Annotated in this window: 216 protein-coding genes, 1 tRNA gene, 1 pseudogene and 1 riboswitch (1 of these 219 cut by a window edge); of the genes and pseudogenes, 127 read left to right on the forward strand and 91 right to left on the reverse strand. The window is 64.8% G+C overall.

Translation table 11 applies throughout. From position 1 onward, the window contains the following. Positions 1-197 (forward strand): annotated as a pseudogene (locus ACI3K3_RS01240) (class I poly(R)-hydroxyalkanoic acid synthase); the annotation flags it as partial. 597 nt (positions 198-794) lie between these two features. Here the strand turns inward: ACI3K3_RS01240 and ACI3K3_RS01245 are convergent. Next, positions 795-1,322, reverse strand: a complete 528-nt coding sequence (locus ACI3K3_RS01245) for a hypothetical protein (RefSeq protein WP_404911561.1) — start codon at positions 1,320-1,322, stop codon at positions 795-797. Between ACI3K3_RS01245 and ACI3K3_RS01250 the strand changes: the two genes are divergently transcribed. Together ACI3K3_RS01250 and clpS are read left to right on the forward strand one after the other, a co-directional pair. After that, positions 1,315-1,749, forward strand: a complete 435-nt coding sequence (locus ACI3K3_RS01250) for a phasin family protein (protein WP_404911562.1) — start codon at positions 1,315-1,317, stop codon at positions 1,747-1,749. The genes ACI3K3_RS01245 and ACI3K3_RS01250 overlap by 8 nt on opposite strands. A 300-nt stretch (positions 1,750-2,049) precedes the next feature. Beyond that, the gene (gene clpS / locus ACI3K3_RS01255; RefSeq protein ID WP_404911781.1) at positions 2,050-2,331 is read left to right on the forward strand and encodes an ATP-dependent Clp protease adapter ClpS; all 282 of its coding nucleotides are present in this window, start codon (positions 2,050-2,052) and stop codon (positions 2,329-2,331) included. Between the two features lie 39 nt (positions 2,332-2,370). Here clpS and ACI3K3_RS01260 read toward each other — a convergent pair whose 3' ends face one another. Further along, positions 2,371-2,949, reverse strand: coding sequence for a hypothetical protein (locus ACI3K3_RS01260; RefSeq protein ID WP_404911563.1), 579 nt, complete (start codon positions 2,947-2,949; stop codon positions 2,371-2,373). Positions 2,950-3,190: 241 nt separating this feature from the next. Here ACI3K3_RS01260 and lptF point away from each other — a divergent pair, with 241 nt between their 5' ends. After that, positions 3,191-4,417 (forward strand): LPS export ABC transporter permease LptF, encoded by a 1,227-nt coding sequence (gene lptF / locus ACI3K3_RS01265; RefSeq protein ID WP_404911564.1) that lies wholly within the window; start codon positions 3,191-3,193, stop codon positions 4,415-4,417. Position 4,418: 1 nt separating this feature from the next. Further along, positions 4,419-5,516: an LPS export ABC transporter permease LptG gene (gene lptG, locus ACI3K3_RS01270; protein WP_404911565.1), complete on the forward strand. Its 1,098-nt coding sequence runs from the start codon at positions 4,419-4,421 to the stop codon at positions 5,514-5,516. A 43-nt stretch (positions 5,517-5,559) separates the two neighbouring features. On the opposite strand, the gene ACI3K3_RS01275 is transcribed toward lptG, so the two are convergent. After that, positions 5,560-6,663: a fatty acid desaturase family protein gene (locus ACI3K3_RS01275; protein ID WP_404911566.1), complete on the reverse strand. Its 1,104-nt coding sequence runs from the start codon at positions 6,661-6,663 to the stop codon at positions 5,560-5,562. 149 nt (positions 6,664-6,812) lie between these two features. Here ACI3K3_RS01275 and ACI3K3_RS01280 point away from each other — a divergent pair, with 149 nt between their 5' ends. Continuing rightward, a complete protein-coding gene (locus ACI3K3_RS01280) occupies positions 6,813-7,997 on the forward strand; it encodes an N-acetyltransferase (protein WP_404911567.1) in 1,185 nt (394 codons plus the stop codon). Positions 7,998-8,002: 5 nt separating this feature from the next. Here the strand turns inward: ACI3K3_RS01280 and ACI3K3_RS01285 are convergent, their stop codons facing one another. Together ACI3K3_RS01285 and lipB are read right to left on the reverse strand one after the other, a co-directional pair. After that, a complete protein-coding gene (locus ACI3K3_RS01285) occupies positions 8,003-8,332 on the reverse strand; it encodes a hypothetical protein (RefSeq protein ID WP_404911568.1) in 330 nt (109 codons plus the stop codon). After that, positions 8,329-9,012: a lipoyl(octanoyl) transferase LipB gene (lipB, locus tag ACI3K3_RS01290; protein ID WP_404911569.1), complete on the reverse strand. Its 684-nt coding sequence runs from the start codon at positions 9,010-9,012 to the stop codon at positions 8,329-8,331. Before lipB ends, ACI3K3_RS01285 begins: the two co-directional genes overlap by 4 nt. Before the next feature lie 92 nt (positions 9,013-9,104). On the opposite strand from lipB, the gene ACI3K3_RS01295 reads away from it, so the two are divergent. Beyond that, positions 9,105-9,917 carry a hypothetical protein gene (locus tag ACI3K3_RS01295; protein ID WP_404911570.1) on the forward strand — a complete coding sequence of 271 codons (813 nt, stop codon included), beginning with the start codon at positions 9,105-9,107 and terminating at the stop codon, positions 9,915-9,917. 91 nt (positions 9,918-10,008) lie between these two features. Here the strand turns inward: ACI3K3_RS01295 and ACI3K3_RS01300 are convergent, their stop codons facing one another. The 5 genes from ACI3K3_RS01300 to ACI3K3_RS01320 form a co-directional block, all read right to left on the reverse strand. After that, positions 10,009-10,641 (reverse strand): class I SAM-dependent methyltransferase, encoded by a 633-nt coding sequence (locus tag ACI3K3_RS01300; protein ID WP_404911571.1) that lies wholly within the window; start codon positions 10,639-10,641, stop codon positions 10,009-10,011. A gap of 102 nt (positions 10,642-10,743) precedes the next feature. Next, positions 10,744-11,088 carry an arsenate reductase family protein gene (locus ACI3K3_RS01305; RefSeq protein ID WP_404911572.1) on the reverse strand — a complete coding sequence of 115 codons (345 nt, stop codon included), beginning with the start codon at positions 11,086-11,088 and terminating at the stop codon, positions 10,744-10,746. Beyond that, entirely contained in the window at positions 11,085-11,657 is a 573-nt protein-coding gene (locus tag ACI3K3_RS01310; protein ID WP_404911573.1) for a (2Fe-2S)-binding protein, read from the reverse strand. The genes ACI3K3_RS01305 and ACI3K3_RS01310 overlap by 4 nt, the downstream gene beginning before the upstream one ends. Before the next feature lie 82 nt (positions 11,658-11,739). Then, a complete protein-coding gene (locus tag ACI3K3_RS01315; protein ID WP_404911574.1) occupies positions 11,740-13,767 on the reverse strand; it encodes a TonB-dependent receptor plug domain-containing protein in 2,028 nt (675 codons plus the stop codon). Between the two features lies 1 nt (position 13,768). Next, positions 13,769-14,461, reverse strand: coding sequence for a fumarylacetoacetate hydrolase family protein (locus tag ACI3K3_RS01320; RefSeq protein WP_404911575.1), 693 nt, complete (start codon positions 14,459-14,461; stop codon positions 13,769-13,771). Positions 14,462-14,777: 316 nt separating this feature from the next. On the opposite strand from ACI3K3_RS01320, the gene ACI3K3_RS01325 reads away from it, so the two are divergent. Further along, complete coding sequence (locus ACI3K3_RS01325; RefSeq protein ID WP_404911576.1) at positions 14,778-15,287, forward strand: YqgE/AlgH family protein; 510 nt, start codon at positions 14,778-14,780, stop codon at positions 15,285-15,287. Positions 15,288-15,419: 132 nt separating this feature from the next. Here ACI3K3_RS01325 and ACI3K3_RS01330 read toward each other — a convergent pair whose 3' ends face one another. From ACI3K3_RS01330 to ACI3K3_RS01350, 5 genes are all read right to left on the reverse strand, one after another. Further along, positions 15,420-16,013 (reverse strand): NTP transferase domain-containing protein, encoded by a 594-nt coding sequence (locus tag ACI3K3_RS01330; RefSeq protein WP_404911577.1) that lies wholly within the window; start codon positions 16,011-16,013, stop codon positions 15,420-15,422. Then, positions 16,010-16,999 carry an XdhC family protein gene (locus ACI3K3_RS01335; RefSeq protein ID WP_404911578.1) on the reverse strand — a complete coding sequence of 330 codons (990 nt, stop codon included), beginning with the start codon at positions 16,997-16,999 and terminating at the stop codon, positions 16,010-16,012. Before ACI3K3_RS01335 ends, ACI3K3_RS01330 begins: the two co-directional genes overlap by 4 nt. Continuing rightward, positions 16,996-17,598, reverse strand: coding sequence for a TetR/AcrR family transcriptional regulator (locus ACI3K3_RS01340; RefSeq protein WP_404911579.1), 603 nt, complete (start codon positions 17,596-17,598; stop codon positions 16,996-16,998). The genes ACI3K3_RS01335 and ACI3K3_RS01340 overlap by 4 nt, the downstream gene beginning before the upstream one ends. A 91-nt stretch (positions 17,599-17,689) precedes the next feature. Next, positions 17,690-18,322 (reverse strand): murein L,D-transpeptidase catalytic domain-containing protein, encoded by a 633-nt coding sequence (locus ACI3K3_RS01345; protein WP_404911580.1) that lies wholly within the window; start codon positions 18,320-18,322, stop codon positions 17,690-17,692. A gap of 255 nt (positions 18,323-18,577) precedes the next feature. Next, positions 18,578-19,834, reverse strand: a complete 1,257-nt coding sequence (locus ACI3K3_RS01350; protein ID WP_404911783.1) for a polyhydroxyalkanoate depolymerase — start codon at positions 19,832-19,834, stop codon at positions 18,578-18,580. Positions 19,835-20,064: 230 nt separating this feature from the next. Between ACI3K3_RS01350 and ACI3K3_RS01355 the strand changes: the two genes are divergently transcribed. The 8 genes from ACI3K3_RS01355 to ribA all read left to right on the forward strand — a co-directional run bounded on the left by ACI3K3_RS01355 (position 20,065) and on the right by ribA (position 29,451). Beyond that, positions 20,065-21,876, forward strand: coding sequence for an ABC transporter transmembrane domain-containing protein (locus ACI3K3_RS01355; protein WP_404911785.1), 1,812 nt, complete (start codon positions 20,065-20,067; stop codon positions 21,874-21,876). 198 nt (positions 21,877-22,074) lie between these two features. After that, on the forward strand, positions 22,075-24,222 hold the full coding sequence (locus ACI3K3_RS01360) for a M13 family metallopeptidase (protein WP_404911581.1): 2,148 nt from the start codon (positions 22,075-22,077) through the stop codon (positions 24,220-24,222). Positions 24,223-24,405: 183 nt separating this feature from the next. Then, on the forward strand, positions 24,406-25,218 hold the full coding sequence (locus ACI3K3_RS01365) for an undecaprenyl-diphosphate phosphatase (protein ID WP_404911582.1): 813 nt from the start codon (positions 24,406-24,408) through the stop codon (positions 25,216-25,218). A gap of 15 nt (positions 25,219-25,233) precedes the next feature. Beyond that, positions 25,234-26,052: a polyphosphate kinase 2 gene (gene ppk2, locus ACI3K3_RS01370; protein ID WP_404911583.1), complete on the forward strand. Its 819-nt coding sequence runs from the start codon at positions 25,234-25,236 to the stop codon at positions 26,050-26,052. A 144-nt stretch (positions 26,053-26,196) separates the two neighbouring features. Further along, entirely contained in the window at positions 26,197-26,364 is a 168-nt protein-coding gene (rpmG, locus tag ACI3K3_RS01375; RefSeq protein ID WP_039391223.1) for a 50S ribosomal protein L33, read from the forward strand. A 64-nt stretch (positions 26,365-26,428) separates the two neighbouring features. Then, the gene (locus ACI3K3_RS01380) at positions 26,429-27,085 is read left to right on the forward strand and encodes a LolA family protein (RefSeq protein WP_404911584.1); all 657 of its coding nucleotides are present in this window, start codon (positions 26,429-26,431) and stop codon (positions 27,083-27,085) included. A gap of 486 nt (positions 27,086-27,571) precedes the next feature. After that, positions 27,572-28,360, forward strand: coding sequence for an exodeoxyribonuclease III (gene xth / locus ACI3K3_RS01385; RefSeq protein ID WP_404911585.1), 789 nt, complete (start codon positions 27,572-27,574; stop codon positions 28,358-28,360). A 32-nt stretch (positions 28,361-28,392) separates the two neighbouring features. Further along, positions 28,393-29,451, forward strand: a complete 1,059-nt coding sequence (gene ribA / locus ACI3K3_RS01390; RefSeq protein ID WP_404911586.1) for a GTP cyclohydrolase II — start codon at positions 28,393-28,395, stop codon at positions 29,449-29,451. A gap of 195 nt (positions 29,452-29,646) precedes the next feature. Here ribA and ACI3K3_RS01395 read toward each other — a convergent pair whose 3' ends face one another. The 5 genes from ACI3K3_RS01395 to ACI3K3_RS01415 form a co-directional block, all read right to left on the reverse strand. Beyond that, positions 29,647-30,603 (reverse strand): right-handed parallel beta-helix repeat-containing protein, encoded by a 957-nt coding sequence (locus ACI3K3_RS01395; RefSeq protein WP_404911587.1) that lies wholly within the window; start codon positions 30,601-30,603, stop codon positions 29,647-29,649. 89 nt (positions 30,604-30,692) lie between these two features. Continuing rightward, entirely contained in the window at positions 30,693-31,232 is a 540-nt protein-coding gene (locus tag ACI3K3_RS01400; protein ID WP_404911588.1) for a hypothetical protein, read from the reverse strand. After that, on the reverse strand, positions 31,229-31,474 hold the full coding sequence (locus tag ACI3K3_RS01405; RefSeq protein WP_404911589.1) for a toxin-antitoxin system HicB family antitoxin: 246 nt from the start codon (positions 31,472-31,474) through the stop codon (positions 31,229-31,231). The genes ACI3K3_RS01400 and ACI3K3_RS01405 overlap by 4 nt, the downstream gene beginning before the upstream one ends. 13 nt (positions 31,475-31,487) lie before the next feature. Further along, entirely contained in the window at positions 31,488-32,399 is a 912-nt protein-coding gene (locus ACI3K3_RS01410) for an SPFH domain-containing protein (protein WP_404911590.1), read from the reverse strand. A 226-nt stretch (positions 32,400-32,625) separates the two neighbouring features. After that, positions 32,626-32,844 carry a hypothetical protein gene (locus tag ACI3K3_RS01415; protein WP_404911591.1) on the reverse strand — a complete coding sequence of 73 codons (219 nt, stop codon included), beginning with the start codon at positions 32,842-32,844 and terminating at the stop codon, positions 32,626-32,628. A 114-nt stretch (positions 32,845-32,958) separates the two neighbouring features. Here ACI3K3_RS01415 and ACI3K3_RS01420 point away from each other — a divergent pair, with 114 nt between their 5' ends. The 4 genes from ACI3K3_RS01420 to ACI3K3_RS01435 all read left to right on the forward strand — a co-directional run bounded on the left by ACI3K3_RS01420 (position 32,959) and on the right by ACI3K3_RS01435 (position 35,309). Continuing rightward, the gene (locus ACI3K3_RS01420; RefSeq protein WP_404911592.1) at positions 32,959-33,930 is read left to right on the forward strand and encodes a TerC family protein; all 972 of its coding nucleotides are present in this window, start codon (positions 32,959-32,961) and stop codon (positions 33,928-33,930) included. A 198-nt stretch (positions 33,931-34,128) separates the two neighbouring features. Beyond that, complete coding sequence (locus ACI3K3_RS01425) at positions 34,129-34,677, forward strand: pseudouridine synthase (RefSeq protein ID WP_404911593.1); 549 nt, start codon at positions 34,129-34,131, stop codon at positions 34,675-34,677. A gap of 177 nt (positions 34,678-34,854) precedes the next feature. Beyond that, the gene (infA, locus tag ACI3K3_RS01430; protein WP_313439707.1) at positions 34,855-35,124 is read left to right on the forward strand and encodes a translation initiation factor IF-1; all 270 of its coding nucleotides are present in this window, start codon (positions 34,855-34,857) and stop codon (positions 35,122-35,124) included. Between the two features lie 35 nt (positions 35,125-35,159). Further along, positions 35,160-35,309, forward strand: coding sequence for a hypothetical protein (locus ACI3K3_RS01435; RefSeq protein WP_404911594.1), 150 nt, complete (start codon positions 35,160-35,162; stop codon positions 35,307-35,309). A 127-nt stretch (positions 35,310-35,436) separates the two neighbouring features. Here the strand turns inward: ACI3K3_RS01435 and ACI3K3_RS01440 are convergent, their stop codons facing one another. The 5 genes from ACI3K3_RS01440 to ACI3K3_RS01460 all read right to left on the reverse strand — a co-directional run bounded on the left by ACI3K3_RS01440 (position 35,437) and on the right by ACI3K3_RS01460 (position 39,281). Continuing rightward, on the reverse strand, positions 35,437-35,643 hold the full coding sequence (locus tag ACI3K3_RS01440; RefSeq protein WP_313439713.1) for a cold-shock protein: 207 nt from the start codon (positions 35,641-35,643) through the stop codon (positions 35,437-35,439). A 388-nt stretch (positions 35,644-36,031) separates the two neighbouring features. Further along, positions 36,032-37,018: a quinolinate synthase NadA gene (nadA, locus tag ACI3K3_RS01445; RefSeq protein WP_404911595.1), complete on the reverse strand. Its 987-nt coding sequence runs from the start codon at positions 37,016-37,018 to the stop codon at positions 36,032-36,034. A gap of 272 nt (positions 37,019-37,290) precedes the next feature. Further along, complete coding sequence (locus ACI3K3_RS01450; RefSeq protein WP_404911596.1) at positions 37,291-38,178, reverse strand: MBL fold metallo-hydrolase; 888 nt, start codon at positions 38,176-38,178, stop codon at positions 37,291-37,293. Positions 38,179-38,375: 197 nt separating this feature from the next. Continuing rightward, a complete protein-coding gene (locus tag ACI3K3_RS01455; protein WP_404911597.1) occupies positions 38,376-38,828 on the reverse strand; it encodes a DUF1465 family protein in 453 nt (150 codons plus the stop codon). 255 nt (positions 38,829-39,083) lie between these two features. Then, positions 39,084-39,281: a YdcH family protein gene (locus ACI3K3_RS01460; protein WP_404911598.1), complete on the reverse strand. Its 198-nt coding sequence runs from the start codon at positions 39,279-39,281 to the stop codon at positions 39,084-39,086. A gap of 224 nt (positions 39,282-39,505) precedes the next feature. Between ACI3K3_RS01460 and ACI3K3_RS01465 the strand changes: the two genes are divergently transcribed. The 7 genes from ACI3K3_RS01465 (at position 39,506) to ACI3K3_RS01495 (ending at position 48,223) form a co-directional block, all read left to right on the forward strand. Beyond that, entirely contained in the window at positions 39,506-39,661 is a 156-nt protein-coding gene (locus ACI3K3_RS01465) for a YdcH family protein (protein ID WP_086490165.1), read from the forward strand. A 220-nt stretch (positions 39,662-39,881) separates the two neighbouring features. Then, positions 39,882-42,158 (forward strand): phosphoenolpyruvate--protein phosphotransferase, encoded by a 2,277-nt coding sequence (gene ptsP, locus ACI3K3_RS01470; RefSeq protein ID WP_404911599.1) that lies wholly within the window; start codon positions 39,882-39,884, stop codon positions 42,156-42,158. A 273-nt stretch (positions 42,159-42,431) separates the two neighbouring features. Continuing rightward, on the forward strand, positions 42,432-43,289 hold the full coding sequence (locus ACI3K3_RS01475) for a helix-turn-helix domain-containing protein (RefSeq protein WP_404911600.1): 858 nt from the start codon (positions 42,432-42,434) through the stop codon (positions 43,287-43,289). A gap of 144 nt (positions 43,290-43,433) precedes the next feature. Next, a complete protein-coding gene (locus ACI3K3_RS01480; protein ID WP_404911601.1) occupies positions 43,434-44,381 on the forward strand; it encodes a tetratricopeptide repeat protein in 948 nt (315 codons plus the stop codon). A 7-nt stretch (positions 44,382-44,388) separates the two neighbouring features. After that, positions 44,389-45,357 (forward strand): tRNA lysidine(34) synthetase TilS, encoded by a 969-nt coding sequence (tilS, locus tag ACI3K3_RS01485; RefSeq protein WP_404911602.1) that lies wholly within the window; start codon positions 44,389-44,391, stop codon positions 45,355-45,357. Positions 45,358-45,407: 50 nt separating this feature from the next. After that, positions 45,408-47,051, forward strand: coding sequence for an NAD(P)/FAD-dependent oxidoreductase (locus ACI3K3_RS01490; RefSeq protein ID WP_404911603.1), 1,644 nt, complete (start codon positions 45,408-45,410; stop codon positions 47,049-47,051). Positions 47,052-47,056: 5 nt separating this feature from the next. Beyond that, positions 47,057-48,223 (forward strand): NAD(P)/FAD-dependent oxidoreductase, encoded by a 1,167-nt coding sequence (locus ACI3K3_RS01495; RefSeq protein ID WP_404911787.1) that lies wholly within the window; start codon positions 47,057-47,059, stop codon positions 48,221-48,223. 120 nt (positions 48,224-48,343) lie between these two features. Here the strand turns inward: ACI3K3_RS01495 and ACI3K3_RS01500 are convergent, their stop codons facing one another. From ACI3K3_RS01500 to ACI3K3_RS01515, 4 genes are all read right to left on the reverse strand, one after another. Then, on the reverse strand, positions 48,344-50,059 hold the full coding sequence (locus ACI3K3_RS01500) for a hypothetical protein (RefSeq protein WP_404911604.1): 1,716 nt from the start codon (positions 50,057-50,059) through the stop codon (positions 48,344-48,346). Continuing rightward, positions 50,056-51,807, reverse strand: a complete 1,752-nt coding sequence (locus tag ACI3K3_RS01505; RefSeq protein ID WP_404911605.1) for an Hsp70 family protein — start codon at positions 51,805-51,807, stop codon at positions 50,056-50,058. Before ACI3K3_RS01505 ends, ACI3K3_RS01500 begins: the two co-directional genes overlap by 4 nt. 139 nt (positions 51,808-51,946) lie before the next feature. Beyond that, positions 51,947-53,002, reverse strand: a complete 1,056-nt coding sequence (locus tag ACI3K3_RS01510) for a LacI family DNA-binding transcriptional regulator (RefSeq protein ID WP_404911789.1) — start codon at positions 53,000-53,002, stop codon at positions 51,947-51,949. Between the two features lie 57 nt (positions 53,003-53,059). Next, positions 53,060-54,424, reverse strand: a complete 1,365-nt coding sequence (locus ACI3K3_RS01515) for an MFS transporter (RefSeq protein WP_404911606.1) — start codon at positions 54,422-54,424, stop codon at positions 53,060-53,062. 209 nt (positions 54,425-54,633) lie between these two features. On the opposite strand from ACI3K3_RS01515, the gene ACI3K3_RS01520 reads away from it, so the two are divergent. After that, the gene (locus ACI3K3_RS01520) at positions 54,634-55,755 is read left to right on the forward strand and encodes a glycoside hydrolase family 68 protein (RefSeq protein ID WP_404911607.1); all 1,122 of its coding nucleotides are present in this window, start codon (positions 54,634-54,636) and stop codon (positions 55,753-55,755) included. A gap of 278 nt (positions 55,756-56,033) precedes the next feature. Then, positions 56,034-60,764, forward strand: a complete 4,731-nt coding sequence (locus ACI3K3_RS01525) for an NAD-glutamate dehydrogenase (protein ID WP_404911608.1) — start codon at positions 56,034-56,036, stop codon at positions 60,762-60,764. 197 nt (positions 60,765-60,961) lie between these two features. Here the strand turns inward: ACI3K3_RS01525 and ACI3K3_RS01530 are convergent, their stop codons facing one another. Next, on the reverse strand, positions 60,962-61,423 hold the full coding sequence (locus ACI3K3_RS01530) for an Lrp/AsnC family transcriptional regulator (protein WP_404911609.1): 462 nt from the start codon (positions 61,421-61,423) through the stop codon (positions 60,962-60,964). A 107-nt stretch (positions 61,424-61,530) separates the two neighbouring features. Between ACI3K3_RS01530 and phhA the strand changes: the two genes are divergently transcribed. From phhA to maiA, 4 genes are all read left to right on the forward strand, one after another. Beyond that, a complete protein-coding gene (gene phhA, locus ACI3K3_RS01535; protein WP_404911610.1) occupies positions 61,531-62,388 on the forward strand; it encodes a phenylalanine 4-monooxygenase in 858 nt (285 codons plus the stop codon). Then, positions 62,385-63,500, forward strand: coding sequence for a 4-hydroxyphenylpyruvate dioxygenase (hppD, locus tag ACI3K3_RS01540; protein WP_404911611.1), 1,116 nt, complete (start codon positions 62,385-62,387; stop codon positions 63,498-63,500). The genes phhA and hppD overlap by 4 nt, the downstream gene beginning before the upstream one ends. Before the next feature lie 62 nt (positions 63,501-63,562). Continuing rightward, complete coding sequence (locus ACI3K3_RS01545) at positions 63,563-64,117, forward strand: VOC family protein (protein WP_404911612.1); 555 nt, start codon at positions 63,563-63,565, stop codon at positions 64,115-64,117. Positions 64,118-64,121: 4 nt separating this feature from the next. Further along, a complete protein-coding gene (gene maiA, locus ACI3K3_RS01550) occupies positions 64,122-64,766 on the forward strand; it encodes a maleylacetoacetate isomerase (RefSeq protein WP_404911613.1) in 645 nt (214 codons plus the stop codon). A gap of 9 nt (positions 64,767-64,775) precedes the next feature. Here maiA and ACI3K3_RS01555 read toward each other — a convergent pair whose 3' ends face one another. From ACI3K3_RS01555 to ACI3K3_RS01585, 7 genes are all read right to left on the reverse strand, one after another. Next, positions 64,776-64,976 (reverse strand): hypothetical protein, encoded by a 201-nt coding sequence (locus ACI3K3_RS01555; protein ID WP_404911614.1) that lies wholly within the window; start codon positions 64,974-64,976, stop codon positions 64,776-64,778. A 208-nt stretch (positions 64,977-65,184) separates the two neighbouring features. Then, positions 65,185-65,886 carry an HAD family hydrolase gene (locus ACI3K3_RS01560; protein ID WP_404911615.1) on the reverse strand — a complete coding sequence of 234 codons (702 nt, stop codon included), beginning with the start codon at positions 65,884-65,886 and terminating at the stop codon, positions 65,185-65,187. A gap of 269 nt (positions 65,887-66,155) precedes the next feature. Continuing rightward, a complete protein-coding gene (locus ACI3K3_RS01565) occupies positions 66,156-67,175 on the reverse strand; it encodes an arginine N-succinyltransferase (protein WP_404911616.1) in 1,020 nt (339 codons plus the stop codon). Continuing rightward, positions 67,172-68,380 (reverse strand): hydrolase, encoded by a 1,209-nt coding sequence (locus ACI3K3_RS01570; protein WP_404911617.1) that lies wholly within the window; start codon positions 68,378-68,380, stop codon positions 67,172-67,174. Before ACI3K3_RS01570 ends, ACI3K3_RS01565 begins: the two co-directional genes overlap by 4 nt. Beyond that, positions 68,380-69,807 (reverse strand): succinylglutamate-semialdehyde dehydrogenase, encoded by a 1,428-nt coding sequence (astD, locus tag ACI3K3_RS01575; RefSeq protein ID WP_404911618.1) that lies wholly within the window; start codon positions 69,805-69,807, stop codon positions 68,380-68,382. The genes ACI3K3_RS01570 and astD overlap by 1 nt, the downstream gene beginning before the upstream one ends. Further along, the gene (locus tag ACI3K3_RS01580) at positions 69,804-70,835 is read right to left on the reverse strand and encodes a 2-oxoadipate dioxygenase/decarboxylase family protein (protein ID WP_404911619.1); all 1,032 of its coding nucleotides are present in this window, start codon (positions 70,833-70,835) and stop codon (positions 69,804-69,806) included. The genes astD and ACI3K3_RS01580 overlap by 4 nt, the downstream gene beginning before the upstream one ends. A gap of 249 nt (positions 70,836-71,084) precedes the next feature. Beyond that, positions 71,085-71,372 (reverse strand): hypothetical protein, encoded by a 288-nt coding sequence (locus ACI3K3_RS01585; protein ID WP_404911620.1) that lies wholly within the window; start codon positions 71,370-71,372, stop codon positions 71,085-71,087. Between the two features lie 6 nt (positions 71,373-71,378). Here ACI3K3_RS01585 and ACI3K3_RS01590 point away from each other — a divergent pair, with 6 nt between their 5' ends. Together ACI3K3_RS01590 and ACI3K3_RS01595 are read left to right on the forward strand one after the other, a co-directional pair. Continuing rightward, entirely contained in the window at positions 71,379-73,514 is a 2,136-nt protein-coding gene (locus ACI3K3_RS01590; protein WP_404911621.1) for a glycosyltransferase, read from the forward strand. After that, complete coding sequence (locus ACI3K3_RS01595) at positions 73,486-74,793, forward strand: glycoside hydrolase family 130 protein (RefSeq protein ID WP_404911622.1); 1,308 nt, start codon at positions 73,486-73,488, stop codon at positions 74,791-74,793. Before ACI3K3_RS01590 ends, ACI3K3_RS01595 begins: the two co-directional genes overlap by 29 nt. Before the next feature lie 363 nt (positions 74,794-75,156). On the opposite strand, the gene ACI3K3_RS01600 is transcribed toward ACI3K3_RS01595, so the two are convergent. The 5 genes from ACI3K3_RS01600 to zwf form a co-directional block, all read right to left on the reverse strand. After that, positions 75,157-77,943: a phosphoenolpyruvate carboxylase gene (locus ACI3K3_RS01600; RefSeq protein WP_404911791.1), complete on the reverse strand. Its 2,787-nt coding sequence runs from the start codon at positions 77,941-77,943 to the stop codon at positions 75,157-75,159. Between the two features lie 38 nt (positions 77,944-77,981). Beyond that, entirely contained in the window at positions 77,982-78,608 is a 627-nt protein-coding gene (eda, locus tag ACI3K3_RS01605; protein WP_404911623.1) for a bifunctional 4-hydroxy-2-oxoglutarate aldolase/2-dehydro-3-deoxy-phosphogluconate aldolase, read from the reverse strand. After that, positions 78,605-79,609, reverse strand: a complete 1,005-nt coding sequence (locus ACI3K3_RS01610; RefSeq protein ID WP_404911624.1) for an ROK family protein — start codon at positions 79,607-79,609, stop codon at positions 78,605-78,607. Before ACI3K3_RS01610 ends, eda begins: the two co-directional genes overlap by 4 nt. After that, positions 79,606-81,420 (reverse strand): phosphogluconate dehydratase, encoded by a 1,815-nt coding sequence (edd, locus tag ACI3K3_RS01615; RefSeq protein ID WP_404911625.1) that lies wholly within the window; start codon positions 81,418-81,420, stop codon positions 79,606-79,608. The genes ACI3K3_RS01610 and edd overlap by 4 nt, the downstream gene beginning before the upstream one ends. A 208-nt stretch (positions 81,421-81,628) precedes the next feature. Continuing rightward, the gene (gene zwf, locus ACI3K3_RS01620; protein ID WP_404911626.1) at positions 81,629-83,086 is read right to left on the reverse strand and encodes a glucose-6-phosphate dehydrogenase; all 1,458 of its coding nucleotides are present in this window, start codon (positions 83,084-83,086) and stop codon (positions 81,629-81,631) included. A 357-nt stretch (positions 83,087-83,443) separates the two neighbouring features. Between zwf and ACI3K3_RS01625 the strand changes: the two genes are divergently transcribed. Beyond that, positions 83,444-84,442 (forward strand): sensor histidine kinase, encoded by a 999-nt coding sequence (locus tag ACI3K3_RS01625; RefSeq protein WP_404911627.1) that lies wholly within the window; start codon positions 83,444-83,446, stop codon positions 84,440-84,442. 252 nt (positions 84,443-84,694) lie between these two features. Here the strand turns inward: ACI3K3_RS01625 and ACI3K3_RS01630 are convergent, their stop codons facing one another. Beyond that, on the reverse strand, positions 84,695-86,125 hold the full coding sequence (locus ACI3K3_RS01630) for an OprO/OprP family phosphate-selective porin (RefSeq protein WP_404911628.1): 1,431 nt from the start codon (positions 86,123-86,125) through the stop codon (positions 84,695-84,697). Positions 86,126-86,700: 575 nt separating this feature from the next. Between ACI3K3_RS01630 and ACI3K3_RS01635 the strand changes: the two genes are divergently transcribed. From ACI3K3_RS01635 to phoB, 6 genes are read left to right on the forward strand one after another with little or no spacing between them, the layout of a single operon-like run. Beyond that, complete coding sequence (locus ACI3K3_RS01635) at positions 86,701-87,744, forward strand: substrate-binding domain-containing protein (RefSeq protein WP_404911629.1); 1,044 nt, start codon at positions 86,701-86,703, stop codon at positions 87,742-87,744. A gap of 37 nt (positions 87,745-87,781) precedes the next feature. After that, a complete protein-coding gene (gene pstC, locus ACI3K3_RS01640) occupies positions 87,782-89,155 on the forward strand; it encodes a phosphate ABC transporter permease subunit PstC (protein ID WP_404911630.1) in 1,374 nt (457 codons plus the stop codon). Next, a complete protein-coding gene (gene pstA / locus ACI3K3_RS01645) occupies positions 89,148-90,095 on the forward strand; it encodes a phosphate ABC transporter permease PstA (protein ID WP_404911631.1) in 948 nt (315 codons plus the stop codon). The genes pstC and pstA overlap by 8 nt, the downstream gene beginning before the upstream one ends. A 4-nt stretch (positions 90,096-90,099) precedes the next feature. Next, positions 90,100-90,879, forward strand: a complete 780-nt coding sequence (pstB, locus tag ACI3K3_RS01650) for a phosphate ABC transporter ATP-binding protein PstB (protein WP_404911632.1) — start codon at positions 90,100-90,102, stop codon at positions 90,877-90,879. Positions 90,880-90,910: 31 nt separating this feature from the next. Next, positions 90,911-91,606 (forward strand): phosphate signaling complex protein PhoU, encoded by a 696-nt coding sequence (gene phoU, locus ACI3K3_RS01655; protein ID WP_404911633.1) that lies wholly within the window; start codon positions 90,911-90,913, stop codon positions 91,604-91,606. Further along, positions 91,603-92,289, forward strand: coding sequence for a phosphate regulon transcriptional regulator PhoB (phoB, locus tag ACI3K3_RS01660; protein ID WP_313434816.1), 687 nt, complete (start codon positions 91,603-91,605; stop codon positions 92,287-92,289). The genes phoU and phoB overlap by 4 nt, the downstream gene beginning before the upstream one ends. A 60-nt stretch (positions 92,290-92,349) precedes the next feature. Here the strand turns inward: phoB and ACI3K3_RS01665 are convergent, their stop codons facing one another. Next, positions 92,350-92,829 carry an outer membrane protein gene (locus tag ACI3K3_RS01665; protein WP_404911634.1) on the reverse strand — a complete coding sequence of 160 codons (480 nt, stop codon included), beginning with the start codon at positions 92,827-92,829 and terminating at the stop codon, positions 92,350-92,352. A gap of 225 nt (positions 92,830-93,054) precedes the next feature. Here ACI3K3_RS01665 and ACI3K3_RS01670 point away from each other — a divergent pair, with 225 nt between their 5' ends. Continuing rightward, positions 93,055-94,062: an LLM class flavin-dependent oxidoreductase gene (locus ACI3K3_RS01670; protein ID WP_404911635.1), complete on the forward strand. Its 1,008-nt coding sequence runs from the start codon at positions 93,055-93,057 to the stop codon at positions 94,060-94,062. Between the two features lie 7 nt (positions 94,063-94,069). Continuing rightward, positions 94,070-94,882, forward strand: a complete 813-nt coding sequence (locus tag ACI3K3_RS01675; protein ID WP_404911636.1) for an IclR family transcriptional regulator — start codon at positions 94,070-94,072, stop codon at positions 94,880-94,882. Positions 94,883-94,982: 100 nt separating this feature from the next. Here ACI3K3_RS01675 and ACI3K3_RS01680 read toward each other — a convergent pair whose 3' ends face one another. Then, positions 94,983-96,053: a glycosyltransferase family 4 protein gene (locus ACI3K3_RS01680; RefSeq protein WP_404911637.1), complete on the reverse strand. Its 1,071-nt coding sequence runs from the start codon at positions 96,051-96,053 to the stop codon at positions 94,983-94,985. Further along, positions 96,050-97,015 (reverse strand): UDP-2,3-diacylglucosamine diphosphatase, encoded by a 966-nt coding sequence (locus ACI3K3_RS01685; protein ID WP_404911638.1) that lies wholly within the window; start codon positions 97,013-97,015, stop codon positions 96,050-96,052. Before ACI3K3_RS01685 ends, ACI3K3_RS01680 begins: the two co-directional genes overlap by 4 nt. 216 nt (positions 97,016-97,231) lie before the next feature. Between ACI3K3_RS01685 and ACI3K3_RS01690 the strand changes: the two genes are divergently transcribed. Both ACI3K3_RS01690 and ACI3K3_RS01695 read left to right on the forward strand, forming a co-directional pair. Continuing rightward, positions 97,232-97,906, forward strand: coding sequence for a response regulator transcription factor (locus ACI3K3_RS01690; RefSeq protein ID WP_404911639.1), 675 nt, complete (start codon positions 97,232-97,234; stop codon positions 97,904-97,906). Positions 97,907-98,135: 229 nt separating this feature from the next. Then, positions 98,136-98,795, forward strand: coding sequence for a hypothetical protein (locus ACI3K3_RS01695; protein WP_404911640.1), 660 nt, complete (start codon positions 98,136-98,138; stop codon positions 98,793-98,795). Positions 98,796-99,158: 363 nt separating this feature from the next. Here ACI3K3_RS01695 and ACI3K3_RS01700 read toward each other — a convergent pair whose 3' ends face one another. The 3 genes from ACI3K3_RS01700 to ACI3K3_RS01710 form a co-directional block, all read right to left on the reverse strand. Beyond that, the gene (locus tag ACI3K3_RS01700) at positions 99,159-99,734 is read right to left on the reverse strand and encodes a TMEM165/GDT1 family protein (protein WP_404911641.1); all 576 of its coding nucleotides are present in this window, start codon (positions 99,732-99,734) and stop codon (positions 99,159-99,161) included. Positions 99,735-99,823: 89 nt separating this feature from the next. Beyond that, a riboswitch (yybP-ykoY riboswitch) is annotated at positions 99,824-99,945 on the reverse strand. A 190-nt stretch (positions 99,946-100,135) separates the two neighbouring features. Next, positions 100,136-102,838 carry a TonB-dependent receptor domain-containing protein gene (locus ACI3K3_RS01705; RefSeq protein ID WP_404911642.1) on the reverse strand — a complete coding sequence of 901 codons (2,703 nt, stop codon included), beginning with the start codon at positions 102,836-102,838 and terminating at the stop codon, positions 100,136-100,138. A gap of 123 nt (positions 102,839-102,961) precedes the next feature. Continuing rightward, complete coding sequence (locus ACI3K3_RS01710) at positions 102,962-104,569, reverse strand: hypothetical protein (RefSeq protein ID WP_404911643.1); 1,608 nt, start codon at positions 104,567-104,569, stop codon at positions 102,962-102,964. Between the two features lie 297 nt (positions 104,570-104,866). On the opposite strand from ACI3K3_RS01710, the gene ACI3K3_RS01715 reads away from it, so the two are divergent. From ACI3K3_RS01715 to virB11, 8 genes are all read left to right on the forward strand, one after another. Next, positions 104,867-105,241 carry a hypothetical protein gene (locus ACI3K3_RS01715; RefSeq protein WP_404911644.1) on the forward strand — a complete coding sequence of 125 codons (375 nt, stop codon included), beginning with the start codon at positions 104,867-104,869 and terminating at the stop codon, positions 105,239-105,241. Positions 105,242-105,507: 266 nt separating this feature from the next. Then, positions 105,508-105,861 (forward strand): TrbC/VirB2 family protein, encoded by a 354-nt coding sequence (locus tag ACI3K3_RS01720; RefSeq protein ID WP_404911645.1) that lies wholly within the window; start codon positions 105,508-105,510, stop codon positions 105,859-105,861. Between the two features lie 10 nt (positions 105,862-105,871). Continuing rightward, a complete protein-coding gene (locus ACI3K3_RS01725) occupies positions 105,872-106,153 on the forward strand; it encodes a type IV secretion system protein VirB3 (protein ID WP_404911646.1) in 282 nt (93 codons plus the stop codon). Between the two features lie 24 nt (positions 106,154-106,177). Further along, positions 106,178-108,607, forward strand: coding sequence for a VirB4 family type IV secretion/conjugal transfer ATPase (locus ACI3K3_RS01730; protein WP_404911647.1), 2,430 nt, complete (start codon positions 106,178-106,180; stop codon positions 108,605-108,607). A gap of 5 nt (positions 108,608-108,612) precedes the next feature. Continuing rightward, positions 108,613-109,905, forward strand: a complete 1,293-nt coding sequence (locus ACI3K3_RS01735; protein ID WP_404911648.1) for a type IV secretion system protein — start codon at positions 108,613-108,615, stop codon at positions 109,903-109,905. Then, positions 109,902-110,789, forward strand: coding sequence for a TrbG/VirB9 family P-type conjugative transfer protein (locus ACI3K3_RS01740; RefSeq protein ID WP_404911649.1), 888 nt, complete (start codon positions 109,902-109,904; stop codon positions 110,787-110,789). The genes ACI3K3_RS01735 and ACI3K3_RS01740 overlap by 4 nt, the downstream gene beginning before the upstream one ends. A gap of 3 nt (positions 110,790-110,792) precedes the next feature. Further along, on the forward strand, positions 110,793-111,875 hold the full coding sequence (locus tag ACI3K3_RS01745; RefSeq protein ID WP_404911650.1) for a TrbI/VirB10 family protein: 1,083 nt from the start codon (positions 110,793-110,795) through the stop codon (positions 111,873-111,875). A 6-nt stretch (positions 111,876-111,881) separates the two neighbouring features. Further along, positions 111,882-112,913, forward strand: a complete 1,032-nt coding sequence (gene virB11, locus ACI3K3_RS01750; RefSeq protein ID WP_404911651.1) for a P-type DNA transfer ATPase VirB11 — start codon at positions 111,882-111,884, stop codon at positions 112,911-112,913. Positions 112,914-113,154: 241 nt separating this feature from the next. On the opposite strand, the gene ACI3K3_RS01755 is transcribed toward virB11, so the two are convergent. Both ACI3K3_RS01755 and ACI3K3_RS01760 read right to left on the reverse strand, forming a co-directional pair. Then, positions 113,155-114,651 (reverse strand): Ppx/GppA family phosphatase, encoded by a 1,497-nt coding sequence (locus tag ACI3K3_RS01755; protein WP_404911652.1) that lies wholly within the window; start codon positions 114,649-114,651, stop codon positions 113,155-113,157. A gap of 47 nt (positions 114,652-114,698) precedes the next feature. After that, positions 114,699-116,900 (reverse strand): RNA degradosome polyphosphate kinase, encoded by a 2,202-nt coding sequence (locus ACI3K3_RS01760; RefSeq protein ID WP_404911653.1) that lies wholly within the window; start codon positions 116,898-116,900, stop codon positions 114,699-114,701. 137 nt (positions 116,901-117,037) lie between these two features. On the opposite strand from ACI3K3_RS01760, the gene ACI3K3_RS01765 reads away from it, so the two are divergent. After that, the gene (locus ACI3K3_RS01765; RefSeq protein WP_404911654.1) at positions 117,038-117,322 is read left to right on the forward strand and encodes a DUF1294 domain-containing protein; all 285 of its coding nucleotides are present in this window, start codon (positions 117,038-117,040) and stop codon (positions 117,320-117,322) included. Here ACI3K3_RS01765 and ACI3K3_RS01770 read toward each other — a convergent pair. The 5 genes from ACI3K3_RS01770 to ACI3K3_RS01790 all read right to left on the reverse strand — a co-directional run bounded on the left by ACI3K3_RS01770 (position 117,319) and on the right by ACI3K3_RS01790 (position 122,913). Beyond that, on the reverse strand, positions 117,319-118,872 hold the full coding sequence (locus tag ACI3K3_RS01770) for a carboxylesterase/lipase family protein (protein WP_404911655.1): 1,554 nt from the start codon (positions 118,870-118,872) through the stop codon (positions 117,319-117,321). The genes ACI3K3_RS01765 and ACI3K3_RS01770 overlap by 4 nt on opposite strands. A 144-nt stretch (positions 118,873-119,016) precedes the next feature. Next, positions 119,017-120,027 (reverse strand): sugar kinase, encoded by a 1,011-nt coding sequence (locus ACI3K3_RS01775; protein WP_404911656.1) that lies wholly within the window; start codon positions 120,025-120,027, stop codon positions 119,017-119,019. A gap of 14 nt (positions 120,028-120,041) precedes the next feature. Continuing rightward, positions 120,042-120,797 (reverse strand): 2-dehydro-3-deoxy-D-gluconate 5-dehydrogenase KduD, encoded by a 756-nt coding sequence (kduD, locus tag ACI3K3_RS01780; RefSeq protein ID WP_404911657.1) that lies wholly within the window; start codon positions 120,795-120,797, stop codon positions 120,042-120,044. 120 nt (positions 120,798-120,917) lie between these two features. Then, positions 120,918-121,754 (reverse strand): 5-dehydro-4-deoxy-D-glucuronate isomerase, encoded by an 837-nt coding sequence (kduI, locus tag ACI3K3_RS01785; protein WP_404911658.1) that lies wholly within the window; start codon positions 121,752-121,754, stop codon positions 120,918-120,920. Between the two features lie 124 nt (positions 121,755-121,878). Continuing rightward, on the reverse strand, positions 121,879-122,913 hold the full coding sequence (locus ACI3K3_RS01790; protein WP_404911659.1) for a LacI family DNA-binding transcriptional regulator: 1,035 nt from the start codon (positions 122,911-122,913) through the stop codon (positions 121,879-121,881). 266 nt (positions 122,914-123,179) lie between these two features. Here ACI3K3_RS01790 and ACI3K3_RS01795 point away from each other — a divergent pair, with 266 nt between their 5' ends. Both ACI3K3_RS01795 and ACI3K3_RS01800 read left to right on the forward strand, forming a co-directional pair. Beyond that, on the forward strand, positions 123,180-123,998 hold the full coding sequence (locus ACI3K3_RS01795) for a 2-keto-4-pentenoate hydratase (protein WP_404911660.1): 819 nt from the start codon (positions 123,180-123,182) through the stop codon (positions 123,996-123,998). 56 nt (positions 123,999-124,054) lie between these two features. Continuing rightward, complete coding sequence (locus tag ACI3K3_RS01800) at positions 124,055-125,356, forward strand: MFS transporter (protein WP_404911661.1); 1,302 nt, start codon at positions 124,055-124,057, stop codon at positions 125,354-125,356. A gap of 191 nt (positions 125,357-125,547) precedes the next feature. Here the strand turns inward: ACI3K3_RS01800 and ACI3K3_RS01805 are convergent, their stop codons facing one another. Then, positions 125,548-126,825, reverse strand: coding sequence for a cytochrome P450 (locus ACI3K3_RS01805; RefSeq protein WP_404911662.1), 1,278 nt, complete (start codon positions 126,823-126,825; stop codon positions 125,548-125,550). Between the two features lie 181 nt (positions 126,826-127,006). On the opposite strand from ACI3K3_RS01805, the gene ACI3K3_RS01810 reads away from it, so the two are divergent. Further along, entirely contained in the window at positions 127,007-128,275 is a 1,269-nt protein-coding gene (locus ACI3K3_RS01810; protein ID WP_404911663.1) for an amidohydrolase family protein, read from the forward strand. 34 nt (positions 128,276-128,309) lie between these two features. On the opposite strand, the gene ACI3K3_RS01815 is transcribed toward ACI3K3_RS01810, so the two are convergent. Next, positions 128,310-129,014 (reverse strand): extensin family protein, encoded by a 705-nt coding sequence (locus ACI3K3_RS01815; protein ID WP_404911664.1) that lies wholly within the window; start codon positions 129,012-129,014, stop codon positions 128,310-128,312. Between the two features lie 268 nt (positions 129,015-129,282). Here ACI3K3_RS01815 and ACI3K3_RS01820 point away from each other — a divergent pair, with 268 nt between their 5' ends. Both ACI3K3_RS01820 and serA read left to right on the forward strand, forming a co-directional pair. Further along, a complete protein-coding gene (locus tag ACI3K3_RS01820) occupies positions 129,283-130,416 on the forward strand; it encodes a phosphoserine transaminase (protein WP_404911665.1) in 1,134 nt (377 codons plus the stop codon). A gap of 128 nt (positions 130,417-130,544) precedes the next feature. Next, on the forward strand, positions 130,545-132,131 hold the full coding sequence (gene serA / locus ACI3K3_RS01825) for a phosphoglycerate dehydrogenase (protein ID WP_404911666.1): 1,587 nt from the start codon (positions 130,545-130,547) through the stop codon (positions 132,129-132,131). 76 nt (positions 132,132-132,207) lie between these two features. Here serA and ACI3K3_RS01830 read toward each other — a convergent pair whose 3' ends face one another. Then, positions 132,208-132,945, reverse strand: coding sequence for an EF-hand domain-containing protein (locus tag ACI3K3_RS01830; RefSeq protein WP_404911667.1), 738 nt, complete (start codon positions 132,943-132,945; stop codon positions 132,208-132,210). 272 nt (positions 132,946-133,217) lie between these two features. Here ACI3K3_RS01830 and ACI3K3_RS01835 point away from each other — a divergent pair, with 272 nt between their 5' ends. The 4 genes from ACI3K3_RS01835 (at position 133,218) to ACI3K3_RS01850 (ending at position 137,722) form a co-directional block, all read left to right on the forward strand. Next, positions 133,218-134,342 (forward strand): ATP phosphoribosyltransferase regulatory subunit, encoded by a 1,125-nt coding sequence (locus tag ACI3K3_RS01835; protein ID WP_404911668.1) that lies wholly within the window; start codon positions 133,218-133,220, stop codon positions 134,340-134,342. Positions 134,343-134,662: 320 nt separating this feature from the next. Then, positions 134,663-135,952, forward strand: a complete 1,290-nt coding sequence (locus ACI3K3_RS01840) for an adenylosuccinate synthase (RefSeq protein ID WP_404911669.1) — start codon at positions 134,663-134,665, stop codon at positions 135,950-135,952. A gap of 100 nt (positions 135,953-136,052) precedes the next feature. Beyond that, on the forward strand, positions 136,053-136,451 hold the full coding sequence (locus tag ACI3K3_RS01845; protein ID WP_404911793.1) for a murein L,D-transpeptidase family protein: 399 nt from the start codon (positions 136,053-136,055) through the stop codon (positions 136,449-136,451). A gap of 287 nt (positions 136,452-136,738) precedes the next feature. Further along, the gene (locus tag ACI3K3_RS01850; RefSeq protein ID WP_404911670.1) at positions 136,739-137,722 is read left to right on the forward strand and encodes a GGDEF domain-containing protein; all 984 of its coding nucleotides are present in this window, start codon (positions 136,739-136,741) and stop codon (positions 137,720-137,722) included. A gap of 187 nt (positions 137,723-137,909) precedes the next feature. Here ACI3K3_RS01850 and ACI3K3_RS01855 read toward each other — a convergent pair whose 3' ends face one another. Next, positions 137,910-138,698 carry a DODA-type extradiol aromatic ring-opening family dioxygenase gene (locus ACI3K3_RS01855; protein WP_404911671.1) on the reverse strand — a complete coding sequence of 263 codons (789 nt, stop codon included), beginning with the start codon at positions 138,696-138,698 and terminating at the stop codon, positions 137,910-137,912. A gap of 11 nt (positions 138,699-138,709) precedes the next feature. After that, a complete protein-coding gene (locus ACI3K3_RS01860; RefSeq protein WP_404911672.1) occupies positions 138,710-139,129 on the reverse strand; it encodes a DoxX family protein in 420 nt (139 codons plus the stop codon). Positions 139,130-139,221: 92 nt separating this feature from the next. Here ACI3K3_RS01860 and ACI3K3_RS01865 point away from each other — a divergent pair, with 92 nt between their 5' ends. Beyond that, complete coding sequence (locus ACI3K3_RS01865; RefSeq protein ID WP_404911673.1) at positions 139,222-140,127, forward strand: LysR family transcriptional regulator; 906 nt, start codon at positions 139,222-139,224, stop codon at positions 140,125-140,127. 231 nt (positions 140,128-140,358) lie between these two features. Here ACI3K3_RS01865 and ACI3K3_RS01870 read toward each other — a convergent pair whose 3' ends face one another. Further along, positions 140,359-140,547, reverse strand: coding sequence for a DUF1674 domain-containing protein (locus tag ACI3K3_RS01870; protein ID WP_313434886.1), 189 nt, complete (start codon positions 140,545-140,547; stop codon positions 140,359-140,361). Between the two features lie 54 nt (positions 140,548-140,601). On the opposite strand from ACI3K3_RS01870, the gene ACI3K3_RS01875 reads away from it, so the two are divergent. Further along, on the forward strand, positions 140,602-141,831 hold the full coding sequence (locus ACI3K3_RS01875; protein ID WP_404911674.1) for an RsmB/NOP family class I SAM-dependent RNA methyltransferase: 1,230 nt from the start codon (positions 140,602-140,604) through the stop codon (positions 141,829-141,831). Positions 141,832-142,022: 191 nt separating this feature from the next. Here the strand turns inward: ACI3K3_RS01875 and ACI3K3_RS01880 are convergent, their stop codons facing one another. Both ACI3K3_RS01880 and msrA read right to left on the reverse strand, forming a co-directional pair. Then, entirely contained in the window at positions 142,023-143,093 is a 1,071-nt protein-coding gene (locus ACI3K3_RS01880; RefSeq protein ID WP_404911675.1) for a choice-of-anchor A family protein, read from the reverse strand. 133 nt (positions 143,094-143,226) lie between these two features. Beyond that, positions 143,227-143,772, reverse strand: coding sequence for a peptide-methionine (S)-S-oxide reductase MsrA (gene msrA / locus ACI3K3_RS01885; protein ID WP_404911676.1), 546 nt, complete (start codon positions 143,770-143,772; stop codon positions 143,227-143,229). Positions 143,773-143,892: 120 nt separating this feature from the next. Here msrA and ACI3K3_RS01890 point away from each other — a divergent pair, with 120 nt between their 5' ends. From ACI3K3_RS01890 to ACI3K3_RS01920, 7 genes are all read left to right on the forward strand, one after another. After that, positions 143,893-144,753: a class I SAM-dependent methyltransferase gene (locus ACI3K3_RS01890; RefSeq protein ID WP_404911677.1), complete on the forward strand. Its 861-nt coding sequence runs from the start codon at positions 143,893-143,895 to the stop codon at positions 144,751-144,753. Positions 144,754-144,766: 13 nt separating this feature from the next. Next, positions 144,767-145,630, forward strand: coding sequence for an N-carbamoylputrescine amidase (gene aguB, locus ACI3K3_RS01895; protein WP_404911678.1), 864 nt, complete (start codon positions 144,767-144,769; stop codon positions 145,628-145,630). A gap of 42 nt (positions 145,631-145,672) precedes the next feature. Further along, positions 145,673-146,182 (forward strand): 2-amino-4-hydroxy-6-hydroxymethyldihydropteridine diphosphokinase, encoded by a 510-nt coding sequence (folK, locus tag ACI3K3_RS01900; RefSeq protein WP_404911679.1) that lies wholly within the window; start codon positions 145,673-145,675, stop codon positions 146,180-146,182. Positions 146,183-146,221: 39 nt separating this feature from the next. Beyond that, positions 146,222-146,297, forward strand: a tRNA-Lys gene (locus ACI3K3_RS01905). A 119-nt stretch (positions 146,298-146,416) separates the two neighbouring features. Further along, a complete protein-coding gene (locus ACI3K3_RS01910; protein WP_404911680.1) occupies positions 146,417-146,983 on the forward strand; it encodes a hypothetical protein in 567 nt (188 codons plus the stop codon). A 157-nt stretch (positions 146,984-147,140) separates the two neighbouring features. Continuing rightward, complete coding sequence (locus tag ACI3K3_RS01915; RefSeq protein WP_404911681.1) at positions 147,141-147,890, forward strand: hypothetical protein; 750 nt, start codon at positions 147,141-147,143, stop codon at positions 147,888-147,890. Continuing rightward, the gene (locus ACI3K3_RS01920) at positions 147,891-148,676 is read left to right on the forward strand and encodes a pentapeptide repeat-containing protein (RefSeq protein WP_404911682.1); all 786 of its coding nucleotides are present in this window, start codon (positions 147,891-147,893) and stop codon (positions 148,674-148,676) included. A gap of 134 nt (positions 148,677-148,810) precedes the next feature. Here ACI3K3_RS01920 and ACI3K3_RS01925 read toward each other — a convergent pair whose 3' ends face one another. Further along, positions 148,811-148,873 (reverse strand): hypothetical protein, encoded by a 63-nt coding sequence (locus ACI3K3_RS01925; RefSeq protein WP_404911794.1) that lies wholly within the window; start codon positions 148,871-148,873, stop codon positions 148,811-148,813. Between the two features lie 382 nt (positions 148,874-149,255). Next, entirely contained in the window at positions 149,256-149,660 is a 405-nt protein-coding gene (locus ACI3K3_RS01930) for a hypothetical protein (protein ID WP_404911683.1), read from the reverse strand. 346 nt (positions 149,661-150,006) lie between these two features. On the opposite strand from ACI3K3_RS01930, the gene ACI3K3_RS01935 reads away from it, so the two are divergent. Beyond that, a complete protein-coding gene (locus ACI3K3_RS01935) occupies positions 150,007-150,831 on the forward strand; it encodes a hypothetical protein (RefSeq protein ID WP_404911684.1) in 825 nt (274 codons plus the stop codon). A 641-nt stretch (positions 150,832-151,472) separates the two neighbouring features. Here the strand turns inward: ACI3K3_RS01935 and ACI3K3_RS01940 are convergent. After that, complete coding sequence (locus ACI3K3_RS01940; protein WP_404911685.1) at positions 151,473-152,120, reverse strand: recombinase family protein; 648 nt, start codon at positions 152,118-152,120, stop codon at positions 151,473-151,475. A gap of 174 nt (positions 152,121-152,294) precedes the next feature. On the opposite strand from ACI3K3_RS01940, the gene ACI3K3_RS01945 reads away from it, so the two are divergent. Then, complete coding sequence (locus tag ACI3K3_RS01945; RefSeq protein WP_404911686.1) at positions 152,295-153,572, forward strand: AAA family ATPase; 1,278 nt, start codon at positions 152,295-152,297, stop codon at positions 153,570-153,572. Between the two features lie 3 nt (positions 153,573-153,575). Further along, a complete protein-coding gene (locus tag ACI3K3_RS01950) occupies positions 153,576-154,004 on the forward strand; it encodes a hypothetical protein (protein WP_404911687.1) in 429 nt (142 codons plus the stop codon). A 186-nt stretch (positions 154,005-154,190) separates the two neighbouring features. On the opposite strand, the gene ACI3K3_RS01955 is transcribed toward ACI3K3_RS01950, so the two are convergent. Then, a complete protein-coding gene (locus ACI3K3_RS01955) occupies positions 154,191-154,451 on the reverse strand; it encodes a helix-turn-helix domain-containing protein (protein ID WP_404911688.1) in 261 nt (86 codons plus the stop codon). Positions 154,452-154,567: 116 nt separating this feature from the next. Between ACI3K3_RS01955 and ACI3K3_RS01960 the strand changes: the two genes are divergently transcribed. Then, positions 154,568-155,080: a hypothetical protein gene (locus tag ACI3K3_RS01960; protein ID WP_404911689.1), complete on the forward strand. Its 513-nt coding sequence runs from the start codon at positions 154,568-154,570 to the stop codon at positions 155,078-155,080. A gap of 65 nt (positions 155,081-155,145) precedes the next feature. Next, entirely contained in the window at positions 155,146-155,511 is a 366-nt protein-coding gene (locus ACI3K3_RS01965; RefSeq protein WP_404911690.1) for a hypothetical protein, read from the forward strand. A 362-nt stretch (positions 155,512-155,873) separates the two neighbouring features. Here ACI3K3_RS01965 and ACI3K3_RS01970 read toward each other — a convergent pair whose 3' ends face one another. The 5 genes from ACI3K3_RS01970 to ACI3K3_RS01990 form a co-directional block, all read right to left on the reverse strand. After that, on the reverse strand, positions 155,874-157,214 hold the full coding sequence (locus ACI3K3_RS01970) for a hypothetical protein (RefSeq protein ID WP_404911691.1): 1,341 nt from the start codon (positions 157,212-157,214) through the stop codon (positions 155,874-155,876). A gap of 722 nt (positions 157,215-157,936) precedes the next feature. Then, a complete protein-coding gene (locus tag ACI3K3_RS01975) occupies positions 157,937-159,661 on the reverse strand; it encodes a tyrosine-type recombinase/integrase (RefSeq protein WP_404911692.1) in 1,725 nt (574 codons plus the stop codon). 291 nt (positions 159,662-159,952) lie between these two features. Beyond that, a complete protein-coding gene (locus ACI3K3_RS01980) occupies positions 159,953-160,435 on the reverse strand; it encodes a hypothetical protein (RefSeq protein ID WP_404911693.1) in 483 nt (160 codons plus the stop codon). Between the two features lie 440 nt (positions 160,436-160,875). Beyond that, the gene (locus tag ACI3K3_RS01985; protein ID WP_404911694.1) at positions 160,876-161,175 is read right to left on the reverse strand and encodes a YdaS family helix-turn-helix protein; all 300 of its coding nucleotides are present in this window, start codon (positions 161,173-161,175) and stop codon (positions 160,876-160,878) included. A 50-nt stretch (positions 161,176-161,225) separates the two neighbouring features. Continuing rightward, positions 161,226-162,119, reverse strand: a complete 894-nt coding sequence (locus ACI3K3_RS01990) for an EamA family transporter (protein WP_404911695.1) — start codon at positions 162,117-162,119, stop codon at positions 161,226-161,228. A 109-nt stretch (positions 162,120-162,228) separates the two neighbouring features. On the opposite strand from ACI3K3_RS01990, the gene ACI3K3_RS01995 reads away from it, so the two are divergent. The 3 genes from ACI3K3_RS01995 to ACI3K3_RS02005 all read left to right on the forward strand — a co-directional run bounded on the left by ACI3K3_RS01995 (position 162,229) and on the right by ACI3K3_RS02005 (position 163,597). After that, complete coding sequence (locus ACI3K3_RS01995; RefSeq protein ID WP_313435459.1) at positions 162,229-162,687, forward strand: Lrp/AsnC family transcriptional regulator; 459 nt, start codon at positions 162,229-162,231, stop codon at positions 162,685-162,687. A 70-nt stretch (positions 162,688-162,757) separates the two neighbouring features. Next, positions 162,758-163,180, forward strand: coding sequence for a Rap1a/Tai family immunity protein (locus tag ACI3K3_RS02000; RefSeq protein WP_404911696.1), 423 nt, complete (start codon positions 162,758-162,760; stop codon positions 163,178-163,180). A 135-nt stretch (positions 163,181-163,315) separates the two neighbouring features. Continuing rightward, positions 163,316-163,597 (forward strand): hypothetical protein, encoded by a 282-nt coding sequence (locus ACI3K3_RS02005; protein ID WP_404911697.1) that lies wholly within the window; start codon positions 163,316-163,318, stop codon positions 163,595-163,597. A 106-nt stretch (positions 163,598-163,703) separates the two neighbouring features. On the opposite strand, the gene ACI3K3_RS02010 is transcribed toward ACI3K3_RS02005, so the two are convergent. Next, a complete protein-coding gene (locus ACI3K3_RS02010) occupies positions 163,704-164,906 on the reverse strand; it encodes an acyltransferase family protein (protein ID WP_404911698.1) in 1,203 nt (400 codons plus the stop codon). Between the two features lie 326 nt (positions 164,907-165,232). On the opposite strand from ACI3K3_RS02010, the gene ACI3K3_RS02015 reads away from it, so the two are divergent. Next, positions 165,233-165,676: a GtrA family protein gene (locus ACI3K3_RS02015; RefSeq protein ID WP_404911699.1), complete on the forward strand. Its 444-nt coding sequence runs from the start codon at positions 165,233-165,235 to the stop codon at positions 165,674-165,676. On the opposite strand, the gene ACI3K3_RS02020 is transcribed toward ACI3K3_RS02015, so the two are convergent. The 7 genes from ACI3K3_RS02020 to ACI3K3_RS02050 all read right to left on the reverse strand — a co-directional run bounded on the left by ACI3K3_RS02020 (position 165,645) and on the right by ACI3K3_RS02050 (position 174,222). After that, positions 165,645-166,625: a glycosyltransferase family 2 protein gene (locus ACI3K3_RS02020; protein ID WP_404911700.1), complete on the reverse strand. Its 981-nt coding sequence runs from the start codon at positions 166,623-166,625 to the stop codon at positions 165,645-165,647. The genes ACI3K3_RS02015 and ACI3K3_RS02020 overlap by 32 nt on opposite strands. Positions 166,626-166,629: 4 nt before the next feature. Beyond that, positions 166,630-167,631 carry an NAD-dependent epimerase/dehydratase family protein gene (locus ACI3K3_RS02025; protein WP_404911701.1) on the reverse strand — a complete coding sequence of 334 codons (1,002 nt, stop codon included), beginning with the start codon at positions 167,629-167,631 and terminating at the stop codon, positions 166,630-166,632. 75 nt (positions 167,632-167,706) lie between these two features. After that, a complete protein-coding gene (locus tag ACI3K3_RS02030) occupies positions 167,707-168,966 on the reverse strand; it encodes a class I SAM-dependent methyltransferase (protein WP_404911702.1) in 1,260 nt (419 codons plus the stop codon). Beyond that, on the reverse strand, positions 168,959-170,179 hold the full coding sequence (locus ACI3K3_RS02035; RefSeq protein WP_404911703.1) for a DegT/DnrJ/EryC1/StrS family aminotransferase: 1,221 nt from the start codon (positions 170,177-170,179) through the stop codon (positions 168,959-168,961). Before ACI3K3_RS02035 ends, ACI3K3_RS02030 begins: the two co-directional genes overlap by 8 nt. Continuing rightward, positions 170,170-171,285 carry a CDP-glucose 4,6-dehydratase gene (gene rfbG / locus ACI3K3_RS02040; protein ID WP_404911704.1) on the reverse strand — a complete coding sequence of 372 codons (1,116 nt, stop codon included), beginning with the start codon at positions 171,283-171,285 and terminating at the stop codon, positions 170,170-170,172. Before rfbG ends, ACI3K3_RS02035 begins: the two co-directional genes overlap by 10 nt. 10 nt (positions 171,286-171,295) lie before the next feature. After that, a complete protein-coding gene (rfbF, locus tag ACI3K3_RS02045; protein WP_404911705.1) occupies positions 171,296-172,132 on the reverse strand; it encodes a glucose-1-phosphate cytidylyltransferase in 837 nt (278 codons plus the stop codon). Positions 172,133-172,485: 353 nt separating this feature from the next. Beyond that, the gene (locus ACI3K3_RS02050; RefSeq protein ID WP_404911706.1) at positions 172,486-174,222 is read right to left on the reverse strand and encodes a hypothetical protein; all 1,737 of its coding nucleotides are present in this window, start codon (positions 174,220-174,222) and stop codon (positions 172,486-172,488) included. A gap of 324 nt (positions 174,223-174,546) precedes the next feature. Between ACI3K3_RS02050 and ACI3K3_RS02055 the strand changes: the two genes are divergently transcribed. The 3 genes from ACI3K3_RS02055 to ACI3K3_RS02065 are packed head-to-tail and all read left to right on the forward strand — an operon-like array spanning position 174,547 to position 177,337. Further along, entirely contained in the window at positions 174,547-175,704 is a 1,158-nt protein-coding gene (locus ACI3K3_RS02055; RefSeq protein ID WP_404911707.1) for a glycosyltransferase family 4 protein, read from the forward strand. A 15-nt stretch (positions 175,705-175,719) separates the two neighbouring features. Further along, positions 175,720-176,679: an ATP-grasp domain-containing protein gene (locus ACI3K3_RS02060; RefSeq protein ID WP_404911708.1), complete on the forward strand. Its 960-nt coding sequence runs from the start codon at positions 175,720-175,722 to the stop codon at positions 176,677-176,679. Next, on the forward strand, positions 176,672-177,337 hold the full coding sequence (locus tag ACI3K3_RS02065) for an HAD family hydrolase (protein ID WP_404911709.1): 666 nt from the start codon (positions 176,672-176,674) through the stop codon (positions 177,335-177,337). Before ACI3K3_RS02060 ends, ACI3K3_RS02065 begins: the two co-directional genes overlap by 8 nt. A 162-nt stretch (positions 177,338-177,499) precedes the next feature. On the opposite strand, the gene ACI3K3_RS02070 is transcribed toward ACI3K3_RS02065, so the two are convergent. The 5 genes from ACI3K3_RS02070 to ACI3K3_RS02090 all read right to left on the reverse strand — a co-directional run bounded on the left by ACI3K3_RS02070 (position 177,500) and on the right by ACI3K3_RS02090 (position 184,623). Continuing rightward, entirely contained in the window at positions 177,500-178,069 is a 570-nt protein-coding gene (locus tag ACI3K3_RS02070) for a sugar transferase (RefSeq protein WP_404911710.1), read from the reverse strand. A 14-nt stretch (positions 178,070-178,083) separates the two neighbouring features. Beyond that, complete coding sequence (locus ACI3K3_RS02075; RefSeq protein ID WP_404911711.1) at positions 178,084-180,429, reverse strand: GumC family protein; 2,346 nt, start codon at positions 180,427-180,429, stop codon at positions 178,084-178,086. 194 nt (positions 180,430-180,623) lie between these two features. Then, positions 180,624-181,814, reverse strand: a complete 1,191-nt coding sequence (locus ACI3K3_RS02080; RefSeq protein ID WP_404911712.1) for a glycosyltransferase — start codon at positions 181,812-181,814, stop codon at positions 180,624-180,626. Next, the gene (locus ACI3K3_RS02085) at positions 181,811-183,250 is read right to left on the reverse strand and encodes a lipopolysaccharide biosynthesis protein (RefSeq protein WP_404911713.1); all 1,440 of its coding nucleotides are present in this window, start codon (positions 183,248-183,250) and stop codon (positions 181,811-181,813) included. Before ACI3K3_RS02085 ends, ACI3K3_RS02080 begins: the two co-directional genes overlap by 4 nt. Then, a complete protein-coding gene (locus tag ACI3K3_RS02090) occupies positions 183,247-184,623 on the reverse strand; it encodes an O-antigen ligase family protein (protein WP_404911714.1) in 1,377 nt (458 codons plus the stop codon). Before ACI3K3_RS02090 ends, ACI3K3_RS02085 begins: the two co-directional genes overlap by 4 nt. A gap of 255 nt (positions 184,624-184,878) precedes the next feature. Between ACI3K3_RS02090 and ACI3K3_RS02095 the strand changes: the two genes are divergently transcribed. The 9 genes from ACI3K3_RS02095 to tuf all read left to right on the forward strand — a co-directional run bounded on the left by ACI3K3_RS02095 (position 184,879) and on the right by tuf (position 196,419). Then, on the forward strand, positions 184,879-186,264 hold the full coding sequence (locus ACI3K3_RS02095; RefSeq protein WP_404911715.1) for a polysaccharide lyase family 1 protein: 1,386 nt from the start codon (positions 184,879-184,881) through the stop codon (positions 186,262-186,264). Beyond that, positions 186,261-187,469, forward strand: a complete 1,209-nt coding sequence (locus ACI3K3_RS02100) for a glycosyltransferase family 4 protein (RefSeq protein ID WP_404911716.1) — start codon at positions 186,261-186,263, stop codon at positions 187,467-187,469. The genes ACI3K3_RS02095 and ACI3K3_RS02100 overlap by 4 nt, the downstream gene beginning before the upstream one ends. A gap of 186 nt (positions 187,470-187,655) precedes the next feature. Continuing rightward, on the forward strand, positions 187,656-188,255 hold the full coding sequence (locus ACI3K3_RS02105) for a polysaccharide biosynthesis/export family protein (protein WP_404911717.1): 600 nt from the start codon (positions 187,656-187,658) through the stop codon (positions 188,253-188,255). A 49-nt stretch (positions 188,256-188,304) separates the two neighbouring features. Next, the gene (locus ACI3K3_RS02110) at positions 188,305-189,492 is read left to right on the forward strand and encodes an outer membrane beta-barrel protein (RefSeq protein WP_404911718.1); all 1,188 of its coding nucleotides are present in this window, start codon (positions 188,305-188,307) and stop codon (positions 189,490-189,492) included. Between the two features lie 255 nt (positions 189,493-189,747). Beyond that, positions 189,748-191,313 carry an arylsulfatase gene (locus ACI3K3_RS02115; protein WP_404911719.1) on the forward strand — a complete coding sequence of 522 codons (1,566 nt, stop codon included), beginning with the start codon at positions 189,748-189,750 and terminating at the stop codon, positions 191,311-191,313. A 678-nt stretch (positions 191,314-191,991) separates the two neighbouring features. Next, positions 191,992-192,363: a 30S ribosomal protein S12 gene (gene rpsL, locus ACI3K3_RS02120; protein WP_007682177.1), complete on the forward strand. Its 372-nt coding sequence runs from the start codon at positions 191,992-191,994 to the stop codon at positions 192,361-192,363. 92 nt (positions 192,364-192,455) lie between these two features. Further along, complete coding sequence (rpsG, locus tag ACI3K3_RS02125) at positions 192,456-192,926, forward strand: 30S ribosomal protein S7 (RefSeq protein WP_404911720.1); 471 nt, start codon at positions 192,456-192,458, stop codon at positions 192,924-192,926. A 126-nt stretch (positions 192,927-193,052) separates the two neighbouring features. Beyond that, positions 193,053-195,137 carry an elongation factor G gene (fusA, locus tag ACI3K3_RS02130; RefSeq protein ID WP_404911721.1) on the forward strand — a complete coding sequence of 695 codons (2,085 nt, stop codon included), beginning with the start codon at positions 193,053-193,055 and terminating at the stop codon, positions 195,135-195,137. Between the two features lie 91 nt (positions 195,138-195,228). Then, complete coding sequence (tuf, locus tag ACI3K3_RS02135) at positions 195,229-196,419, forward strand: elongation factor Tu (RefSeq protein ID WP_404911722.1); 1,191 nt, start codon at positions 195,229-195,231, stop codon at positions 196,417-196,419. Positions 196,420-196,534: 115 nt separating this feature from the next. On the opposite strand, the gene ACI3K3_RS02140 is transcribed toward tuf, so the two are convergent. Then, positions 196,535-197,065 (reverse strand): hypothetical protein, encoded by a 531-nt coding sequence (locus ACI3K3_RS02140; RefSeq protein ID WP_404911723.1) that lies wholly within the window; start codon positions 197,063-197,065, stop codon positions 196,535-196,537. 213 nt (positions 197,066-197,278) lie between these two features. Here ACI3K3_RS02140 and rpsJ point away from each other — a divergent pair, with 213 nt between their 5' ends. From rpsJ to ACI3K3_RS02295, 31 genes are all read left to right on the forward strand, one after another. Further along, positions 197,279-197,590, forward strand: coding sequence for a 30S ribosomal protein S10 (gene rpsJ / locus ACI3K3_RS02145; protein WP_007011873.1), 312 nt, complete (start codon positions 197,279-197,281; stop codon positions 197,588-197,590). A gap of 346 nt (positions 197,591-197,936) precedes the next feature. Then, positions 197,937-198,692 carry a 50S ribosomal protein L3 gene (gene rplC, locus ACI3K3_RS02150; protein ID WP_132263823.1) on the forward strand — a complete coding sequence of 252 codons (756 nt, stop codon included), beginning with the start codon at positions 197,937-197,939 and terminating at the stop codon, positions 198,690-198,692. 2 nt (positions 198,693-198,694) lie between these two features. Beyond that, a complete protein-coding gene (gene rplD, locus ACI3K3_RS02155; protein WP_404911724.1) occupies positions 198,695-199,321 on the forward strand; it encodes a 50S ribosomal protein L4 in 627 nt (208 codons plus the stop codon). Next, on the forward strand, positions 199,314-199,625 hold the full coding sequence (locus ACI3K3_RS02160) for a 50S ribosomal protein L23 (protein ID WP_313435402.1): 312 nt from the start codon (positions 199,314-199,316) through the stop codon (positions 199,623-199,625). The genes rplD and ACI3K3_RS02160 overlap by 8 nt, the downstream gene beginning before the upstream one ends. Before the next feature lie 5 nt (positions 199,626-199,630). Then, positions 199,631-200,467, forward strand: a complete 837-nt coding sequence (gene rplB, locus ACI3K3_RS02165; RefSeq protein ID WP_132263819.1) for a 50S ribosomal protein L2 — start codon at positions 199,631-199,633, stop codon at positions 200,465-200,467. 6 nt (positions 200,468-200,473) lie between these two features. Then, a complete protein-coding gene (gene rpsS, locus ACI3K3_RS02170) occupies positions 200,474-200,752 on the forward strand; it encodes a 30S ribosomal protein S19 (protein ID WP_021233442.1) in 279 nt (92 codons plus the stop codon). Beyond that, the gene (rplV, locus tag ACI3K3_RS02175; RefSeq protein ID WP_086490052.1) at positions 200,752-201,129 is read left to right on the forward strand and encodes a 50S ribosomal protein L22; all 378 of its coding nucleotides are present in this window, start codon (positions 200,752-200,754) and stop codon (positions 201,127-201,129) included. The genes rpsS and rplV overlap by 1 nt, the downstream gene beginning before the upstream one ends. A 3-nt stretch (positions 201,130-201,132) precedes the next feature. Further along, a complete protein-coding gene (rpsC, locus tag ACI3K3_RS02180) occupies positions 201,133-201,843 on the forward strand; it encodes a 30S ribosomal protein S3 (RefSeq protein WP_404911725.1) in 711 nt (236 codons plus the stop codon). A 5-nt stretch (positions 201,844-201,848) separates the two neighbouring features. Next, on the forward strand, positions 201,849-202,283 hold the full coding sequence (gene rplP, locus ACI3K3_RS02185) for a 50S ribosomal protein L16 (protein WP_021233439.1): 435 nt from the start codon (positions 201,849-201,851) through the stop codon (positions 202,281-202,283). Between the two features lie 12 nt (positions 202,284-202,295). Beyond that, a complete protein-coding gene (gene rpmC / locus ACI3K3_RS02190) occupies positions 202,296-202,496 on the forward strand; it encodes a 50S ribosomal protein L29 (protein WP_313435396.1) in 201 nt (66 codons plus the stop codon). Between the two features lie 12 nt (positions 202,497-202,508). Then, positions 202,509-202,778, forward strand: a complete 270-nt coding sequence (gene rpsQ, locus ACI3K3_RS02195; protein ID WP_021233437.1) for a 30S ribosomal protein S17 — start codon at positions 202,509-202,511, stop codon at positions 202,776-202,778. A 202-nt stretch (positions 202,779-202,980) separates the two neighbouring features. Further along, positions 202,981-203,349 (forward strand): 50S ribosomal protein L14, encoded by a 369-nt coding sequence (gene rplN / locus ACI3K3_RS02200; RefSeq protein WP_086490050.1) that lies wholly within the window; start codon positions 202,981-202,983, stop codon positions 203,347-203,349. Further along, positions 203,349-203,666, forward strand: a complete 318-nt coding sequence (gene rplX, locus ACI3K3_RS02205) for a 50S ribosomal protein L24 (RefSeq protein WP_404911726.1) — start codon at positions 203,349-203,351, stop codon at positions 203,664-203,666. The genes rplN and rplX overlap by 1 nt, the downstream gene beginning before the upstream one ends. After that, complete coding sequence (gene rplE, locus ACI3K3_RS02210; RefSeq protein ID WP_086490048.1) at positions 203,659-204,240, forward strand: 50S ribosomal protein L5; 582 nt, start codon at positions 203,659-203,661, stop codon at positions 204,238-204,240. Before rplX ends, rplE begins: the two co-directional genes overlap by 8 nt. 26 nt (positions 204,241-204,266) lie before the next feature. After that, complete coding sequence (gene rpsN / locus ACI3K3_RS02215; RefSeq protein ID WP_313435390.1) at positions 204,267-204,572, forward strand: 30S ribosomal protein S14; 306 nt, start codon at positions 204,267-204,269, stop codon at positions 204,570-204,572. Positions 204,573-204,584: 12 nt separating this feature from the next. Beyond that, positions 204,585-204,980 (forward strand): 30S ribosomal protein S8, encoded by a 396-nt coding sequence (gene rpsH, locus ACI3K3_RS02220; RefSeq protein ID WP_021233432.1) that lies wholly within the window; start codon positions 204,585-204,587, stop codon positions 204,978-204,980. After that, complete coding sequence (gene rplF / locus ACI3K3_RS02225) at positions 204,980-205,513, forward strand: 50S ribosomal protein L6 (RefSeq protein ID WP_404911727.1); 534 nt, start codon at positions 204,980-204,982, stop codon at positions 205,511-205,513. The genes rpsH and rplF overlap by 1 nt, the downstream gene beginning before the upstream one ends. Then, the gene (gene rplR / locus ACI3K3_RS02230; protein ID WP_021233430.1) at positions 205,513-205,851 is read left to right on the forward strand and encodes a 50S ribosomal protein L18; all 339 of its coding nucleotides are present in this window, start codon (positions 205,513-205,515) and stop codon (positions 205,849-205,851) included. Before rplF ends, rplR begins: the two co-directional genes overlap by 1 nt. Positions 205,852-205,853: 2 nt before the next feature. Continuing rightward, positions 205,854-206,567 carry a 30S ribosomal protein S5 gene (rpsE, locus tag ACI3K3_RS02235; RefSeq protein WP_404911728.1) on the forward strand — a complete coding sequence of 238 codons (714 nt, stop codon included), beginning with the start codon at positions 205,854-205,856 and terminating at the stop codon, positions 206,565-206,567. Positions 206,568-206,572: 5 nt separating this feature from the next. Continuing rightward, entirely contained in the window at positions 206,573-206,749 is a 177-nt protein-coding gene (gene rpmD / locus ACI3K3_RS02240) for a 50S ribosomal protein L30 (protein ID WP_132263804.1), read from the forward strand. A gap of 232 nt (positions 206,750-206,981) precedes the next feature. Next, the gene (locus ACI3K3_RS02245; protein WP_404911729.1) at positions 206,982-208,289 is read left to right on the forward strand and encodes a hypothetical protein; all 1,308 of its coding nucleotides are present in this window, start codon (positions 206,982-206,984) and stop codon (positions 208,287-208,289) included. A gap of 117 nt (positions 208,290-208,406) precedes the next feature. Further along, positions 208,407-208,886, forward strand: a complete 480-nt coding sequence (gene rplO / locus ACI3K3_RS02250) for a 50S ribosomal protein L15 (protein ID WP_404911730.1) — start codon at positions 208,407-208,409, stop codon at positions 208,884-208,886. Between the two features lie 220 nt (positions 208,887-209,106). Continuing rightward, entirely contained in the window at positions 209,107-210,474 is a 1,368-nt protein-coding gene (gene secY / locus ACI3K3_RS02255) for a preprotein translocase subunit SecY (protein WP_313435375.1), read from the forward strand. A 32-nt stretch (positions 210,475-210,506) separates the two neighbouring features. Then, the gene (locus ACI3K3_RS02260) at positions 210,507-211,154 is read left to right on the forward strand and encodes an adenylate kinase (protein WP_404911731.1); all 648 of its coding nucleotides are present in this window, start codon (positions 210,507-210,509) and stop codon (positions 211,152-211,154) included. Between the two features lie 386 nt (positions 211,155-211,540). Next, entirely contained in the window at positions 211,541-211,909 is a 369-nt protein-coding gene (gene rpsM, locus ACI3K3_RS02265) for a 30S ribosomal protein S13 (RefSeq protein WP_021233423.1), read from the forward strand. Positions 211,910-211,975: 66 nt separating this feature from the next. Further along, complete coding sequence (rpsK, locus tag ACI3K3_RS02270) at positions 211,976-212,365, forward strand: 30S ribosomal protein S11 (protein WP_132263794.1); 390 nt, start codon at positions 211,976-211,978, stop codon at positions 212,363-212,365. A gap of 105 nt (positions 212,366-212,470) precedes the next feature. Beyond that, on the forward strand, positions 212,471-213,538 hold the full coding sequence (locus ACI3K3_RS02275) for a DNA-directed RNA polymerase subunit alpha (RefSeq protein ID WP_404911732.1): 1,068 nt from the start codon (positions 212,471-212,473) through the stop codon (positions 213,536-213,538). A gap of 109 nt (positions 213,539-213,647) precedes the next feature. Further along, entirely contained in the window at positions 213,648-214,187 is a 540-nt protein-coding gene (locus ACI3K3_RS02280) for an AAA family ATPase (protein ID WP_404911733.1), read from the forward strand. 159 nt (positions 214,188-214,346) lie between these two features. After that, positions 214,347-214,769, forward strand: a complete 423-nt coding sequence (rplQ, locus tag ACI3K3_RS02285; RefSeq protein ID WP_404911734.1) for a 50S ribosomal protein L17 — start codon at positions 214,347-214,349, stop codon at positions 214,767-214,769. A gap of 184 nt (positions 214,770-214,953) precedes the next feature. Then, a complete protein-coding gene (locus ACI3K3_RS02290; RefSeq protein WP_404911735.1) occupies positions 214,954-217,050 on the forward strand; it encodes a prolyl oligopeptidase family protein in 2,097 nt (698 codons plus the stop codon). 108 nt (positions 217,051-217,158) lie between these two features. Beyond that, on the forward strand, positions 217,159-217,554 hold the full coding sequence (locus ACI3K3_RS02295) for a hypothetical protein (protein ID WP_404911736.1): 396 nt from the start codon (positions 217,159-217,161) through the stop codon (positions 217,552-217,554). A 55-nt stretch (positions 217,555-217,609) separates the two neighbouring features. Here ACI3K3_RS02295 and ACI3K3_RS02300 read toward each other — a convergent pair whose 3' ends face one another. Further along, positions 217,610-218,242, reverse strand: coding sequence for a trimeric intracellular cation channel family protein (locus ACI3K3_RS02300; RefSeq protein ID WP_404911737.1), 633 nt, complete (start codon positions 218,240-218,242; stop codon positions 217,610-217,612). A gap of 164 nt (positions 218,243-218,406) precedes the next feature. Between ACI3K3_RS02300 and ACI3K3_RS02305 the strand changes: the two genes are divergently transcribed. After that, a complete protein-coding gene (locus ACI3K3_RS02305) occupies positions 218,407-219,729 on the forward strand; it encodes a cytochrome P450 (RefSeq protein WP_404911738.1) in 1,323 nt (440 codons plus the stop codon). Positions 219,730-219,778: 49 nt separating this feature from the next. Then, positions 219,779-221,914, forward strand: a complete 2,136-nt coding sequence (gene ligA, locus ACI3K3_RS02310) for an NAD-dependent DNA ligase LigA (protein WP_404911739.1) — start codon at positions 219,779-219,781, stop codon at positions 221,912-221,914. A gap of 95 nt (positions 221,915-222,009) precedes the next feature. On the opposite strand, the gene ACI3K3_RS02315 is transcribed toward ligA, so the two are convergent. From ACI3K3_RS02315 to bla, 3 genes are all read right to left on the reverse strand, one after another. Further along, complete coding sequence (locus tag ACI3K3_RS02315; protein WP_313435354.1) at positions 222,010-222,312, reverse strand: DUF1153 domain-containing protein; 303 nt, start codon at positions 222,310-222,312, stop codon at positions 222,010-222,012. Between the two features lie 246 nt (positions 222,313-222,558). Beyond that, a complete protein-coding gene (locus ACI3K3_RS02320; RefSeq protein ID WP_404911740.1) occupies positions 222,559-223,461 on the reverse strand; it encodes a 50S ribosomal protein L11 methyltransferase in 903 nt (300 codons plus the stop codon). After that, on the reverse strand, positions 223,458-224,395 hold the 3' portion of the coding sequence (bla, locus tag ACI3K3_RS02325) for a subclass B3 metallo-beta-lactamase (RefSeq protein WP_404911741.1). 55 nt of this gene lie beyond the right edge of the window; the window shows 938 of its 993 coding nt (coding positions 56-993); the start codon falls outside the window, past its right edge; the stop codon is at positions 223,458-223,460. The genes ACI3K3_RS02320 and bla overlap by 4 nt, the downstream gene beginning before the upstream one ends.

A 224,395-nucleotide genomic window follows, 5' to 3' on the forward strand; every position in this document is an offset into this window, starting at 1 on the left:
ACGACGCGCAGACGGACACTCTTCCTGAGTTCGTCGCCGGTGCGCGCGAGCATCCCGGCAGCTGGTGGCCGCATTGGGCCGAATGGCTTCGGGGTCTGGACGATACGGAAGTTGCCGCGCGCGGCAAGCGGCGTCCGGGCGGGCGCGGCGACAAAGCGATCGAAGATGCGCCTGGCCGTTATGTGGCGACGCGATAGCGGCACTCACAAATCGCCTTAGACAGGCCGCACCGCGCATGCGGCAAACGGAATTGCCTGGCGTGAGAAAAATCGCGTCCGCTTCGGTGGCATTTTGCGGGACATCGATCCTTCGCGCCATTCCGCTCGCACATGCGCATCCTTGGCCTTTCTGCCGGGGAAATCCCTTGACCTGGTTATTTCTCCGTATTTTCCGGAACTTCCGCACGCGTTAGGATGTTGCCGGACCAGCACTGTTGGGCCTCTTGAGTGTCCGTTCACGCCGCTTGCAAGCCTCAGCAAGCGGGGTTTACCGCGTATTTCATGCCATGCTGCAGTGCAGCATAAGTTGATTGACTCCCGCACTGCACAGCCGTATTGTGCGTCGCAGCAAAGACTTTTTCGAATCGCACTCGGGAGAGGTTGGTCTGAACGCGGATGATGGTCCGCTTGTCCACCTGCCAGCTTGCGATCCGCCCCAAGACCAGATTGCCAGCAGAAAAGCAGGAAGTGTCAAATGGCCGGTCAGGAAGAGACGAAAGACGACGCGCTGGCTGCAAAGGCTTATGAAGCCGCAGCGGCGAAGACCCCGGTTGCTCCGATCAAGAGTGGTGCGGATCAGGGCGTCCCAGGCAAGCCGGAAGGCGCGGCACCGGCTATCGTGAAGCCGGACGCTGCCAAGTCGGAAGCCACCAAGCCGGTCAAGCCAATCGAAGCGACGCCCGTCGCTCCGAAGCCGGCCGTTTCGAAAATTCCTGAAGCAAAGCCGGCGAAGACGCTTCCCGGCCTTCCGCAGCCGATAGCCTCGGCAGCGAAGGCTCCGGAAAAGGCGGCGAAGGCGAAAGTAGCCAAGCCGTCGCCCGCGCCGAAGGTTAAGGCGCCGGTTGCGCCTGCACCCAAGGTGTCGGCACCGGTGGCGAATGTGGCTCCTGCGAAGGCAGCCAAGAAGGTTCCGGTCCAACCGGTCAAGGCTCCGGTCGCTGCGGCTACGCCCGCGGTGTCGAAGTCGATCAGCGATGTTGCCAAGGCCGCGCCTGCAGCCGCAGCGACAAGCGAGAACAAGGTGGCAGAGACCGCCGAATCCAAGACGAATATGTTTGCAGGATTGTTTACACCCTTCATCCTCGAGGAAAAAACGATGGACATTAGCGCTAACTTCGCCGGTTTCCAGGACACCGTGACCGAAGCCCAGGCCAAGGCCAAGGCCGCTTTCGAGAAGAGCTCGGTTGCGTTCGGCGAAGCCGGCGATTTCGCCAAGGGCAACGTCGAAGCCGTTCTCGAATCGAGCAAGATCTTCGCCGAGGGCCTTCAGGGCATCGGTTCGGAGCTGGTGGCTGAAGGCCGCTCGGCTTTCGAAACCTTCACCGGCGACATCAAGGAACTTGCTGCCGCCAAGTCGCCGACCGACTTCTTCAAGCTCCAGGGCGACATCCTGCGCAAGAACTTCGACAGCGCCGTGGCTTACGGTTCGAAGAACAGCGAAGCGGCCCTCAAGCTGTTCAGCGACACGATCGCGCCGATTTCCGGCCGCGTCAGCGTTGCCGTCGAGAAGGCCCGCCAGGTCGCAGCCTAAGCCGCGCCCGGCGAACTAACGCCTTTTTCGAACGGTCGGGTGGGCTCTCCCACCCGACCGTTCTGTCGTCATCGGGAATGATCTTGCCGTCAAAATGGGCGGTGCATCTTGTTTCTGGACGCTGCAATACGATATTCTCTCATCATGCTATCCCTCGCCGCTGATTCCAGATTGCCCTTTCCCGCGCCCGCGCATCGCGTTCGTTCGCATGCAGAACCGCCCAAGACGGTCGTTCGTTCGGCAGGCGACAACGATTCCGACGGGCACGACGGCGGCTCCGATGGCGACGATCAGCTCGGTATCGCCACCAAGACGCGCGCGAAGCCGAAAAAGCCTAGCCAGTTCAAGGTCTTGATGCTGAACGACGATTATACTCCGATGGAGTTCGTGGTTCTCGTGCTGAAGCGCTTCTTCCACATGGATCTTGAACAGGCGACGCGGGTGATGCTGCACGTTCACCAGAAGGGCGTGGGCGTCTGCGGGATATTTCCCTACGAAATCGCCGAAACCAAGGTGAACCAGGTGATGGATTTCGCGCGGCAGAACCAGCATCCGCTCCAGTGCACGCTGGAAAAAGCCTGAGCGAGATTCGCGGCTATCCGGCCTTGAGCCTTTTACCGCTCAGGCCGAATCAGAGCGTTCGATTTCCCGAAGCGGCGCGGTTTCCCGAAATGCTTGTGCGATCGCCTGGAACTTCGCCGCGATCAGCGCGGCCGCAACCGAATGCGCCGTGGCCTCGGTCTGGAAGCCTAGCTCGGCCACGGTGATACGGGCCCAGTCATGCAGCGGGCTCAACGTTTCCACCTCGTAAGTGACGCCTTGTGGAAGCAAGGTCACGGCCGCGCGTCCGCAGATACCGTCCTGCAGCAGCCGCGCGGCGCGTTCCTCCCGTTCCCGCCAGCATGCCGCGTCGATCGCCCGCGCCCATCGCCCCATGATGAGCATAGCCTCGCGCACGATCGTGGCCGCTTCCCCGCGCGAGGCGGTGCGGGCACGGCGCGCGAAGCCAAGGAGTTCCCTTTCCAGCAGGGGATCGGCGATATCGGGGAGAGTGCGGCAAGCGGCGACGAGCGCCCGCACGGAGGAGTGTTCCAAAAGCACGATCTTCAGCAGGGCTTTCGGCTTTGCGGGAAAGCTTTCGGCCCTATTCGGGGATTGGCTCCGGATCGTTGCCGGAACCTTGCGACGTGCCACCGCCATGATCGCAGCGGCGGCGAAAAGACAACCTCTGTAGCGGCAATTTAACTGTGACATCGGGCGCGAAACGGCGCGCAGCCGCGCCACGCTTCGGCGCAGGCCGGTTCCGGCTGGTCGTATGGCGGGGGATGAGGAGGAAGGGAGGCGGAACGTCTGAAGACAATTCGCTTTGCCCCTAGGCGCCAAGCCGTTAAGGGCTTGGGGTGCACGGTTTTATGATGACACCTCTGGTGAACCTTTCAGCGTGAAATTTCTCAGCGCCATAGATCGCTACATCTTTCGCCTCGTGCTGATGCCGATGCTCGGCATCTTCGTGCTCGCGGCGTCGCTGCTCGTGCTCGACAAGATGCTGCGGCTGTTCGACTTCGTGGCAACGGAAGGCGGGCCGATCGGCGTGGTCTTCAAGATGCTGGCGAATCTCCTGCCCGAATATGCCAGCCTGGCGATTCCGCTGGGCCTGATGCTCGGCATCTTGCTGGCCTTCCGGAAACTCGCGACATCGAGCGAACTGGACGTCATGCGTGCCGTCGGTCTCAGCTATACGCGGCTTCTGAGGGTTCCCTATATCCTCGCGCTGCTTCTGGCGGGGCTCAACTTCGCCATTGTCGGCTATCTTCAGCCGCTCTCTCGCTATTACTACGAAGAGCTGAACTACGAGCTGAAATCCGGCGCGCTCGGCGCTTCGATAAAGGTCGGCGAATTCAACGCGCTGAAGGATCGTATCGCGCTGCGGGTGGACGAGAGTCGCGACAATGGCCGCCGCCTGATCGGCATCTTCGCGCGGGTTGCCAACCAGAAGGGGCAGGTGCTGTCGATCTCGGCGCGCGAGGGCCAGTTCCTGGCGCTGAAGGGCGCGCCCGATACGATCATCCTGCGGCTGGACCAGGGCCAGATCATCCAGGACATGCCGGGAAAGAACCCGCGCGTGCTCTCCTTCACGCGGCATGACCTGCCGATCGAGCTTCCGCAGATCGAGAAGTTCCGCAAGCGCGGCGGTTCGGATCGCGAGTATCTCCTGCCCGAACTGGCCAAGCTCGGCTGGAACAAGGATCTTCCCAAGGAAGAGCGGATCTCCAGCCAGGCGAACTTCAATTATCGCATGGTCGAAGTGATCATGATGCTGCTGCTGCCCTTGCTTGCGGTGGCGCTGGCCATTCCGCCCAAGCGCTCGACTTCGGCCTTGGGGCTGTTCGTCTCGATCGTGATGGTGGTGGCCTATCACAAGGTGAACCAATATGCGGCGGACGTGGCCTCGCTGGGCAGGATGAACCCGATCCTGGGCCTGTGGGGACCGTTCTTCGTCTTCGCGGCGCTGATCCTGTGGATGTACTGGCGAGTCGCCTACGTTCCTGGCGGCCAGGCGATCGGCTGGCTCGAAAAGGGCGCGGAGATCGTCGTCAAGCGGCTCAAGTCCCTGCTGAAGCGCACCAAGCGCGGACCGCTCCTTCCCGAACCCGCGGACCCTTCCTGAGATGCAGCTGGAATTCTTCCCCTCGCGCACGCTGACCTGGTATCTCGCGCGCCTGTTCTTCACCCGTATCCTGGCCGTGCTGTTCATGCTGGTGCTGGTGCTCCAGATGCTCGACCTTCTGGGCGAAAGCGGCGATATCCTCGCGTTTCCCGGCAATGGTCAGGAGCAGCTGCTCTACTACGTGACCTTGCGGGTTCCGCAGCTCATTGCGCGCTTCCTGCCTTATTCGGTACTCTTGGCGACGATCATCACGCTGGCCACGCTCAACCAGAACAGCGAAGTCATCTCGATGAAGGCGGCGGGGCTTTCGGCGCATCAGGTGCTGGCGCCGCTGATCCTGACCGCGCTGATCATCTCGCTGGGCAGCCTTGCCTTCAACGAGCGGATCGTCACCCGGTCCACCGCCACGCTGAACGCCTGGCAAGCCGTGGACTATGGGCAGATACCGAAGAACCCGGGGGTCAAGGCGAACCTCTACCTCGCCGATGGGCGCGACCTGCTGATGGCGTCCAGCCTGGACGGGCAGGGCGAAGGGATGGTGCTGCACGGCGTCACCTTCTATCGCCGCGATGCCAACGGCATGATCGTCGAGCAATATCGCACCGATCGGGCGGCCTTCGCCAATCCGGGCTGGCGCTTCGAAAATCCGGTCAAGTTCGATGTCGCGACAACCACGACCACGCGGCTGGAGCCGACTGTCCTGGCGCCCGGCATCACGCCGACCAAGATCATGCTCTCCAAGGTCGATGCCGATTCGGAAGATTTGTTCCAGCTATCCGCTTCGATCGAGGCGATGAAAGTGGCGGGGAGGCGGACCAGCGAGTTGGAGGCCGCATGGTGGCACAAGCTTTCGGGGCCGTTCTCCTCGGTGCTGATGCCGCTGCTGGGTGCGATTGCTGCATTCGGTCTGGCCCGTTCCGGCCAGCTCCTCATCCGCGCGATCATCGGCATGGCGCTGGGTTTCGCCTACTTCGTGCTCGATAATGCGGCTCTGGCGATGGGTAATTTCGGCGGCTACCCGCCGCTGATTGCGGCCTGGGCCCCATTCGTGCTCTTTGCGCTGATCGGCGAGACAGTACTGATACGAACCGAGGAATAAGAAAAAAGCCCCGCGTTTCGGCGGGGCTTTTTTTTATCGGCTGTCAGCGGGCACCCATGGTGCTTCTGGCGAGCCGTTCGAGCAGCGGCATCAGGCCAGGATAGTTCGCCTTCGCATAAGTCGATCCCGAACCGAACTGTGCGGCGAGCCGGCGGTGTGCCTCGGCTAGCGAGTGGTACGGCATCGACGGCAGGAGGTGATGAAGCGCATGATAGCGCAGGCCCACCGGAGCCCAGAGTTCCGAAAAACGGGCCGGAGGCGGCACGTTCACCGAATCGAGGTACTGCGCGGTAACCGTCATGGCATCGCCGTCGTTCTCCCAAAGATGGGCGACAAGCGTCCTCACCTGGTTGAGGAAGGCGGTCAGCGAGACGACGCAGAGCGCGATCAGCAGCGGGCGCCAGCCGTAGGCATAGCTGGCGACGAGCACCGAGATCGCCCAGACCGAGCATCCCAGTTCCTGCCAGAAGACCATGCGCGCGAAGGTGCCTTCGGGCGGGCGACGGCTGAACTGCGGGTTGATGGCAAGCGCCGAGGCGCGTCCCCACACCAGCTTGCGCAGCGGCGGGATCACCGCGCCCAGTGGCACCAGCAGGGCCGAGCGGATCAGCAGTGCCACCGGCAGCAGGATCGCGGTAAGCGCGAAGACCGGCAGGCTCCACGGCTTCATCAGCGCGAGGGGCAGGTATTCGGGATCCTCCACAGTGCCGTAGCGGGTGCGGGTGTGGTGGATGGTGTGGACGCCCTCGTACATCAGCGAGGGGATCAGCATCGGAATGCCCACCAGCAGGTTCCACGCCAAGCGGAAACCGGGCAGGGCGTCTCGGTGGATATGGGTCAGTTCGTGAATGAACAGCAGCGCGCGGTAGAGCGCGAGGGCCGACAGGAGGCCCAGGGCCACGGCTGCCCAGGCGTTGTCGACCAGGATGGCACCTGCCAGCGCGGCATAGCCGACGGCGCTCGAACCCAGCATGTCGGGCCAGTAGATCTCGGGACGGGCGGCCGCGATGTCGCGCGTCAGTTCGACGGCGGCACGCAGCATGGCCTTGTCGTCGGGAATTTCCGAAGATCGCGGGCGTGCGCTTTCACGCGTGGCCGGGGCTTCGCGCAAGGTGGGCGACAGATCGATGGCTTCCTGGGCAATCATACTATTCGAGTCCAAAAGTCTCCGGGCATAACCGGCCCGGCGCGTGTTTTGCAGGCGGTCCTGCCATGCGGTCCTGCTTGACAAGGTGCAGGGACCGACCGCAGGTCGCGATCCAAGCAATTCCCATAAGGCGGAACAAAGGCAGGATCGTGGCCAAAGCCGAACTAGTCATCACACCCGTTTCCAGCAAGGCCGACCGGCTTGCCTTTGTCGATTACGCTTATCGGCACTATGCGTTAGATCAAAATGGGGCGTCAGATCAAAACTGGGTGCCGAACTTGCGTTCGGAGGAAATCTCCAAGTTCACGCCCGGCAAGAATCCGTTCTGGGATCATGCCCATGGCCAGCTTTTCCTGGCGAAGCGCGGGGGAGAGGTCGTCGGGCGCATATCGGCGCATATCGATGAACTGGCGCTGAAACAGCCTCCTGAGCAGGGCATGGGGCCGGGCACCGGCAACTGGGGCGCGATCGAGGCGGAGGACGAGGAAGCGGCCCGCGCGCTGATCGCCGCCGCCGAAACCTGGCTGCGCGAGGAAGGCATGACCCGCGTGCTGGCGCCGATGAACCTGTCGGTTTGGGAAGAGCCGGGGCTTCAGGTACAGGGCTTCGATCACGCGCCGATGGTGATGATGGCGCATCACGACGCGGCCTACCGGCCGTGGATCGAAGGCGCCGGCTATGACCGCGTGAAGACGCTCTACACTTACGACCTCGACGTGACGAAGCCGTTCCCGCCGCTGATCCAGCGCATCGTCTCTTCCGGTGAGAAGAACGCCAAGATCCGCATCCGCGAGGTCGATCCCAAGCGATTCGACGAGGAAGCGGCGCTGATCTGCGATATCCTCAACGATGCCTGGTCGGACAATTGGGGCTTTGTGCCCTTCACCGACAAGGAGATCGAATATACCGGCAAGGCGCTGAAGCCGCTGGTCCACCCGAGCCTGATTCGCATCGCTGAATACGAGGGCGAGCCGGTGGCCTTCATGATGACCTGGCCCGATCTGAACCAGGCGCAGAAGCGGCTGAACGGGCCGAAGGGCAAGCCGTCTATCCTGAGCTTGCTCAGGCTGCTGCTCTGGCTGCGCAAGCCCAATCCCGCCGACATGCGCGTGCCGCTGATGGGCGTGCGCAAGAAGCTTCAGTCTTCGCGTCTCGCCAGCCAGCTGGCCTTCATGATGATCGAATATATCCGCCGCTCGGCTGTCAGCCAGTTTGGCGCCAAGCGCGGCGAGATCGGCTGGGTGCTGGACGATAACCAGGGCATGGTCGCCATCGCCGGCGCAATCGACAGCACGATCAACCGCGAATACGCGATCTACGAAAAGGCGCTCTGAGCGCCTTATTCCGCCGTCGCCGCCTCGACATCGGCGGCGGCAGCAGCGGCGGCATCGGCTGCGGTGTCTTCGGGTGCCGCGGCCTCGCTGGCCGATCCGCGAGCGGAAGGCCGCGAAGGTGTCGTATTCGCCACGGGGTCGGCCAGCGGCGACTGCGATCGCACGGTGTCGTAGGGAAGCATGTCGTCTCCCACCGAGCGCGGCAGGATCTTCGCGCCGGCGGCGGCCTTCTGCGAGGGGCTTTCCTCCTTCTTGCAGCCACCCAGCACGAGGCAGGCGGAGGCGGCGAGGAGCAGCGCCAGTCGGGCGGTTGCGGCGTTCCGGGGCGGGGTCATGCGGGCTTCTCCGGAGGGCAGGGACGGTCCAGCGCGGCCAGGAACGCGGGTGCGCGGGCAATGAGGGCCTGGTCCCAGGTGGCGAATTCGACCTCGCGGCCGAGTCGCGTCAAGCTGGTGACGCCGAACTCGTCGATCCCGCAAGGGACGATTCCCGTGAAGTGCGACAGGTCAGGGCGGATGTTCACCGCGAAGCCGTGCATCGTCACCCACTTGCGGATGCGCACGCCGATCGCGCCGATCTTGGCTTCCCGTCCGTCGACATCCTGCGTCCAGATGCCGATGCGGCCTTCGCTGCGGAAGCTTTCCACGCCGAAATCGGTGAGGGTGTCGATCACCCAGCCTTCCAGGCCATGGACGAAGCCGCGCGCATCCCGCGCACGCTTGCGCAAGTCCAGCAGGACATAGGCGACGCGCTGGCCGGGGCCGTGATAGGTGTAGCGGCCGCCGCGTCCGGCCTCGACCACTTCGAATCGGGGGTCGAGCAGTTCGGTGCGGTCGGCGCTGGTGCCGGCGGTGTAGACGGGCGGATGTTCGAGCAGCCAGATCAGTTCGCGCGCTTCTCCTGCGGCGATGGCGGCATTTCGCTCCGTCATTTCCTCAAGCGCGGCGCGGTAGGGCACCGGTTCGGCGCTGATGCGCAGTTCGATATCACCGGGAAGCGTGTCGGGAAAAGTCATGCCGCGTTGCGTGGCGTCATTCCCTGCGGTTATCAAGTCACTTTGAAAGGCCGGCCTGCATCTGCGGGTATTGGACGGCATCAGGAGCAGTTATGAAGTTCGACAGCAACAGGGCCTGGACCCAGGCATCCCAAGCGGTTTCCGCCAACCGGGAGGTGGTGCTGGCGCTGGCGGGCGTGTTCTTCCTGGTGCCGCAACTCGCCTTCGCGATCTTCTTTCCGCAGCCCGAGATGGGCACCGGCATGAACGAGCAGCAGGTCATGGCGGCGGTGAAGGCCTATTACACGTCGGTCCTTCCGGTGATGATCCCGCTCGCGCTGCTTCAGGCCGCCGGCACCCTGTCGCTGCTCTGTCTGCTCGATACCGAGCGGCGCCCGACCGTGGGCGAGGCGATTCGCGCCGGCGTGAAGGGGCTGGTTCCCTATCTGGTGGCGCAGATCCTGCTCGGCCTTGGATTGGGAGCCGTGGTCCTGACGGTGGCGGGCATATTGGCTGCCGTGGGCGGAAACCTGGGCGCCGCCATCGGGCTGGCCATCGCGCTGGCCTTCGGGGTGGCCGTTTTCGTGCGTTTCTCCGTGACGGCGCCGGTCGTGGCGGTTGAAAAGACGCTCAACCCGATCATGGCGCTCGGCCGCTCGTGGACGCTCACCAAGGGCCACACCGCCCGGCTGCTCGGGTTCTATGCGCTGCTGGGGCTGGCGATGGTGGTGCTGATGATCTTCGGCAACATCCTGACCCTGCCGGTGACGCTGCTGGCGCCCGCCGAAGTCGTCCGCGTGGTTGCGGCGATCGTCGAATCGATCATGGCAACGATCATGGCGCTCTACTTCGTCGCGGTGATCGCTCAGGTCCACCGCCAGCTTGCCGGGCCGAGCGCGGCGCAAACCACACGCACATTCGAATAGCGGACGTTCGAATAGCGGAAACGAAAAAGGCCGGCGTGGGAAGCGCCGGCCTTTTTCGTTTAGGCAGTTTGGGAAGCGCCGTGCGGCGTTCTCAATCCTCGTCCTTCCAGCCCCAGAACAGGAAGCAGGGCGGAACGTTGATCGCTTCCATGCCGCTGTCGATCCGCTTGAAGTGACGCGCCATGAATTCGCGAGCCTTGGGCGTGAACTGGTAGACCAGGAACGCGCCGCCCTTGCGGATGACGCGGTAGGTGGCAGAGGCGATCGCCGGGCCGACGCCATCGGGCAGGGTGGAGAACGGCAGGCCGGACAGCACGTAGTCCGCCTTTTCGTGGCCATGGGCGCGCACGATATCCTCGACGTCGGCCGCCGAGCCGAGCACCGCCGTGAAGCGGCTGTCGGTGATGGTGCGGCGCAGATAGTCGATGAACAGCGGATTGGTGTCGATCACGATCAGGTGGCCATCGCGTCCCAGTCGATCGAGCACAGGGCGGCAGAACGTGCCGACACCGGGGCCGTATTCGACGAAGAGCTTGCAGTTGGCCCAGTCTACGGGCCCCAGCATGCGATTGATCACGAAGCGCGAGGACGGAACGATCGAACCGACCATCACGGGATTGCGCAGGAAGCCTTCGAGAAACACGCCCCAGGGTCCAAGGCTGTGTTTGATCTTCCGCTTGATCCGCTGGGGCAGCGCCTCTCGGGCAAGCTCGGTACTGGTCATGCTGGAGGAAGCTCTCGCGTTTGTTGTCGTCCGGCGAAGGGCGATTCGGTGACAGATCGAGGACGACTTTGCAAGCAAGCGTCGGCCATTGTTACGCTACGTTTACAGAATCTCGTGGACCTTTTCCTGAGGACGACAAAGCCTGGCGCCCTTTTCGGTTTCCACGAGCGGCCGTTCGATCAGTGCCGGTTCGGCGGCCATGGCGGCCAGCACCGTGGCGTCGTCGGCTTCGGGCAGGCCGCGTTCGGCCGCTTCGGTGCCGCGCAGGCGCAGGCCCTGCTGCGGGGTGATCCCGGCATCGCGATAGAGCAGGCCCAGCTTTTCGGCCGAAGGCGGGGTCTTGAGATATTCGATCACCTCCACTTCAAGGCCGGGCGTTTCCTCAAGGATCGCCAGCGTCTTGCGCGAAGTGCCGCATTTCGGATTGTGCCAGATGGTCGCCTTCACGGGCGTTGCTCCTGTGGTTCGGATGATGTCGTTTTCAGGGGTGCGAGCGCGGGCACCTTGCGGGCGGCGTCCTGCGGCGTGATCCCCGGCGCCGGGGCGGCGCTGATGGTTTCCTCGCGCCGCATGACCCGGCCCGCGCGCTGCACGGCAGCGATCAGGCGCGGGTAGACGCCGCAGCGGCAGAGATTGGGAAGCGCCTCGCGGATTTCCGCTTCGCTGGGATTGGCATTGCGCGCCAGCAGCGCGGCGCCGCCGATGACGATGCCGGGCGTGCAGAAGCCGCACTGAATCGCCTGTTCGGCAACCATGGCCTGTTGCATCGGATGGGAGCGATCCGCCGACAATCCCTCGATCGTGGTGACGAACCGTCCCTCGCACTCGCCCAGGGTGACGAGGCAGGCGCGCAGCGCGGCGCCGTCCACCAGCACCGTGCAGGCGCCGCAGTCGCCCACGCCGCAGCCGTATTTGGTTCCGGTGAGATTCGCCCCGTCCCGCAGGCCCCAGAGCAGGGGCGTCTGCGGATCCATGGCGATTTCGACCGGATGATCGTTGACGGTCAGGCGCGGCATCGCGCTTCCTTATGCATGCGCGCGGCCTTGCGCCAGTGCGCGGGCTGCGACGGGACGGTGCTCATGCACGGCCTGTCGTGGTTCAGCGTAGCGCGACGCGCAGGCCGGCCCAGAACGTGCGCGGGGTGCCCAGGTCGATCGAACCGTTCTGGTTGCGGGTGACGATCTCCTCGTCGGTCAGGTTTTCCGCGCGCAGTACCAGCGAGAGCGGCCCGGCGACCGGCACCTGGACATAGCCGTCGAGCGTCGTTGCGGCAGGCAGCACGTAAGTCTGGAGGTCGTCCTCGTACTGCGCGCCGACGTGGCGCAAGGTCGCCGCCAGACGCCAGCCTTCTGCCGGGAGCCAGGCGAGCGTGGCGCTGGCCGCGAACTTCGGCGTTTGCGAGGGGCGCATGCCGTTCAGGTCCGGGTCTTTCGCGCGTACCTTGGCGTCGGTCCAGGCCAGCGAGCCGTCGAACCGCACTTTGCCGAGATCGAGCGCCGCGGCGGCTTCCACCCCGCGCGCGTGCACGGCATTGACGTTCTGCCGCTCGCGGGTCGTGCCGCTCAGCGTGACGTTGGCGACCGCATCCTTCACCTTGTTGTCGAAGGCGGTCAGCGACAGCGTCAGCGCTTCCAGCGGATGGAAATCGATACCCGCCTCATAGCCGCGCAGACGCTCGGGCTTGAGGTTCGGATTGGCCTCGGTCGTGATCGGGAACACCACGAAGGGACGATAGAGTTCGTTGAGCGTGGGCAGGCGCATGCCGGTATAGGCGGCGGCGCGCAGGCTCACGGCCTTGCTGGCATGCCAGACCAGCCCGGCTCGCCCGTTGCCCATCCAGCCGGAGCGATTCGCATAGGTATCGTCCTGCGTCACCACGCCCGCAGGGCTGACTGCGCGATAGAAGCCGTTGCGGATGGTCCAGCGATCGGCCCGGCCACCGGCGGTGAGCACGAGATCGCCCAAGGTCCAGTCGTCCTCGATATAGAAGCCGAGGTCGGACTGGTTGCCGCCCGCGCGGCGCACTTCCTGGATCCGGCCCGCCTGCCAGGGCAATTCCAGCAGGCGGCCGTCGCTGAGGCGCAAGTCGGTGCCGATCCGCAGCACATGGTCCGCGCCGATCGGAGGGCGCAGTTCCGCCTTGCCGCCAAGGGCGGTGGTGGGCGTGCGGTGCTGGTCGAGCGTCTTCCTGTAGGTGCTCGAACTGATGACGACGTTCGAGAAATCCTGCGCCTGCACATAGCCGAGCACGTCGAACTGCCAGTCGCCCCGGCCGACCAGCCGCAGTGAGGCCTGCTGGCCTTCCGACGTCGAATCGGCGCCCTTGAAGCGCAAGGTGCGTTCATCGCCATACGCGAGGACGGAGGCCTGGAGTTCCACCGTTTCGCTCAGCGGCGCGACGGCGCGCAGCGAGGCCGACCAGCTGTCATAGGCTGCGCGGGCGGAGGCGGGGACGCGTTGTTCCCTTGGCGTCGTCCAGAACCCTTCGCCGCGGTCCCATTGCACGCTGGCGACGAGGAAGCCCGCGCCCAGCTTCGGCGCGATCGTGGCCGAGGCCTGCGTTTCGCCGCGGTCGTTGACGAGGGCGCTGCCTTGCAGGGCGCCGATCTGGTCAGGCCCGGCGCTGGTCATCTCGATGGTGCCCGCCACCGCGCCCGAGCCGAACGCGCCCGATCCGCCGCCGCGCGTCACCCGGATTGACGAAATCCGCTCGGGCGCAATGGCGCTGTAGGGGATGTAGCCGAAGAACGGGTTGGCCACCGGCACCCCGTCGAGCAGGACCAGCGTGCGGCTCGACGCATTGCCGCCGAGCGCGCGCAGGGTAGCGCCCTGCGAGGATGGATTGGCCGAGCGACTGTCCGAACGGCGGAACTGCGAGAAGCCCGCCACCGAGTTCAGCACGTCCTCGATCCGGCCCGAGGCACTGGCGACCACCGCGTCGCGCTCGATCGTCTCGACGTCGTAGGCTGGGGTGGCCGGACCCGATTCGAGGCCGTGGCCGGTGACGATGATAGGGCCGCTCGGCTCGGCGGTTTCGTCGGCCAGGGCGGGGGGCGCGAAAAGAATCGCGCAACCGGTCAGCAGGGCGGCGCGGGTGTTCGGGCCAATCATACCAGAAAGGGGCATGTCAGGCGGCGTCGATCGTCAGCACCACAGGCTCCAGCCCCTCGACTCGGCCTTCCAGGCGGTCGCCCGGCGCCACCGGGCCGACGCCGGCGGGGGTGCCCGTGTAGATGAGGTCGCCCGGCGCCAGGTGATAGAGGCGCGAGAGGTCCGCGATGAGTTCGGGCAGGCTCCAGATCATCTCCGAAAGCGGGGCATCTTGCTTGATCTCGCCGTTCTTCGCGAGAGTGATGCGCCGCTCGCCCGATGGGCCGAAAGCAGCGGCGCGGGTGATCGGGCCGATCACGGCGCCGTTCTCGAAGTCCTTGCCGGTGTCCCAGGGGTAGCCCTTGGCCTTGGCGGCGTTCTGGAGATCGCGCCGGGTCATGTCGAGGCCGCAGGCATAGCCATAGACAAGGTCCATCGCCTCGTCCGCCGCGACCTGGAAACCCTCTCCTCCCAGCGCGACGACGAGTTCCATCTCGTAGTGGCAGTCCTGAGTTCCGGGCGGATAGAGGATCGTTGCGCCCGACGGGCAGAGCGCTGCCGGGGCCTTGGTGAACCAGATCGGCGCCTCGCGGTCCACCGCGTTGCCCAGTTCGCGGGCGTGGGCGGCATAGTTGCGGCCGACGCAGAAGATGCGGCGCACGCCATAGCGCGCGCTTTCGCCGAGCACGGGGACGGTCGGCGTTTCGGGCAGTTCGAACAGCAGGCTCACTCGCGATTTCCCCTTCTTGGCTCATGACCGGCGCACGACATAGAACGCGGCCGGGCATCGGGAAAGCGCAAGCGGCTTGCCGTCCCCCGCGAAGGGGCAGAGTTCGTTAGGAAATTCGCTCTGGACGAATTTCGCGGCACCGGCCCGCTCCCCCACCCGACCTCCCAACGATAGTACCCTATGGGAAGGTCGGGTGGGGGAGCGGGCCGGTGCCGCATTGAAAATGCCTCTGGGCATTTTCCAGACTGACTCTTACATTTACGATGTGACCGAGAAACAATACTTATCCGGGCGACTCCTTGTGGCGATGCCGGGCATGTTCGATCCCCGCTTCGACCACAGCGTGAGCGTCCTTTGCGTCCACGATGAAAACGGAGCGCTGGGCATCGGCATTGGCCGGCTGCGGGAAGGGGTGCGCTTGCACGAGATCCTCGAGGAGCTGGGGATCGATCCCGGCGTGGCGCCCGATTGCGAGGTGCACGAGGGCGGCCCGGTAGAGCCGGGGCGCGGTTTTATCCTCCATTCGACTGATTGGGGCGGCAGCGATACCGTTGCGGTGCATCCGCTCTGCGCGCTGTCCGCCTCGATGGACGTCTTGCGCGCCATTGCCGAAGGGCGAGGGCCCGAGCGCTGGCTGATGGCGCTGGGCTACGCCGGCTGGGCGCCGGGGCAGCTCGAAGGCGAGATGCGGCAGCACGGCTGGTATGCGGCGGACCCGCATCCGGAGATCCTGTTCGACACTGCTGTCGAAAATCGCTGGACCGCGACCTGGCGGGCCGAGGGCATCGATCCGGCGCTGCTGTCCAGCCAGACCGGCAGCGCCTGAGGACTGAAAAGCAAGGCTCGCGGGAAAACGTCGTCCCGGACTTGATCCGGGACCGCTGGCCGTGAACAGCCCACCCCACGGCGGGGCGCTTTCCCGCCAGGTCGCGCCTAAAGAATTGCCAGCGGTCCCGGATCAAGTCCGGGACGACGTAGGGCTACCAATAAGGGCCGAAAGATCCTCCGGGCGATCGATGTCGAGGAGCACGGCCGGATCATCGCTCTCCACGAAGACCACGTCTGTCCGGCCCCGCAGCAGCCGTCCCGCGCCTTCGTCGCCGGTGAGCTTGGCGATATTTCCGAAAAGCCGCGAGGAGAGCAGCACGGGATGGCCCGGCTTGCCGCCATGGCGGGGCAGGGTGGCGATGCCGTCCCCGAGGGCCGAGGCGAGGCGCGCCGCTTCGCCGTGTGGCACCTTGGGCATGTCGCCCAGGAACACGAACACGCCGTCCACGCCGGCCAGAGCGGTGATCCCGGCCTTGAGCGATGCGGAAAGCGCCTCGCTGTCCAGCCGCAGTACCTCCACGGGCGGTCCTCCTTCCCATGTCCCGCAATCGAGCCCCGGCCGCGCGACCACGATCACGCGCGAAACCGGAGCGGCGCGGGCGGCGCGAATGGCGTGGAACAGCAGGGGCTCGCCCTCCAGCATGGCCGAGAGCTTGTCGCCGCAGAACCGCCGCGATGCGCCAGCGGCGAGAACGAGTGCTGCCATCGGCCGGGGCGGCGTCATGCCCGCTCCCGCGCCGGGTTCAGCGCCTGCATGATCTCCGCCATGATCCCCGTGGCGACTTCCCAGGGCGATTTGCCGAGCCCGGCTACGCCAGGCGAGAGATTGAGGCGGGGGAGTTCCTCTGCCGTCGCTCCGGCCGCTTCCAGCGCCCCCAGGCGTGCCTCCGCGCGCGATTTCGCGCCGATCATGCCGACATAGCCCGCCCCGCCGCGCAGCGCGGTCAGGCAGCCGCCGAGATCGTGATGATCCTCATGCGTGGCGCCGAGATAGGCCGTCCAGCGATCGACTCCGAGTTCGGCCAGTGCCTCCGCCGGTTCGCCGCGCATGTAGCGCGTCACCGGGAACGGCGGCGGTTCGACGGGGCCGTCCGGCCTCAGCAGGATGGTCTCGAATCGCGAGAGGGTGCCGAGCTGCGCCACGGCCAAGGCGCCGGGATCGCCGCCGGAAACGATCAGGCGGCGGGGCGGATCGTAGCGGCGGGCGATCGCGAAAGGTGCTTCGGCCAGATCGAGGAGGGGGCCGTCGTCGGTGGTAACGCGCTGGGCCGTGCCGTCGCTGTGCCAGCGGCATGTCCGGCGCGCGGCGCCATGGCGCAGCAGGTCGGCGGCCGGGGCGCTGTCCGGCGCGATGCGTTCGACAAGGACGTGCAGCGCGCCGCCGCAGCGCAGCCGGATGTCGATCCAGGGACTGCCGGTGCCGTAGTGAAGGCGGCGAGGGCTGCCGTCTGCAAGCACGAGCATGGCATGGCTGGCCACGTCGCCTTCGATGCAATCGCCCGAAAAATAGCCGCTGGCCCGGATGTCCCCGCCGTCCTTCGGTGCGACGAAAAGCATCTGCGCCCCCGGACCGCGCGGCGCGCTGCCTTCCACCTTGAAGAGCGTGGCGAGAGCGGCAGCCTGTCCATCGGCCAGCGCCTCTGCCAGCGGTCTGCGAATATCGTCGATCCAGCCGAACAGCGGCCAGTCGGCATTGTCCAATCCGCTCATCGAGGGGCTACGCTGTCGCCCACCAGCGGGGCGATGACCAGGCGGTGGAGGATGCGCGCGATGTCTTCGGCGTTCTGGTCCTGTCCCTTGGCCAGCCACCAGGCCAGAATGTCGATCGTGGAGCCGGTGCCGTGCACGACGCCGAGATCCTGCGGTAGCCACTGGGCCGGGCTCATGGTGGGATTGGCCACGCCCTCGATCAAGCCGCGCGCCTGGCGGATGAACTCGTCCCGCACGATTCCCGCGGCACCGCCCGCCAGCAATGCCGACCAGAGCGCCCGATGCTGCCCGACGTAAGTGCAGAGCGCCAAGGTGGATTCGTAGCTGTTGGCGGCGTGGAGAAGGGGGATGGACAGCGCCAGCAGGCCGGCGATCTCTTCGGAGGCGACGTCGCCCAGCAGCGCTTCCTTGGTGGGATAGTGCCGGAAGAACGTGGCGTATCCGGTCCCCGCCCGCGCCGAGATATCGCGGATGGTGATCTGGTCGAAGGTCTTTTCCTCCAGCAGGCAGAGCATGGCCGCGTTCAACGCCTTGCGCGAGCGCACCTGCCGCGCGTCGGTAGGCGCGTCTTTCCTGAATCCCGCGAGATTTCCGTTCATGCCCGATCCGTAACACCCTGCCTGCGGGGTGTCTAATCCACCGGAAGAGGCTTCGGTATGGCGGATTTCGGCATGCGGTGATGAACCGGCTTCAATATTCGCCGATGCGGTCCGCGAACAGCAGTCGCCCACCCGAAAGGTGCCAGAGCGCTTCGTTGAAATCGGCATTGCTCATGGCGAAGCAGCCTTCGCTGCGGCCGAGCTTGCCCCACTTCTCGATCATCGCGGCATCGACGTACCAGGCCGGATGCATCACGATCGCGCGTTCGAGCGCCATCGAATTGTCGTTATCCAGGCCCTTGAGGCGGATCGAGGTGCCGTATTTGCCCGAATACCATTCGCAGGTGAGGAAGGCCCCGCGCGATGTGGCCTCGGAGCCCGGAAGGTTGGAGAAGCTTTGCAGCCAGCCGCTGTGCATCGGGTCCGAACCGCGCCCGTGGGCGAGCAGGAACGAACGCACCGTGCCGGATTCGAGGTTGGCGAAGTGAAAGCGGGGCTTCCATGAGGGCTGCGCGAAATCGGCGATACCCACCAGATCCCGGCGCCAGATCTGCGGGCCTACGCGCTGCAACTGCCGGGAAGCGACATCTAGAACGCGCCGCTGATACGGGGTGAGAGCGCTGGGCACCGCGCCAAGGGGGCTCGCGCCCAGGGCGGGCGAAGCGGCCGATCCGGGCCCAGCCTGTCCCGCCGTCGTTCCAAACACATTTTCTGCTGCCAGCACGCGCGACGGCAATGCCAGGCTTGCACCCGCTGCCAGTCCACCCATGAGGACAGCACGCCGACCCAACGTCTGTTCCATACCGGGAGGTTAACCTAAATCCACGCAGGATTCCATAACGATTGTCAAAGGGTTCCACCATGCGGGGCAGGTCGCCGCAAGGGTTAACCGGCCTGCCGACCCTTCCCGGCAAGCCGGTCGCGAGTCGCGGGATTGGCACGGCAGGGAACGATGGCCCCTGCCGTGCAAAGCGATTCGTCAGACTGCGGCGTCGTCCCGCTTTTCGGGGTTCAGGCCAGGGTGCTCGCGCATCCAGTCCTCAAGGATCGGCGCGATGCGGGTGCGCCACTTGCTGCCGTTGAAGATGCCGTAGTGGCCTACGTTTTCAGCCAGATGATACTTCTTGCTGCTGTCCGGCAGGTGCGTGGCCAGCTTGAGCGCGGCCTTGGTCTGGCCGATGCCCGAGATATCGTCCCGCTCGCCCTCTACGGCGAGCAGCGCGGTGTCGCGGATCGCGGCCGGATCGATGCGCTCGCCGCGATGGACGAATTCGCCCTTGGGCAGCGAATGCCTCTGGAACACGTGCTCGATGGTCTGGAGATAGTAGTCCGCGGTCATGTCGCAGACCGAGCGGTACTCGTCATAGAAAGCCTTGGTGGAGGCCGCGCCTTCGCCGTCGCCTTCGACGAGGTGCTTGAACATCCCGTAATGGCTCATCATGTGGTTGCCCAGGTTCATCGCCATGAAGCCGGCGAGCTGGAGGAAGCCCGGATAGACCTTGCGCCCGGCGCCCGGATAAGTGAGCGGCACGGTGGCGATGACGTTGTTCTCGAACCAGGAAAGCGGCTGCTGCATGGCCACGTCGTTGACGCTGGTGGGCGCCTCGCGCGTGTCGACCGGGCCGCCCATCATGGTCAGCGTGGCGGGGCGGCAGGGGTGCTGCTGCTTGCCCATGATCGCGGCGGCCGCGAAGGCGGGCACCGAAGGCTGGCACACGGCGAGCATGTGCGTGCGCGGGCCGATGTGTTCCAGGAAGCCGATTACATAGTCGATATAATCGTCAAGGTCGAAGCGCCCGGCGTCTGCGGGCACCAGCTTCGCGTCCGCCCAGTCGGTGATGTAGACTTCGCTGCTTTCCAGCATGCGGGCCACGGTGCCGCGCAGCAGGGTGGCGAAGTGGCCGCTCATCGGCGCGACGACCAGCAGCTTCGGCGCGTCCTTGGGCAGGCCGGAGTGGGTGAAGCGCAGCAGGTCGCCGAAGGGGCGGCGCAGCACGATCGATTCGGTGACGGGGAAGGACTGACCGCCGGTGGTGACGGTATCGATCCCGAAAGCCGGCTTGCCGCGCGGGGCAGCGGCATGGGCGAAGACGTCCAGCGCCGAGGCCATGACCGGGCCGAAGCCGAAATACCCCATCGGCAGGGCTGGATTGCTGAGAAGTTCGGCACCCACCGAAGCCCATGCGGCGGCTCCGCTGAGCATGGTGCGCTGCAATTCGTAGGCATTGTAAAGCAAAGTGCGTCTCCCGGACGGCGGAACGATGCCGTCCATTCCTGCAAGGTCTATAAAGTCCATTTGAGACTGAATCGTTGCGCGTGCAATGCGGCAAATCCGGGGCGGGGCGGGAAAGGTGCGTTCAATCCGGGCGATCCCGTTGATCGCAAAGACGCTTTTCATATGTCTTTTCCTGAGGCCGGGGACAGGATAAGGCCGCGCACATGGAAGCCAAAGCGGGGCAGGCAGGGATGCCCGAGACAGAGAACGCCGGCGTCGAAGCCAAGGCTGCGCGCTCCAGAAGCCTGGGCGCGCTGCGCATGGTCTGGCGCGAGCTGTTCAACTATCCCGGACGCATGGTCGTGGCCGGCCTCGCGTTGCTGACCACCGCCACATCCACCTTGGCCATTCCCTACGGATTCCGCCAGATCGTGGACCAGGGCTTCGCGGAGGGCGCCGATCCTTCGGCTATCCGCTGGTGGTTCGTGATGCTGCTGGGCGTGGTCGTCGTGCTTTCGGTGGCGACGGCGGTGCGCTTCTACAGCGTGTCCTGGCTGGGGGAGCGCGTGGTGGCCGACGTGCGCCTGCGCGTGCAGCGCCACCTGCTGACCCTGTCGCCCAGCTTCTTCGAGGAGAACAGCCCCAAGGAGATCGCCTCGCGCATGACGGCGGATACCGCGATCATCGAGACGGTGGTGGGCACCACGGTTTCGGTCGCGCTGCGCAATGCGATCATGGCGGTGGGCGGGGTGGCCTATCTCTTCGTGCTGGCGCCGCATCTTACGCTGGGGCTGGTCGTGGCGATCCCGCTGGTGATCCTGCCGATCGCCGCGTTCGGCCGCCGCCTGCGGGTGGTCGCCCGCCAGAGCCAGGACCGCGTGGCCGACATCGGCGCCACCACCAGCGAAGTCTTCGGCGCCTTGCGCGTGGTCCAGGCGTTCAACCAGGAGGGCCGCGAACTGGAGCGCTTCTCCGGCGCGGTGGAGCGTACTTTCGAGACCGGCAAACGCCGCATCGCGCTGCGCGCGGTGATGACCGCCGTGATCATGTTCCTGATCTTCGGGTCGATCACCGTGATCATGTGGCGCGGCGCGATCGGCGTTGCGGAAGGCTCCATAACCGGCGGAACCATCGCCGCCTTCGTGGTGACGGCGGGCATCGTGGCGGGCGCTTTCGGCTCGTTGACCGAAGTCTACGGCGATCTCGTGCGCGGCGCCGGCGCCGCCAGCCGCTTGGCCGAGCTTCTGGGCGAGCATCCGACCATCACGGCCCCCGCCCGCCCGCTGGCGCTGCCTTCGCCGGGGCGCGGCAAGCTGGCGTTCGAGCGGGTGACGTTCCGCTATCCCTCGCGTCCCGACCTGCCGGCGCTGCACGATTTCAGCCTCTCGATCGAGCCGGGCGAGACGGTGGCCATCGTCGGTCCTTCGGGCGCGGGCAAGTCCACGCTGTTCCAGCTGGCCGAGCGCTTCTACGATCCGCAGAGCGGTGCCATCAAGATCGACGGCGTGCCGCTGACTTCCGCCGATCCTTCCGAGATCCGCCGCCGCATCGCGCTGGTGCCGCAGGAGGGCGTGCTCTTCGCCGCCTCCGCGCGCGACAACTTGCGCTATGGCAACTGGCAGGCCGACGACGAGGCGATCTGGCAGGCGGCCCGCGTCGCCAACGCCGAACGCTTCCTGCGCGAACTGCCCCAGGGGCTCGAGACGTTCCTGGGCGAGGACGGCGCGCGCCTGTCCGGCGGCCAGCGCCAGCGCCTGGCCATTGCCCGCGCGCTCCTGCGCGACGCGCCGATCCTGTTGCTGGACGAAGCGACGAGCGCGCTCGACGCCGAAAGCGAGCGGCTGGTGCAGGATGCGCTGGAACACCTGATGGAAAACCGCACGACGCTGGTGATCGCGCACCGACTCGCCACCGTGCGCAAGGCGGACCGGATCGTGGTGATGGACGGCGGCCGCATCGTCGAGCAGGGCACGCACGAAAGCCTGAGCCAGGCGGGCGGGCTCTATGCGCGGCTGGCCTCGCTTCAGTTCGATGCCGATGCAGTGGCCGCCTTCCCTTCCTAGTTTGCCGCATTTTCCGAGTCATCAGGTGTCCACCTGATTTGAAAACGCTTCGGTTCGACGAACGCCTGACTCACCCCGACGAACTGCATTTCAGGGCTGGCGTTGCCGAATATGGCAATTATGTTGCGCCGTCATCGACGGGTCGTTCCGACCTGTCGCCAGACCGTTCGTGTCATGCAAATCAGAAAGGGTGGGACCATGACCCGCATTCTCGGCCGGGTGCTCGCTTCGACGGCGCTCGCTACCGCACTCAGCTTCTCCGCCGTTCCGGCCAGCGCCCAGGCGCCTGCCGGATCGGACCCTATGCAGGTCGATCCGGCCAAAATGGACTGGGGCAAGTCCGGCATCCAGACCCAGTGGCAGGATAAGGCCGCCAAGCCCGGCGCGGACTTCGACAAGTTCGTGAACGGCAAGTGGGAAGCCGCCGTCGTGCTTCCGGCCGACCGCACCAACTGGGGCTCGTTCACCGCGCTGCGCGATCTTTCAGAGCAGCGCGTCCACACCATCATGGACCAGCTGATCGCGTCCAAGCCGGTCGCCGGCTCCGACGCCGCGCGCGTCGAGGCGGCCTATGCAGCCTTCATGGACGTGGATGCCATCAACAAGGCCGGTCTCGCCCCCGCGCAGCCCTATCTGGCGCGCATCTCCGCGGCGAAGACGCCCGCAGACCTTATGAAGATCTTCGCGGCACCCGGCTTCGCCTCGCCGCTCGGCGCTTATGTGGGCCCCGACGACAAGCAGAGCGACATCAACGCCCTGCAAGTGGGCATCGGCAGCCTCGGCCTGCCCGACCGCGACTATTACCTGAAGAACGACCAGCGCTCGCAGGACATCCGCGCCAAGTACGTCGACTATCTGACGTTCGTGCTCGGCAAGGCGGGTTATGCCGATGCGCCCACCGCCGCCAAGTCGGTGCTGGCGCTGGAAACGCGCATTGCCCAGGCCGACTGGGACCGTGCCGCCAGCCGCGATCCGGACCTCACCTACAACAAGCTGACTCTGGCCGAGTTCGAAGCGCTTGGCGCACCGGGCCTGATGCGCGGTTTCGTGGACGCGCTGGGCGCGGGCAAGGCGGGCTACGTGCTGGTGGGTGAGATGCCGCCGACGGCCGAGGAACTCAAGGCCGCCCGCATCGATCCGGCCAAGGCGCAGACGCTGTTCGGCGGCGGCGTGCCCGCCGTGGCGAAGCTGGTTTCGGACGTGCCCGTCGCCACCTGGCAGGCCTGGCTCGCCGCGCATTTCCTGCGCAGCAATGCCGCTGTCCTGCCCAGCGACATCGATGACGCCACTTTCGCGTTCTACGGCAAGGTCATGAGCGGCCAGCCCGAGCAGCGCGCCCGCTGGAAGCGCGGCGTCGCGGCGGTAGAAGGCATGGCCGGTGAACTGGTCGGCAAGATCTACGCCGAGAAGTACTATCCGCCCGAAGCCAAGGCGGCGATGACGGACCTCGTCTCCAACTTGCGCAAGGCCATGGCGGTCAACCTCAAGGACCTGGCCTGGATGGGCCCGGAAACCCGCAAGGAAGCCAAGGCCAAGCTTGACGCCTTCACGCCGAAGATCGGCGCGCCGGACACGTACAAGACCTATCAGGGCCTGACGTTCTCGGCCACCGACCCCCTCGGCAACGCGATCGCCGCCGGCGCCTGGGAGAACGACGACCAGATGAAGCGCATAGGCCAGCCGGTCGACAAGACCGAATGGTTCATGCTGCCCGAGACGGTCAACGCCTACTACAACCCGCCCTTCAACGAGATCGTGTTCCCGGCTGCCATCCTCCAGCCGCCGTTCTTCAACGTCTCGGCCGACCCGGCGGTCAACTATGGCGGCATCGGCGCCGTGATCGGCCACGAAATGGGCCACGGCTTCGACGACCAGGGCGCGAAGTCCGACGGCACCGGCAACTTGCGCGACTGGTGGAGCGCGGCCGACAAGGCCAACTTCCAGAAGCTCCAGGACCGTCTGGAAGCCCAGTACAACAGCTTCTGCCCGTTCGACGACGGCAAGACCTGCGTCAACGGCAAGCTGACCATGGGCGAGAACATCGGCGATCTCGGCGGCCTCAGCCTCGCCTACCGCGCCTACAAGCTTTCGCTGAACGGCAAGGAAGCCCCGGTGATCGACGGCCTGACCGGCGACCAGCGCTTCTTCATGGCCTGGGCGCAGGTATGGCGCAGCAAGTACCGCGAGGAATCGGTGCGCCAGCAGCTGATCACCGATCCGCACTCGCCCGCGCACTACCGCATCAACGGCATCGTCCGTAACTTCGACGAATGGTACAAGGCCTTCGACGTGAAGCCCGGCGATGCCCTTTACCTCCCGCCCGCCGAGCGCGTGCGCATCTGGTAAGGAAACTGTAAGAAAACAGGGCTCGGTCAGGCATGGACCGGGCCCTGAATTCTTTTGGCGAACTTCGCCGAGTGCTGCATTTGGTCCAAAACGCGCCAAACCGTATTTTCTGAACGACTATAGGTACTAGAGACCCGCGCGGCGGGTTGACTTGGCCGGTGTGTCCGGCATGACCTGCGGCCCATGAGCCTCACCCTTACCGCGATCCTCCTCGGCATTGTCGAGGGCCTCACCGAGTTCCTGCCCGTCTCCTCGACCGGCCACCTCATCCTTGCCACCCGCCTGTTCGGCTACGACGCGTCGCAGTGGGCGACGTTCAACATCGTCATCCAGCTCGGCGCGATCCTGGCCGTCATCGTCCAGTTCTGGCGCACCTTCTGGGCGGTCGGCATGGGGCTGCTCAAGCTCCACCCCGCCTCGATCCGGTTCGTGCGAAACGTGCTGCTGGCGTTCATCCCCTCGGCCGTGCTGGGCCTGCTGCTCAACAACTACATTGAGGGCCTGCTGGGCGAACCCGGCGTGGTCGCCTGGGCGCTGATCATCGGCGGTATCGCCATCCTCGGGATCGAGAAAGTGGCCAAGCCCGGTCCGCTGACCGGCGTTTCCGAGCTGCCTGCCACCAAGTGCATCGGCGTCGGCTTTGCGCAGTGCCTGGCGATGGTTCCGGGTGTCAGCCGTTCGGGCGCGACGATCATGGGCGCGCTGTCGATGGGCATCGAACGCCGGACGGCGGCAGAGTTCAGCTTCTTCCTTGCCGTGCCCACGATGATCGGCGCGACGACGCTGGAACTGCTCAAGCATCATGAGGAACTGATGGCGGGCACCGGCCCGGTGGGCTGGGGCGAGATCGGGATCGGCTTCGTCGTTTCCTTCGTGGTGGCGCTGGTCGTCATCAAGGCTTTCATGGCCTTCGTCAGTCGCTCGGGCTTTGCACCTTTCGCCTGGTATCGTATCGTTGCCGGCGCACTTGCACTTTTCCTGCTTTCGCGGGTCTGATCAGGGGTTTGAACCATGGCCGAGGATGACAAGAAGAAACTCGGCCAGAAACTGGGCCAGAAACTGGGGCGCAAGGACTACGAAAAGTCCCTTGAGCCGATGCAGGAGGAACTGGTGGGCATGGCCCGCTGGGCCGCTTCCACCGGTGCCCGAATCGTCGTCCTGTTCGAAGGCCGGGACACGGCGGGCAAGGGCGGGGCGATCAAGGCCGTGGGCGGCCAGCTCAATCCCCGCCAGTGCCGCACCGTTGCGCTGACCGCGCCCAGCGAGCGGGAACAGGGGCAGTGGTACTTCCAGCGCTACGTCGAACATCTGCCGACCCGCGGAGAGATCGTGCTGTTCGACCGCAGCTGGTACAACCGCGCGGGCGTCGAAAAGGTCATGGGCTTCGCCACCGGTTCGGAAGTGAAGCGCTTCCTCGAACAGGTTCCCGTGTTCGAGCGCATGCTCGTCGACGACGGCATCCTGCTGTTCAAGTACTGGCTCTCCTGCGACCAGGAAAAGCAGGAGGAACGCTTGCAGGAGCGACTCGAGGATCCGCTGAAGCGCTGGAAGCTCTCGCCGATCGATGTCGCCGCGCGCGAGAAGTACGAGGACTACACCAAGGCGCGCGAAGCCATGCTGAAGGCCACGCACAAGAAGCATGCGCCCTGGACCATCGTGGATTTCAACGATCAGCGAATCGGACGACTCACCTTGGTCCGCGATCTGCTGGACAGGCTTCCCGATACCAAGGTGGAGCCGCAGACGATCAAGATGCCGAAACTGAACCACGCCCCCTACAACGAGAAATTCGGCGTTCTGGAGCCGATTGAGCCTTACGAGACGGACTGAATCGCGCCCCTTACGCTTGACTTTGGCCTGTCACTATCGCATGGGCCGCAACCTTGAGGGGCGGCGCTCGATTGCCGCCCTGAAATTTTTCAACGGAACGCCGGCCGGCCAGGGCGGCTGAAACGAGAGATACAGGAAACCGCCATGGCGAAGCCCGCAACCGTCAAGATCCGTCTTGTCTCGACCGCCGACACCGGCTTTTTCTACGTCACGAAGAAGAACCCGCGCAACACGACCGAGAAGATGAACTTCCGCAAGTACGATCCCGTCGTGCGTAAGCACGTCGAGTTCAAGGAAGCCAAGATCAAGTAAGGGTTTCCTTCGGGAACCTTGCGATTAAGGGGCGGTTCAAGCCTGCAAACCCAGTGGGAGCACCATGAACCGCACTTTCAAGATCATTCGCTCTTGCGCTAGCGCGGCCGCTTTGGCCGCGCTTTGCGTTCCTGCCCTTCTTCCGGCAACGCCTGCGTTGGCCGCGCCTTCGGGCGATTCGGCGCAACTGAACCAGGCTGTCGAGGCGCTGCGCGCAATCTCGACGATGAAGGCCGATTTCGTCCAGACGGACCGAAACGGGCAGAGCCTGACCGGTCAGCTGACGCTGATGCGCCCCGGCAAGATCCGCTTCCAGTACGAGAAGAGCGCCCAGTTGCTGATCGTCAGCGACGGCAAGGCGCTGACCATGATCGACTACTCGGTGAAGCAGGTGCAGCGCTGGCCGATCGGCAATACGCCCCTGGGACCGATCATCGACCCCCGGCGCGACATGACCAAATACGGCACGGTCAAGCCGAGCGGCAATCCCAACGTCGTCAGCATCGAGGTGCGCGACCGTTCGCACCCCGAATACGGCGTGATCACCCTCATCTTCACCCGCAACGCGTCCGCGCCGGGCGGGCTGGAGCTGAGCTATTGGGTCGCGCTCGATTCGCAGAACAAGCGCACCACGATCTCGCTGTCGAATCAGCGCTACGGCGTTCCGGTTTCCGATAACGACTTCCGCTGGGTCGATCCGCGCCCCCGCACGCGCCGTTAACAGACGCGATGGCCTCGTCGACGGGATGCAACGTCCTGTCGCGAGATGCCCGCTGGCTGCGACGGAATGCTACACTTTTCTGAATCTCGTTCACTTGGCAGCAAGCCAACAGCGCCTAGATTGAATTTGTCAGAGCGGTTCGAGGCGGGTTTCCCCCCTGTTGCCCACGCCTCCGCAAAGACCCTCTGATTTAGCGTGACGAACGCTTACATGAACCCTCGGTCCTCTGCCCCCGGACCGAGGGTTTTTGTTTTTTGGGTCTGTGGTTCGGCCCATGCCGGGCTGCGAACGCTACCGCTCTGCGCTTCCGGTGCTCACGGCCAGAAGGCCGCTGCGCTCCGGTTCTCGATCGGCAGCATTCTCGCTCCGACCTGGACCAAACCACAGACCCAAAAAGGCGGGTTCCTTCCCAAGGAGGAGCGGAGCACGGGCAGTTTTCATCGCCGCCTCTGGCAATTGCGGGATCGGATGCCTATTGGCTGCGGCATGAAGATTGCCACCTGGAACATCAATTCGGTCCGCCTTCGCATCGATCAGGTCGAGCGCTTCCTGACCGAGCAGTCGCCTGACGTTCTCTGCCTTCAGGAAATCAAGGTCGCGGAGCATCTCTTCCCGCATGAGATGTTCGAACGACTCGGATATACCCACCGCGCAATCCATGGGCAGAAGGGCTATCACGGCGTCGCCACCGTCAGCCGCGTGCCCTTCACCGAGTTCAGCCGCTACGACTGGCAGGACAACGGCGAGGCGCGCCATGTGGGCGTGGAGCTGCAAGGCGCCGGGCAGGGCATGATCCTGGAGAACGTCTACATCCCGGCCGGCGGCGACATCGCCGACCGGGAGGTGAACCTGAAGTTCGGCCAGAAGCTCGATTTCCTCGAACGCATGACGCGCTGGGCGGATAAGGTGGATCGGCCGACACTGATCGTCGGGGACTTCAACATCGCCCCCCTCGAATCGGACGTCTACAACCACAAGGCGCTGCTCAAGGTGGTCAGCCACACGCCGATCGAGGTGGAGACGCTGGGCCGCTTCCGCGACGCGCACGGCTGGGTCGATCTCGGCCGCGAGTTCATCCCGGCGCCCGAGCGCAGTTATTCCTGGTGGTCCTACCGCAGCTACTGGCGCCAGAAGGACCAGGGCCGCCGCCTCGACCATATGTGGGCCTCGCCCGACCTCGCGAAGCAGGCGCGTGCGCACCGATTCGTGGAGGAAACGCGCCGCTGGGAACAGCCGAGCGACCACGTTCCGCTGATCACGGAGTTCGATCTCTGAACGGCAATCCGCCTGCCGCCGGTCCCACGGGTTTGGCCAGTGCCGGGCCTCGCCGGGTCGCGCTGGCGCTCGATGCGCTGCGCCATGGCTGGGCCGTGCGCGTGGGCGAGGGGCCGGTTCTGCTCCCGGCCGAGACCGGATTCGCGCCGGGCGCCACGGCGCCGCGCATGTTGATCTCGGCGGCGCGGGCCGTAACGCTCAAGCTGGCCAACCAGCGCGAAGCCGCCATTCCCGAGGCCCCCGTGCTGATCCGTGCGGCCGAAGCCTTCGACCTGGAAACCGCGCGGGCAGTTGCCGATCCGGCGCTGGACCTCGCGCACCCGATGAAGGGGCCGTTCGCCGCCGAACACATCGACGACCTGGAACAGGCGCGAACCGCCATGGAACTTGCGCGGCTCGCCGGCATCCTACCCGCCTTCCTGGTCGCGCCGGAGATCGAAGGGGAGGCGCAATCCGTCTCGCCGGACGATCTGGCGGCATGGAAGGACACCGCGCGCCTTGTGATCGCCTCGCGCGCGCGTCTGCCGGTGGAGGCCTGCGAGGAGGCGGAGATCGTCGCCTTCCGCTCGCTCGACGACTTGCGCGAGCATGTCGCGCTGGTGATCGGCACGCAGGACGGGGACCGGGCGCCACTGGTCCGGCTTCATTCGGAATGCCTGACCGGCGACATCCTCGGCAGCCTGAAGTGCGACTGCGGGCCGCAGCTCGACGCGGCGCTGCGGGCCATGGCGCAGGAAGCCGGGCAGGGTGGCTGGGGCGTGCTGCTCTACCTCCGGCAGGAAGGGCGCGGCATCGGCCTGGTCAACAAGCTGCGCGCCTATAGCCTCCAGGACCTCGGTTACGACACGGTGGACGCCAACAACCGTCTCGGCCTGCCCACCGAAGCGCGCGATTTCCCGGTGGCGGCACGGATGCTGGACCTGCTTGGCGTGTCGTCGATCCGGCTGATGACCAACAACCCGGCCAAGGTCGCCGCGCTGGAAGGCGTGGGCGTGGACGTGGTGGAGCGGGTGCCGCACCAGCTACCGCCGAACCCGCACAATGCCCGCTACCTCGACACCAAGCGGGACCGGACCGGGCATATCCTCTGACCAGGCTCCGGCTTGGGGTTGAGGGTAAATCTAAGACCGGCGTCATCCTGAACTTGTTTCAGGATCCATCTCGCCACCGAAGCGGTGGTTTGTTGGGAAGCATGGATCCTGAAACAAGTTCAGGATGACGGGTGAATGGCCAGAAGGTCGTTCACGAAACGGCGCTTTTGGGACCGCAGCGTGAGTACGCTTCCTTCAGCGCTTCTCGAACCCGGCAATCCCTGCACCGAGCGCATTCTGGCCCAGCTTCAGCGGTTCGCCCGACCAGTCCGCCACGAAGGCGCTGCGGCGGTCGACGCCGGGGGCGAAGCGCGCATTGTTGCCTTCCACCGCCAGTCCCGCCGAAGGGTGGCTGCGGTGCTCGGCGGCGACGGCGACGAATGCGGAGTAGTTCTCCTTGTCGCGTCCCTGCACGAACCAGTTGCCGGCGATGGTCCCCGTGGCGCCTTCCGGCAGGTCCACCATGTAGTTGGTGCCGCGACCTGCGGTATCGTCGAAGCTGGAATCGGTCAGTTCGATCCGTGCCGCGCGGCTTTTCACATAGTGGCCGCCGGTACCCGCTTCGAAACGGCTGCGGGTGATCGCCAGCAGGCCGTAGTTGCCGATATAGACCGAATGCGCGCAGCCCGGCCCCTCGCAGGTGCCGAGGCGGGTGAAGGTGGACTTGTCGATCCGGATCGCCCCTTGCGCATCGTCGCCGCTGAGCACGCCCTGTTCGCTGTCGCGGAACCAGGCCTGCGAAACGGAAAGATTGCCGTGCTCCAGCCGGACTCCGGCGCCGTTCTTGTCCGGCACCCGGATGTTGGCGAAGACCAGCCCTTCGATCCGGGCGTTGCGCCCGCGCAGCACCAGCGCGGCCTTGTCCTCGCAGGCCTTGCCGTCGAGCACGGATTGGCCGGGGACCGTAGCCTGGTAGGTAACGTCGCCCTGGCCCTGTACGGCGCAATCGGCGAAGCGCAGCGAGGCGAAGCGGATCGTTCCGCGTCCGTCGCCGATGGCATCCACCGCATCCTGCAAGCGCGTGAAGCTCCGCCCGGTCTCAGCGACCGTGTAGGGCGCGGCATCGCCGCTCTGGCCCAGCGAACTGGCGGTGGGCACGGCAGCCAGCAAGGGCAGGCCGAGAGCGAAAGCGAGTCGGGTCGGACGGTTCATGGACCCGGTCTAGCGCCTGCATGCGGGCGCGGTGACACGCGTTTCGCCCTGTCCCGCGCCGGGACAGGGCTGCGGGGTCCACTGCGGTCCTATGAATCGACCGTCTCGCTGCGACTGACGATCCACAGCGCCATCCCCGCGCACCAGATCAGCACGATCAACGAAAAGGCGATGCCGATAACTGCCGCATGCTCGGGCAGGCGCAGGAGCAGCCATGCGAGGCACAGGCTCATCGGCAGGAGCGGAAGCGTCCAGGCGGCAAGTGCAAACCACCCGGCTCGGCTGCACGGCTGGCAATTGATCTTCCAGCCGCGCCGCGTGCAGAGGAACAGGGTATCCTCGCTGGACGGGCTGGGGGCTGCGTCTGCCTCGGATCGGACGGGCGCGGACTTGCGCCGCGTGCGCTTCCCGGCAACGACCAGGAAGATCGCGGTAAGGGGAAGAAGCAGCCCGAAGGCGAAGGGGCGGCTTCCCGCCCAACCGGCATGTTCGATCAATTTTATGCCCGCCAGCGCTGTGAGATAGGCCGCCAGCAGCAGCCAGCCCTGCCAAGTGATGGGCATGCCGATCCCGAAACCCAGGCGGCGACGGGCGAACCAGGCGCCGTCCTTGAGTGCTTCGTGCATCATGTCCCGTCCTCCTGACCTTCTCCGTCACTTTCGCCAAGACTTTCCGGAGCGATCGGCGGCCGTCCGCGACGCGCCGGGGCGCTGACGTCCACTTTCATCCCGCGACGAACCAGCGCCTCGCGCAGCAGCACTTCCACCTGGGCATTGACCGAGCGGAAGTCGGCCGCGGCACAGCGCTCCAGCGCTTCGTGCAGCGCCGGGTCCAGCCGCAAGGCAAAGGCCTTCTTGCCGGGGTTCGCCATGCGCCGTGCCGCCTTACTGGTACAGGGTGCCGGTGTTCACGACCGGCTGGGTATCCCGCTCGCCGCAGAGCACGACCATCAGGTTCGAGACCATCGCCGCGCGGCGCTCGTCGTCGAGTTCGACCACGTTCTTTTCCGAAAGCTGCGCCAGCGCCATCTCCACCATCGAGACCGCACCTTCCACCAGCTTGCGGCGCGCGGCGATCACGGCTTCGGCCTGCTGGCGGCGCAGCATGGCGCCGGCGATCTCGGGTGCATAGGCAAGGTGGGTAAGGCCGCACTCGTCCACGGTGATGCCGGCCACGCGCAGGCGTTCGATCAGTTCGGTGCGCAGTTCGGCGTTCACCTGCTCGTGGCTGCCGCGCAGCGTGATTTCGGCATCCTCGACATCGTCATAGGCATAGCGCGAGCCGATCGAGCGCACGGCGGCTTCGATCTGCACGTTCACGAAGGCCTTGTAGTCGTCCACGTCGTAGAGCGCCTGGGCCGTGTCGGCGACGCGCCAGACGACATTGGTGGCGATCTCGATAGGATTGCCGCGCAAGTCGTTGACCTTGAGCTTTTCCGAAACGACGTTGTTGGCGCGCACGGAGATCTTGCGCTTGCCCATCCACGGCCAGACCCAGCGCAGGCCGGCGGCCCGGTCGGTGCCGCGATAGGAGCCGAACAGGGTGATCGCCGCCGCCTGGTTCGGCTGGATCATGTAGAATCCCGAGGCGATCAACACTTCGGCGGCAACGGCGGGGATGATGAAGGCGAACATCCCCAGCACCGCGCCGGCGCTGGAGCCGACGCTGCCCAGCGAGAGCACGGCCAGCATGATCGCCGCCAGGATGATCAGGAAAACCAGCAGCATGACGTAACCGCTGATGCTGGAAGCCGTGGCTTCGCGGCTGGAATTGATCGGAAGATGCGCGTCGGCCATCGGACAAGCCCCCTGTAAGTGCAGTATCGCGTAAAAGTGATATCATATTAATATCATAAGTGCACATTCCGTCAAGCGGGGTTGAAAATCGCCGGGCCGATGGCTATGTGCGTCTTGCGGGCCGGGCCCCTCTGGCGCGGCGTTTTCCTCGGAAGGCGCCTCGTGATGTCGGACCGCATCGGGTGAAACCGATGCAGGTTCCGGGGATTCAACCAGTCCCGATAGCTCAGGCAACAGGAACCTTGCTGAGGGTCATCCGATCGAACCACCATATGTTCGATAGGGATTTGAAATGACCGACCAGATGTTCCGCCTGCTTGAGCGGCACCAGAAACTCGATGTCCTGTTGCGCTTCGCGCAGGGCCGACGCTTTGCCGATCCCCTTGAGATTGCAAGGCTGAAGAGACTGAAACAGGAGTTCAGGGGCAGACTCGCGCGGTTGCATCCCCCCGCAGCCGTCGCAGGCAGTCTGTAACCCTCGCGCCGGCGCGTTCCCCCCCATTTTCGCGTCGGCGCTTCCTGTTTCATCGGGCTTTGGGCCCAATCGGGAGCTAACCCCTTGGATTTCCTGTTTTATGACCTGTTGGGTACACCGGCATGGTTCTGGCTGGCTTTTGCCGGCCTCGTCTTCGTTCTGACCGCCTTCGACCTCGGCTTCCTGCATAAGGAAGACCGGGAGATGGGCATTGCCGAATCGCTGAAGCTCTCGGTTTTCTACATCGCCATCGCCATGGCCTTCGGCACATGGGTCTGGTGGGCCAAGGGCTCCGAGGACGGCATCGCCTATTTCACCGGCTACTTCATCGAGAAGGCGCTATCGATCGACAACGTCTTCGTGATCTCGATGATCTTCGGCTTCTTCGCGATCGCGCCCAAGTACCAGTATCGCGCGCTGCTCTGGGGTATCATGGCGGTGATCGTGCTGCGCGGGCTGATGATCGCGGGCGGCGTGGCGCTGGTTTCGCAGGCGCACTGGGTGATGTATTTCTTCGCCGCGTTCCTCGTCTACACCGGCGTGAAGATGCTCTTCGCCAAGGAGCATGACCCCGATATCGGCAACAACCCCGTGATCCGCTGGATCTCGCGCCATATGCGGGTGACCAAGGCGCATCACGGCGAGCACTTCTTCGTGCGCGAGCACAATGCCGCCGGCAAGCTGGTTTGGGCCGCGACTCCGCTGTTTCTGGCGCTGGTGGTGATCAACCTGGCCGACCTTGTGTTCGCGGTGGACTCGGTGCCGGCGATCTTCTCGATCACGACCGACACCTTCATCGTCTATACCTCGAACATCATGGCGATCCTGGGCCTGCGCGCGCTCTATTTCGCGCTGGCGGCGATGGTGCATCGCTTCCACTACCTGAAGTATGCGCTGGCGCTGGTGCTGGTGTTCATCGGCGCGAAGATCCTGGTCGCGGACTTCGTGCTGGGCGGGGCGAAGTTCCCGCCGCTCATCAGCCTGGGCGTGACCCTGGCGCTGATCGCGGGCGGCGTTGGCTGGTCGCTTTGGAAGACGCGAGGGGAGCAGGCTTAATCCGGGCTCACGCCCGGGCAAAAATGGCCGTCCGGCCATTTTTGTGCGGCACCAGCCCACGCCCCCACCCGACCTCCCATCTAGGATACACTGAATGGGAGGTCGGGTGGGGGCGTGGGCCGGTGCCGCAAGCTCGTCACGGATGTGACGGGCGCACAAAACAAAGACTCGCGCCAGCCGCGCTGCTAGGACGACCCAATGGCGCGCCTCATCCTGTTCAACAAGCCCTATGACGTCCTCTCGCAGTTCACCGACGCGCGTTCGCCCACGCCGCGCGCGACGCTTTCGGATTTCGTCGACGTGCCCGGCGTCTACCCGGCGGGACGGCTCGATCGCGATAGCGAGGGGCTGCTGCTGCTGACCGACGACGGGCGGCTTCAGTCCCGGATTTCGGATCCGCGCTACAAGACGGCCAAGACCTATCTCGCGCAAGTGGAGGGGGAGCCTGACGAAGCCGCATTGGAGGCGCTGCGCAAGGGCGTGGTGCTCAACGATGGCCCGACCCGGCCCGCCTCCGCCCGCCGAATCGACGATCCGGAACTCTGGCCGCGCAATCCCCCGGTACGGTTCCGCAAGACCGTTGCGGACTGCTGGATCGAGCTGACCATTTCCGAGGGGCGTAACCGCCAGGTGCGCCGCATGACCGCCGCCATCGGCCACCCCACCCTGCGTCTCGTGCGCTGGCGCATAGGCGACTGGGCGCTCGGCGGTCTGGCTCCCGGCGAGTGGCGAGAAGTCGCCGTCTGATCGTCGGACTTGCATTTTTCGCGACACGAGCTATATGGAAACCGCTACGTCGCCTGCGACGGGAACTGACGGCTGCGCATAGCAGCCTTTTCATCCCCATTTCAGCTGCCTGGCCCTCAAGGCCGACGCGCCTTTCGCGTGGCTGCTTTGGGGCAACCCTTTTTCGGACTGGATGCTTTGGCCAAGGAAGAACTGCTGACCATGGAGGGTTTCATCGAAGAAATCCTTCCCGACGGACGTTTCGCTGTCGTGCTCGATAACGAGCACAAGATCATCGCCTACACCGCAGGCAAGATGCGCAAGTTCCGCATCCGCTCGGTGGTTGGCGATCGTGTGCACGTCGAAATGACGCCTTACGATCTGACCAAGGGTCGCATCGTGTTCCGTGAACGTACCCCCGGCCAGGTCGGCGGCCCGCCCAAGCGGCGCAGCAATTTTAGAAGATAAGAGGATGCGGCCAGTGTGCCGCGCTTAAGGAAAACATGCATTATCAAAGGTCGGACGCTTTCAAGCGCGTCCACACAGTATCTCAATCGCTCCCGCTCGCTTCCGCCGATTTCCGGCGCAACGTAGAGCCGGGCGCGCTTTCCAGGCAGGATCTGCGGCGCATCGTCGCCACGATGGTCGACTGACGAAATTCGGTCGACCGCCTGGCTAATCTAGAGATCATGAAAAACCCCCGCCGGCTCATGCCTGCGGGGGTTTTTCGTATCTGCCATGTGACGAAGGAGGCGAAGGTGGTTCGCCTCCTTCGCGAAATCAGGCGGACTTCAGGTTGACGGCCGAAGCCTTGCCGTTGCGGCCGACTTCGATCTCGTAGGAGAGGCGCTGTTCCTTTTCGAGCGTGTGCATGCCGGCGTTCTGGACGGCCGAAATGTGCACGAAGCTGTCCTGGCCGCCGTCTTCCGGAGCGATGAAGCCGTAACCCTTGTCGGTGTTGAAGAATTTCACGGTGCCGATCGGCATGTTTGTTTCCTTTCAAGAAACGAAATAAGGGTTCGGCGATATTACAGAACCCGGTCGTGCGTCAGTGCGTCAATTGAAAGGAAATCGTCCCAGCCTGTCCATGCGCCGGAAAATTTCCGGTGCGCGAACGAAGACTGGCGATGCCCGTCGCAAATTCGACATCAGCGGGTCAAGGCATAACACGCTATGTCACGAATACCTAACGGCAACGGGATGGACTTGATAAAGCGCGGTGTTCTGGGAGTTTTTGAAGAAGTTCGGCTCAATGCAATCGTTGCCAAACGCGCGACCCAAGCCACGGCGCGATATTTGCCGGGGGCAGGATCGGGGTCGGTGCTCGCACTCACCCCGATTCCGTCTATCGCGCCTGTCTTCGGCAGCTGTGCCTTCAGCGAGTTCCGAGATCGCCCTTGCCGACGGTGCCGCTGGCCATGTCGAGCATGCGATCCAGGCTCTTCTTCGCATCCAGGCGAAGCTGTTCGTCGATCTCGATGCGCGGTTCCAGGTCGCGCAGCGCAACGTAGAGCTTCTCCAGCGTGTTCAGCGCCATGTAGGGGCAGATGTTGCAGTTGCAGTTGCCGTCCGCACCGGGTGCGCCGATGAACGTCTTGTTCGGGATCGCCAACTGCATCTGATGGATGATGTGCGGCTCCGTGGCGACGATCAGCGTGTCGCCTTCCACGGTCTTGGCGTATTGCAGGATACCGCTGGTCGAACCCACATAATCGGCGTGATCGACGATATGCGGCGGGCATTCCGGGTGCGCGGCGATCGGCGCGGTGGGATGCTGGGCCTTCAGCTTGAGCAGTTCGGTCTCGCTGAAAGCCTCGTGAACGATGCAGACACCCGGCCAGAGCAGCATCTCGCGCCCGAACTTGCGGCTGAGGTAGCCTCCGAGATGACGGTCCGGACCGAAGATGATCTTCTGGTCGGCCGGAATCTGCTGGAGGATCGTCTCGGCGCTGGAACTGGTGACGATGATGTCGGACAGCGCCTTCACCTCGGTCGAGCAGTTGATGTAGGTGAGCGCGATATGGTCCGGATGCGCGGCGCGGAAAGCGGCGAATTTTTCGGGCGGGCAGGAATCTTCCAGGCTGCACCCGGCTTCGAGGTCGGGCAGCACCACGATCTTGTTCGGCGAAAGGATCTTCGCGGTTTCGGCCATGAATTTCACGCCGCAGAAGGCGATGACCTCGGCGTCGGTCTCGGCGGCCTTGCGGCTCAGTTCCAGGCTGTCGCCCACGAAATCCGCCAGATCCTGCAATTCGGGGCGCTGGTAGTAATGCGCGAGGATGACCGCGTTGCGTTCCTTGCGCAGCCGCTCGATTTCGGCGCGCACGTCGATACCGGAAAGGTCGGCGGGCATTACGGTCATGGTATCCCTCTGTCTGGTCGCGCCGGCATTGTGCCGATGTTTCGGCCTGCCGGGATTTGCGGCCTATCTAGGGATGCTTGTCGCAACACCCAAGGAAAATATGGCGCGGGTTGGAGGTCGTTTGGAAAATGCCCATGGGGCATTTTCAAGCGGCACCGGCCCACACCCCCACCCGACCTCCCACTCAGTGTATCCTGGATGGGAGGTCGGGTGGGGGTGTGGGCCGGTGCCGCAAGCCTTCGACGGATGTCGAAGGTGCACCCAACAAAGACTCAGTTATCGGGCGCGAGCAGCGACCACTCGTCGCCATGGTCCGTCACGAGGCGTCGTCTTTGCAGGTCGAGCAGGTGGGCCAGGACCGAGCGGCCGGCGGCGGGCCAGAGGCGCTGGTCCACGCTGCGGTACATCTGCGGCACCATCGCCGCGACGGTGCGATGGCCTGCCTCGATCTGTTTCAGGATCTGCCGTTCGCGCTGGCGGCGATGGCCGATCATCCCGCGCACCAGCTGGCGCGGTTTCTCGACCGCCGGGCCGTGGGCGGGAAAATAGACAGTGTCCTGCTCGCGCTCGTAGAGTTTCTGGAGGCTCGCGAGATAGTCGGTCATGTCGCCATCCGGCGGCGACACGACGCTGGTCGACCAGCCCATGACATGATCGCCGGTGAACACCGCGCCGGTTTCGCGCAGGGCAAAGCAGACATGGTTGGAGGTATGGCCGGGCGTGGCGACGGCCTCCAGGGTCCAGCCCGTTCCCGAGATCGCCTCGCCGTCCGTCAGCACGCGGTCGGGGCGGTAGTCGGGATCGAAGGCGGCATCGGCGCGGGGGCCGTCGTCTTCCAGCGTCAGCGCCGCGCAGCCGACGATCGGCGCGCCGGTAAGCACCTTCAGCGGCGCCGCGGCGGGGGAGTGATCGCGATGGGTATGGGTGCAGCAGATCGCCACGACCCGCGCCTCGCCCACGGCCTCCAGGATCGCCTCGACATGTTCGGGATCGGCCGGGCCGGGATCGATGACCGCGACCTCGTCTGCGTCGCCCACGACGTAGGTCTGGGTGCCGGTGAAAGTGAAGGGAGAGGGGTTGCGCGCCAGCACGCGGCGCACGAGCGGGGCGATCCGCTCGGCCTCGGCATAGGGCTTTTCGATGTCTTTCAGCGCGTCCATGCCGTCGATATGGTCATTCGCAGGAGGCGTGTCGAGCGCCTAGAGTCTGTTTGAAAAATGCCCGTAGAGGCATTTTCAGAGCAGCACCGGCCCCCAGAGGTTTTAGGCGCCCCCACCCTACCACCCAACGGTAGTATCCTGCGGGTGGTAGGGTGGGGGCGCGGGCCGGTGCCGCAAAACTCAAAGACTAGCGCTCCTTAACTCGCCAATCGCCGTTGCAGGCGTTCCCGCAGGCGCTCGATCGCGCTCGGCTGCGTTTCGCCGAACAGGCGCCAGCGGGCGTCCAGCCTCAACAGCCGGTCGTAGAAGCGCTGGGTCGATTCGACGAGATCGATGATCTCCGGTTGCAGGCTCGCAAGCTGCGCCGCTTCGGAATGGCGCAGATCCGGGGACAGCCGACCATTGCGGCGAAGCTGGAACTGATTCATCTCGCCGGCGAAATAGGCGCGATGATTGAGCAGCCAGGCGATCGCGTGCATCATCCGCGTCGTCGTGCGCAGGCCCTCGCTCGACAGCGCGATGCGGAGGGGGTCGTCATTGTCGAAGCCGCAGGGCTGCTCGAAGGCATGGCGCACCTCGTCGGCAAGCAGCAGCGCGTCGTGATAGAGCGTCTCGACGATGCGCGGATTTATGGTCGCGGAGTTCGGCATGCGCGCCCGGTATTTCCCATGACGGAGTCCGGAGCAACTGCCACAACGGCCATTTTCGAGGCAAATCCGGGCCTTGTCTCCAATCGGTACGTTTTTTTAGGTGCGCTCGTCACATCCGTGACGAGCTTGCGGCACCGGCCCACGCCCCCACCCGACCTCCCATCAGGATACACTAGTGGGAGGTCGGGTGGGGGCGTGGGCCGGTGCCGCTCAAAACGGGCGGACGCCCGTTTTGCCGGGCGTGAGCCCGACCAACTAAGCGATGATATCCGGAATCAGGAAGTCCTCGATCACCGCGATCTGGTCTTTCAGCTTCAGCTTACGTTTTTTCAGGCGCGCGACCTGGAGCTGGTCGCCGGCGCCGGGCAGGGCGAGCGCGTCGATCGCCGCGTCGAGATCGCGGTGCTCGATCTTGAGAATTTCCAGGCGCTTGCGCATTTCCTCTTCGGTCACGCCGGGATTTCCTATTCTCGAATGGCAGGCAGCGGATGCTGTTTTCACATGACCTGCTCGACGCAGGAGACACGCGATTCACCGATATGAAGCATTAGCGGTCTTCGCAAGATGCGCAGGATGTGGTTCCATCCGTTTTGCGCCGGATTGCCAATGCCGAGTCGCCAATGAGAGGTCGCAGGCACGGGTCCGGCCCACCCCCCGAACAAAGAGGAGAACCGTCCATGGATAGTTCGCACGTCAGCGCTCTGCAGCTCAAGCATGCCGGAATCGAAAGACAGATTCATGACGAAATGAGCCGCCCGATACCTGACGCAGCCATGATTCAGGCCCTCAAGAAGCGGAAGCTGAGGATCAAGGAAGAAATTTCCCGCCATTAAGCACTGAAGCGTTTCCCTTGGCGCCCCCGGTGCAGCTCCTCCCCCGGAGGAGGGCATCGGGGGCAGCCGGCATTTTCGCGGTGCTGGAATTTTTTGCGGTATTGCCGCTAACGGCCTTGCGGACCGGGCAAACCAGCCTTTGTCCATTAACACATCTTTTAACGCCTACTTTTGACGTCACCGCGTTTCCAAAGCCTTCGCTTTGGTCTACGCCGGTTTCATGACCAGCGGCGCCGTAGAAGCAGCACGAAACATCCTCACCCGCCTCCACGAGGTCATGGCGTCGCGAAATCACGCGCAGGCCAAGCTGAATACGGTAGTCGAAGTGATCGGCGAATGCCTCAACAGCGAGGTCTGCTCGATCTACCTGCTGCGCGAAGGCATGCTGGAACTGTTCGCCACGCGCGGACTGGCGCAGGAAGCCGTGCACGTCACGCGCATGGCGGTGGGCGAGGGCCTTGTCGGCACGATCGCCGACCGGATCGAGACGCTGAACCTGGCGGAAGCTGCCGCGCATCCCGATTTCTCCTATCGTCCGGAAACCGGAGAGGATCGCTACCACTCCTTCGCGGGCGTGCCGATCGTCCGCCGCGAGCGCGCCGCCGGCGTGCTCTGCGTGCAGCACGTCGAACCGCGCCGCTACGAGGAAGTGGAGATCGAGGCGCTCCAGACCGTGGCCATGGTCCTGTCCGAACTCATCACCAATGCCGACCTGGTCGACGAGGTGGACGTTCACGCCCTGGGCGCGGCGCAGACCGGGCCGGAGCAGCTGCGCGGGCTCACCCTCGTGAAGGGGCTGGCATCGGGGCAGGCGGTCTTCCACCAGCCGCGCGTCAATATCGAGCACGTTGTGGCCGAGGACACCGAGGCGGAGCGTCAGCGCGTGATCCATGCCTTCGACAAGATGCGCGAGCAGATCGACCGCATGGCCAGTCAGGCCGAATTCGGCATGGGCGGCGAGCATGACGAAGTGCTCGATACCTACCGCATGTTCGCCTACGACGAAGGCTGGACGCGGCGGATCAACGAAGCGATCGATTCCGGCCTTACCGCCGAAGCCGCGATCGAGCGCGTGCAGCAGCGCACCCGCATGCGCATGCGGCAGATCGACGATCCCCTGCTGGCGGACCGCATGCACGATCTGGAGGATCTGGCGAACCGCCTATTGCGGATCGTCTCCGGCCAGATCGGCACCGCCGCCTCGCTGGGTCTGCGCAACGACGCGATCCTGATCGCCCGCAACCTCGGGCCCGCCGAACTGCTGGAATACGACAAGCGCCGCCTGAAGGGCGTGATCCTGGAAGAAGGCTCGCTCACCAGCCATGTCGTCATCGTGGCGCGGGCCATGGGCATTCCGGTGCTCGGGCGCGTGCGCGGCCTGCGCGGGGTGGTGCGCGAAGGCGACCAGTTGCTGCTCGATGCCGATCAGGCGACTGCCACGGTTCGTCCCCCGGCGGGCGTGGTGGAGGCGTTCGAGGCGCGATTCGCGAAGAGCCGCCAGCGCCAGGCCGCTTATGCCGCCTTGCGCGAAGTGCAGCCGACGACGCGCGACGGTACGCGCATTCAGGTCATGATCAACGCCGGCCTGCGCGACGACATCGCCAATCTCAGCCTGACCGGCGCGGACGGCATCGGCCTGTTCCGCACGGAATTCCAGTTCCTGGTCTCCGCCACGCTGCCTTCGCGCGAGCGGCAGACGCGCCTCTACCGCGAAGTCATGGATGCCGCCGGAGACAAGCCGGTGAAGTTCCGCACCGTGGACATCGGCGGCGACAAGACCCTTCCGTACCTCCGTCACGACGATGGCGAGGGTGAGGAAAATCCGGCGATGGGCTGGCGGGCGCTGCGCGTGGCGCTCGAACGCGAAGGCCTGCTCAAGGTCCAGGCGCGGGCCCTGCTGGAAGCGGCGGGCGGACGCACCCTTCACGTCATGTTCCCGCTGGTGGCCGAACCTTGGGAATTCGACCAGGCCAAGGCCGTCTTCGACAAACAGCTCGCGTTTCTGCGCAGCCAGCGGAAACTGCTTCCCGAAGCGATCCACTACGGGATCATGCTTGAGGTGCCGGCGCTGGCCGAGCAGCTCGACCTGCTGGCGCCGAAGATCTCGTTCCTGTCGATCGGCACCAACGATCTCACGCAATTCCTGTTCGCGGCGGATCGCGCCAATCCCAAGCTGGCGGAGCGCTACGACTGGGTAAGCCCCGCGATCCTGCGCTTCCTGCGCCGGGTCGTCCGCAGCGTGGACGGACACAATGTAGAGATCGCCGTCTGCGGCGAAATGGGCGGCCGCAGGCTGGAAGCCCTGGCGCTGCTCGGCCTGGGCATCCGGCGCCTGTCGATCACGCCGGCCTCGGTCGGTCCCACCAAGGATCTGGTGAGCAAGGTCGATCTCGGAGAGATCGGCGCGGCCATGGAGCAGTGGCTTGCCCATCCGCCCGAAGACATGCGTGCGGCACTGACCGCATGGGCTCTGGAGCGCGACATTGCGGTGGATTGAGGCGGCGATACGGGGTCGTCCGTAGTCGCCACAAGACATCTTCAGGATTTCCACCGATTCACGTCATGTGCGAGAATTGACATAAAGCAGACTTGCGGGGATGTTAGCGGCCGTGCACGGGGTCGCATCCGCCGCAAATTGATCGAGTTATCCGTTGTATCGTGATCGACTTTGGATTCTCGCGCGGTTCGGTGGGTTCCCGTCAGGTTCTTAAGTCACCATCCCTTCGGGAGCGGAATGGAAAACGTTGAAAATCAGGGGCCGTCCCAAGGTTTGGCCGATTTCGCGAATGGACGTTCGTCCACGGTCGGCGCGACCTTGCGCCAGGCGCGCGAAGCCGCCGGGTTGAGCATTGCGCAAATCGCGGTCCAGACCCGGATTGCCGAGCGCCATCTCTCCGCGATCGAGGAAGACCGGCTGGGTGATCTGGCCGCGCGCACTTATGCCGTGGGCTTTTCACGCACTTATGCCCGCGCGCTGGGGCTGGACGACAAGGCCGTGGCCGAACAGGTCCGCCGCCAGCTCGATGCCGAAGGCGCCCGCGAACCGGTGGTGGTGCCGCATTTCGAGCCCGGCGATCCGGCCCGTGTGCCGTCCCTGCGCCTCGCCTGGGTTGCCGCCGCAGGCGCGGTCGTCGTGATCGCGCTGCTGCTGGTGTTCTGGAGCAGCTATCTCTCGCCCGAAGGCCAGTTGCCCGATCTCACCTCGGACGCGCCCAAGCCGGCCGCCACGGTTGCCGCAAAGCCAACGGCCGCGCCCGCGCCGCAGCCCACCAACGGCCCGGTCGTGCTCACCGCCACGGTGGACGGCGTATGGCTGCGGGTCACGGACACTAGCGGAAAGCTGGTCGAAAAGACGCTCAAGCAGGGTGAAAGCTGGACCGTGCCGCAAGGCGCACAGGCGCCGCAGCTTCGCCTCGGCCGTCCCGACGGTCTGGCGATCACGGTGGGCGGCAAGGCGATTGCGCCGCTTGCCACCAAGCCTACGGTGATGTCCGGCGTCTCGCTGCTGCCGGCCGACCTTCTGGCGCGGGGTCAATCCACCGCGCCCGTTTCGGCCCCGGCTCCCGCCGCGACGGTTCCGACCGCAGGCGCTTCGGCGCCGGCCGCGCTTTCCACCACTTCCAACTGAGCGCGCCTCGACAAGAGGGCATTTCTTGCGGCAATTGCCGTGGCTAGGCATTTTCTGGTTAACGAGCGGTTCCGTTTCTCCTGTCCATGGCGTCGCGGAACCCCACAGGGCGCGTGGGGCGCCCGGCACGGAGTAGACTTGGCGATGAAGCGTTTCTCGATGGATCTGCGCAGGATGCGCCTCGCCGGGACCAGCGTCGCGGCCTGCGCGCTGGTGGGCGTATTGGTGGTTGGCAGCGGCCCCGCCCAGGCACAGGATGCCAATTCCCGCCTCAACAAGGTGGAAGCCGAAGTCCGCGCGCTGCAGCGCAAGGTCTTTCCGGGCGGGGACGGCAAGTTCTTCGAACCGCAGATAACGCCTGCTACGCCCACGCCGACCCCGCTGCCTGGCACGCCGGCATCGACGCCGATCACCGATGTGCTGGTGCGCATCGATTCGGTGGAATCGCAGCTGCGCCAGCTTACCTCGCAGGTCGAGCAGAACACCAACCGGATCAACCAGCTCGAAGCGCGTCTTGCGGCAAGCGCGCCGGTTGCGGCGGCGCCGGGTGCCCTGGCGCCGGCTCCCTCGACGTCTGCTCCTGTGGTGTCGGCACCGGCCCCCAGCACACCGACTCCCTCCGCTTCCACGCCGCCGCGTGCCGCAGCGCCCTCGAACTCGCGGATCGATGCGGTTCGCGCCATCGTCAAGCCGCAGAGCGCCGATGCGGGCGACGATGAATACAGCTACGGGTATCGCCTCTGGGAAGCCAAGTTCTATCCCGAGGCCCAGCAGCAGCTGAAGCTCTACCTGGAAAAGTATCCCAAGCACGCCCGGTCGAGCTGGGGTCGCAACCTGCTGGGCCGCGCCTATCTGGATGATGGCAATGCGCTGGAAGCGGCCAAGTGGTTCGTCCAGAACTACCAGACCGACAAGCGCGGCGACCGTGCGCCCGACAGCCTGCTCTACCTTGCGGTCTCCATGAAGCAGCTGAAGGACAGCAAGCGCGCCTGCATCGCCCTTGCCGAATTCAGCGAGACTTACGCCAGCGAGGCCGCCGGTCGTCTGAAGGGCACTTACGATACCACGCGCAATGGGCTCAGCTGCGCCTGATCCCGCAATGACGCCCGCGCCCGAGGCCGTCGAACGGTTCAGGGCCGGGCTGTCGTCCGTCTGGCCCGAAGGCGTCGAAGCGCCCGAAGCTCGCCTTGCCGTGGCGGTTTCCGGCGGTCCGGACAGCACCGCCCTGCTGCTTTTGGCGCATGCCGCGCTGCCGGGCCGGGTGGAGGCGGCCACCGTGGATCACCGGCTTCGGCCCGAAAGCGCCGGGGAGGCGGCGGGAGTCGCCGCGCTCTGCGCCGCTCTCGGCCTGCCGCACGCGACGCTGGCGGTGGAGGTGGCTCCCGGAAACGTCCAGGCGGAAGCGCGGGCCGCGCGCTATGCCGCCATGGCCGAGTGGATCGAGAGGCGCGGGCTGGCCGCGCTGGCGACCGCCCATCATGCCGACGATCAGGCCGAAACCCTGCTGATGCGGCTCAACCGCGCCAGCGGCGTCGCGGGGCTGGCCGGTGCGCGCGGGCGCGGGGTGGTGCCGGGAACGGCGATACCGCTGCTGCGGCCGGTGCTGGACTGGCGCCGCGCCGAACTCGGGCAGGTCGTGGCGGGCGTGGATACCGTGCAGGATCCCAGCAACGCCAATGACCGCTTCGACCGGGTGCGCATCCGCAAGGCGCTGGCCTCGGCGGAGTGGCTCGATGTCGCGGCCATCGCCCGCAGCGCCGAGCATCTGGCCGAAGCCGATGCCGCGCTGGACTGGATGGCGGCGCTGGAATGGCGCTCCTGCGTGAGCCGCGAGCCGATGGGCCTGCGCTATCGCCCTCAGGCGCCGCGCGCCGTGGTGCTGCGGGTGCTCACGCGCTGCATCACCGAACTCGGCGGCGAGGAGCCGCGCGGCAGCGCCGTCGCGCGCCTGCTGGAGAGCCTGCGCGAAGGTCGCCCCGCATCGATCGGAGACCTGGTGGTGCGGCCCAACGCAGGCGGATGGAGCTTCGCACGGGCGCCGTTGCGGGCGGTTCGCAAGAGATCCTAGCATGCTCAAAGCCGTGGCGTCCCGGCGCGAACGGGTATAAGGGCGCGCGGATGTTACGTCTGTCCGATCTCGCCCTGCCGCTCGACCATGCGCCCGAGGATCTCGACGCCGCCGTCTGCGCGCGGCTGGGGATCGCGCCGGCTGAACTGGAGCGCGTCACCGTGGTCCGCCGGGGCAACGACGCGCGGCGCAAGAACGCGATCAAGCTGGTCTATACGCTCGACGTCCTGGTGAAGGACGAGGCGCAAGTGCTGGCGGCGCATCATGGCGACCAGCATCTGCGCCCGACGCCGGACACGTCTTACAAGTTCGTCACCCACGCGCCGGAGGGTTTCGAGGGGCCGCGTCCGGTGGTCATCGGCGCCGGTCCCTGCGGATTGCTGGCAGCGCTGGTCCTGGCGCAGATGGGCTTCCGGCCGATCATCGTCGAACGCGGCAAAGCCGTGCGCGAGCGGACCAAGGACACCTTCGGGCTCTGGCGGCGGTCGGTGCTGGACACCGAGAGCAACGTGCAGTTTGGGGAGGGCGGCGCGGGCACGTTCTCGGACGGCAAGCTCTACAGCCGCATCAAGGACAGCCGCCATCTCGGCCGCAAGGTCTTGACCGAGTTCGTCAAGGCCGGCGCGCCCGATGACATCCTTACCGAAGCGCACCCGCATATCGGCACCTTCCGCCTGGTGACGATGGTGATGTCCATGCGCGAGACGATCGAGCAGCTCGGCGGCGAGTATCGCTTTGGCACCCGCGTCGACGATTTCGAGGTGGAGGAAAGCGAAGGCGAGCGCCGGATCACCGGGCTGCACCTTTCGAACGGCGAATTCCTGCCCGCCAGCCATGTCATCATGGCGGTGGGCCACTCCGCGCGCGATACCTTCGAGGCGCTGCACGATCGCGGCGTCTACATCGAGGCCAAACCCTTCGCGATCGGCGTGCGCATCGAGCATCCGCAGAGCTGGATCGACACGGCCCGATACGGCGACAATGCGGGCAACAAGATTCTCGGCGCAGCGGCCTATTCGATCGCGCACAAGGCTTCGAACGGACGCACCGTCTACAGCTTCTGCATGTGTCCGGGCGGGCGCGTGGTGGCGGCAGCGAGCGAGCCGGGCCGGGTGGTCACCAACGGCATGAGCCAGTATTCGCGCGCCGAATTCAATGCCAACTCCGGCCTCGTGGTCGATATCGACCCGGAGACCGACTACCCCGGCGATCCACTGGCGGGCGTGGCCTTCCAGCGCAAGTTCGAGGAACTGGCCTTCAAGGCCGGGGGCGAGAACTACAAGGCACCGGGCCAGAAGCTGGGCGATTTCCTGGCCGACCGGCCCTCTACCGAGTTCGGCGTGGTGACGCCGAGCTACCAGCCGGGCGTCCACCTGACCGAGCTGAAGCAATGCCTGCCCGATTTCGTGGTGGACGCGATCCGCGAGGCGCTTCCGGTGTTCGGACGGCAGGTGCCGGGCTACGACCATCCCGACGTGGTGATGACCGGGGTGGAGACGCGCACGTCCTCGCCCGTGCGGATCACGCGCGGCAAGGATCTGCAAAGCCTCAACACGCGCGGCCTCTATCCGGCGGGCGAGGGGGCGGGCTATGCCGGCGGCATCCTTTCGGCAGCGGTTGACGGGATCCGCGTGGCGGAAGCGCTGGCGCTGGAACTGGCTCCGGCAGAGCCCAAGGCTGTTGCGGGCGCGTGAGCGACATGTACGACGCCATCGTGCTCGGCGCGGGTGCCGCCGGGCTGTTCTGCGCGGCCACCGCCGGACAGCAGGGCAAGCGCGTGCTGCTGATCGATCATGCCGAACAGCCGGGCAAGAAGATCCTGATTTCCGGCGGCGGGCGCTGCAACTTCACCAATATCCACACCGCGCCCGATCGATATCTGTCGAGCAACGGGCATTTCGCCAAGTCCGCGCTGAGCCGCTACACCCCCGCCGATTTCCTGGAGATGGTGGAGGCCTACGGCATCGCCTGGCACGAGAAGACGCTGGGACAGCTGTTCTGCGACGGTTCCGCAAAGCAGATCGTCGCGATGCTGCTGGAGGAATGCGCCAGGGGCGGGGTCGAGGTGCACTGCGGCGATGCCCTGGGCGAGATCGGGCATGGCGACGGCCTCTACCGCGTTGCCTTCGGCGGCCGGACGGCCACGGCGCCGGCGCTGGTGATCGCCACGGGCGGTCCGTCCATTCCGAAGATGGGCGCGACCGGGCTTGCCTATGACCTTGCCCGCCAGTTCGGCCTCAAGGTGGTGCAGCCGCGTCCCGCGCTGGTGCCGCTGACTCTGCCGGGCGAGGAGGCGCTGTTCCGCGACCTCTCGGGCGTTTCCACCGAGGTCGTGGCCAGATGCGGCAAGGCGGCGTTTCGCGAGGCGGCGCTGTTCACCCATCGCGGATTGTCCGGACCAGCGATCCTCCAGATATCCAGCTACTGGAAGCGCGGCGATACGGTCACCACGCAGTTCCTGCCCGATCGCGCCGAAGGCTGGCTGAGGGAGGCCAAACGCGATCGCCCGCGCAGCTCCTTGCGCAAGGTACTGGGCGAGGGCCTGCCCGAGCGGCTGGCCGAGGTGCTGTGCGACAAGCTGGGGCTCTCCGGCGAACTGGGCGCTCTCACCGACAAGGCGCTTGCCGCTGCGGAGGCGAAGCTGGCGCGCTGGCCTTTCGTTCCTGACGGGTCGGAGGGCTTCGCCAAGGCCGAAGTGACGGCGGGCGGCATCGATACCGCCGGGCTTTCGTCGAAGACGATGGAGGCGCGCAAGGTGCCGGGCCTCTACGTCATCGGCGAGGCGGCGGACGTGACCGGCTGGCTGGGCGGCTACAATTTCCAATGGGCCTGGGCGAGCGCGCGGGCCGCCGGACTGGCGATCTGACGCAGGTTTCGCGTGGGTCTTCCGGCCGACGTTTTGCGCTCTTTCTCCCATAGCACATCGTCATCCTGAACTTGGTTCAGGATGACGAGGCGGGAAACGAGAAGCTTCCGCGTAAGATCGTCAAAGCGTCATCAATATCTCGCGGCGGTTCTCGCCGTTCCAGGCGAGGGTGCGGTCCAGCAATGCGATCGTCACCGCGCAGCCGGCGGCATCGTCGCCCTTACCCGACATCGCCTGTTTCACGACTTCGCGCTTGAGCCGGGTGGCATGCACCACCTGATCGATCAGTCCGGCCGGCACCAGGGCCGAGCGCTCGCCATGGCCCTGCGGTTTGCCCAACTTTCCGGCTTCGGCAAGGCGCGTAGCGAAAGCGCGTTCCCGCTCCCGCAAGTCGTCCGCAACCGGGATGGTGCCATCGAGCACCCCGGTGTTGCGCACGTGGATGCAGGCCGCATCGCTCTGCAGGCGGGCCGCGTTCAGTTGCGACAGGCGCAGGCGCATCGCCGCATCCAGATCGCCGTCCGAGAGTTCCCGACCGTTGAGGAAGCTGCGACCGCGTACGATCTCCACCGCCTTGCGGACGACGGCGTCCTGATCCTGCCCGTTCTCCAGGAGATTGCGGGCCTGGGCGTTCAACAGGCCGGCCAGTTCGGGCTGCTTGTCCCAGAGCCAGGAGGAATCGTGGCCCTCCCCGAACGCTTCGGGCACGGCGGCCTGCATCGCGTTCCAGGTGTCGTGCTCCAGCGAGGTCTTGCCGGAAGGACCGGCCGCCAGCATCAGCACCACGCCCAGCACGACCAGGCCGAGGAGCACGAGCAGGCCCGGTGCCAGCGGATTGCTGCGCTCCCATGAAGCGACGCGCTCCGGCGCGAAATGGGTTTCCAGTTCGGGGAAATTGTTGCGGATGCCGCGCAGCAGGCCCTCCACATCGCCTTGCGAGGGGCCGCGCACCATCCGCAGCGGGCCGGCCTCGCCGGGACGGACCAACTCGTTCCATGCCTTGTGATAGCGGTGGCCGGGCCGGAGCACGTTCTGCTGGAAGCGATAGCCGCGAAGCCTTGCGCCCAGGAAGGCGACGCCGGGGCGGGCATCGTGCGCCGCCCATTCGCGCTCCCAGCCGAAGGCGGCGTTGGCGTCTTCCAGCAGGGGTGCCGATCGCGGCCAGCCTCGTGCAAGGACTTCGGCCAGCCAGTCCTCGATCTGCTGGGCGCGGGTGATCTGGGCTTGGGCAGCGTCGTCGAGGATCTTACGCAGGGCGCGCAGGGCCTGGCGCGCCTCGGCCTCGGAGAGCGGCTCGGCGGCCTCGGCGCTTTCCGGATCGAGGAGGATGGCCAGCCGTTCCGCCGGGCTTTCTCCGGGGCGCAGGCCCAGCGCCTCGTCGGCGGCGTGATTGCCGCGCAGGAACGGCGCGGTGAAGGGATCGATCGTGGTGAGCGGAATGCCGGCCCCGCTCACGCCTTCGCGCGCGGCGGCCGCTGCCCAGGCCATGCGTTCCAGCATGGCGGGCTGGTCTGGTTCCGCCGGGCGCGCGGTGAGGTTCGCGCCGCTCCATTCGCCGCGCAATTCCGGCGCGGCATAGATCCAGCGCGGCGGCGCCTCGGGCGAAGGGCCGAATTCGGGCTCTTCAGTGCCGTCCTCGGGCTCCTCCGGATCGTGGGCAGCGGCGGCCATGTTGCGGGCAAGCCGCAAGGCATGGTCGCGTGCCTGGCGCAGCCTTGCGTAACCCTCGACGTCGCCATCGACGTCCATGGCCTTGAGCCGCGCGGCATAGGCCTTGCGAATGGCGGCGGCATCGGCGGTCGCGCCGATGCCCAGGATCGACCAGGGCGGGCTCATAGCGGGCTGATGCTTTCCACTTCGTCCAGCCGGGCAAGCAGCAGGTTGCGGGCATCGGCGATCCGGCGTGGATCCTGCGTGTCGAGCGCGCCGGCGAACAGCGTGATCCAGTTGCCGATCGCCTGCCTGACGTCCCCGATATGGTCTTCGTAGCAGCGTTCCGCCCGCGTCATCAGGGCGACGTTGCCGGCGTCCTCGCGCGGATGGAACTTGAGCTTGGCCAGCGCGGCGCGGCGGCTGTCCAGTTCCTTGCGGCCGGGGCGATCTTCCTCATCGACGATGACGAGATTGCGTTCCGCACCGCTGGCCGGAACATGGACGTCGATCTCCAGCAGGCCGGAACTGTCGTAGGAAAACCGCACTTGCGCCGAGACTTCGCCCGCAGGGCGCGGCGGCACGGGGATGGCGATATGGCCCAGCTTCACGTTGCCGCGCACTTCGCGGGCCTCGCCCTGGTAGATCCCGAATTCCAGCGTCTTCTGGTTGTTGCCCAGCGTCGAATAGGTGTTCATCCGCGAGACGGGGACCGGCGTGTTGCGCTCGATCACGGGCGAGAACAGCCCGCGCTGGAGGCCGCCGAAGCTGTCCTGTTCGGCTACTTCGACGCCCAGCGTGAAGGGGCAGACATCGGTGATCCGGATCTCTTCGAGCGCGGCATCCCGGCCGACCAGTGCGGCCTGCATGGCGGCGCCCAAGGCCACGGCGTGGTCCGGATGGACCGAGGCATTGGGAAATCGGCCGAAGAGGCGGGTAATCGCCCGCCGTACCACCGGCATCCGGGTGGCTCCGCCGACCAGCACGATCTCGGAGAGTTCGGAGGCATCGATCGCGCAATCCCGCAAGGCGCGTGCCACCGGCTCGCGCAGGCGGCGCAGCAGCGGTTCGCAGGCCGCCTCGAACTCGGCCTCGGTGACGGTGACGGCGAGGCGTTCCTCTCCCAGAACGACGGCGAACTCGGCCTCTCCCGCCGCGCTCAGCGCGTGTCGGCAAGTCTCCGCGGCACGCTTCAGCAGGGCTTCGCGCCGTGCGGCGGGCAGGGCTTCCAGCCGGCCGGCGGGATCGAGGCGCGGCTTGGCCATGGCGGCCAGGGCCTGGTCGAAATCATCCCCGCCCAGCCGGTTGTCGCCCGCCGAAGCGCGGACTTCGACCACGCCGTCGAACATTTCGACCACCGAGACGTCGAAGGTGCCGCCGCCGAGATCGAACACCAGGAAAGGTTCGCGATCGCCCTTGTCCTGAAGCCCGAAGGCGAGCGCGGCGGCGGTGGGTTCGTTGATCAGGCGGCGCACCGTGAGGCCCGCCAGTTCGCCGGCCCGGCGCGTGGCCTTGCGCTGGCGGTCGTTGAAATAGGCGGGGACGGTGATAACCGCCTCGGTAGGCCGCTCTCCAGTGAGGGCCTCTACATCGCCGGCCAAGGCGCCAAGCACCAGCGCGGACAAGTCCTCGGCCCCATAGTCCCGGCCGCCGAGATGGGACTTGCTGGCGGTGCCCATCAGTCGCTTGAAGCTGGCGGCGCTGTCCTGCGGATGCGCGGCGAGGCGATCGTGGGCGGGGCGGCCGATCCAGGCCTGTCCGTCCCGGGCGATGGAGACGGCCGAAGGCGTCAGCAGTTCGCCCAGCGCATTGGGGACGAGCACGGCTTCGCCATCGCGCCAGATCGCAACCGCACTGTTCGTGGTTCCCAGATCGATCCCGATCAGCATGCCGCCACGCCGCTCACGTCCCGGATCACTGAAAAACCCCCTCATCCTTGGTCATCCCCATCGCGCGATGCAGCCGTCCGATTCCGGCGACGGGGAGATTCTGCCTAGAGCATTTTCCGTGCCGGTGGAAACACCTGACGGGAAGGAAAATGCGCTTTTGCAGCAAGGAGGAAGGATCGAGGGGTCAGGCCCGCGTGGTCTGTCGCACGACCAGCCGGGGCGGCATGACCAGGCTCTGGGTGGGCAGCCCTTCGATGCGGGCCTTGAGCTTTTCCACCAGCGCGCGGGCGCCCTCGGCGATCTCCTGCCGGATGGTGGTGAGCGGCGGCGTGGTCTGCGCGGCGAGCGGCAGGTCGTCGAAGCCCACGATCCGCACCTGTCCGGGCACGGGGCGACCCTGGTCATGCAGGATGCGCAGGGCCGACATGGCGATAAGGTCGGACGCGGCGACGATGCCGTCGATCGGCCCGTCCACCCGCAGCGCGGCATCGGCAAGGGCACGCTCGATCTGCGGACCCATGGCTTCGTCGGCCAGTTCGACGGGAAGATGCACGAAAGATGCGCCCGCCGCCTCTGCCGCGCCCGCCGCGCCGCGATAGCGCGTTGCGATCTCGATACCGCCGGTCTGGCCGAGGAAGGCGATGTTACGGGCGCCCGAGGCCAGCAGGTGCTCTACCGCGATCCGACCGCCCAGTTCGTTGTCGGTGCCGACCACGCAATGGTTCTGGCCGCTGCGATAGTGCCCCCAGGCCACCATCGGCCGGTAGCTTTGCGACACCCGTTCGATGATGTGGGACTGATCGGACTGGCCGATGACGATCACGCCATCGACCATGCAGGATCCGCTGATCCGCTCCAGCCAGTCGGTAGTGCCGTCCGGAATGGCGCGGCTGAGCATGACGTCGTAGCCGCTTTCCGTCAGCTCGTCGGCAAGATGGCCCAGCAGCGTGAGGAAGAACGGGTCGGAGATGTGCTGGCGCTTTTCGTGGCCGAGCGGGATGACCACGCCGATGACGCCGGTGCGGCCGGTACGCAGCTTGCTGGCCATCTGGTTGGGCTTGAAGCCGTGGTGCCGGGCGAGTGCCTGGATGCGATCGCGCGTCTCGGCATTGACCAGTGCCTTGCCGGCCAGTGCGCGGGAAACGGTTCCCGCCGAAACCCCGGCCAGCCGCGCCAGATCTGCCAACGTGCGAACATGTTGCCGCGCGCTGTCCGATACCGGCTCGCCTTCAAGAGCCATGTCCAGCGTCTGATCGTCGTTCCCCGCCATCCAATCTCCATTGTTTCCGGCCAGCTATCAGTTCGAATCCCGTGGCGGGGGCGGGAGGTCTGCTTGAAATTCCTGCGTTCCGCGATGCGGCTTGCGCGGGCCAGCGACAAGAAGCGTCGCGCCCGCGCCGGCCAGCATGAGGAAACCCGCCAGGACCAGCGCATTGCGCGGATCGGAAGCGAGCAGCGATTTATAGATCAACGGCATCGCCACCGTCTCGATCAACATGGGGATCACGATTAAAATATTGAAAAGGCCAACGTAGACCCCGGTGCGGTCGGGAGGGATCGCCTCGACAAGAATGGCATAGGGATTTCCCATCATTCCCGCCCAGCCGAGGCCCAGTCCGAGCATCAGCGGCGCCGTGGCGGCCAGCGAATTCGTATGGGGAATCAGTAGCATGGCGCAGCCGGAAGCGGCGAGGCAGGCCAGGTGCACCCATGCTGCGCCGAATCGGTGGACGATCGGAATCAGGCCCAGTGCCGCCACGAAGGCGATCGCGTTGTAGAGCGCGCCGAGCTGCTGCGTCGCCAGCACGGCGGCGCGGTAGGCGGGAGTCGCGGGATCGGTGGTGCCGAACAGCGAACGGGCGAGGGCGTCCGTGGCGAACTGCCAATAGACGAACATCGCGAACCACTGGCAGAACATCGACGGCACCAGCCGCCGCATCGGCTCGGGCATGGTCCGCAGCGCCGCGCCGATTTCCCGCACCAGCGGGCGCAGGGCGAGGGGCTTTGCGGCGATGGCCGCGCGTTCCGGCTCCGACAGCGGCAGTTCCGGTACGCGCAGCAGCGACCAGGCCACCGTCGAAAGCGAGAGCACCGCGCCGATCGCGAAGGCCACGCGGACGATTGCCGGAATGCCGTTGGCATCCAGAAGTTCGCGGTCGATCGTTGCCGCCAGCAGCGAGGGCGCGAGGTAGGACAGTGTCTGCGCCAACCCGGTGAAGGCGCTCTGGGTCAGGAAGCCGGTCGCGCGCTGTCCGGGGGGCAGGCGATCGGCCACATAGGCGCGGTAGGGTTCCATGGTGACGTTGTTGCCGGCGTCGAGCAGCCAGAGCAGCGATGCGGCCACCCACAAGCTGGGGGAATAGGGCATGGCCAGCAGGCAGAGCGAGCAGATCACCGCGCCGGCCAGAAAATAGGGCGTTCTTCGGCCGAGCCGCCCGCCCGTGCGGTCGCTCATCGCGCCGACGAGAGGCTGGACGATGAGGCCGGTCATCGGCCCCGCCAGCCAGAGCAGCGGCAGCATGGCTTCGGAGGCGCCGAGCGTGCGGTAGATCGGGCTCATGTTCGCCTGCTGCAGGCCGAAGCTGAACTGCAACCCGAAGAAGCCGAGGTTCATTTCGCAGATGCGCAGCAACGACAGCCTGGGCCTTGCACCGGGGATCATCTCGGTCTCCTCCGCCATGAGGGGTGCCAAGTTTCTACCCCGAAACCGGCCCGCTTCAATCCGGCGATGTACCGTCTTCGCCGTCGTTTCCGGTTCCTGGTGCGATTTCCTAGGTTTAATTGCGGAATTGACGAAATGTGACCGATACCCTGCAATCCATTGCCCGTTTCCGATGCTTCGGGCTCCCCTGATTGCAGAGGTATGCGCGCTTGACCGAAACCGATCTGAAGCTCGCCACGCTGCATTGGACGGCTACCGATCTGGCGCTTCTGCACGGAGCGGCGGTCGATCGGGCACCCGTCATCGCGGCGCAGGACGTGCGGCGGGTGGCGCCCGACCTTGACGTGTGGGACGCCTGGCCCCTGGCCGACATCGACGGCAAGCCGGTGCGCTGGCGCAGCGGCGAACTGTGGTTCGCGCTCGCCGCGCCGGCCTTTGCCGATCCCGAAGCGCGCCACGACCATGCCCGGATCCACCACTTCCATCGCAAGGACGGACGGTTCAGGGCGCTTGGCCCGGTCTTTGCGGAGGGGTTCACGCCGGGCAGTCGCGAATGGTCGGGGTCGGCCACGGTCGAGCACGGCATCGCGACCTTGCGCTTCACCGTCGCCGGAGAGCGGGGCGAAGCGGCGCCCTCGTTCCGGCAGCGCCTCTTCGCCAGCAGCGCGGCCTTGTCCGACGGCGAGCAAGCCTTCGGACCATGGTCGGACCCGGAGGAGATCGTCACCCCTGCCGGTGTCCACTACATGACGCGGCACGAAGGGCAGGGCAGGGCAGGCAGCATCAAGGCATTCCGCGACCCCTGCATGGTCCGCACCGGGGGCGAGGATTTTCTGCTGTTCACGGCGTCCTCAGCCGCCTCCGGCAACTCGCATAACGGGGTGGTGGGTCTTGCGCGGCAGACAGAGGCAAGCGGCTTCGTCGAACTGCCCCCGCTGATCGACGCAACCGGCCTGAACAACGAGCTGGAACGCCCGCATATCGTGCGGCATCGCGGGCTGAGCTATCTGTTCTGGTCCACCCAGGCGAGCGTCTTCGCACCGGGCATCACCGCGCCGACCGGCCTTTACGGCGCCGTTGCCGGCGGCATCGGTGCGCCATGGCGCTTGCTGAACGGCCATGGACTGGTCCTGGCCAATCCGGTCGAGGCACCGTGGCAAGCCTATAGCTGGTGGGTCATGCCCGACCTCCAAGTTGCCAGCTTCATCGACTATCGAGGCAGCCCCACCGGGAACGAGAGTGCCAAGCCGCGCAGTCGCGATCGCTTCGGGGGCACTTTCGCGCCATTCCTACGCCTCCATCTGGACGGTGCAACGGCGCGCCTTGCCTGAGCAGAACCCGTGCGAGCGCAGGATTTTTCTGGCTCATCCTCAAGATGCAAATTATTCAATTTCGCACATTTAAACGAATGTTGCGCGGCAGGGAAATGCCGTTACAACCTTCGCGATGCCGATGAGAGGCCGGTCGTATCGGATCGCGCCGCCGTCATGATCATGGCCGAAAGGTTTGACATGCGGTGGATGCAGGATCGCTCGACCGGGCCTATATCGTCGTCTGGCAGCAGGCGCCCTGCGACGCCTTGCCTGCCGTAGATTTGCGGGAGAATACAATGAGCGCAGACGATCTGACCGCCGCCCCCAAGGCTCGTTCCAAGCCGAACCGGAAGGTTTCGGCGCTGCAGCCGGCGATCGTCGCGCGCATCCGCGATTCGCTGCTGCCCGGTGACGCGCCGGACGAAGGGGCCTGGGTTGAGGAGGCCGCTTCGGTCGTGCTCGATGTTGCCGCGCATCGGGAGCCCGGCGTGCCGGTGATCGATATCGCTTCGGTGAACGAGGAGCGCCGCTACCTGCGCATCGCCATCGTCAACGACGACATGCCGTTCCTGGTGGACTCGGTGGCTGCGGTGATCGCCGAAGCGGGTCTGGTGATCGACCGCCTGGCGCACCCGGTGATCCGCGTCGAGCGCGACGCGGCGGGCAACATCATCGCCCTTCCTGAAGACGCAGCCGCGACGGCCCATCGCGAATCGATCATCTATATCGAAACCGACCGCGCCGACGCGCGCCAGCGCCGCGATCTTCAGGCAGCGCTGGAAACCACGCTGGCCGATGTGCGCGTGGCCGTGGCCGACTGGCCCAGGATGGTCGAGGCGATGGACGCCGACGCCGACCGCACCGACGATGTGGAAGGCGCCGATCTGCTGCGCTGGTTCGCGGGCGGCATGCTGACGCAGCTCGGCCACGTCACCCGCCACCGCGACGGCACCCACGCCGACCTGCTGGGCATCTGCAAGCGCGACGCGCGCGACCTGCTGTCCGACGCCAGCTACGAGCGCGCTTTCGAAGCCTTCGAAGCCCAGCTTGCCGCCGGGCAGGTACGCGGGCCGATGGTCATCAAGGCCAACGTCATTTCCCGCGTCCATCGCCGGGTTCCGCTCGACCTGTTCCTCGTCCCCGTGATCGAGGGCGGCAGGATATCCGCGCTGTCGGTGCACGCCGGCATGTGGACGAGCGCCGCCCTGGCCGTCGCGCCCGACCGGGTTCCCCGCCTTCGCCGGCTGCTCGCGGGTCTTGCCGGAAAGCTCGGCTTCGATCCGGGCGGCCACACCGGCAAGGCGCTGGCCCATGCCATGACCAGCCTGCCGCATGACCTCGTGCTCGGTTTCACCGAGGCCGACGTGGAGCGTCTGGCCACGACGATGACCGCACTGGTCGATCGGCCGCGCCCGCGCCTGGTGGTGACCACTTCGCCGCTGTCGCGCCACCTCTTCGCCTTCGTGTGGATCACGCGCGATACGCTCTCCACCCAGATGCGCAAGCGTATCCAGACCATGATCGAGGAAGCCGCGCAGGCGCCCACCCTCGACTGGTCGCTCAGCGTCGAGGCAGGCAACCTTGCGATGCTGCGCTACACGCTCGACATCCGCGACGGCGCGCAGGCTCTCGACGAGGAAGCGCTCGACCACCGCTTGCAGGTCATGCTGCGCGGTTGGGGCGAGGCCGTCGAGGCCGCCTTGGCGCAGTCGCTCGAACCGGGCCGTGCCGCTGCCATCGCCACGCGCTATGCCGAAGCCTTCCCGATCTCCTACCGCAGCGACTCCGGCCCGGCCGAGGCTGCGATCGACATCGCGCATATGCGCGGCCTGGTCGTGGGCGACGCCGGCACCGAAGCGCGCGGCAGCCGCGGCGTGCGGCTCTATCGGAACGATTCCGGCGAGGCTCATCAGCTTCACCTCAAGATCTACCAGGCCGAAGGCAGCCTGCCGCTTTCCGACGCCGTCCCCGCGCTGGAGAACTTCGGCTTCCGCGTGCTCGCGGAAATGCCGACCGCGCTGGACAAGGGCCGCATCGGCACGATCCACGATTTCACTCTGGCCCTGCCCACCGGCGGCGACGCGCGTGAAGTGCTGAAGCTGGCGCCGATGATCGAGGACGCACTGGCCGGCGTGCTCAACAACCAGGGCGAGAACGATCCCTTCAACCGCCTCGTCCCCGGCCTCGGCCTTTCCAAGCGCGAGGCGAACTGGCTGCGCGCCTGGTATCGCTACTTGCGCCAGGCGGGCATGCACTTCGGCATCGGCACCGTGGTCGATGCCCTGCTCGGCGCGCCGGCGGTTACGCTGGGCATCGTCGATCTGTTCCGGGCCATCCACGATCCCGCCTTCAAGGGCGACCGCGCAGAGGCCAAGGCGCAGGCACAGGAAGCGATCCGCGCCGGTCTGGCCGAGGTCAGCGCGATCAACGACGACCGCGTGCTGCGCGCCTTCCGCGACGTGGTGACGGCGATGCTGCGCGCCAACGCCTTCGCGCCCGCTGGCGAGACGGCGCTGGCCTTCAAGTTCGATTCGGCGCTCGTGCCCGGCCTGCCCAAGCCGCTGCCCTGGCGCGAGATCTTCGTCTATTCGCGCCGCGTGGAAGGCATCCACTTGCGCGCGGGGCCAGTCGCGCGCGGCGGCCTGCGCTGGTCCGACCGCCGCGACGACTATCGCACCGAGATTCTGGGCCTGATGAAGGCGCAGCGCGTGAAGAACGCGGTGATCGTGCCGACCGGGGCCAAGGGCGGCTTCTACCCCAAGCAGCTTCCCGACCCCGCGCTCGACCGTGCGGGCTGGGCCGCCGAGGGGCAGGCGAGCTACGAGATCTTCATCGGCACGCTGCTGTCGATCACCGACAACATCGTGGCCGACAAGGTGGTACACCCTGATGCGGTGGTGATCCTGGACGGCGAAGACCCCTACTTCGTGGTCGCGGCGGACAAGGGCACGGCCAAGTTCTCCGACGTCGCCAACGGCATCGCCGAATCGCGCGACTTCTGGCTGGACGACGCTTTCGCCAGCGGCGGTTCCAACGGCTACGACCACAAGGCCATGGGCATCACCGCGCGCGGCGCCTGGCTTTCGGTGCAACGCCATTTCCTGGAAATGGGCGTGGACGTGCAGAATGACCCGGTCCGCGTGATCGGCTGCGGCGACATGTCGGGCGACGTGTTCGGCAACGGCATGCTGCTCTCGAAGTCGCTGAAGCTGGTGGCCGCCTTCGACCACCGCCACATCTTCCTCGATCCCGATCCCGACGCCGCGAAGGGTTGGGCCGAGCGCAAGCGCATGTTCGACCTGCCGCATTCGAGCTGGGACGACTACGACAAGAGCCTGATCTCGCAGGGCGGCGGCGTGTTCTCGCGCAAGTCCAAGTCGATCGCGCTGACCGAAGAAGTGCGCGCCGCGCTCGGCATCGAGGCGACCGAGCTGGACCCGGAATCGCTGATCTCCGCGATCCTCTGGGCGCCCGTGGACCTGCTCTGGTTCGGCGGCATCGGCACTTACGTGAAGTCTTCGGCCGAAAACAACGCGACCGTGGGCGATCCGGCCAATGACGCCTTGCGCGTCAGCGCCAACGAGCTGCGGGTCCGCGTCATCGGGGAAGGCGCCAACCTTGGTGTCACCCAGGCCGCGCGCATCGAGTTCGCGTCCAAGGGCGGGCGCATCAACACCGACTTTATCGATAACTCCGCGGGCGTCGACTGCTCGGACAACGAGGTCAACATCAAGATCGCGCTGGCCGCCGCCAAGCGCGCCGACCGGCTCAGCGAGGATGAGCGCGTCGAGCTGCTGCGCGAGATGACCGATGAAGTGGCCGAACTGGTGCTCGAGGACAACCGCCTCCAGGCCCTGGCGCTTTCCATCGCCGAGCGTGGCGGCGCGGCGGCCATGCCTTCTCATGTCCGCCTGATCGAGACGCTGGAGGAAGGCGGCAACCTCGACCGCAAGACCGAAGGCCTGGCCGACAACGAATCGCTGGGACGCCGGGCGCAGGACGGACGCGGATTGACGCGCCCTGAACTGGCGGTGCTGCTGTCCAGCGGCAAGCTGGTGCTCCAGGCCGCGATCGAGGCATCCGATCTCGCCACCGACGCCACGCTCCAGCCGATGCTGCTCGCGGCCTTCCCGCAGCCGATGCAGGCGAAATACGCCCGCTTCATCGAAGGGCACCGTCTGGCGGGCGAGATCATCGCCACCAAGCTGGCCAACCGCATCGTCAACCGCCTCGGCATCGTCCATCCCTTCGAACTGGCCGAGGAAGAAGGCGCGGACCTGGCGCATGTGGCGTCGGCCTTCGCGCTGGCCGTGCAGCTGTTCGATCTCGACGCGCTGTGGGAGCGGCTCGAGGTCGCGCCCATGAGCGAGGATGCGCGCATCGCGCTGTTCGACCGCACGGCGGGCGTCGTGCGCGGGCACATGGCCGACCTGCTGCGCGCCGGCGCCGGACAGTCGGCGCCGTCCGAAGTGCTCGCGCGCATCGGCAAGCCGGTGGCGGCGCTTTCGGTCGACACCCATGAACTGCTGGGCGAGCGCATCGCCGCGCACTCGCGCAAGCTGCGCAGCGGGCTGCTCGAATTCGGCGCGCCCGAGGCCGAGGCGGGCATGGTTGCCAATCTCTACGACCTCGACGGCGCCGTGGGCATCGCCGCGCTCGCGGCCGATACGGGGATCGATCCGCGCCAGTTGGTGGGCGCCTTCACCCGCATCGGCGCCGGTCTCGGACTCGATTGGGCTCAGGCCAGCGCGACGATCATGAACCCCTCCGATCCTTGGGAGCGCCTGCTCGTCGCCGGCCTTGCGCGCGACTTCCAGCAGATGCGGCTGGACTTCCTGCGGCGTCTCGCGGGGACGAAGGCGGGCAAGTCCGACCCGGCTGCGGCTGCGGAGGAATGGGGCCGGGCGAACATCGCCGCGATCCAGACTTTCCGCTCCATGGTCCAGCGCGCGGAGAACACCGCGCCGCTGAGCCCGGCGATGCTCGCGCAGATCGCCAGCCAGGCGCGGAACCTGCTCGGGCGGTGACGAGAAGGGGAGAGCAGGGGTTTACCACCCCTGCACCCCGTATTCCCGCGCTTTCGGCGCCACCTTTGCTGAAAAACCAACGTCATCCTGAACTCGTTTCAGGATCCATTTCTCCCAAAGACCGGCGGTGTCGGCGGCGAGTTGGATCCTGAAACAAGTTCAGGATGACGTTCGTGTTTGGGCGGGCAGCCTGCGCCCTATTCCAGCGGCAGGGCGCGCTGTTCCTTGATCGCTTCCAGCACGATGCTCGACTTCACATCGCGAACGCCGGGGATGCGCACCAGCGTCTTCAGCGTGATCTGCGAAAGATGCTCCACGTCCCGCGCGATGATGTGGACGATGTAGTCCATGTCCCCCGTCACAGCATGGCAGGCGATGACGTAGGGGTTGTCGCGGATGGCCTGTTCGAAGCGGGTGATGTTCTCGTCGATATGGGCGTTGAGGTTGATGAGCACATAGGCTTCCAGTTCGAAGCCCAGCTTGCGCGGGTCGAGTACCGGCGCATAGCCCAGGATCACCGCGTCATCTTCCAGCCGCTTGATGCGGCGGCTCACCGGGGTAGCGGAAAGCGCGGTGCGCTCCGCGACTTGCGCCACGGGCATGCGCGCATCTTCCTGCAAGGCGGCGATGATCTTCCGGTCGAACAGATCGAGCTGCATGAATCACCTGCTTGAGTAGTATTTCCTGGTTGAAACCACTCATACATCGCCGTGCAGCGCGTGCAATCGCACGAATCTGCCACCGAAGCTGTGATAATCTCTCCCGAATGAAGAAGCCCTCGACCGAGACATCCAAGAGCGAGCTTCGGGGAGAGTATGAACTGGCTGCCGACGACTACACGGTCGCGCAGGACTGGGATGCCTATACCCCGGAGATGCACGCGCGCTGGCGCCGCCTCTATGCGCGGCAATCGGCGCTGGTGGAAACCCATGCCTGCGCGGCATTCCGCCAGGGCCTGGCGCGGCTGGACTGCGCGCAGGGCATACCCCGGTTCGAGGATGCCAATGCGATCCTGGGCCCGGCGACCGGGTGGCGGCTGGTCGGGGTGCCGGGCTTCATCCCCGATGCCGTGTTCTTCGACCATCTCGCCCATCGTCGCTTCCCGGTGACGCGCTGGTTGCGCGAGGAGCATGAGCTGGACTATCTTGTCGAGCCGGACGTGTTCCACGATTTCTTCGGCCATGTGCCGATGCTGCTCGACCCGACCATCGCCGATTTCCTGGAGCTTTACGGCCAGGCCGGGGCAAGGGCCATGGCGATGGACGCGCTCGACATGCTGGCGCGGATCTACTGGTACACCATCGAGTTCGGACTGGTGCGGGAGGAAGGCACGCTGAAGGTCTTCGGCGCCGGTATCATCTCCTCCGCCAGCGAGACGCGCTACTCGATCGAGGATGCCGAGGTGCTGCGTCTGCCCTTCGACTCCGTCCGCGTCATGCGCACGGGGTACATGATCGACTCCTTCCAGAAGACCTATTTCGTCCTCGAAAGCCTGCCCCAGCTGATCGAGGATCTTGTCGGGCTGGATTTCGGCCCCGTCTACGAAACCTGGCGCACGGCGCCGCCCATTCCCGCCGGAGAGACGCTTCCCGGCGAAACACCTTTCGGAGAACTGACTTCATGACCGACCTTTTCGACAACCCCATCGGACTCGACGGCTTCGAGTTCGTCGAGTTTTCGGCGCCGGAAAAGGGCGTGCTGGAGCCGGTGTTCGAAGCCATGGGCTTCACGAAGGTCGCCCGTCACCGCTCGAAGGACGTGGAACTCTGGCGCCAGGGCGGCATCAACTTCATCACCAACTACGAGCCGCACAGCCCGGCCTGGTTCTTCAGCCGCGAGCATGGCCCCTCCGCCTGCGGCATGGGTTTCCGCGTGCGCGACGCGCGTGCCGCCTATGCCGAACTGCTCGCCCGGTCGGCCGAGCCGGTACAAGTCGCGACCGGCCCGATGGAGCTGCACCTTCCGGGCATTCGCGGCATCGGCAACTCGATCATCTACCTGATCGACCGTTACGAGCGGGCCGATGAGAACGGGCGGGGAGACGGCGCCCTGTCGATCTACGACATCGATTTCGACTATCTGCCCGGCGTCGATCGCCATCCCGTGGGCGCGGGCTTCGACCTGATCGACCACCTGACCCACAACGTCTACGGCGGCCGCATGGCCTATTGGGCGGATTATTACGAGAAGCTCTTCAACTTCCGCGAGATCCGCTACTTCGACATCAAGGGCGAATATACCGGCCTCACCTCCAAGGCGCTGACCGCGCCGGACGGCAAGATCCGCATCCCGCTCAACGAGGAAGCCGAAGGCGGAAAAGGCCAGATCGACGAGTTCCTGCGCGCTTTCAACGGCGAGGGCATCCAGCATATCGCCTTGATCTGCGACGATCTGATCGGCGCCTGGGACCGGCTCAAGTCGCTTGGCGTGCCGTTCATGACCGCGCCGCCGGAAACCTACTACGAGATGCTCGACGAGCGCCTTCCCGGTCACGGCGAACCGGCCGAGGAACTGAAGATGCGTGGCATCCTGCTCGACGGCACAACCGGGGAAGGGCAGCCCCGCCTGCTCCTCCAGATTTTCGCCGAAGCGCGGGTAGGGCCGGTGTTCTTCGAATTCATCCAGCGCAAGGGCGACGACGGCTTCGGCAACGGCAACTTCAAGGCCCTGTTCGAAAGCATGGAGCGCGACCAGATCCGTCGCGGGGTGTTGAAGGTGGACGAGCCTGCCGAATAAACGAGGTTGGGAGAGAGGGGCAGGCCCATGCAGGTCTGCCCCCGATTTCCGGGAGATTGACGATGACTGACAAGACACCTGTTTTGGGCGGAATTCACCACGTCGCCTACCGCTGCCGCGACGCGAAGGAGACCGTGGACTTCTACCGCGAGGTGATGGGCATGGATTTCATGCTGGCCATCGCCGAGGACAAGGTGCCCTCCACCGGCGCGCCCGATCCCTACATGCACGTCTTCCTCGATTGCGGCGGCGGCAACGTGCTCGCCTTCTTCGAGCTGCCGAACTCGCCCGACATGGGCCGCGACGAGGCCACACCCGCCTGGGTTCAGCACATCGCCTTCAAGGTGGAGAGCGAGGAAGGCCTGCTGGCTGCGAAGGAGCGGGCCGAAGCGCGCGGGATGTCGGTGGTCGGCCCGGTTCATCACGGCGTGTTCAAGTCGATCTATTTCTTCGATCCCAACGGCCACCGTCTGGAACTGGCCTGGCAGTTCGGCACCTCCAGCCAGATGGCCCAGCTCAAGGCCGTGGCCGAGGACATGCTGGAAGAATGGTCGCGCACCAAGCGCGCTCCGCGTCACGCGGCATGGCTGCATGAGAAGATCGCGGCGGAGACCTGAAGGCGTGAAGCTCCATGGCTATTGGCGCAGCTCCACGAGCTACCGCTTGCGCATCGCGCTGGGTCTCAAGGGACTTGAATACGAGCAGGTTGCCGTCAATCTGCTCGACGGGGAGCAGCGCTCCGCGGAATACCGCCGCCTAAACCCCTACGGCGGTGTCCCGGCGCTGGAGATCGACGGGCGCGTCTACGCGCAGTCGATGGCGATCCTGGAATGGCTCGACGAGAGCTTTCCCGATCGGCCGCTGCTTCCCCGCGATGTCGAGGATCGCTTCGCCTCGCGCGAACTGGCCATGGCCATCGCCACCGAGCTGCATGCGCCGCTCAACCTGCCGGTGTTGCAGTATCTGAAGCGCGATCTCGGCCATGCGCAGGCGGAAGTGGACGCCTGGTATCGCCACTGGATCGCCCGCACTTTCGAGGGCGTGGAGGCGCGGTTGGCCGAGCGTGAAGCAGGGGACTACCTGTTCGACGCGCCGGGCCTGTTCGAATGTGTGCTGATGCCGCAGCTCTACAATGCGCGGCGGTTTTCCTGCGATCTCGACGGCTATCCGCATCTTACCCGGATCGAGGCGGCCTGTCGGGAGCATCCGGCGTTCGTCGCGGCGCATCCCGATAATCAGGCCGACAGGCAGCCGGACAGGACTTGAGGCTACGGGTCAGGCTTTCGGCGTGACCCAGACCTCCACCGGCGCCACGAACTTGCCGGGCGCGGGCTTGCCGACATGGACGCGGTCGGCGGTGACGAGTTCGCCGCTGGCGAGGTTGAAGCTAGCCCAGGGCTTGGGCATGCGGCCGAACGTAATCTTCTGGATGGGTTGGCCGGTGGTCGAATTCATGATGGTGGCGATGATGCTCATCCGCTCGCCCGTAGCCAGATCGCGGCATGGCGGTCCAGCGGTCGGGCAGAGCTATACCCGGAGCAATTCGTCGTCCCGGACCTGATCCGGGACCGCTGGCAATTCTTTAGGCGCGACCTGGCGGGAAAGCGCCCTTCCGTGGGTGGGCTGTTCACGGTCAGCGGTCCCGGATCAAGTCCGGGACGACGGGGTGTCGACTTTCGGGGTATCAGCCCTCGGCAGGCGTCAGCAGCAGATCGCGCAGCGCGTGCAAGCTCGGCAGGATCTCCGCGCAGACCAGCGTCTGTTCCTCGGTGGCGGGCAGCAGGTCGGGCACCATGACCGTGGCGATCCCCGCTGCCGTGGCCGAGCGCACGCCCACCGGGCTGTCCTCGATCGCAACGCAATCGGCCGGATCGACTCCGAGACGGCTGGCGGCGAGCAGATAGGGTTCCGGATGCGGCTTGCCTTCGCGCACATCGCTGCGGGTGACGACGACATCGAAATAGCGCAGCAATCCGGCCCTCTCCAGCCGCTGCTGGGCGTAAGGCGCTTCGGAGGACGTGGCGATCGCCATCGGCACGCCTGCCTTGGCGAAATGCTCCAGGATAACTTCCGCGCCGGGCCGCAGCGGAATACCGGCGTCGAGCATGGCGGCAAAGGCCAGGTCGCTTTCGTCGAAGAAGCGGTCGAGCGGGAAGTCCGGGCCCATGTGCTCAGCCATCAGGCGGCGCGAACCGTCGCGGTGGACGCCAACCACCGCTTCGCGCAGGTCCAGCGGAAGCGGATAGCCCATGGCCTCGCCGGTAGCCGCGAAAGCGCGTCCGTGCACGGCCTCGGTATCGAGCAGCGTCCCGTCCATGTCGAAGATCGCCGCGCGGATCGGTTCGGGCAAGGCGGAGGAGCGGAGCGTTGCGGGGAGCGTGGTCATGGTTCCAATATGAGCGCTGGTGATGGCGGCACCATTGCAAAAGGCGGAGGGTCGGTTGCAATAAACGTCGTGAGGGAGGGGGTGAGGGTGAAGGGGGAGGATGAAGAGGGAGGAGACGTCGTCCCGGACTTGATCCGGGACCGCTGGCAGCGCTTTAGGCGCGAGCGGGCAGTAAAGCGCCCTGCCTAAACGTGGGCTGTTCACGGCCAGCGGTCCCGGATCAAGTCCGGGACGACGGCCTCTCACCACCACCCCTATCTCTCACCCTCTCACGCGCTGGCGTACGTCACGACATCCCCTGGCCCCACGCCCAGCAACGCCGCCGCTGCCGCGTCCAGCGTCACGCCGCCGCCAGCCGCATCGACCTTCCCGAGACAGGCGCGGAAATCCGCCAGGCGCCCGGTGGCGACAAGATGGCTGGCTTCCGCGTCGTCCGCAACCGCGATCGCCGTGATTTCGGCCGTGCGGGCTTCCTGCACGGTGCGGATCTGGTCGGTGCGGGCGATCATGGTCGGGCCACCGTCGAAGATGTCGACGTAGTTCTGGAAGGAAAAGTTCTCGTTCTCCAGCATGCGCATGGCCGGGCGGCCGGAATAGTGCGGCTGGCCCATCACCTGCCGCGCCGCTTCGGACAGCAGTGCGCAGTAGATCGGGTGCTTGGGCATGAGATCGGCGATGAACTGGTTGCCGTGCTTGGCGTTGAATTCGTCCGCGTCGCGGAAGCTCATGTCGAAGAAGCGCCCGGCCAGGCCGTCCCAGAAGGGTGAGTTGCCGGCGTCGTCGATGGCGCCGCGCAGTTCGGCCAGGGTGGTGTCGCCAAAGCGCTCGCGGTGCATCTTGATGAAGAGGTAGCGGCTGCGCGCCAGCAGCTTGCCCACGCCGGCCGAACGCTCGGTGGCGTCAAGGTAGAGCCCGCCCACTTCGCTCGCCCCGTCCAGATCGGTGCAGAGCGTCAGCATTTCGGCGCGGAAGGTGCGGTCCAGCTCCTTGGAATGCTGGGTGATACGGCCGAGGCGATAGGAGTAGAACGGAAACTCGGTGCCGACTTGCGAGAACGCCTGGCAGGTGCCGCGCACTTTGCCGGTCTCGGTGTCTTCGAGGATGAAGACGAACAGGTCGTTGGCGATCTCGTCGCTCTGGCGGGCGAAGCTCCTGGCGGTGCGCTTCAGCTTGGCGTCGAGCGTCGGCTTGTCGGGCGGCAGGTTGGTAAAGCCGCCGCCGGTGCCCTTGGCCATGCGGTACAGCGATTCCAGATCCTTTTCCTGTGCGGTGCGCAGGAGAAACGTCATGCGGGCAGAACTCCGTGGCGGTCCAGTCGGTGGAGGACCAGAGCGGTGAGGCGGGCGCGGGCGTCGAGGGAATCGGCCAGCAGGAATTCGTCGGGCGAGTGGATGGAGCCGCCCAGCGCGCCCATGGTATCCAGCACCGGAACGCCGCAGGCGGCGATGTTGTTGCCGTCGCAGACGCCGCCGGTGTCCTTCCAGCTCATCGGCTGGCCGAGGTCGGCGGCGGCCTTGCCGACCATGCCGTAAAGCGCCTCGGTCCGCGCCGAGATCGCCTTCGGCGGGCGCGAGACATGGCCGTGGACATGCATGTGGACATCGTGCGCGGCGGAGACTTCGGCGACTGCTGTCCGGATATGCGCCTGTGCCTCGGCCGCCAGCTCGGGTGTGGCCGGGCGCATGTTGAAGTGCAGGATGGCAAGGTCCGGCACGGTATTGTTGGGCGCGCCGCCCTCGATCTTGGCGGGATTCACGGAAAGGCCGGGGCGGCGCATCGCGGCAAGGCGCAGGGCGAGGTCGCCGGCGGCGAGTACGGCGTTGCGTCCCTCATCGGGATTGCGTCCGGCATGGGCTGCGCGGCCGTGGACGACGACGGCGTAATTGCCCGATCCGGGCCGTGCCCGCGCCATCTGGCCGCCGGGCAGCGCCGGTTCGTAAGTCAGCGCGGCCAGCTTGCCTTGCGCCAGCTCCGCGATCAGCGCGGCGGAGGAGAGCGAGCCGGTCTCCTCGTCGCTGTTGACGAGGACATCGTAGCCCAGCGTCGCGCCGGAGCGCTCGTAGGCCGCAAGCCCCGCCAGCATGAGCGAAAGACCGCCTTTCATGTCCGCCGTACCGGGGCCGTTGAGCCGGTTCTCGTCGATCCAGCGGCACGTCTGGAAGGGGTGATCGGCGGGGTAGACGGTGTCCATGTGGCCGGTGAGGATCACCCGCCGCTCGGCCTGGGGCCGCACCGAGAGCACCAGGTGACGCCCATGGGCGACCTCGCGGGCATGGCCCTGGCTGTCCACTTTCTCGACCGGGGCGGGATCGACCAGCCTGACCTCGCCCGGCAGGACGGCAACTGCCTCTGCCAGTTGCTTGGCCATTGCCGCCAGCCCTTCGATATGGCCGGTGCCGCTGTTGATCGCCGCCCAGTCCAGCGTCCGCGCGAGGATCGGGGCCCGCTCTACCGGGGCAAGAAGATCGCGTTCCTCGCTGGTCAGCCCTGCCATCAACGCAGCTTGCCGGCGAGCGCGCCGCTGTTGCCCGCCACGTCGGCAGCCTCGAAGCTGGCGACCGGATAGGCGCAGTAATCGGCGGCGTAATAGGCGCTTGGGCGGTGGTTGCCGCTGTCGCCCAAGCCGCCGAACGGCATCGAGCCGGCCGCGCCGGTAGTCGGGCGGTTGCGGTTGACCACGCCCGCGCGGCTTTCCAGCACGAAGCGGTCCCACAGCGCGTCGTCGCCGCTGACGAGGCCTGCCGAAAGGCCGAAGCGGGTGGCATTGGCGGCGGCGATGGCCGCATCGAAGTCCGGCACGCGGGTGACCTGGACGATGGGAGCGAAGATTTCCTCGTCGGGCACGTCCAAGCCGGTCACGTCGAGAATGCCGGGGGTGACGAAAGCGCCGCTGCGGCCTTCCACGCCGGTGAAGGCGCGGATGACGGTGGCGCCCTGCGTTTCGAGGTCAGCAAAACGCGCCTTCGCGGCCTCGGCGGCCTGGGCCGAGATCAGCGGGCCGAACCACGGTTCGGGCGTCTCGTGCCATTCGCCGATGGTCACGCGGTCGGCCAGGGCGGCCACGGCATCGACCAGCGCGGTACCGAAGCCGTTGTCCGGCACGATCAGCCGGCGCGCGCAGGAGCAGCGCTGGCCGGTGGTGATGAAGCTGGACTGCACGACCACCGAGGCGGCCTCTTCCACGTCTCCGTCCCACACCACCAGGGGGTTGTTGCCGCCCAGTTCGAGCGCCAGGATCACGTCAGGGCGATTGGCGAAAATGCGCCGGAAATGCGCACCCGCGCCTGCCGAGCCGGTGAACAGCAAGCCGTCGATATGGCCCGCCACCAGCGCTTCGCCGGTGGCGCGCGCACCGTGGACGATCTGGAACACGCCTTCCGGAAGGCCTGCTTCGGCCCCAGCTTCGGCCCACGCATCGGCCATGGCCTGGCCGGTCGCCGGAGTCATTTCGGAAGGCTTGAACACCACGGTGTTGCCCGCGAGCAGGGCCGGGACGATATGGCCATTGGGCAGGTGGCCGGGGAAGTTGAACGGCCCCAGCACCGCCATCACGCCATGCGGGCGGTGGCGGAGCACGGCCTGTCCGAACGGCATGTCCTGCCGCTTTTCCCCCGCGCGCTCGGCCTGCGCGGCGATCGAGATGCCGACTTTGCCGATCATCGAGGCGATTTCGGTGCGCGTCTCCCACAGCGGCTTGCCAGTCTCGCGAGAGATCGTCTCGGCCATCGCGTCCTTGCGGGTCTCCAGCACAGCCTTGTAGCGCTGCACCGCCTCAACGCGCGCGGAAACGGAAAGGGCGGCCCAGGCCGGAAACGCCGCATGGGCGCGGGCCAGCGCGGCATCGACGGCGGCGGCATCGGCGATCTCGCCTTCCCAGACCAGCGCGCCGCTGGCCGGATCGAACGACTGGAGCAGGCTCATGCGTTCCTCGTCACGGCGAAGATGCCGGTGGCATTGCCCGAATCGAAGGTGAGATCGAGCTTGCCGGTCTCCGGATCGATGTCACGCGTGATGAATTCGTAGAACGAGCCCGGCACCGGCAGCGGAACCTCCGCTCCATCGGCTTCGCGGAACGGGCGAACAACCTTGTCGGCCAGGATCGCGGTCTGGCGTACGCGGCCGTTCTGCGAGATTTCGACCGAGGGTTTCATCGGATAGCCGTCCGCCCTCAATTCCTCGGCAAGGGCCGCGACATTGTCGGTCCGGGTGGTCGCGTGGTTGAAGGCATTGCCTTCGGTGGCGATCCAGGCGCCTTCGCCGGTTTCCGACAGCAGCACTTCGTAGTCGGTCAGCGAGGGCGGCTCATGCTGGCGCCCGAAACAGGCCAGCGCGCCCTTGAGCGCGGTGACGGCTTCGTCGAAGGAGCAGGCGCCCTCAGCGGAAAGCGCGTTGAAGGCGGCCCCTTCGGCTTCGCCCAGCGGATCGGCCGAGGCGCCGAACACGCTGGCGCAGGCCGCCTGGCCAGCTTCGGAAAGCTGATCGACGTGAAGTTCGGAGACGAAGAACTGCGGGATCGTCTCGGGCAGGTCACGCTGGACATAGGCGCGGCCGGTCATCCGGAGCTTGGGCAGCGGATAGAGCCCGGCCACCTCATAGCCCAGCGGGGCGAGGAAGCGGCCGAACGCCTGATGGCCGCCGGGCAGCTCGCCGGTTTCGCCGTCGATTGTGCGCAGCGCTCCGTGATCGAAGCCGATCGTTTCGCCTGCCTCGCGCACGGACTGGACGTAGCGCGCGGCGGTGGGCACGCGGTCCAGCAGATCGGCGAAAAGCGCCGCGTTGAGGGCCATGGCCACCTGGGCGCGGGACACGGTGTCGCCGGTTCCGGAAAGGGCGGGGTCGATGGTGAGGACGGTCAGGGCCGAAGTCGCGGCATCGGGGCCGAAAACAGCGGAAAGCAGGCGGTGAAGCACCTGGTCCTGGGTCGCGAGAAGGCTGGAGTCGGAGGGCATTGTGTTCCCGTCGTGTCTCTGTGTTTGCGCGTCATCGGGACATAGGAAAGCGCCGGAACGAAGTCTATGGTGCGAAAGTGCTGGCTCCGTTTTCTTGTCTATACTTTTGCGACCCGACTTGCCGGAGAGGCGCTCCGGCGCAGGCTCGAGTCGGTCACGCGGCGGCCCGATTCGCAACTGCACAAATGTGAACGCAGCGGATTACCGCGCTCTGAACGGCGCCCGCAACGGTCATTCTGCCGCGTTATGTCAAATTTTTTGCAGTGCAGCGGGAAACTCATGGCACAGTTCGGCTTTCATTGAGCATTCTCCTCCACCTTCTGCGGGGTGCGCATGAACTTGATGCCTCGTGATGACGAACCCGGCCGGAAATCGGGTTCCGATAAAGTCCGTTCGATTTTCGATGCGACTTCCAACGATATCGATGTGGAGCCGGTTCGGCCGCTTCACATTGCCTTGGTGGGAAATTTCGCGCCCCGAAAGTGCGGCATCGCCACTTTTACAACGGATATCTTCGAGCAGTTGGCGGAATTTCATTCCGAAATGGCCGTGGATGTCTATGCGCTCGACGATCCCGCGCAGCCCCTGGACTATGCCGATGCGGTTCAGCGGATCGACTGCAACGATCCGGACGCTTATGCCCGCGCCGCGCGCGAGATCAACGAAGCGGGCGTGGACGCGGTATGGGTCCAGCACGAATACGGGATTTTCGGCGGCGCGGATGGCGAGATGGTGCTCGACTTCGTCGACCGTCTAGCCGCACCGCTGGTGCTGACCCTGCACACCGTGCTCACCGATCCTTCCGAACACCAGCGGGAGATCCTGCGCCACCTCATCGCGCGCGCCTCTCGCATCATGGTCATGTCGCAATATTCGCGCGAACTGCTGGAACGCGACTATGACGTGCCGGGCCGCGTCCTGGAGGTAATCGAGCACGGCGCGCCGGACCGGCCCTTCGGGCGACAGGAGGAGTTCAAGGAGAGCCTGGGGCTGGAAGGCCGCAAGGTGCTCATGACGTTCGGCCTGCTCAGCCGCGGGAAGGGTCTGGAGAACGCCATCGGCGCGCTTCCGGGTATCGTCGCGCGCCATCCCGAGGTGATCTATCGCATCGTCGGCGCCACCCACCCCAATCTCGTGGCTTACGAGGGGGAGGCCTATCGCGAGGAGTTGCAGGCTCTTGCGGAAGAGCTGGGCGTTTCGGCGCATATCGCCTGGGAGAACCGCTTCCTCGACACCGGCGAACTGCTGGACCAGCTGGAAGCCTGCGACATCTATCTCACGCCTTACCTGGGCATGCAGCAGTCCACTTCGGGCACGCTCAGCTATGCCGTCGCGCTGGGCAAGGCCGTGGTTTCGACGCCCTATGTTCACGCCCGCGAGCTGCTGGGTGAGGACATCGGGCGCCTGATCGAGCCGGGGTCCAGCGAGGCCATCGCCGAAGCCGTCAACGCCCTGTTCGACCAGCCCGCCGAACTGGCCGCCATGCAGCGCCGCGCTTGGGCGCGCGGACGCGAGATGATCTGGCCGCGCTTTGCCGACGCCAGCATGCGCCTGGTGGACCGCGCCCGCGCACCCGAGCCGTCGCTGCCGCCCATCACCGCGACGCCCGGACTTGCCGCAGTGCTGGCGATGAGCGATGCCACCGGCATGCTCCAGCACTCGGTCGGCGTCGTGCCGGACCGGCGCCACGGCTACTGCCTCGACGACAATGCCCGCGCGCTCATGCTGATGAACGTGGCGCGCGGCCTTCCCGTGGCCGAGCGGATGAAGTGGAGCCTGGTCTACGCCGCCTTCGTGCAGTCCGCCTGGAACCCGGACCTCGGCCGCTTCCGTAACTTCATGCGCTTCGATCGCGACTGGTGCGAGGACGAGGGATCGGAAGATTCGAACGGCCGCGCCATCTGGGCGCTCGGCCAGACTTACGAGCGGGCGCCGGACCAGAGCCTGTCGGACTGGGCGTTCCAGCTGTTCGAGGAGGTGTTGCCGCGTCTTTCCTCGATCGAGGCACCGCGCGCCCGCGCTTTCGCCATGCTCGGCGCCTGCGCCGTGCTGCGCCGCGATCCGGGTAATGCCATCGCGTTGGACTGCGTGGCGGAAGGCGGCGACTTCCTGATGCGCCTGCTCGGAGATGGCCGCCGGCCGGATTGGGCCTGGTTCGAGGCCGTGCTGGGCTATGACAACCCGCGTCTGCCGCAAGCGCTGATAGAGGCGGGCCTGGCGCTGGGCCACGAGGCCTGGATTGGGGCGGGGCTGGAAACGCTGGAATGGATCTGTCGCCAGCAGGTTTCGGCGCGCGGACAATTCCGCCCGATCGGTTCCGAAAGCTTCGGCAAGCCGCACGGCTACCTGCCGTTCGACCAGCAGCCGCTCGAGGCGCAGGCCGCAATCGAGGCCGCCTGTAGCGCCTGGACCGCCAGCCACGGCGCCTTCTGGGCCGAACACGCCCTGACGGCTTGGCGCTGGTTCTTCGGCGGCAACGATCGCGGGGTCGTGCTGGCGGACATTGCAACGGGTCGCTGCCGGGATGGAGTCACGCCGCGGGGAGTCAATTCCAATTGCGGTGCGGAATCCATTCTCGCCTTCCAACTTTCGCATTATGCTCTGGCCGAGCTTGCCGTTTCGGCACCGCTCGGACGTGGTGGAGGATTGCTTGAATCGGCCCGAGAACGTCTGGTCTGAACCACTTCATGTCTTCGAGACTCGCCTCTACGCCGATCCGGCGCGAGTCGTGTTGCGTCCGTTTCACCTTGGCTGGCAGGGCAAGAACGCCGGTGGGCGCGCCTATCGCCTGGTCGAGGACGTGGCCGCGCTCAGCGATGAGCGCGCGGCGGCGGAATACGAACGCGTCCTGCGCGACTTCAAGGAGCGCCACTGGCAGACCGAGAAGATCTTCGCCGACCGCTTCGAGGAAGTGGCGGCGAACCTGGAACTCGATCCCGCGCAGTTTTCCGAGACGCGCCGACGGCTGATCGGCGCCTATTTCTGCCACGAATATACCTTCGCGGCGGCGGCGCTGATGAATCCCTCGATCGTGCCGGCACCCGACCAGTCGGGCATGCAGGACGGCGCCGTGCGCTTCATCATGAGCCTGCGCGCGGTGGGCGAGGGGCATATCAGCTCGATCGCCTTCCGCGAGGGCATCGCCGAGGTGGACGGCACCTTCTGCCTCTGGCCGCAGGCGTCCTTCGCGACTTCGGTGGAACTGGACGAGGAAAGCCAGACCGATGCCGATGACGGCGTTTCGGTGCACCGGCATACCGAATCGAACCTGTCGAACACGGTAATCTTCCCCATTACCGAGCAACAGCGCGGCGGACTGGAAGACTTGCGCCTGGTGCGTTTCGACCATGGCGGCGGCGACTACGAGTGGGTGGGCACCTACACGGCCTATTCCGGCAGTTCGATCCGGTCCGAGCTTTTGCGCACGCGGGATTTCCGGGCCTTCGAGCTGGAACCGATCCGGGGGCGCGCCGGGCGCAACAAGGGCATGGCGCTGTTCCCCGAGAAGATCGACGGCCGCTTCGCGATGGTCGGGCGACAGGACGGCAAGAACCTGTTCCTGTTGCGCTCCGATACGCTGGACACTTGGGACGACGACGGCGTGCTGCTGATGGAGCCCAAGTACCCCTGGGAGTTCATCCAGATCGGCAATTGCGGCAGCCCTATCCCCACCGAGCATGGCTGGCTGCTGTTCACCCACGGCGTTGGCGCCATGCGCAAGTATGCGCTGGGCTGCGCGCTTCTGGACCTGAAGGATCCGTCCAAGGTGCTGGCCCGCACCGTGGAGCCGGTGCTCACCGCCGAGAACGCCGACCGCTCGGGCTATGTGCCCAACGTAGTCTATACCTGCGGCGCGCTGAAGGTGGGCGAGCGGCTGCTGCTGCCCTACGGTATTTCCGATAGCACCGTGGGCTTCGCGACCTGCGAGATCGACAACTTGCTGAAGTTGATGGCGTAGCGCGCGGGTCGGTCGCGCCAAGGCGGATCAGAAAAACCCCGTCGTCCCGGACTTGATCCGGGACCGCTGGCCGCGCGTCACCCAACTTTAGGCTGGGCGACGACGGGGCGTTTGGTGGCTCAATGCGAGGGCGTGCCTAAAGACAGACACCGGTCCCGGATCAAGTCCGGGACGACGTGACGCTTCCGTTTTCACCCGACCCTGGATTTCCAGCCGTCATCCTGAACTTGTTTCAGGATCTATCTGGCCGCGTTCCCTGCCCGTGATTGCAAACCAGGAATGCGGTTCGCCATACAAACCTGCGGCCTCCGGGAGGCAAGCGCTGACCGCTGACCGCCTCCCTCTCGAGCAACGCTCCCGCAGCTACCCATGCGCCCCGAACTCGTTCGCCAGCGCCGTGGTGATGCGCAGCGACAGGCCGTAGGACCGGGCGATCGGGTCGATGTATTCGCGGTGGATGCGGGTGTAGCCGGTCGCGCTCGAATCCGGATAATCGCTGGGGCAGTCCACCTTGAAGTCGTCGATCGAGGGGAAGCTCGTCGGGAAGGCGCGGCGAAGCTGGGCCAGGCCGTCTTCGACGCGCAGGGTGAAGAACATCTCCAGCACGTCGTCGCGGCTGATGTCGTTGGCGCGGCTGAACTGCGGGACCATGACGGCGCGCAGGAACATGTGCTTGAATAGCGCGATCCGCAGCGACTGGAGCACGCCGAGGCTGCGGCGGGTGTGCTCGCGATCGGGCAGCGGGGCTTCGTCGGGCAGCAGGTCGAGCAGGAAGTGCAGCTTCATCGCATCGACCCTGAGGCGCGAGGCGAGGCGGCGGAACACGCCGGTGCGGTCGTCCTTGGTGAGGTATTCGGCCAGCTTCAGGCAGGCTTCGGCGATGTACTGCTCGTCGCCGCGATAGGGGCGACTGGCCCAGTAGGCCGAATTGAACAGCTCGCCATACGCGGCCACCGTCTTGATCGAGGCGAGCGCATTGGCGGCGCGGGCCAGGCGGAGCAGCTGCTGCCCGCGCTCGCTTTCGCGCAGGAGCAAGGCGATTTCCTCGCGGTTGCCGTCGGACGCGGTGCCGATCCCGGCGATCACGTTGACCGGATAGCCGAGCTGCTGGAGGATGGCATTGTGCGGGATCGCGCGGATCTGGCGAAGGCTCATCGAGCGGTCGGCGGCAAGGTCGGACTGGCGGCGCGATTTGCGACTGCCGGTGTCGTTGAGCAGGCCGAGGCCGAAGGCGGTGATCGCCCGGCTGTAAGTGGCCGATTCCAGATGCTCGTGCTGCACGCCCCGGATCGCGCGATAGAAGTCAAGGCTGAGGTCGGTGCGGCGATAGAACAGGTCGGTCGGCGCATCGGTGTCGGCGCCCCAGAGCGGCATTTCGGCCATGCGGGTCAGCGTGGCCAGCGCCAGTTCGTCGGACCCGAACCAGAGGTAGCCGTCACCGCCCTGGAACGAGACTTCGGGCTCCAGCCGGATTCCCGCGCGCAGGAAGCGGCGGCGGGCCCAGGGCGACATCGGCCACTGGAAGCGGTCCTGGATGCTGGAGGGGTGCGCGCCGCGACCCATCGATTCGCCGTGGGTGTTGAAGATCAGCGCGGAAACATCGGTAAGGCCATTGGCGACCATCGCTTCGGAGAGGCGGCCCTGGAGGCGTTCGATGGCCAGCGCGGCGGGCACCTGGCCGACGAACCGGCCCGCGTCCGAGAAGCCGGTCTGGATCGAAACGCGGCCGCGCTTGCGGGCATAGTCACGGTAGGCGGGTTCGGCCAGCACGGCGTCGACGAAGCGGCCGCCGTGTTCCAGCGCAGATTCGGTTTCGAACAGGGGCGAGACGTCCACCTTGTCGTCGATGCCGAACATCCGCGCGAAGTAGAGCGCGGCCAGGATCGTCGCCGGTTCCTCGCATTCGGCCACCAGCATCCGGATCGGCGCGTCGGCGTCGATATGGGCAAGGATCTGCGCCATCGCCAGGAACTGGCGCACGGCGGTGGAATTCTCGATGGCCAGGGCGGCGAAGTTGGACTTGAGCGGAACGACTTCGGCCAGCAGTTCGCGCATGCGCATGAGCGCGGCCTGGCTTGCAAGGCTGAGCTTGCCTTCCGGGTCGATGCGCAGGCGGATCGCGTTCTGAAGCTGCGAGGCGTTCACGCGGAAGTGGATCCAGCCCATGCCGAGGCCGTCCGCGCGCATGGCGGCGGCGGTGGTGAGCAGGGTGCGGGCGATTTCCTGATCGGCGTGGCGGGCTTCGTTCTCCAGCTCGGCGATCACGCCTTCCAGGCTGACGATCCGGTCGGGATGGTCTGCGGTGAGGGCGTTGGCGGCGTCGGACAGGGCCTCGGGCGCGGTGAGATCGGCCGCGAAGCGGGCCACCATGTCCTCGGTCAGCTTGCCGGCGCGCTCAAGCTTGCGGGCGATCTCCGGCGCGGCCTGGGCGAGGCTTTCTGCATAGCTGGCGAGCCGGAGCGCCTTTTCCTGAAGGCGATAGCGGATCGAGGTGGACCAGCCGATGTCGGTGCGGCCGTCCATGTCGTAGCCCACCCAGGAGGCGAAGCGCACCGGCATCGGGTTGAGGCCGCGCCAGCGCTTGGGCCAGCGGGCGGCGGCGATGTCGAAGAGGCGGGCGTTGATGCGGTCGCGGGCCTTCTGGCCGCGCGCGATCGCTTCCATCGCCTTGTCGTGTTCGTAGTCGAGCGTGATGTGGTCGCGCTCGGGCGAGGCGACGCAGACCGATGCGACGCTATGGTCGCCGCTGGACGCGGCGGCGGCGACGGCTTCGGTCTGGGCCGAGGATAGCAGGAAGGTAGGGTGCGCGGTGAACACGACATGCGCGGCGGGGCGCTGCCAGCGGACGGCGAAGGCGGAGAAGTCGTCGCCTTCCTCCTTGCCTTCCGCTGCGATGGCATCGATGCGGGCGTCGTTGTCGGACAGGCCCACCGGGGCGAGCAGGCGGTCGAGCCGCGCGGCGCGGGCGCGCAGGCCCTCGCATTCCATCTCGGCGACGAGAGCCTCGATGTGATCGAGGCTCATTTCGCCGGTTTCCAGCTTGCGCGACAGTTCGAGGCCAAGCTGGAAGACGGGATTGTAGGTCGGCGTCTGGGCGGTCAGGACGTGGAGTTCCTGAAGCCGATGATCGAGATCCTCGACCGTTGTCAGCGGCGATCCCGCCTGGGCCGTGCCCAGCGCCGGGCCGCTCACCGCGGAAGTCCCGCCGCTTCGCGGGCCGCCGCTTCGATCAGGGCGACATCGGGCTTGCCCTTGGGCACCATCCAGCTGCCGCCGACGCAGAGCACCGCGTCCAGCGCCAGCCATTCCGGGGCGTTCTGGGGGGTGACGCCGCCGGTGGGGCAGAACTTCGCCCTGGCGAGCGGGGCCGAGATCGCCTTCAGCGCAGGCGGGCCGCCCGCCGCCATGGCGGGGAAGAACTTCAGGCGGTCAAACCCGCATTCCAGCGCGAACATCACGTCGCTGGCGTTGGCGGTGCCGGGCAGGAACGGGATCTGCGACTTGTAGGCGGCTTCGGCCAGCATCGGCGTGAGGCCGGGCGAGACGATGAACTCCGCGCCGGCATCGATCGAGCGCTTGAGATCGTCGGGCGAAAGCACGGTGCCCGCGCCGACCACGGCGCCGGGAACCTGCTTCATCACCTTGATCGCCTCGATCGCGCATTCGGTGCGCAGCGTCACTTCCAGCGCGGGGAGGCCGCCGGCCACGAGCGCCTCTGCGATGGGCAGGGCGTGCTCGATATCCTCGATCACCAGCACCGGGATCACCGGGGCCAGACGCATGACCTTTTCGACGGCTTCGGATGGGCTGCTCATTGGACATGCTCCCTGACATAGGCGGCAGCCGCGCCGAACAGGCCGGGCTGCGGATGGGTGATAAGCTTGACGGGAATCTGCGCCATCAGCGAGGCAAAACGCCCCTTGGCGCGGAAACGCTCCGAAAAGCCCGAGGACAGGATGGTTTCGCGAATACGATAGCCGAGGCCCCCGGCGATGACGACGCCGCCCGCGCCATGCGCCAGCGCGTAGTCACCCGCGGCGCTGCCCAGTGAGAGGCAGAACCGGTCCACGGCGGCGGCGGCCAGCGGGTCGGAGTGGTTGGTGCCGGCGGTCCAGATTTCGACATCGGTCAGGTCGTGGACGGCGCGGCCCTCCATGGCGGCGAGGGTCTGGTAGATATCGACGATGGCCGGGCCTGAAACGACGCGCTCCACCGAGACGCGGTTATGCCGTTTGCGCAGGCGGGCGAGCACGGCATCCTCGATCAGGTCGAGCGGGGCATAGTCGACATGGCCGCCCTCGGTGGCCTGCACATGGTAGAACCCGCCCTGGCCGTGCGGCAGTCCGTTGCGCCACAAGTGGGCGACGCCAAGCCCGGTGCCCGGTCCGAGCACGCTGAGCGTGCCCGATGCGGGAAGCGGACCTTCCGGCCCGGCCAGGTGCAGGAACTGGTCTTCCGACGCCAGCGCCACGGCATAGGCGACCGCCGCGAAGTCATTGACGACCGTATAGTGCTCGACGCCCATTTTCTCGGGAATCATCGCGGGGCGAATGATCCACGGGTTGTTGGTGAAGCGGATCACCTCACCGCCGACAGGCCCCGCTATCGCGATCGAGATGGCATTGGGCAGAGTGCCGCCATTGCGCTCGCGGAAGGCCTGCCAGGCCAGCTGGAAGCTGCCGTGCTCGCTGGTGTGGAGCGTGACGGGTTCGCCCAGGGTGATCTGTCCCCGGTCATCGACCGAGGCGATGGCGAAGCGGGCATGGGTGCCGCCGATATCGACGGCAACGAGTTGGGTGCTTGCGGAACCGCTCACAGGCCGGCGACCTCCAGCATCGAGGAGCCGCCCTGTTCGGCGCCGCCCGCATTGGCCCGGAACATCGCGAAGAGTTCGCGGCCCATGCCTTCGGCGGGAGCCGGAAGCGGCGCGGGGGTGCGGCCCGAGAGGTCGGCGGTGGTGGAAAGCGTGCCGTCCTCGGCCGAGAGGCGGACGATGTCGCCATCCTGGAGATAGGCGATCGGGCCATCGGCCAGCGCTTCCGGGGTGACGTGGATGGCGGCCGGGACTTTGCCCGAGGCGCCCGACATGCGGCCGTCGGTAACCAGCGCCACCTTGAAGCCGCGATCCTGAAGGACGCCCAGCGGGGGGGTGAGCTTGTGGAGTTCGGGCATCCCGTTGGCGCGCGGGCCCTGGTGGCGCACGACCACCACGACGTCGCGGTCCAGCTCGCCCGCCTTGAAGGCGTTGATGACGCCTTCCTGTGTCTCGAACACGCGGCAGGGCGCCTCGATCGTCCAGCGCTCCTGATCGACCGCACTGGTCTTGAAGGTGGCGCGACCCAGATTGCCGGAGACCAGGCGCATGCCGCCATCGGGCAGGAAGGGCTTTGCCACCGTGCTCAGCATGGCCTCGTCGCCGCTGACCGTGGGGGCGGGCTTCCACGCGAGCCTGTCGCGATCAAGTGTCGGTTCGCTGGCGTAGGCGCGCATGCCGCCTTCGGAAATGGTCAGGATATCCTCATGCGCCAGCCCTGCATCGAGCAGTTCGCGCACGATCCAGCCCATGCCGCCGGCGGCGTGGAAGTGGTTCACGTCGCCCGAACCGTTGGGATAGACGCGCGTGATCAGCGGCACGGCGCCGGAAAGCTCGTCGAAGTCCTGCCAGTCGATCTGGATACCGGCGCAGCGGGCCATGGCGGGCAGGTGGATCGCATGGTTGGTGGAGCCGCCGGTGGCGAGCAGGCCGACGATGGCGTTGACGATCGCCTTTTCGTCTACCACGCGCGCCATCGGGCGATAGTCGTCGCCCTTGCGCGTCAGTTCGGTGGCGCGGTGCACGGCGGCGCGGGTCAGCGCCTGGCGCAGCGGCGTGTTCGGCGGCACGAAGGCGGCGGCCGGGATGTGCAGGCCCATCATCTCCATCATCATCTGGTTGGAGTTGGCGGTGCCGTAGAAGGTGCAGGTGCCCGGCGCGTGATAGCTGGCGCTCTCGCTGGCGAGCAGTTCCTCGCGGCCGACCTTGCCTTCGGCGTAGAGCTGGCGAACCTTCTGCTTTTCCTTGTTGGAGATGCCGCTGGGCATCGGGCCGGCCGGAACGAACACGGCTGGAAGGTGGCCGAAGCGCAGCGCGCCCATGACCAGGCCGGGCACGATCTTGTCGCAGATGCCCAGCAGGGTCACGCCGTCATACATCGCGTGGCTGAGCGAGACGGCGGTGGACAGGGCGATGGTATCGCGGCTGAACAGTGAAAGCTCCATGCCGTCGAAGCCTTGGGTCACGCCGTCGCACATGGCCGGCACGCCGCCCGCGACTTGCGCGGTGGCGCCCACTTCGCGGGCGAAGAGCTTCATCTGCTCGGGATAGCGGCCGTAGGGCTGATGGGCCGAAAGCATGTCGTTGTAGGCGGTGACGATGCCGATGTTGATCGCCTTGCCCGCCGAGATCGCCGGCTTGTCCTCGCCGCTGGCGGCAAAGCCGTGCGCGAGGTTGGAGCACGACAGGAACGAGCGGTCCGAATGACGGTCGGCCTCGCGCTCGACCATGGCGAGGTAACGCTGGCGGCTGGGCTTCGACCGTTCGATGATGCGATCGGTGACGCGGGCGACCACCGGGCTGAGATTGCTCATGGGGTTACTCCTGCACTTTCCGTCTGTCTTTTTTGTCTCCGCCTCCCGAAGCCGCCGCGACAGGATGTCCCACGCGGGGCTTGAAGGCGTTCAGGTAACCGGTGTCAACATCTATGTTCCACCGGTTTGCGGGGGATTGGGCACGGCGGGAAGCACGCACCCCGGATATATAGGGTGCGTGACAGCTTCATGCCCTTCAGCGGCCGTTCTACTCGTGCCACGTCACGCCGTCGCGCTCGGCGAGGGCGATGGCGGCGGAGGGGCCCCAGCTTCCGGCGGTGTAGGTCTTGGGCTCCTGGGCCTGTTCCTCCCAGCCGGCCCGGATCGCATCGATCCATTCCCACTGCGCTTCCACCTCGTCACGGCGGACGAACAGCGTCTGCTCGCCCTCGATCAGGTCCAGCAGCAGGCGTTCGTAGGCGATGCGGCGCTGCGGCCCGGCGAAAGCATCGGGCATGGCGATGTCGAGCGGGATCGAGCGCAAGCCGAAACCGTCGCGATCCAGCCCCGGCACCTTGGCCATGAGCGAGAGCGTGATGTTCTCGCTCGGCTGAATGCCGATGACCAGCCGGTTGGGCACGGTTTTCGCGCCGCGACCGTGGAAGATCGAGTGCGGCACATCGCGGAACTGGACGATGATCTCGGTCGTGCGCTTGGGCAGGCGCTTGCCGGTGCGCAAGTAGAATGGCACGCCCTGCCAGCGCCAGTTGTCGATATGCGCCTTGATGGCGACGAAAGTCTCGGTGTTCGAATCCTTGCCGAGTTCGTCGTCGTAGCCCGGCACGGCCTGGCCGCCGATGGCGCCGGCGCGGTACTGGCCGGTGACGGTCTCGTTGGCGGAAACCTTGCGCAAGCTGCGCAGGATCTTCACCTTTTCGTCACGCACGCTGGTGGCATCGTAGCTGACCGGCGGCTCCATCGCGACGAGCGCGAGCAGCTGGAGCATGTGGTTCTGCACCATGTCTCGCAGCGCGCCGGAATCGTCATAGTAGGCCACGCGCGATTCCAGGCCTACGGTCTCGGCCACGGTGATCTGCACATGGTCGATATGGGCGGCATTCCACAGCGGCTCGAACATCAGGTTGGCGAAGCGCAGCGCCAGCAGGTTCTGGACGGTTTCCTTGCCCAGATAGTGGTCGATGCGGAAGATGCGGTCTTCGGGGAAAGCGCGGGCGACGGCGTCGTTGATAATCTTGCTCGACGCCAGGTCCACGCCCAGCGGCTTTTCCAGGCCGATGCGCACGTTGTCTCCGGCAAGGCCACTGGCCTGGAGGCCGCGGATGGTCGGCTCGAACAGGCTGGGCGCGGTGGAGAGGAAGATCGAAAGCCCGTCCTTCGGCTCGCCCACTTTGGCAGCCAGTGCGTTGAAGCCTTCCATCTGGTTGGCATCGAGCGTCTGGTAGGACAGGCGATTGAGGAACCGGGCCATGCCGCCGCGCCGTTCGGCGGGCAGGAACTGTTCGAGCGACTCGCGCGCGAAGTTGCGGAATTCCGCATCGTCATGCTCGGAACGCGCGGTGCCGATGATCTCGATCTTGGGATCGAGCAGGCCTTCGGCATCGAGCGCGCAGAGCGAGGGGAGGAGCATGCGGCGCGAAAGATCGCCGGTGGCGCCGAACAGGAGCAGGCGGTCGGACGTGAATGGAGCCGAAATCGAATTGGTCACTGGGCGCAGTCCACCTTCTGGGGGTGATCCCCTATTGCTTCAATTCCCGCCGTGATCGACGGGGTCCTCCTCCTCCTTGCATTCCAGGCCATGCGGCAGAGCGGGAACGACGTCCCTCTTCGCGGTTGCAGCATGGCACGAACTGCGTGCGTCGTGCTAGGCGAGAGTGCGTCAAACCTCAACCTCGTTTGCACGGATTGAACAGAACCTTCCGGTGCATACGTATTTAGCGAGGGCCGAACGTGGTATTTTCCGCAAGTTCGTTGCCTTTGCGTCTTTGTCTTGTCGTCAGGTGCGGGCATGGGGAAGGATCGGCATCCGGATATGACGATGCGGCGAAGGATAAAGGCGAACAGCATGGCCGGTGACGGCGTCCACCTCCTGGAACATCTCCAGACCCCCGCGATGATGGTGTCGCGCGGGCAAGTGCGCTACGCCAACGGCGCGGCGCGGGCGCTGCTCGGCGCCCATATCGTCGGCCAGGACGTGCGCATCGCCATCCGCGAGCCGCGCGCCGTCGCTGCGATCCTCAGCGACGAGGGCGGGATCGCGCGCGTTACCGGCCTCTCCACCGGCGGCAGCGTCTGGGAAGTGGATTGCCGCGTGGTTTCGCCGACGGACCGACTGGTCAGCCTCTACGATCTGTCGGAGCGGGTCAGCGTCGCCAAGTCTCATGCCGATTTCGTGGCCAATGCCAGCCACGAGCTGCGCACGCCGCTCGCCAACGTGCTTGGCTATGTCGAGACGCTGCACAACCCCAAGGCCGGCGGCGACGAGAGCGTGCGCACGCGCTTCCTCGACACCATCCGGCACGAGGCGCAGCGCATGCAGGCGCTGATCTCCGACCTGATGTCGCTTTCGCGCATCGAGGCGGTGAAGCACGAAGTGCCCTCAGAACGGGTCGAGATGGTCGCGCTGGCACGGGAAATCGCGGGCGAGGCACGCGGCGATGCGCAGATCGAGGTGCAGTCCAACTGCGAGCATGCCGTGGTGACCGGCGATCGCGGCCAGTTGGCGCAAGTGCTGCGCAACCTCATCGACAACTCGCTGAAGTACGGCAAGCAGGGCGGTCCGGTGGACGTCAGCCTGGAATCGACGCCGACCGGCTGGGTGCTGGTGACGGTGCGGGACCACGGCGACGGGATTTCCCCCGAGCACCTCCCCCGCGTGACGGAACGGTTCTACCGCGCCGACACCAGCCGCAGCCGGATGGTGGGCGGCACCGGTCTCGGCCTGTCGATCGTGAAGCACATCGTCGAACGCCATCGCGGCCGCTTCGATATAGACAGCCGTCCGGGGCAGGGCACCACCGCCTCGCTGATGCTGCCGCTGCGCAAGGAAGAGGCGGCGGGATAGGGCGCGGGGCGAAGGACGGTGTTCGGTGAAATGATCCGGCTACGCGCTTCGTTGGTTGAAAACACTCCGTCATCCTGAACTCGTTTCAGGATCCATTCCGCCTCGTCGCACCGTCCGGGCGTGCTGGGCGATGGATCCTGAAACAAGTTCAGGATGACGAGGCCGGATGACGTGGCGGGCGGGTGAGGGCCTCGGAGGTACAAACGGCTCTGGAGGTACAAAGGGCCGCGACTTCGCGCGCGCCCAGACCCCTCAGAAATCCAGTTCGAACCGCGTGCCCACCACTTGGGCGTCGTAGTCGGTCTTGCCGGATTCGGTCGGCTTGGCGCCGGTGTAGTCCAGCAGCGCGTAGTTGACGTTGAAGCGCAGGTTCTGGATCGGCTCCCAGACCAGCGCGGCGATGTAGCCGTTCTGGGTGCCGCCGCGAATGTCGCGGTCGTTGAGGTCCAGCCAGTCGTAGCGCAAGGTGAACAGCAGCGAGCCCATGCCGCCATCGCCCATGGGGTGAGCGGGTTTCTCGACGCGGAAGATACCTTCCTTGTAGCCGCGGTGGTCGCCCTTGGTGAGGAAGATACCGGTTTCGGCATAGGCGCCCTGGAAGGTGACGGTGGAGGCGTCGACGCGGTTGGCGGTGAGCGCGTGATATTCCGCCGCCGCATGCCAGCGGCCGCGAATGGCGGCGAATTCCACGCCGTAGTGGTCTTCCTCCGAAACGTTCATCACCGGCGTGCCGATCAGGCGCGTATTGGTGGAATGGACGTAGGGCCGCTGGCGATAGCGGGTGTCGCTCTCCGCCAGGCGGCCGAGGCGGCGATAATGCGCCGATCCGCCGAAGTGGAGCTGGAAGCCGCCCAGTTTCGGCGAGTAGACGAGGCGTCCGTCCAGGCCGTAGCTGTTGTTCTCGTCACCGCCGTCCACGCCGTCGCTGTCGTTGGCGAGGGCACCGATATCGTCGGTGAACACGCCGGCCTGCGCCAGCCACGGCCCCTTGTTATACTGGAACGCGGCGCCAAGGCGGCGCTCGAAGTTGAAGGCATCGGTGAAGGCGGCACGCTCCATCACGCTGCCGCTGGTGTCGCCGGTCAGTTCGTCGAGCGACTGGAACGAGTTCTGGTTGCCGAGCCGGATCGACCACGGCCCCTGGTGATAGCCGACATAAGTATCGACGAGATCGACGGAGTTGTCCGAGAGTTCCAGTTCCAGCTTGTAGTCGAACCCGGCGCCGATCGCACCTTCCGCGCCGAGACGGATGCGGCGCATTTCGCTGGAGAAGCCCAGGCCCTGGTCGTCCAGGCCCTTCGGTGCGCCGACGTAGTTGGCGTCTGCCTGGATGCGGCCCTTGACCTTGAACTGGCGGTCGCCCTGCGCGAACTGCGGGCTGCCCTTCCACTCGATCCCGGTTTCCTTCTCCTCTTTGCCCTGGGGCTTGGCAGGGGAGCCGGCGGCAAGCGGCGGGGATGCGGCAGGCGCCGAAGAGCCTCCCTGGGCGCCGATATCGGCCGGTGCAGCGGCAGCCGGCGCAGCAGCATTGAGCCGCGCTTCCATGGCCTCCATCTGCGCCTTCATCGTGCGGATCTGTGCGCGCAGGGCCTCGGCTTCTTCCGCCGAGATCGCCTGTGCATAGGCGCCCGGAGCGGTAAAAGAGACCGCGAGCGCAGTCGCGCTGGCCAGAAAGAGACGCATAACGGGCATTCTCCAGAGCGCCCAGGCCAGGTGCCGGGCACGACGAGGGCCGACTATGGCCGTTCGATGACGCTTTGATGACGAATGTGACGGTAAATGTGACGATTGTGACGAACGTTATAGATGTGTCGTCGAGGCGATCGGGCGCCCGGCTGCGATTTCTTTCCGGGCGTGGCTGCCCGGCCTCCTTGCAAGTCTTCCCTCAAGACCACACCAGCCTTCTTGCGCCAGCCTATGGAGTATGCGCCGACTGCGGCGATCTCGCTGAACGATCGATCCGAGTCGCGGCAGAGTTTCTCATCGACATCGTCGGGAAACAATCCCGACACGTCGCGAGAGCGGGGCGCCGGGCCGCAAGGCGCGCTCGCACGTGCAGGAGACTCGACGATCGCGACACTGTCATGAAAGCCCGCGACGCTTGTGATATCGCATCGGGGCAGTCCGACGAAAACGAGGTATACTCTCCGAAATGCCCACATTTGCGTGGCTTGGCGAGTTATGTCACTTTCTTGTCATGGAAGTGTCACGCAACCCCAATAGGGGCGGCTCAGAGAGAAACCCAAGGGGTTAAGATCATGCGTTCGACCAAGACCATCATTTTCGCTGCCGCCTCCGTCCTCGCTCTGAGCGCTTGCGGCGGATCGGGCGGTTCGGGCGCGGGTTCGCGCGATTTCGTGCGGGCGGTGGGTTCCTCCACCGTCTATCCCTTCGCCACTGCCGTGGCCGAGCAGACCGCGAAGGCGGGCGGCAAGTCGCCGGTGATCGAATCGACCGGCACCGGCGCGGGCATGAAGCTGTTCTGCGCGGGCGTCGGCGCCCAGCACCCCGATATCGAGAACGCCTCGCGCCGGATCAAGAAGTCCGAGTTCGAGGAGTGCCAGAAGAACGGCGTGACCGAGATCGTCGAGATCCAGGTCGGCATCGACGGCATCGCCTTCGCTGAGGGCAAGAACGGCCCCAACATGCAGTTGACGCCGGTGGACATCTACAAGGCGCTGGCGGCCAATCCCTTCGGCAAGCCCAACACTGCAAAGACCTGGAAGGACGTGAACCCGTCGCTTCCGGCCGAGCCGATCCTGGTCTACGGTCCGCCCTCCACCTCGGGCACCCGCGACGCGCTGAAGGAACTGATCCTGGAAGCCGGCTGCAAGACCGATGCCGCCACCGCCGCCCTCAAGGACAGCGACAAGGACAAGTACGAGGCGACCTGCCACGACATCCGCGAGGACGGCCCCTATGTGGACGCCGGCGAGAACGACAACCTGATCGTGCAGAAAATCTCGCAGAACCCGAAAGCCATCGGCATCTTCGGCTTCTCGTTCCTCGAATCGAACATGGGCACGATCAAGGGCATCCCGATGTCCGGCGTATCGCCCACTTACGCGACGATTTCGGACTTCTCGTATCCCGGCGCCCGTCCGCTCTACATCTACGTGAAGAAGCAGCACCTCGCCCCGATCAAGGGCCTTCAGGCCTATGTGGCCGAATGGGCGAAGTCGTGGGGCCCGGATGGCACTCTCAAGGCCAAGGGCATGGTGATCTCGCCCGACGACGTGCGCGCCAAGAGCGCGGACATCGTCGCCAAGATGACCCCGCTCGATCCCTCGGTTCTGAAGTAAGCCCTTTCGGGGGCAGGGGCGCAAAGGGCGGCCATTCATGATTCTCACCGGAGTTCTTCTGGCCGTTCTCGGCCTCGGTCTCGTCGGCTGGTTTGCCGCACGGGGCCGGGCCCGGCTGCTCCATACCGGCCGCGGCTCGATCCATTCGATGCCGGGCTACCATGCCTGGCACGTCGCGCTGTGGATCGTCTTCCCGGCGCTGATCGCCTGGGGCGCGTGGCAGGCGATCATGCCGGGCCTCGTCGACGGGGCGGTCATGGCCGACCCCGTGTCGGCGCAGCTTCCCGCCGACGCCATGAGCCGCGCGGCGATCCTGGCCGAAGCCAAGTCCATCGCCGACAATCCCGACGCGGTCGCCTTCAACCCGCTGGCGAACACGCTGGCAGGGCCGGTGCGCGATGCCCATGGCCGCTTCGGCCTGATCGGCGCGCTGCTGGTGGCGATCGTCGCCGTGGCGGGCGGTGGCTGGGCCTTCACCCGTATCCGCGCGAACTTCCCGGCGCGCACCCGCGTCGAGCGCGGCGTGCTGGGGCTGCTGCTCGTCGCCTCGCTGATGGCGATCCTGACCACCTTCGGCATCGTCGCCTCGCTGGTGTTCGAGGCGGGCATGTTCTTCAAGGACGTGTCGCCGATCGACTTCCTGACCGGCCTCCACTGGTCGCCGGGCTCCGCGCGCGGCGACAACCTGGGTGACAGCTTCGGCGCGGTGCCGCTGTTCTGGGGCACGATCTACATCGGCGCGATCATCGCCATGATCGTGGCGATCCCGCTCGGCCTGATGAGCGCGATCTACCTGACGCAATATGCCACGCCGACGATCCGCAAGTGGCTGAAGCCCATGCTGGAGATCCTCGCGGGCATCCCCACGGTGGTCTACGGCTACTTCGCCGCGCTGACCGTGGCGCCGATCTTCCGCGACTTCGCGGCCTCGCTCGGCATGGCCAACCCCTCAACCGAGAGCGCGCTGGCTGCCGGTGTCGTCATGGGCGTGATGATCATTCCCTTCGTCTCCTCCATGGCCGACGATGCGCTCGCCGCGGTGCCCCGCGCGATGAGCGACGGGTCGCTGGCACTGGGCGCCACCAAGTCCGAAACGATCAAGAAAGTGCTGCTGCCCGCCGCGCTTCCGGGCATCGTCGCGGGTGTGATGCTGGCGATCAGCCGCGCCATCGGCGAGACCATGATCGTGGTCATGGCCGCCGGCGCCGCCGCCAACCTTTCGGCGAACCCCTTCGCCTCGATGACCACGGTCACCTACCAGATCGTCCAGATGCTGACCGGCGACCAGGAGTTCAACAGCCCCAAGACGCTCTCCGCCTTCGCGCTGGGCCTGGTGCTGTTCATCGTCACCCTCATCCTCAACATCATCGCCCTTCGCGTGGTGAAGCGCTTCCGGGAAGCTTATGAGTAACGCAACCCTCAGTAACGCGCGCTCGGGCGCCGAGCCCCTCGGCAATGCGCCCCTTGGCAACGCTCGGTGGCAAACGCCGGAGGCCCTGCGCCGGATTTCCCGCCGCAACGCCGCCGAACGTCGCTTCAAGCTGATCGGCCTCGGCGCGATCGTCCTCAGCCTCGCCTTCCTGGCGCTGCTGCTGGTGATCATGCTGAAGAACGGTGTTTCGGGCCTCGACTGGAGCTTCCTCTCCGGCTCCGACTCCACCGATCCCGACATCGCGGGCGTCTGGGGAGCGGCCAAGGGTTCGCTGTTGACGATGCTCGTCACCCTGCTGCTGTCGTTCCCGATGGGCGTGCTGGCGGCGATCTATCTTGAGGAGTTCGCCCCGCGCAGCCGCTGGATCGAATGGGTCGAAGTCTCGATCAACAACCTCGCGGCGGTGCCCTCGATCATCTTCGGCCTGCTGGGCCTCGCGGTGTTCATCAACACGCTGGGCATGCCGCGCTCCTCGCCATTGGTCGGGGGCCTGACCCTGGCGCTGATGACGATGCCGGTCATCGTCATCTCGGGCCGCAACGCGATCAAGGCGGTCCCGCCCTCGATCCGCGACGCCGCGCTGGCGATCGGAGCGAGCAAGATGCAGACCGTGTTCCATCACGTCCTGCCGCTCGCGCTGCCCGGCATCCTCACCGGCACCATCATCGGCATGGCCCGCGCCCTGGGTGAAACCGCGCCGCTGCTGATGATCGGCATGCGCGCCTTCGTCGTCACCCCGCCGGGGGGGATCACCGATCCTTCCAGCGTGCTGCCGATGCAGATCTTCCTGTGGTCCGACGAGATCAATTCCGGTTTCGTGCGGAACACGTCCGCCGCCATCATCGTCCTGCTGGTCTTCCTGCTGGCGATGAACGGTCTTGCGATTTACCTTCGAAACAAGTTCGAAGTGCGCTGGTAGAGATATGACAAACTCCAAACTCACTGACGCTCCCAAGCTTACTGCTCGCAACGTCGACGTGTTCTATGGCCCCAAGAAGGCCATCAACAACGTCTCGATCGAGATCGACAACGGGCTCGTCACGGCCTTCATCGGCCCCTCGGGCTGCGGCAAGTCCACGTTCCTGCGCTCGCTGAACCGCATGAACGACACCATCGCCGATGCCCGCGTCACCGGCGAGATCCTGCTCGACGGCGAGGATATCTACGCCGCCTCGATGGACCCGGTCGCCCTACGCGCCCGCGTCGGCATGGTGTTCCAGAAGCCGAACCCGTTCCCCAAGTCGATCTACGAGAACATCGCCTATGGCCCGCGCATCCACGGCCTGGCGCCCTCGAAGGCGGACCTTGACGGCATCATCGAAAGCTCGCTGACCAAGGCCGGCCTTTGGGACGAAGTGAAGGACCGCCTGGCAGAGCCGGGCACCGCGCTTTCCGGCGGCCAGCAGCAGCGCCTTTGCATCGCCCGCGCCATCGCCGTCAGCCCCGAAGTCATCCTGATGGACGAGCCGTGCTCCGCGCTCGACCCGATCGCCACCGCGCGTATCGAGGAACTGATCGACGAGCTGAAGGACACTTACGCCATCGTCATCGTCACCCACTCGATGCAGCAGGCCGCGCGCGTGTCGCAGCGCACGGCGTTCTTCCACCTCGGCAACCTCGTGGAGTATGGCGACACCAGCCAGATCTTCACGACGCCGCGCGAGGAGAAGACCAAGGACTACATCACCGGTCGCTACGGTTGACGGCGAAGACAGGGAAAACAGGACAAGAGCCATGGTTGATCATACCGTAAAGGCCTTCGACAGCGAGATCGGCCAGCTTCGCGGCCTCGTCGCCGAAATGGGCGGCCTCGCCGAAGTGGCCATCCGCGACGCCATCGTGGCGCTCACGCAGCATGACGAGGAACTCGCGGCGCAAGTCGTCGCCGCCGACGCGCGCCTCGATGCGCTGGAAGCCGAAGTGGACCGCCTGGCGGTGCGCACGATCGCCCTGCGCGCGCCCATGGCCGACGATCTGCGCGACGTGATCGCCGCGCTCAAGATCTCGGGCGTGATCGAGCGTATCGGCGACTATGCCAAGAACATCGCCAAGCGCGTCAACGCACTCGAAAATCGCGTGAAGATCGAGCCGCTCGATCTCGTGCCGATGATGGCCGAGATCGCGGAAGGCATGGTTCGCGACGTGCTCAATGCCTACGGTTCGCGCGATGCCGCGCTGGCGCAGGAAGTGATCCGCCGCGACGAGAAGCTGGACCAGTTCTACAACACGCTGTTCCGCTCGCTGCTGACCCACATGATGGAGAACCCGGCGACGATCTCCAGCGCCGCGCAGCTCCTCTTCATCGCCCGCAACCTCGAACGCATCGGCGACCACGCCACCAACGTCGCTGAAATGGTCTACTATGCCGCGACCGGCGAATACCACGCCGAGCGCGACAGCCAGACCGACGATACAAGGGACCTGCCGTGAACCCCTCCGTCCTCGTCGTCGAAGACGACCGCGCGCTTTGCGAACTGCTCACCTGGAACCTCAGCGCCGAAGGCTATCAGGTGCGCAGCACCAGCGATGGCGAGGAAGCGCTGCTGATGGTGCAGGAACAGGCGCCCGACGCCATCATCCTCGACTGGATGATCGAGCACGTTCCGGGCATCGAGGTCTGCCGCCAGCTCCGCAAGGACAAGGACACCGCGCAGATCCCGATCCTGATGCTCACCGCTCGCGGCGAGGAAGAGGACCGCATCCGCGGCCTCAAGACCGGCGCGGACGACTACGTCACCAAGCCGTTCTCCCCGCGTGAACTGCTGGCCCGCATCGAGGCGCTGCTGCGCCGCGCACGGCCGTCGCTGGCGGGCAACGTGCTCCAGTGGGGCGACATCGAGCTGGACGCCACCAGCCACCGCGTCCGCCGCTCGGGCGAGGCGCTGCACCTTGGCCCCACCGAATTCCGCCTGCTGCGCTACTTCATGGAGCGCCCGAACCGGGTGGTTTCGCGCCAGCAGATCCTCGACGGCGTCTGGGGCATGGACTCCGACATCGACGAGCGCACCGTGGACGTCCACATCCGCCGCCTGCGCAAGGCGATCAACCGCGACGGCGACATCGATCCCATCCGCACCGTCCGCGCGGCGGGCTATGCGATGGACGTGACCTGATCCGGCCCTGATCCGGCGACAGGAGGGCGCACGGGCGCCTTCCTACGGCCGGATCAGGATTTAGAACTTGTAGCCCAGCCCCACCGCGACGATGTCGGAATCGGGTTCGCCGTCGCCGATCAGGATGTGCTTGTATTCCAGCTTGGCATAGATCTTCTCGTTGAGATCCTGCTCCCAGCCGGTGCTGAGGCCCACGGCATCGCTGCATTCGCGGCAATCCTTCGACTGCCAGTTCGCCGCCGCATAGAGCTTCGCGCCGGGCAGCACGCGGGCGCCCGCACGGCCACCCACGCCCCAGACCATGCGGGTATCGTCCGCCAGCACCTTTTCCGCGAAGCCTTCCGCACCCACGAAGAAGCGCTCTCCCAGGTCGATATCGTGGCCCACCGTCACGGCGGCGACGGGGTTGGTGTCCTCGCGGTTCCAGATCACGCCGCCGGTGCCCTCGATATAGGTTTCACCAGCAAGAGCGGGCGCCGGGGCGGCGATGATGGCGGCTGAGGCGAGAACGACCGGCAGCAGAATGGGAAGGTAGCGCAAGATGGATCCTCGGGTGGAATGATGCGCCACCTGGAAGCAGGCAGCGTCCGTGTCGTCGCCTTAGGCCTCGCGATTGTGAGATAACATTGCTGTTCTGAGGCTGAATGTTGCAGTTTCCGGAACTGGATGCCGCTGTCTTTGGCCTTGTCACTCATCGCCTCGGCGCCTTGCCGCGCGCGATTCACCGGCTAGGCTCCCGTCCGACAAGACATGGGACAGGCGGCGATGAACGAACTCGGCTTCGGCTATCTCTATGATTTCCGCAATCCCGGCCCCTGGCGGCGCGCCCCCGAGGGGCTCTATGCCGAGACGCTGGATGTCATCGCCGAGACGGAGGCGCTTGGCTTCGACGGGGCCTGGGTGCCCGAACACCATCTGGCGGAAGACGGCTACATGACGTCGCCGCTCGTCGCGCTGGCTGCCGTCGCCGCGCGGACGAAGCGGATGCGGATCGGCGCCGCGATCGCCCTCGGCCCACTCTACGAACCCTTGCGATTTGCCGAGGATTGCGCGGTGCTCGACACGCTCTCTGGCGGGCGGCTGGCGATGGGACTGGCGATCGGATACCGAGCGCGCGAATATGCGGCTCACGGACTGGACTTCACCCGGCGCGGCGCCCGCTTCGATGAGTTCCTGGACATCGTGCGTCGGCTCTGGGCGGGGGAGACGGTCGATTTCGCGGGGCGCCACTTCACCCTCGAGGGCGCGCGCGTGGCGGCGCTGTCCGGCCGGGGGCAGGTGCCGCTCTACATCGGCGGCTTCGCGCCCAAGGCGCTGGAGCGGGTTGCGAAGTATGGCGACGGCTACTTCGGCAATCCCGAGATCTGGCCGCTCTACCGCGCCAAGCTGGAGGAGCAGGGCAAGGATCCGGCCTCGGCCCGAATCTGGCTACAGGAACTCATGCTCGTCGTGGCGCATGACAAGGCGGTGGCGCTGGAGGAACTGGCGCCCCATTTCCACCACGTCAGCAACAGCTATGCGGCGTGGATGGCGGAAGATCGCGCGGTGGGGATCGAGGATGCGGCGATGAAGCCGATGGACCTCGATACGTTCAAGCGCAGCGGGGCGCTGAAGATCCTCACGCCAGCCGAGGCGGTGGCGCATTTCCGCGCACTTCGTGAAAAGGCGCCGGTGGAGCATTTCACGATGATGATGCCGCCGGGCCTTCCGGCGGAACGCTTCCTTGCCTATGCCCGGACCTTCGCGGAGGAAGTGATCCCGGCATTTCGATGAGGCAGGCGTGAGCACGGTCAAGGAACAGGACGAAACGGTTTCCGAAAATGTGGCGCGCGCGGCATCGCCGCAGTCGGTGACGCGCGTCGTCCGCCTGCTGGAAGCGCTCTGCACGAGCAGCGAGCCGCTTTCGCTGGCCGATCTCAGCCGCCGCCTGGCGACCCCCAAGAGCAGCCTTGCCGCGCTGCTGCGGGGCCTTGCCGAGGAAGACTTCGTGATCGGCGCGGACGGTTTGTGGCGGCTCGGCCCCGGCGCCTTCGGGCTTGGCAGCGCGCTTGCCGAAGCGCGGCGGCGCCTGCAAAGCTCCGACCTGATCCGTGACGGCATGCGCCGGCTTTGCGCGGCCACGGGAGAGACGGTGCTGTTCGCCGTGGGCGATGCCGAGGGCGACCGGCTGACCTATGTGGACATGATCGAGAGCCGCAACGTCGTGCGCTATTCGGTCAGCGTGGGCGACCGGCGGCCGCTCTATGCCACGGCAGGCGGTCGCGCGCTGCTGGCCACCTGCTCCGTGGAAGCGCTTGAGAGCTATCAGGCCCGGCTCGATGCGGAGGCGTTCACGCCTGCGACGCTGGTGGACTCCCGTTCGCTGGCCGCAGCCGTGGCGACCGCGCGCGAGCAGGGCGTGGCCCAGACGGTCGATCAGGCGGCGGAGGGCGTGACCGGCACGGCGGCGGTGATCCGCGATGCCGCCGGTCTCGTGCTGGGTGCCCTGGTCGTCGCAGCGCCTACGCCCCGCGCGCAAGGCAGGCTTGAGGAACTGGCGAAGCGGGTCAAAAAAGAGGCGGCCGATATTTCCCGCAGCCTGGGCTTTCGGTGATCGGCTGAAGGGTATGGACTCCGGAGCTTCGTCGCCTCCCAATACCTCATCATCCTAAAACAAGTTCAGGATGATGGAGCATAAGACGGGTGCGCTATGCCTAGGCCGCTACGCGCGCCGGGCGCTCGGAGGCTTCCAGCGCCGCCTGGATCGTAGTCAGGAACTGATCCGTGGCCCGCTGCCAGGAAAAGCGCGCGCCAAGCCGGGCAGCGTCCTCGCGCCGCACGTCCAGCGCAGCCGCGATGGCGCGTTCGAGCACCGGGTCCACCGCTCCGGCAGGCGCGTCCATGCCTTCGTCCACGCCGCAACCGTCAGCGCCAAGGATGTCGATCGGCCCGGTGACCGGGAAGGCGGCGACCGGCGTGCCGCAGGCCAGCGCCTCGATCACCACCAGTCCGAACGTGTCGGTGAGGCTGGGGAACACGAAGCAGTCGGCGGCGCGGTAGGCGCTCGCCAGTTCCTCTCCGGAAAGAGCGCCCAGGAACAGCACGTCCGGGTAGCGCCGCTTCAGGCTTTCGAGCGCGGGGCCGTCTCCCACCACCACCTTGCTTCCCGGCACCTGCGCGTCGAGGAAGGCTTCGAGGTTCTTCTCCGGCGCCACGCGGCCGACGTTGAGCAGGACGGGGCCGGCAAGGGCGGCCATTGCCGGATGACGCGGCCCTTCCGGCCTGAACTGCGCGTGGTCGATCCCCCGGCTCCAGCGCCGGGTATGGGCGATCCCGCGTCCGGCGAGTTCCTGGGCGAGGCTGTCGGTCGAGACCAGCACCGCCTGGCTGGGCGCATGGAAGCGCTGCATGATCGGCCAAAAGCGCTCGGGGCTGAGCCCGGTGCGCACGGCTGCATATTCGGGAAAGCGGGTGTGGAAGGCCGAAGTGAACGGCACCCCGCGCGAAAGGCACCAGCCGCGCGCTGCCCAGCCGATCGGGCCTTCGGTGGCGATGTGGACGATCTCCGGCCGCGCCTTGTCGAGCATCCTGCGCACCCCGAAGCGCGGCGCCATGGCCAGCCGGATCGAGGCGTAACCCGGCATCGGCACCGTGAAGAAGCGATCCGGCGTAAGCGTTTCCGCTTCGTGCCCGCGCCGCGTCAGCTCGTCGAGCGTGGCGGAAAGCGAGCGGACGACGCCGTTGACCTGGGGCAGCCAGGCGTCGGTCGCCAGGGTCAGCTTCACTCTGCAGGCTCTTGGGCAGGCTCTTGGGCCGCCTCGTGGGCTGCCTCGTGATGCGCGGGGATACCTTCGGCGGTCTGGCCGCCGGTTTCCGCGATCCAGTCGATGATGGCGATATGGCCCTGGAGATCCTCGACCAGCGCGGTGCAGCTTTCCACCCAGTCGCCGTCGTTGTAGTAGGTGATGCCGCCGAACTGGCGGATTTCCGCGCAGTGGATGTGGCCGCAGACCACCCCGTCGAACCCGCGCGAGATCGCCTCGTTGGCCACGGCTTCCTCGTAGCTGCAGACGTACTGGACGGCGTTCTTGACCTTCTTCTTCATGTAGGCCGAAAGCGACCAGTACGGCATCTTCAGCTTGCGGCGCACCGCGTTGAAGATGATATTGGCCCGCAGCAGCGCGCCGTAGGCCTTGTCGCCCAGGAAGGCGAGCCATTTGGCATAGAGCACCACGCCGTCGAACGCGTCTCCGTGGGTGACCAGCAGGCGGCGGCCGTCGAGCGTCTCGTGCACCGCTTCCAGCACCAGTTCCACGCCGCCGAAGGTGAGCCCGGCATAGTCGCGCAGCATTTCGTCATGATTGCCCGCGACGAAGACCACGCGGGTGCCGCGATGCGCCATCTTGAGGATGCGGCGGATCACTTCGTTGTGGGCGTCGGGCCAGTACCAACCCTTGCGCAGGCGCCAGCCGTCGACGATGTCGCCCACCAGGTAGAGCGTCTTGCACTCCACCGAACGCAGGAAGTCCACCAGCATCTCGGCATTGCAGCCGCGCGTACCCAGATGGACGTCCGAGATCCAGATCGTCTCGTACTTGCGCTTGGGCCGGAAGCCCTTGGGATCAGGCAGGTCCAGCCAGGCCGGGATGTTGGTGCCGGCAAAGCCGCCGCCATTTCCAGCGCCACCAATTCCGGTGCCATTTCCGCCGATGGTGCGTTCGAGTAGGGTGTCCACGTCTTTCCGCATCGTTGCGCCCCCGTTCCAGTTGCCGTGATATTGGCATTTTCCCGTTGCGCGCCCGTGACGGTTGCGGGTCACTTCGATGACAGGTGCCAAGCGTGGGAACCCTTCCGTCGAAGCGGCTTCATCCGCCGGATCTTTTCCTCGGCAAGTCATCGATATGTCACTTGTTCGTCACACTGGCGCGGCAAGTAGCCGCGCGTAGTTATCTGGCAGGGGGCCATGCGGCGGATCGACATATTGCTGGCAAGCGAGCTTTCGGGCGGCCTTGCGGCGTTCAGGCATGACGATTTCGAGGTCGTCCTGCACCGCTGGACGGACTTTGCCGAGCTTCCCCTGATCGAGGGGGCGCTCTGGATCTTCATCGACTGGGTGCTGCCCGAAATGTCCGGGCTGGAACTGTGCCGTCGCTTGCGGGGTGATAGCCTGACGAGCCATGCGCACGTCACCATCGTGCTGGAAGAAGACAACGTGGAGGACCGCAAGCGCGCCTTGCGGATGGGCGCGGACGACTACATGGTCGGCCCGCTGACCCGCTCAGCGCTGCTGGACCGCGTGCTGGGGGCCAATATCAGCGAGCAGGACACGGCCAACAGCCGGGTTCTGGCACAGGGCGAACTCTCCGTGGACGTCGCCGCCTTCCAGGCCCGCTGGCAGGGCAGGCCGATTTCGCTGATGCCCAACGAACTACGGCTGCTGCGCTATTTCATCGAGCACCCCGGCCGCGTCTTCACCCGCACCCAGCTGATCGCGGCGCTCGGCAAGCAGGAACCGGCAGTGGACGAACGCACCGTGGACGTCTGGATCGGCCGCCTCCGCCGCGCACTCAAGGGCGTGGGGGCGGGTAACCCGCTGCGTACCGTCCGCTCGCTGGGCTATGTGTTCGACGCGATTTGAGGGGTTGGAGCTTGCCCTTCATCGGCAGCTGACCCCGCGTGCATTCGTTCGCGTCAGCCGGAGGCAGGCGCGCGAAGAAACCTTTCCAAATCGGACGCATCGTTCCTCTCTCCTGACGGTCGACCCTCTACAATAGGGTCTGGATCGACGATCGCGATGCGACGCCCGGCAGGTCTTGCTGGAATGGAAAAGGAAAGATCAGGTGCGAGTCTATTTCGGAGCAGCCTTCGTGGCAGCCACCCTCCTGGGCGCTGCTCCCGCCCTTGCACAGGGCGACGACCGCCTAAGCCTGGGCGTCACCGCCGGCACACTCGGGATCGGACCTGAGGTCGGATACCGAGTGTCGGAAAACATCGGCGTCCGTGCGAATGCCACGTTCTTCTCGTTCAGCCACAACGTCCATTCCGACGACATCCGATACGATGCGAAACTGAAGCTGCGCTCAGGCGGGGCGATGCTCGACGTCTACCCCTTCGGCGGCGGCTTCCGCATCTCCGGCGGTCTACGGGTCAATGGCAACAAGGGGCGCGGTGTCGGCGTACCGAACGACGGCACCAGCTATACCATCGACGGCACGACATATACGGCCGCCGAAATCGGCACGCTTCACGCCGAAACGGACATTAACAAGCTCGCCCCGGCCCTGACGCTGGGCTACGGCGGCGGCTTGTCCAAGGGGCTTACCTTGGGCATCGAAGCCGGCGCCCTGTTCCAGGGCAGCGTCAAGGTGAAACCGCTGACCGTTACCGGGCTCTGCGCCGATATCACCTTGGGCCCATGCTCCACGCTCGCCGCCGATCTCGAGGCGGAGCGACAGAGCGTCAACGACGACATCAACGACTACAAGGTCTACCCGGTGCTGCAGGTCACGCTCGGCTACCGGTTCTGAGGCCCGGGGCGCCGGTCCGTCCGGCGCCCAACCATCACTACTGGGGGCTGCGCGCTGCTTGCGACAGGAAGTTGCGGGTAAGCTGCCGTTCGCGTCGTCCCGGACTTGATCCGGGACCGCTGGCAATTCTTTAGGCGCTTCCCCGCGAGCAAAGCGCGGCTCGGCCAGCGGTCCCGGATCAAGTCCGGGACGACGACAATAGGCGAGAATCCATGGCGCCTATCCGGAAGGGGCGAAACTTCTCTATGCGCGTTCGTCGCCTGCTCTTGTCGACGGAAACCGGCATTGTCCCGCCGCGCTAGGTGGCACTTTCTTCCGCGTTAGACCGCGCAATCCGAGTGCCACCTTCGCTGGAGGGTTAGATCAACCCAGCAGCCCTGCCGTCTGGGCGAGGAGCCAGAGGCCGATCGCCAGGAACAGCAGCGCGGCGATGGTGCGGACAACGTTCAGTGGGACGCGCTGGATGATCGCGTTGCCGAGGAACACCGCCGGGACGTTCGCCAGCATCATGCCGATGGTGGTACCGGCCATGACCGGGATGACGCTCTGGAACCGGGCGCCCAGCGCGATCGTGGCGATCTGGGTCTTGTCGCCCATCTCCACCAGGAAGAAGGCGATTGCGGTGGCTACGAAAGGGCCGAAGCGACTGGGGCGGGGGGTGTCGTCCTCGTCCAGCTTGTCGGGGATCAGCGTCCAGGCGGCCATGGCGATGAAGCTGATGGCCACGAGATAGCGGAACCACTGCCCGTCGAGGATGGCAGCGGCCTGTTCGCCCACCAGGGCAGCGAGGAAGTGGTTGGCGAGGGTCGCCACGAAGATGCCGGCGACGATGGGCCATGGCCGCTTGAATCGCGTCGCGAGAACGATCGCCAGCAGCTGCGTCTTGTCGCCGATCTCGGCAAGGGCCACCACGGCAGTGGAGGTCAGCAGGGCTTCCAAATGAAATCTCCGGGCCGGGCGACAAGCAAGACAATAGCGTGGCAGAGCCCGCCCGGCCGGACGGAACTGCAACGCCATTGGTCTCGCCCGAACGGTGTTCCCGTTCTCCTGTGCGCCATGGTCTCTCGACCAAGTGTGTTGACGACAGGTCCTGCTGGTTCCCGCGAGAAGCGGGAGGGGCGCAGGCGGCTACTCCCCAGATGACAGGCGGGCCATTAGCGGGAACGACGCGTTTGGCAAAGCAAAAAAGGGCCGGCCGGGATGCGACCGAGCCAAGTGGCAAGAAAAAAAGGGCCGGCCGGGATGCGACCGGGCCAAGTCCCAAAGAAAAAAGGGCCGGTCGCGATGCGACCGGCCCGTCAGTTGCCGTCGGGAGGGCAGGAGCCTCCCTGGTGAGAAGGTTAGAACTTGGCCGTCGCCGAAAGCGTGAAGACGCGGCCAAGGTCGTAAGTGTTGAACTCGATGCGGCCATCTTCCAGGTCTTGGTACTCCTCGTGCTTACGCCCGGTGAGGTTGCGGCCTTCGAACTTCAGCTCGATCTGCTTGTCGCCGCCCAGTTCGATGCCCTGGCGAACCACGAGGTCAAGCGTGAAGCCCGGATTCTCGATGATGTCGGGCTGGCGGGTCACGCCGATGAAGCCGCGGCTGACCGTGCGCTTGCTGGCGTAGTTCAGCAGCAGCGTCTGCTGCGAGAGGTGCTCGGTGTCCTCGAAGCCGATCTGCACGTTGGCGAGATGCTTCGACTGGCCGGTCAGCGGCGCGCCGTCCTGGAAGTAGTCGCTGGCGCGCTGCGTGGTGCTGGCGCCGTAGATCAGGACGGTGTCGTCGTCCTTCACCTTCAGTTTGGATTCGGTGAAGGTGTAGTTGGCCGAGAGCAGCAGGCGGCGGGTGTCGAAGAACGAGCCCATGCTGTCGAGCGGAACGTACTTCACGGCCTCGACCTCGGCGCCGTAGAGATCGGCGGCGGGGGCGTTGGCGTAGGAGGTGATAAACGCCTCGGTGCCGGTCAGGTACGATTCGATCGGGTTCTTCAGGTGCTTGTAGAAGGCACCGAACGAGAAGCGCTGCTCGGGCGCGAAGTAGTATTCGAAGCGCGCTTCCGCGTTGTAGAGCTGGCTGTCCTGAAGCAGCGGGTTGCCCTGGTAGGTACGGTTGCTGTCGGGATCGTAGAACGATTGGTACACCAGTTCGCGGAACTGCGGACGGGCGATGGTCTTCGATCCGTTGACGCGCACCTGCATGCCGGGCTGGATCTCGTAAGTGAGCGTGAGCGCGGGCAGGAAGTATTCGTTCTTCAGGTTGGTGGCCGTCTGGGCGGGCGCACCGACCGGCAGCAGGGTCGACGATTCCTTGGCATACTCCCACCGGGTGCCCAGGTCGAAGGTCAGGCCCGGTGCCAGCTCGCCGTCGACCTTGCCGTAGAAGGCATGGTTGAGCAGGCGCGATTCGAACTTGCCGACGTTGTAGGTAAGGTCGCGCAGCTCCAGGTTGTAGTTGGGACCGGCTTCGCTCAGATACCACATGTCCGGCTGGAGCAGCAGGTCGAGGCGCAGCAGGCCCAGGCCCTGGACCAGGGCGGAATCGCCCGAGGCGAAGACGCCGAACTGGCGGTTTTCGTTGCTGCGGCTGTTGATCTGGTAGGAATAGCCCACTGTGCCGGTCCAGCCCGGCGCGAAGCGGTGCGAGACGTCGGCGCTGGCCGACCACACGTCTTCATCGAGCTTGGAGAAGCTGATCGTCGTCGGATCGACCGAGCCGGTGCCCAGCGTGTTCATGTAGTTGCTGCCGTAGACGCCGGGCTGGTTGGTACGGACGTATTCGGCGTCGATCTCGAAGGGCGCATCGCGCTTCGAATTGGCATAGCCCGCGCGGATGTCGATTTCGGTATCGTCGGCGGGCTTCAGTTCGGCGGCGAGCTGCGTGTTGATCAGCTGGCGTTCGTACCAGGCGGTCTTCTGCTGCATGAAGTCGACGCCGGTGGCGCCGTTCTTCTGGCCGACCTTGAGGCTGGTGAACTTGTCGGTGTCGTGGATGTAGACGTTGGTCCAGCGGACCTTGTTCGAACCCCATTCGATACCGAGGCCCAGCAGGCCGTTGGCGACGATGCGGTTGCTGGTCTGAACCGCACGGAAGTCTTCGTAAAGCTGGTCGGTCTGCGCGCTCGAACCCTGGGTGAGCTGCTGGATCGCGTCGCGCGTGCGGGTGGTGTTCGAGTACCCGGCCGAAGCGATCACGCCCAGCGTGGCACCGCCGAGGTCGAATGAGGTGCCGCCGTTGATCTGGGCCGAGAAGTTCGGCTGCGTCTTGTTGACCTTCTGGACGACCGAGTTGCGGCTGGTGAACAGCACCGAGCCGATTTCCTTGGCCTGGTCGCTGGTCGAGACGAGCGGGGTGTCACCGGCGAGGTAGGACGCCAGCGGCGCCGGGATATCGCGGTTGCCGTTGTCGTAGCCGGTCCAGTCGGTCTTGCTGCCGTAATAGGTGTAGGAGAGCTTGTTGGTGCTCTCGGTATCCCAGCCGATGCCGCCGCCGATTTCGAGATAGCTCTCGGTCGGGATGGCCTTGGTGGTGAGATTGATCACGCCGCCGCCGAACTCGCCGGGGAAGTTCACCGAGTAGCTCTTCTGCACCAGCGACGATGCGACGATGCTGGTGGGGAACAGGTCCAGCGGAACGACGCGCTTGAGCGGTTCCGGGCTGGGCAGGGGCGAGCCGTTGAGCAGCGCCAGCGAGTAACGGTCGCCAAGGCCGCGCACGTAGACGTAGCCATTGCCGACCACCGAGAGGCCGGTGACGCGGCTGAGCGCGCCGGCGATGTCGCCTTCACCCGTGCGCTCGATTTCCTCGTTCGACAGGACCGAGACGACCTGGGGCGAAGTGCGCACGATGTTGCGGTTGCGATTGCCGGTAACGATGATCGCGCCGCCGGGGATCGAAACGTCGGGAGCGGCGGCTTCCGTGTCGCCAGCTTCGGTTGCGGACTGGTCGTCGGGTGCGGGGGCGCTCTCGCCCGAAGTGGCAGTGCTGTCCTGCGCCCACGCCGCTGCCGGCGAGAGGAGCGAGGTGGAAAGCAGCAGCAGAGGAAGAAGCCGCGGCTTGGTCATGGTGAGTCCCCCTGGAACACGGAAAGGTCGTTCTTGCGTCGATGAGGCGCCGGATCGGCGTCTCGTTCGTGACAAGAGGGGACGGCCGCGATGGCCGCCCCCTCGATGTCACGGGTGGCCGGATCAGGTCGTCGGCAGCGTGGTGCAGGCTGCGTTCGAACCGAAGTTGCCGGTCGCGTTGTCGCAGGTCCAGCCGCGGTACCAGACGTCGCTGGCACCCGACACGGCGCCGATGTAGCTGACCTTGTCGAAGAAGCTGGAGATCGTGGTGATGTCGGCATAGCCGGCGACGCCACTTTCGCTTGCGCCGTTGACGAAGGTGCTCGTCAGCGTCGAGGTGAAGGTGGAGCTGTTGCCGTTGGCGGTGCCGAACTGGCTGGCGGTGGCGGCGGCATTGTAGCTGCCTGAACCCAGGAACGGATCGTTGGCGGTGCAGGTCAGCACCGTCGCGAAGGCCTTGAGCGTAGCAGCGGCCGAGCCGTTGGTGCTGGTGCCGTGGAGGCGGATGCACTGGTTGGCAGGCGAGACGATCACGTTGTTGACCAGCGTCACGTCCGAGTTGCCGCGGATCAGGATCGAGGCCAGATCGTTCGATTCGTTGTTGCTGCTGGCCGCAGGCTGCACCGCCGTGAAGTTGGCGATGTTGATCTTCGAACGCGGCGCGTTGTCTTCGTTGCCGTTCGAGTCGATCTCGTAGAACGCGTCGCCATTGGCGCTGCGCTGCAGGATCAGACCGTACTGGAAGTTCGCCACGACGCCGGTGTCGAGGTCGAGGCTGTCATCGTCGGCGTTGACGGCGATGTAGTGCTTGAAGTTCACGGCGCCGCCGAAGAACTCCGAACCGTCGTCCGAGCTGTTGACCGACTGGAAGTAGTCGAAGGTGGTGCCGGTGCCGGTGCCGCCGCCGGTCAGCGACTGCAGTTCCTTGCCGACTGCGAGCGAGTAGCCCGAGTAGCGGATCTGCACGTACTTCATGGAGCCGGCGTTGTAGGTGTTGTCGGCGCCGCCGAAGCGTGCCGGGTTGGCCGAACCTTCGGTGTCGCGTTCGCAGTTGCCGCCGGTGGTCGAACCGATGTTGCAGTCGGTCACGATGCCGCGGCCGAGCAGCACGACGCCGCCCCACTGGCCCATGTCGGTGTCGGTGGCGGTGCCCACGACGTTGGCGCGGCTGGTGAAGATCACCGGCTGTGTGGCGCTGCCCACGGCATTGAGCTTGTTGCCGCGGTTGACGGCGAGCCAGGCCGGCTCGGCGCCGTTTTCACCGTAGACGATGACGCCAGGATCGACCGTCAGGGTGACGTCGGTGTCGGCGGTCAGCGAGCGGTTGGCGCAGCTGACGGTCGAGGTGACGACGGGAGCGGCCGAAGTCGGTGCCTTGAAGCCGCCGTCGCAGCCCACGTCCACGCGGCCGTTCATGCGATAGATCACGCCTGCGATCTTGGGCAGGCTGGAGCTCTTGTCCACCAGCGCGGGCAGGGTGCAGACGCGCCAGGTGCCCTGCGCGGTCGGCAGCACGCCGCTGTCGGTGAGGCCGCCGGTGGCGGTGAAGGTCGGGCAGCTGGCCGCCGCGACCACCGTGCCGGGGGTCGGCGTCGGCGCGGGCGCGGGGGTAGGCGCAGGTGCAGGAATGTTGATGCCGCCGGCACCCGGCGAAGCGATGTCGTCGGCGCCGCAGCCGGCGAGAGCGAGAGCACTGCAGCCGATCAGCAGCGCGCCATGAATGGTCTTCACGTGAATTCCCCCGTTTGTCAGGTCGAGCCTAGGCGGCGAGTCCGCCTTCGCTGAGCGCGGGGTCTAGGAGGAGGGGGTGACAGTTTGTTGGCGGTATAATGACAGTAATCTGCAGTTATACGACGGTGATGTGACGAACGCGCCAAGCTAACCCGAAAGGGGTAGGGGCGACTCGCGCTCAGCCGGGCCGACACAGGTCGATTGCAGTTTTATGACACTTACGTCATTTTCTTGTGATGCGCGGTTTTTGGGCGGATGTTGCATTTCGTCAACACAAACGAAACCGGGAGAACCGCCATGTCCCTTACTGCCCTTGCCGCCACTCTCCTGCTCAGCCAGGCCGCCGTTACCGCCGCGCCGGCAACGCCGCTGAATGACCGGATCGACGTGGCCTATACCGAGCTTTCGAGCGGAAATGCGCAGGCGGCCGTAAGCAAGCTGGAAACGTCCAGTGCGGCGAAGTCGGAAGATCCGGCCACGCTGATCAACCTCGGTGCCGCCTATGCGGCCAACGGCCAGACGGAAAAGGCGCTGGTGGCCTATCGCGCCGCCGTCGCCAGTTCGGACCGCTACGACCTGCAACTGGCCGATGGCAGCTGGGTCGATTCGCGCGCTGCCGCCCGCCTTGCGCTGAACAACCTTCTGCGCACGACCGCCCGCGCGTCGCGCTGAATGTCGTCGGGGACCGGCAAGTCCCTGTAATAACCTGTAATCGGGGGCGGGATCCTCAGTTTTCCGCCCTGACATGCGCCGCTAGCCTTTCGGGACGCACCTGAATTATAAGATGCCTACACAATAAAAGGGTGTGGTGAGGGTTGCGGCGCCCCTTCTGAGATGATGTGATTCCCCTGTGGCGATGCAACAGGGCGGTCCGTTCGGCCGTACGATCGTCACATTGCTGTCATCCAGATGGAGCACTGCGCCCTCATACGGAGGGCATGGTGATTCGTTACGCTCAGCTTCAAACCCGCAAGGTACGGGGATATTTCGCACATTTCGCGGCACTTGTTGCTGCCGGGCTCGGCTTCGTGCCGTCGCTGGCGCAGGCGCAGCAGATGACTCGCGCCGATCCGGCCGGTTCCGGCCCGATCGTCAACGCGCTCGGCTGGCTCCAGGGCACGCTGCTCGGCAACGTGGCCACGGCGGTTGCCGTCATGGCGGTTGCCGCGGTGGGCTTCATGATGCTGACCGGCCGCATGAACTGGCGCTTCGGCGCCACCGTGATCATCGGCTGCTTCGTGCTGTTCGGTGCGGGCGCGATCGTGTCCGGCATCCAGTCGGCGGCAGGATAAGGGGCGGGGGATGAGCCTCGCTCGCTACCCCGTGCACCGCGCGCTCACCCGTCCGCAGATGTTCGCGGGCGTGACGTACAGTTTCTTCATCATCAATGCTGCGGTGACGACGGAAATCTTCCTCATCACCAAGAGCTTCTGGGCGCTGCCAGCAGCGCTCGCGATCCACGGCGCCGGATACCTCGCATGTCTACGCGAACCCCGGGTATTCGACCTGTGGATCGCCAAGGTCAGCAAGTGCCCGCGCATACCGAACTGGCAGCGCTGGGGTTGCAACAGCTACGCGCCCTGATTGGGGGACGCGGGGGAAATGACGATGTCCAAGAGCAAGAAATCGGCCCTCAAGGGCGCTCTTGGCGGTTGGGCCGCCAAGGAAACGCTGGTCGGCGACCGGCTGCCCTACCAGGCATTGGTGGACGAGAACGTCGTGCTGCTGCGCGACGGTTCGGTCATGCTCTCGCTGATGGTGCCGGGCTTCGCCTTCGAGACCGCCGATAGCGAGGAACTGAACGCCCACGTCGCCACGCGCGAAGTGCTGCTGCGTTCCTCGCTCGACGCGCGCTTCGTGCTTTACCACCACGTTATCCGCCGCCGCGTGCAGATCGCCATGGATGGCCGGTTCGAGGATCCGCTCGCGGCCCATATCGACGCGCGCTGGCGGGCGCGCACCGGATCGGGCGCGCTCTTCGTCAACGACCAGTTCATCACCGTGGTGCGCCGCCCGGCGCGCGGCAAGGCGGGCTGGCCGGACAAGCTTTCGCGCCTGCTGCGCAACAAGGGCCATGCCCCGGCCGAGGCCGATGCCGGAGATGTCCGCTCGCTGCGTGCAGCCGCTTCGGCCATGGTCGCCTCGCTCGGCGCCTATGGCGCGCGCCTGCTCGGTGACTACGAAGGGCAAGCGGGGCAGTGCTCGGAAGTGCTGGAACTGCTTTCGGCGCTCTACAACGGCGAGATGCGCCCGGTGCGCAAGCCGGTGGAGGGCACCGATATCGGCCACATGCTGGCCTATCGCCGCATCAATTTCGGCATGGACGCGCTCGAACTGCGCGGCGCCGCCAGCGCCTCGTTCGGGTCGATGGTCAGCCTGAAGGACTATCCGGACAGCACCGCGCCGGGCCTGACCGACCCCTTGCTGCGGTTGCCCTGCGAACTGGTGCTGACCGAGACTTATGCGCCGTCGGACCGGCAGATCGCCCGCGAACGCATAGACCTCGCCATCCGGCGCCTGCGCTCGGCGGACGAGGAAGCCATGGCCGAGCGCCGGGAAATGTCCTCTGCCCGCGATTCGCTGGGCACCGGCGCGGTCGGGTTCGGAGACCATCATCTCTCGGTGCTGGTACGTGCCGACACGCTCGACGCGCTCGACGAAGTGACGGCGATGTGCGCCGCCTCGCTGGCCGATGCCGGTGCGGTGGCCGTGCGCGAGGACGTGAACATGGAGCCGGCGTTCTGGGGCCAGCTTCCCGGAAACGAGGCCTTCATCGTCCGCCGCGCGCTGATTTCCAGCGCCAACATGGCCTGCTTCGGCTCGCTCCACGGCTTCGCGATGGGGCAGGCGAGCGGCAACCACTGGGGCGATGCGGTGACGCTGCTCTCCACCACCAGTTCGACGCCGTTCTTCTTCAATTTCCATCAGGGCGATCTCGGTAACTTTACTGTCATCGGCCCGTCGGGTTCCGGCAAGACGGTGGTCATGAACTTCCTGGCCGCCCAGGCGCAGAAGTTCGCGCCGCGCACCGTGCTGTTCGACAAGGATCGCGGCGCCGAGGTGTTCCTGCGCGGGATCGGCGGCACCTACAGCCGCGTCGCCGCCGGGCATCCCACCGGGTTCAACCCGCTTTCGCTGCCGGACACCGCCGCCAACCGCGCCTTCCTGCGCGACTGGCTGGGCGTTCTGCTGGAAGCCAAGGGGCCGGAGGAACTCTCGACGATCGCGGGCGCCGTGGATGCGGCGTACCACAACGATCCCTCGCTGCGCCGCCTCTCGCACTTCCGCGAGCTGCTGGCGGGCGCGCGGCGCCCCGAACCGGGCGACCTGGCAAGCCGCCTCGACGCCTGGATTCAGGGTGGCGAGCATGGCTGGCTGTTCGACAACCAGTACGATCGGCTCGACCTTTCGGCCCGCGTGCTCGGCTTCGACATGACCGCGCTGCTGGAAAGCCCGCGCCTGCGCACGCCGGTCATGATGTACCTGTTCCACCGCATCGACGAGCGGCTGGATGGCGAGCCGACGATGATCCTCATCGACGAGGGCTGGAAGGCGCTCGACGACGAAGTCTTCGCCGCGCGCATCCGCGACTGGCTCAAGACCTTGCGCAAGCGCAACGCGCTGGTGGGTTTCGCCACCCAGTCGGCGCGCGATGCCCTGGACAGCAAGATCGCAACCGCCCTTGTCGAGCAGACCGCGACGATGGTGTTCATGCCCAACGCCCGCGCCCGCTACGAGGATTACTGCGAGGGCTTCGGCCTCTCGCAGCACGAGCTTGACGTCATCAAGACCCTGCCTGCGCAGTCGCGCTGCTTCCTGGTTCGCCAGTCCGATGCCTCGGCCGTCGTCAGGCTCGACCTTTCGGGCATGCCTGAAGTGCTGACCGTCCTGTCCGGCCGCGAGAGCACCGTGCGCAAGCTCGACCAGCTGCGCGAGCGCTACGGCGACGATCCCTCGGCCTGGTATCCGGTGCTCACCGGCTTCCAGTGGCCGGGAGAGGGCGACGAAGACGCCGCCTGGATCGAGGCGGCGGAGTAGGCGCGATGAGCACCGCCTGCGAACAGCTTACCGAAGTCGCCAGCGCCGGGGTCTCTCCGGCGCTGCGCGCGGTCGATTGCGTGGCCAACGAGATGGCTTCGGCCGCCTTCGGCCGCCTGTTTGGCGCCGAGGGGGCGATGGCTCCGGTGCTGACCATCCTGCTCACGCTCTACATCGCGTTCTTCGCGATCTCTCTGCTGACGGGCCGCTCCAGCCTCGGCATCTCGGCGCTGACGCCGCGCATGTTGACGCTAGGCCTGGTGCTGACTTTCGCCACGAGCTGGATCGCCTACCAGGGCGTGGTCTGGAACCTCGCGGTGGGCGGGCCGGACTGGATCGCCTCGCAGCTGATGGGCGCGAAGGGATCGGCCACGCAGATCTTCGGCGACCGCATCGACGTGGTGTTCAACGCCATTGCCGAGGCCTCGCAGAACGCGGGGCAGGCCGGCGGGGACGCCGCGCAGGCAGCGCCCGAGGGTGCCGCACCCGCCAAGGCTGCGGTTGCAGGCGGCGGCGCGGCAGGACTGTTCTCGCCCGATAGCGTGATGTGGATGGGTGCGCTGATGCTGCTGCTCGGCACGGTTGGCGTGCTGCTTACGGCCCGTATCGCGCTGGCCATTTTGCTCGCGCTCGGCCCGATCTTCGTGGTCATGGCACTGTTCGGCGGCACGCGCGGGCTGACCGCGGGCTGGCTGCGCGGTGTTGTCCTGACTGCGACGACGCCGCTGTTCGTCGTGCTCGGCGGCGGCATTACCCTGGAACTGCTGGTGCCGATCGTCTCGGCTCTGGTGCAGGGCGCGCAACTGGGCGAGATCGACGGACGCGCTGCCATGGCGCTGTTCGTGGTCGCGGCGGTCCACCTCGCGCTGATGGGCATGGTGCTCAAAGTGGCGGGCACGCTGGTATCCGGCTGGCAGGTCTTCGGGCTGGCGCGCAGCGAAGGCTCGCGCGGCGGTCGCGAGAGCGCGGCACCGCCGGCGCCGGTTTCCGCCGGCTCCGGACAGGTTGCACCTTTCGTACCGGCGGCTACCGCATCGCGTACGCCGGCGGTTTCGGCCGCCAGCGCTGCCGCCATGGTTTCCGCCCCGGCGGCGGAGCAGGGCTCCGGCGGGCAGGCAGGCGACAGGCGCACCGTGATCACGCAAATCTCGGGCGGCGGTATCGAGGCGATGGGCGCGAGCCAGGCCTCGCGCACGCGCGGGATCGGCAGCCGCTTTCGCGCCTCGAACGACGGCGCTGCAAAAACCAAGGCATCTGGCAATACGGGCCGCGCGGCGGCCGGGGAGACATTCAAATGATCCGCACCAAGGCCCGCGCCCTGGCCGCGACCGCCGTCCTGATCGCGATGGCACCTCTTGGCGCATCGGTTGCGCGGGCGGACGACCGTCTGCTCCAGCACGCCTATGCCGAGAACGAAGTGGTCCGGATCGACGGACGAACCGGCGTTCAGGCGACCATCGCCTTCGGCAAGAACGAGGCGATCGAGAACGTCGCGGTCGGCAATTCGCAGGCCTGGCAGATCACGCCGAACAAGCGCGCGGACCTGCTGTTCGTCAAGCCGCTGGAAGCCAGCGCGCGCACGAACATGACGGTGGTGACCAACCGCCACACCTACTTCTTCGACCTCGTGGCCTCGCCCAAGTCGCGCCCGCTCTACATGCTGCGCTTCACCTACAAGGACGAGCCTGCCGAGAGCCTGCCAGGAACGCCCGGAGCGCCGCAGGTAGCGGGCCTGGACCCCGACGAACAGGCGCTGGCCGCCGGCGATCCCGCCGCCCTGCCGACCGACCCGGCCGCGCTCAATTTCGAATGGAAGAAGCTGGGCGCGGCCAAGCTGCTGCCCACCCGCATCTACGATGACGGCAACTCGACCTATCTGCTCTGGCCGGAGAAGTCCTCCGTTCCGGCCATCCTCATGACCAATGAGAAGGGCGACGAGGGCCCCGTGAACTATGCGGTACGCGGCTCCATGATCGTGATCGACGCGGTGCCCGACAACCTGGTCCTGCGTTCGGGCAAGGCCAGCGCGGAACTGGTCAATGCGCGTCCGCTGGCCTCGCGGCCGCCGGTTGTTCCGACCGCTTCTCCGGCTGCCGCTTCGGCCGGGGTGACACCGAATCCCGCGACGACCGCCGTCGCCACCGCCGCTCCGGCCAATGGCCCGAATCCTCAGGGGAACTGATCCATGGCGCCCAATTCCACTCTGCGTGAAAAATTCGGCAGTGCCGAAGCCACCGATCCGCGAGACGGCGAAGGTGCGCAGGTCATCGATCTTGCCACCCGCAACGTCATGCCGCAGGTCAGCCAGCGCAAGAAGGCCGACGGCCTGGGTCTTGCCGCAGGCGTCCTGATCGTCGCTGCGCTGGGCGGGCTGACGCTGTGGTCGATGGACTCGGTGCGCAATGGTCCCGCCGCGCAGCCGCAAACCGCCGCGCAGCCTGCCGTGCCCGCACCCGCCGTGCCGGGTCCGGTGGCTGCCGTACCGCAGCCCCAGCAGACGCCCGCGCCGCTGCCCGCTCCCGCGCCTGCGCCGGTGCTCGCCGCCGCGCCGGGCGCCGTGCCCGCACCGGAAGCCAATCCTTTCGCCAATCCCACCGTTGTCTTCGACGCGGGCGGCAATGCCGTGACGATCCCCGCCGTGGGACCGGCAGGAGAAGCCAAGGGCGGGAACGGCAACGACGATTTCGCCGCTCGCATCGGCGGCACCGGCACGACCGCCGCCGCCGCGCGCACGTTCGATCCGGCGACCACGGTGACGCAGGGCACGCTGATCCCCGCCGTGCTGGAAACCGCGATCGATACCGACGTGCCCGGCTATGTCCGCGCCATCGTCTCGGCCGACGTGCGCAGCTTCGACGGCAAGCGCACGCTCGTCCCGCGCTCCTCGCGCCTGATCGGCCAGTACAAGAGCGGCCTCACCGCAGGTCAGAAACGCGCCTATGTGATCTGGAGCCGCCTCATCCGTCCGGACGGCGTTTCGGTGAACCTCGGCTCACCCGCGATCGCCTTCGGCGGCGAAACCGGCCTGCCCGGCAAGGTCAACAGCCACTTCTTCGAACGCTTCGGTTCGGCCATGTTGCTCTCGGTAGTCGGCGGGCTTTCGACCCTGGCCACCAGCGGCTCCAGCGTGGTGATCGGCGGCGGGCAGTCGGCGGCGGCGGCGGCAGTCCAGCAGAGCGGCAGCGTCGGCCCGACCATTCGCGTCCGCCAGGGCGAGCCGATCCGGGTGTTCACCGCCAAGGATCTCGATTTCAGTCAGGTCCAGTGACGAACGATGGCCGATATCCTGACCCTGCAAGGCGCCGCGCCGGTGGCTGACGCGCCGCCCACGCTGGCGGCCGCGCGCTCCGTCTATCTCGATGCCTACCTCGCGCCGCTGCGGCCGTGGCTGGACCGGGAGAGCGTCACCGAAATCCTGGTCAACCGTCCCGGCGAGATCTGGGTGGAAGACGCCGCCCATCCCGGCATGCAGCACATCATGCTTCCCGAGATGGACAACCGCCTGCTCCAGCGCCTGGCCGAGCAGGTCGCGCGGATCAGCCACCAGGGCATCAACCGCGAACATCCGCTGCTATCCGCCACGCTGCCCGGCTACGGCAGCCAGAGCGGCGCGCGTATCCAGCTGGTGGGCCCACCGGCAACGCGCGCCAACTGGGCCATGGCGATCCGCCGCCACCGCCTGCTGGAGCTGCCGCTGGACGCCTACGATCGTGGCCCCATCGCCGTTCCCGCCGAGGAGCCGACGCCTGATCCCATGGCCGAGCCGATCGCCTTCCTGCGCGATGCCATCCGCCGCCGCCGCACGATCCTGATCTCGGGCGGCACGTCGACCGGCAAGACCACCTTCCTCAACGCCATGCTTTCGGAAATCCCCGGGCATGAGCGCGTCGTCCTTGTCGAGGATACTGCCGAACTGCGCCTGCCGGGCGCCAACGGCGTCGGCCTGATCGCGGTGAAGGGCGAACTGGGCGAGGCCAAGGTCTCGGCCAACGACCTGCTGCAAGCCGCCCTGCGCCTGCGTCCCGACCGCATCGTGCTGGGCGAGCTGCGCGGCAGCGAAACCGTCTCGTTCCTGCGCGCGATCAACACCGGCCACCCGGGCTCGTTCTCGACCGTCCACGCGAACACCCCGCGCGGCGCGCTGGAACAGATCGCGCTGATGTCCATGCAGACGGGCATCGGCCTGACCCGCGCCGAGACGCTGGAATATGCGGCCTCGGTGATCGACATCGTGGTGCAGCTGGACCGGCAGGGTGGTAAGCGCGGTATCTCCGCCCTTGCCGAGAGCGCGACGCTGGTCGGGTAAGGGCGGGTTCGGGGTGTAGGCCGCCCGATAAGCTGCCGGCCGCACCACCCGTCACTGCGCCAGAAACCACCGTCATCCTGAACTTGTTTCAGGATCCATCTTGCCGATCAGGCTGCCCTCGATGGTCAGAAATGGATCCGGAAACAAGTTCAGGATGACGTGGGTGGATGGTCACGGTCCATTCGTGACGGTGAGAGGGGCTCTCGCCACTACGCCGCCTTGTGCTCAGACCTCAGCCCGCTCAATCCACCAGCGCCAACCCATTCGGATCGCACACAGCGCATTCCAGCCCCAGCCAGTCGGCCAGCGCCTTGTGGTCCTTGGCGACGCCCGGACTGTAGAGCGGGCGCATCGAAGGATCGAGGGTGAGGATCAGCTTGCCATCCTCGGCGCGGATCGAACTGCGCGCAAGGCCGTCAGCGGAACAGCCGGTCAGGCGGCGGCACAGGCGCACCGCCAGGCCCCAGCCGATCGCGCGGTCGAGGTCTTCCTGCGAGGCGAGGCGGGTGAACTGCTCCGGCACGGCGGTCTGGCCGGAATTGGCGAAGACAGTCATCGCCATCATCCCGCGACCGTGCATGTCGAGGCCGATCCAGCGCTTGCGCAAGGCCCAGGTCATGGCTTCCTCGGTGCGCAGATTTGGCTCGGTGCGCATCGCGGCCAAGGCGAGCAGCCCGGAGGCCTGGCGGAGTTGGCGGTCCTGCGGTTCCTCACGGCAGACCGGGGCAGTCCAGCGGGCGAGGGCCATGGCATCTTCGGCGGTGACACGCGCGGCGGCGGAGAAAGCAGCGACGCTGGCCAGCATCGGATCCTGCGCCTGTATCTCGGCGGGAAGCTGCCCGTGCAGCAGGCCTTCGCGCAGGCCCCAGGAGGAGAACACGAGTTTTGAAGGCTTCAGCCGCGCGATCACTTCCACCATCAGCGCCGCGGCATCGGGCAGGGTGGCGAGGCGGCTGGTGGAGATACGGGGATCGACGTTGCTGAGCTTGCCCTTGGCGAAGACCCGTGCAAGGCGCAGCGCTTCCGACGCGGGTAGTTCGAAGCCGTGCGGATCGTCCACCGGGAAGTCGAGTGCGCGCATGGCCTGAAGCGCAAGCGCGCGCCAGGAGCCGCCGACGATGTAGAGCGGCTGGCCGCGTCCCTTGGCGTTGCCAGCCGAAGTCCACCCGGCCTTTTCCAGCCCCTTCCTGACGGTTTCGGAGAACCGGGCCTCGCCCGCCGCGCGCAAGTCCGGCAGGCGCAGGGTTCCGAGCGGCAGGGTGATGCCGCCGGTGCTGCGGCCATCGGCGATTTCCACGAGTTCCAGGCTGCCGCCGCCAAGGTCTGCCGCGACGCCGTGGGCGCCCGGGAAGGCGGCGATCACGCCGGTAGCGCTGGCGCGGGCCTCTTCCTCGCCCGAGAGCAGGCGGGGCGAGAGTCCGAACTGGCGGACGGCATCGAGGAAGACCTGGCCGTTGGAAGCATCGCGCGCAGCGGCCGTCGCCACGCACTCCACGTCCCGAACGTCGAGCAGGCGCAGCAGTCCCGCGAAACGGGCCAGAGCCACCAGCGCGGCCTTCATCGACTTTTCGTTGATCGCCCCGGTTTTGCCGAGATCGCGACCCAGCCGCGCGTTGACTTTCTCGTTCAGGATGACGACCGGCGCACGGGGTGGCCCGTTGTAGACCACCATGCGCACGGTATTCGACCCGATATCGATAATAGCGCGCTTATCGCTGCTATGGCTTATGCCGATCATTCCGTTCAGACGAATCGCCCAGGAGCGGGCAGCCTGCGCCCCCTATGTCAGATGTTGCCGCGCCTTAGCGAGAGCTTTGGCACCTTTCGTCCACTGGCAAGCGACGCACCGCGCCCCGAAAGCGACGGGTTGGTCATGAAATAGCGGTGCAGATTGAAGGGGTTGTCCACTTCTCCGACACGGTCGTAGCTGCCGTCCGGATGGAGCACCCAAGACTGTTCCGTATCCAGGAGATTGGCCAGCATGACCTGGTCCAGCACCTGGTCGTGCACCGTCTTGTTGGCGATCGGCACCATAACTTCGACGCGGCGGTCGAGGTTGCGGCTCATGGCATCGGCCGAGGTGATGTAGACCTTGGCCTTGCGGTTCGGCAGTTCCTCGCCGTTGGCGAAGGCCCAGATGCGGCAGTGTTCGAGGAAGCGGCCGATGATCGATTTCACCGCGATGTTCTCTGAAAGACCCTCGATCCCCGGCCGCAGGCAGCAGATGCCGCGCACCACCAGATCGATGTCGACGCCCGCCTGGCTTGCGGCATAGAGGCGGTCGATCAGGTCCGGATCGGTCAGCGAGTTGAGTTTGGCCCAGATTGCCGCCGGCTTGCCGTTGCGGGCATTCTCGATCTCGCCGTCGATGCCTTCGTAGATCGTCGATCGCAGCGAGATCGGGGAGATCGACAGGCATTCCGTCACCTTGGGCTCGACGTAGCCGGTGATGAAGTTGAACAGCCGGCCCACGTCGCGCCCGATCGCCGGATCAGCGGTGAAGTACGACAGGTCGGTGTAGATGCGCGCGGTGATCGGGTGGTAGTTGCCCGTGCCGAAGTGGCAGTAGGTGCGGTAGCTCTCGCCTTCGCGGCGCACGATCATCGAGGTCTTGGCGTGGGTTTTCCAGTCCACGAAGCCGTAGATCACCTGCACGCCCGCGCGTTCGAGCTGGCTGGCCCAGAGCAGGTTCTGCTCCTCGTCGAAGCGGGCCTTCAGCTCGACCACGGCCGTCACCGACTTGCCCTGTTCGGCGGCGTAGATCAGCGCGGAGATGATCGCGGACTGCTTGCCGGCGCGGTAGAGCGTCTGCTTGATCGCGATCACGTCGGGGTCGCGGGCGGCCTGGCGCAGGAAGTCGATCACCACCTCGAAGCTCTCGTAGGGGTGCTGGACGACGATGTCCTTCTCGCGGATGGCGGCGAAGATGTCGCCGTCATGCTCCAGGATGCGTTCGGGATAGCGCGGGGTATAGGGTTCGAACTTGAGGTCGGGGCGATCCTCGTCACAGATCGCGGAAAGACCGGAGAAGCCGATCAGGCCCTCCGTCTTCATGATCAGCGCCTTGTCGAGGCCCAGCTGGTTGCGCAGCAGTTCCTCGGCGGAAGGATCGAAGGCGCCCTGTAGCTGGAGCACGATGACCAGGCCGCGGCGACGCCGCTGGATCGCGGTGCGATAATAGCGCACCAGATCTTCGGCATCTTCCTCGATCTCGATGTCGCTGTCGCGCAGGATGCGGAACACGCCGTGGCCGTTGACCCGGAAGCCGGGGAACAGTTCGTCCGCGTTGCGGCATATCAGATCCTCGATCGAGATCCAGGCGGCTTCCTCGCCCGGAATGCGCACGAAGCGAGGCAGCGGGCCGGGGATCAGCACCATCTCCATGACCGGCGCATCGTCGGCCAGACGGGTGAGGGCGAAGAGCACGCCGATGCCCTGGTTCGCCACGAAGGGGAAGGGATGCGCGGGATCGATCGCCTGCGGCGTGATCACCGGCATGACGTGTTCGAGGAAGTAGCTGCGCAGCCAGGCTTCGCGATCGCCGTCCACCCGCTCGTCGCCGACGACGCGGATGCCGCATTCGGCCAGCTCGACCTTGAGATCCTTCCAGATTTCCTGCTGAACCTGTTCGAGCTGGAATACTTTCTCATGCGTGGAGGCGATCGCCTGCGACGGGGTGAGGCCGTCGATCGAGATTTCCTCGATCTGGCGGCGCACCTGTCCGGCAAGACCGGCGACGCGCACCATGAGGAACTCGTCGATATTGCTGCCGGAGATCGACAGGAAGCGCAGTCTTTCGATCAGCGGATAGTTGGGGTTGGTGGCTTCCGCGAGAACCCGCTCGTTGAAGGCGAGCCAGCTCAGCTCGCGGTTGAAGAATCGCGCGGGCTGGGTGGAAAGGTCGTCGGCCGGGACGGAATCCTGTTCTTCGGTGGTTTCGCGCCGGTTGGGTGTTTCGCTAACGTCCAGCATATCCTCGGTCTTCACCCCTGCCTCATCGTAAGTCTCGGCCCTTGCACGGCATCATGACAGCTTGGCTGCAATAGAGCCAGACTCCTGTCCATCCGTTCGCATTAAGGGCTAACGCGGTAGACGGGGGCGTGTGCACCTGAGATGGGCGCGGCATGGATAAGCCAACGCTGCTCGCCGCCTATTTCGGCATCGTCAACGCCGCCGCCTTCTTCGCCATGGCTTTCGACAAGGGCCGGGCGATGGCCGGCGGCCGGCGCGTGCCGGAGCGACGGTTGCTGGCTTTCGCGGCGGCGGGCGGCTCGCCCGGCGCACTGCTCGCGCGGCATGTCCTGCGGCACAAGACCCGCAAGCAACCCTTCGTCAACCGCCTCCGCGCGATCGTGGCGGTGCAGGTGCTGGGGCTGGGCGTGCTGTTGTGGAGCTTGCTTCGAAGCTAGCTGCCCGGCTGGACGTAGGGCGCCTTGGCCCAGAGTTCGCGCTCCCAGCCGCGCGGGTCTTCCTCCATGCGGATGCGGTCCCCGAACACCATGGTCGCGCGGGGGGGCAGGATGTAGTTCGTCCAAGCAGACAGGCCGGGCTTTCCGGTCTTCGCCAGTCCGGTAAAGGCGCCCAACATCGCCTTGCTCAGCGCCCGCGCTCCGGCATCCGTGCCCGAGAAGCTGCCCGGCGCATCGAGCGTGCCGAAGACGTAGGGTATGTCGTCGGTATGCGCAGCGCCGCGCAGGGGATCGACGGGCGAGGGCCGTTCTAGCTGGTAGACCCAGGTCGCCGCTGCCCCGGCTTTCGCCCGCTCGTCGGCCTCGATCACCTGTCCCGGCCAGGATCGGCCTGCCGTGGTCGCGGCGTAGAACACCTGCTCCACGCTCCAGCCGGGCTCGTGGGCGCGGTACCGGTCGACCACCCATTGCGGGTCGAGGTCGATCTTGACCTCTTTCGCCATCCGCTCGGCCAGATTGTTCCAGTCCAGGCCCTTCAGCTTGCTGCCGCGCGGATCGAGAAAGGCGCGGGTTTCCTCGCGCGTGTTGCCGAGGATCATCGGCACTGTAAGCGATTGCGGCGCGGCATCGGGCCAGAACGGGTGGCGCGGCAGGTTGGTCATGTCGAGCACCGGCCCGAAATAGACCGGTCCGCTGCCCATGACCGGATCGGTGGCAGCCAGGCCCTCGACCAGACGCGCGACTGGCATTGTGCGCAGGCCCTCAACATCGCCGGGCGCCAGCTTGAGGGCGCGCATCAGCGCCTGGGTGCGCGTCCACGCGTGCATCGGGCCGCTGGCCTGCACCTGTTGCCCGCTCATGGTGGCGGCGGCATGAAACAGCCCGTGCGCGGCGGGCATGGCCATGAGCGTGGCGATCTTGGCACCGCCGCCGGACTGGCCGAAGACCATCACCCGCGCCGGATCCCCGCCGAACGCGGCGATATGGTCGCGCACCCATTGCAGGGCAAGGATCAGGTCGAGCTGTCCCAGATTGCCGCTGTCCGCATAGCGGTTGCCGAAGGGTTTGAGCCAGGCATAGCCCAGCGCGTTGAGGCGGTGATTGACGGTGACGACCACCACGTCGCCCTCGGCGGCCAGTCTTGCCCCGCGGGTGAGCGGATCGGTGACCGAGCCGGTCGTGTAGGCGCCGCCGTGGAAGTAGACCATGACCGCGCGCCTTGCCGCGGGGTTCGCTTCCGGCGTCCAGACGTTGAGGAAGAGGCAGTCCTCGGACTGCGGCTCGCTGTCGAGGCCGCGCTGGGGGCAGATCGGTGCGAAGGCACGGGCTGCGATCGGCGGGCCCGCCCAGGGCTCGGCCACGGCGCGGGCGAAGCGTTCGGCGCGGCCGTAGCGGATGCCCTTGAAGGAGAGCACGCCCTGCTCGTCGAGGCCGAGGTAGCGGCCTACTGCCGGGGTCTTGGAGGATCGCGCGAGGAGGGGGGTGGGGGTGGCCGCGAGGATTGCGGCGGATTTCACGAGGGTACGGCGATTGATAGGCGCGGCCGTCATTCGGTTCCTCTCCCCCAATCGTCGTCCCGGACTTGATCCGGGACCGCTGTCAGTTCTTCAGGCGCCCGTCTGCGGGCAAGGCGCGGCCTGGCCAGCGGTCCCGGATCAGGTCCGGGACGACGTATTTCTGCAAGGCTTCCGCCCTCACCGCCGCACGTCACCCCCGGCGATCGAGAACGCTTCCAGTTCCGCCTTGCCGATCAGGCTCATGTCGCCATGGAGCGAGTGCTTCAGCACCGTATAGGCCAGCCCCGCATCGGCCATGGCCGACAGGTCCGCGCCTTCCAGCCACTTGTGCAGCACGCCTGCGGCGAAAGCGTCTCCCGTGCCGATGCGATCGACGATGCCGGTCACTTCGGCCTCCTCGGTCTGCACGGCATGATCGCGGCCGTCGATGCGGGCGGCGATGCGGTGGTGGCCCGCATTGACGACGTGGCGCGCGGTGGAGGCGATGACCTGGAGGCCCGGGAAGGCGGCGAAGGCGGCCTCGGCGGCCTCGCGGCGGCGGTCCGCTCCGTCTCCGGAAAAGGCCTTGCCCAGCAGCAGCGAGATATCGCGGTGGTTGCCGATCATCACCGTGGCGGCGGACACCAGTTCGGTCAGGATCTCGCGCGGGTTGCTGTCCCAGCTTTCCCAGAGCAGCGCGCGGTAATTGCCGTCGAAGCAGATCGGCACGTCCGCTTCCTGCGCGGCACGCACGGCGGCCTTGGCCAGAGCCACCCCGCCCGGCCCGAGCGCGGGCGTGATGCCCGAAAGGTGCAGCAGCCGCGCGCCATCCAGCGCGGCGGCGAAGTCGAAGTCCTGCACGGCGGACTGGGCGAAAGCGCTTCCCGCGCGGTCGTAGGTGATCGCGGAAGGCCTCAGCCCCGCGCCGGTCTCCAGGAAGTAGAGCCCCATGCGCCCCGGCCCTGCGGTGACGCCGAAAAGGCCGACCCCCGCCGCGCCGAGCGCCGCGCGGGCCTTGTCGCCCAGCGGGTTGGCGGGCAGGCGCGTGACCATGCGGACTTCATGGCCCAGCGAAGCGAGGCCCGAGGCGACGTTGGCTTCCGCGCCGCCCACCACCATGTCGAGCGAATCCGACTGCACCACCAGACGCGCGTCATGAGTGGCGAAACGGATCAGAACTTCACCGAAGCAGGTAACGTGACCGGTCATGTAATCGATATTCCTCAGCGCGCGAGCCAACCGCCATCCACGGCGAGGACGTGTCCTGTCACATAGTCGGAGGCCGGGGAAGCCAGGAATACGGCGGCACCGGCAATATCCTTGGGATCACCCCAGCGGCCGGTGGGAATGCGCTCCAGGATCTGGCGGTTGCGCGTCTCGTCGCCTTGCAGCGCGGCGGTGTTGTTGGTGGCGATGTAGCCCGGCGCGATGGCGTTGACCTGCACGCCCTGCGGCGCCAGTTCGTTGGCCATGGCCTTGGTCACGCCGCCTACGCCGGACTTTGCCGCCGCATAGCTGGGCACGCGAATGCCGCCCTGGAAGGTGAGTAGCGAGGCGATGTTGACGATCTTCCCCGTCTTGCGCTCCACCATGCCTCTGGCCGCCGCCTGGCTGAGGAAGAACAGCGTCTTGAGGTTGGTGTCCATCACCGCGTCCCAGTCCGCTTCGGAAAACTGGAGCAGGTCGTCGCGGCGGATAATCCCGGCGTTGTTGACGAGGATGTCGACTTTGCCGAGCCCGGCCACCGCTTCGCCGATCACCCGGTCGACGGGTTCGATCGAGGACAGGTCTGCCTTGATGTTCACACACTTGCGGCCGGTCGCCTCGATCAGCGCGATCGTCTCGGCCGGTTCGCTGCGGCCGGCGAGGGCCACGTCCGCGCCTGCTTCGGCGAGGGCCATGGCGATGGCCTGGCCGATCCCGGTATTGGCGCCCGTCACAAGCGCGGCCTTGCCTTCGAGGCTGAAGGAAATCGCCATAGGTCTAGTCCTGTCCCGATCTTGTCATTCCGGGCGGCACAAGGCGATCCGAAGTTTCGCTCCGGATCGCCTTGCCGCTGCGCTCCCCCCGCCTCTTCCCCGAGGGAGGGATGGCGCTTCCTACTGAAGCTGGCAGATATCCAGCACGTTCATGTCGGTATAGTCGAGGTTTTCCCCGCCCATGGCCCAGATGAACGCGTACTTCTTGGTGCCCGAACCCATGTGGATCGACCACGGCGGGCTGATCACCGCCTCTTCGTTGGCGATCACGATGTGGCGCATCTGGTCGGGCTCGCCCATGTAGTGGAAGATGCGGTCGTTCTCTTCGGGCAGGTCGAAGTAGAGGTAGATCTCGCTGCGACGGTCGTGGAGGTGCGGCGGCATGGTGTTCCACACCGAGCCTTCCTCCAGCACGGTGAGGCCGAGCAGCAGCTGCGCGCTCTCGCAGACGCCGGGGATCACCAGCTGGTAGATCGTGCGCTGGTTCGAGTTGGCCAGGTCGCCGCGAGCCAGCGGATTGGCCTGTTCGAGCGTGATGTGCTTGATCGGCAGCGCCTTGTGGGCAGGCACCGAGGCGATGTAGAATCGCGCCGTCTCACCCTCGAAGGTCACCTCGTTCGAACCCATGGGCACGTAGAGGCATTCCTTGTTCTTCATCTCGAAGCGCTGGCCGTCGACCGTGATCGCGCCGGGGCCGCCGATGTTGACGATGCCCGCTTCGCGGCGTTCGAGGAAGGGATGGCCCTCGGCGCTCTTGGGCTCGGTCTGCGCGGGAAGCTTGAGGGGCCCCTGCGAGGGCACCGCGCCGCCGATCACGAACCGCTCGTTGTGCGAGTAGTTGAGGCTGACCTTGCCGTCCTCGAACATGCCGCCGACCAGGTAGCGGTCACGCAGTTCCTCGTTGGAGACGCATTCCATCATGTCCGGATGGGTGGCGTGGTAGGTCTTGCAGAACACGGGGACTCTCCCTTTGGAATTCGGTTCCGTATAGTGGGACGTTATTACGCCTCGGGTCAAGTCTTAACCGGTCTAGGTAACCGGTGTCAATGTCATTGGCTGTTTAATGCCGCCGGTTCTTCGGTCAGTTGCCTGAAGGCGGCGGTGCCACCGATGCCCTTCGCACCAGATCGGAAAGGAAGAGCGAGGGCTGGTCGGCGGCATGCGCGGGCTCGATCAGCTTGTGCGCGGCGGCGGTCGCCATCGGCACGATCGGCCAGCGCACGGTCGTCAGCGGGGGCCAGATATGCGCGGCGATGGCGGTATCGTCGAAGCCGATGATCGAGAGTTGCTCGGGCACGGAAATGCCCTTGGCCCGAGCGGCGTGCAGCACGCCTGCGGCCATCTCATCATTGCTCGAGAAGATCGCCGTGGGGCGAGGATCGGCCGACAGCAGCCGTTCCCCGGCGGCCAGGCCCGATTCGAAACGGTAATTGCCGCGCGTCGCCAGTCGTGGGTCCAGCTTCAGTCCGGCGGAGGCGAGCCCGTCGATAAAGCCGAGTTCCCGTTCGTGCGCCGAGCGAAAACCCTCCGGCCCGGCGATGAAGCCGATCCGGCGATGGCCCAGCGTGGTGAGCCAGGACACCGCTTCCTTCACCGCGTGGCGGTCGTTCGAGGCGACTAGGTGGCGGTCGTCGTCAAGCCGCGCCGAACCCATGCGCACAAGGGTGCAGCCCAGTTCCCGGCAGACCGCCGCCAGCCCGTCGTTCTCCGAGATCGGCGGCAGCAGCAGCACGCCATAGAGCCGCTGCTGGTCGATGAAGCGGCGGATATCCTCCAGCATCGTCGGTGAATGGCGGTCTACCGGACGCACGACCAGGGCGAACTCGGTGTCGCGGATAGCCTCGAGGATGCCTTCCTGCACCCCCAGCACCATTTGCGCATTGGGGTTGTCGTGGATCAGGCCGATCAGGAAATTGCGGCGCAGGGCAAGGGCGCGCGCCTGCGGATTGGGCACGTAGCCGATCTCGGCAATGACTGCCTCGACCTTTTCGCGGGTAGCCTGTCCGAGCAGGGGCGACTTGTTGATCACGCGGCTGACGGTCTTCTTGGATACGCCGGAAAGGCGCGCGACATCGTTGATCGTCGGCTTGCTGTCGCGTCTGGTTTCGTCCGCCATTCTGGCCCCTTTTGGCGCGCGCTAAACGATTGCGCCCGAGATGATCCGGGCCGCTTGCCTTTATGCGCGGGCAAAGGCAAGATGACACCGGTTTCCAACACTTGGAAGTCCTGAATTTCTTCCCAACTCCGGCCGGACGATGTTCGTCGAAACCATCGCCCTCGATCCTCTCGAAAACAACGATGCAGGATCGATGCCGCAGCTTTTGATTTGCCAATGACACCGGTTTCCTTTAACCGGACCAGCACGATAACGAAGGGATGGGGATGAGTTCCAGCGAACAGGCTTTCCACGAGCAGGCCGGCACGGTGGCCGAAGCCTTCGTGGCTGCGCGGCGCGAGAAGCGAGCATTGACGGCTTATCCCGGCGAGGCGCCTGCCGATCTCGCCGCGGCTTATCACATCCAGGATCTGGCCATTGGGATTGACGGCCGCCCGGTTGCCGGGTGGAAAGTGGGCCGGATCAATCCGCCGCTGGACGAACGCCTTGGTGCCGACCGTCTGGCGGGTCCGATTTTCGCGGACAGCGTGGTCACAGCAGCCTTGGGCGAAACACCGGAGATGCCGGTCTTCGCCCAGGGCTTCGCAGCCGGAGAAGCGGAGTTCCTGCTGCACGTCGCCGCGGGGTGGGACGGCGTGGTGCCGCAGGACGACGCCGATACCCGCAAGGTGCTTGATGCCGTTCATATCGGTATCGAGGTCGCCAGTTCGCCCTATCCGGGCATCAATGCCGACGGGCCGCCGGTGACCGTCTCCGACTTCGGCAACAATGCCGGCATGGTGGTCGGTCCGGTCTTGCAGGGCTGGGAAAGCGCGGATTTCAACGCGATTTCCGTCCGCTTCGAGATCGACGGCGTCGAGATCGCATCGGCCACCACGGCGACGATGCTGGACGGGCCGCTCGGCGCGGTGCGCTTTCTCCTGGCGAACCTTTCCTCGCGCGGGATCGATTGCAGCGGCGACACCTGGGTTTCGACCGGGGCCGTGACCGGGGTCCACCCGGTGGTGCCGGGCCAGACGGTGCTGGCGCATTTCGAAGGGCATGGCAGCATCGGCTGCAAGATCGCGGCGGCAGTGCCCGCCTGAGCATGGATCTACCGGCAGGCCCGAAAACGGTGCCGCCGAAACGGGAGTAGGGTCACATGAACGCAGGGGCCGGGGAATATACTGGCGAAGAGATCGAAGGGACGGGCATTCACCCGACCGCAGGCCGCTATCGCTGGGTCGTCGTCGCGCTGCTTTTCGCGGCTACGGCGATCAACTACGTAGACCGGCAAATGATCGGCGTGCTCAAGCCCACGCTGGAAGCCGAGTTCCACTGGACCGAATCCGATTTCGCGGAAATCGTGTTCTGGTTCCAGCTGGCCTATGCCATCGGCTATCTTTCCTTCGGCAAAGTGGTGGACGTGCTGGGCGCGCGGATCGGCTATGCCGTCGCACTGGTCATCTGGACGGTGAGCCACATGGCCCACGGCTTCGCCAGCGGCGTGACCTCCTTCGCCATGGCGCGCTTCGGCCTGGGCATAGGCGAATCGGGTAATTTCCCTGCCGGCATCCGCGCCGTCACCGACTGGTTCCCGCAGAAGGAACGCGCCTTCGCGATCGGCCTGTTCAACGCGGGCGCCAATGTCGGCGCGATCCTGACGCCGCTGATCGTGCCGCTGCTGGTGCTGTGGTTCGACTGGCGCATGGCCTTCTTCGTGACCGGCATCTTCGGCATCCTCTGGCTCGGCGCCTGGTGGGCGATGTATCGCCACCCCACCGAGCATCCTCGGGTGACGCGCGGCGAACTGGCCTGGATTCAGCAGGATCCGGCCGACCCGGTGGAAAAGATCGGCTGGGCGCGCCTGCTAACCGTCAGGGAAACCTGGGCCTTCGCGCTCGGCAAGTTCCTGATCGACCCGATCTGGTGGTTCTTCCTGTTCTGGCTGCCGGGCTACCTCTTCGAGCGCTACGACCTGGACCTGAAGACCTTCGGCCTGCCGCTCGCCGGGATCTACCTCATCTCCGACCTTGGCAGCGTGGGCGGCGGCTGGCTTTCCTCGAAGCTCATCAAGGCGGGCAAGACCCCCAACTTCGCCCGCAAGATCACGATGCTGATCTGCGCCGTCTGCGTCCTGCCGATCTGGTTCGCCCAGAGCATCGACAGCGTGTGGTCGGCCGTGCTCGTCATCGGCCTTGCCACGGCGGCGCACCAGGCGTTCTCCGCCAACCTCTACACGCTGCCGTCCGACGTCTTCCCGCGCGGCGCGGTGGGCTCGGTGGTCGGCATCGGTGGCACCGTGGGCGCGTTCGGCGGCATGGGCATGGCGCTTTTCGCGGGGTACATCCTCGATACGACGCATAGCTACGAAGTGCTCTTCGCGATTTGCGCGAGCGCTTATCTCGTGGCGTTGGCCGTAGTGCACCTTTTGAGTCCGAAGTTGGCTCCGGCCAAGGTTTAAGGGGAAGTTCTGGGGGATGATCCCCCAGACCCTCGGAATGTCGGCGCCGCGCGCTACCTATGCGTAGCGCGCGCCCTGCGGCGCAGCCCATATGTCTCCCGACGCGGCCATGAGCGCACGACGCCGTTGGTCCGCCCGACCTGGACAGTAATGGGGGTGCAGGGGGGCTATGCTCCCCTGCTTTTCCCTTCCTACTTCACATCCCAGACGATCGGCAGATTGCGGATCGAGAGCAGCCCCGGAAACACGGTAGTATCCGCCCCCGGCTTGACCCGGAACTCGGGAATGCGCGCGAACCACTGCTCCAGCAGCACGCGCAGCTCGCGCCGGGCCAAATGCGCGCCGAGACAGATATGCACTCCGCCCACGAACGTGAAGTGCCGGTTCGCCTTGCGCTCGGGATCGAACGTGCGCGGGTTTTCGAATCGCGCCGGATCGAAGTTGCCGGAAGGGTTCAGGCAGGCGAAGGTATCGCCTTTCCGGATCTGGATGCCGTGCCACTCGAAATCCTTCGTCGCCGAGCGCGAGGAGGAGAGGATCGGCTGGGTGCGGAGGAACTCCTCGACGGCCGAATTGATCAGTTCGGGCCTCTCGCGCAGGCGCTGCTGCAAGTCCGGCTGGAGCGCCAAGCGGCGGAACATCTGCGCGATGGTGGCCGCCACGGTATCGAGCCCGCCCAGCCAGAGGAACCAGACCATGCCGATCTTCTCGTCCTCGGTGGGAGCGCGTCCTTCGATCTGGCCATGGACGATGGCGGAGACCAGATGCTCGTCCGGGCTGCGCTCCTTTTCGGCAATGAAGCCACGCAGGAATTCCAGCACGCCGCGCAAGGCCGCCTGCATCTTCTCCAGGCTGCCCGAGTGGAGGATGTCCCACTCCCAGTCGAGGAACTGCTCGAACTTTTCTTCGGGGAAGCCCATCAGGCCCATGAAGATCCGTACCGGATAGACCCGCGCGAAGTCCCAGGCCATGTCGACTTCGCCCTTGCGCTCGGCGGCGCCGATCATCTCGTCCACCACCTTGCGGATGCGCGGTTCGAGGTCGCGGGTGATCCGGGCCGGGCTGAAGTGGGGCATCAGGTAGAGCCGGTACTTCTGATGGTCCGGCGGATCGATGGCGAGCGGGATCGACTTGAAGGTCTCTCCGATCAGCCGCTGGAATTCGGCGGTGCCCGCGTTGGAGAAGTGTTCGTTGTCGGTATAGACGCGCTCGATGTCCTCATAGTGGCTGACCACCCAGGAACCGCGCCGATTGCCGCTGATCGCGCCGAGCCCGTGCATCGAGGGCGGGTTGAACAGCAGGCGGGGAATGTCCTCGCCCGACAGCCAGCCACAGGGCTCGTATGGATCGATCAGGTCGTTGGGCGTGGAGCCCATGGCGAATCCCAGGTCGACGATGCGGTCCTTCGGTACGTTGTCCGGCGCATCGAAGTCCACGCGGATATCGTCCAGCGTGCGCGTTTGTGGCATGATGTTCTCTCCCGAGGCTCTGGATGCCCCGGCATCGCCCCGGCGGCAAGGCGCAGAGCGCCCGCGCTGCCCCGGCGGAGCGGCACTATGGACATTCATCGTCTCGGCGTTGGGCTCTTCGATTGCCTGCAGCCGCCGAGGTTGCGACATGAGTCCCAATTGCATTTTGGGAGATAAGGCCATGGCAGATGGCGACACCAAGGAAATGAAGGACTCGGCACGCAAGTACTGGTCCTCCGAAGGCTACACGAAGGGCGGCGTAATCCGTGAAGTGGATTATGCCACGCAATCCGGCGGGCTCGACCCCTCGCTGGAGGGTATCAAGATCGTCGATACCGACACTCACCTCAGTGAACCGCCCACGCTCTTCACCGATCGCGCGCCGATCGGCCTGAAGGACAAGATGCCCTATGTGAAGCGCGACGCCGACGGGGTCGATCGCTGGTACATCGGCGATCGCAACTGCGGTTCGCTGGGCGGCAACGTGATCCGCAAGGATAACAACAAGTTGCTCGGCCGCCTGGCCTTCCCCACCCTCGAGGAAGCGCATCCGGGCGGGCACGAGATCGCTCCGCGCCTCCAGGCGATGGACGACATGGGCGTCTACGCGCAGATCTGCTTCCAGAACTCGGGCATTACCCAGGCGGGGATGCTGATGACCCTTGGCGATGACGATCTCGCCGTCACGATCATGAAATTGTTCAACGATTTCAACATCGATTACCAGCGTCAATCGGGCGAACGCCTGTTCCCGATGGCCCACCTGCCGTTCTGGAACAAGGCGGAGATGGAGAAGGAAGCCCGCCGCTGCATCGACATGGGTCTGCGCGGCTTTGTGCTGCCCGATACGCCGGAGCGAGTCGGCGTGCCCAGCTTCAACCACGAATACTGGACGCCGTTCCTGGAGATGATCGACGCCGAAGGCATCTCGCTCAACTTCCACCTCAATGCCGCGATCGATCCGAACACGCTCACTTGGGAAGGCTTCCAGTTCGAACAGACGCTGTCGGTGGTGGCGACGATGTTCTCGATCGGCAACGCGGCCACGCTGGGCAACTGGATGGTCTCGGGCCGGCTCGACCGTCACCCGAACCTCAAGATCGGCCTCATCGAAAGCGGCATGGGTTGGGTGCCGTTCGCAGTGGAAGCGCTGGAGCACCAGTTCCAGGAAATGCTGCCCAGCAAGCGCAACGTGCTGAAGAAGCAGCCCTGGGACTACTTCCGCGACCACTTCATGTGCACCTTCTGGTTCGAGAAGATCGCGCCCAAGCTGCTGCTGGAAACCATCGGCGTCGATAACGTGATGTTCGAAACTGACTTCCCGCACCCGACCTCGCTCTATCCGGGCGTGCAGGAGCACATCAAGAACGTGCTCGGCGGCTACGACTATGCGGTGAAGAAGAAAGTCCTCCAGGACAACGCGGCGCGCTTCTACAAGCTGCCGTTCTGACCCAATCGAAGGGGGGAGCCTTGGGGCTCCCTCCCTATCGGCAGAAGCTCGCCCCATCCGCTTCCAGGTGGAAGTGGTTCCTGTGCGCCTCGTTGTAATCCGGTCCTAGCGTGGTGCCGAAGCGCTTGCAGGCACTGTCATGGACGACGCGCAGGAAGCGGCGTTCGGCGGGGCTGCCGTTGCTCCAGTCGCCCAGCACGCTGATGCGGCGACCGTCAGCCAGTACGAAGCCGGAGACGTCTATGGCATTGGCGGTGGCATGGCCGGACCGGCGCGCGGTGCCCGCGACATTGCGGCAACTGTAACTGCCGTAAGTCTCGATGCTGAGCAGCCGGCTGCCGAGGATCTGCTGCGCCGCGCGGTCCACGCCGTAGCGCGCCCAGGCGGCGAAGGGCGTGGCCGTCGTGCAGGTTACCGGGCCGAGATTGGTGACGGAAACCGTGGCGCGGTCGGTATTGAGCGCCGAAAGCTTGACGGTGCCCAGCGTGGAGCAGCCGTTTCCGTAGTACCGATCGGTCACCGGCGTGAAGACTGCGTTCTGCGCGCCGAGCGCCGCCATGCACTGGCGCTGCTCGCGGGAGGGCGGGGGAGCGGCCGGGCGCGATTGGGCGGAAGGCCGCGAGCCGCGTCCGCGCGAACGCTCCGGCCGATCGATGCAGCCGTTCAGCACGGCGATCAGGGGCATGGCCAGCAGCAGGAGCCGTAGCTCTCTGGGTGATAACAGACGGGACTTCATCATCCGGCTCAAGCATCCGGGCCTTGGGTGAACCGAAGCTTACCCAGCCACTGTCGGCGCCGGAATCGCGGCCGGCAAGTTTTCCACCGAATATCGAAATCCAGCATTTCCGCGTCCTTCGCGTAGTGAACCTCCGCACAACGACGAAATTGAGAAACGATCTGGCGTGGCGGGCCGGAGAATCGTTTGACAAATTTCCCGGCCTCTTTAGACGCAGCGCCGGGCCACGCGGTCCCAACGCCGCGCGTGCTCTCTGTAAGGAGAGTCAGAAATGACTGATGGTATTACGCTTCCCGCGCGCAAACCTGCGCGTCCGCACTTCTCTTCCGGTCCCTGCGCCAAGCCGCCCGGATATGCCCCCGAAAAGCTGAACACCGAAGCACTCGGCCGCTCGCACCGCGCCAAGATCGGCAAGACGCGCCTTGCGTATTGCATCGATCTGATGCGCGAAGTTCTGCAGCTGCCCGACACGCATCGCATCGGTATCGTCCCCGGTTCGGACACCGGCGCCTTCGAGATGGCCATGTGGACCATGCTCGGCGCCCGCGGCGTGACCGCGCTGGCTTGGGAAAGCTTCGGTGAGGGCTGGGTTACCGACGCCGTCAAGCAGCTCAAGCTGGAACCCACCGTGTTCCGCGCCGATTACGGCCAGCTGCCCGACCTCGACAAGATCGACTGGTCCGACGACGTGCTCTTCACCTGGAACGGTACCACTTCGGGCGTGCGCGTTCCGGACGCCAACTGGATCCCGGCCGACCGCGACGGCCTCTCCTTCGCAGACGCCACTTCGGCGGTCTTCGCCTACGACATCGATTGGTCCAAGATCGACGTCGCCACCTTCTCCTGGCAGAAGGTTCTGGGCGGCGAGGGCGGCCACGGTGTCCTGATCCTCGGCCCCCGCGCGGTCGAACGCCTTGAGAACTACACCCCGGCCTGGCCGCTTCCCAAGGTGTTCCGCCTTGTCTCGAAGGGCAAGCTGGCAGAGGGCGTGTTCAAGGGCGAAACCATCAACACCCCCTCGATGCTCGCCGTCGAGGACGCGATCTTCGCTCTGGAATGGGCCAAGGGTCTCGGCGGTCTCGAAGGGCTGAAGGCCCGCTCGAACGCCAATGCCCACGCGCTGGACAAGATCGTCGCCGAGCGTGACTGGCTCTCTCACCTCGCGGTGGACAGCGGCACCCGCTCCAAGACCTCGGTCTGCCTCTCGGTCGAGGGTGCGGATGCAGACTTCATCAAGAAGTTCGCAGCTCTCCTCGAAAAGGAAGGCGCGGCCTATGACGTCGCCGGATACCGCGATGCCCCTCCGGGCCTGCGCATCTGGTGCGGCGCGACCGTGGACACGGCCGACGTCGAGGCGCTCGGACCGTGGCTCGACTGGGCCTACGCGACCGTCAAGGCCGCCTAAACCATTCCACGTCGTCCCGGACTTGATCCGGGACCGCTGGCAGGGCCGCGCGCCGTCTCGGCAAGGCCCTGCCAACACTTCCACCGATCCCGGATCAGGTCCGGGATGACGAGTGAAGGAATAATTCCATGACCAAGCCCCGCGTCCTCATTTCGGACAAGATGGACCCCAATGCCGCCCGTATCTTCGAGATCCGCGGCTGCGACGTAGACGTCATCACCGGCGAGACCCCCGAGCAGCTGATCGCCCGCATCGGCGATTATGACGGCCTCGCCATCCGCTCCTCGACCAAGGTCACCAAGGAAATCCTCGCCGCCGCGAAGAACCTGAAGGTGATCGGCCGCGCCGGTATCGGCGTGGACAACGTCGATATCCCGGCCGCCTCGGCCCAGGGCGTCGTCGTGATGAACACGCCGTTCGGCAACTCGATCACCACCGCCGAACACGCCATCGCCATGATCTTCGCTCTGGCCCGCCAGATCCCCGAAGCCAACGCGCAGACCCAGCAGGGCCTGTGGCCGAAGAACGGCTTCATGGGCGTCGAAGTCACCGGCAAGACGCTCGGCCTGATCGGCGCGGGCAACATCGGCTCGATCGTCGCCAGCCGCGCGCTGGGCCTGAAGATGAAGGTCGTTGCCTTCGACCCGTTCCTCACCCCCGAACGCGCCGTCGAAATGGGCGTGGAGAAGGCCGATCTCGACACCCTGCTCGATAAGGCGGACTTCATCACGCTGCACACGCCGCTGACCGACCAGACCCGTAACATTCTCTCGGCCGAAAACCTGGCCAAGACCAAGAAGGGCGTGCGCATCGTCAACTGCGCCCGTGGCGGCCTGATCGACGAAGCCGCGCTGAAGACCATGCTCGACAACGGCCACGTCGCCGGTGCCGCGCTCGACGTGTTCCAGACCGAGCCCGCCAAGGACTCGCCGCTGTTCGGCACGCCGAACTTCATCTGCACCCCGCACCTCGGTGCCTCGACCACCGAAGCGCAGGTCAACGTGGCGCTTCAGGTTGCCGAGCAGCTGGCCGACTTCCTGGTCAACGGCGGTGTTACCAACGCGCTCAACATGCCGTCGCTCTCGGCCGAGGAAGCGCCGAAGCTGAAGCCCTACATGAAGCTGGCAGAAATGCTGGGTTCGATGGTCGGGCAGCTGACCCGCGATTCGGTTCCCCGCATCTCGATCCACGTCGAGGGCGCCGCCGCCGAACTGAACCAGAAGCCGATCACCGCCGCCGTGCTGGCCGGTTTCATGCGCGTCCAGTCGGACACGGTGAACATGGTCAACGCCCCGTTCCTCGCCAAGGAGCGCGGCCTTGAAGTGCGCGAAGTGAAGACCGAGCGCGAGGGCGACTACCACACGCTGATCCGCGTATCGGTGAAGACCGAGGCCGGCGAGCGTTCGGTGGCCGGCACGCTGTTCAACAACGTCGAACCGCGCCTGGTCGAACTGTTCGGCATCAAGGTCGAGGCCGAGCTGGCCGGCGACATGATGTACATCGTCAACGAGGACGCGCCGGGCTTCATCGGCCGCATCGGCACCCTGCTGGGCGAGAACGCGATCAACATCGGCACCTTCAACCTCGGTCGCCGCGATGCCGGTGGCGAGGCCGTGCTGCTGCTCTCGGTCGACAGCGCCGTGTCGGAGGACGTCCTCAAGGCGGCCACCGCGCTTCCCGGCGTGAAGACGGTCAAGGCGCTCAAGTTCGTCTGATAACGACGGATTGAAGCTCCCAACGGAAGGGGCCGGTGTCTTCGGATGCCGGCCCCTCTTTCGTTTTCGGCGTGACTTATCGCTGAAGCGGAGATCCCATCGGGGGCATCCCGCCAGGCCCGCGCATACCATTGCGGTCGCCGCCTTTGGGGCGCAGTTCCTGCATGGAGAGGTAGCCGTCCTTGTCCGTGTCTGCGGCATCGAATCTGGCGCCTTCGTAGGCGAGCAGTTCCTCCATCGAGACACCGGCATCGTAATTGGCGTTGGCCTTGGCGATGAGCGTACCGGAAATCGGCTCGATCAGGTCGGCCAGCATGCGGTCGTCCTCGTCCTTGCCGAAGTCGGGCGCGACCACTTCCGGGATCTGGCCGACGCGGTCGCCCAGAGCGCCGCGATCGTCGGAGGCCATCGAGCCCATCTGCTGCTGCCAGGCGGTGAATTCGGCCGCAGAGATCGTGCCGTCGCCATTGGCATCGACTTTGGCGAAGCGAGCCTTGATCGCCGCTTCGCGCCGGGCGTTCACGAGGGCGTGGAACTCGTCGAGCGTCACCAGTCCGTCGCGGTTGCTGTCGGCGTCGCGGAACAGGGCGGTGACGATCTTGTCGTAGTGCGCGCGGGAAATCGGCTTGGGCATGCGAGGCTTGCCGCCGCCGCCTCCCGGAGGGCCGCCGGGGCCACCCCTTCCGCCCCCCATGCTGCCGCCTCCCATGCCGCCGGACCCTCCCATGCCTCCCATGTCGCCGCCGTCCATCTGGGCATGGGCGGGCGTCTGGATGAGCAGCAGGGGCAGTAAAAGCAGGGAAATCTTGCGCATGGACCTCGACCGTTGTTCGCAGGGGCAGGGCGCAAGGCGGGAAGGCTCGCTGGGGAGCAAGATGCACGCGTGGCGGTCCGGCCCATGCAGGGATGGGAATTGGCTCTGTCGTCCCGCCAGACGATCCGGGCGGAATAGCGTCATGCAGGGCGATTGTTGACAGGAAATTTCACGCAAATTGTCGCAGGCTTTCGCTTTCGCACGGGAGAGAGCGCCGCAGGTGCAGGTGTCATTCGACATTTCCCGCCTGCCCCGCTAAGGGCGCCACCATCATGCAGGACAACGACCGCGATCTCTTGCCCGAAGGACTGGGCGACCGTCTTCCTCAGCAGGCCTGGGCCTCGCAGCAGGTGCGCCGCATGGCGCATGACGTGCTGGCGAGCCACGGCTATGAGCGCGTGGAAACGCCGCTGATAGAGTTCGAGAAGGCGCTCGCGCACCGCATGGCGGGCGTGCAGGTGCGCCGCATGTTCCGCTTCGTCGATTCCGTTTCCATGCGGATGCTGGCGCTGCGCTCGGACATGACCGCCCAGGTCGCGCGGATCGCCGCCACCGGGCTTGCCGAAGCGCCGCGTCCGCTGCGGCTGTCCTATTCCGGGCAGGTCTGCACCATCAAGGGCGACGGCCTCGACCCGCGCCGCGAGCGGCTCCAGCTTGGCGCCGAGCTGATCGGCACCGATTCGGTTTCCGCCGCCGCCGAGATCGTCGAACTGGCGATCGAGGCCCTGCGCGCGGCGGGCGCCACCGGGATCTCGGTGGACTTCACCCTGCCGGACCTCGTCGATACGCTCAGCGTGGAAGCCCTGCCGCTGCCGGAGGCCGGTATCGAGGCGGTGCGCCAGATGCTGGACGCCAAGGACGCGGGCGGCCTGGTGGACGTGGGCGGCGAGGGCTACCTGCCGCTGCTCTACGCGGTCGGTCCTTTCGCCAACGCGATCGAGCGTCTTGCGGCTTTCGAATGCGGAGGCGCGCTGGCCAGCCGGATCGCGGGCCTGCGCGAGATCGCCGCGCGCGTGGGCGACAAGGCCCGCATCACGCTCGATCCTTCCGAGCGCCACGGCTTCGAGTATCAGTCGTGGTTCGGCTTCACGATCTATGCCGAGGGTATTTCCGGAAGCCTTGGGCGAGGCGGTACCTATCGCATCCTTGGCCAGACGGGGCATCATCCCGAATCGGCCACGGGCTTCTCGCTCTATCCCGATCCGCTGGTGGACCTGCTGGCTGCCGAGCCGCAGGCGCAGCGCAAGCTCTTCCTGCCGCTGGGCCACGATCCGCGCGTGGCCGGGCAGCAGCGCGCGATCGGCTGGACGACGGTGGCGGCGCTGTCCGACAGCGACGATCCGGTGGCGCTGGGCTGCTCGCACAGGCTGGAGGGCGGCGAGGCCGTCGCTCTGTGATTCGCCAGCGGGCGGTAGGATAACGCACCCCGTCATCCCGGACTTGATCCGGGATCGCTGGCCGTGAACAGCCCACCTCGCGGCTGGGGGCGGCCATACTGAACGGTCGCGCCTAAAGTACGGCCAGCGGTCCCGGATCAAGTCCGGGACGACGGGGACTTCCGGCACCACGGCGCGGTCAACCCTTGACGAGCCATGCGCCTTGCCACTAGGGCGCGGGCGAAAAGCCGGGGCGCTTTTGCCCCAACGCAAATCCATATCGCCGAGTCCTGTCGAAGGGCGTTATTGGATCCACCGTGGCAGGGTGGAGGAGTATATCCATGGCCAACGTAACCGTGATCGGCGCCCAGTGGGGCGATGAGGGCAAGGGCAAGATCGTCGACTGGCTGGCAAGCCGCGCCGATGCCGTGGTCCGTTTCCAGGGCGGCCACAATGCCGGCCACACGCTGGTCGTCGGCGACCAGGTCTACAAGCTCAGCCTGCTGCCCTCGGGCATCGTCACCGGCACGCTGTCGATCGTCGGCAACGGCGTGGTGCTCGATCCCTGGCACCTCAAGGCCGAAGTCGAGAAGCTGCGCGGCCAGGGCGTCGAGATCAATCCCGAGAACTTCGCGATCGCGGACAACTGCCCGCTGATCCTGCCGCTCCACCGCGACCTCGACGGTCTGCGCGAGACGGCAGCCGGTTCGGGCAAGATCGGCACCACCGGACGCGGCATCGGCCCGGCTTATGAAGACAAGGTCGGCCGCCGCGCCATCCGCGTCTGCGACCTTGCGCACCTCGATGCGCTGGAGCCGCAGCTCGACCGCCTTTGCGCGCACCACGACGCACTTCGCGCCGGCTTCAACCAGCCGCCGGTCGACCGTGAGGCACTCATTAACGAACTGCGCGAAATCGCGCCTTTCGTGCTCCAGTTCGCCGAGCCAGTGTGGAAGCGCCTGAACCAGGTGCGCAAGGCCGGCGCCCGCATCCTGTTCGAAGGCGCGCAGGGCGTGCTGCTCGACGTCGACCACGGCACTTATCCCTTCGTCACCAGCTCGAACACGGTTTCGGGCACGGCGGCTTCGGGTTCGGGCCTCGGCCCCTCGGCCACCGGCTTCGTGCTGGGCATCGTCAAGGCCTATACCACCCGCGTCGGCTCGGGCCCGTTCCCGACCGAGTTGGAGGACGAGACCGGCCAGCGCCTGGGCGAGCGAGGCCATGAATTCGGCACCGTCACCGGCCGCAAGCGCCGCTGCGGCTGGTTCGACGCGGTGCTCACGCGCCAGTCCTGCGCGATCTCGGGCGTCACCGGCATCGCGCTGACCAAGCTCGACGTGCTCGACGGCTTCGAGAAGGTCCGCATCTGCACCGGCTACCGCCTGAACGGAAAAGTGCTGGACTATTTCCCCAGCCACGCCGCCGACCAGGCCAAGGTCGAGCCGATCTACGAGGAAATGGACGGCTGGCAGGGCACCACCGCCGGCGCCCGTTCCTGGGCCGATCTGCCCGCCCAGGCGATCAAGTATATCCAGCGCGTGCAGGAACTGATCGAAACGCCGGTGGCGCTGGTCTCGACCAGCCCCGAGCGCGAGGACACCATCCTCGTGCGCGATCCCTTCCTGGATTGATTCGGTGCGGCGCGGGTGCAGACTCGCGCCGCTCCTGCTTTTGCTTGGCGCTGCGGATGTCGAGCCTGCTCTCCAGCTTCCCCAAATCGACTTGATTCGCGTGCGCAAGGCGGCGCGGACCATGGAACTCTGGACCGGCGACCGGCTCGTCCATGTGATCGAGCACATCCAGCTCGGCGACGAGCCCACCGGCCCCAAGCGCTTCGAAGGCGACGAGCGCACTCCCGAAGGCCGCTACGAGATCGACTGGGGCAATCCGAAAAGCCGGTATCGCCTCTCGCTCCACATCTCCTATCCCAGCGCGGCGGACCGTGCCTATGCCGCTGCGCGCGGGCGCTCGGCGGGCGGGATGATCATGATCCACGGCCAACCCAACGGGCTTCAGAAAGGTCGCGTGCCCGGAGACTGGACGGACGGCTGCATCGCCGTCTCGAACCCGGAAATCGAGGCGCTCTACGAATCCGTGCCCGACGGTACGCCGATCGAGATAAGCCCCTGACATATCTCCGGAACGTTGCGGGGAGCGCGAAAAATTGATGCAGATTGCACTGCACGGAAGACGACGGGCGTTTTCAGGAAGTTAATCCTGCTCTAGGGATGCCTACGTGGATAGGGAGCCGCAGCCGGGAATCGGCATGATCGCATGACGGCGGCTCGTGCCCCCTCTCGCGATCGGGCACCGGCGGGTCGAACCGGTGGGCTCCGATTACTGGATCAACATCGCCGCTTTCGACGCGGTGGGATCGGAACGCCTGAATGCTCCCTCAGCCCATGCTCCCCCAGCCTATGGTCCCTCAGCCCATCCTCAACGACGAGCAGGGCCGCCTCGCCGCCTTGCGCAATCTCGACGTGCTCGACAGCGAGCCGGAGGAAGCGTTCGAGCATGTCGTCTCGCTGGTGCGGGCCGTGCTGAAAGTGCCGATGGCCGCCGTGACCCTGATCGACGCCGACCGCCAGTGGTTCAAGGCGCGCAGCGGCATCGGTGCTTCCGAAACCCCGCGCAACGTCTCGTTCTGCACCTATGCGATCCAGCAAAGCGAGCCCTTCCTGATCTCGGACGCGCGGCTGGACGATCGGTTCGCGAAAAACCCCTTCGTCACTGACGATCCCAACGTGCGCAGCTATGCGGGCATCCCGCTGCTGACGCCGGAGGGCTACAACGTCGGCGTGCTCTGCGCCATCGATGACAAGGTGCGTGACTTCAACGAGGCCGAAGTGGCGATCCTGGGCAACTTCGCCCGCATCGTCATGAACGAGCTGGAACTGCGCCGCATTGCCGAACGCGACCAGCTGACCGGCGCGCTGACCCGGCGCGGTTTCCTGGACAAGGCCAAGCAGGAGATGGATCGCTTCCGTCGCTACGGCAGGCCCAGTTGCATGGTGCTGATCGACCTCGACCACTTCAAGCAGGTCAACGACACCCACGGCCATCCGGCGGGGGACGCGGTGCTGCGCGAGATGGCCGCCACCGTGGTCGGCGCGACGCGGCCGGTCGATTTTCTTGGCAGACTGGGCGGAGAGGAGTTCGCGGTGCTGCTGCCGGAAACGGAAGCCCTCGATGCGCTGGTGGCGGTCGAGCGGTTCCGCGTGACGCTGGCGCAGCAGGATATCGCACTGCCCGGCGGTTCGACGATCCGCGTGACCGCCAGCTTCGGCATTGCCCCGTTGAGCGCGTCCATCGCGACGGTGGAAGACTGGATTGCAGCGGCGGACGGCCCGCTCTACGCCGCCAAGCGCGGTGGGCGGAATCGATGCGAATTGCTGCATTGAGGGAGAGCGATAGGCCCTTGAGAGAGCGATAGGCCGTCGTCCCGGACTTGATCCGGGACCGCTGGCAATCTTTAGGCGCAAGGCTTGTAGTAGGCCGCCAAACGCCGCAACGTCGTAGCCCAGCCTGGAGTTGGGCGCGGCTCGGCCAGCGGTCCCGGATCAAGTCCGGGACGACGGGGTGATCGGATCAATCGAACCGAAACGCCGAAATCGCCGTCTTGAGCACCAGGTCCGAATAGACCTTCTGCCCCGCTCCCTGCGCAGTTCCCGCCACCACCATCAGCGGCAGGAGATGCTCCTCGCGCGGGTGGGAGAAGCGGCCGCCGGGCGCTTCCGCCCAATGTGCGAGCGCTTCGGCCCGCTCTTTGGCGCTGGTCTCGACCGCTTGGGTAAGCCATTTGTCGAAGGCCTGCGAGGGCTCTGTGGAGGCCGGATTGCCGTAGCCGCGCATGTTGTGGAAGCTCATGCCCGATCCCAGGATCAGCACGCCCTCGTCACGCAGCGGGGCCAGGGCCCGTCCGGCCGCGAGGTGCAGCGCTGGATCGAGCGAGCGGTCGAGCGACATCTCGATCACCGGAACGTCCGCGTCGGGCCAGGCGACCTTGAGCGGAATGAACACGCCGTGGTCGTAGCCGCGCGCGGCGTCGGGGCCGGCGGCGAAGCCGGCTTCGCGCAGGAGTTGGCTGGCGCGCTCGGCCAGCGCGAGAGAGCCCGGCGCGTCGAAGCGCAAGTCGTAGGTGTGCTGCGGGAAGCCGTAGTAATCGAACAACAGTTCCGGGCGCTCGGCGCCGGTGAAGGCGAAGCCGTCGGTTTCCCAGTGGCCCGAGACCACGAGGATCGCCTTGGGCGCCTCGGGCAGGCGCTCGGGCAGGCCGCGCAGGAACTCGGCCATGGAGGCCCAGTTGCCTTGCGGGTCGGGCATGAAGAAGCAGGGGCCGCCGCCGTGCGGAATGAAGAAGCTGGGTTGGCGGGTCATGACGAGTTCCTTCAGATTCGCCGTGTCGGGACGAGCGCGTGGGCGCCGTCGCCGATCAGGGCCAGGACAAGGAGGGCGATCGACCAGAAGGCGGGATATTCCCAGCCGCCGCCCTTGCCGTCGAAAAAGAAGCCGTTCGCTCCATGCACCAGGACGATGGTGCCGAGCAGGAGGGGGGGCAAGGCCAGCGCCACGGCGCGGGCGTAGATTCCCAGGATCAGCGCCAGGCCGCCAAGCAGTTCCGCCGCCATCGTCACATAGGCGAGCGCCGGAGGCAGGCCCAGGCTGCCGAAGAAGCCGGCTGCCCCGGCAGGAGTGAAAACGAACAGCTTGAGCGCAAAATGGGCGAGGAACAGCACGCCGAGAGCCACGCGCAGAATGAAGGCGCCGTAGGGAGCGGTGGCGGAAATGTTGGAATTCGGGAGGGTCATGAGGGAGCGATCCTTTCGCAGCCTATCTAGACCTTCGCCTTGAAGGTGATAATCATGCGGTTTGTTGAAGAACTTTATACCATGGGTGTTGAATGGATCGGCTGAAAAGCATCGAGGTCTTCGTCACGGCGATCCGGCTGGGCGGACTTTCGGCGGCGGCGCGCGATCTGGCGATGTCGCCTGCCATGGCGGCCAAGCACCTCAATGCGCTGGAGCAGCGCCTCGGCGCCACCCTGGTCAATCGCACCACGCGGCGGCTGGCACTGACCGAGGCGGGCGCCGCCTATCTCGACAAGGCCGAGCGCGTGCTGGCCGAACTGGACGAAGCCGATGCCGAGGCCATGGCCCGCTCGGCCTCGGTGGAGGGCCTGCTGCGCGTCTCCGGCCCGGCGGCTTTCGGCAGCGCCTATCTGGTGGACCTGGTGACAGCGTTCCATGCCCGCCATCCGGCCGTGACCGTGGAACTCGGCCTCAACGACCGCGTCGTCGATCTGCTGGAAGAGCGCTGGGACGTGGCCGTGCGGATCGGCAGGCTGGCGGACAGCAACCTCGTCGCGCGCAAGCTGGCTCCGGTGCGCATGGTGGTCTGCGCCGCCCCCGGCTATCTGGAACGGCGCGGTATACCGCGTTCGCTGGACGACCTCGCGGCGCATGACTGCCTTGGCTACACCCTCAGCGGCGAGACCGGAGCCACGCGCTGGAGCTTCGGGCGAGACGGCACCCGGTCGGTGGCGGTGCGCGGCGCGCTTCATGCCAACAATGGGCAGGTGCTGGCGCAGGCGGCGGTGGCGGGCATGGGCCTGGTCTACGGTCCGCGCTTCTTCGTGGACCGGGCGATCGTGGAAGGACGGCTGGTGGAGCTGGACCTTGGTGCCGAATTGCTCGATCTCGGCGCGGTCCATGCCGTGACGCACCGCACCCGGCGTCCAGCCGCGAAGACCAGGGCCTGGATCGACTTTCTCGTCGAGCGCCTGCCCGGCATGGCGCGGGATTGGTAAGCGAGAGAGGATGGCGCGGTTTGCATCGCCGTCCCGGGCTTGATCCGGGACCGCTGGCCGAGCCGCGCCTCGTTTGAGGGCTGGCGCTATTACGCCGTGAAGAAGAGGCGCATATCTTGAGGGGCGCGCCTAAAGGATTGCCAGCGGTCCCGGATCAAGTCCGGGACGACGGATACCTTCCAACGGCTACCTTCCAACGGATATCTTCCGGCGCTTCCTCACGCCATCAGATCAGAAGTCGATGGCGATGCCGTTGCGCACCCAGTCGCCGTAGCGGGTGGGAGAGATCCCGTCCGGGTCCTGCTCTTCCGCGCCGTCGCCGCCCTTCGCAGCCTCGGGCGAAGGCGCGGGCGCCGGGTCGTTGGTCCAGTGGGCGGGCTTGGTGAAGCCGTCCGGCCGCTTGGTGGCGCGCTGTGTCATGATCTCCATGTGGTGAAGGTGGCGCCGAAACGCAATCCGCTATAGGGGCAGCGAATGGACATTCCCGGCCTTCCGGCGCGCCGTGCCGCGCTCAACCTTATCGATGCCGTGCTGCGGCGGGGCGAAACGCTCGACCAGGCAGGCGGCTCCGCCCTTGCGCGCGTCGGCGGCGATGCAGACCGGGCGCTCGCCCGCGCCATTGCCGGCGAAGTGCTGCGCTGGCGCACCGACCTCGACGAACTGATCGACAGCGCCACCCGCCTGCCGCTCGCCCCCGACGCCAAGGCGCGCGCGGTGCTCCAGATCATGCTCGCGCAAGTGCTGCGGCTGGAGACGCCCGCCCACGCGGTGATCGCCACCGGCCTGCCGCTGCTGATGGGCGGCCCCCGCCGCCTTGCGCACGGCGTGTTCTCCACCCTGACCAAGAACGAGGTCGCTCTTCCCGAAGTACCGACCCTGCCCGAGGATGTGGCGGGCCGCTGGGGCGCTCGCGGGGAAGCGATCGCCGCCGGTCTTGCCGAGCCGCCGCCGCTAGATTTGGCGCTGCGCTATCCCGAGCAGACTGCCGAATGGGCCGAGCGCCTCGGCGGCACCTCGCTGATGCCGGGCCATGTCCGCCTGGCGCGCGGCACCGCCGTCGAGCACCTCGAAGGGTTCCGCGACGGCGCCTGGTGGGTGCAGGACCTGGCCGCCAGCCTGCCCGCGCGGCTGCTCGGCGCGGGAGAGGGGCGCAAGGCGCTCGATCTCTGCGCCGCACCGGGCGGCAAGACGCTGCAACTGGCGGCGGCTGGCTGGCAGGTCACCGCGCTCGACAACTCCAAGCGCCGCCTCGAACGGCTGCGGGACAACCTCAAGCGCATCGGTCTCGAAGCCGAAGTGGTGCAGGCCGATGTCCTCGCCTGGGAGCCGGAGGAACAGTTCGACGCCATCCTGCTGGACGCGCCCTGCACCGCCACGGGCACCGCGCGCCGCCACCCCGATGTGCTGCACCGCATCGGTGAGCGCCAGATCGAGGAGATGACCGCGCTCCAGGAAAAGATGCTGGAACGCGCCTCGGGCTGGCTCAAGCCGGGCGGGCAGCTGGTCTACGCGGTCTGCTCGCTGGAAGTGGAAGAGGGCGAGGATCAGGCGGACAAGGTTGCGCTGACGCCGGTTCCGGTCACGGGTTCGGAACTGCCGGACGGGCTGGAGCCGACGAGCGAGGGCTGGGTGCGGACCGATCCGGGGATGCTGGCCGAGGTCGGCGGGCTGGACGGGTTTTTCGTCGGGCGGTGGCAGAAGTAAGGGGAAGACCCGGGGGATGATCCCCCGGACCCTCGGAATGTCGACCTTGTGCGCGCCCTATCGGTAGTGCGCTCCCTGCGGCGCAGCCATTAGGTCTCCCGACGCTGCCATGGGCGCGTAACGGGTCGGTAGCACCCGACCTAGACAGTAACGGGGTGCAGGGGCGATGGCCCCTGTTTCAACCCTTGTTCTTAAGCCGCGACCGCGCGCCGACGGCGCCAGAACACCAGCGCCCCCAGGCCCAGTGCGAACAATCCGACCATGCCCGGCTCCGGCACGTCGGTCGCGCCGCCAGACGACCCGCCGGAGCTGGTCGAGCTGCCCGGCCCGCCCGGGGTGTAGCCGCCGGTGTAAGTGCCGACGTGCATCTCACCGTTCTGCACGAGATTGCCGAACACCGCCGAACCCTGGATGTAGTTCGCCGTCGTCGCATCGGCGCCGGGTGCCAGCACCGAGCCGCCCCAGGCGGTGGTCAGGGAGAGGTTCTCGGCCTCGTGGAAGTTCCAGACGACGTTTTCACCGAGGTTGGCGGTGCCGCCGAGGAAGTTGTCGTCCAGCCTGATCGACTTGCCCGAGACATTGACGATCGCGGTATCGGCGCCGTTGAGGTTGAACTGGATCTCCCCGATCTTGTCGAGGTCGGCGGCGGAGATGTTGAACACCGCCACGCCGTTCGCGCCGGGCTGGGCGTTGAAGGTGCCGCGATTGCCGCTGATGGTGAGCTGGCTGTTGGCCGTCTCGGTGCTCATCGAATGGCTGAGGCCTTCCATCGAGGTTTCGATGAGGCTCTTCTGTTGCGAGAGGTTCTGCGCGAACTGCGGATTGCTGGCGGCGAGGCCGGAGGTGACGGTGTTGTTGTTGACGTTGGTGTTGCTGATCGTGCCGCCCACCTGCACCGTCTGCGCCGCGCCGTTGAGGTTGAGGCCGCTGTTGACGTTGCCGCCTACGATCGCGCCGGAGCCGTTGTTGAGGTTCTTGTGGCCGCCGTTCACGTCACCCACCACGGTCAGGCCCGGCGTGCCTGTGGAGGACGGGGGCAGGGTGGTGATCTGGTAGTTCGACGAATTGCCGTCGAGATTGCCGCCGACAAAGGTTCGGCCCTCCACCTCGGAAGAGGAGGTGAGGTCGCCTAGCACCACCAGGTTCCAGGTCTTCAGCACGTCGATCCCGGCGATCATGCCCGAGGAGGCGAGCACGGGGCTGGCCGCGAAAGCGACGGCGGCAACAGCGGCGGAAAGCGACAGCTTGCGGAGACGGGACATGATGGGACTCGCCAATGGAACGGATCGATAGGCGAGCTAAGTACTTGTCCGGGAAGGTTTGGATAGCGTTGGTTTCGCCGTGTCTCATGGTGAGACACGGCGAAAGCAGATGTTCTAGAGGCCGTTTTTCAGGTCAGCCCTTGACCTTGTTCTGGAAGCTCTTGCGCAGCTTCATCAGCTTGGGCGGGATCACCGCCAGGCAATAGGGATTGCGCTGGCCTTCGCCGTCCCAGTATTCCTGATGGTAGTCCTCAGCCGGATACCACTCGTCGTTCTGGCTGCCGTCCGCGAAGCCCTCGATCGTGGTGACGACCTTGCCGCCGTTGTCCTCGTTCGAACGGGCGACGGCCGCCTTGGCTTCGGCGGCCTGCGTCTCGTCCAGCGGGAAGATCGCCGAACGGTACTGTGTACCCACGTCGTTGCCCTGGCGGTTGAGCTGCGTCGGGTCATGGGTTCCCATGAACACGTCGAGCAGGTCGCCGTAGGACAGCACGGAAGGATCGTAGTGCACCTTGATGGCCTCGGCATGGCCGGTAGTGCCTTCGCAGACCTGCTTGTAGGTGGGGCTCGGCACGGTGCCGCCGATATAGCCGCTTTCCACGGAATCCACGCCGATGACGTCGCGGAACACCGCCTCGGTGCACCAGAAGCACCCGCCTGCAACGATTGCCGTTTCCATTGTCTTGCATGTCCTCATGAGGGGAGATTTTGTCGCTAGATAGGTACACTTGAGTGGCTTGTCATTGGGCGGGCGCAAACTAGGTTCACATCCATCCACCCATCCCACGGGAGAATCGACATGCGCCGCGCCCTCATCGCCCTTTCGTCCCTTCTCGGCGTCATCGCCATGCCGAGCGCTGCCAGTGCCGCCGACGAAAAGACCGAGGCCGAAGCCTGCAAGGGCTGCGAGGCGCTGCTCGAACTCGCTGCCTCCAACCCTTCCCGCAAGGAGGACCGTGCGCGCGACAAGTATCGCCATCCGGTGGAGACCCTGAGCTTCTTCCGCGTCGCCCCGACCATGAAGGTGGGCGAATATGCGCCTGGCGGGGAATGGTACTCGCGGTTCCTGGGGCTCTACCTCGGCCCGCAGGGGCATCTTGTCGGGCTCTACTTCAATCCCGAGGCACCGGCGTTCAAGCCCGAGACGAAGGACGGCATCCGCAAGGGCGCGGCGAGCTATCCGGCGGACGTCGCCAAGTTCACCGGCCTGCCCGCCGACAAGTTCGCCGCCTACACGCTCGGCGCGATTCCAGAGGGCGAGAAGGGCACGTTCGACGTCATCATCGTGCCGCGCATGATGCACAACCTGCTGCGCTGGAATATCGCGGGCAGCGAATTCGCCGCCATGCGCGACCTGCTCAAGCCGGGCGGCCTGGTGGGCATCGAGCAGCACCGCGCCCGCCCCGATGCGCCGGCCGACTATGCCGACGGCTCCAAGGGCTATTTGCGCGAGGCCGACGTGATCCGCTTCATGAAGGACAACGGATTCGATCTCGTCGCCCAGTCCGAGATCAGCGCCAACCCGAAGGATACCGCGAACTGGCCGGACGGTGTCTGGACTCTGCCGCCCAGCCTGGCGCTGAAGGACAAGGACCGCGAGAAGTACCTCGCCATCGGCGAGAGCGACCGCATGACCCTTCTGTTCCGCAAGCGAGGCTGATAGAGGCGCCTTCATGACCCAGATCACCGTCGCCGCCCTCCAACTCGCGCTCAATTCCGCCGACGAGGGCGAGAACATCGCCGCCGTCTCCACCCTGGTCGAGGAAGCCGCCGCCCAGGGCGCGCAGATCGTGCTGCCGCCAGAGCTGTTTTCCGGGCCGTACTTCTGCAAGGTCGAGGAAGAGGAACTCTTCGCGACCGCGCGCCCGACCGCTGAGCACCCCTCGGTGATCGCGATGAAGGCGCTGGCGGCGAAGCTGAAGATCGTCATCCCCACCAGCTTCTTCGAGCGGGACGGGCATCACTACTACAACACCCTGGCGATGATCGGCACCGATGGCGAGATCATCGGCACCTATCGCAAGAGCCACATCCCCGACGGCCCCGGCTACGAGGAGAAGTACTACTTCCGCCCCGGCAATGACGGGTTCAAGGTCTGGGATGTACTCGGCACCAAGGTCGGCGTCGGCGTCTGCTGGGACCAGTGGTATCCCGAATGCGCGCGCGTGATGGCGCTGATGGGCGCGGAACTGCTGTTCTATCCCACCGCGATCGGCTCCGAGCCCTACGACGCCACGCTCGACACCAGCCGCATGTGGCGCCGGGCGATGGTGGGCCATTCGGTATCGAACTGCATGCCGGTGATCGCAGCCAACCGCATCGGCGTCGAATCGGAATGCGGCACCGAACAGACTTTCTACGGCCACTCGTTCATCTCCGACGAATGGGGCGATTATGTCGCAGAGTTCGGCAAGGACGAGACTGGCGTGCTGGTCTCCACCATCGACCTCGCGCGTGCGGCCAAGCATCGCGCGGGCATGGGCTTCTTCCGCGATCGCCGCCCGCAACTCTACACGCGCATCGCGCAGGATATCTGATACAAGCCCCGGTATTAACAGCATAATCGGGGGGCATCGAACTTGGCCAGGCATCACTATCTCGTCGCGCTCGGATCCAACATGCGCCACCCGCGCCACGGCGGCCCTCGCAAGGTGCTGGCTGCGGCGCTGGCGGCGCTGGATAACGGCAAGTACGAGGTCATGGCCGCCTCGCCGGTGATCGAAAGCGCGCCGATCGGCCCCTCGCGCCGCCGTTACGCCAACGGCGTGGCCGTGGTGCGCAGCAAACGCGAACCCGACGAGATGCTGCACAAGCTGCACAAGATCGAACACAAGTTCGGTCGCCGCCGCCAGGGCCAGGCCTGGGGGTCGCGGGTGCTGGATCTCGATCTCGTCCTGTGGAGCGGTGGTCCCTGGGCGGGCGGAGAGGGCGAGGAAAGCCTGATCCTGCCGCACCCCGCCTTCCGCAGCCGCGACTTCGTCCTCGGCCCCGCGCGCCGGATTGCCGGCCCCTGGCGCGACCCATTGACGGGTCTTACGATCAATCAGCTTCATGCCCGCTTGACCAAGCCGCGCCCTGCCCCTAGGTGACGCCTTCACAGCCGCTTCGCCGGCTGATCCCGGCAACGGGGGCCCTTAGCTCAGTCGGTAGAGCAACTGACTTTTAATCAGTAGGTCGCTGGTTCGAACCCAGCAGGGCTCACCATCTATGCAAAATCAATGGCTTAGATGGTTTTTGAGGGCGATTGTCTCACAAATTGTCTCGCACTCGATACGCTCTAGAATGGGCTGGATCGTAGACCAGAGACCCGCCATCAAGACGGCATGAAACGCCCACCGCTTTACGTTGCTGTGCATGAAGCCGGTCACGCCATATCTATGCTATCGAGCCATCCCCCGCGATGGGAAGATCACGTCTCTCTGACGCAGCTTCCTCATGATGCGCTTGGGTTCACCAAGGGAAACGCTCGTTTCAATTCTGGCATGGCTGAGCAACTCGTAGCGGCGGGGCTGCGAGAAAATCTGATCGCCGCTGCTAAAGCCGACGTGATTGACCTGCTAGCGGGACCGGTTGCTGAGGCTCGTTTCCGCAGAGAATGCGGGGCAACGCGTTTGATTAACGCCCACCAATATGCAAAGATACTGGCCCAAGCTGATTGCGCTTTGCCCCAGGATCATGACCTTGCGAAGGTTCATTTGCGACTTCATTGGTGCGATCCAACCATTGTCCGCGAAGCTTTCATTGACGGTTGGAAAGGTGCTGAGGCGGTTATCAAACGCCACTGGCGTCATGTCGTAGCGGTTGGGCGCTGGCTTCACCGCGACGGGCACATAGAAGATGCCGAGCTCTTTCCTTGGTGGAAAGAGCGAGTTCCTATAGCACTTCGGTGACGCACTCAGATAGAAGCCGATGATTGCCCATTCACAACGCTATCAAAATTGGCGTAAAGCATGTCGGATTTAGATAGAATGCGAATGGGAAGACGGTGTGAGTAATCAAAGGCGAGTGTTGTCTCAAGTCTTGGCTATTGATGCTTGGCATGGACCGATGCATTACGATGGTGATTTGGTTTCAGTCCATGTTGAAATGAGCTTCAAAAACGGAAGAGTGGGGGGAGACGATCCTGATTTTCCGTTTACCTTTAACGTTGCATTGAAACGTGCCCTGCTCACTTTGCAATTGGAAAAGCCTCTCCAAATCGATCGGAGTTCGGTCGCTAGGCACATACCTTCGGACAAGGCAGAATACTCCAAGATTGTCTCCGCCAGGAATGAGGCGAAAAGCAACATCGAAGGCGGTGGTAAAGTTACTCCTGAATCTCTGAGCGTTGTTTTATCCGCGAAGTCTGGTCATTCACGTTCAAGCTCTCGTGAAGATCAAATCAAGGTAGTGCAAGAAATACCCAGAATTATTGCGATGCCTTTCCCATTGGGCCCGCAGGAGTATGCATGGGAATTGACCCCGGGACATGGTTCTTATTTGGATGGGCAACCATGGGACCCTGTCGAAAAGCCGAGATTAGCGGTCAAACATATATCTTCGGGCAGGCCGGTGCTTGAACCGGTAATTAAAGCTTTGGTATCATGCAAGTTAGATGACATATCTATCACAGATTTAAAGCTAAAAGGTGATGGCATTATAGATACGTTAAAGGAAGTCGCATTCCCTAAGAATAATATTGCTGCTGCTGTGCAGCATCTTAAGTTAATTCTAAGGGATCTCGAGCTGACCTCGGGCGGTCTTGAGGACCGCTTTTCGAATTTATTTATCGCAGACATGGTTGTTGTCGAGGGATAGATGCACGATAAATACGCTTCGGTCGTAAAAATTTTGCATTCTGAGGCAAGTGATTTGATGTCGCTTGCTATTCTGTCAGGGCGGGATCCCTTTCGGTTCTATAACGGTGCCGATTTGACCTCTTTGGATTTGACAAACCAAAACCTCACAGGGTTAAATTTTGACGGGGCTGATCTCCGGTTTGCGCATCTCGAAGGTGCTTCTTTCGATAAAGGCAGCCTAAACCGTAGCGTTCTTGATGCTGCACAACTTCATCTGAAAGATGGATTTGAGTTTAATTATCAAGATGTCTTGCAATTCCCAGGCAAAGAAATCTTGATGTTTTGTATGATTAGATCTAGCCTGATTGATGAAATTCTTATTGATTTCGGCATAAACTATTCAGTTTTTGCTGAATTTTCAAAGATAAGCACGGGAGCTCTTCGGAAGGCTCGCGTGGGAAAGGTTATTGCAATTGAAACTGCTCAATTGATATTTAATGGTGTATTTAGATTTTCTAAAACTTTAGATAGCAAGATAGGCATGAAATGTATAAATTCGATCGAACAACCTTGTGCTAAAATGCTTGTCGGCGGCAACAATAAACCCTTCGTCGAAATCTCGGCAGAGGATGTTCATAGATTATTTGAAATAAGGCGCCGACGAATAGCTCACATGAAACGCGAGCGTGGGACGAATGCGTCTCCGTACGTCGATTATCGAGATACAGCTGAATATCTCATGTTTTATAAGCATCTTGTCGATGATATCGATTTTTGGACTAAATTTGACGAAGAATCTGCTTAAGCTTTTCAATCAGTTGTTGCGCAATACTCTAAAATTGTAGAAAAAGGCATTCTAAGCAATGCTGCCTCCCAGTCATTCAAAATCACGGACTGGGGTTTTACCTATTTGATGCGGCTTGCGGCATCAAATAGGGTTCAAGCATCAGCGTTTAACGCGCGATAGACGCTTGCGCGCCCAATGCCGAGGCGTTTAGCAATCTGCTAGGGCCAAGGCCCTCATGGCGCAGCTTGCGAACTTCTTCACCGTCGACCGATGGTTTGCGGCTTTTATAGACCGCCCAATTGGCTGGTCATATGCGAACTCGATTTTGAGCTAAGAAGGATGCTGGCGATGCGTTCGCTGATGAGAAACATCGAAAATCCGAGTTCGGACGCTCGAAAAGCCGTCGAATGCTGCTCAAGCTCTGCGATCTCTTTTTGAAGCTATAAGGCAACAGCTTCTACGCGATTGAAGACAGGTTCGAGGATGACAAGAAGGTGATGGGAGGAGTGACTGTATCAGTGACGAACATAGCCTGTTCGACAATCAGCGCAGTTGGTGAAGTTCACGGTCTTAATGGACTTGGCGACTTTATATAATTTATGCCGCTTCCTTTTGCTGTTCAATTTCCGTCTTCTTCTTGAGATAGCTAAATGTTTGTAAGGGCTGTTTTGGCAGTCCAGGTTGAGCGAGGAAGCCCTCAATGGGGCTAAGGATTGCTTGAGCCTGAGCGCGGCAAACGATGCCGAATTGAGCTTGCGTAATTTTGCCTTCGGCAAAGGCCTGCATGCTCTCTTCCATCTCTTTAAGCGCTCGTTTCAGCCAAAAAAGTGCTGACTGGAACGCGTATTGGTGAAGTGGATTGTCGATGCTTGCGCCAAGCCTGGATGCTTCAAATGCCGCAGCACTTTGCTGAAAGGTCAAGATCAGCGGAGACATCAGTTCGTCGGCTATTGCCGGAAAACGCATTGCCACACTGGCGGTCGTAACGAGGGATACCATCATCTGCTCTAGCCCTCGCGCACGCTTCCGGCTTTCAAGCCAAAGGCTGGCTACAACTGCAAGCCCGCTGCCTACCGCACCTCCAAAGAAGTTGAGTAGATTGTCGACTGAGGCGCCTAGGCGGATGGCAAAGGCTAGGCAGCTACCCGCAATGCCACCTATCGCGCCTACTATGACGATCTCACTCCATTCAAACCGATTTGGCACGTAGTACTCCGATGCGATGCATGGCGAGCTGATAATTACGTCTTCCGCAAAGCCGCACGGTACAGGTAGACCCCATGCAGTTGGAGCGCTTTCTCAATAAACTTGCTGTCGCATATTGACGCTATCCACCGTCCGCTACAGCATGCGTGCGACAGGGGGAATACTTGTGGATCAAACTTTTGCGTTGAAGCTTCGTTTCAAGAGCGAGGCGATTAATGATGATGGGCTTGGCCTGTACGATGGCTCGCAGTCATTTCATGGTTTCGCCAAGGCGCTCCAACTCACCACCCACGCTTTCTTGAACGATGAAACCGTTATGAAGGCAACGGCGCTCAAAGGAGCCTCGCTGACTTTCAGCTCGCCTCGTCGTGGTAGTATCTTATTCGACATCAGGGCCAAATTTTCCCGGAAGCCAAAATCGGCGCCCCTTAACGCGGATGCTTACTACGATTTTACCCGCGTTGCGCTGGCTAGAGCTACCGGAAATCTCGAAGTTGAGGCTGACACCAAATATGTAGAGCAAAAACTGATCAGTGATGAACCCTTCTTTGATGAACTTTCTGAAAAGCTAGAAGGAAGTCTCCAGCAGGCACATCGATCAATTGATGTAGAGGGTGCTGTTGTATCGCTTGAGCGGCCTAGGTCAACGTTGTTAATGTTCGATCACGAGACGAGTTCGTGGGTTCATACTAGGGATATCGATAAGAATCCCCGCGAATTTACTGGTAATATGACAAGATTTAATACAAAAACTGGAAATGGTCGGGCCTACATTTCAGAGTTGAGGAAAATTATTCCTGTCAGGAAGTCTGATGTATTCAATCATGGAAATAAGCATTACCTAACTTGGTCTTTGCACGGAGACAATATCTCGACAGACAAAGAGTTAGTTTTTGTAGGAAAAAGAGTTACTTCCTCCAGAGGTGAAACAAAGAGAATTATTCTAGATGATTGCCGAAGGGCGTGAATTTCAGTTTATTAACGTTTTGGTTAGTTGATTGTTGAGTTGGCTATAAATTGGGCTGTTCCGACGCGGCTAGAATTGCCGTATCGAAATCTGGCGCCTAAGCTGATCTGTGTTGGTTTCAACGGGCGGGCCGAATTTCGTGCAGAGGTGGGCGTGAAAAGCCAGTCAACTGACGCGCGGCAGGCCGTGGGCCAGGAAAAGGGCCTCTCCCCTATGGGAAGGCCCTGATTGCGCTGTGGCGCTCGAAACGACCGGGTTTGCCGGTCGTTTGAAGGGTCATTACCGGTTGGTTCGCTCCCGATTTACCCGATCAATCATTTCTCGAATTTCTCGTATAGCATCGACATCCATTTCACCACCAACTCGACAGGATCGAGGAAGGGGGCGATGCTCATGCAATGGGCAACTTGTATTTATACAGGCGGCGGTCTGCTGTAAAAATGTACCAGCAGATAATTCGTCATAATTACAATCGTAGCACTTTAGGCCAATGGCCTCTTTGGGTGTCGTATCGGTCAAGTTTCAATATTCCTAATGTTCTCCTTTTTTACGGGAAGAGCTGAATTGCCCTTCGCCGGCTGCAAGGTAAATCTGTCTATAGCATCTCGCGGGTTGATGCGGCAAGCGTTGGTACATACAATTTAAGCTTTCGACTTAATTGTATTAGTAGATGCGCAGTACCGTTTCACCGTTGCTGGTGACAAATTGAAATGAGTAGCTGTCACTTGGATGCTTGCCTCGTGTTCGGTACGCCAACGCGCAACGGTTGCTGCATCGTTTGCCATTGGTCGTCCAAGGCTTGCCTTCCCTCTATGGGTCTTCCCTGTTGTCGTTAGCGATGCTCTGGCTGCGTCCCTGCCTGCATCGCAGCGCTCCTTGATCCGGGTGCGCTCCATATCTGCAATTTGAGCGAGAACGGCGACAATGAGTTCGCCTACGCCCTTTGCGATAGCGCCAAGGCCAAGCACTTCAACGGTGACGCCCTTTTCGATGAGCTTCCGCACAGTCGCTTGGACATTAAGAGCGTCGCGTCCAAGCCGGTCGATAGAGGCAACGTGAATGGTATCCCCCTCTCGAACATAGTTGAGCATGGCGGCAAATCCCGGACGGCTTTCGGCTGGGATCGCACCGGAAACGCCCTCGTCTGCAAACTCCTTGTCGAAAGGCCCTGGCAGTGAAGAGCGCTGCGCTTCAATGGACTGATCGCCAGTCGATACCCGATAATATGCCAGCCTGCTCATAAATGCCCCTTCGAGTCGCTCAAAAGATACCATATTATTATGAGCCATAGGTCATAATGCAAGATGATATCTTATGATCCAAACAGAGTGCTGGCTGGAAGGCGGGCTCAATACTTACAAGTTGTGAGCCGCTTGGGCATACCTCTTCGTAAGCGCTTCCTCCTCTACACTTGCTCCTGCCGAAGAATGTATGCATGGGGCAGGGGTGTAAGGGGGAAGTGCATGATTACGCTAACCATAGAGGACTTTAGCTGCATCAAGCTTGCGCGCTTTGAGTTGGCGCCAGTGACCGTTTTGATCGGTCCTCAGGGCAGCGGTAAGAGCGTTACAACGAAGCTCTTTTACTTCTGCATAGATGTGCTCGCACGACAATATGCTTGTGCGGAGAAGGGTATCGAGTTTGACGAGTTTAAAAAAGATACCGCCAAACTCTTTCGGCGCTGGTTTCCGTCGAGCGCTTGGGGGGCTAAACGCTTTAATATAAGCTTTCAAGCCGGCGACTTTTCCATTCGCTTTCTTCGCAGGATGTCGAAAGGGGTGCCGTCTGAGGAAGTAGCTGTAACTTTCAGCGACTTTTTTAAGTTACAGTACTCTGAGCTGGTATTGGCGTATAGTCGTCTTAAGGCCTTAGAAGTTGAGGAAGATGCAATATTGCGTCGCTCTGATGGTTCTTGGCGCGTGCGAGAAAAGTCTGAAAATCTATTAGGAAAAGTTCTCGGCTCTCATTACGTTGATCGCCAAGTTTTTGTTCCGGCAGGCAGGGCTTACTTTACAAGTATTGGCCGATTGGTTGCGGCGATTGAGCAAGCGAGCAGTCTCGATCCGGTTACCATACGTTTTGCAAAGATTTTTGCGTCCCTACGCGATTTCGCTGGCCGCCGGGCGTTCGGAAGGGCTGACCGAGACGCGAAGCGTGCGCGAGATGCTGTTATGAGCGAGTTGTTTGGCGGGAAAATAAAATTTGAAGGCGACCTTGAGTTCGTCGAGACGAACGACGGAAGAGTTGTGCCGTTCAACGCTCTGTCCAGCGGTCAGCAAGAACTTTTGCCGATGTGGCTATTGCTCGATTATTATGCTGACAGAGGCTCATCGGATGGTGCTGGTGATCTATTTTACATAGAGGAACCGGAGGCTCACCTATTTCCGGCAGCGCAAAGCCTTTTGATGGATTTCCTAATCGGGCAACTCGTTTCGAAAAAACAAAAAAGAAGTTTAATCCTAACTACTCATAGCCCGTATATTTTGGCCAAATTGAATAACTATTTAAAAGCTGGCGCTATAGGTAGGCAGAAGAAGAATGTTGCTGCCGTATCGGGAGTTGTAGACAGAGATTGTTGGCTCACCCCTTCACGAGTTAAGGCTTATGCCATTGCGGACGGGACGTTAGTCGACATTCTGGGGGTGGATGGGATGATTGAGGCCTCGTATATCGATAGTGTTTCAGATGAGGTGTCTGCCACGTTCGGGAAGCTTCTCGATATTGAATTCCCGGAGGATTGATCCATGTGCGCGACAGCTTGTGTTGAAGAGGTGGACGGGTCCAACGTGACGGTCAAGGAGCGGGGGCGGCGGGCTAATTTCAAAAATCCTGGCAGAAGCACTTTCCAGAAAATTCAAGTTGATAAGTGCCTCGTAAAGGACGGAAAGAAGGCTGATTGGATCGTCCGAAAGATTGGCGTTGGCAGCATTGTTGTCGAGCTGAAGGGAAAAGACCTTGACCAAGCGTGTCGGCAGCTTTTGGCTACGGTAGAGCATCCTGACTGTCAGCCTTGGCTTCAAGAGCAGAAAGCTCTTTTGATTGTCTGCTCTCGCTATCCGTCTGTCGATACGACTGTGCAAAAGGTCCGTCTGGCAGCTCGCAAGCGAGGAATGAGGCTGAGCGTAGTTTGTGACCAAGGTGATTTCATCTTCGAAGACGTTCTTAAGGGGTAGTACTGCGCGGGTTTGGATGTGAGATGGAATTCTCAAAAAATGATTGAGTAAAATTCACTTAATTCATTGATTAGCCGTACTTTATCATCCCACCCGGCGCGTCCTACTTTATTTCATGTTCCAATTCACGCGAGGCATGTCGGGAGGCTCTCGACATGCAGTTGAGTCTCGTGAAAGCGATTAACATTAAATAGAAGGATTCTCTCCCAACTGGTCGCGCATCGTTTGTAGCAAAAGGCCGGGCTCTTGACCTAATGCCTCTGCAATTACAATAAATTCTTGCACATCAAGGCGGCGTTCAAGCAATTCTATCTTATTGATAAAGGACGGGGGTTTTCCGACCCGCCTCGCCAGTTCTCTTTGGCTAATCCTTAATTCTTGGCGAACTGCGGATAAAGCGCTGATTAAAGTTCGGTAATCAGGCGATATCACCCAACCGCGATGCATTGAAGTGTCCCAACAGAAAGTAAGGCCGCCGGGATAAAGCCACTTGCGGTTGTCCCCATGATGGGGACATAGGCAATTGGTAGCGCGGTGAATCTTCCGCGCTGGAAAGAGGGGGCATGACTTCAATTGAGAATCCGCAACCTTCCGAGGAGGGCGAAGCTGTTGTTGAGCCAAAGCGGCAAAAGGACTGGTGGGATAGCGTTTTTGATGATGGACCGGCGGCGAAGCGGGGATGCTTCGGCTGCTTGACCGTCCTTGGCATAGGAGCGCTCGCGCTCTTCGGTTACACAGTTTATTCTTTTCAGCAATCAGCAGTTCAGCACCTAAAGGATGAACAGGCTGCTAAGATTGAAGAGGCCTCCCGTGGCCCCAGCGAGACTAATACCAATGCGATGTGCGACCTGGCAGTTAAAAGCGTCTTGGTTTCGGAAGACTCGTTCGATCCTGAATGGGGCGGGTATTTCCATGCGGAGGGCGACATTGGCGTTGTTTCGAAGAAGTTCGACTCCACCAACGGTTTCGGTGCGAAGCTAACCTCCCGTTATACATGCATGTGGAATTCTAAGACGGATACCATTGTATCCCTTGAGGTTACTGACCCTTACGGCGAAACGAGGAAGCTGCGATGAAGGCAGGGATATCCTTTCCTCTTCTATGTTCGCTTTCCCTTGTAGGATGCGAGGGGCCAACTCAGGTGGCGTCTGATGCGCCTACCTCCCCGGTCGCCGAAACCAATGCGATGGCAACTCCATCAGCGATTATCGACCCGGTGAAGGCGGCCTTGATCTGCAAGGCAGGGATCGCAAAACTGTTTCAACAGCCTACTGCTTCCATGAAAGCCGTGCCGATGGCGGGCGGGATCATCCGTGTTTCCTACCGTCGCTCGTCGGACAATACCTTTTGGAAGAACGATTGTCGGCTGGAAGGCGCTCAAATCATCTGGCGCGCAGTTGATGTCACTCCTGGTGCTGGTCCGGGAAGGTGGCGCGACGATCCAGCCGACGGGCGGGTAACCTACACCATGAATGGCGATGAGATCGTGGTGGAAGAGACGTTCTAGCTCTCTCGCGCCTCAATTATGGACTTTGGGGAAGGGGGTATGTCTTAGAATGGTTCAGGAGGGCTGAAACGAGTCCATTTCTACTCCCAACCCCGATTGCCTCTAACGTCACACTGACAGTCGGAAAACCAAAGAGTGACGGTGGCTTAGTCGCGATTGATCGGCGTCTGTGGTGTTGAATGTGAGCTAAAATGCCCTCAGAAGCCCGTACGGCGCATAAATCAAAAAATATGACCCATCCTACCGCGAGGGGGGTTGGATGCGCTGTACGGGCTTTAAATTCGCACGCACTAGGAGTGCTTGCCGGGGTCATTATGAAAAGGGAACTAGTATGATAGTATAGGACGTATAATATTTATATATTATTTGATCTTTGTATAACATCTTTCTCCCATTCTGTCTTTGAAGTTCCGTATTATGACTTGGGAAACTCTTTCAGAATCACTTTGTCTTGAGATAAGCGAATCATGAAGGGGAAGGGTGGGTATCCCCTCTGTTATCAAATTATTGATAGACTTAATTAGGATTTGGCTTTCAAGGAATTGGAAGTCAGCCCATGTAATCCCGCTGCCTTCAACTGATTTAAGAAGAGGGATATGCCGTATGGCAATCTCTCTTACCTGCCGGAACGGATAATCCTTCGGAAGATCACCGGTCTCTCCTGACAGGGGCAGTCCATTTCTAACTCTTTTATTATAATCCTTTAGGTAATCCTCCCGGGCGTTAGGGGACCATTGAGAAGGAATCTTACCGCTGCCAAGAGTGATTGCGCAGAATAGTTTGACCCCATTCCTTCCTATCTCTCCGGTGGAATAGGGATCGCCAGAACCCGGCAAAGGGGTCTTCATAAGCGCGTGGAAGATGGTCAGATGGCTGGCGCAGATATCGACTTCAACGGTGGCCTCCCCGTTGATTCGGATTAGGGGCCGTTCTTTATACTTATCTATGGCTTGGAAGCCGCCACCCACAGCATACAATCTGCCGCCCTTGTTCCAATCAAAGCCCCTCTGATCGCCCTCGTTGAAGCTTCGGAAAAGTCCATCAAACAGCATTCCATCGAAATTTTGCTGGCGTAGGAATTCATTGATTTGATGAACCTCCTCTTCAAGCTGGACGACTTCGGCGCTTGGCTTCACGGTCATTGGCTTTCCGTGTATCTTCGGCCAAGAACCGCGCGTAGAAGCCGTTTTCAACCGAACTGAGTTATGAACCAAGGGAATGTCAGTACGGACGCCGAAATGCTCGCTAAAGCTGGCAGGAGTGATCCCAGCTGCTGAAAGGAGCAAGATCAATTTATCGGTGGAATGAAACCGCGATACTTTGCCGGGTATATCATCGAAAGGCTGCTGACCACGGACAAACCGGAGATACCCTTTTCCTACAAGCCCATTCCGAACGGCAACAAAGGGCTTATATCCGTGGTGAAATCCGGTGAATGACGCATTGTTCATTGCTCGATAGCAGGGTTGCGGCGGAAACAAGGATTGACCACGCAACAGGTCGGCGACGATTGCCCCGACAATTTCTTTATGGTTTGAGAGTGTCCTTGCCCTTGCTGTAATGTCTGCCGCGATCAGGTTTACCGATGAGATCGCCGCCTTGGACTTCGGTTGGTGCCGCAGGGAAAGGTAAATGGAGTCACCATAGGGGCTTTCGAGATTATTAGAATCCGAATTTATAACGCCTTCTACTGCCATAATCATTCTCTGATATTAAGATATATTTAAATATATTTATAATTAATAGCAATTTTGAGCCTAATAATCGATTTTTACGGTTCATTTATGTTTACCTTGAAATTGATTGTTTGAACGATGGGCGCCAGATCGTAAGCATTTTACATCGAATTCAGTGGGGGAAACGGCTCATCGAAATCGGCAGGAAGGCGAAGCGCCATTCATCACACCGAGGCGATGCACTTCGCGGGCTCAACGCCGGGTCGATGAATTAGGTAATGGGTGCCGATGCGGGTCAAATCGAAACCCCGTTTGCCGCAATGATGAAGCAAAAGGCCATGTGAAGCATGGCGCTCCACACTGGACGCCCGCCGGAAAACTATTCCGTCGGGATCAAGCAACGCTTGCTTGTCAAATATTTGGCGGATCCAAGCGTCGCCTTTCGGAGGCCGACGAACAGCAGGCGCCGTCATGACTCGGACCAATGACGGCGAGGATGTGAATGCAAAGTACCAGAGGGCATTATTTTGGCTCCTTCGAATAGAGCCAGTCCGTTTACGCACGTTTTGCCCGAGCGCAAGAAATCGTTTTTTAAAAGTAAAGTAACAAATTCGAAATTGCTATTTTCGGTCTTTTAGAAGTGACATTAAATAAAAATCATTATTAAACAGAGAGTTATGGCTTGCATCCAGGGCTCCAAGAAAAAATCGAACGTAATTTCGCAAGGTGTTCGATAATCTTGAACACGCCTATGGTGCCCTCGCGGGTTGAGGGACAATCAAACCCTTGTAGCGGCAGCCTCGAACGGCTGGATAAGTCTCTTCAATGGGGATTTCGCCAACGTAAATAGCGTCCATGCCGCCCTTCTCGTGCCCGACCACCTCATGAATGATGTTGGGGTGTAGTTTGTACTCGCTATTCCCGAGCATCGCCTTGAACGCTCCACGGAATCCGTGAAACGTTACTTCCTGTCTTGCTTCCAGAGGCAACCGATCTCCGAGCATCTGGCGCATCACAGTTCGATTGAAGGACCGGATCACCCGTCCATTCGACCATTGCTTGTCGTCGTTGCGATCCGTGTTTTTGCCGCTTGGCGGCTTCCAATCAGGGAAAACGCGTTCTGCGCCGGTCGCTTTGGTGCGCTGTATATACTCGGCAAAGCCGAGCTCCATGAGTGCATCCAAAATTGGCACTTTGCGGGCCTCACCCTTCTTTGTCCGGCGCCACTTGTTATCACGGACAACAATGTGCGGGGCGGTGGAGTCGAGGATGACCTCGCCAAGCATAAGGCCTCCCAACTCGCTGGCACGGCATCCGGTATATGCCGCAACGACAGGCACCCAGTACTCCGCGCCCGTCATGCGATATTCGCCGCGTTGATGGGACTGTACAGGCGAGGAAGATTTGCATCCCATAAACCAAGGGTGTCGAAAAACGAGGTTCATTTCATCAACGGTGAAGCGACGTTTTTCGGGCATGATCGCTCGGTTAGCGCGGGCAGCGTAAACATCGACATTGATTCCGCTTGCTGGATTGGGGCCTGAAAAGGCATCCTTGTCTATCGCGTAATTGATAACGGCGCGAAGCAATCCGATGCGCTTTTTCAACGTTGCGCGACTAGCTGGCCTTGTAATGCTGCCTAGGGTTTTGCCGCCGATCACCTGTTTCGCGAGGTGTTCAGCAAAACTTTGAAAGTCTCGGCGCGTCAGGGCGTCAAGGCGCTTGTTCCCAATCACGGTTTCGAACAGCCGCAACGAGGATCGAACTTCAGTTTCTGTTCGGGCAGGGTGATCCTTTTGCCTAAGGTACACTTCCACGGCTTCTCCTAGGGTTTGGACGGGCTTTGTCTCTGCTGATGCGGCGTCCCTAAGTCGCGGTGCGGTTTCGCCCAGGATCAGTGCTTGAGCCTCTTTACGTCCCCGGAGGGTGCCTGCTCGAATGGCTCCGGTAACTGCGCCGAATTCGGGAGAGCCAATAGGCGCCTCCCAGCCTCTGTTTTCGATCACCCAAGCGGCGGTTTCGGCTGGCGTTTCATGCTGACCATTGCCGCCGTGGCGTGTGTGGAGGGCTTGCTCCTCGTCCTCGGCGTGAAGCTCGAGCTCGTAGATCATTCGCTCATATTCTTCGGCATATGCCGGGTCGGCGTCAGCGCGAATGTGGTCGCGCTCAAGCGGTTCGATCACCAGCCTACGATAAAGATCTGTAAGTTCGTTCAGATCGGCTTGGGTGACCTTCCGAAGTGGATTTCGAGAAGGTGCTGGTGGTGGGGAAATGAGGGCGATGGAAGCTTGGCCCGTTGCAGCGGCTACCTTTTGCTCAAATTCAAGATGAACAGGGATGCAGGCCGCGTGCATTTCCGCAATGCTGGTTGTGCGAAGGGATCGGCGGAAAAGGGCTTTGGAGCCAAAGTGCACGGCGAACTGTCCGGCATCTTGCTTTACTCGTTCGGGAACCCGGCGCTCGTACTGGAACACATCGTTTCGCTTCCGCACATACCTGACAGCCGCAGCCAATTGCTCTTCCCTCGCCTTCGATTGTCTCACAGTTTGTCTCGCAGTACGTCCATCAAAACGGCTGTAATGCAAGAGATATTGGATTCCTGGCGTTGTTTTTCAAGTGGTGAATACCCCAGCAGGGCTCACCACCTTTTCCAACAGTTTCGGCAGGTGGTGTGGCGGCGGCATGCCGTATCGTCGCGGCGCTTGGCGCTTCTTGCGGTGGGTGCGAAAAGGCGGCTGGAGGAACGGTCAGCCGCCTGGAAGACGTCAGGAGTAAGGGATCGCCTCGGCCGTGAAGATCGAGACTTCCTGGCCTGGCATCATCACTGCGGATTTGCCGCTGATCCAGATAGATCCCAGCAGGGCGCCCACGGTATTTCCGCGACCCTCCTGGCGGTGGACGCCGCGCACGGCATAGTCCTTGCCGCCGACGTTGACCGTGTTGAACGTCACTTCGAACTTGCCGGACTTACCGCCGATGGCGCGGCCGGTCTTCCACGTGACCGTGCCTGTAACGGTGGATCCGCGCGGGATCACGACGGTTTCGCCTTCCTTGACGTCTCCTACCGTGGTGAACGTGAACTTCTGCCCCTCTTCAACATGCTTCGACGAGATTTCCGCCTGCGGCGTTACCGTCATCGACGTGCTGGCCGGCATGAACTTCGTGGTAGTCTGCTGAACGTCCTGCGCCGCGGCGGGCACAGCGACAGATGCGAGGCCGACGGCCATCGCAGTCATGAAATGCTTCATGATTTCCCCCTGCTAACAAAATATGTTCCCCGCAGGCGCCGTATCGCGGTTCGCGGTGCCGGGGAAGGGCAGGCGCGATTAACTCCAGTACATCCTTGAGGCGATACTCGCCGGCGGTGCGCATATCCACGCGAACCCGATCAGCCGTTGGCCGGCACGCACGAGCCCGCTTCGGTCCCCGCTATTTCCGCACTTGCGAAATTAATCTTTTCTTTCGGGAACAAATACATCCTTCGGGAATTAACCTGCTGCCGTGCGCAAGTGCGAACCCTCTTCCGCTATCGCGGAATTTGCGCTCGGCATCTTTGGAACGCTGCCCGGCGGTCGCATCGCGCGTCTTCGGAATGCATTTCGGACTGGACCCAATCCTTGGGGCCCCGCGGAGTTTCCGTGGGGCCTTTCTTTTGGCCGGCCATTTAGCCAGCCTGTCTGTCCGTCCGTCAGTCCGCTACAGGACGCCTGCTTTCGGGCTGAGCGAGGCCTTCCAATTGGCTTTCGGTCAGGTTCTCGCTGAAGGCGGGGGAGAGCTTGCGTTCGAGGCGGCGGCACATGTCCGAATGGGCGATCAGGGCCCGCGCGGTTTCGCGCAAGGTGGCATAGCTGATCGGAACTTCGCCCGAGATCCATTCGCGCACTTCGCGTTCGGCGATGCCCAGATGCCGGGCCAGGGCGCGTTGCCCGCCTAGGGCGTCGACCGCCTGGGAGAAGATGGCGAGCTGGATGTCAGAGGCTTGCGGCATTGCCGACGCATGCGCGCAATCCGGGCTGGGCGCAAGCCGTGCTGGCCGGATCAGGCCTCGCTGACGACAGGTTTATTGGGACCGGCGGTGAGGGTGGTGCCGATCGTGGCGCCGACGATGGCGGCAATCCCCAGCCATTGCGGCGGCGACAGCATCTCGCCCAGCAGCAGCACACCCGCCAGCGCGCCGACGGCGGGCTCGCCGCTGGTGAGGATGCCGAAGCTCTTGGTCGGCAGGCGGCGCAGGGCGAACATCTCCAGCGAGTAGGGGATTGCGCTGGAAAAGACGGCGACCACCAGGGCAATTGCCAGAACGTGCGGCTGGAGCAGCGTCGCACCGGCCTGGGCCACGCCGAAGGGGAGGGCGACCAGTGCACCCACGGTCATGCCATAGGCCGGTGCGGCGGCGCCAAGGGCCTCGCCCGCGCGCTTGCCGAGCAGGATATAGGCGCCCCAGAACACGCCCGCAGCCAGCGCCAGCAGGACGCCCACCGGATCGATCGCCTGGTGCGAGACATCGAGCGGCAGCAACAGCGCCAGTCCCGCCACGGCGAGTCCGATCCAGGCGAGGTCGACGCGGCGGCGCGAGGCGAAAGTCGCCACCGCCAGCGGGCCGGTGAACTCAGTGGCGAGAGCGATGCCGAGCGGGATGCGCTGGATCGAGAAGTAGAACAGCAGGTTCATGCAGCCCAGCGCCACGCCGTAAGGCAGCGCGGCACGCAGCATGCGTCGATCGAGCGGCTGGCGCCAGACGCGGAACACGCCGCAGAGAATCGCCGCCGCCAGTCCCAGGCGCAGCGCGGTGGTTCCAGCGGGTCCGATCACCGGGAACAGGGTCTTTGCCACCGAGGCGCCCCAGCAGATCGACACCATGGCTGTGGCGACGGCGGCGAGCGGCGCGAAATCGCTGGATGTGGAATGCGTTTTTAGGCGACGAAAGACCATGGAATTCTCGATTGGGCGTTTGGATTCGGCGATGCTTTTATCGTCGAGCGGCGATAAAGGTGCTCTATGATGGCGGGGCGGCGATAAATTTTATCGGAGATTGTCAGTCATGCCCGATGCGTTCGACTTGCGCATCCTTACCGAACTCCAGCGCGACGCGCGGATCTCGATGCCGGACTTGTCCGAGGCGGTAGGGCTGTCCGCGCCCGCCTGTTACCGCCGGGTCAGGGCCTTGCGCGAGCAGGGCGCGATCGAGCGGGAAATGGCGCTGGTGCCGCCACGGACGATGGGGTGGCTGGTGACGATGATCGTGCTGGTCACGCTGGAGACCGACAAGGGACGGGTGGTGGACGATCTCGTCGCGCGGCTAAGACAGGCGCGCGAGGTGATCGACGTCTGGTACGTCACCGGCGATCACGACCTGGTGCTCCAGGTGGCGGCGCAGGACATGGAACACTACGACGCCTTCTCGCGCCGCGTGCTGCATGGCGAGGAGCACGTCCGGGCGTTCAAGACGCTGGTGGTCATGCAGCATCCCAAGCGTTCGGCACCCCTGCCGCCGGCTTAGGTCTACGTCCTGGGCATTGACGGAGCCGGCATTTGTCCCAAGGGTCTGCGGCATGGTTGGAGATTCGAGAATGAAGTCCAGAACGCTGGCCTGCATGGCGCTGGTCGCACCGCTCGGCCTGTTTCCGGTGGCCGCGAACGCCGGTTTCTATACGGGGGATGAGCTTTACGCCGTCTGCACGGCCGAGCGCGGCAGCAATACCTATGTCGAGAATACCTATGAGTGCATTGCCTATATCACCGGCGCGGTCGATGCCTTCAACACCACGCGCAAGGCCAGCAAGCTGGATAGCTGCATCCCGGCGGACGTGACGATCAGCCAGCTCAAGGGCGTGACGGTGGACTACCTGCGGCGCAATCCCGAAGACCGCAAGGGCTCGGCTTCCGAGCAGGTCTTCGCCGCTACGCGCAAGGAATGGCCCTGTAAGGACAAGAAGGCGGAGACGAAGAAAGCACCGGTCAAGAAGAAGGCCCCGGTGAAGAAGAAGCGCTAGGGCAGTTTCTAATCAGGTGGGATCACTTGACGAATCGAAATATGCGGGAAACCAGAAACCTAGGGTGCGTGGGCGAATCAGACAGTCCGGTTGCGCCCCTTTGCAGACGTTTCGCTTTGCAGATAGCATGGCATCATGGAAGCCACCCCAATCATCAGAACCGATGCCGTATTCCTCGCTCGCCTGTTCGCTCAGTTCGCGACAGTGACCCTGCTTGTTTTTGGCGTGTTGCTGCTGGTCAATGAGGTCAGCTTCTGGTCGCGATGGAACCTGCTCTGGGTTATCGGAATTCCGTTCGGCGTCTCTTACGCGTTCAACCGAGATGGTCGAAGACAGGTCACCACAAGCTTCTGCCTGGTTCCGTGGTCTCTGACCTCCGTCTTTGTAGGGATCGCCTCATTCGCCATCGAGCCCTAAAGGCAGCTTCCCACCTCCAAAACGAAAATCTGCGCCGTTCAGCACTCGCCCCATTGCTGCCATTTAGCTGACGTTGAATTTGTCCACGCCGCCCAGACTTGCCGACCTACGCCGCGCCCTTCGCCCGGTTGCGGTGGAAGACGCGCTCGTGGAAGTACCAATGGTAGGGATAGCGCTCCAGCAGGCGGTAGACGATGTGCGTGAAGCCCAGTGTCACCGGCACCACCACCACCAGGAACAGCGCCAGCGACAGGGGCCAGTTCGGACCGAACAGGCCGAAATGCACGAAGATCTGGCGGGCCGCGAAGTACGTGTAGGGGTGGGCGAGGTAGAGGCTGTAGCTCACCGTGCCGAGGTAGAAGATCGCCGGGCGGTCCAGCAGGCGCGCGGTCAGGCTGTTCGGGCCGATCGCCATGTGGAAGTAGGCGGCGGTGAAGAACAGCATCGCATAGGCATGGGGATCGCCCATCTCCTTTTGCGTGAAACCGTAGTGCTGCACCGAGCCGAAGTAGAGGCAGCCGGCGAAGGCCGCGACTTCCCATAAAGGATGCCAGGCGCCGGACGGGCGCAGGCCACGTTCGTCGAGCAGGCGGGCGACGATCCCGGCGGCGAAGAACGCCATTGCCGGGAACCGGTAGATCAGCCAGGCGCTCGCCAGCGCCAGCAGCACGGTCGCCACGCGGTCCGCCGCAGCGCCGAACGGGCGGCGCAGCGCGACATGCGCGGTCAGGCAGGCCATGGCGTAGAACAGCACTTCGTAGCTCAGGCTCCAGGCATTGGGCGTGAGCTGCTCGGTCCCGGTCAGCAGGTTGACCATCAGCAGCGCCGGGATGATGGCGCCGAGGGAATTGACCTCCGGATAGGCGTTGCTCCAGGCGTTCATGGCGATGAACAGCAGCGAGAAGGCCAGGAACAGCGGGTAGAGCCGGAAGAAGCGCCGAAGCGCGAACTCGCGCGGGGTATAGCGCAGGACGCTGGGCAGGATCACGTAGCCGCTGATCACGAAAAACAGCCATACGCCCCAGCGGCCGAAGTTCCACGGCAGCTCGGTGAGGGCGAGATAGCTGTGGCTCTGTGGATAGACGTTCTCGCCGAGGCCGCCGATCACGTGGGCCAGGAACACCATGGTGGCGGCTATGCCGCGCAACCCGTGGACGGTGGGATTGAACGCGCCGTCGCTCTTCTTCCCGCGCGGGGGCTTGCTCGGCGTTTCGATCGTGAGCGTGGCCTGCCGGTCGAGCGCAAGAGCGGGGGAAGAGCTTTCGTGGAATCCGATATGGACAAGCGGTCCTGCACTCGGCTCCGTCACGTCGCGCTCCCTGGCTGTTTGCCGCGCCGACAGATGGAGAAGGCCATGCAGCGCGGCCCTTTGCTAAGTTCAGGACAAGGCCTTGAACGTGAACGAGAGAACACGACGGACCAATTCCGGTCAATTGCCATGAATCGTCAGCGGCGGTCCTCCGAAAGACTTATGGAGAACGGCATAGACGGCAGGCGGGCGCGCCGACCGGTCCCTACCACTTGTGCGAACGCCGGGCCTTCCGAATGACCGAAGGCGCTATGCTTCCGGGTGATTGCCCGCCGCTGCGGCGATGCGCACCCTGAGCGCGACCCCGTCGCAACAGGAAGATGCCCTTGACCCGCACTGATTCTCGCGCAGACCTGGGCCGCACCGCAGCCGCGTCACTGGGACGCGAGGCGGCTACACTGGTGCGGTTCGTGCTGGTGGGGCTGGGCAATACCGCGATCGGCTATGGCCTGATCCTGGGCGGGCTGCGGCTGGGACTGGGAGACTATGCGGCGAACATGGCGGGCTTCGCGCTGGGCCTGCCGATCTCCTACGGCCTCCACCGCCACCTGACCTTCCGCGCGCGCCACCGCGCCACAAGGGCCGAGGCGCTGCGCTATGGGGTGGCCTTCCTGATCGCCTATGCCGCGAACCTTGCCGTGGTGGCGATGGGGCGGGCGGCGGGCTTCGATCGCAGCGCCCTGGTGCAGGGCGCCGCGATCTGCACTTACGCGGGGGTGCTCTTCGTGCTCACCCGCGTCACTGTCTTTCGCGCGCGACCAGCGCGATAACTTCGGGGAAGTTGAGCTTCTGCTCGACGATCGGTTTCGTCCCCGGCTTGGCCTGGAGGAACAGCCGCCCGACATATTCGCCCAGGATGCCCATGAACACCGCGTTGATCGAGATCGACATCAGCAGCAGGATCGTCGTGGTCGCGAAACCGGCGGGCCAAGCCTGGCCCAGCAGCACGCGGCCGACGAGGTAGATGAACGTCAGCACCATGGAGAGCACGCCGATGACGATGCCCGCGATCGAGGCGATCCGCAGCGGCATCAGCGAGTGATTGAGCACACCATCGACGGCCAGCGAGATCATCGACTTGAGCGGGAACTTGCTCTCCCCGGCGATGCGGTCGCCGCGGTCGTACTCCAGCCCGACCTGCGAGAAGCCCATCGCGCTGATCAGCCCGCGCAAGTAGGGCGAGGCGTCTTCCACCTTGTGCAGTTCCACCAGGATGCGGCGGTCGACCAGGCGGAACTCCCCGGCGTTGACCGGCAGGTCGTCGTCGCTGATCCAGGTGATGAAGCGGTAGAACATCCGGCGCAGCGTGGCGACGAAGAAGCCGTCCTTCAGCGAGCGGCGGATGCCGTAGACCACCTGGTGACCGTTGCGCCATAGCCCGAGCATCTCGGGGATCAGTTCGGGCGGATCCTGAAGGTCGCAGTCGAGCTGGATCGAGCAGGCGCCCGTCGCCGCCTTGTAGGCGCAGAGCAGCGAGCGCTGGTAGCCGTAGTTGCGCGAAAAGCGAATGACCTTCAGAGCCGGATCCTTGCGGGCGAGGTCTTCCAGCAGTTCGAAGGTGCGGTCTGTCGAATGGTTGTCGGTGACGATGATCTCGTAGCTGTAGTCGGGCAGCTTCTCGAAGACGCGCACGATCGATTCGTAGCAGCGCACGACGTTGAGTTCCTCGTTGAAGGCGGGAACGAGGATGGAAACCAGGGTCTTCGGCTCGGCGTTCACGGGGCTAACCTGCTTTCGTGCACATGAGTTGCTCGTCCGCGACAGTGCGGGCGAGGCCTTCGTCGAGATCGATGCGATAGCGCCAGCCGAGACGTTCGGTGGCGAGGTCGGGGCTGGAGAGCAGGGTCGCCGGGGCGGCGGCCTGCCCATCGTCCGACAACGCGGCGCGGGCAAGGAAGCCTTCCGGGCAGCCGGTCAGGGCTTCGATCCGATGGGCCACTTCGTCCATCGTCGGGGCCAGGCCGGTGCAGACGTTGACGCAGTCGATGTCGCGCCCGGAATCAGTGGCCGCATCGGGGGCGAGGCGGGCGATATGGAGCAGGGCGTCCACCGCATCGTCGACGTGGAGCAGGTCGCGCCGGTCGGCTGGGCGGCGGATGACCATCGGCTGGCGGTCGAGGCAGGCCCGGATCAACGCGGGGATGAGGAAGCTCGCCGCTTGTCCGGGACCATAGCAGAGCGCCAGCCGCGCGGTCACCACCGGGAAGGGCAGGCGCGGGCTTAGCATGGCGATCGCCTCGGTGGTCGCCAGCATCCCGGCGCCGTAGGGCGTGGAGGGCACGGCGCGGTCCTGCTCGCAATAGGGCAGCGGCGCGTGTCCGTATTCGGCGATCGTGCCGGCGCGCACCACCGCTTCGGGCGGCTCGGGCAGTTCGGCCAGCGGCTCCAGCAGGTTCAGTGCCGGCTGGAGGTAGATCGCGGCCGCCCCGCGCGCGGCGGAGAAATCCGGGTGCGGCGGCAGGCGGGTCTCGGCGGCAAGGTGGAATACGCGGCGGGGCCGGAGCGCGCGGATGCAGCGCTGGATCTCCAGCCGGTCGGCCAGGTCGATGCGGTGGATCGTCAGGCGCTCGGCAAAGGGCGAGAGGCGACCGAGTTCGGTGGAGGGCCGCACGATGACATGGACCTTTGCCGCATCATTGAGGCCGCCCTCTTCCAGAAGGTGGCGGACGAGATGGGCGCCGATGAAGCCGCCGGCACCGGTAAGCAGCGTTACGCCTTCGGGCACTGGGCAACCCTCCCCCCAATGTGGCTCGGGCCGACCGTGCCGCGCGGCGTCCGGTCGACCCGATCTGGTTTTCGTTCAGCAGACGATACGCGGCACCGGCAGAGGCACCAGGAACTTGCCGCCACGCGCGCGGAACGCGGCCTGCTGTTCGAAGATCTCGTCGAAGAAGTTCCAGGCCAGGACGAACAGCACGTCCGGCTTTTCTTCCTCGATGGCTTCGACCGGGCGGATCGGAATGCGCGTGTTCGGCGAGTAGAGGCCGTGTTTCAGCGGATTGCGGTCCACCAGGAAGTCGAGATAGCTGGTGTCGATCCCGAAATGGGTGATCAGCGTATTGCCGCGCGCCGAAGCGCCGTAGCCGGCGATCTTCAGCCCTTGCGCCTTCATCTCGTCGAGCATGGCACGCACGTCGCGGCCCATGTCCTCCACGTCGCGCGCCAGGGCGTCGTAAGTTTCCGGCAGCAGCATCCCGCCCGCCAGCTCGTCGCGCAGCATGTCGCCCACCGAATGCGAGGGACCGATGCCGGCCGCCTTGCGGTTCAGGAACACGCGCATCGAGCCGCCGTGGATGTCGGGCAGAGAGAGCGCGTCGGTCACTTCGAGGTCGAAGAACGCCGCGAGCTTGACGATCGACAGCAGGCTGAACTCGGAGACGTGCTCGTGGTAGATGTTATCGAACTCGGTGTGGTCGATATATTCCTTGGCGCGGGGCACCTCGATCACGAACGTCCCGTCGTCCGAGAGCAGGATGCAGATCGCTTCCATGAAAGTATGGAGGTCGCCGATGTGGTTGAAAGTGTTCGTGGTGGAGATCACTTTCGCCGGGCCGCGCTGCGAGCGGACCAGGGCGGCCGAGGTCGGCGTGAAGTAGTCGATGTGGGTTTCGACCCCGCGCTCGGCGGCCATGGCGGCGATGTTCTCGGCCGGGTCGAAGCCCAGCGTCTTGCAGCCCAGGGCGTTGCAGGCAGCCAGCAGCAGCCCGTCGTTGCTGCCGATGTCGACGATCAGCCCGTCCTCGGCGCGCTCTGCCAGCACCTGCGCGAAATCCGCGAAGTGGCTGTGCATCCGCGCGGCGCCCGAAGGCACGTAGAGGTAGTGGCGGAAGAAGTCGGCCGGGATCTGATCGGCGATCTCCACCAGTCCGCATTCCAGGCAGACCTGGGTGTTGAGCGGGAACGCGGGCTGCTCGCCGTCGAGATCGTCCGGACGGATCAGCATCTGGCCGGGGGCATGGTCGCCCAGCGGCAGGAACAGGTAGGGCGCGGGCGCCTTGCAGGCGCGGCACTCGGACAGGATGTCGGTGGCGTTCTGTTCGGGGATCGGCATCTCAAGCATTGGCCGTCTCCCGCGAGGGTGTGACCGAGAGCGAGCGGACGAAGCCTTCGAAAGTTTCGTGCATGAAGTCGATGTGTTCCTCGGTCAGGCCGTGATGGCAGGCGAGCAGGATGCCGCCCTTCATCACCGCGTCGGCCACGGGGCAGCCTTCGGGCGGAGCCTTGAGCGTCACGTCCTTCATGGCCGGCTGGCGCAGGATGTTGCCGGTGAAGACCGGGCGGGTCTGGATGTCGCGCTCTTCCAGCCAGATCTGCATCTGGGTGCGGGTGAAGGGTGCGTCCTCGCGAATGGTGAGCGGGAAGGCGAGCCAGCCCGTGCGCGATTCCGGCAGCTGTTCGGGCAAGACGAACCAGTCCTCGTACTGCTTGAAGAACTGATACTGCCGCGCGAAGTTGTGTTCGCGGGCGGCGATGTTGTTGTCGAGCTTCTTGAGCTGGACGAGGCCGAAGGCGGCGCCCATCTCCGAAGGTTCGACGTTGAAGCCCAGTTCGTCGAACAGGAACTTGGCGTCGTAGTCGATGCCGTCGAGCGCCACGTTGAAGCGCTTCTCGATGCTTTCGGAATCGACGTAGAGCGAGCTGGTGCGGCCCCAGGAACGCAGCAGCAGCGCGCGGCGGGCAAGGTCTTCGTCCGAAACGCAGAGCATTCCGCCGTTACCTGCCGCATTGATGACGTGCGAGCCGTAGAAGCTGGTGGTGGAGATGTGCGAGCGGGTGCCGGTGCTGGTGCCGCGCAGGGTGGCGCCCAGGGTGTCGGCGCTGTCTTCCACCACCATCAGGCCGTGCTTGTCGGCGATCTCGCGGATGCGGTCCCAGTCTGGCAGGTTGCCGATCAGGGAGGGGATCATCATCGCCTTGGTGTTCGGCCCGATCATCGCCTCGATCTTCTCGACGTCGATGTTGTAGGTGCCGACCGCCGAGTCCACGAAAGCCGGGACCAGGCGCGAACGCACGATCGGCGCCACGGTGGTGGCGAAAGTGAGCGCGGGGGTGATCACCTCGCTGCCCTCGGGCAGGTTCAGCAGCTCGATCGCGAGGTAGTTCGCGGAAGAGCCGGAATTGACCATGATGCCGTGGTCCTTGGCGAACAGCGCCGAGACCTGTTCCTGCATGGCCCGTACCTTGGGCCCCATCTGGGTCGACGTCCGCAGGACTTCCATGACGGCGGCGATTTCCTCTTCGCCGTGAACAGTCTGGCCGTAATTTACGCGCATAGTGCTTCCCCCTGGAGTGTTTCGGTGAATCCGCCCGCGTACCGGGCGATCTGCGCCTCGCTGAAGGCGCGCATGTCTTCGTTTCCGGCCGCGAAGGCGCGGTACCATTCGGCGCTCATGGTCACGGCCTGCTCGGTCGAGAGGCGCGGGCGCCAGCCGAGGCGGGCGTGGGCCTTGCTGCTGTCGAGCGTGAGCATTCCCGCCTCGTGCGGATCGTCGGGGCGGCGGCCGAAGGCGATCTGCGCCACACCGGGGCCCCAGGCCCGCTGGAAGTGGCGCGCGATTTCCTCGACGTCGATGAAGCCATCGGCGCTGGGGCCGAAGTTCCAAGCCTCGGCAAAGCGCGGCGCCTGCTCCCCAAGCAACCGCGCACCCAGCATCAGGTAGCCCGCGAGCGGCTCCAGCACGTGCTGCCAGGGGCGCACGCTGGCCGGGTTGCGGATGGTCACGGCGGTGCCGGCCATGGTGGCGCGCACGACGTCGGGCAGCAGGCGGTCGAGTGAGTTGTCACCCCCGCCGATCACGTTGCCCGCACGCACGGTGGCGATCTGGCAGCCGGCGGGATCGGAAAAGTACGAGCGCCGGAACGCGGCGGCGACCAGTTCGGTGCAGCCCTTGGAAGCGCTGTAGGGGTCGGCTCCGCCCAGTTCGTCGGTCTCGCGGTAGGGCCATTCCCACTCGCGGTTCTCGTAGCACTTGTCGCTGGTGACCACGACCACGCCGCGCACCGAGGGCATCCGCCGCACCGCGTCCAGCACGACCGCCGTGCCGGTGACGTTGGTGGCGAAAGTCTCCACCGGGTCGTCGTAGGACGGCCGCACCAGCGCCTGCGCGGCGAGGTGGAACACGAGGTCCGGCTCCACGCCCTGGCAGGCCTGCGCATAGGCGGCGGCATCGCGGATGTCGGCGATGCGGTGGTCGACCAGCCCCCCGAGGTCGACCGAGTGAAACATGTCAGGGCCTTGCGGGGGGCGGTGCAAGGCGACCCCGGTGACCTCTGCGCCCAGTTGCCTGAGCCAGAGGCATAACCAGCCACCCTTGAAGCCGGTGTGGCCGGTCACCAGAATCCGCTTGCCCCGATATGCCGAAACAAGCGCCTGATCCATTGAGCCTTTTTCAGGCATGTTGCAGCTTCACGGGCGCATCGGTGCTGAGCACCGGCTGGCCGTTCTCGAAATCCATCCAAGGCGGCATCGCCTGGCAGCCCAGCTTGTCCAGCGTGTCGCGGTCGCGCACGGTGTCCATCGGGTGCCAGAAGCCCTTGTGCTTGTAGGCCATGAGTTGGCCGTCATGGGCCAGGCGCGTCAGCGGCGCCTGCTCCAGCGGTTCCTCGTCGCCGGTCAGGTAGTCCAGCACGCCCGGCTCGAAGACGAAGAAGCCGCCGTTGATCCAGGTTTCGTACTTGATGACCTTCTCGGTGAACTCCACCACCTGGCCGCCGTTGCCGTCGCACGGGCCCAGCTCCAGGTTGCCGAAGCGGGCGGGCGGCTGCACCGCGGTGACGGTGGCCAGCTTGCCGTGCGAGCGGTGGAACGCCAGCAGCGCGTCCAGGTCGACATTGCCGACGCCGTCCGAATAGGTGACCATGAAGGTCTCGTCGTCCAGCCACGAGCGGAGCCGCTTGAGGCGCCCACCGGTCATCGTGGCCAGGCCGGTATCGACCACCGAGACGCGCCAGTCGATCTTGGACGTGGGCCGCAGGGCCATCTCGCCATTGCCGATGCCGACCGTGAAGTCGTTCGACATGAGATGGAGGTCCTGGAAGAAGCTCTTGATCGCCATGGCCTTGTAACCGCAGGCGACGATGAAGTCGTTGTGGCCCCAGCGGTCGTAGATATCCATGACATGGAGCATGATCGGCCGACCGGCCACTTCGACCATAGGCTTGGGAATACGAACCGTTTCTTCGGCAAGGCGGGAACCCAGGCCCCCAGCGAGCAGAACGACTTTCATGACCGCATCTCCGGTATCGGAATTTGCAGGAGAATTTCTCCGGGCGATGAAGGAAGGTTAAGGGCAGAGCGGGCCGGCGGAGAAGTGTTCATCCGGGTTAGGCAGCTTTAGCCAGTGGGAGTGCCAAAGGGTTAAGCGCAGGGCAGCAAATGCGCGGTTGGGCCATTTCGGGAGGGATTGCAGATCATCGTCGTCCCGGACCTGATCCGGGACCGCTGGCAGTTCTTTAGACGCACCCTCGCGATGAGCCGCCTTCGGGCCCAGCCGAGAGTTGGGCGTGGCTCGGCCAGCGGTCCCGGATCCCCCGCTTTCGCGGGGGCAGGCAGGTCCGGGACGACGACAGTGCCGGCAGCCTACTCCAGCCCGTCATCCGCTTTCAGCGGGCGTCGATAGAGCACCGGGCCGGTGCCGTCCGGGCGGCTGGCGAATTCGAGATAGCCGTGGCTGCGCGCATAGTCGGCGAAGGGCTGTTCCAGCGGTTCGTCGCCGCCGATGAGGATGGTCGCGGGCCGGTTGGCGTCGAGCCAGGAGACAAGATGCGTCGGCGATGTCGTCGTCCAATAGGTACGATCGCTGGGCGAGAGGTAGTCGGCCACGCGGTAGATGAACTGGCCGGGGGCGAATTCGCCAGGCACGGATAGTCCGCCTTCCATGGCCAGCAGCGGCGAGAGCGTCGCTACCGTGTCTCCGGACGAGGCACCCGCGCTGCGCACCAGACGGCGCATCTCGCCATGGTTCTTGATGCCCACCCAGGATCCCGGTCGCGCCAACGAGACGAGGCCCGGCCCCAGGCGCGAAGTGGCGCAGAGCAGCGCCACGAAGGCCAGCGAGAGCAGCAGGGCATCGGCCGCCAGCCGGTTCTCGCCCAGGGTGCGGGCGCGCAGCAGCACGACCAGCAGGACCAGGAAGGGAATCGGCGGCACGAAATACTGGGGGAAGGACGGGCTTGGTACGAAGGAAATGACCACGCCCATAAGCGCCAGCGCCAGGGCCAGCACCACCGGCCAGGACCAGACCGCCAGCAACCCGTCCCGCCAGCCGCGCCGCCGCAGCGGAAGGGCCACCAACGCCACTGCTCCGACGAGCGCGAGCAGGGTGGCGTTGGAGGTCCAGATGTCCTCCGCCAGCAGCACCTTCTGCGCGACGCTGACGATCTTGGGTTCGGTGGAGTGGTCCCAGTAAACCGGCTGGAGCTGGGTGAAGTAGCGGATGGTGTGGGCGAAGAAGGCGTCCGGGTCGGAGGCCATGGCGATCAGCACGGGGATGCCGCCGGTCAGGCCGCCCAGGGCCAGCGGCAGGGTGCCGCAGGCGAGCCGGTTGCGGAGCGGGCGCGACAGAGGGGCAAGCACGGTCGCGGCTGCCAGGAACGGCGCGAGGAAGATGTAGTTGGCCTTGAAGCCCACCGCGACGGAAACCAGCACGCCCGCCACGAAGCAGGCAATCCACGAGGGGCGTTCGCGATCGAGGCCGACCAGCAGAAAGTGGAAGGCCAGCAGCGCGAAAGGCAGCGGCAGGAAGTTGTTGCTCACCAGCATGCCCGGCGGCCCGATCAGCAGCACGTTGCCCATCATCAGCACGGCGGCGGCGAAGAAGGCGGGAAAGCCCACGCGTTGCCGCCGCGCGATCAGCCAGAGCGCCGCGATCGACAGGGCCCAGGCCGCCGCGATCAGCAGCCGGCCCAGCAGCAGGAAGTGCCCCGTGCTCGTCAGCCAGTAGAGGCCGCCCAGGGTATAGGGCAGGTAGGGCAGGTGGTTGTAGCCGAAGTCGCGATAGATGTCGCCGGTGCCCCAGAGGCGCGAGACGGCGATGAAGAGGTTCTCGTCGCGCCCGATCGGGAAGGCCAGCAGGCGTCCCACCAGCCCCAGGTAGAGCACGCCCAGCAGGCCGGAGGCGGCCAGCACCGCCAGGCTGGGCGTCGCGCGTTGGCCGACGCCGCCGGGACCGTCGCTGAGGCCGGGCGATAAAGCGAATGCGGGTGCGTCGTTGCCGATCTCGCCATCGGGCGCGGCGCCCGACGGCGCGGCTTCCCGGCTCCGGGATGCGGCCTGAGCGTGGCCCGACCTTGCTTGCGGCTTATCCCGATCCATCATCCGACTTCCCTGTTGCCCTCGGTTCCGGCAGGCGCAATTCACCCCGGCGCGCCTGCCCCCTCGGGCGGAGTGTGGAGGATGGGGTGGGGGAGCGTGAGCGCGATTAGGGCGTACCCACTCAGGATGACGCGTAGGCCGGGGAACGGGCGGATTCGCCGCTCGGCCCGAGCCTGTCGGGTGCCGCTTCCATAACCCGACAAGCATCTCTTCCATAAAGAGTTAGACCGCATGACCGCCTGCCTGCCGCGCCGTCGCTTGGCTAGATTGCGTGCATCCTGAGGTTTTCACGAGGGCAGGCCGCCTTTGGCACTTTCCACCAGACCGATGCGCATCGCGATCCTCACTTCCGGCCTTGGCGCCGGGGGCGCGGAACAGGTGATCGCGCAACTCGCGCACCACTGGTGCGGGGCGGGGCATAAGGTGGACGTGATCACCTTCGATCGCCCCGAAGACCCGATCTTCCATCGCCTGCCGGAGCAGGTCGTGCTTCACCGGCTGGGCGGGAGCAGCGGCTTTGCGGGTATGGCGGGCCGTGTCGTGGCGCTGCGCCGGGTGCTGCTGGGCAGGAGGGGGGGGCGAGGAAGCCCGAAAGAGCGGCCGCAGGTGATCGTGTCGTTCCTCACCAAGAACAACCTTATCGCCGCGCTCGCCACGCTGGGCACGCCCACGCGCCTCGTCTGCGCCGAGCGCAACAATCCCGAGCGTCAGGGCACGCACCCCTTGTGGAACCTGCTGCTGCGCCTGCTCTACCGGCGGGCCGACGCCATCGTCTGCCAGACCGAGGCGGTGCGGCGCTGCTTTCCCGCCGCCGTGCGGGGCAAGCTGGTGACGATCGCCAATCCCGTCCCCGCGCCGGATGTCGCGCGTGCGGCGGGCGAGGTGAAGCGGGTCTGCGCCGTCGGGCGGCTTACCCATCAGAAGGGCTTCGACCTGCTGATCGCCGCCTTTGCCCGCGTGGCGCCGCGCTGGTCCGACTGGCGGCTGGACATCTGGGGCGACGGGCCGGAGCGCGCCGCGCTGGAAGGCCAGATCCGTGATCTCGGGCTGGAAGGGCGGGTGGTGCTGCGCGGGCTCAGCCCCCGGCCGCGCGCCTGGGTGGCCGAGGCGGGCATCTTCGTGCTTTCGTCGCGTTATGAAGGGTTTCCGAACGTGCTGGGCGAGGCGATGGCCGCCGGTCTGCCGGTGATCGCCGCCGACTGCGATTTCGGCCCGGCCGACATGGTGGAACAGGGCCGTAGCGGGATCCTCGTGCCGGGCGAGAGTCCGGGCGTATTGGGCGAGGCTATCGCCGGGCTGATCGCGGACCCCTTCACCCGCAGCCGCATGGGCGCGGCGGCGGCCGAGGCGATGGCACGATCCCAGCCCGCGCGGATACTCCGGGAATGGGACCGGGTGTTGGACCTGGTATTAGCGCAAGTGCCCGAGGGGCGGCATCATGGCGCAAGTTCCGATGCGGGAAGAGTCGCCGGGGCTGAGGGATAATCGGGGGGTAACAGGGTGGTACGGATACTTTTCACATCGGCCGGGCGCCGGGTCGAGCTGACTCGCTGCTTCCGCCGCGCGGCGGAGAAGCTGGGCCTGCGCGCGGAAATCCACGCCTGCGACCTCGAACCGGAACTCAGTGCCGCCTGTCTGGAAGCCGAAGCGGCCTTCCAGGTGCCGCGCTGCACCGCGCCGGACTACGTCGAGCGCCTGCTGGACCATTGCGCGCGCGCGAAGATCGACCTGCTGGTGCCGACGATCGACACCGAACTGGACGTGCTGTCCCGCGCGCGGGAACGGTTCGCGCAAGTGGGCACGATGGTCCACGTCAGCGCCCCCGAGACGATCGACGTGGTGCGCGACAAGGAGCGCACCATCGCCGTCCTGGCCGAGGCCGGCGTGCCGGTGCCGCGCACCGCCCGGATCGAGGACGTGCGCGCAGACCCCTCCGGCTGGGCTTTTCCGCTCTTCGCCAAGCCGGTGGGCGGCAGCGCCAGCCGGGGCATCGGCGTGTTGGAATCGGCTGCCGACATCCGCGACGACTATCCCGAGCCGATGCTGGTGCAGGAACTGCTGCGCGGGCCGGAATATACGATCAACATGTACCTCGACGCGCGCGGACGGATGCGCTCCGCCATTCCGCACTTGCGCATTTCGACCCGAGCGGGCGAAGTGGAGAAGGGGCGCACCGTGCGCGACGCGCGGATGATCGCCATCGCCGGCCAGATCGCCGCCGCGCTGAAGGGCGCCGAGGGCGTGCTGTGCTTCCAGCTCATCGACGATCCCGTGTCCGGCCCGCGCGTCTTCGAGATCAATGCCCGCTTCGGTGGCGGTTATCCGCTGGCCGACCATGCTGGTGGCCGCTTCGCCGAGAGCCTGCTGGCGCGGGTGGCGGGGCTCACCGAATGCGCGAGCGAGCACTGGCGCGAGGGCGTGACCATGGTGCGCTACGACAGCGCCGTGTTCCGTGGTTGAGATCGCGAATCAGGTCCTTGTTCTCGACCTGGACGACACGCTCTATCTGGAACGCGATTTCGCGCTGAGCGGCTTTGCGGCGGTGGGGCGGCACCTGAAGGAGAGCCACGGCGTCTCCGGCTATGCCGACCATTGCGCGCGTCTGCTGGACGAAGGCCACCGGGGCACCGTGTTCGACGCAGCCCTTGCCGCCATGGGGCTGGCCACGATCGAGGTCGCGCCGCTGGTGGCACTCTACCGGGGCCATGCGCCCGAGATCGCGCTGGCCGAAGACGCCCGGCGCCTGCTCGACCGGCTGGGCGCGCGGGCCAGCGCGATCATCACCGACGGCCCGGCGCAGACCCAGGGCAACAAGGTGGCGGCGCTGGGGCTTTACGAGCGGATCGGCAAGGTGATCCTCACCGGCCTCCTGCCCGAAGGCTGCGGCAAGCCCCATGCCATGGCATACGAAATGGTAGAGCAATGGTCCGGCCGACCGGGGGCGGAGCACATCTATATCGCAGACAATGCGGCGAAGGACTTCCTCACCCCGCGCGCGCGCGGCTGGACGACCGTCCAGATCCTGCGCGAAAGCCGCATCCACCCTTGCACCGCGCCGACGCCGGAGCATGCGGCGCATCATGTTGTGGGGTCTCTGGACGAACTCGAACTGGGCTGAGGCATCCACGACCCCGTCATCCCAGCGAAAGCTGGGATCGCTGTGGCCATGTTGTGAGGTTTCGTCAGGGCTCTGATGCGGCCCAGCGCGAAGCGTGGAACTAGGCCGACAGCGGTCCAGCTTTCGCTGGGATGACGTGCGCTGTCGATCGAAACTCGCCCTTTAATCCGCCAGCACGACCTCTCGCGAACGCCGCTCGCCGCCCACCATGACCCAGAGCGTCAGCATGACGATCCGCATGTCCAGCAGCGGCGAGGCATTGTCCACGTACCACAGGTCCAGCGCGATCTTCTCGTCCAGCGAGAGCAGGGTATTGCCGTTGACTTGCGACCAGCCAGTGAGCCCCGGCCGCACCCGACCCCGCGCCACGCCGCGAGGCCCGAGATCGGCGATGGTCTCGGGCAGCAGCGGGCGCGGGCCGACGAAAGTCATGTCTCCGGCAACCACGTTCCACAGGCCCGGAAGTTCGTCCAGCCGGCTGCGGCGCAGGAAGCGGCCGAAGGCGGTGACGCGCGCTTCGTCGGGCAGCGGTTTGCCGTCCGGACCGGTGGCCTCGCGCATGGAGCGGAGCTTGAGCAAGGTGAAGTCCCGCCCCTCGCGGCCCGCCCGGCGCTGTCGGAACAGCACCGGGCGGCCCATCGAGATCATCGTGCCGAGCCCCAGCAGCAGGAGCAGCGGCAGAAGGGTGAGCAGAAGCAACGCAGCGAGCAATCGAAGGGAAGCGAAGGCCACTCGCGCGCTCCTGCTCACGCTTCCGCGGGGCGCCAGGAATGGCCCCGGAAGAAGCGACGGACCTTGGCCGCCCACTCGTCGCGAGTGGGGACCGGCGAAGAGTAGTAGCTGGCGGAGTCCGCATAGAACTGCACCGAGTCGCCATAGCGGCGGCGGGCATGTTCGGCGTAGTCCACCTGGTCGAAGATCACGCCGCTGACGCTGTCGTCCAGCATCTCCAGCGCGGCGCGCATCTGGTCTCCGGTGGTGTGGCCCCAGCGGGCGACCAGCACGGTCTGGTCCGCGAAGTGGCACATGGCGCGCGCGTCGCGCACCGCCAGGGCGGCGGGGGCATTGATGATGACCAGTTCGAAGCGCGCCTTGAGCTGTTCGAGCAGGGTCTTGAGTCGGTTGGAGGACAGCAGCAGCGCGGGTTCCGCCACCGGCTCGCGGGCACTGAGCAGCACGATCTGGCTGGCGCCGTCAGGCTGTTCGATGACTTGCGAGCCGTCCGGGGAGGTCAGCCGCGAACCGTCGTAGGGGTGTGCGGAACGCGGGCCTACCAAGCTGTCGAGATCGGCCCGGCCGCAGACGATGTCTACGAGGTCGGGCATCTGCATCTCGTTCTGGAGCTGCTGGAGCGCGCCGCGCTTGCGCAAGTCGAGGTCGAGGATCACCGTGCGGTCGCCCATGGCGATGCCGGCGGCGGCCAGGGTCAGCGAGACGGTGGACTTGCCGTCGCCGGGCAGCGGCGAGGTGACCAGCACCACCTGCGAATTGCCGCCTCTGCGATCCAGCGCCCGCACTTCGGTATAAGTGGAGCGGGCGACTTCGGCGAAGAGCGACTGCGGCTCCTTGATGACCGGGCTGTCCTTGGGATCTTCCGACAGGCTGTTGTTCAGCAGGGGCAGCATGCCCAGCGTTGGCAGCCCGAAGAGGCGGCGGATCTGTGCGGTGGTGCGCAGGCGGTCGTCCAGGAAGTCGCGGGCGAAGGCGATCAGGAAGGCCAGCACGCTCGATCCCAGCAGCGCGGTGATCGCCATCTTGACCGGCGCCGGCGCGACCGGGTCGTAGTCCGGAACAGCGGGAGAGACGACCGAGGAGGACACGCCTTCCATCTGCATCTGCGCGCGCACCTGCTCCACGCGGCCCGCGATCGCCTTGTAGGCATCGTCCGCCAGGGTCGATTCGCGCACCAGCTTTTCGAGCTGCACGGAGTTGGCGGTGTTGCGGTAGGCGGTGGAGCTGAGGCCGGCGACGATGCCTTCGAGGCGGCTGGCCTGTGCGCTGTCTCCGGCAGCCTGGCTGCGCGCGAGTTCGCTCATCTGCGCGGCCTTCGCCGAGGCGTCCGCCTGTGCCGCGCCCTGAACGCGGGCCTGTTCCCTGACGATGCCCTCGTTGACGGTGGTGAGCTGGGAAGCGAGGCGCTTCACGTCGGGATGGTTGGGCCCGAGGCTGGTGGAAAGCTTGGAGGTTTCGGCGATGAGTTCGCCGCGCGTCCGTTCCAGCTGGTCGAGCACGCCGGAACTGGCGAGCGCGGTGCTCTGCATCCGGCTGGCGCGGGCAATGCCGGCGCTGCGGGCCATGGCCGCATCGCGCGCGGCGACGGCCGAGGCGCTCTGCACGGCGATGCGGTTGAGCTGGGCGAGATCCTCGGCGCCGCCCGCACCCGTCAGCATCTGGTGCTGGGCGCGGAAGTCGGCGACGCGCTGGGCGGTTTCCTCGGCCTCGATGGCGCGGGACTGCTGTTCCTGCTCAAGCGAGGCCAGCAGTTCCGAGCGGCGTTCGTTGGTCTTCATCGTGCGCAGCGAGCGGACCGAGACGGGGATCTGGTTGGCGATCGCCGCCGCCAGAACCGGCGAACCGGCGGTCACTCCGATCTCCACGAGGTCCGATCCGGCCTCGGAATTGATCGAGACCATCGACAGCACCTTGCTGGTCGCCACCTGCTGGAGCACGCGCTTGTCCTCGGGGATCTTGCCCAGTTCCCTGAGGAAGTCGTTGTCCTTGGTGAGGTGCAGGTCGTTCACCACCTGCTCGGCGGCGGAGCGAGAGCGATGCAGGCGCACGGCGTTGGCGACGCGCTCGGCATTGCGGGAATTGACGTCGGCCTGGTTGGTGCCGACTTCGTCGATCAGTTCGACCTGGACCGTGGAAGAGGCCCGGTAGAGCGTGGGAGAAAGCAACTGCTGCACCAGTACCGCCAGCGTGATGCCGCCGACGATCAGCGCCATCATGACGCGGTGGCGGGATATGACGCGAAGCAGGTCGCGCGGCCCGACCTGCTGGTCGGATGAGGATGATTCATCCCGAGACAGCGCCGGTCCGCGATAATGCGTCGGCGCGCCGCCGATCGGGCTAGGCGCGATTGCAGTTGACATGTGTGCCCCTCCAGAGAGGTGAAGTTCGCCGCCCGTCCTGAAAAAGGAGTGGAGCGGCCTTTGATCCCTGCCGCCCCCCCTCGGGACGGGCCTGGTGCGTAACCGCCCAAACGGTACGGTCTTCAGCGTGGACTATGCGGTCAAAGCGGAAACCCGCAAAAAGGGCATCCGGGACGGCCGCGGCCTAATAGAGACTAGTCCTTTCGGGGGACGCGGCTGCGCAGCAGGGAGGTGTAGAGTTCGAGGTGCCGCGCGGCGGCATTCTCGATCGTGTATTCCCGGCTGGTGGCCAGCGCACCTTCGGAAAACTGCCGATATAGCGAATTGTCCTGAGACAGCCGAAGGATAGCCGTCGCCAGCGCCTGGGGCCGTTCCGGCTGGCAGAGCAGCCCGTTCTGGTCCGGCCGCACCAGGCCCCGGTTGCCCGCCACGTCGGTCGCCACCACGGGCAGGCCCATGGCCATGGCCTCGAGGATGGCGACGGAAAAACCCTCGTAATGGGAGGTATTGAGATAGAGGTCGCTGCGGGCGAGCAGATCGGGCACGTCGCGCCGTTCGCCCAGGAACTCGACGACCTGCTCCAGCCCCAGCGCGCGGACCTGGGCGCGCAGGTCCTCCAGCCCATCGCCGCCACCCGCCACGCGCAGTATCGGCGGCGGCACCGCGTCGGTGGCATGATCACGCAGGGCGCGGGCGGTCTCGATCAGCAGCGAATAGTTCTTCTGGGCGGAGATCGCGCCCACGCTCAGCACGTTGCACGGCTTGCGGGAAGCGAGTCGCGGGCCGCGGGCCTTGTAGCGGCTGGACGGGGCGTTCTGGATCAGCGTGAACGGCCGCTTCGACAGGCGCCGGTACATGCTCGCGGTGTCGTTGCTGATGGCGACGTAATGGTGAACCGCCCGGTCGATCGCGGCGAACAGCCCCGGCGGGAAGCTCAGGCGGCTGTTGTGGTAGGTGAAGACGATCGGCCCGGAAAAGCCCGAGAACGCCAGCATGGCCACCGCGCGCACGGAATGGACATGGACCACGTCCGGCCGGAAGGCGGCAAGGTGGCGGCGCAGCGCCACGACACCCGGCACCAGGCGCCGCCGTGCGCCCAGCCGCAACGATTCGAAGGCACAGCCGCTCTCGGCGATCTGGGCGGCGAGTTCGGCTTCCATTTCCGCCGAATTGCCCAGGGTGGGTGCATCGCAGAAGACGACGATGGTGCCGCGCGCGCCCCGTGCCGCGAACGCGGCGTTGAGGTTGGTCACCAGGATCTCGGCCCCGCCGGAGGTCAGACTGGTGATGATCGAGCTGACCCGCAGCGGCCGGGCGGGGTTGACCTTCCGGTCGAACGCGGTGGCGGGGCGGTCGAACTCGGTGGCGGGCGCCTGTGCGGTCATGGCTCGGCCTCGTGGGAGGGAACGGTTGCCGCGTTCGCCCGGTCTTCCCGCTCGGCCTTGCGCAGGCCGCGCCAGAAGGCGGTGTCGAGCAGGATCAGGTTGGCCACGCCGAAGGCGATATGCGCATAGTTGGCGCCGAGGGCACCGAACCGGGGGATGAGCACGAAGGCGGCGGCGAAAAAGGCGGCGGCGGAGACGAAGCTGGTGATCAGCACGAAAGTCGGCCGGTTCATCGCCAGCAAGGCGGCGCGGGCCGGTGTCGTGTGGAGGGTCAGCAGCACGGCCACCAGCTGGATCAGCAGCAGTTCGTAGCTGTCGGAAAAGCCCGGTCCGAACACCAGCTCGATCGCGGGCCTGCCGATCAGCCAGCAGGCACCCAGCGCGCCCAGCGCGATCGCCGCCAGCGAGAGTTGCAGCATCGAGACGAGCTGGCCCATCTTGCCCGGCCCGACCTTGCTCCACAGGCGGGCGAGGTCGGGGTAGATCACCGTCTGGATCATGTCCCCTGCGGTCTGCGCCACGCGTGCGATGCGGCGGGACAGGTAGTAGAGCCCCGCCGCGCCCGGCCCGGCGAAAGTGCTGACCAGCAGCGTGTCCATCTCGTGCGTCATCGTGCGCAGGGTGGAGGACAGGTTGGTCGATATGGCGAACCGCATGAAGCCGGGGAACCGCGCGGGCAGGTTGCGGCGGTCGGCCTTGAGCGGGCTGGGCACGCCGGTGTCGGACAGGGCGCGGAAGCCCAGCAGGTTGAACAGCGCCGAGTCGAAGATCTGGCTCACCGTCCAGACCAGCACGAACCACACCAGGTCGGCGTCGAGTATGTAGAGCAGCACCGCCAGGAAGAAGCGGGCCACGAACGAGGCCAGCTGGACATAGGCGAGCGTGCGGAACCTGCCCGAAAGGCGCAGCGCCGCACTGGACATGCCGCGCGGGTTGCAGGCGATGGCGCAGGCGTAGATCGCCACGAGATCGATATTGCCCCGGCCCAGGCCGATCAGGTCGCCCGCCAGCCAGCCCACCACCACCGACATCACGGCTGCAATCAGCGCGCTGCCGACGTCGAGCAACAGTCCGTAGGCGTAGAGCGAGGAGATGCGGCCCATGTCTCCCTTCTCCTCCTCCGCCGCGACGAAGCGCACCAGCGGCTGCCACGATTCGAAGCGAATCAGCCTTTCGCACACGCGGCCGATCGAGAGGATCACGGCGAAGATGCCGAACTGTTCCTGTCCCAGCGAACGGGTGGCGATGGCGAGGCTCGCCATCATGATCATCACCCCGCCGAAATTGCCGGACAGCAAGTGGCCGATGCTGGCGAGGTGCGGCTTGAGCATCTCGATCCCGCCCCCGCGCGGGCGCAGGCGTTCGGCAAGGGATGTGTGGCGGCGAGCCAGGACCTTGCTGGCCGTGGCCTCGCCGGCGCTTTCGGTTGAGGTCATCCTGCTTCCGAGGTCCGTTCTGTTTCTGGGGTCAGATCGCGCCCGTTCCATGAAGGGCGCCGTGCGGAAATGAAGGAGGCGGCGGCGCCGGCCGTGGCGAGCGCGAACATCAGCATCACCGGCCCGTTCCACATCCGCGCGAACATGTGCGGCAGCGACATTGCGTAGAGGAAGAACACGCCAAGGATGGCGAGGGCCGAAACCCCGTCGGTGCGACTTCGCGCGGCGATGAAGGCGCCATGGACGAACATCGCGGCGAACATCAGGCTCAGCCCCAGGAACGAGACGATGCCGCCTTCGTTCAGCACCAGCAGGTAGAGCTGGTGCACCGGCATGCCGTAGACGCTGGCCTTGCGATAGCCGTCGCTGCCCAGCCCGATCAGCAGGTTGTCGCTGGACATCTGCCAGGCCTCCTGGATCAGCACGGAGCGACCGACGAACGTGCCGGCCTTGGTCGGATCGCCCGAGACCACCGCTTCGCCCACCCGCTGCTCGAACACCGCCGGCACCGGGCCGCCCAGGCCGACATAGGCGGCGACCACCAGGACCACCGGCAGGGCGATGGTGATCACCGTGCGGATGCGGGAGAGCGCCAGCACGAAGCCGATCGCTAGGATCGTGCAGGAGAAGGCGGTGAAGCTGGCGGAATAGACCATTCCGGCGACGATCACGAGCGCCAGCGGCACGGCCGTGACCGGGCGCAGGCGCTTCTCGATCACCGCATGGAGCAGGAAGATCAGCGCAAAGACGCAGACCGCGCCGTTGGAATTGGGCTCTCCGGTGAAGGCGCCGAGGCGGCCGTTCCCGGTGACCACGTACTTGTTGACGTACTGGTTGATCATGTCGCGGCTGAACAGGTTGACCAGCGCGATGCCCACCGCCTGCGATACCGCCACGCCCCAGACGTAGGCGTTCGCCGCCTTGCGCAGCGTGGCCAGCGAACAGTTGGCCAGGACCATCGGGATCAGCAGCAGCGCGAAGGCATACTGCCCGGCGACCACCGGCCAGCGGGCGAAGTCTCCGTGCATGGTCGAACCCACCAGCATCCCGCCCAGCAGCATGACCAGTCCGCACACCCAGAGTACCGACATGCGCCCCATCATCCGGGCGTTCAGCCCGCGCGAGACGAGCATGAGCAGGATGCAGACGATCAGGATGATGTCCGACATCGTCAGGTTGAAGGCGGGAATGCGCCCGACCTGCCACCAGCTCAGGAAGAAGGCGGCGGCCGGCAGCAGGAAGCCGATGGCTCTATCGTAGGGCGATTCGGGCGCGCGAGCGGGCCGATAGGTGCCCGGCATCCTGAACGGACCCCGCAGGATGTCCGGTCTTGGCGTCCCCTCTTCGGGAGGCTGGGTTAGGATAGCGGCCATGGCCGGATCATGGGCAGGGCATGGGCTCAAGGCAAAGGCCAGTCCGGACGAGCGCCGGGCGCATAGATGTTAGCGCGAAAGGGGGAGGGAGGGCGCCCGGCTAAGTCCAATTGGTAACTTGTGCACGCGCGGGTGGAGGGTCAGGCTTCGGTCCTGCATGGCTCTGCGCGGGCACGCGGGTGATCGCCATTTTCGCACGGTCGCTCCGCAAGTCCCTGATAGAACGGTGAGCTGGACCCCGGCGGGAGAAACGGCATGACTGCGGCAAGGTCTTCCAAGAAGTTCACGTTCCGGACGATCCTGGTGCTCATGGCCGTGGGCCTGTCCATCGCGGCGATCATGCTGGGCCTTGCCGGCACCGTCAGCGAGACAGTGATGGCCGCGGCTCCGGTTGTGAAAGTGCCCGCCGGCAAGAAGTCCTTTCCCGCCGCCGTGGGCTATGGCGCCACCAGCGTGGGCGGGCGCGGCGGCCGGATCATCTACGTCACCACCCTGGCCGATTCCGGCACCGGTTCGTATCGCGCCTGCGTGACTGCCAGCGGTCCACGCGTCTGCGTGTTCCGGGTCAGCGGCGTGATCCGCTTCACCCAGCGGCCGCCCTGGATCATGACACCCTACCTCACCATCGCCGGCCAGACCGCGCCGGGCGGCGGCATCACCCTGGCCCATGGCGGCGGCAGGAACGGCCTGACGCCGCTGGTCATCAAGAACACCCATGACGTGGTGGTGCGCGGCATTCGTGTGCGCAACGACCGCATCGGCGGCAACCGCGAGGCCGAAGACAGCATCACCATCGAAAAGAGCAGCCGCGTGGTGATCGACCATGTCAGCGCCTCCTGGGCGCGCGACGAGCTGATCAACGGCTATGACGACAACGACGAGATCACGATCAGCAATTCGATCTTCGCCTGGGGCATTCCCAAGCACGACAAGTGCGCGCTGCTGGCCAGCGATCCGGTCGACAAGCAGAAGCTCAGCTTCATCGGCAACCTCTGTGCCCACAACGGCGATCGCAACCCGGACATCAACTTCCCCAAGGGCTCCTGCGTGGAAGTGATCAACAACGTGCTCTACAACGCCGCCTCGGAATTCGCTGAAGTCTGGGAAAGTTACGGCGGCAGCCCGGTCTCGATCGTCGGCAACAGCTTCATCGCCGGGACCAACACCACCGCCCAGAGCCGCGGCATAGCCCGAGAGACGCAGGGGTCGACGGGGACCGCCTCGATCTATCTCTGGGACAATGCCTTCGACGGCAACTTCAAGCACGTCAGCCCGGAAGTGGTGCCCGCCCAGATCCAGCAGGCGCCGTGCCCGCTGACGGTGCAGCCGATGAGCGCTTCTGCCGCCTATGACGCGGTGCTCGCCCGCGCCGGCGCCTTCCCTCGCGACTCGATCGACAAGGCGGCGGTGGCGGACGTGAAGAACCGCAAGGGCCGCATCGGCGAGCCGGTGCCCGCGCTTCCGGTTCCGGCCAGCGGCACGCCTTATGTCGACGACGACAAGGACGGCATGGACGATGCCTGGGAGCGGGCCAACGGCCTCGATCCCACCCGCAACGACGCCTGGGCCGACCGGAACGGCAACGGGATCGAGAACATCGAGGAGTTCCTCACCTACCGCGAGAAGGGGTTCGGTCTTTGAACAGTATCGCTGCGCCGCTGGCGCCCGGTTTCGAGCGGAGCGGCAGCGATGCCGTTACCTCCACGCGTGCCTTGCGCATCTGTTTTCCCTTCGCCGGGGATGAACTGGGCGGCAGCCATGTGTCCGCGCGCGGGCTGATGGAGGGGCTCGATCCGGCACGTTATCGGCTGCTGGTGGTTCCCGAGGTGCCGGAGGGTACCATAGCCGAGTTCTTCTCCGCCTTTGCGCAAGGCGGCGATCCCGCAAGGCCGAGCCGTTCCTTCGTACCGGGTGCGCGCTTCGGCATCGGCAAGGTGCTGCGCACGCTTGCCGGCGTTCCGCGCCGCGCCCGCTTCCTGCGCGAAAACGCGATCGACGTGGTGCACAGCAACGACGGGCGCAGTCATGCCAGCTGGGCGCTGGCGGCGCGGCTGGCGCGCGCGCGGCTGGTCTGGCACCATCGCGGCGATCCCGATGCGCGGGGCCTGCGCTTCGTGGCGCCGCTGCTGGCGAGCCGGATCTTCACCGTCTCGCGCTTTTCGTTGCCGCAGGGCTCCGGCAAGGCGGCCCGGGCGGCACAAGTGGTCTACAGCCCTTTCGACACCACCGTCACCGCCGACTGGGCCAAGATGCGGCGCACCCTGGTCGAGGAACTCGGCTGCGCCGAAGATGCGGTGATCTGCGGCTGGTTCGGCAATTTCGTGCAGCGCAAGCGTCCGCTCGAATTCGTCGATGCGGTAGAGCGGCTGGGCGCCTTGCTCGACAAGCCGGTGGTAGGCCTGATGTTCGGCGATCCCCGCAATACCGAAGTGGGCGACGCGCTTCCGCAGCGGATCGCGCGGGTCTCCGGAAACGCCCGCGTGCACATGATGGGCTACCGCAGCCCCGGCCACGAATGGCTGGCGGGCTGCGATCTCCTGCTGGTTCCCGCCGCGCGCGAGCCGCTCGGCCGCACGCTGGTGGAAGCCATGCTGGTGGGCACCCCGGTAATCGCCACCGATTCGGGCGGCAATCCGGAAGCGCTGGAGGGCGGCTGCGGCGTGCTCTGCCCGCTCGACGATCCTCTGGCGATGGCGCGCGCGGCGGCAGACCTGCTGGCCGATCCCGAACGAATCGAAGAGATGCGCACCCGCGCGAAGGAAGCGGCCCGCCGCCGCTTCTCGCGCGAGAACCATATCCGTCAGGTGACGGCGACCTACGACGAACTCGCCGGCATGCGTTCGTAGGGTGAGGCCTGTTTTCCACGAGGATTAGCCTCTCTCGCCCGAGTATTCACCTGATAACCCTTAATAACCAAGGCATTCCGCCGGTCTTTCGGTCAACCTGCAATCCACGGTTCCGCTGAGGATCGCGCCCCTTTCGAAGGGATCGCGAACGCCGGGCGGGTTCATTCTTGAGGGAGGGCAAACCCAATGATTCACGGTCCTGCAAGCCTGCTCCGGCCGCTCATGGCGGTGCCGCTGGCACTGTCGCTCATTTCGACTTCGATGCTCGGCGCCTGTTCGTCGCCCACGGCATCGTTGCCCACGCTCGCGTCCGCTCCGGCAGGAAACTACCGGGTGGGCGCGGGCGACAAGCTCCACATCGTGGTGCAGGACCTGCAAAGCGCCAACGGCGATTACATCGTCGAGGACAGCGGCGCGATCTCGCTGCCCTATATCAAGCAGGTCACCGTCGCCGGCCTCACCTATCGCGAGATAGAGCAGGGCATCGCCGCCTCGCTGCTGCGCCAGGGGATCATGACCGGCGATCCGGTGGTCAACGTCGGCCCGGTGGAGCTGCGGCCCTTCTACGTCGTGGGCGAAGTCAACAAGCCCGGCCAGTTCGAATACCGCCAGGGCATGACCGTGCTCGCGGCGATCTCGGCGGCGGGCGGCTACACCTATCGCGCCAAGACCGGCAAGGTGGCGGTGACCCGCGTGGTCGACGGCAAGGACGTGACCGCCAGCGCCGACGAGTTCGCGGTGATCATGCCGGGCGACCGCATCCGCGTCTACGAGCGGTGGTTCTGAGGCCGTGCGGGGGGCAATCGCACTCGCAGCGCCACTTCCGTTCCTGCTCGTGACACCGCAGCAGGCCTGGGCCCAGGCGCGCGATATCGGCTCGACCGCTTCGGCGGTCTATCCCAACGACAGGGAGTATCGGCAACTGCCGATGCGCCTCGGTTCGCTCAACGTCAGTCTCGGCGGCGAGGCGCGGGTGGAGTACGACACCAACGTCTACGCCACCCCCAGCAACGCGCGCGACGACATCCACCTGGAACTGACACCGGAGCTTCAGGTCGATACCGGCCCCGGCACGTTCACGGGCCAGGCCCATGCCTCGGCCACGATGCGCCGCTTCGCCAACCTCAAGACCGAGAACACCGAGGCGTGGTCGCTCGACGGCACCTTGCGCTGGTCTCCGGCGGTGACGACCTCGTTCGTCGGCCGTGCCTTCTGGAACCGCACGGTCGAGGAACGCGGCAGCCCGGAATCACGGCAGGATCCCAATTCCGGCCCGCGCGAGATCGACAGCATCGGTACCGACTTGCGCTTCCGCCACATGACGCGGCGCCTGCTGTTTGACCTCCAGGGCAACTTCACCAAGTTCGACGCCGTCTCCCGCGCGGACGACAACCGAGACTTCAACGGCATGAACGGGGTGGCGACGGTGGGCTGGCGCGTCACCGGGATCACGTTCGTCACTGCCAGCGCCTTCATCGCGCGGCGCGACTTCCGCCTGGAGTACACGCCCACCGGGGAAAAGCGGAACACCACCACCTGGGGTGGCCGCGTCGGTGTGGAGTTCGAGCCGGGCGGGGTGCTCCAGGGCAACCTCTCGGCCGGTGTCTTCCGCTTCAGCCCGGATGAGAAGACCGTGCCCGGCCGCACCGGCCTGTCCGTCTCGGGCAGCCTGACCTACCGGCCGAAACAGCGCACAGCGATCATGCTCGACGCCTTCAACGGCGATGTCGCGACTTTCCGCAGCGGCGCGCAAGGGCGTACCGACACGACGCTCAAGCTGTCCGTGCAGCAGGAAATCCGGCACAACCTCTTCGCCACCGTGGCGGCGGGCTACCGGGCCACGCGCTATGTCGGAACCGGCGTCAAGGAGCAGACCCCGACCCTCCAGGGCGAAGTGGAATACATCGTCTCGCGCAACATGTCGGTGGCGGGCTATGCCACCTTCGGCAAGCGCAACAGCGACGACGCATCGCAGGAGTTCGACCGCCTCAAGCTGGGCGCCTCGTTCCGCCTGCGGTTCTGACGCGCCTCGCCCCAAGAGCGCAGACCGACGATCTTCGCGTGGACCGGGCGCCTCCATCGAGGCGCCCGGTCCACGTTGTGTTTCCAGAGGCCATTCGCACCATTTGAACGCCTCGTTGAGGCCATTGACTGGGTTACGCCCTCATAAGCTTTTGACCCTAGGGTTGGCCGTTCGCGGTCTCGGGGTTAGTCCCGGTTTATTCGCTATCGGGGCTGCATCACATTCCACCAGGATTTCCCCTGCTGGAGAAGCTCGATGCCTGCGAAAAAGCCCAACATCATTCTCATCCTGTCCGATGACTTCGGTTATGGCGATGCCGGATGCTATGGCGGCGGTGAGAACCGGGGCGCGCCCACGCCCAATATCGATCGTCTTGCGGCAGAGGGGCTGCAATTCCTGTCGTTCTACGCGCAGCCTAGCTGCACGCCCGGCCGCGCAGCCGTGCTGACGGGCCGCATTCCCAACCGTTCCGGTATGACGACGGTCGCCTTCCAGGGGCAGGGCGGCGGTCTTCCGGCTGCCGAATGGACGCTTGCTTCGGTGCTCAAGACGGCCGGTTACAAGACCTTTTTCACCGGCAAGTGGCACCTTGGCGAAGACGATTACGCGCTGCCCAACGCGCATGGGTACGACGTGATGAAGTATTGCGGCCTCTACCACCTCAATGCCTACACTTACGCGGATGCCGAGTGGTTCCCTGAAATGGACGATGACCTGCGTCAGATGTTCGCCAAGGTCACCAAGGGCTCCCTGTCGGGCAATGCCGGTGAAAAGGCCAAGGAGGACTTCAAGATCAACGGCCAGTATGTCGACACCCCGGAAAAGGGAGTCGTGGGCATTCCGTACTTCGACGGATATGTCGAAAAGGCCTCAATCGATTACCTCGACACCGTCAAGGACACCGACGAACCCTTCTTCATGCACATCAATTTCATGAAGATGCACCAGCCGTCGATGCCGCATCCCGATTTCAAGCACAAGTCGATGGCCAAATCGAAGTATGCCGACTCGATGGTCGAAAACGATGCCCGCATCGGCGCCATCATCGACAAGGTTCGCGAACTGGGCCTGGACGACAACACTTACGTGTTCTGGACCACCGACAACGGCGCCTGGCAGGACGTCTATCCCGATGCCGGCTTCACCCCCTATCGCGGCACCAAGGGTACTGTCCGCGAAGGCGGCAACCGCGTTCCGGCGCTGGCATGGGGCCCCGGCATCAAGCCGGGCAGCAAGAATTCGGACATCGTCGGCGGCCTGGACTACATGGCGACGTTTGCAAAGCTGGCCGGCGCCACGCTGCCGACCGAAGACCGCGAAGGCGAACCGATCATCTTCGACAGCATCGACATGTCGCCGGTACTGTTCGGAACCGGTCCGTCCGACCGGAAGGTGTGGTTCTACTTCACCGAAAACGAACTCACGCCCGGCGCCGTCCGCAGCAAGCAGTTCAAGGCCTGCTTCAATTTGCGCGGCGATAACGGCGCGCATACCGGCGGCCTTGCGGTGGACAGCAACCAGGGCTGGAAGGGGCCGGAAAGCTACGTGGCAACCGTGCCGCAACTGTTCGATCTCTGGCAGGATCCGCAGGAACGCTACGATATCTTCATGAACAGCTTCTCCGAACACACCTGGGCGGTGGTTACCATCAACGACGAAGTGAAGAAGTTGATGCAGACCTACCTCAAGTATCCGCCGCGCAAGATCCAGAGCGAGACCTATTCCGGTCCGATCACGATTAGCCAGTACGAGCGGTTCAAGCACGTCAAGGACCAGCTTGCCGACAGCGGGTTCAACATCGGGTTTGCAACCGGCGCCTGACCTAGAGCGGCTTCCGATCCGGCTGCACCGGACCAACCGCTCTAAGTTTCTGAGTTACCGCATTTTCCGAGTCATCAGGTGTTCCACCTGATCAGAAAATGCTCCAATCGGCCCGACGTGCCAAAAAGCAGGAGAGGCGGGGCCGGCGCAATGCCGGCCCTGCATTCGTGCCGGTCGTCGGCACCCGCAGGGCCTCGCTTCGGCTTGACCCTAACGGCTAAATCTCCTAAGGGCGCCCATCTCCTTTGGGCTTGCCCATGGGAAACGACATAGAGCTGAACATTGTCATGTCAGCATTTCCGGGACTTTTGCCGCTGCTTCGTAGCGGATCGGTCCAGATGGATGCCTTCGATCCGAGTCGGACAAGAGGGCGCTACCGGAAAGGCGCATGGCAAAGTAATCCGGTGCATTCTGCCGGGTGGAGTGTTTTTCGGCTCACGTTCGACGGTCGCGATGTGCGGGCCGCCAGGCGTTTCGGCTTCGGTCGGGCGTTGGCAGGTCGGGGTACTCGGGCGGTTCGGCGTGATCTCTCGAAATTCTTTCCTCCTTTCAGATGCTCCGGGCTCCCTGTCGGACTGCCCCTCGGGGTGCGAAGGGTTCGCGCCGGTGCCGCCTGTTACGAACGGGAACTGGCTCCGGCCCGGATCCATCGCACTCCCATTTGAAAGAAGAGTATAGATGCCCACTATCAACCAGCTGATCCGCAAGGGTCGCGAGCCGCAGAAGGCCAAGTCGAAGGTTCCTGCGATGGAGCAGAACCCGCAGAAGCGCGGCGTTTGCACCCGCGTTTACACCACGACCCCGAAGAAGCCGAACTCGGCTCTCCGCAAGGTCGCCAAGGTGCGCCTGACCAACAGCCGCGAAGTCATCTCGTACATCCCGGGTGAAGGCCACAACCTGCAGGAGCACTCGGTCGTGCTCATCCGCGGCGGCCGCGTCCGCGACCTTCCCGGCGTTCGCTACCACATCCTGCGCGGCGTGCTCGACACCCAGGGCGTCAAGGATCGCAAGCAGAGCCGCTCGAAGTACGGCGCCAAGCGTCCGAAGTAAGCCGGCCCGCGAGGCTTCGCGCCTCGCACGGTAGAAGATTTACCGGCCGGTGATGCTCACGCTCCCGCCCGAAAGAACAAGGAATATCAACGATGTCACGTCGTCGTCGTCCCGAGAAGCGGATTATCCTGCCCGATCCCAAGTTCGGGGATCTCATCCTGTCGAAGTTCATGAACAACCTCATGTACGACGGCAAGAAGTCGGTCGCTGAAGCGATCGTCTATGGTGCCATGGAAACCATGGAAACCCGCGCCAAGTCCAACCCGGTCCAGCTGTTCCACGACGCTCTCAACAACGTCGCGCCGCAGATCGAAGTCCGCAGCCGCCGCGTCGGTGGTGCGACCTACCAGGTTCCGGTCGAAGTCCGTCCGGAGCGCGCCCAGGCTCTTGCCATCCGCTGGCTGATCACTGCCGCCCGCAACCGTCCCGAGACCACCATGGCAGCCCGTCTGTCGGGTGAGCTGCTCGACGCAGCCAACAACCGCGGCAATGCCGTGAAGAAGCGCGAAGACACGCACCGCATGGCGGACGCGAACCGCGCCTTCTCGCACTACCGCTGGTAATGCGTGGTGTCGTCCGGCTGGCCCCCTTTGCGGGAAGTCATCCGGGCGTCACACTTTTATTTCAGGGGGCGAGGTCTTATCTGAAGGCCGCCTCGCTTCCGAAACACTCCTGGTAAGGAAATCACCATGGCACGCAGCCATCCGCTCAATATGTACCGTAACATCGGTATTATGGCGCACATCGACGCCGGCAAGACCACCACGACCGAGCGTATCCTCTACTACACCGGCAAGTCCTACAAGATCGGCGAAGTCCACGACGGCGCTGCTACCATGGACTGGATGGAGCAGGAGCAGGAACGCGGCATCACCATCACCTCGGCTGCGACCACCTGCTTCTGGACGTCCGAGGGCCAGGAATACCGCATCAACATCATCGACACCCCCGGGCACGTCGACTTCACCATCGAAGTCGAACGCTCGCTGCGCGTGCTCGACGGTGCGGTCGCGTGCTTCGACGGCGTTGCCGGCGTTGAGCCGCAGTCGGAAACCGTGTGGCGCCAGGCTGACAAGTACGGCGTTCCGCGCATGTGCTTCATCAACAAGCTCGACCGTACCGGTGCGAACTTCAAGTACTGCGTGCAGTCGATCATCGACCGCCTCGGTGCGAAGCCTGCCGTGCTCTACATTCCGATCGGCCTCGAAGCCGACCTGAAGGGCCTGGTCGACCTGGTTCACAACCGCGCGATCGTCTGGAAGGACGAATCGCTCGGCGCCGAATTCTTCTACGAAGAAATCCCGGCCGACCTCGCTGACGAAGCCGCCGAGTACCGTACCGCGCTCATCGAACTCGCCGTCGAGCAGGACGACGAAGCGATGGAAGCCTACCTCGAAGGCAACGAGCCCGACGTCGACACGCTCAAGAAGCTGATCCGCAAGGGTACGCTGGGTCATGCGTTCGTGCCGGTCGTCTGCGGTTCGGCGTTCAAGAACAAGGGCGTTCAGCCCCTGCTCGACGCCGTCGTCGACTACCTGCCTTCGCCGCTCGACATCGAAGACGTCCAGGGCGTCAAGGTCGACAGCGACGAGGCCGACAGCCGTCCGCCGGAAGACAGCGCGCCGTTCTCGGCTCTCGCGTTCAAGGTCATGAACGATCCGTTCGTCGGTTCGCTCACCTTCTGCCGCATCTACTCGGGTACGCTCTCGAAGGGCTCGTACCTGAACTCGGTGAAGGGCAAGAAGGAAAAGGTCGGCCGCATTCTCGAAATGCACGCCAACGACCGTAAGGACATCGAAGAAGCCTTCGCGGGCGACATCGTTGCACTTGCCGGCATGAAGGAAACCACTACGGGCGACACGCTCTGCTCCGAAAAGGCGCCGATCGTTCTCGAACGCATGGAATTCCCCGAGCCGGTCATCGAACTGTCGGTAGAACCGAAGACCAAGGCCGACCAGGAGAAGATGGGCGTCGCGCTCAACCGTCTCTCGGCCGAGGATCCCTCGTTCCGCGTCACCACCGATCACGAATCGGGACAGACGATCATCAAGGGCATGGGCGAACTTCACCTGGACATCATCGTCGACCGCATGCGTCGCGAGTTCAAGGTCGAAGCCAACGTCGGTGCTCCGCAGGTCGCCTATCGCGAATACCTCGCCAAGCCTGTCGATGTGGACTACACCCACAAGAAGCAGTCGGGCGGTACCGGTCAGTTCGGTCGCGTGAAGATCAAGGTCACGCCGGGCGAGCGCGGTGCGGGCATCACCTTCAAGGACGAGATCAAGGGCGGTAACATTCCGAAGGAATATATCCCCGCGATCGAAAAGGGCATGCGCGAAACCGCTGCCTCGGGCTCGCTGGTCGGCTTCCCGATCATCGACTTCGACATCGTCCTCTACGACGGTGCCTACCACGACGTCGACTCGTCGGCCCTGGCCTTCGAAATCGCCGGTCGCGGTGCCATGCGTGAAGTCGCGCAGAAGTCCGGCATCAAGCTGCTCGAGCCGATCATGAAGGTCGAAGTCGTCACCCCCGAGGAATACCTCGGCGACGTCATCGGCGACATGAACAGCCGTCGTGGCCAGATCCAGGGCACCGACAGCCGCGGCAATGCCCAGGTCGTCGAAGCCATGGTTCCGCTGGCGAACATGTTCGGCTACGTGAACCAGCTCCGCTCGTTCACCCAGGGTCGTGCAAACTACTCGATGTTCTTCTCCCACTATGACGAAGTCCCGGCGAACGTCGCGGCTGAGGTCAAGGAGAAGCTTGCCTAAACGGCAAGATCATTCTAGGGGCGGCGCCTGTTTCGGCGGGCGTTGCCTCACATCCCGCAGATTACAAATCAAGCGAAAGAAGGTTTGAAAGATGGCGAAGGCAAAATTCGAGCGGAACAAGCCGCACTGCAACATCGGCACCATCGGTCACGTTGACCATGGCAAGACCACCCTTACGGCTGCCATCACCAAGGTCATGGCCGAGGCATTCGGCGGCGAAGCCGTTGACTTCTCGAACATCGACAAGGCTCCGGAAGAGCGCGAGCGTGGCATCACCATCTCGACCGCACACGTCGAGTACGAGACCGATGCCCGTCACTACGCGCACGTCGACTGCCCGGGTCACGCTGACTACGTGAAGAACATGATCACCGGTGCTGCCCAGATGGACGGCGCTATCCTGGTCGTGAACGCTGCTGACGGCCCGATGCCGCAGACCCGCGAACACATCCTGCTCGCGCGCCAGGTCGGCGTGCCGCAGCTGGTCGTGTATATGAACAAGGTCGACCAGGTCGATGACGAAGAGCTCCTCGAGCTCGTCGAACTCGAAGTGCGCGAACTGCTCTCGTCGTACGACTTCGACGGCGACAACATCCCCGTCGTCAAGGGTTCGGCTCTGGCCGCTCTCGAAGGCCGTGACGACAACATCGGCAAGGAATCGATCCTGGCTCTGATGAAGGCTGTTGACGACTTCATCCCGCAGCCCCCGCGTCCCACCGACAAGTCGTTCCTGATGCCCGTCGAAGACGTGTTCTCGATCTCGGGTCGTGGTACGGTTGTGACCGGCCGCGTCGAAACCGGCATCGTCAAGGTCGGTGAAGAAGTCGAAGTCGTCGGTATCCGCGACACGCAGAAGACCACCGTCACCGGCGTCGAAATGTTCCGCAAGCTGCTCGACCAGGGTGAAGCCGGCGACAACATCGGCGCGCTGGTTCGTGGCCTGAAGCGTGAAGACGTTGAGCGTGGCCAGGTTCTCGCCAAGCCGGGCACCGTGACCCCGCACACCGAGTTCTCGGCTGAAGTTTACGTTCTGTCGAAGGACGAAGGCGGCCGTCACACGCCGTTCTTCGCGAACTACCGTCCGCAGTTCTACTTCCGCACCACCGACGTGACCGGCGAAGTGATCCTCCCCGAGGGCACCGAGATGGTCATGCCGGGCGACAACGTGTCGCTTTCGGTCAAGCTGATCGCTCCGATCGCCATGGACGAAGGTCTCCGCTTCGCAATCCGCGAAGGCGGCCGCACCGTCGGTTCGGGCGTCGTTGCCAAGATCACGAAGTAATTCGTCGATCTTCAGCTTCGGCTAAGTGATTGGCCCGGCGTCTCGAAAGAGACGCCGGGCTTTTCGCGTTTATGGAGGCCGGGCCAGGGGGAGGGGAAGGGGCAGGCGGGCGCCGTTACCGCGCCCGCAGCTCGCCCTGCGCGATCTTCCACGCATCTGAGCCCTTGGGTGCTTCGGGAATGGATGCGAGGTCGATGTAGTAGACGGGGTCCGGCACGCGGCCGAATGGTATGGTGATGCAGGGACCGAGGCAGCCGGGCAGGTTCCAGAGGTCCGGCGGATAGGCCGCGCCGGTGCGCGTGCTTTCGTCCACGCTTTTCGATGGCGGGACGCGCTGGTTGGTGCCGTCGCCGCCGTGGGAGCAGACGACGATCGTGCCATCGTTACCGCCATTGCTGGAGCGGGCGGCATCACGGCAGGCGTCGTCCACGTCGCCACCCCCGGCGTCGGGCATGGCGGCGTGGGCGGTGAGCACGTCGGTGTCGTCGAGATCGATCGGGAGCCTCGTTCCCCCGAGATCGCTGGCGGGATCGGTGACGGGACCGTAGGCGGAACCGCCGGCTGCGGCTGCGGCGGCACCCGGCGTCAGGCATGCGAGAGTCAGCGCGGCAAGCACGCTGGAAATTGTCGTGGAGATGGAGGACATTGAAGCGGCTTCTGTTAGGCGTCGCCATGCCAAGGTAGGATGCGGATCGGGCGCAGGGAAGGGCGGATGCGACGAACCGCGTCTTCTGCTTCCTGAAAGCCCGCCGAATATCGTGAAATCAGCGCTTGCCCGACTCGCGTCCACCGTGTAGGGGCGCGGTTCGAATTTGACGGGACTTCTGGTCCTATGGCTCTTTCTCATCGGTAGTAGGTAATGGAAGCTCAGAACATCCGTATCCGCCTGAAGGCGTTTGACCATCGCGTGCTCGACCAGGCCACTGGCGAAATCGCTGACACGGCTCGCCGCACCGGCGCTCTGATTCGTGGGCCCATTCCCCTGCCGACGAAGATCGAGAAGTTCACGGTCAACCGTGGTCCGCACATCGACAAGAAGTCGCGTGAGCAGTTCGAAGTCCGCACCTACAAGCGCCTGCTTGACATCGTGCAGCCGAACGCAGCTACCGTCGACGCGCTGATGAAGCTCGACCTGGCTGCCGGCGTGAACGTCGAGATCAAGCTGGCCTAAGCCGGTTTGCGGGGCTGCCATCGGCGGCCCCGACAGTCTTTTGATCGGACTTTAAACGATCGGTGAAATTCGGATCCTCGGATCCAAATTACCTTGTCGGCCCCCATGGCCGGCTTTGCAGGCAACAGCCTGCAGAGACAGCGCCCCGGACAAACGGTTCGGGGACACAAGGGATACCTCCGCTGCCTTCTTTCGGGAAGGCGTCGGGAATGCGTCCCCCGTCTCGTTTCCGCGGCCCATGATGGGCTTGCAGGGAACACCTGACCCGGACGGGGTTCGTATCATAACAGGGTTGGACACGCGTACGAGGGATGGTCCTGCGTACGCCTCTGTAAGGAGAAAGGTCATGCGTACAGGCGTGATCGCCAAGAAAGTCGGGATGACCCGCCTGTTCCAGGAGGACGGTCGCCACGTGCCCGTCACTGTCCTGGCACTTGAAGACTGTCAGGTGGTTTCGGTTCGTACTGCTGATCGTGACGGCTACGTCGCGGTTCAGCTCGGTGCGGGCGAAGCAAAGCAGAAGAACGTTGCCAAGCCGCAGCGCGAACACTTCGCCAAGGCTCAGGTTCCCCTGAAGATGCGCGTCGCGGAATTCCGCGTCGCCGACGACGCCCTTCTGGAAGTCGGCGCCACGATCGCTGCCTCGCACTTCGTGCCCGGCCAGCTGGTCGACGTAGGCGGCCACACCCAGGGCAAGGGCTTCCAGGGCGCCATGAAGCGCTGGGGCTTCGGCGGTATGCGCGCCACCCACGGTGTTTCGATCTCGCACCGTGCGCACGGTTCGACGGGTAACCGTCAGGATCCGGGCAAGGTGTTCAAGAACAAGAAGATGGCCGGCCACATGGGCGACCGTCAGCGCACCCAGCAGAACCTCGAAGTCGTCCGCGTGGACGACGAGCGTGGCCTGATCTTCGTCAAGGGCTCGGTCCCCGGTTCGAAGAACGCCTGGCTCACCGTGTCGGACGCCGTCAAGGTCGACCGTCACGCCGAGGCTCCGTACCCCGCCGGCATCAAGTCGGCCAGCAACACCAATGATACGGCCGCTGCCGTGACCCCGGCCGAAGCCGCGGCTCCCGAAGCGACCGAAGGCCAGGAGGGCTAATCATGAAGGTTCAGGTCCTCAACATCGACGGTTCGGCCGCCAACGCCGACATCGAGCTTTCGGACGACGTGTTCGGCCTCGAGCCGCGCGCGGACATCCTGCACCGCGTCGTTACCTGGCAGCTCGAAAACCGTCGCGGCATCGCCCGTGCGACCCGCGAGCGTTCGGAAGTTGCCCGTACCGGCAAGAAGTTCGGTCGCCAGAAGGGCGGCGGTACTGCCCGTCACGGCGATCGCGCTGCTCCGGTGTTCATCGGCGGTGGTAAGGCTCACGGTGCTCGTCGCCGCGAGTTCAACATCTCGCTGAACAAGAAGATCCGTGCACTCGGTCTGAAGATGGCTCTCTCGGCCAAGGCTCAGAACGGTCTCGTGATCGTCGACTCGCTCGACGTTTCCGACGCCAAGACCAAGGCGCTTGCCGGCCAGCTCGCCAAGGCGAACTTCGGCAAGAAGGTTCTCGTCATGGACGGTGAGCAGGTCAACGAGGGCTTCGCCCTGGCTGCCCGCAACATCGTCGGCGTGAACGTGCTCCCGGCTGTCGGCGCGAACGTCTACGACATCCTGAAGCACGATACGCTGGTGCTGACGCGCGCCGCTGTCGAAAAGCTGGAGGCGCGTTTCAATGGCTAAGAGCAACGTGGATATCCGTCATTTCGACGTGATCCTCTCGCCCCACATCACCGAGAAGTCGACCCTGCTTTCCGAGCAGAACGCAGTCGTCTTCAAGGTTGCTGACAAGGCGACCAAGCCCGAGATCAAGGCCGCCGTCGAAGCTCTGTTCGACGTCAAGGTCACCGGCGTGAACACGCTGGTCGTCAAGGGCAAGACCAAGCGCTGGCGCGGTAAGGCTTACCGCCGCAGCGACGTGAAGAAGGCGATCGTCACGCTGGCCGAAGGCCAGTCGATTGACATCACCGAAGGCGCGCGGGGTTAATTCCGATGGCACTTAAGAAGTACAACCCGACCAGCCCCGCCCGCCGCGGCCTGGTCCTCGTCGACAAGTCGTCGCTCTGGAAGGGCAAGCCCCTCAAGGCGCTGACCGAAGGCAAGAGCAAGACCGGCGGCCGCAACAACAAGGGTCATGTCACCTCGCGTGGCATCGCCGGTGGTCACAAGCAGAAGTACCGCTTCATCGACTTCAAGCGTCGTAAGTGGGACATGGAAGCGACCGTGGAGCGTATCGAATACGATCCCAACCGCACCGCTTTCATCGCGCTCGTGAAGTACACCGACGGTGAACTGACCTACATCATCGCGCCGCAGCGTCTCGCCGTTGGCGACGTCGTTGTCGCCGGCGAAAAGACCGACGTGAAGCCCGGCAACGCCATGCTTCTGTCGCAGATGCCGGTCGGCACGATCTGCCACAACGTCGAGATGAAGCCCGGCAAGGGTGGTCAGATCGCCCGTTCGGCAGGCACCTATGTGCAGGTCGTCGGTCGTGACCGCGGCATGGTCATCGTTCGTCTGAACTCGGGCGAGCAGCGCTACCTGCGTGGCGATTGCATGGGCACCGTTGGCGCCGTGTCGAACCCCGACAACGCCAACCAGACCCTCGCCAAGGCCGGTCGTGGTCGTTGGCTGGGCCGTCGCCCGCTGACCCGCGGTGTTGCCAAGAACCCGGTCGACCACCCGCACGGTGGTGGTGAAGGCCGTACCTCGGGCGGCCGTCACCCGGTCACTCCGTGGGGCAAGCCGACCAAGGGCGCTCGTACCCGCAACAACAAGCAGACGGACAAGATGATCATCCGTTCGCGCCACGCCAAGAAGAAGAGGTAAGACACGATGGCACGTTCCGTCTGGAAAGGCCCCTTCGTCGACCTGTACCTTCTCAAGAAGGCCGAGGTCGCGCAGGATGCCGGTGCAAAGGCTTCTCCGATCAAGACCTGGTCGCGTCGCTCCACCATCCTTCCGCAGTTCGTTGGCCTGACCTTCCAGGTCTACAACGGACACAAGTTCATCCCTGTCTCGGTCAACGAGGACATGGTCGGCCACAAGCTCGGTGAATTCGCGCCCACGCGCACGTTCCCCGGCCACGCTGCCGACAAGAAGGGCAAGCGCTAATGAGCAAGCAGGCAGCACCCCGCCGCGTTGGCGAGAAGGAAGCTCTTGCGGTCGGAACCACCATTCGTGGTTCCGCCCAGAAGCTCAACCTCGTCGCCGCCCTTATCCGTGGCCGCAAGGCCGAGGACGCGATGAACATCCTGGCCTTCTCCAAGAAGGCGATGGCCCAGGACGCCCGCAAGATCCTCGCTTCGGCGATCGCGAATGCGGAAAACAACCACAACCTCGACGTCGACGCGCTCGTCGTCGCCGAGGCGTCGGTCGGCAAGTCGATCACCATGAAGCGTTTCCACGCTCGTGGTCGCGGCAAGTCCACCCGTATCCTCAAGCCGTTCTCGCGCCTGCGGATCGTCGTTCGCGAAGTCGAGGAGGCCTGAGCCATGGGTCACAAGAGCAATCCGATCGGTCTGCGTCTGCAGATCAACCGTACCTGGGACAGCCGCTGGTTCGCGGAAGGCCGGGACTACGGCAAGCTGCTTGAGGAAGACCTCAAGATCCGCAAGTTCATCATGGAAACCGTGCCCCAGGCTGCGGTCTCCAAGGTGGTCATCGAGCGTCCGGCCAAGCTGTGCCGCATCTCGATCTACGCAGCCCGTCCCGGTGTGATCATCGGCAAGAAGGGTGCGGACATCGAGAAGCTGCGCAAGCAGCTTGCGACCATGACCGGCAGCGAAGTGAAGCTGAACATCGTCGAAATCCGCAAGCCGGAAATCGATTCGAAGCTCGTCGCCCAGGGCATCGCCGATCAGCTGATCCGCCGCGTTGCGTTCCGCCGTGCGATGAAGCGCGCCGTTCAGTCGGCTCTTCGTCTCGGCGCCGAAGGCATCAAGATCACTTGCGGTGGTCGCCTTGGTGGTGCGGAAATCGCGCGTACCGAATGGTACCGTGAAGGCCGCGTGCCGCTTCACACCCTGCGTGCCAACATCGACTATGCCGAAGCCGAGGCGCTGACCGCCTATGGCATCATCGGCATCAAGGTCTGGATCTTCAAGGGCGAAATCCTTGGCCACGACCCGATGGCGCAGGACCGCCTGATGATGGAGGCGCAGACCTCCGGCGTGCGTCCGGCACGCGATGACCGCAGGAACTAAGAGTCATGCTGCAACCGAAGAAGACCAAGTTCCGCAAGGCCTTCAAGGGCCGGATCAAGGGTGATGCCAAGGGTGGCACCGACCTGAACTTCGGCTCGTACGGCCTCAAGGCCCTCGAGCCGGAGCGGATCACCGCCCGCCAGATCGAAGCGGCTCGCCGCGCGATCACGCGTCACATCAAGCGCCAGGGCCGTCTCTGGATCCGCGTTTTCCCCGACGTGCCGGTTTCGAAGAAGCCTGCTGAAGTCCGTCAGGGTAAGGGCAAGGGTTCGGTCGAATACTGGGCTGCCCGCGTCAAGCCGGGCCGCATCCTGTTCGAACTGGACGGCGTCGCTGGCCCCCTCGCAGCCGAGGCTTTCAGCCGCGCTGCGATGAAGCTGCCGATCAAGACCAAGGTCGTGGCTCGCCTCGGCGACACCTCGCACCTTGGCGGCGAGTAAGGAAGTCGAATCATGGCTAACAAGATCGAAGACCTTCGCGCCAAGACCGACGACCAGCTCACCGCTGACCTCGTCGATCTGAAGCGCGAGCAGTTCAACCTGCGGTTCCAGGCCGCGACCAGCCAGCTTGAAGCGCCCGCGCGCATCAAGCAGGTGCGTCGTGACATCGCCCGCATCAAGACGCTCCAGGCCGAGCGTGCGGCGCAGGCCTAAGGAGGAAACACGATGCCCAAGCGTATTCTGATCGGGACCGTCGTTTCCGACAAGACCGACAAGACCGTGACCGTGCTGGTCGAGCGCAAGGTGAAGCACCCCCTTTACGGGAAGATCATCCGTCGCTCGAAGAAGTACCACGCTCACGACGAAGACAACGCCTTCAAGACCGGCGAACGCGTCCGGATCGAGGAGACGAAGCCCTTCTCGAAGACCAAGACCTGGAAGGTTCTTGACCGTCTTCAGGCGAGCAAGGGTACGGCGCTCGAAGCCGAGGTATAAGATTCTGACCGGCCATGTCCTTGAGATATGGCCGGTTCGATCTGCCTCGGCCTCAGGGCCGGACAAGAGTGTTGACCTTCGCGGGTGAATGCGGCAAATGGCCGCACTTCGCCCGTCGGGGCGACTCGGGCCCCTCGTGGGCCTGTCTTTTTAGGAACTGCCGGACTTGTTCCGGCAAGCCAGTTGAGAAGGACTCGGATCGATGATCCAGATGCAATCCAATCTCGACGTCGCGGACAACAGCGGCGCAAAGCGCGTCCAGTGCATCAAGGTGCTGGGTGGCTCTAAGCGTCGTTTCGCAGGCGTCGGCGACATCATCGTGGTGTCGGTTAAGGAGGCGCAGCCCCGCGCTCGCGTCAAGAAGGGCGACGTTCACCGTGCGGTGATCGTGCGTACCCGCAAGGACGTCCGTCGTACCGACGGCAGCGTCATCCGCTTCGACAGCAATGCGGCGGTGCTCATCAACAAGAACGAGGAGCCGATCGGCACCCGTATCTTTGGCCCCGTCGTGCGCGAGCTTCGCGGCAAGGGCTTCATGAAGATCATCTCGCTTGCTCCGGAGGTGCTGTAATGGCTGCCGCGAAGATCAAGAAGGGTGACGCCGTCGTCGTCCTGTCCGGCAAGGACAAGGGCCGCACCGGCACCGTGCTTCAGGTTCTCCCGAAGGACGCCAAGGTCGTGGTCGAGGGCGTGAACGTCGCGACCAAGCACCGCAAGCCGACCCAGCAGAACCCGCAGGGCGGCATCGAGCGCGTTCCGGCTCCGATGGCGATCAGCAAGGTTGCTGTGGCCGACAAGGACGGCAAGCCGACCCGCGTTCGCTTCGAAACCAAGGACGGCAAGAAGGTCCGCGTGGCCGTGAAGTCCGGGGAGACCATCGATGGCTGATCAGTACACTCCGCGTCTGCGTTCGAAGTACGACGCTGAAATCGCGAAGGCGATGACCGAAAAGTTCGGTTACAAGAACGTGATGGAAGTGCCGAAGATCGAAAAGATCACGCTCAACATGGGCGTCGGTGAAGCGAGCCAGGACAAGAAGAAGGTCCAGACCGCCGCAGCCGAGATGGAAGCCATCGCCGGCCAGAAGCCCGTCATCACCAAGGCCCGCAAGTCGATCGCACAGTTCAAGCTGCGCGAAGGCATGCCGATCGGCTGCAAGGTGACGCTCCGTCGTGAGCGCATGTACGAGTTTCTCGACCGTCTCGTCACCATCGCAATGCCTCGCATCCGCGACTTCCGTGGTCTGAACCCGAAGTCGTTCGATGGTCGCGGCAACTACGCGATGGGTCTCAAGGAGCAGATCATCTTCCCGGAGATCAGCTACGACAAGATCGAGAAGGTGCGTGGCATGGACATCATCGTCACCACCACCGCGAAGACCGACGAAGAAGCACGTGAACTGCTTCGTCTGTTCGGTTTCCCGTTCCCGGCTGAAGAGTCGGAACAGAAGGAAGCGGCGTGAGCCGCTGAGGAAGAGAGCTTAAGTCCATGGCGAAACTGAGTTCCGTGAACAAGAACGAGCGCCGCAAGCAGCTCGTTAAGAAGTATGCAGGCAAGTACGAACGCCTCAAGGCGATCGCTGACGATGAATCGCTCGACGAAACCGAGCGTCTCATTGCTCGCCTGAAGCTGGCCGAGATCCCGCGCAACGGCAACCCGACCCGGGTTCGCAACCGTTGCGCCACGACCGGCCGTCCGCGCGGTTATTACCGCAAGTTCGGCCTGTGCCGCGTCGAGCTGCGTGATCTTGCCAACAAGGGCATGATCCCCGGCGTGACCAAGTCGAGCTGGTAAGGGTTAGAAGCAATGGCATTGACCGATCCCCTGGGTGATATGCTCACCCGCATCCGCAACGGCCAGCAGGCGAAGAAGGACACCGTCCTTTCTCCCGCCAGCAAGCTGCGTGCGCGCGTGCTCGAAGTTCTGCAGCGTGAAGGTTACATCCGTGGTTTCAGCGATGACGCCACCGGTGCCCACCCGCAGCTGCGCATCGAGCTGAAGTATTTCGAGGGCGAGCCCGCTATCAAGCACATCGCCCGCGTCTCCAAGCCTGGCCGCCGCGTCTACTCGGGTTCGAAGGAACTCCCGGTTGTGCGCAATGGTCTCGGCATCACCATCGTCTCGACGCCGCGCGGCGTGCTCTCGGATGCCGAAGCACGTTCGCAGAACGTCGGCGGCGAAGTGCTGGCGGAGGTGTTCTAATGAGCCGCATCGGCAAGAAGCCGGTTGTGATCCCTGGCGGGGTCACTGCCGCCATCGATAACGGCACCCTCTCGGTGAAGGGGCCTAAGGGCACCCTCACCCTGGGTATGTCGGACCTCGTGACTTACGAAGTCGAAGAAGGTGCGATCGCCGTTCAGCCTGCCAACCAGACCAAGGCTGCCCGCAGCCACTGGGGCATGCAGCGTACCCTGGTCTCCAACCTCGTGGAAGGCGTTACCAACGGCTTCACCAAGGTTCTCGAGATCAAGGGCGTCGGCTACCGCGCAGCCGCTCAGGGCAAGAACCTGAAGCTGCAGCTCGGCTACTCGCACGACGTCGACATCGCCGTGCCGGAAGGCATCGAGGTCAAGACCCCGGATAACACCACGGTCGAGATTTCGGGTATCGACAAGCAGAAGGTCGGCCAACTCGCGGCCGAAATCCGTCGCTGGCGCAAGCCCGAGCCTTACAAGGGCAAGGGCATCAAGTACCGCGGCGAATTCATCTTCCGCAAGGAAGGGAAGAAGAAGTAATGGCCAAGCTTTCCCTTTTCGAGCGCCGTCGCCGGCGCGTCCGTACCGCGCTCAAGGCGCGTTCGGGTGGTCGTCCCCGTCTGTCGGTGCACCGCACCGGCCGTCACATCTATGCGCAGATCATCGACGACGCGCAGGGCCATACCGTGGCTGCCGCCAACACGCTTGGCGCCAAGGGCACCGACACCGATGCCGCAGTCCGCGTTGGCAAGGAACTCGCCGAGGCCGCCAAGAAGGCGGGCATCACCTCGGTCGTGTTCGACCGTGGCGGTTTCCTCTTCCATGGCCGCGTCAAGGCGCTGGCCGAAGCCGCCCGTGAAGGCGGGCTGGAGTTCTGATCATGGCTGACGAAAACAACAACGAAGCGCCGATCGCGGCCGAACACCCCCAGGGTGGCGACGCGCAGGAGACTCGTGAAGGTCGTGGCCGTGGTGGCCGTGGCCGTGGCGAACGCGGTGAGCGTGGCGGCCGTGGCCGTCGCGACGACCGTCGCGGTGGCCGGAACGAGGAAGAGCAGGGCGAGGAGCTGATCGAGAAGCTCGTCCACATCAACCGCGTTTCGAAGACCGTGAAGGGCGGCAAGCGCTTCGGTTTCGCTGCTCTCGTCGTCGTTGGCGACGGCAAGGGCCGCGTCGGCTTCGGCCACGCCAAGGCTCGCGAAGTTCCCGAGGCAATCACCAAGGCCACTGCTTCTGCAAAGAAGAAGATGGTTCGCGTGCCGCTCAAGGAAGGTCGCACCCTTCACCACGACGGCCGTGGCCACTTCGGCGCCGGCAATGTGAACGTCCGCACGGCTCCGGCCGGTACGGGCATCATCGCCGGTGGTCCGATGCGCGCGGTGTTCGAGAGCCTGGGCGTCGCTGACGTCGTCACCAAGTCGGTGGGCACCTCGAACCCGTACAACATGATCCGCGCCACCTTCGACGCGCTGACCAACCAGACTTCGCCGAAGTCGGTTGCCCAGCGTCGTGGCAAGAAGGTCGCCGACCTGCTCGGTCGCGGTGGCGTCAGCGAGGCAGAGGCTGAAGCCGCTGCCGAAGCCATCGTGGAGTAAGTCTCATGGCGAAGATCAAGATCAAGCAGATCGGTTCGCCGATCCGTCGCCCCGAAAGCCAGAAGAAGATCCTCATCGGTCTTGGCCTCGGCAAGATGCACAAGGTCGTCGAGCGCGAAGACACCCCGGAAGTCCGTGGTGCGATCGCCAAGCTGCCGCACATGGTTGCGGTGGTCGACTGATCGACCTGCCTCAGGCACGATAAGCGGAAGGGGCCTCGGCGGAAACGCCGGGGCCTTTTTCTTGTCGGCATTCCGCTCATCCGGCAGGAGTTTTGGCTCGATGCGATGCCATCGCTATCGAGCAGGCGTGATCGAGGCAGCGCAAAATCTGTGCGAGGGCGTGTCTGTGGCTCCCCTTCCGCCCCCGACTTGTGCTAAGCGCGGCCCGATCTGGATTTCCCTGGGGGATACTTTGCTTCGCAGGACCATCGCGGCCTCTACTCTGTGCCTGGCCGCCCTCACTGTCGCTTCTTGTGACGGCAGCGAGCCGAGCGACAACGGCGAGACATATGTGCAGGAGAGCCCGGCGGCCGAGCCGGCCTGCAACGACCCGCTGGCGGATCCCGCAACGCTGGAGCGGGATCGACTGGCGGACCGTGCGCTCAAGTCGCTGTTGGCGAGCGGACAGGCGGACCCGGTGGCGGAAGCCCGCAAGGCCGCGGCTGCCGGAGATTTTCGTCTTGTCGCTGCCGTGACGCTGGACGGCATCGATACCAGCGAATTCGGCGCGCAATGCGTACTGGCCGGAGGTCTGTCCCCGCGCATGGCGCGCGTGGTGACCTACTTTGGCGACGATGCGACGGCCACGCCGACGCCTTCGGCAGTCGGCACCGAAGCGGCGGGGGAGGGTGAAGATCGGCTCGGCGATTTTGCCCGGTCCTTCAACCAGACGTTGATCGCCGACGCGGCCTATCCCTATCGCGACGTTTGCCGGGCGATCCCGCAGGCGGAGGAAGAGGCTGGAGCACAAGGCGAACCAGCGGAAGATGCGAAGGACAAGGACGCAGCGCCGCGTCCCAAGCTGGCTTCGGGCCGGTCCTACGGTTATGCCGACCTTGGTCCCCTGCCGGAGAACGCGACGCTTGCAGACGCGGCGCGTCGCGGAGACGTGCGGGCACTGCGGCGCATTCTGGGGTCGGCGCCCTCGGCCGAGGCCACGGGTGATGCGCTCGACGCCCCGAAAACGATCGATTCGCCCGACCTGTTCGGCATGACGCCCTTGGCCTGGGCGATAGCCTATCGCCGTGAAGCCGCTGCCCGGTACCTGCTGTCGCAGGAGGCGAGTCCATCCGGAGCGCAATGTCAGGCTCTGGTCGATCGCGATTCGCCCATGCAGATCGCGCGGGCGAAGGGATGGGCGGCCATGGTTCTGCGGATGAAAAGCCTGGTTCCCGAGCAGGACTACGCCGCGCTCGCGGAAGATCCGGCTCTGCCCGACGGCAACAAGGCGGCTTTCAATGGCGAACTGGCAAAACTGGGCGAGCGTTACGGGGATGTGTTCAACAAAGACGTGATGACGCGCCATGAACTGAAGTTCACCGTGGACCCGAGCGGCCGAATCAAGACGTGCAGCTTCGAGCCCAGGACCGTATCGCCGGAATTCGATGCCGATATCTGCAAGCTCGGGCGCGACCAACTGACCTGGAAACCCGCCCGCGATACGGAAGGGCGCGCTGCCTCGGGCGACGCAAAACTCGTGATCCGCCTGCGCGGCAGCTGAAATCGCTTTACAGGGATTGTCGTCTTGAACGGGATTCAGGCGTGACATTGCGCGGCGTTTCGCTTATGGGGCCGCCTTCCTATCAGCGCGACCAAAAGCGAAAGCGAGTGCACGACTATGAAACTGAATGATATCCGCGACAACGCCGGCGCCCGTCACCGTCGTATCCGCGTCGGCCGTGGCATCGGCTCGGGCAAGGGCAAGACTGCCGGCCGTGGCCAGAAGGGCGCGAAGGCACGCTCGGGCGTTTCGATCAACGGCTTCGAGGGCGGCCAGATGCCGCTTCACATGCGTCTTCCGAAGCGCGGCTTCTCGAACAAGAAGTTCGCCAAGGACTACGCAGAAGTGAACCTCGGCATGATCCAGAAGGCGATCGAAGCCGGCAAGCTCGACATTTCGGGCGTTGTCGATCACGCCGTTCTCCAGGCCGCCGGCCTGGCCCGTGGCGGCAAGGACGGCGTGCGCCTCCTCGCCAAGGGTGAACTGACCGAGAAGGTCGAGTTCAACGTTGCCGGCGCTTCGAAGAGCGCTGTCGCCGCGGTCGAGAAGGCCGGTGGTTCGGTGATCCTTCCTGCCAAGGAAGCCGTCGAGGCCTGAGGCATCGCAATCGCGATATGCACATAAGGAGAGGGCGGGCGCCATGCGCTTCGCCCTCTCTTTGTTCAGACTGGTGCTATCATCCGGGCTTGTTGAGGTTGCGGGTCTTTCAGGACCGGCAAGAAAGTCTATATGAGCGGACCAGAACCGGGGTTCGACAAGCCTTCGCGCAGTCGCTAAGGCTGGACCCGAACCGACTATCGAGGCTTTACAAATCGTCATGGCTTCACGCGCCGACAATATCGCCAGCACTCTGAGCCTGGCCAATTTCTCGAAGGCGACCGAGCTCAAGAACCGAATCTGGTTCACGATCGGCGCGCTGATCGTTTTCCGATTCCTGAGCTTCGTTCCGCTGCCCGGCGTTAATCCGCTGATTCTCTCGCAGCTCTACAGCAAGACCCAGGGCGGCATTCTCGACCTGTTCAACACGTTTTCGGGCGGCTCGCTTTCGCGCATGAGCTTGATCGCGCTGGGCGTGATGCCTTACATCACCAGCTCGATCGTGGTGCAGTTGGCCGCCTCGCTTCACCCGGCGCTGGTGGCGCTGAAGAAGGAAGGCGAGGCCGGACGCAAGAAGCTGAACCAGTATACGCGTTACGGCGCGGTTCTGCTTTGCGCGATCCAGGGCTGGTTCCTGGCGGTGAGCCTGGAAGCCTACGGAGCATCGAGCGGCCTTCAGGCGGTTGTCGATCCGGGCCTCCTGTTCCGCGTCGGCGCAGTAATTTCGCTGGTTGGCGGCACCATGTTCCTGCTCTGGCTGGGCGAACAGATCACTTCGCGCGGCATCGGCAACGGTGTGTCGCTGATCATCATGGCGGGTATCGTCGCGCAGATGCCGACTTTCGCCAGCAACGTCGGCCAGGCCTACAGCGCCGGTGACACGGGATCGCTGCTGATCATCTCGCTGATCGTGCTGATCGTGCTGATGATCCTGATGATCTGTTTTGCAGAGCGCGCGCAGCGTCGTCTGCTGATCCAGTACCCGAAGCGCGCGACCCAGCGTGGCATGATGCAGGCCGATCGCAGCCATCTGCCGCTGAAGATCAACACCGCGGGCGTGATCCCGCCGATCTTCGCCAGCTCGCTGCTGCTGCTGCCCCTGACCATCACGCAGTTCGCCGGCAACTCGCTCAATCCAGAATCGACTGGCGGCAAGATCGTGATCGCGCTCAACCAGTACCTGGGCCACGGCAAGCCGCTTTACATGCTGCTCTACGCGGCCGGCATCATCTTCTTCTCGTTCTTCTACACAGCCGTCGTCTTCAATCCTGAGGAAACGGCCGAGAACCTGAAGAAGAACGGCGGCTTCATCCCCGGCATCCGTCCGGGCAAGAACACCGCCAACTATCTCGATTACGTGCTGACCCGCGTGACTGTGATCGGCGCGATCTACCTGACGATCGTCTGTACCGTCCCCGAGTATTTCCTCTCGATGACCGGTCTGCCGCTGCTGTTCATGGGTGGGACCAGCCTGCTGATCGTCGTCAACGTCACTGTCGACACGATCACCCAGATCCAGTCGCACCTGCTGGCACACCAGTACGGCGACCTGATCAAGAAGGCGAAGTTGAAGGGACGTCTGCGCTGATAGCGCATCCAGGGACAGATGAGGGGTAAGGCGTGAATATCATCCTGTTGGGCCCGCCGGGGGCGGGCAAGGGAACTCAGGCGCAGCGTCTGGTCGATCGGCGCGGCATGCGCCAGCTTTCGACCGGCGACATGCTGCGCGCCGCCGTGAAGGCCGGGACGCCCACCGGGCTTGAGGCCAAGGCGGTGATGGAGCGTGGCGAACTGGTTTCGGACGCGATCGTCTCGGCGCTGATCGGTGACGAACTCGATGCCATGGGCCCGGAAGCCGGCGCCATTTTCGACGGCTATCCGCGCACTGCGGCGCAGGCGGCATCGCTCGATGAAATCCTGGCGGCACGCGGTCGCAAGCTCGACAAGGTGATCGAACTGGAAGTAGACGAGGATGCGCTGGTGGAGCGGATCACGGGACGCTTCACCTGTGCATGCTGCGGCAAGGGCTATCACGACACCTTCGAAAAGCCGAAGGTGGACGGCGTCTGCGACAAGTGCGGAGGCACGGAGTTCAAGCGCCGGCCCGACGACAACGCCGAGACGGTGCGTACCCGTCTTGCTGAATATCGCGCGAAGACGGCGCCTATCCTGCCGATCTACGAAGCGCGCGGCATTGTCGGTAAGGTCGACGGAATGGCCGACATGGATGAAGTGACCGCCGCGATCGAGGCCGTTCTCAAGGCCTGATCGTTTCGGACGTTGCGAATTATGGAAGGCACCGTGTCGCCTTGGGCGGCGCGGCCTTTTTCCGTAAATGGGGGCGAAGGCCATGTTGCTGCGGGAATTGTCGTTTCTTTGACTATGCCCTGCCGATGCGGTACATCGTTGCCGCACGCAGCTCTCCCCGCGCGATATCGCGCAGTGGGATGGAGCGGCGGCGGCTTTGCAAGCGTTGACACGTCTTGCGAATCGTCCTATGCGCGCCATTCACTCAAAAAGGGTTCGGCAAGTCCGGGTGGCAATGGCACCGAGCGTGCCGCCGACCGGGCCTTTTTGTCATTTACGCTTTCTGGGTGAAGCGTTGAGATAGGGCTCGTCCCTTTGGGCGCTCCCTGTGGAGCATGGAGATTTAAGTGGCTCGTATTGCCGGGGTAAACATCCCCACCAACAAGCGCGTTATCATCGCGCTCACCTACATCCATGGTATCGGTCGTACCAAGGCTCTCGAGATCGCCGACAAGCTCGGTATCGATCACAGCCGTCGCGTTCAGGACCTGTCGGACGCAGAAGTCCTTCAGATCCGCGAAACCATCGACGCCGATCACACGGTTGAAGGTGACCTTCGTCGCGAAACCGCGATGAACATCAAGCGTCTCATGGACCTCGCTTGCTACCGTGGCCTGCGTCACCGCAAGGGTCTGCCGGTTCGTGGCCAGCGCACGCATACCAATGCGCGCACCCGCAAGGGCAAGGCCAAGCCGATCGCCGGCAAGAAGAAGTAAGCCGCTGGGGCCGAGCGATCGGCCCGGTTGGTTTCCCTCAGCGATTTTTCGACAGGATACACGGATATGGCACGCGAACCTCAGCGCGTTAAGCGCCGCGAGCGCAAGAACATCACGAGCGGCATTGCGCACGTGAATGCAAGCTTCAACAACACCATGGTGACCATCACCGACGCCCAGGGCAACGCGATCTCGTGGTCCTCGGCCGGCATGATGGGCTTCAAGGGCAGCCGCAAGTCGACTCCCTACGCCGCCCAGGTTGCTGCCGACGATGCCGGCAAGAAGGCTGCCGAGCACGGCGTGCGCACCCTCGAAGTCGAAGTCAAGGGCCCGGGTTCGGGCCGCGAGAGCGCCCTGCGCGCCCTCCAGGCTGTCGGCTTCACCATTACCTCGATCCGCGACGTGACGCCGATCCCGCACAACGGCGTTCGTCCGTCGAAGCGCCGCCGCGTCTGATCGAGCTAATACGGACGGCGAACCGGTCGCCGTCCGACTTCGGAACGTCCCGGGCCTTTCCACCAGGCTGCGGGACGTAACCGCCATCACTCCCAGGGGAAGTCCATGACTGTCAACATCAAGAACTGGCAGGAACTCAAGAAGCCGAACAGCCTTGAGATCAAGCCGGGACCCGACCCCAAACTGAAGGCGACGTTCGTTGCCGAACCGCTGGAGCGTGGCTTCGGTCTGACGCTCGGCAATGCGCTGCGCCGCGTGCTGCTCTCCTCGCTTCAGGGCGCCGCGATCACCTCGATCAAGATCGAGAACGTGCTGCACGAATTCTCGTCGCTTGCCGGTGTGCGCGAGGACGTCACGGACATCGTCCTGAACGTCAAGCAGATTGCTCTCAAGATGCAGGGTGAAGGCCCGAAGCGTCTCCAGCTCTCGGCCACGGGTCCGGCGGCTGTGAAGGCTGGCGACATCGCCGTCTCGGGTGACATCGAGGTCATGAACAAGGACCTCGTGATCTGCCACCTCGACGAAGGTGCGACGCTCAACATGGAACTGACCGCCGACACCGGCAAGGGCTATGTCCCCGCCGTGTCGAACCGTCCGGTTGACGCGCCGATCGGTCTGATCCCGGTCGACTCGCTCTACTCGCCGGTCCGCCAGGTCAGCTACAAGGTCGAGAACGCCCGTATCGGCCAGGAACTCGACTTCGACAAGCTGAGCCTGACCGTCGAGACCGACGGCACCGTGGCTCCTGAAGACGCCGTGGCTTATGCCGCGCGCATCCTGCAGGACCAGCTGGCGCTGTTCGTCCACTTCGAGGACATCGCTCCGGTTGGTCAGTCGCCGATGATCGGCATGGCCGCCAGCGGCGCTGCCGCCTCGGAAGAGAGCGACACCAACCAGCTCAACCGCTACCTTCTCAAGAAGGTGGACGAGCTGGAACTGTCGGTCCGTTCGGCCAACTGCCTCAAGAACGACAACATCATCTACATCGGCGATCTGGTTCAGAAGACCGAAGCCGAGATGCTGCGCACGCCGAACTTCGGCCGCAAGTCGCTCAACGAGATCAAGGAAGTCCTTTCGTCGATGGGCCTGCGGCTCGGCATGGACATCCCGGGCTGGCCGCCCGAGAACATCGAAGAGATGGCCAAGAAGCTGGAGCAGGAACTGCTCGGCTGATCGGCTCTCCCGATACCGAATTGAAAAGGGCTCCGCAGCGATGCGGGGCCCTTTTTCATTTCTGCTGGCCTGATATCGCTTTCAGGCAAAAGAACCGGAGAGGATCGAAATGACGCGCCTGGTGGTTCTCTCCGGTTGTTCTGGCGGAGGAAAGTCCACTTTGCTTCTGGAGTTGCAGCGGCGAGGCTTCACATGCGTGGCTGAGCCCGGTCGCCGCATTGTTGCCGAAGAACTCGAAAGCGGTGGTGGTGCGCTGCCGTGGGTCGACATGGCGGCATTTGCCCGGCGCGCCATGGCGATGGCTCTCGCCGATCTTGCTGCGGTTGAAGGTGCCTCCGGGCCGGTCTTTTTCGACAGAAGTCTTGTCGATGCCGCTGCCGCGCTGGAACATGTGTCAGGGCTTCCCATGCTGGGGCGGGTGGCGGAGACGCGATACGATGATCGCGTTTTCATGGCGCCGCCGTGGCCGGAATTATATCGGCATGACGCGGAACGGCGGCATGGGTTCGAGGATGCTGTCGCAGAGTATGAGCGATTGCGGGATGCATATTCGGCCCTGGGTTATCGGATCGAATTGCTTCCGAAGGCAGGCGTAGCCGAGCGCGCGGATTTCGTGCTGGAGCGGGTGCATGTCGCGTCGATGGAATGACCAAATCGCGCGGCGGGGACGGTCAACCTTGACTCTTCCCCCGTTTTCGTCTTGAGGGCAGCGCTTCACACGAAAGTGAATCGGCTTTGGGCGGTGGCTGCACCACATCGCCCGGCAGGCAGTACCTGAAACGGCTGCCTGACAAACAGGAAGAAAGACATGCGTCACAAACATGGTCAGCGCAAGCTGCAGCGCACCTCCGGTCACCGCGCCGCCCTGCTGCGCAACATGGCCGCTGCTCTCATCAAGCACGAGCAGATCCAGACCACCACGCCCAAGGCGAAGGAACTGCGCCCCTACCTCGAAAAGCTGATCACGCTCGCGAAGCATGGCGGCCTTTCGAACCGTCGTCTGGCGCACGCCCGCCTGATGGACGAAGCTCAGGAAGCGAAGCTCTTCGAAGTGCTCGCCGAGCGTTATGCCGGCCGCAACGGCGGTTACACCCGCATCATCAGGGCCGGTATCCGCGCTTCGGACGCCGCTCCGATCGCGATCATCGAACTGGTCGACCGCGACACCTCGGAAAAGGGCAAGGACTCGGGTCCGGTCCTGACCGAAGAAAACGAATACGCCGAAGCCTGATAGGTTGAAGCAGGTCGCTTTCCACACGGAAGGCGGACCAGACATTGCAAGGGCGGTCGCGAGTGCTAGGCTCGCGGCCGCTTTTGTTTTTTGGTTTCAGGGGAATGGAATGCCTTGGATGGGCAGGCTCGGCGGAGCCCGAGGTGCGATCGCGCATATTACGACTTTGAGCTTGCTTGCAGCCATGCCGGTATCGGCGAAGACGGTGGCCACGATGAACTATCCTGAAACGCGCCGCGACGACGTGGTGGAGACTTTGTTCGGAGAGCGGATCGTCGATCCGTACCGCTGGCTTGAGGCGGACGTCCGGCACGACGCGAAAGTGGCCGATTGGGTCGATCGCGAATCGCGCTTCACCGAAACCTATCTGAAAACCCTGCCGCAGCGGGGATGGTTCAAGCAGCGTATCAGCGCGCTCATGGATTTCGAGCGTTTCGGCCTGCCGGTGAAGGCGGGGAACCGCTATTTCTACACGCGGAACACGGGCCTTCAGAACCAGTCGCAACTTTTCGTGCGCGAGGCTCTTCACGGCAAGCCGCGGATGCTGCTCGATCCCAATGCCTGGGCCAAGGACGGCGCGACCGCGCTCGATGCTTGGGAGCCTTCGCAGCAGGGCCGTTACCTGCTTTACAGCGTGCAGGACGGGGGCAGCGACTGGCGCGTGCTTCATGTGATGGACGTGGCCAGCGGAAAGGTTCTGCAAGACGAACTGCGCTGGGTTAAGTTCAGCGCGCTTGCCTGGATAGGCGATGAAGGCTTCCTCTATTCGCGCTTCCCGGCGCCGGAGGAAGGCGCCGCGTTTCAGAGCCTCAACTACAACCAGGCAATCTATTTCCACCGCCTGGGCACGCCGCAGAGCGCCGACGAGCTGGTCTACGCGACGCCGGACCATCCGGATTACGGCCATTCGGCGGAAGTCAACCAGGACGGGCGGCTCGCGGTCATCACCTCGCACATCGGCACGGATTCCCGTTACGAGGTGCGGGTCATCGAGCTGGGCAAGAAGGGCAAGGAGCGTTGGGCCGCGCGTCCGATCGTTTCCGGGTTCAAGGACGACTGGCGCCTCGTCGAAGGCGCGGGACAGAAACTCTGGTTCGTGACCAACGAAAGCGCGCCGCGCTATCGCCTGGTGAGCTTCGACCTGGCTGCAACCGATCCCGCGTTCACGGAGATCGTGCCGCAGCGTGAGGACATTCTGGAGAAGGCCGGGATCGTCGGCCGCCAGCTCGTGCTCAACTATATGCGCGATGCTGCCAGCCATGCCGAGATCGTCGGGCTCGATGGCAAGCCGGGCAGGGCGTTGGCGCTGAACGGTATCGGCACGGCTTCCGGTTTTCGCGGCAAGCCCGGCGATCCGGAGACGTTCTACTCGTTCACCAGCTTCAACCGCCCGGCGTCGATCTTCCGGATGAACCTCGACACCGGCGCTTCGGAGCCGTTCGCCGAACCGGCGATGGACTTCGATCCTGCGGAGATCGTGGTGGAGCAGCGCTTCTACGCGTCGAAGGACGGAACGCGCGTGCCGATGTTCCTCGTTCGCCGCAAGGATGTGGCGAAGGCCGGCAAGCCGGTTCCCACACTGCTCTACGGTTACGGCGGCTTCGACATCTCGCTCACGCCGGGCTTCTCGGCAAGCCGCATGGCCTGGGTTCAGGCGGGCGGCGCTTTCGCGATGGCGAACTTGCGCGGCGGCGGCGAATATGGCCGCGCCTGGCACGATGCCGGACGCAGGGCCAACAAGCAGAACGTCTTCGACGACTTCATCGCCGCGGGCGAGTACCTCAAGAGCGAAGGCATCGCCGCGAAGGACGGCCTTGCGATCCAGGGCGGATCGAACGGCGGTCTTCTGGTCGGGGCGGTGCTCAACCAGCGGCCCGATCTTTTCGCTGCCGGGGTTCCGCAGGTGGGCGTGATGGACATGCTGCGGTTCGATCGCTTCACGGCGGGCCGCTATTGGGTGGACGATTACGGCTATCCGGATCGCGAGGCGGACTTCAAGGTGCTGCGCGCCTATTCGCCCTATCACAATATCAAGGCGGGTAGCGATTATCCCGCGATCCTCGTGACGACGGCGGATACTGACGACCGCGTGGTGCCGGGCCACTCGTTCAAGTATGCGGCAGCGCTTCAGGCGGCACCGCTGGGCGACAAACCGCACCTGATCAGGATCGAGACGCGCGCGGGGCACGGTTCCGGCAAACCGACCGACAAGGTGATCGAGGAAAGCGCGGACGTGCTGTCCTTCATCGCGCAATGGACGGGGCTGAAGGTTTCCGAATGATTCCGAGCCGGACTCCGTAACGAGAGGGTTGCGTTCGGCGCTGAATGCCGGACTATGGCATGGTTCGCGGGTCGCTTTGAGCGGCCGACCGAAAGGGAGCGCCGAACCATGCCGACAGTCTTTTCAAGATACCTTCGCGGGCTTCCGTTGGTCGTCGCCATCTGGGCCGCGAATCCGGCCATGGCCCAGAACGATCGTTTCGCGGCCGATCCCAGGCTGGACAACAAGCCCGATGCCTACGGGGTCAGTTCCCGGCAGGCGGCGCATAAATGCGTGGCTGCGGCCGAGCAGGCGGCCAAGGCGGCCGGGTTCACGGGCATCGAGGTGATCGGCATCAAGTCCGTGGAGGGCAAGCCGGACGGATACGAGATCGAAGGATGGGTCCGTGTCGGCGGCGGCGGTCCCGCATGGCGGGAAAATGTGCCGGCGCGTGGCTCGTTCGAATGCGAGATTGCGCGCGGCAGGATCGTGGACCTCGATTTCGACGAGATCGCTGGCCTCTAGGGAAAGGCCTCGGTCGCACTTTCGGATGTGCGCCCCACGCCTTTAGCTGGATCCGTCAGTCCGCGCCTTCGTGGGCGGGAAGCCCGAGCGACCAGTGGATGGCGGCGCCGCGCAGCGCAAAGCCGGCGCTTGCCGCCAAGGCCCAGGACAGCGTCGCGGGGAAACCCATGGCCAGGCTCGCTGCGGCGATGGCCGCCGTAAGGGCGCCCGCAGTCACGTAGAGTTCCGGCCGCATCAGGATGGAAGGCTGTCCTGCCAGGACGTCGCGGATGATGCCGCCGACGCACCCGGTCACTACCCCCATGACCATGGCGGGCACGGGCGGGACGCCCCAGGCCATGGCCTTCACCGTTCCGAACCCGGAATAGACGGCAAGCCCCACGGCGTCTGCCCATTCGAGCAGGTGTCCCTTCCACCAGCGGACCGGCGTGAACCAGGCCATGATCGCCACGGCCAGGCAGACCGGCACGACGAACGGATCGCGAACCCAGAACACCGGCGCGCCGATCAGCAGATCGCGCAAGGTGCCCCCGCCCACGCCGGTCATCAGCGCGAAGAACGCCACCGTGACGAACGTCTGGCGCAATTGTGCCGCGGAGAGGGCGCCGGTGAGTGCGAAGACGGCAATGCCCAGAATGTCGAAGGCGGCAGGCAGGGCGGGAGAGTCGGGCGGAATGATCGTGGGCATGCGCCGCCATAGCCCGATCTCGAACGAAGCGGCAGCGAAAGCTTGAGGGCAGCGTGAACGCGATGCCTGAATTTGGGGCCTGAACGTGAGGCCTGAAGTCTGGGCATTGACCCCGCTTCACGAAGTGATACACATAGTATCATAAATGGCCGGGAGATAAATAAGTGGTCCGTCCCGCTTCCTATGAGAACGCCGATTGGTATTCCGACGTAGCGCTCATCGACGATCCGCACGCCTACTTCGACTTTCTGCGCGCGAAAGGCCCGGTCGTGCGCCTTCCACACCGGAACGCCGTGGCGGTGACGGGATATGAAGAGACGGTCCAGGTCATGCTGGACACCGAGCATTTTTCCTCCATCAACGCGGTTACCGGGCCCGTCGCGCCGCTTCCCTTCGATCCGCAGGGAGACGATATTTCCGAGGAATTGGAGGCGCATCGCAGCCGCATTGCCTTTGCGGACCAGATCGTCACCGAAGGTGGGCCGCGCCACGCAGACTTGCGCTCGATCATCGCGCGATTGTTCACGCCAAGCCGCCTGAAGGAATTGCAGCCCAAGCTGCTGGCTACGGCGCAAGGCCTGATCGACGAGTTCAAGGCGGACGGCAAGGTCGATCTCGTGCGCCAGTACGGCGGCCCATACGGCGCGCTGGTGATCTCTGATCTCCTCGGCCTTTCCGACCGGACAAGGGCCAAGTTCCGGGGGCTGCTCGAAGGAGCGATCCCGGTGCCGATGAATGCCAGCGAAGAGGACATGCTGAAGAACCCGCTGGTGGGTGTGGGCAAGGATCTGTTCAAGCTCATCGCGCAGCGCCGGGTCTCCGCTCATCCCCTGATGCGGCCCTTGCGTGCCTTGCTGGCGCATGAGGATATCCTCAACGACCTGGCGCAGGCGCGCTATCCCGACGGCACTCGCCCCTCGCTGGTGGACCTGACCATCCTGGCCGCCTTCCTCTTCGGCGCCGGGCAGGACACGACGAATCGCCTCCTTGCCAATGCCTTCCGGATCATCGCCACACGGCCCGACATCCAGCAGCAGTTGCGCGACGATCCCGGCCGCATCCCCGCGTTCGTGGAGGAAGTGCTGCGCTTCGACGGCTCGGTGAAGAGCGGCGGACGGATGTGCCAGAAAACTACGGTGCTGGGAGGTGTGGAGATCAAGGCGGGAACTTCGATCCTGCTCTCGCACATGGCGGCCAATCGCGATCCCGCGCGTTTTCCGGAGCCCTACCGGTTCGACATGGGCCGGCCGAAGCTGAAGGAGCACCTGGCTTTCGGTCGCGGCGCCCATACCTGCATCGGCGCGCCCTTGGCCCGGCGCGAAGTCGTCACCAGTATCGAGCGGTTGCTGGCCTGCATGGGGAACATCCGCCTGGCCCCGGTGCATGTGGATCCGAACGGAGGCCTGCGCTTCGATTACGAACCGACCTACATCCTGCGCGCCCTGGCCAGTCTCCACCTCGAATTCGATCCGATCGGGGGGGATTAAGCGGAGAGGGGGAATTCCAACCCGCGTCGGTCTGCCCTATCAACCGGACATGACCACGCCTGCCACCACCGAAGCCGAAGCCGCCAACGAACTGATGCGCCTGGCGCGCCAGATAAACCGCGCCAATCGTCTCTACCACGCGGAAGATGCGCCCGAGATAACCGACGCGGAATACGACGCCCTGGTTCGCCGCAACGCCGAACTCGAAGCGGCATTCCCGCACCTTGCCCGGCCCGACAGCCCGAGCAGCAAGGTGGGGCATGACGTAGCGGCCTCGCCGCTGTCGAAAGTGACGCACGAGGTTCGCATGATGAGCCTCGACAATGCCTTCACCGACGAGGAAGTGGCCGATTTCGTGGGCCGTGTCCGGCGGTTTCTTTCGCTTTCGGCGGACGAGCCGGTGCTGGTGACGGCGGAAGACAAGATCGACGGCTTGTCCTGCTCGCTGCGCTATGAAAACGGCAGGCTGGTGCGCGCGGCGACGCGGGGCGACGGGCAAGTGGGCGAGGACGTGACCGCGAATGTCGCGCATATCGCCGACGTGGTCCAGGAATTGAAGGGCGACGACATTCCGGAAGTCTTCGAGGTTCGCGGCGAAGTCTACATGGAGAAGGCCGCATTCCTGGCCCTCAACGAAACCCTGATGACCGAGGCGCGTGCGCAGGCCGAGGCGAAAGGAGAGGCTTTCGACGAAAGCAAGGTCCGTCAGTTCGCCAATCCGCGCAATGCCGCCGCCGGTTCGCTGCGCCAGAAGGATGCCAGCGTCACCGCCAGGCGACCCTTGCGTTTCTGGGCGCATGGCTGGGGCGCGGCAAGCCGGATCCCCGGAGCGAGCCAGCATGAAGTCATCCGCAAGATCGAATCGTGGGGCTTGCCGGTGTCGCCGCAGTTCCGCCTGTGCCATTCGGTGGAGGACATGCTGACGGCCTATCGCGCCATTCGCGACGGCCGGGCCGGTCTGCCGTTCGAGATCGACGGCGTGGTCTACAAGATCGATCGACTGGACTGGCAGCAGCGGCTCGGGTTCGTGGCCAAGGCGCCGCGATGGGGTCTGGCGCACAAGTTCCCCGCCGAACGGGCCGAAACGGTGCTCGAATCGATCGACATCCAGGTGGGGCGCACCGGCAAGCTCACGCCGGTCGGCCGTCTCAAGCCGGTGCTTGTCGGCGGCGTCACGGTTACCAACGTGACGCTGCACAACCGGGACGAGATCGCGCGCCTCGGCGTTCGGCCCGGAGACCGGATCATCCTGCAGCGCGCCGGCGACGTCATACCACAGGTGGTGGACAACGTGACGCGCGAGGAAGACCGTCCGGCTTTCCCGTTCCCCGACCATTGCCCCCAGTGCGGAAGCGAGGCGGTTGCCGAAGAGGGCGAAGTGGACGTGCGCTGCACCGGGGGGCTGATCTGCCCGGCGCAGCGGACCGAGCGTCTCAAGCACTTCGTCAGCCGGGGTGCGCTCGATATCGAAGGGCTTGGCGAGAAGACCATCGACGAGTTCTTCGCGAAAGGATGGCTTGAAAGCCCGGCCGATATCTTCCGACTGCGCAGGCGCCGCGAGCAGATCCTGGCGCTAGACGGGTGGAAGGACAAGTCTGTGGACAACCTGTTGGCAGCTGTGGAAAGCAAGCGCAGCCCCGATGCCGCCCGCCTGCTTTTCGGCCTCGGCATCCGGCATGTCGGGGCCGTCACCGCGCGTGATCTCATGAAGCGCTTCGAGACGCTGCCCGAGCTTCGTTCCGTGGCGGAAGCGGCGCATGTGCGCGAGGGCGAGGAAGCGGCTACGGCGGCCAGTGACGCCTATTCCGAACTGGCTTCGATCGACGGCATCGGCCCTGCGGTGGTCGAAGCGCTGGGGGATTTCTTCCACGAAGAGCACAACCGTCAGGTCTGGGACGACCTCCTGTCGGAAGTCACGCCGCCCGCCTATCGGGTGGAAACGGTGGACAGCGAAGTCGCGGGCAAGACCGTGGTCTTCACGGGCAAACTGGAAACGATGAGCCGCGACGAAGCGAAGGCCCAGGCCGAGCGCCTGGGGGCAAAGGCGGCGGGATCGATTTCGGCGAAGACCGACCTGCTTGTGGCCGGGCCGGGCGCGGGCTCGAAGCTGAAGAAGGCCGCCGATCTCGGTATCCGCGTCATCGACGAGGCCGAATGGGCGGCGATCGTGGCGGCGGCGGGATAAGCGGGTGGCAGGGGCGGCAGAACGCCGCCCCGCCCGCCTCGACATCGCGCCGGGGAAAGACTCAGGCCTGGGAAAAACTCAGGCCTGTGAAAGACTCAGGACTGCCGAGCCTGCCGCTCGTGCATGTGTCGATAATGCTGAACCCGGGTCGCGCGCAGCCCTGCCATGCCCTCGCGCTCGACGGCGCGTTGCCAGGACGCCAGTTCCTCAAGCGTGAGGTCGTAGCGGTCGCATGCCTCGGCGATCGTCAGCAGGCCTCCGTTCACGGCAGCTACGACTTCGGCCTTGCGGCGGACGACCCAGCGTGACGTATTGCGCGGCGGCAGGCTGCTCTTGTCGAGAGCTTCACCCAGGGGTCCAACGACGGCACGCGGCCGATCGAGATCAGATTGAAGCATTTTTGGCCTCTTGAGCTGTTTTTACCAGCCCCCCTTGGCCTTAATTCTTGGTGGAAACCCTTAATTACACGTAACCGATAATGGTTAACGGCCGTTATGACTCCACAGGGTAAGGATTTCATATTTAACGCTATCTGCTTTTCGGGGCCCCTGTTGTACCCCGAAAAGCGTATTTACCAATCTTAATTGCAAGCACTTCGCCCATAGGAATGGAACCTGCCATCCAATGGGCGCAAACGGTGCAGATCATCGGCGTCGTGCGCGCATCCACAGGATCGACCAGTCGCCGTTCACCAACCTGCCCGCAAGGCGCAGGCCGGCCCGGCGGCAGGCGCGGCGTACGGCGTCTTCCTGGCTTTCCAGCAGGCCTGCAAGCACCAGACTGCCGCCGGGCGCCAGCGATCGGGCGAAGTCTGGGGCGAGCGAAACCAGCGGTCCGGCGAGAATGTTCGCCATGATAAGGTCGTAAGGTCCGCGCGCAGCAATCAGCGGGTGGTCCATGCCGTCGGCAATGGTCATGACCAGTTCGCCGCCCCTGGGGCCCATCTTCACGCCGTTGGCTTCGGCATTGTCTTCCACCACGCCCACGCAGACCTGGTCGATGTCGCTCGCGGTGGCGCGCGCGCGGGGCCACAGCGCCATGGCAGCGAAGGCGAGCAGGCCGGTGCCGGTGCCGATATCGGCGTGGTTGCGGAAGATCAGCCCTTGCGCCTTCATGTGCGTCAGCATGGCGAGGCAGCCGGCGGTGGTCGCATGCTGCCCGGTTCCGAAAGCCTGGCTGGCGGGAATGGTGAAATCGATCACGCCCGGCTCACGGATCGCCGGGTGATCGGGAGTATGAACGTGAAAACGTCCGGCGCGGATGGGTTCGAGGCCCTGCTGGCTGGTGACGAGCCAGTCGGTTTCCGGCAGTTCCTCGATGATGAACGCAGGCGCCGGGCCTTCGAACAGCGCGGCGACGGCGTTCTTCTCGGCATCGCCCGGCTCGTGCGCCAGCCAGGCTTCCAACTGCCAGTCGTCAGGCTTGTCTTCCGCGATCTCGCTGCCGGAAAGAACGATCTCGGGATCCCAGTCGAATGCATCCTCGTGAGCGACAAGGGCGCTCTCGATCACGGTGCGCGGGGCGTAGGCGGTAATCTTCCAACTCACGGACGGGTCTCCTTCGCCGCGTTGCCGGCCTCCTCGGAAAGGCGCTGGTCGAAACGGGCTTTAGCGGTGGCCGCATAGCTGCGGCAGGCGGTGGGGTCGACCAGCGGGGCGTTGCCCGAAAGCCGCGCGAAGAGATCGCTCGCGCCGGGATGCGGGGTGACCAGCAGGTCGCAGGGAAGGGCGGCGATCCGGTCGAGGCCGTCTCGGACAGCCGCGATGCGCGCGGGATGGTCGGTGAAGCGATAGCCTTTTGCCGAGATGGCGGAGGCGCTGTCGGCATAGGCGATCGTCACGCAGCGGCCTTGCCCGTCGCAGGACCGCCAGGTCCAGCTCGTCGATCCGGCGGCATGGGCGGGATTGGCGTGGGCAGTGAACGAAAGCTTGCCCAGCGTCATTTTCTCGCCGTCCGCCAGGCGCCTGTCGACGCGAACGGGCGGGAAGGGATCGAGCCCGCCGAACTGCGGGTCTTCGGGGCTGGCCTTGCCGGTTTCCAGCACTTCGGCGGCGGCAGGCAGGGCGGCGACGCGGGCCCCGGTGGCGCGTTGGAGGGCGGCGAGCGCGCCGGCATGGTCGAAATGCTCATGGCTGGAGAGTATCAAGCGGACGTCCTTCGGCTCGAACCCCGCAGCAGCGATGTTGGCCAGGACCAGCGGAGCAGCTTCGGGGATTCCCCCGTCGATCAGCACATGCCCCTGTTCTCCGGTGACCAGAATCGCGGAGATGCCGCAGGTGCCGACATACCAGGTATTGCCGAAAAGCCGGGCCGGCGGCGCGGCATCGCCCCAACCGTCGCGCCCCTTGCATGCCTTGGCGAGCTTCGCGCCATCGGCAGTATCCGCACCGGCGGGCATCGATGCGACAGGCTTTCCGGCGGGTTCGGCGCCTTCGGCTTCGGCCAATGCTTCCGCACTGCCGGGTGCTTCGGCACTGCCGC

Source organism: Novosphingobium sp. ZW T3_23 (assembly GCF_044987305.1).
Taxonomy (GTDB): domain Bacteria; phylum Pseudomonadota; class Alphaproteobacteria; order Sphingomonadales; family Sphingomonadaceae; genus Novosphingobium.

What these genes read in the sequence shown, in the direction of transcription:
- ACI3K3_RS01250 (WP_404911562.1), top strand. Translation starts at nt 1,315, where the DNA reads ATGGACATTAGCGCTAACTTCGCCGGTTTCCAGGACACCGTGACCGAA.
- ACI3K3_RS01245 (WP_404911561.1), bottom strand. Translation starts at nt 1,322, where the DNA reads ATGTCCATCGTTTTTTCCTCGAGGATGAAGGGTGTAAACAATCCTGCA.
- ACI3K3_RS01260 (WP_404911563.1), bottom strand. Translation starts at nt 2,949, where the DNA reads ATGGCGGTGGCACGTCGCAAGGTTCCGGCAACGATCCGGAGCCAATCC.
- lptG (WP_404911565.1), top strand. Translation starts at nt 4,419, where the DNA reads ATGCAGCTGGAATTCTTCCCCTCGCGCACGCTGACCTGGTATCTCGCG.
- ACI3K3_RS01275 (WP_404911566.1), bottom strand. Translation starts at nt 6,663, where the DNA reads ATGATTGCCCAGGAAGCCATCGATCTGTCGCCCACCTTGCGCGAAGCC.
- ACI3K3_RS01285 (WP_404911568.1), bottom strand. Translation starts at nt 8,332, where the DNA reads ATGACCCCGCCCCGGAACGCCGCAACCGCCCGACTGGCGCTGCTCCTC.
- lipB (WP_404911569.1), bottom strand. Translation starts at nt 9,012, where the DNA reads ATGACTTTTCCCGACACGCTTCCCGGTGATATCGAACTGCGCATCAGC.
- ACI3K3_RS01295 (WP_404911570.1), top strand. Translation starts at nt 9,105, where the DNA reads ATGAAGTTCGACAGCAACAGGGCCTGGACCCAGGCATCCCAAGCGGTT.
- ACI3K3_RS01300 (WP_404911571.1), bottom strand. Translation starts at nt 10,641, where the DNA reads ATGACCAGTACCGAGCTTGCCCGAGAGGCGCTGCCCCAGCGGATCAAG.
- ACI3K3_RS01310 (WP_404911573.1), bottom strand. Translation starts at nt 11,657, where the DNA reads ATGCCGCGCCTGACCGTCAACGATCATCCGGTCGAAATCGCCATGGAT.
- ACI3K3_RS01315 (WP_404911574.1), bottom strand. Translation starts at nt 13,767, where the DNA reads ATGCCCCTTTCTGGTATGATTGGCCCGAACACCCGCGCCGCCCTGCTG.
- ACI3K3_RS01325 (WP_404911576.1), top strand. Translation starts at nt 14,778, where the DNA reads ATGTTCGATCCCCGCTTCGACCACAGCGTGAGCGTCCTTTGCGTCCAC.
- ACI3K3_RS01330 (WP_404911577.1), bottom strand. Translation starts at nt 16,013, where the DNA reads ATGACGCCGCCCCGGCCGATGGCAGCACTCGTTCTCGCCGCTGGCGCA.
- ACI3K3_RS01335 (WP_404911578.1), bottom strand. Translation starts at nt 16,999, where the DNA reads ATGAGCGGATTGGACAATGCCGACTGGCCGCTGTTCGGCTGGATCGAC.
- ACI3K3_RS01340 (WP_404911579.1), bottom strand. Translation starts at nt 17,598, where the DNA reads ATGAACGGAAATCTCGCGGGATTCAGGAAAGACGCGCCTACCGACGCG.
- ACI3K3_RS01355 (WP_404911785.1), top strand. Translation starts at nt 20,065, where the DNA reads ATGCCCGAGACAGAGAACGCCGGCGTCGAAGCCAAGGCTGCGCGCTCC.
- ACI3K3_RS01360 (WP_404911581.1), top strand. Translation starts at nt 22,075, where the DNA reads ATGACCCGCATTCTCGGCCGGGTGCTCGCTTCGACGGCGCTCGCTACC.
- ACI3K3_RS01365 (WP_404911582.1), top strand. Translation starts at nt 24,406, where the DNA reads ATGAGCCTCACCCTTACCGCGATCCTCCTCGGCATTGTCGAGGGCCTC.
- ppk2 (WP_404911583.1), top strand. Translation starts at nt 25,234, where the DNA reads ATGGCCGAGGATGACAAGAAGAAACTCGGCCAGAAACTGGGCCAGAAA.
- rpmG (WP_039391223.1), top strand. Translation starts at nt 26,197, where the DNA reads ATGGCGAAGCCCGCAACCGTCAAGATCCGTCTTGTCTCGACCGCCGAC.
- ACI3K3_RS01380 (WP_404911584.1), top strand. Translation starts at nt 26,429, where the DNA reads ATGAACCGCACTTTCAAGATCATTCGCTCTTGCGCTAGCGCGGCCGCT.
- xth (WP_404911585.1), top strand. Translation starts at nt 27,572, where the DNA reads ATGAAGATTGCCACCTGGAACATCAATTCGGTCCGCCTTCGCATCGAT.
- ACI3K3_RS01395 (WP_404911587.1), bottom strand. Translation starts at nt 30,603, where the DNA reads ATGAACCGTCCGACCCGACTCGCTTTCGCTCTCGGCCTGCCCTTGCTG.
- ACI3K3_RS01400 (WP_404911588.1), bottom strand. Translation starts at nt 31,232, where the DNA reads ATGATGCACGAAGCACTCAAGGACGGCGCCTGGTTCGCCCGTCGCCGC.
- ACI3K3_RS01405 (WP_404911589.1), bottom strand. Translation starts at nt 31,474, where the DNA reads ATGGCGAACCCCGGCAAGAAGGCCTTTGCCTTGCGGCTGGACCCGGCG.
- ACI3K3_RS01410 (WP_404911590.1), bottom strand. Translation starts at nt 32,399, where the DNA reads ATGGCCGACGCGCATCTTCCGATCAATTCCAGCCGCGAAGCCACGGCT.
- ACI3K3_RS01415 (WP_404911591.1), bottom strand. Translation starts at nt 32,844, where the DNA reads ATGCAACCGCGCGAGTCTGCCCCTGAACTCCTGTTTCAGTCTCTTCAG.
- ACI3K3_RS01425 (WP_404911593.1), top strand. Translation starts at nt 34,129, where the DNA reads ATGGCGCGCCTCATCCTGTTCAACAAGCCCTATGACGTCCTCTCGCAG.
- ACI3K3_RS01435 (WP_404911594.1), top strand. Translation starts at nt 35,160, where the DNA reads ATGCATTATCAAAGGTCGGACGCTTTCAAGCGCGTCCACACAGTATCT.
- ACI3K3_RS01440 (WP_313439713.1), bottom strand. Translation starts at nt 35,643, where the DNA reads ATGCCGATCGGCACCGTGAAATTCTTCAACACCGACAAGGGTTACGGC.
- nadA (WP_404911595.1), bottom strand. Translation starts at nt 37,018, where the DNA reads ATGACCGTAATGCCCGCCGACCTTTCCGGTATCGACGTGCGCGCCGAA.
- ACI3K3_RS01450 (WP_404911596.1), bottom strand. Translation starts at nt 38,178, where the DNA reads ATGGACGCGCTGAAAGACATCGAAAAGCCCTATGCCGAGGCCGAGCGG.
- ACI3K3_RS01455 (WP_404911597.1), bottom strand. Translation starts at nt 38,828, where the DNA reads ATGCCGAACTCCGCGACCATAAATCCGCGCATCGTCGAGACGCTCTAT.
- ACI3K3_RS01465 (WP_086490165.1), top strand. Translation starts at nt 39,506, where the DNA reads ATGGATAGTTCGCACGTCAGCGCTCTGCAGCTCAAGCATGCCGGAATC.
- ptsP (WP_404911599.1), top strand. Translation starts at nt 39,882, where the DNA reads ATGACCAGCGGCGCCGTAGAAGCAGCACGAAACATCCTCACCCGCCTC.
- ACI3K3_RS01480 (WP_404911601.1), top strand. Translation starts at nt 43,434, where the DNA reads ATGAAGCGTTTCTCGATGGATCTGCGCAGGATGCGCCTCGCCGGGACC.
- tilS (WP_404911602.1), top strand. Translation starts at nt 44,389, where the DNA reads ATGACGCCCGCGCCCGAGGCCGTCGAACGGTTCAGGGCCGGGCTGTCG.
- ACI3K3_RS01490 (WP_404911603.1), top strand. Translation starts at nt 45,408, where the DNA reads ATGTTACGTCTGTCCGATCTCGCCCTGCCGCTCGACCATGCGCCCGAG.
- ACI3K3_RS01495 (WP_404911787.1), top strand. Translation starts at nt 47,057, where the DNA reads ATGTACGACGCCATCGTGCTCGGCGCGGGTGCCGCCGGGCTGTTCTGC.
- ACI3K3_RS01500 (WP_404911604.1), bottom strand. Translation starts at nt 50,059, where the DNA reads ATGAGCCCGCCCTGGTCGATCCTGGGCATCGGCGCGACCGCCGATGCC.
- ACI3K3_RS01505 (WP_404911605.1), bottom strand. Translation starts at nt 51,807, where the DNA reads ATGAGGGGGTTTTTCAGTGATCCGGGACGTGAGCGGCGTGGCGGCATG.
- ACI3K3_RS01510 (WP_404911789.1), bottom strand. Translation starts at nt 53,002, where the DNA reads ATGGCTCTTGAAGGCGAGCCGGTATCGGACAGCGCGCGGCAACATGTT.
- ACI3K3_RS01515 (WP_404911606.1), bottom strand. Translation starts at nt 54,424, where the DNA reads ATGATCCCCGGTGCAAGGCCCAGGCTGTCGTTGCTGCGCATCTGCGAA.
- ACI3K3_RS01525 (WP_404911608.1), top strand. Translation starts at nt 56,034, where the DNA reads ATGAGCGCAGACGATCTGACCGCCGCCCCCAAGGCTCGTTCCAAGCCG.
- ACI3K3_RS01530 (WP_404911609.1), bottom strand. Translation starts at nt 61,423, where the DNA reads ATGCAGCTCGATCTGTTCGACCGGAAGATCATCGCCGCCTTGCAGGAA.
- phhA (WP_404911610.1), top strand. Translation starts at nt 61,531, where the DNA reads ATGAAGAAGCCCTCGACCGAGACATCCAAGAGCGAGCTTCGGGGAGAG.
- hppD (WP_404911611.1), top strand. Translation starts at nt 62,385, where the DNA reads ATGACCGACCTTTTCGACAACCCCATCGGACTCGACGGCTTCGAGTTC.
- ACI3K3_RS01545 (WP_404911612.1), top strand. Translation starts at nt 63,563, where the DNA reads ATGACTGACAAGACACCTGTTTTGGGCGGAATTCACCACGTCGCCTAC.
- ACI3K3_RS01555 (WP_404911614.1), bottom strand. Translation starts at nt 64,976, where the DNA reads ATGAGCATCATCGCCACCATCATGAATTCGACCACCGGCCAACCCATC.
- ACI3K3_RS01560 (WP_404911615.1), bottom strand. Translation starts at nt 65,886, where the DNA reads ATGACCACGCTCCCCGCAACGCTCCGCTCCTCCGCCTTGCCCGAACCG.
- ACI3K3_RS01565 (WP_404911616.1), bottom strand. Translation starts at nt 67,175, where the DNA reads ATGACGTTTCTCCTGCGCACCGCACAGGAAAAGGATCTGGAATCGCTG.
- ACI3K3_RS01570 (WP_404911617.1), bottom strand. Translation starts at nt 68,380, where the DNA reads ATGGCAGGGCTGACCAGCGAGGAACGCGATCTTCTTGCCCCGGTAGAG.
- astD (WP_404911618.1), bottom strand. Translation starts at nt 69,807, where the DNA reads ATGAGCCTGCTCCAGTCGTTCGATCCGGCCAGCGGCGCGCTGGTCTGG.
- ACI3K3_RS01580 (WP_404911619.1), bottom strand. Translation starts at nt 70,835, where the DNA reads ATGCCCTCCGACTCCAGCCTTCTCGCGACCCAGGACCAGGTGCTTCAC.
- ACI3K3_RS01585 (WP_404911620.1), bottom strand. Translation starts at nt 71,372, where the DNA reads ATGAAATTCCGCCAACTGCTCGAAGATATCCGTTGTAAAAGTGGCGAT.
- ACI3K3_RS01590 (WP_404911621.1), top strand. Translation starts at nt 71,379, where the DNA reads ATGGCCGTGGATGTCTATGCGCTCGACGATCCCGCGCAGCCCCTGGAC.
- eda (WP_404911623.1), bottom strand. Translation starts at nt 78,608, where the DNA reads ATGAGCAGCCCATCCGAAGCCGTCGAAAAGGTCATGCGTCTGGCCCCG.
- edd (WP_404911625.1), bottom strand. Translation starts at nt 81,420, where the DNA reads ATGAGCAATCTCAGCCCGGTGGTCGCCCGCGTCACCGATCGCATCATC.
- ACI3K3_RS01625 (WP_404911627.1), top strand. Translation starts at nt 83,444, where the DNA reads ATGGCCGGTGACGGCGTCCACCTCCTGGAACATCTCCAGACCCCCGCG.
- ACI3K3_RS01630 (WP_404911628.1), bottom strand. Translation starts at nt 86,125, where the DNA reads ATGCGTCTCTTTCTGGCCAGCGCGACTGCGCTCGCGGTCTCTTTTACC.
- ACI3K3_RS01635 (WP_404911629.1), top strand. Translation starts at nt 86,701, where the DNA reads ATGCGTTCGACCAAGACCATCATTTTCGCTGCCGCCTCCGTCCTCGCT.
- pstC (WP_404911630.1), top strand. Translation starts at nt 87,782, where the DNA reads ATGATTCTCACCGGAGTTCTTCTGGCCGTTCTCGGCCTCGGTCTCGTC.
- pstA (WP_404911631.1), top strand. Translation starts at nt 89,148, where the DNA reads ATGAGTAACGCAACCCTCAGTAACGCGCGCTCGGGCGCCGAGCCCCTC.
- pstB (WP_404911632.1), top strand. Translation starts at nt 90,100, where the DNA reads ATGACAAACTCCAAACTCACTGACGCTCCCAAGCTTACTGCTCGCAAC.
- phoU (WP_404911633.1), top strand. Translation starts at nt 90,911, where the DNA reads ATGGTTGATCATACCGTAAAGGCCTTCGACAGCGAGATCGGCCAGCTT.
- ACI3K3_RS01670 (WP_404911635.1), top strand. Translation starts at nt 93,055, where the DNA reads ATGAACGAACTCGGCTTCGGCTATCTCTATGATTTCCGCAATCCCGGC.
- ACI3K3_RS01685 (WP_404911638.1), bottom strand. Translation starts at nt 97,015, where the DNA reads ATGCGGAAAGACGTGGACACCCTACTCGAACGCACCATCGGCGGAAAT.
- ACI3K3_RS01690 (WP_404911639.1), top strand. Translation starts at nt 97,232, where the DNA reads ATGCGGCGGATCGACATATTGCTGGCAAGCGAGCTTTCGGGCGGCCTT.
- ACI3K3_RS01705 (WP_404911642.1), bottom strand. Translation starts at nt 102,838, where the DNA reads ATGACCAAGCCGCGGCTTCTTCCTCTGCTGCTGCTTTCCACCTCGCTC.
- ACI3K3_RS01715 (WP_404911644.1), top strand. Translation starts at nt 104,867, where the DNA reads ATGTCCCTTACTGCCCTTGCCGCCACTCTCCTGCTCAGCCAGGCCGCC.
- ACI3K3_RS01720 (WP_404911645.1), top strand. Translation starts at nt 105,508, where the DNA reads ATGGTGATTCGTTACGCTCAGCTTCAAACCCGCAAGGTACGGGGATAT.
- ACI3K3_RS01725 (WP_404911646.1), top strand. Translation starts at nt 105,872, where the DNA reads ATGAGCCTCGCTCGCTACCCCGTGCACCGCGCGCTCACCCGTCCGCAG.
- ACI3K3_RS01730 (WP_404911647.1), top strand. Translation starts at nt 106,178, where the DNA reads ATGTCCAAGAGCAAGAAATCGGCCCTCAAGGGCGCTCTTGGCGGTTGG.
- ACI3K3_RS01735 (WP_404911648.1), top strand. Translation starts at nt 108,613, where the DNA reads ATGAGCACCGCCTGCGAACAGCTTACCGAAGTCGCCAGCGCCGGGGTC.
- ACI3K3_RS01740 (WP_404911649.1), top strand. Translation starts at nt 109,902, where the DNA reads ATGATCCGCACCAAGGCCCGCGCCCTGGCCGCGACCGCCGTCCTGATC.
- ACI3K3_RS01745 (WP_404911650.1), top strand. Translation starts at nt 110,793, where the DNA reads ATGGCGCCCAATTCCACTCTGCGTGAAAAATTCGGCAGTGCCGAAGCC.
- virB11 (WP_404911651.1), top strand. Translation starts at nt 111,882, where the DNA reads ATGGCCGATATCCTGACCCTGCAAGGCGCCGCGCCGGTGGCTGACGCG.
- ACI3K3_RS01755 (WP_404911652.1), bottom strand. Translation starts at nt 114,651, where the DNA reads ATGATCGGCATAAGCCATAGCAGCGATAAGCGCGCTATTATCGATATC.
- ACI3K3_RS01765 (WP_404911654.1), top strand. Translation starts at nt 117,038, where the DNA reads ATGGATAAGCCAACGCTGCTCGCCGCCTATTTCGGCATCGTCAACGCC.
- ACI3K3_RS01770 (WP_404911655.1), bottom strand. Translation starts at nt 118,872, where the DNA reads ATGACGGCCGCGCCTATCAATCGCCGTACCCTCGTGAAATCCGCCGCA.
- ACI3K3_RS01775 (WP_404911656.1), bottom strand. Translation starts at nt 120,027, where the DNA reads ATGACCGGTCACGTTACCTGCTTCGGTGAAGTTCTGATCCGTTTCGCC.
- kduD (WP_404911657.1), bottom strand. Translation starts at nt 120,797, where the DNA reads ATGGCGATTTCCTTCAGCCTCGAAGGCAAGGCCGCGCTTGTGACGGGC.
- ACI3K3_RS01790 (WP_404911659.1), bottom strand. Translation starts at nt 122,913, where the DNA reads ATGGCGGACGAAACCAGACGCGACAGCAAGCCGACGATCAACGATGTC.
- ACI3K3_RS01795 (WP_404911660.1), top strand. Translation starts at nt 123,180, where the DNA reads ATGAGTTCCAGCGAACAGGCTTTCCACGAGCAGGCCGGCACGGTGGCC.
- ACI3K3_RS01800 (WP_404911661.1), top strand. Translation starts at nt 124,055, where the DNA reads ATGAACGCAGGGGCCGGGGAATATACTGGCGAAGAGATCGAAGGGACG.
- ACI3K3_RS01805 (WP_404911662.1), bottom strand. Translation starts at nt 126,825, where the DNA reads ATGCCACAAACGCGCACGCTGGACGATATCCGCGTGGACTTCGATGCG.
- ACI3K3_RS01810 (WP_404911663.1), top strand. Translation starts at nt 127,007, where the DNA reads ATGGCAGATGGCGACACCAAGGAAATGAAGGACTCGGCACGCAAGTAC.
- ACI3K3_RS01815 (WP_404911664.1), bottom strand. Translation starts at nt 129,014, where the DNA reads ATGATGAAGTCCCGTCTGTTATCACCCAGAGAGCTACGGCTCCTGCTG.
- ACI3K3_RS01820 (WP_404911665.1), top strand. Translation starts at nt 129,283, where the DNA reads ATGACTGATGGTATTACGCTTCCCGCGCGCAAACCTGCGCGTCCGCAC.
- serA (WP_404911666.1), top strand. Translation starts at nt 130,545, where the DNA reads ATGACCAAGCCCCGCGTCCTCATTTCGGACAAGATGGACCCCAATGCC.
- ACI3K3_RS01830 (WP_404911667.1), bottom strand. Translation starts at nt 132,945, where the DNA reads ATGCGCAAGATTTCCCTGCTTTTACTGCCCCTGCTGCTCATCCAGACG.
- ACI3K3_RS01835 (WP_404911668.1), top strand. Translation starts at nt 133,218, where the DNA reads ATGCAGGACAACGACCGCGATCTCTTGCCCGAAGGACTGGGCGACCGT.
- ACI3K3_RS01840 (WP_404911669.1), top strand. Translation starts at nt 134,663, where the DNA reads ATGGCCAACGTAACCGTGATCGGCGCCCAGTGGGGCGATGAGGGCAAG.
- ACI3K3_RS01850 (WP_404911670.1), top strand. Translation starts at nt 136,739, where the DNA reads ATGGTCCCTCAGCCCATCCTCAACGACGAGCAGGGCCGCCTCGCCGCC.
- ACI3K3_RS01855 (WP_404911671.1), bottom strand. Translation starts at nt 138,698, where the DNA reads ATGACCCGCCAACCCAGCTTCTTCATTCCGCACGGCGGCGGCCCCTGC.
- ACI3K3_RS01860 (WP_404911672.1), bottom strand. Translation starts at nt 139,129, where the DNA reads ATGACCCTCCCGAATTCCAACATTTCCGCCACCGCTCCCTACGGCGCC.
- ACI3K3_RS01865 (WP_404911673.1), top strand. Translation starts at nt 139,222, where the DNA reads ATGGATCGGCTGAAAAGCATCGAGGTCTTCGTCACGGCGATCCGGCTG.
- ACI3K3_RS01870 (WP_313434886.1), bottom strand. Translation starts at nt 140,547, where the DNA reads ATGACACAGCGCGCCACCAAGCGGCCGGACGGCTTCACCAAGCCCGCC.
- ACI3K3_RS01875 (WP_404911674.1), top strand. Translation starts at nt 140,602, where the DNA reads ATGGACATTCCCGGCCTTCCGGCGCGCCGTGCCGCGCTCAACCTTATC.
- ACI3K3_RS01880 (WP_404911675.1), bottom strand. Translation starts at nt 143,093, where the DNA reads ATGTCCCGTCTCCGCAAGCTGTCGCTTTCCGCCGCTGTTGCCGCCGTC.
- msrA (WP_404911676.1), bottom strand. Translation starts at nt 143,772, where the DNA reads ATGGAAACGGCAATCGTTGCAGGCGGGTGCTTCTGGTGCACCGAGGCG.
- ACI3K3_RS01890 (WP_404911677.1), top strand. Translation starts at nt 143,893, where the DNA reads ATGCGCCGCGCCCTCATCGCCCTTTCGTCCCTTCTCGGCGTCATCGCC.
- aguB (WP_404911678.1), top strand. Translation starts at nt 144,767, where the DNA reads ATGACCCAGATCACCGTCGCCGCCCTCCAACTCGCGCTCAATTCCGCC.
- ACI3K3_RS01910 (WP_404911680.1), top strand. Translation starts at nt 146,417, where the DNA reads ATGAAACGCCCACCGCTTTACGTTGCTGTGCATGAAGCCGGTCACGCC.
- ACI3K3_RS01915 (WP_404911681.1), top strand. Translation starts at nt 147,141, where the DNA reads ATGCATTACGATGGTGATTTGGTTTCAGTCCATGTTGAAATGAGCTTC.
- ACI3K3_RS01920 (WP_404911682.1), top strand. Translation starts at nt 147,891, where the DNA reads ATGCACGATAAATACGCTTCGGTCGTAAAAATTTTGCATTCTGAGGCA.
- ACI3K3_RS01930 (WP_404911683.1), bottom strand. Translation starts at nt 149,660, where the DNA reads ATGATGGTATCCCTCGTTACGACCGCCAGTGTGGCAATGCGTTTTCCG.
- ACI3K3_RS01935 (WP_404911684.1), top strand. Translation starts at nt 150,007, where the DNA reads ATGCGTGCGACAGGGGGAATACTTGTGGATCAAACTTTTGCGTTGAAG.
- ACI3K3_RS01940 (WP_404911685.1), bottom strand. Translation starts at nt 152,120, where the DNA reads ATGGCTCATAATAATATGGTATCTTTTGAGCGACTCGAAGGGGCATTT.
- ACI3K3_RS01945 (WP_404911686.1), top strand. Translation starts at nt 152,295, where the DNA reads ATGATTACGCTAACCATAGAGGACTTTAGCTGCATCAAGCTTGCGCGC.
- ACI3K3_RS01950 (WP_404911687.1), top strand. Translation starts at nt 153,576, where the DNA reads ATGTGCGCGACAGCTTGTGTTGAAGAGGTGGACGGGTCCAACGTGACG.
- ACI3K3_RS01955 (WP_404911688.1), bottom strand. Translation starts at nt 154,451, where the DNA reads ATGCATCGCGGTTGGGTGATATCGCCTGATTACCGAACTTTAATCAGC.
- ACI3K3_RS01960 (WP_404911689.1), top strand. Translation starts at nt 154,568, where the DNA reads ATGACTTCAATTGAGAATCCGCAACCTTCCGAGGAGGGCGAAGCTGTT.
- ACI3K3_RS01970 (WP_404911691.1), bottom strand. Translation starts at nt 157,214, where the DNA reads ATGATTATGGCAGTAGAAGGCGTTATAAATTCGGATTCTAATAATCTC.
- ACI3K3_RS01980 (WP_404911693.1), bottom strand. Translation starts at nt 160,435, where the DNA reads ATGAAGCATTTCATGACTGCGATGGCCGTCGGCCTCGCATCTGTCGCT.
- ACI3K3_RS01985 (WP_404911694.1), bottom strand. Translation starts at nt 161,175, where the DNA reads ATGCCGCAAGCCTCTGACATCCAGCTCGCCATCTTCTCCCAGGCGGTC.
- ACI3K3_RS01990 (WP_404911695.1), bottom strand. Translation starts at nt 162,119, where the DNA reads ATGGTCTTTCGTCGCCTAAAAACGCATTCCACATCCAGCGATTTCGCG.
- ACI3K3_RS01995 (WP_313435459.1), top strand. Translation starts at nt 162,229, where the DNA reads ATGCCCGATGCGTTCGACTTGCGCATCCTTACCGAACTCCAGCGCGAC.
- ACI3K3_RS02000 (WP_404911696.1), top strand. Translation starts at nt 162,758, where the DNA reads ATGAAGTCCAGAACGCTGGCCTGCATGGCGCTGGTCGCACCGCTCGGC.
- ACI3K3_RS02005 (WP_404911697.1), top strand. Translation starts at nt 163,316, where the DNA reads ATGGAAGCCACCCCAATCATCAGAACCGATGCCGTATTCCTCGCTCGC.
- ACI3K3_RS02030 (WP_404911702.1), bottom strand. Translation starts at nt 168,966, where the DNA reads ATGCTTGAGATGCCGATCCCCGAACAGAACGCCACCGACATCCTGTCC.
- ACI3K3_RS02035 (WP_404911703.1), bottom strand. Translation starts at nt 170,179, where the DNA reads ATGCGCGTAAATTACGGCCAGACTGTTCACGGCGAAGAGGAAATCGCC.
- rfbG (WP_404911704.1), bottom strand. Translation starts at nt 171,285, where the DNA reads ATGGATCAGGCGCTTGTTTCGGCATATCGGGGCAAGCGGATTCTGGTG.
- rfbF (WP_404911705.1), bottom strand. Translation starts at nt 172,132, where the DNA reads ATGAAAGTCGTTCTGCTCGCTGGGGGCCTGGGTTCCCGCCTTGCCGAA.
- ACI3K3_RS02050 (WP_404911706.1), bottom strand. Translation starts at nt 174,222, where the DNA reads ATGATGGATCGGGATAAGCCGCAAGCAAGGTCGGGCCACGCTCAGGCC.
- ACI3K3_RS02055 (WP_404911707.1), top strand. Translation starts at nt 174,547, where the DNA reads ATGCGCATCGCGATCCTCACTTCCGGCCTTGGCGCCGGGGGCGCGGAA.
- ACI3K3_RS02075 (WP_404911711.1), bottom strand. Translation starts at nt 180,429, where the DNA reads ATGTCAACTGCAATCGCGCCTAGCCCGATCGGCGGCGCGCCGACGCAT.
- ACI3K3_RS02080 (WP_404911712.1), bottom strand. Translation starts at nt 181,814, where the DNA reads ATGACCGCACAGGCGCCCGCCACCGAGTTCGACCGCCCCGCCACCGCG.
- ACI3K3_RS02085 (WP_404911713.1), bottom strand. Translation starts at nt 183,250, where the DNA reads ATGACCTCAACCGAAAGCGCCGGCGAGGCCACGGCCAGCAAGGTCCTG.
- ACI3K3_RS02090 (WP_404911714.1), bottom strand. Translation starts at nt 184,623, where the DNA reads ATGGCCGCTATCCTAACCCAGCCTCCCGAAGAGGGGACGCCAAGACCG.
- ACI3K3_RS02095 (WP_404911715.1), top strand. Translation starts at nt 184,879, where the DNA reads ATGACTGCGGCAAGGTCTTCCAAGAAGTTCACGTTCCGGACGATCCTG.
- ACI3K3_RS02105 (WP_404911717.1), top strand. Translation starts at nt 187,656, where the DNA reads ATGATTCACGGTCCTGCAAGCCTGCTCCGGCCGCTCATGGCGGTGCCG.
- ACI3K3_RS02115 (WP_404911719.1), top strand. Translation starts at nt 189,748, where the DNA reads ATGCCTGCGAAAAAGCCCAACATCATTCTCATCCTGTCCGATGACTTC.
- rpsL (WP_007682177.1), top strand. Translation starts at nt 191,992, where the DNA reads ATGCCCACTATCAACCAGCTGATCCGCAAGGGTCGCGAGCCGCAGAAG.
- rpsG (WP_404911720.1), top strand. Translation starts at nt 192,456, where the DNA reads ATGTCACGTCGTCGTCGTCCCGAGAAGCGGATTATCCTGCCCGATCCC.
- fusA (WP_404911721.1), top strand. Translation starts at nt 193,053, where the DNA reads ATGGCACGCAGCCATCCGCTCAATATGTACCGTAACATCGGTATTATG.
- tuf (WP_404911722.1), top strand. Translation starts at nt 195,229, where the DNA reads ATGGCGAAGGCAAAATTCGAGCGGAACAAGCCGCACTGCAACATCGGC.
- ACI3K3_RS02140 (WP_404911723.1), bottom strand. Translation starts at nt 197,065, where the DNA reads ATGTCCTCCATCTCCACGACAATTTCCAGCGTGCTTGCCGCGCTGACT.
- rpsJ (WP_007011873.1), top strand. Translation starts at nt 197,279, where the DNA reads ATGGAAGCTCAGAACATCCGTATCCGCCTGAAGGCGTTTGACCATCGC.
- rplC (WP_132263823.1), top strand. Translation starts at nt 197,937, where the DNA reads ATGCGTACAGGCGTGATCGCCAAGAAAGTCGGGATGACCCGCCTGTTC.
- rplD (WP_404911724.1), top strand. Translation starts at nt 198,695, where the DNA reads ATGAAGGTTCAGGTCCTCAACATCGACGGTTCGGCCGCCAACGCCGAC.
- ACI3K3_RS02160 (WP_313435402.1), top strand. Translation starts at nt 199,314, where the DNA reads ATGGCTAAGAGCAACGTGGATATCCGTCATTTCGACGTGATCCTCTCG.
- rplB (WP_132263819.1), top strand. Translation starts at nt 199,631, where the DNA reads ATGGCACTTAAGAAGTACAACCCGACCAGCCCCGCCCGCCGCGGCCTG.
- rpsS (WP_021233442.1), top strand. Translation starts at nt 200,474, where the DNA reads ATGGCACGTTCCGTCTGGAAAGGCCCCTTCGTCGACCTGTACCTTCTC.
- rplV (WP_086490052.1), top strand. Translation starts at nt 200,752, where the DNA reads ATGAGCAAGCAGGCAGCACCCCGCCGCGTTGGCGAGAAGGAAGCTCTT.
- rpsC (WP_404911725.1), top strand. Translation starts at nt 201,133, where the DNA reads ATGGGTCACAAGAGCAATCCGATCGGTCTGCGTCTGCAGATCAACCGT.
- rplP (WP_021233439.1), top strand. Translation starts at nt 201,849, where the DNA reads ATGCTGCAACCGAAGAAGACCAAGTTCCGCAAGGCCTTCAAGGGCCGG.
- rpmC (WP_313435396.1), top strand. Translation starts at nt 202,296, where the DNA reads ATGGCTAACAAGATCGAAGACCTTCGCGCCAAGACCGACGACCAGCTC.
- rpsQ (WP_021233437.1), top strand. Translation starts at nt 202,509, where the DNA reads ATGCCCAAGCGTATTCTGATCGGGACCGTCGTTTCCGACAAGACCGAC.
- rplN (WP_086490050.1), top strand. Translation starts at nt 202,981, where the DNA reads ATGATCCAGATGCAATCCAATCTCGACGTCGCGGACAACAGCGGCGCA.
- rplX (WP_404911726.1), top strand. Translation starts at nt 203,349, where the DNA reads ATGGCTGCCGCGAAGATCAAGAAGGGTGACGCCGTCGTCGTCCTGTCC.
- rplE (WP_086490048.1), top strand. Translation starts at nt 203,659, where the DNA reads ATGGCTGATCAGTACACTCCGCGTCTGCGTTCGAAGTACGACGCTGAA.
- rpsN (WP_313435390.1), top strand. Translation starts at nt 204,267, where the DNA reads ATGGCGAAACTGAGTTCCGTGAACAAGAACGAGCGCCGCAAGCAGCTC.
- rpsH (WP_021233432.1), top strand. Translation starts at nt 204,585, where the DNA reads ATGGCATTGACCGATCCCCTGGGTGATATGCTCACCCGCATCCGCAAC.
- rplF (WP_404911727.1), top strand. Translation starts at nt 204,980, where the DNA reads ATGAGCCGCATCGGCAAGAAGCCGGTTGTGATCCCTGGCGGGGTCACT.
- rplR (WP_021233430.1), top strand. Translation starts at nt 205,513, where the DNA reads ATGGCCAAGCTTTCCCTTTTCGAGCGCCGTCGCCGGCGCGTCCGTACC.
- rpsE (WP_404911728.1), top strand. Translation starts at nt 205,854, where the DNA reads ATGGCTGACGAAAACAACAACGAAGCGCCGATCGCGGCCGAACACCCC.
- rpmD (WP_132263804.1), top strand. Translation starts at nt 206,573, where the DNA reads ATGGCGAAGATCAAGATCAAGCAGATCGGTTCGCCGATCCGTCGCCCC.
- rplO (WP_404911730.1), top strand. Translation starts at nt 208,407, where the DNA reads ATGAAACTGAATGATATCCGCGACAACGCCGGCGCCCGTCACCGTCGT.
- secY (WP_313435375.1), top strand. Translation starts at nt 209,107, where the DNA reads ATGGCTTCACGCGCCGACAATATCGCCAGCACTCTGAGCCTGGCCAAT.
- rpsK (WP_132263794.1), top strand. Translation starts at nt 211,976, where the DNA reads ATGGCACGCGAACCTCAGCGCGTTAAGCGCCGCGAGCGCAAGAACATC.
- ACI3K3_RS02275 (WP_404911732.1), top strand. Translation starts at nt 212,471, where the DNA reads ATGACTGTCAACATCAAGAACTGGCAGGAACTCAAGAAGCCGAACAGC.
- ACI3K3_RS02280 (WP_404911733.1), top strand. Translation starts at nt 213,648, where the DNA reads ATGACGCGCCTGGTGGTTCTCTCCGGTTGTTCTGGCGGAGGAAAGTCC.
- rplQ (WP_404911734.1), top strand. Translation starts at nt 214,347, where the DNA reads ATGCGTCACAAACATGGTCAGCGCAAGCTGCAGCGCACCTCCGGTCAC.
- ACI3K3_RS02290 (WP_404911735.1), top strand. Translation starts at nt 214,954, where the DNA reads ATGCCGGTATCGGCGAAGACGGTGGCCACGATGAACTATCCTGAAACG.
- ACI3K3_RS02295 (WP_404911736.1), top strand. Translation starts at nt 217,159, where the DNA reads ATGCCGACAGTCTTTTCAAGATACCTTCGCGGGCTTCCGTTGGTCGTC.
- ACI3K3_RS02300 (WP_404911737.1), bottom strand. Translation starts at nt 218,242, where the DNA reads ATGCCCACGATCATTCCGCCCGACTCTCCCGCCCTGCCTGCCGCCTTC.
- ligA (WP_404911739.1), top strand. Translation starts at nt 219,779, where the DNA reads ATGACCACGCCTGCCACCACCGAAGCCGAAGCCGCCAACGAACTGATG.
- ACI3K3_RS02315 (WP_313435354.1), bottom strand. Translation starts at nt 222,312, where the DNA reads ATGCTTCAATCTGATCTCGATCGGCCGCGTGCCGTCGTTGGACCCCTG.